At 56.9% G+C, this 230,686-nt stretch carries 199 protein-coding genes, 1 tRNA gene and 9 pseudogenes (2 of these 209 only partly in view); 42 read left to right on the plus strand and 167 right to left on the minus strand.

What is annotated here, in order from left to right; all coding sequences use genetic code 11:
* The 11 genes from GFER_RS06505 to GFER_RS06555 form a co-directional block, all read right to left on the minus strand.
* Positions 1-1,190 carry the 5' portion of a nucleotide sugar dehydrogenase gene (locus GFER_RS06505; protein WP_052446079.1) on the minus strand. It extends 127 nt beyond the left edge of the window, so only the first 1,190 of its 1,317 coding nucleotides appear in the window; it begins with the start codon at positions 1,188-1,190; its stop codon lies beyond the left edge, outside the window.
* A complete protein-coding gene (locus tag GFER_RS06510; RefSeq protein WP_040097711.1) occupies positions 1,168-1,353 on the minus strand; it encodes a hypothetical protein in 186 nt (61 codons plus the stop codon). Before GFER_RS06510 ends, GFER_RS06505 begins: the two co-directional genes overlap by 23 nt.
* Before the next feature lie 120 nt (positions 1,354-1,473).
* Positions 1,474-2,541 carry a polysaccharide deacetylase family protein gene (locus tag GFER_RS06515; RefSeq protein WP_052446080.1) on the minus strand — a complete coding sequence of 356 codons (1,068 nt, stop codon included), beginning with the start codon at positions 2,539-2,541 and terminating at the stop codon, positions 1,474-1,476.
* Positions 2,519-3,976, minus strand: coding sequence for an HD domain-containing protein (locus tag GFER_RS06520; RefSeq protein ID WP_052446082.1), 1,458 nt, complete (start codon positions 3,974-3,976; stop codon positions 2,519-2,521). The genes GFER_RS06515 and GFER_RS06520 overlap by 23 nt, the downstream gene beginning before the upstream one ends.
* Positions 3,977-4,059: 83 nt before the next feature.
* The gene (locus GFER_RS06525) at positions 4,060-4,407 is read right to left on the minus strand and encodes a histidine triad nucleotide-binding protein (protein WP_040097713.1); all 348 of its coding nucleotides are present in this window, start codon (positions 4,405-4,407) and stop codon (positions 4,060-4,062) included.
* Positions 4,382-6,601 (minus strand): ATP-binding protein, encoded by a 2,220-nt coding sequence (locus GFER_RS06530; RefSeq protein ID WP_040097715.1) that lies wholly within the window; start codon positions 6,599-6,601, stop codon positions 4,382-4,384. The genes GFER_RS06525 and GFER_RS06530 overlap by 26 nt, the downstream gene beginning before the upstream one ends.
* Positions 6,598-7,728: a metallophosphoesterase family protein gene (locus GFER_RS06535; RefSeq protein ID WP_040097717.1), complete on the minus strand. Its 1,131-nt coding sequence runs from the start codon at positions 7,726-7,728 to the stop codon at positions 6,598-6,600. The genes GFER_RS06530 and GFER_RS06535 overlap by 4 nt, the downstream gene beginning before the upstream one ends.
* A 93-nt stretch (positions 7,729-7,821) precedes the next feature.
* On the minus strand, positions 7,822-8,781 hold the full coding sequence (locus GFER_RS06540) for a peptidase U32 family protein (protein ID WP_161807391.1): 960 nt from the start codon (positions 8,779-8,781) through the stop codon (positions 7,822-7,824).
* A 31-nt stretch (positions 8,782-8,812) separates the two neighbouring features.
* On the minus strand, positions 8,813-9,586 hold the full coding sequence (locus GFER_RS06545) for an SAM-dependent methyltransferase (protein WP_040097721.1): 774 nt from the start codon (positions 9,584-9,586) through the stop codon (positions 8,813-8,815).
* A gap of 37 nt (positions 9,587-9,623) precedes the next feature.
* Entirely contained in the window at positions 9,624-10,406 is a 783-nt protein-coding gene (locus tag GFER_RS06550) for a TlyA family RNA methyltransferase (RefSeq protein ID WP_040097723.1), read from the minus strand.
* Between the two features lie 267 nt (positions 10,407-10,673).
* Positions 10,674-11,381, minus strand: coding sequence for an OsmC family protein (locus GFER_RS06555; protein WP_235264024.1), 708 nt, complete (start codon positions 11,379-11,381; stop codon positions 10,674-10,676).
* A 165-nt stretch (positions 11,382-11,546) separates the two neighbouring features.
* On the opposite strand from GFER_RS06555, the gene GFER_RS06560 reads away from it, so the two are divergent.
* The 8 genes from GFER_RS06560 to GFER_RS06590 all read left to right on the plus strand — a co-directional run bounded on the left by GFER_RS06560 (position 11,547) and on the right by GFER_RS06590 (position 18,270).
* On the plus strand, positions 11,547-13,181 hold the full coding sequence (locus GFER_RS06560) for an ABC-F family ATP-binding cassette domain-containing protein (protein WP_040097727.1): 1,635 nt from the start codon (positions 11,547-11,549) through the stop codon (positions 13,179-13,181).
* 25 nt (positions 13,182-13,206) lie between these two features.
* The gene (locus GFER_RS19105; protein WP_167334947.1) at positions 13,207-13,368 is read left to right on the plus strand and encodes a hypothetical protein; all 162 of its coding nucleotides are present in this window, start codon (positions 13,207-13,209) and stop codon (positions 13,366-13,368) included.
* A 57-nt stretch (positions 13,369-13,425) separates the two neighbouring features.
* Entirely contained in the window at positions 13,426-14,304 is an 879-nt protein-coding gene (gene ylqF, locus GFER_RS06565) for a ribosome biogenesis GTPase YlqF (protein WP_052446084.1), read from the plus strand.
* The gene (locus GFER_RS06570) at positions 14,288-14,668 is read left to right on the plus strand and encodes a hypothetical protein (protein WP_040097729.1); all 381 of its coding nucleotides are present in this window, start codon (positions 14,288-14,290) and stop codon (positions 14,666-14,668) included. Before ylqF ends, GFER_RS06570 begins: the two co-directional genes overlap by 17 nt.
* The gene (locus GFER_RS06575) at positions 14,665-15,003 is read left to right on the plus strand and encodes an RNA recognition motif domain-containing protein (protein WP_052446085.1); all 339 of its coding nucleotides are present in this window, start codon (positions 14,665-14,667) and stop codon (positions 15,001-15,003) included. Before GFER_RS06570 ends, GFER_RS06575 begins: the two co-directional genes overlap by 4 nt.
* 327 nt (positions 15,004-15,330) lie before the next feature.
* A complete protein-coding gene (gene hgcA / locus GFER_RS06580) occupies positions 15,331-16,458 on the plus strand; it encodes a mercury methylation corrinoid protein HgcA (RefSeq protein WP_252989035.1) in 1,128 nt (375 codons plus the stop codon).
* Between the two features lie 94 nt (positions 16,459-16,552).
* A complete protein-coding gene (hgcB, locus tag GFER_RS06585; protein WP_200889300.1) occupies positions 16,553-16,855 on the plus strand; it encodes a mercury methylation ferredoxin HgcB in 303 nt (100 codons plus the stop codon).
* A gap of 443 nt (positions 16,856-17,298) precedes the next feature.
* Positions 17,299-18,270, plus strand: coding sequence for an HD-GYP domain-containing protein (locus tag GFER_RS06590; RefSeq protein WP_040097731.1), 972 nt, complete (start codon positions 17,299-17,301; stop codon positions 18,268-18,270).
* A 12-nt stretch (positions 18,271-18,282) separates the two neighbouring features.
* Here GFER_RS06590 and GFER_RS06595 read toward each other — a convergent pair whose 3' ends face one another.
* The 7 genes and pseudogenes from GFER_RS06595 to GFER_RS19110 form a co-directional block, all read right to left on the minus strand.
* Complete coding sequence (locus GFER_RS06595; protein WP_040097733.1) at positions 18,283-19,134, minus strand: HDOD domain-containing protein; 852 nt, start codon at positions 19,132-19,134, stop codon at positions 18,283-18,285.
* 143 nt (positions 19,135-19,277) lie between these two features.
* Positions 19,278-21,101, minus strand: a complete 1,824-nt coding sequence (gene recD / locus GFER_RS06600; RefSeq protein WP_052446087.1) for an exodeoxyribonuclease V subunit alpha — start codon at positions 21,099-21,101, stop codon at positions 19,278-19,280.
* Positions 21,098-24,697 (minus strand): exodeoxyribonuclease V subunit beta, encoded by a 3,600-nt coding sequence (gene recB, locus GFER_RS06605; RefSeq protein ID WP_052446089.1) that lies wholly within the window; start codon positions 24,695-24,697, stop codon positions 21,098-21,100. Before recB ends, recD begins: the two co-directional genes overlap by 4 nt.
* Complete coding sequence (locus tag GFER_RS19315) at positions 24,694-25,101, minus strand: hypothetical protein (protein ID WP_235264027.1); 408 nt, start codon at positions 25,099-25,101, stop codon at positions 24,694-24,696. The genes recB and GFER_RS19315 overlap by 4 nt, the downstream gene beginning before the upstream one ends.
* A 43-nt stretch (positions 25,102-25,144) precedes the next feature.
* Positions 25,145-28,042 (minus strand): annotated as a pseudogene (recC, locus tag GFER_RS06610) (exodeoxyribonuclease V subunit gamma); the annotation flags it as partial.
* A gap of 379 nt (positions 28,043-28,421) precedes the next feature.
* On the minus strand, positions 28,422-28,901 hold the full coding sequence (locus GFER_RS06615; protein ID WP_040097736.1) for a ferritin family protein: 480 nt from the start codon (positions 28,899-28,901) through the stop codon (positions 28,422-28,424).
* Positions 28,902-28,915: 14 nt separating this feature from the next.
* Positions 28,916-29,080 carry a hypothetical protein gene (locus GFER_RS19110; protein WP_167334948.1) on the minus strand — a complete coding sequence of 55 codons (165 nt, stop codon included), beginning with the start codon at positions 29,078-29,080 and terminating at the stop codon, positions 28,916-28,918.
* A 563-nt stretch (positions 29,081-29,643) separates the two neighbouring features.
* On the opposite strand from GFER_RS19110, the gene GFER_RS06620 reads away from it, so the two are divergent.
* Entirely contained in the window at positions 29,644-30,396 is a 753-nt protein-coding gene (locus tag GFER_RS06620) for an IclR family transcriptional regulator (RefSeq protein WP_040097738.1), read from the plus strand.
* A gap of 58 nt (positions 30,397-30,454) precedes the next feature.
* Here the strand turns inward: GFER_RS06620 and GFER_RS06625 are convergent, their stop codons facing one another.
* Positions 30,455-31,912 (minus strand): putative nucleotidyltransferase substrate binding domain-containing protein, encoded by a 1,458-nt coding sequence (locus tag GFER_RS06625; protein ID WP_040097741.1) that lies wholly within the window; start codon positions 31,910-31,912, stop codon positions 30,455-30,457.
* A 629-nt stretch (positions 31,913-32,541) separates the two neighbouring features.
* Between GFER_RS06625 and GFER_RS06630 the strand changes: the two genes are divergently transcribed.
* From GFER_RS06630 to GFER_RS06640, 3 genes are all read left to right on the plus strand, one after another.
* Positions 32,542-32,796: a DUF4212 domain-containing protein gene (locus GFER_RS06630; protein WP_040097743.1), complete on the plus strand. Its 255-nt coding sequence runs from the start codon at positions 32,542-32,544 to the stop codon at positions 32,794-32,796.
* Positions 32,797-32,811: 15 nt separating this feature from the next.
* The gene (locus GFER_RS06635) at positions 32,812-34,617 is read left to right on the plus strand and encodes a sodium:solute symporter family protein (protein WP_040097746.1); all 1,806 of its coding nucleotides are present in this window, start codon (positions 32,812-32,814) and stop codon (positions 34,615-34,617) included.
* Positions 34,618-34,906: 289 nt separating this feature from the next.
* Complete coding sequence (locus GFER_RS06640; RefSeq protein ID WP_040097748.1) at positions 34,907-35,293, plus strand: hypothetical protein; 387 nt, start codon at positions 34,907-34,909, stop codon at positions 35,291-35,293.
* A gap of 9 nt (positions 35,294-35,302) precedes the next feature.
* Here GFER_RS06640 and GFER_RS06645 read toward each other — a convergent pair whose 3' ends face one another.
* From GFER_RS06645 to mutS, 29 genes are all read right to left on the minus strand, one after another.
* Entirely contained in the window at positions 35,303-35,695 is a 393-nt protein-coding gene (locus GFER_RS06645; protein WP_040097750.1) for a hypothetical protein, read from the minus strand.
* Between the two features lie 19 nt (positions 35,696-35,714).
* Positions 35,715-36,170, minus strand: a complete 456-nt coding sequence (locus GFER_RS06650; protein WP_082047929.1) for a PDZ domain-containing protein — start codon at positions 36,168-36,170, stop codon at positions 35,715-35,717.
* 10 nt (positions 36,171-36,180) lie between these two features.
* Complete coding sequence (locus GFER_RS06655) at positions 36,181-36,795, minus strand: L-threonylcarbamoyladenylate synthase (protein ID WP_040097755.1); 615 nt, start codon at positions 36,793-36,795, stop codon at positions 36,181-36,183.
* 88 nt (positions 36,796-36,883) lie between these two features.
* A complete protein-coding gene (locus GFER_RS06660) occupies positions 36,884-37,156 on the minus strand; it encodes a YbeD family protein (RefSeq protein WP_052446095.1) in 273 nt (90 codons plus the stop codon).
* Positions 37,149-37,613: a dUTP diphosphatase gene (gene dut, locus GFER_RS06665; protein WP_040097757.1), complete on the minus strand. Its 465-nt coding sequence runs from the start codon at positions 37,611-37,613 to the stop codon at positions 37,149-37,151. The genes GFER_RS06660 and dut overlap by 8 nt, the downstream gene beginning before the upstream one ends.
* A 197-nt stretch (positions 37,614-37,810) precedes the next feature.
* Positions 37,811-39,904: a polyribonucleotide nucleotidyltransferase gene (gene pnp / locus GFER_RS06670; RefSeq protein WP_040097759.1), complete on the minus strand. Its 2,094-nt coding sequence runs from the start codon at positions 39,902-39,904 to the stop codon at positions 37,811-37,813.
* A gap of 201 nt (positions 39,905-40,105) precedes the next feature.
* Positions 40,106-40,372, minus strand: coding sequence for a 30S ribosomal protein S15 (rpsO, locus tag GFER_RS06675; protein ID WP_040097761.1), 267 nt, complete (start codon positions 40,370-40,372; stop codon positions 40,106-40,108).
* Positions 40,373-40,477: 105 nt separating this feature from the next.
* Positions 40,478-41,395: a tRNA pseudouridine(55) synthase TruB gene (gene truB / locus GFER_RS06680; protein ID WP_074669486.1), complete on the minus strand. Its 918-nt coding sequence runs from the start codon at positions 41,393-41,395 to the stop codon at positions 40,478-40,480.
* Between the two features lie 4 nt (positions 41,396-41,399).
* Complete coding sequence (locus GFER_RS06685) at positions 41,400-42,371, minus strand: DHH family phosphoesterase (protein WP_040097764.1); 972 nt, start codon at positions 42,369-42,371, stop codon at positions 41,400-41,402.
* Complete coding sequence (locus tag GFER_RS06690) at positions 42,331-42,708, minus strand: ribosome-binding factor A (protein WP_040097766.1); 378 nt, start codon at positions 42,706-42,708, stop codon at positions 42,331-42,333. Before GFER_RS06690 ends, GFER_RS06685 begins: the two co-directional genes overlap by 41 nt.
* 12 nt (positions 42,709-42,720) lie before the next feature.
* Positions 42,721-43,008: a DUF503 domain-containing protein gene (locus GFER_RS06695; RefSeq protein WP_040097768.1), complete on the minus strand. Its 288-nt coding sequence runs from the start codon at positions 43,006-43,008 to the stop codon at positions 42,721-42,723.
* Positions 43,009-43,031: 23 nt separating this feature from the next.
* Complete coding sequence (gene infB / locus GFER_RS06700) at positions 43,032-45,842, minus strand: translation initiation factor IF-2 (RefSeq protein ID WP_040097770.1); 2,811 nt, start codon at positions 45,840-45,842, stop codon at positions 43,032-43,034.
* Positions 45,842-46,435: a DUF448 domain-containing protein gene (locus GFER_RS06705; RefSeq protein ID WP_052446098.1), complete on the minus strand. Its 594-nt coding sequence runs from the start codon at positions 46,433-46,435 to the stop codon at positions 45,842-45,844. The genes infB and GFER_RS06705 overlap by 1 nt, the downstream gene beginning before the upstream one ends.
* On the minus strand, positions 46,435-47,649 hold the full coding sequence (gene nusA, locus GFER_RS06710) for a transcription termination factor NusA (RefSeq protein ID WP_040097772.1): 1,215 nt from the start codon (positions 47,647-47,649) through the stop codon (positions 46,435-46,437). Before nusA ends, GFER_RS06705 begins: the two co-directional genes overlap by 1 nt.
* Positions 47,650-47,755: 106 nt before the next feature.
* Complete coding sequence (locus tag GFER_RS06715; protein WP_040098565.1) at positions 47,756-48,250, minus strand: ribosome maturation factor RimP; 495 nt, start codon at positions 48,248-48,250, stop codon at positions 47,756-47,758.
* 164 nt (positions 48,251-48,414) lie between these two features.
* Positions 48,415-49,707 (minus strand): class I SAM-dependent RNA methyltransferase, encoded by a 1,293-nt coding sequence (locus tag GFER_RS06720; protein ID WP_052446100.1) that lies wholly within the window; start codon positions 49,705-49,707, stop codon positions 48,415-48,417.
* Positions 49,701-50,102: a hypothetical protein gene (locus GFER_RS06725; RefSeq protein WP_040097774.1), complete on the minus strand. Its 402-nt coding sequence runs from the start codon at positions 50,100-50,102 to the stop codon at positions 49,701-49,703. The genes GFER_RS06720 and GFER_RS06725 overlap by 7 nt, the downstream gene beginning before the upstream one ends.
* Entirely contained in the window at positions 50,099-50,878 is a 780-nt protein-coding gene (locus GFER_RS06730; protein ID WP_040097776.1) for an RNA methyltransferase, read from the minus strand. Before GFER_RS06730 ends, GFER_RS06725 begins: the two co-directional genes overlap by 4 nt.
* A gap of 155 nt (positions 50,879-51,033) precedes the next feature.
* On the minus strand, positions 51,034-51,801 hold the full coding sequence (locus GFER_RS06735; RefSeq protein ID WP_052446102.1) for an RsmE family RNA methyltransferase: 768 nt from the start codon (positions 51,799-51,801) through the stop codon (positions 51,034-51,036).
* Positions 51,782-52,237, minus strand: a complete 456-nt coding sequence (locus GFER_RS06740; protein ID WP_235264028.1) for a DNA polymerase III subunit chi — start codon at positions 52,235-52,237, stop codon at positions 51,782-51,784. Before GFER_RS06740 ends, GFER_RS06735 begins: the two co-directional genes overlap by 20 nt.
* Positions 52,221-52,766 carry a 2-oxoacid:acceptor oxidoreductase family protein gene (locus tag GFER_RS06745; RefSeq protein WP_040097778.1) on the minus strand — a complete coding sequence of 182 codons (546 nt, stop codon included), beginning with the start codon at positions 52,764-52,766 and terminating at the stop codon, positions 52,221-52,223. The genes GFER_RS06740 and GFER_RS06745 overlap by 17 nt, the downstream gene beginning before the upstream one ends.
* Entirely contained in the window at positions 52,763-53,539 is a 777-nt protein-coding gene (locus tag GFER_RS06750) for a thiamine pyrophosphate-dependent enzyme (RefSeq protein WP_040097781.1), read from the minus strand. The genes GFER_RS06745 and GFER_RS06750 overlap by 4 nt, the downstream gene beginning before the upstream one ends.
* The gene (locus GFER_RS06755) at positions 53,536-54,606 is read right to left on the minus strand and encodes a 3-methyl-2-oxobutanoate dehydrogenase subunit VorB (RefSeq protein WP_040097783.1); all 1,071 of its coding nucleotides are present in this window, start codon (positions 54,604-54,606) and stop codon (positions 53,536-53,538) included. The genes GFER_RS06750 and GFER_RS06755 overlap by 4 nt, the downstream gene beginning before the upstream one ends.
* Before the next feature lie 22 nt (positions 54,607-54,628).
* Positions 54,629-54,853 carry a 4Fe-4S binding protein gene (locus tag GFER_RS06760; protein ID WP_040097785.1) on the minus strand — a complete coding sequence of 75 codons (225 nt, stop codon included), beginning with the start codon at positions 54,851-54,853 and terminating at the stop codon, positions 54,629-54,631.
* Between the two features lie 79 nt (positions 54,854-54,932).
* Entirely contained in the window at positions 54,933-56,144 is a 1,212-nt protein-coding gene (locus GFER_RS06765) for a cofactor-independent phosphoglycerate mutase (RefSeq protein ID WP_040098574.1), read from the minus strand.
* A gap of 235 nt (positions 56,145-56,379) precedes the next feature.
* Positions 56,380-57,267, minus strand: a complete 888-nt coding sequence (gene xerD, locus GFER_RS06770) for a site-specific tyrosine recombinase XerD (protein WP_040097787.1) — start codon at positions 57,265-57,267, stop codon at positions 56,380-56,382.
* Positions 57,268-57,294: 27 nt separating this feature from the next.
* Entirely contained in the window at positions 57,295-59,997 is a 2,703-nt protein-coding gene (glnD, locus tag GFER_RS06775; protein ID WP_052446224.1) for a [protein-PII] uridylyltransferase, read from the minus strand.
* Positions 59,998-60,047: 50 nt separating this feature from the next.
* Positions 60,048-61,292: an N-acetylmuramoyl-L-alanine amidase gene (locus tag GFER_RS06780; protein WP_161807392.1), complete on the minus strand. Its 1,245-nt coding sequence runs from the start codon at positions 61,290-61,292 to the stop codon at positions 60,048-60,050.
* A gap of 91 nt (positions 61,293-61,383) precedes the next feature.
* Entirely contained in the window at positions 61,384-63,996 is a 2,613-nt protein-coding gene (mutS, locus tag GFER_RS06785; protein WP_040097791.1) for a DNA mismatch repair protein MutS, read from the minus strand.
* A 316-nt stretch (positions 63,997-64,312) separates the two neighbouring features.
* Here mutS and GFER_RS06790 point away from each other — a divergent pair, with 316 nt between their 5' ends.
* Together GFER_RS06790 and GFER_RS06795 are read left to right on the plus strand one after the other, a co-directional pair.
* Positions 64,313-64,813, plus strand: a complete 501-nt coding sequence (locus tag GFER_RS06790) for a hypothetical protein (protein ID WP_040097794.1) — start codon at positions 64,313-64,315, stop codon at positions 64,811-64,813.
* A gap of 6 nt (positions 64,814-64,819) precedes the next feature.
* Positions 64,820-65,764 carry a cation diffusion facilitator family transporter gene (locus GFER_RS06795; protein ID WP_040097796.1) on the plus strand — a complete coding sequence of 315 codons (945 nt, stop codon included), beginning with the start codon at positions 64,820-64,822 and terminating at the stop codon, positions 65,762-65,764.
* A gap of 158 nt (positions 65,765-65,922) precedes the next feature.
* Here the strand turns inward: GFER_RS06795 and GFER_RS06800 are convergent, their stop codons facing one another.
* The 5 genes from GFER_RS06800 to GFER_RS06825 all read right to left on the minus strand — a co-directional run bounded on the left by GFER_RS06800 (position 65,923) and on the right by GFER_RS06825 (position 71,929).
* Positions 65,923-68,580 carry a valine--tRNA ligase gene (locus GFER_RS06800; RefSeq protein WP_040097798.1) on the minus strand — a complete coding sequence of 886 codons (2,658 nt, stop codon included), beginning with the start codon at positions 68,578-68,580 and terminating at the stop codon, positions 65,923-65,925.
* A 128-nt stretch (positions 68,581-68,708) separates the two neighbouring features.
* Complete coding sequence (locus tag GFER_RS06805) at positions 68,709-69,857, minus strand: response regulator (RefSeq protein WP_052446104.1); 1,149 nt, start codon at positions 69,855-69,857, stop codon at positions 68,709-68,711.
* Positions 69,858-70,376, minus strand: coding sequence for a chemotaxis protein CheW (locus tag GFER_RS06815; protein ID WP_327050335.1), 519 nt, complete (start codon positions 70,374-70,376; stop codon positions 69,858-69,860). It lies immediately after the preceding gene.
* The gene (locus GFER_RS06820) at positions 70,310-70,762 is read right to left on the minus strand and encodes a chemotaxis protein CheW (protein ID WP_040097806.1); all 453 of its coding nucleotides are present in this window, start codon (positions 70,760-70,762) and stop codon (positions 70,310-70,312) included. The genes GFER_RS06815 and GFER_RS06820 overlap by 67 nt, the downstream gene beginning before the upstream one ends.
* A gap of 126 nt (positions 70,763-70,888) precedes the next feature.
* Positions 70,889-71,929 carry a deoxyguanosinetriphosphate triphosphohydrolase gene (locus tag GFER_RS06825; RefSeq protein WP_040097808.1) on the minus strand — a complete coding sequence of 347 codons (1,041 nt, stop codon included), beginning with the start codon at positions 71,927-71,929 and terminating at the stop codon, positions 70,889-70,891.
* Between the two features lie 146 nt (positions 71,930-72,075).
* Between GFER_RS06825 and GFER_RS06830 the strand changes: the two genes are divergently transcribed.
* Positions 72,076-72,507, plus strand: a complete 432-nt coding sequence (locus GFER_RS06830) for a Ros/MucR family transcriptional regulator (protein WP_040097810.1) — start codon at positions 72,076-72,078, stop codon at positions 72,505-72,507.
* 74 nt (positions 72,508-72,581) lie between these two features.
* Here the strand turns inward: GFER_RS06830 and GFER_RS06835 are convergent, their stop codons facing one another.
* A complete protein-coding gene (locus GFER_RS06835) occupies positions 72,582-72,968 on the minus strand; it encodes a DUF2914 domain-containing protein (RefSeq protein WP_052446105.1) in 387 nt (128 codons plus the stop codon).
* A gap of 212 nt (positions 72,969-73,180) precedes the next feature.
* On the opposite strand from GFER_RS06835, the gene GFER_RS06840 reads away from it, so the two are divergent.
* Positions 73,181-73,954: a PilZ domain-containing protein gene (locus GFER_RS06840; protein ID WP_040097812.1), complete on the plus strand. Its 774-nt coding sequence runs from the start codon at positions 73,181-73,183 to the stop codon at positions 73,952-73,954.
* Here GFER_RS06840 and GFER_RS06845 read toward each other — a convergent pair.
* From GFER_RS06845 to GFER_RS06885, 9 genes are all read right to left on the minus strand, one after another.
* A complete protein-coding gene (locus tag GFER_RS06845) occupies positions 73,951-75,171 on the minus strand; it encodes a phosphopentomutase (protein ID WP_235264029.1) in 1,221 nt (406 codons plus the stop codon). The two genes, GFER_RS06840 and GFER_RS06845, sit on opposite strands and share 4 nt — an antisense overlap.
* Positions 75,168-75,830 carry a deoxyribose-phosphate aldolase gene (gene deoC / locus GFER_RS06850; protein ID WP_040098583.1) on the minus strand — a complete coding sequence of 221 codons (663 nt, stop codon included), beginning with the start codon at positions 75,828-75,830 and terminating at the stop codon, positions 75,168-75,170. The genes GFER_RS06845 and deoC overlap by 4 nt, the downstream gene beginning before the upstream one ends.
* Positions 75,831-75,855: 25 nt before the next feature.
* Positions 75,856-77,055, minus strand: coding sequence for a bifunctional glutamate N-acetyltransferase/amino-acid acetyltransferase ArgJ (argJ, locus tag GFER_RS06855; protein WP_040097813.1), 1,200 nt, complete (start codon positions 77,053-77,055; stop codon positions 75,856-75,858).
* A 46-nt stretch (positions 77,056-77,101) separates the two neighbouring features.
* A complete protein-coding gene (locus tag GFER_RS06860; RefSeq protein WP_074669469.1) occupies positions 77,102-78,781 on the minus strand; it encodes a response regulator in 1,680 nt (559 codons plus the stop codon).
* 37 nt (positions 78,782-78,818) lie between these two features.
* A complete protein-coding gene (gene secA, locus GFER_RS06865; RefSeq protein ID WP_040097818.1) occupies positions 78,819-81,512 on the minus strand; it encodes a preprotein translocase subunit SecA in 2,694 nt (897 codons plus the stop codon).
* A 302-nt stretch (positions 81,513-81,814) separates the two neighbouring features.
* On the minus strand, positions 81,815-82,684 hold the full coding sequence (locus GFER_RS06870) for a M23 family metallopeptidase (protein ID WP_052446107.1): 870 nt from the start codon (positions 82,682-82,684) through the stop codon (positions 81,815-81,817).
* A 113-nt stretch (positions 82,685-82,797) separates the two neighbouring features.
* Positions 82,798-83,247: an N-acetyltransferase gene (locus GFER_RS06875; protein ID WP_040097820.1), complete on the minus strand. Its 450-nt coding sequence runs from the start codon at positions 83,245-83,247 to the stop codon at positions 82,798-82,800.
* Between the two features lie 118 nt (positions 83,248-83,365).
* Positions 83,366-85,048 (minus strand): DNA repair protein RecN, encoded by a 1,683-nt coding sequence (recN, locus tag GFER_RS06880; protein ID WP_040097822.1) that lies wholly within the window; start codon positions 85,046-85,048, stop codon positions 83,366-83,368.
* Between the two features lie 58 nt (positions 85,049-85,106).
* Positions 85,107-85,961, minus strand: coding sequence for an NAD(+)/NADH kinase (locus tag GFER_RS06885; RefSeq protein WP_040097824.1), 855 nt, complete (start codon positions 85,959-85,961; stop codon positions 85,107-85,109).
* 129 nt (positions 85,962-86,090) lie between these two features.
* Between GFER_RS06885 and GFER_RS06890 the strand changes: the two genes are divergently transcribed.
* Positions 86,091-87,407, plus strand: a complete 1,317-nt coding sequence (locus GFER_RS06890; protein ID WP_040097826.1) for a replication-associated recombination protein A — start codon at positions 86,091-86,093, stop codon at positions 87,405-87,407.
* Positions 87,408-87,425: 18 nt separating this feature from the next.
* On the opposite strand, the gene amrS is transcribed toward GFER_RS06890, so the two are convergent.
* The 6 genes from amrS to GFER_RS06920 form a co-directional block, all read right to left on the minus strand.
* Positions 87,426-88,442: an AmmeMemoRadiSam system radical SAM enzyme gene (amrS, locus tag GFER_RS06895; protein ID WP_040097828.1), complete on the minus strand. Its 1,017-nt coding sequence runs from the start codon at positions 88,440-88,442 to the stop codon at positions 87,426-87,428.
* Between the two features lie 103 nt (positions 88,443-88,545).
* Positions 88,546-89,643 carry a rod shape-determining protein RodA gene (gene rodA, locus GFER_RS06900; RefSeq protein WP_040097830.1) on the minus strand — a complete coding sequence of 366 codons (1,098 nt, stop codon included), beginning with the start codon at positions 89,641-89,643 and terminating at the stop codon, positions 88,546-88,548.
* A gap of 5 nt (positions 89,644-89,648) precedes the next feature.
* The gene (gene mrdA / locus GFER_RS06905; RefSeq protein WP_040097831.1) at positions 89,649-91,508 is read right to left on the minus strand and encodes a penicillin-binding protein 2; all 1,860 of its coding nucleotides are present in this window, start codon (positions 91,506-91,508) and stop codon (positions 89,649-89,651) included.
* A 5-nt stretch (positions 91,509-91,513) separates the two neighbouring features.
* Complete coding sequence (gene mreD / locus GFER_RS06910) at positions 91,514-92,026, minus strand: rod shape-determining protein MreD (protein ID WP_040097833.1); 513 nt, start codon at positions 92,024-92,026, stop codon at positions 91,514-91,516.
* Positions 92,023-92,841, minus strand: coding sequence for a rod shape-determining protein MreC (gene mreC / locus GFER_RS06915; protein WP_040097835.1), 819 nt, complete (start codon positions 92,839-92,841; stop codon positions 92,023-92,025). Before mreC ends, mreD begins: the two co-directional genes overlap by 4 nt.
* A 99-nt stretch (positions 92,842-92,940) precedes the next feature.
* Complete coding sequence (locus GFER_RS06920; RefSeq protein WP_040097836.1) at positions 92,941-93,990, minus strand: rod shape-determining protein; 1,050 nt, start codon at positions 93,988-93,990, stop codon at positions 92,941-92,943.
* 191 nt (positions 93,991-94,181) lie between these two features.
* Here GFER_RS06920 and GFER_RS06925 point away from each other — a divergent pair, with 191 nt between their 5' ends.
* The 7 genes from GFER_RS06925 (at position 94,182) to GFER_RS06955 (ending at position 101,583) form a co-directional block, all read left to right on the plus strand.
* Positions 94,182-96,122 (plus strand): SurA N-terminal domain-containing protein, encoded by a 1,941-nt coding sequence (locus tag GFER_RS06925; RefSeq protein WP_040097838.1) that lies wholly within the window; start codon positions 94,182-94,184, stop codon positions 96,120-96,122.
* Between the two features lie 6 nt (positions 96,123-96,128).
* On the plus strand, positions 96,129-97,025 hold the full coding sequence (locus GFER_RS06930; protein WP_040097840.1) for a phosphoribosylaminoimidazolesuccinocarboxamide synthase: 897 nt from the start codon (positions 96,129-96,131) through the stop codon (positions 97,023-97,025).
* An 81-nt stretch (positions 97,026-97,106) separates the two neighbouring features.
* On the plus strand, positions 97,107-97,787 hold the full coding sequence (locus tag GFER_RS06935) for a hypothetical protein (RefSeq protein WP_040097842.1): 681 nt from the start codon (positions 97,107-97,109) through the stop codon (positions 97,785-97,787).
* Positions 97,788-97,865: 78 nt separating this feature from the next.
* Positions 97,866-98,225 carry a cupin domain-containing protein gene (locus GFER_RS06940; RefSeq protein ID WP_040097844.1) on the plus strand — a complete coding sequence of 120 codons (360 nt, stop codon included), beginning with the start codon at positions 97,866-97,868 and terminating at the stop codon, positions 98,223-98,225.
* 260 nt (positions 98,226-98,485) lie between these two features.
* Complete coding sequence (locus tag GFER_RS06945) at positions 98,486-99,760, plus strand: hypothetical protein (protein ID WP_052446109.1); 1,275 nt, start codon at positions 98,486-98,488, stop codon at positions 99,758-99,760.
* A gap of 51 nt (positions 99,761-99,811) precedes the next feature.
* Positions 99,812-100,282, plus strand: a complete 471-nt coding sequence (locus GFER_RS06950; RefSeq protein ID WP_040097845.1) for a hypothetical protein — start codon at positions 99,812-99,814, stop codon at positions 100,280-100,282.
* A 17-nt stretch (positions 100,283-100,299) separates the two neighbouring features.
* The gene (locus tag GFER_RS06955; RefSeq protein WP_161807393.1) at positions 100,300-101,583 is read left to right on the plus strand and encodes a hypothetical protein; all 1,284 of its coding nucleotides are present in this window, start codon (positions 100,300-100,302) and stop codon (positions 101,581-101,583) included.
* Positions 101,584-101,599: 16 nt separating this feature from the next.
* Here GFER_RS06955 and GFER_RS06960 read toward each other — a convergent pair whose 3' ends face one another.
* From GFER_RS06960 to GFER_RS06975, 4 genes are all read right to left on the minus strand, one after another.
* A complete protein-coding gene (locus GFER_RS06960; protein WP_040097849.1) occupies positions 101,600-103,492 on the minus strand; it encodes a PhnE/PtxC family ABC transporter permease in 1,893 nt (630 codons plus the stop codon).
* Positions 103,489-104,301, minus strand: a complete 813-nt coding sequence (locus tag GFER_RS06965) for a phosphonate ABC transporter ATP-binding protein (protein ID WP_052446110.1) — start codon at positions 104,299-104,301, stop codon at positions 103,489-103,491. Before GFER_RS06965 ends, GFER_RS06960 begins: the two co-directional genes overlap by 4 nt.
* A complete protein-coding gene (gene phnD, locus GFER_RS06970; protein ID WP_040097851.1) occupies positions 104,298-105,212 on the minus strand; it encodes a phosphate/phosphite/phosphonate ABC transporter substrate-binding protein in 915 nt (304 codons plus the stop codon). Before phnD ends, GFER_RS06965 begins: the two co-directional genes overlap by 4 nt.
* Before the next feature lie 163 nt (positions 105,213-105,375).
* Positions 105,376-106,533, minus strand: a complete 1,158-nt coding sequence (locus GFER_RS06975) for a PQQ-dependent sugar dehydrogenase (protein ID WP_082047941.1) — start codon at positions 106,531-106,533, stop codon at positions 105,376-105,378.
* Between the two features lie 167 nt (positions 106,534-106,700).
* Between GFER_RS06975 and mgtE the strand changes: the two genes are divergently transcribed.
* A complete protein-coding gene (gene mgtE / locus GFER_RS06980; protein ID WP_040097853.1) occupies positions 106,701-108,020 on the plus strand; it encodes a magnesium transporter in 1,320 nt (439 codons plus the stop codon).
* Between the two features lie 13 nt (positions 108,021-108,033).
* Here mgtE and ppsA read toward each other — a convergent pair whose 3' ends face one another.
* Positions 108,034-110,427, minus strand: a complete 2,394-nt coding sequence (gene ppsA / locus GFER_RS06985) for a phosphoenolpyruvate synthase (RefSeq protein WP_040097855.1) — start codon at positions 110,425-110,427, stop codon at positions 108,034-108,036.
* Between the two features lie 206 nt (positions 110,428-110,633).
* Between ppsA and GFER_RS06990 the strand changes: the two genes are divergently transcribed.
* The gene (locus GFER_RS06990; protein WP_040097856.1) at positions 110,634-113,057 is read left to right on the plus strand and encodes a glycoside hydrolase family 65 protein; all 2,424 of its coding nucleotides are present in this window, start codon (positions 110,634-110,636) and stop codon (positions 113,055-113,057) included.
* Positions 113,058-113,090: 33 nt separating this feature from the next.
* Here the strand turns inward: GFER_RS06990 and GFER_RS06995 are convergent, their stop codons facing one another.
* From GFER_RS06995 to GFER_RS07005, 3 genes are all read right to left on the minus strand, one after another.
* A complete protein-coding gene (locus GFER_RS06995; RefSeq protein ID WP_040097858.1) occupies positions 113,091-114,179 on the minus strand; it encodes a type III polyketide synthase in 1,089 nt (362 codons plus the stop codon).
* Positions 114,180-114,367: 188 nt separating this feature from the next.
* Positions 114,368-115,795 carry a B12-binding domain-containing radical SAM protein gene (locus GFER_RS07000; protein ID WP_040097859.1) on the minus strand — a complete coding sequence of 476 codons (1,428 nt, stop codon included), beginning with the start codon at positions 115,793-115,795 and terminating at the stop codon, positions 114,368-114,370.
* Positions 115,792-116,547 carry a methyltransferase domain-containing protein gene (locus GFER_RS07005; RefSeq protein WP_052446112.1) on the minus strand — a complete coding sequence of 252 codons (756 nt, stop codon included), beginning with the start codon at positions 116,545-116,547 and terminating at the stop codon, positions 115,792-115,794. The genes GFER_RS07000 and GFER_RS07005 overlap by 4 nt, the downstream gene beginning before the upstream one ends.
* Before the next feature lie 239 nt (positions 116,548-116,786).
* On the opposite strand from GFER_RS07005, the gene GFER_RS07010 reads away from it, so the two are divergent.
* Positions 116,787-116,993 carry a hypothetical protein gene (locus GFER_RS07010; RefSeq protein ID WP_040097861.1) on the plus strand — a complete coding sequence of 69 codons (207 nt, stop codon included), beginning with the start codon at positions 116,787-116,789 and terminating at the stop codon, positions 116,991-116,993.
* Between the two features lie 128 nt (positions 116,994-117,121).
* Here GFER_RS07010 and acnA read toward each other — a convergent pair whose 3' ends face one another.
* The 7 genes and pseudogenes from acnA to GFER_RS07045 all read right to left on the minus strand — a co-directional run bounded on the left by acnA (position 117,122) and on the right by GFER_RS07045 (position 126,500).
* Positions 117,122-119,986, minus strand: coding sequence for an aconitate hydratase AcnA (gene acnA / locus GFER_RS07015; RefSeq protein WP_040097863.1), 2,865 nt, complete (start codon positions 119,984-119,986; stop codon positions 117,122-117,124).
* A 309-nt stretch (positions 119,987-120,295) separates the two neighbouring features.
* Positions 120,296-120,540, minus strand: a pseudogene (locus tag GFER_RS19735) (HigA family addiction module antitoxin); the annotation flags it as partial.
* 5 nt (positions 120,541-120,545) lie between these two features.
* Entirely contained in the window at positions 120,546-121,892 is a 1,347-nt protein-coding gene (locus tag GFER_RS07025; protein ID WP_040097866.1) for a DUF2254 domain-containing protein, read from the minus strand.
* Between the two features lie 244 nt (positions 121,893-122,136).
* Entirely contained in the window at positions 122,137-122,694 is a 558-nt protein-coding gene (locus GFER_RS07030; RefSeq protein ID WP_040097869.1) for a YeeE/YedE thiosulfate transporter family protein, read from the minus strand.
* A gap of 8 nt (positions 122,695-122,702) precedes the next feature.
* Positions 122,703-123,239: a YeeE/YedE thiosulfate transporter family protein gene (locus GFER_RS07035; protein ID WP_412171500.1), complete on the minus strand. Its 537-nt coding sequence runs from the start codon at positions 123,237-123,239 to the stop codon at positions 122,703-122,705.
* Between the two features lie 21 nt (positions 123,240-123,260).
* Positions 123,261-124,679: an MBL fold metallo-hydrolase gene (locus GFER_RS07040; RefSeq protein WP_040097873.1), complete on the minus strand. Its 1,419-nt coding sequence runs from the start codon at positions 124,677-124,679 to the stop codon at positions 123,261-123,263.
* Between the two features lie 30 nt (positions 124,680-124,709).
* The gene (locus tag GFER_RS07045) at positions 124,710-126,500 is read right to left on the minus strand and encodes an SLC13 family permease (protein ID WP_200889302.1); all 1,791 of its coding nucleotides are present in this window, start codon (positions 126,498-126,500) and stop codon (positions 124,710-124,712) included.
* A 105-nt stretch (positions 126,501-126,605) separates the two neighbouring features.
* On the opposite strand from GFER_RS07045, the pseudogene GFER_RS19740 reads away from it, so the two are divergent.
* Positions 126,606-126,713: pseudogene (locus tag GFER_RS19740) on the plus strand (transposase); the annotation flags it as partial.
* Between the two features lie 79 nt (positions 126,714-126,792).
* On the opposite strand, the pseudogene GFER_RS07050 reads toward GFER_RS19740, so the two are convergent.
* The 6 genes and pseudogenes from GFER_RS07050 to hoxE all read right to left on the minus strand — a co-directional run.
* Positions 126,793-127,206, minus strand: a pseudogene (locus tag GFER_RS07050) (hydrogenase maturation protease); the annotation flags it as partial.
* Positions 127,206-128,636 carry a Ni/Fe hydrogenase subunit alpha gene (locus GFER_RS07055; protein ID WP_040097877.1) on the minus strand — a complete coding sequence of 477 codons (1,431 nt, stop codon included), beginning with the start codon at positions 128,634-128,636 and terminating at the stop codon, positions 127,206-127,208. The pseudogene GFER_RS07050 and the gene GFER_RS07055, both read right to left, overlap by 1 nt.
* Positions 128,637-128,657: 21 nt before the next feature.
* Positions 128,658-129,203 carry an NADH-quinone oxidoreductase subunit B family protein gene (locus tag GFER_RS07060; protein WP_235264031.1) on the minus strand — a complete coding sequence of 182 codons (546 nt, stop codon included), beginning with the start codon at positions 129,201-129,203 and terminating at the stop codon, positions 128,658-128,660.
* Positions 129,204-129,223: 20 nt separating this feature from the next.
* Positions 129,224-129,940, minus strand: a complete 717-nt coding sequence (hoxU, locus tag GFER_RS07065; RefSeq protein ID WP_040097882.1) for a bidirectional hydrogenase complex protein HoxU — start codon at positions 129,938-129,940, stop codon at positions 129,224-129,226.
* The gene (locus GFER_RS07070; protein WP_040097885.1) at positions 129,940-131,649 is read right to left on the minus strand and encodes a NuoF family protein; all 1,710 of its coding nucleotides are present in this window, start codon (positions 131,647-131,649) and stop codon (positions 129,940-129,942) included. The genes hoxU and GFER_RS07070 overlap by 1 nt, the downstream gene beginning before the upstream one ends.
* Entirely contained in the window at positions 131,649-132,194 is a 546-nt protein-coding gene (gene hoxE / locus GFER_RS07075; protein ID WP_139171976.1) for a bidirectional hydrogenase complex protein HoxE, read from the minus strand. The genes GFER_RS07070 and hoxE overlap by 1 nt, the downstream gene beginning before the upstream one ends.
* Before the next feature lie 315 nt (positions 132,195-132,509).
* Here hoxE and GFER_RS19745 point away from each other — a divergent pair.
* Positions 132,510-132,713: pseudogene (locus GFER_RS19745) on the plus strand (class I SAM-dependent methyltransferase); the annotation flags it as partial.
* On the opposite strand, the pseudogene GFER_RS19750 reads toward GFER_RS19745, so the two are convergent.
* Together GFER_RS19750 and GFER_RS18195 are read right to left on the minus strand one after the other, a co-directional pair.
* A pseudogene (locus tag GFER_RS19750) lies at positions 132,714-132,815 on the minus strand (sterol desaturase family protein); the annotation flags it as partial.
* A gap of 32 nt (positions 132,816-132,847) precedes the next feature.
* A pseudogene (locus GFER_RS18195) lies at positions 132,848-133,036 on the minus strand (Rdx family protein); the annotation flags it as partial.
* Positions 133,037-133,440: 404 nt separating this feature from the next.
* Between GFER_RS18195 and GFER_RS07085 the strand changes: the two are divergent.
* Both GFER_RS07085 and GFER_RS07090 read left to right on the plus strand, forming a co-directional pair.
* Complete coding sequence (locus GFER_RS07085) at positions 133,441-133,713, plus strand: YlcI/YnfO family protein (protein ID WP_040097889.1); 273 nt, start codon at positions 133,441-133,443, stop codon at positions 133,711-133,713.
* Positions 133,710-134,009, plus strand: a complete 300-nt coding sequence (locus GFER_RS07090) for a type II toxin-antitoxin system RelE/ParE family toxin (RefSeq protein ID WP_040097891.1) — start codon at positions 133,710-133,712, stop codon at positions 134,007-134,009. The genes GFER_RS07085 and GFER_RS07090 overlap by 4 nt, the downstream gene beginning before the upstream one ends.
* Before the next feature lie 395 nt (positions 134,010-134,404).
* Here the strand turns inward: GFER_RS07090 and GFER_RS07095 are convergent, their stop codons facing one another.
* Entirely contained in the window at positions 134,405-134,749 is a 345-nt protein-coding gene (locus GFER_RS07095) for an ArsR/SmtB family transcription factor (RefSeq protein ID WP_040097893.1), read from the minus strand.
* 154 nt (positions 134,750-134,903) lie between these two features.
* On the opposite strand from GFER_RS07095, the gene GFER_RS07100 reads away from it, so the two are divergent.
* Positions 134,904-135,572 (plus strand): flavodoxin family protein, encoded by a 669-nt coding sequence (locus tag GFER_RS07100; RefSeq protein ID WP_040097895.1) that lies wholly within the window; start codon positions 134,904-134,906, stop codon positions 135,570-135,572.
* A 223-nt stretch (positions 135,573-135,795) separates the two neighbouring features.
* On the opposite strand, the gene GFER_RS07105 is transcribed toward GFER_RS07100, so the two are convergent.
* The gene (locus GFER_RS07105; RefSeq protein WP_040097898.1) at positions 135,796-136,242 is read right to left on the minus strand and encodes a hypothetical protein; all 447 of its coding nucleotides are present in this window, start codon (positions 136,240-136,242) and stop codon (positions 135,796-135,798) included.
* A 401-nt stretch (positions 136,243-136,643) separates the two neighbouring features.
* On the opposite strand from GFER_RS07105, the gene GFER_RS07110 reads away from it, so the two are divergent.
* Together GFER_RS07110 and GFER_RS07115 are read left to right on the plus strand one after the other, a co-directional pair.
* A complete protein-coding gene (locus tag GFER_RS07110; RefSeq protein ID WP_040097900.1) occupies positions 136,644-137,423 on the plus strand; it encodes an acetoin reductase in 780 nt (259 codons plus the stop codon).
* A 253-nt stretch (positions 137,424-137,676) separates the two neighbouring features.
* On the plus strand, positions 137,677-138,135 hold the full coding sequence (locus tag GFER_RS07115; RefSeq protein ID WP_040097902.1) for a thioredoxin family protein: 459 nt from the start codon (positions 137,677-137,679) through the stop codon (positions 138,133-138,135).
* Positions 138,136-138,359: 224 nt separating this feature from the next.
* Here the strand turns inward: GFER_RS07115 and GFER_RS07120 are convergent.
* A pseudogene (locus GFER_RS07120) lies at positions 138,360-138,554 on the minus strand (IS110 family transposase); the annotation flags it as partial.
* A gap of 79 nt (positions 138,555-138,633) precedes the next feature.
* Here GFER_RS07120 and GFER_RS18630 point away from each other — a divergent pair.
* From GFER_RS18630 to GFER_RS07135, 4 genes and pseudogenes are all read left to right on the plus strand, one after another.
* A pseudogene (locus GFER_RS18630) lies at positions 138,634-138,747 on the plus strand (transposase); the annotation flags it as partial.
* 60 nt (positions 138,748-138,807) lie between these two features.
* Positions 138,808-139,317 (plus strand): type II toxin-antitoxin system prevent-host-death family antitoxin, encoded by a 510-nt coding sequence (locus GFER_RS17580; protein ID WP_052446117.1) that lies wholly within the window; start codon positions 138,808-138,810, stop codon positions 139,315-139,317.
* Positions 139,298-139,816, plus strand: a complete 519-nt coding sequence (locus GFER_RS17585) for a ribonuclease toxin HepT-like protein (RefSeq protein WP_052446119.1) — start codon at positions 139,298-139,300, stop codon at positions 139,814-139,816. Before GFER_RS17580 ends, GFER_RS17585 begins: the two co-directional genes overlap by 20 nt.
* Before the next feature lie 580 nt (positions 139,817-140,396).
* Positions 140,397-143,042, plus strand: a complete 2,646-nt coding sequence (locus tag GFER_RS07135; RefSeq protein ID WP_040097907.1) for a chemotaxis protein CheW — start codon at positions 140,397-140,399, stop codon at positions 143,040-143,042.
* Between the two features lie 162 nt (positions 143,043-143,204).
* On the opposite strand, the gene GFER_RS07140 is transcribed toward GFER_RS07135, so the two are convergent.
* On the minus strand, positions 143,205-144,185 hold the full coding sequence (locus tag GFER_RS07140) for an HNH endonuclease (protein WP_040097910.1): 981 nt from the start codon (positions 144,183-144,185) through the stop codon (positions 143,205-143,207).
* On the minus strand, positions 144,182-144,562 hold the full coding sequence (locus GFER_RS07145; RefSeq protein WP_040097912.1) for an HIT family protein: 381 nt from the start codon (positions 144,560-144,562) through the stop codon (positions 144,182-144,184). The genes GFER_RS07140 and GFER_RS07145 overlap by 4 nt, the downstream gene beginning before the upstream one ends.
* Positions 144,563-144,745: 183 nt before the next feature.
* On the opposite strand from GFER_RS07145, the gene GFER_RS07150 reads away from it, so the two are divergent.
* Positions 144,746-145,012 (plus strand): hypothetical protein, encoded by a 267-nt coding sequence (locus GFER_RS07150; protein ID WP_040097915.1) that lies wholly within the window; start codon positions 144,746-144,748, stop codon positions 145,010-145,012.
* Here the strand turns inward: GFER_RS07150 and GFER_RS07155 are convergent.
* The 24 genes from GFER_RS07155 to GFER_RS07270 form a co-directional block, all read right to left on the minus strand.
* Positions 144,998-146,386, minus strand: coding sequence for a sodium:solute symporter family protein (locus GFER_RS07155; protein WP_040097918.1), 1,389 nt, complete (start codon positions 146,384-146,386; stop codon positions 144,998-145,000). The two genes, GFER_RS07150 and GFER_RS07155, sit on opposite strands and share 15 nt — an antisense overlap.
* Positions 146,387-146,404: 18 nt before the next feature.
* A complete protein-coding gene (locus GFER_RS07160) occupies positions 146,405-147,709 on the minus strand; it encodes an NRAMP family divalent metal transporter (RefSeq protein ID WP_200889304.1) in 1,305 nt (434 codons plus the stop codon).
* A gap of 102 nt (positions 147,710-147,811) precedes the next feature.
* Positions 147,812-149,008, minus strand: coding sequence for an NAD-dependent dihydropyrimidine dehydrogenase subunit PreA (preA, locus tag GFER_RS07165; RefSeq protein ID WP_040097920.1), 1,197 nt, complete (start codon positions 149,006-149,008; stop codon positions 147,812-147,814).
* 33 nt (positions 149,009-149,041) lie between these two features.
* Positions 149,042-150,277, minus strand: coding sequence for a NupC/NupG family nucleoside CNT transporter (locus tag GFER_RS07170; protein WP_040097923.1), 1,236 nt, complete (start codon positions 150,275-150,277; stop codon positions 149,042-149,044).
* A gap of 83 nt (positions 150,278-150,360) precedes the next feature.
* On the minus strand, positions 150,361-150,699 hold the full coding sequence (locus tag GFER_RS07175) for a hypothetical protein (RefSeq protein ID WP_040097924.1): 339 nt from the start codon (positions 150,697-150,699) through the stop codon (positions 150,361-150,363).
* A 461-nt stretch (positions 150,700-151,160) separates the two neighbouring features.
* Positions 151,161-151,571, minus strand: a complete 411-nt coding sequence (locus GFER_RS07180; protein WP_040097926.1) for an ATP-binding protein — start codon at positions 151,569-151,571, stop codon at positions 151,161-151,163.
* Between the two features lie 5 nt (positions 151,572-151,576).
* Positions 151,577-151,912 (minus strand): STAS domain-containing protein, encoded by a 336-nt coding sequence (locus GFER_RS07185; protein ID WP_040097928.1) that lies wholly within the window; start codon positions 151,910-151,912, stop codon positions 151,577-151,579.
* A 35-nt stretch (positions 151,913-151,947) separates the two neighbouring features.
* Entirely contained in the window at positions 151,948-153,864 is a 1,917-nt protein-coding gene (locus tag GFER_RS07190) for a SpoIIE family protein phosphatase (protein WP_040097930.1), read from the minus strand.
* Complete coding sequence (locus GFER_RS07195; RefSeq protein WP_052446124.1) at positions 153,851-154,870, minus strand: ABC transporter substrate-binding protein; 1,020 nt, start codon at positions 154,868-154,870, stop codon at positions 153,851-153,853. Before GFER_RS07195 ends, GFER_RS07190 begins: the two co-directional genes overlap by 14 nt.
* A 53-nt stretch (positions 154,871-154,923) precedes the next feature.
* The gene (locus GFER_RS07200; RefSeq protein ID WP_040097932.1) at positions 154,924-156,630 is read right to left on the minus strand and encodes a solute carrier family 23 protein; all 1,707 of its coding nucleotides are present in this window, start codon (positions 156,628-156,630) and stop codon (positions 154,924-154,926) included.
* Between the two features lie 17 nt (positions 156,631-156,647).
* A complete protein-coding gene (locus GFER_RS07205; RefSeq protein WP_052446125.1) occupies positions 156,648-157,685 on the minus strand; it encodes a BMP family lipoprotein in 1,038 nt (345 codons plus the stop codon).
* Positions 157,686-157,761: 76 nt separating this feature from the next.
* Positions 157,762-158,019 carry a SpoIIE family protein phosphatase gene (locus GFER_RS07210; RefSeq protein WP_040097933.1) on the minus strand — a complete coding sequence of 86 codons (258 nt, stop codon included), beginning with the start codon at positions 158,017-158,019 and terminating at the stop codon, positions 157,762-157,764.
* 20 nt (positions 158,020-158,039) lie between these two features.
* Positions 158,040-159,488, minus strand: a complete 1,449-nt coding sequence (locus GFER_RS07215; protein ID WP_052446127.1) for an alpha/beta hydrolase — start codon at positions 159,486-159,488, stop codon at positions 158,040-158,042.
* 64 nt (positions 159,489-159,552) lie between these two features.
* Positions 159,553-161,643 carry an NHL repeat-containing protein gene (locus GFER_RS17590; protein WP_074669466.1) on the minus strand — a complete coding sequence of 697 codons (2,091 nt, stop codon included), beginning with the start codon at positions 161,641-161,643 and terminating at the stop codon, positions 159,553-159,555.
* 227 nt (positions 161,644-161,870) lie between these two features.
* Positions 161,871-163,718: a substrate-binding periplasmic protein gene (locus GFER_RS07225; RefSeq protein WP_040097934.1), complete on the minus strand. Its 1,848-nt coding sequence runs from the start codon at positions 163,716-163,718 to the stop codon at positions 161,871-161,873.
* Positions 163,719-163,812: 94 nt separating this feature from the next.
* Positions 163,813-165,396, minus strand: coding sequence for a hypothetical protein (locus tag GFER_RS07230; RefSeq protein ID WP_139171974.1), 1,584 nt, complete (start codon positions 165,394-165,396; stop codon positions 163,813-163,815).
* 76 nt (positions 165,397-165,472) lie between these two features.
* The gene (locus GFER_RS07235) at positions 165,473-167,869 is read right to left on the minus strand and encodes an ABC transporter substrate-binding protein (RefSeq protein WP_040097937.1); all 2,397 of its coding nucleotides are present in this window, start codon (positions 167,867-167,869) and stop codon (positions 165,473-165,475) included.
* A gap of 35 nt (positions 167,870-167,904) precedes the next feature.
* Positions 167,905-168,429 (minus strand): cupin domain-containing protein, encoded by a 525-nt coding sequence (locus tag GFER_RS07240; protein ID WP_040097939.1) that lies wholly within the window; start codon positions 168,427-168,429, stop codon positions 167,905-167,907.
* 72 nt (positions 168,430-168,501) lie between these two features.
* Entirely contained in the window at positions 168,502-169,293 is a 792-nt protein-coding gene (locus GFER_RS07245) for a PDC sensor domain-containing protein (protein ID WP_040097941.1), read from the minus strand.
* A 26-nt stretch (positions 169,294-169,319) separates the two neighbouring features.
* On the minus strand, positions 169,320-170,534 hold the full coding sequence (locus GFER_RS07250; protein ID WP_040097943.1) for a cache domain-containing protein: 1,215 nt from the start codon (positions 170,532-170,534) through the stop codon (positions 169,320-169,322).
* A 79-nt stretch (positions 170,535-170,613) separates the two neighbouring features.
* Entirely contained in the window at positions 170,614-172,227 is a 1,614-nt protein-coding gene (locus GFER_RS07255; RefSeq protein WP_052446131.1) for a ShlB/FhaC/HecB family hemolysin secretion/activation protein, read from the minus strand.
* A 117-nt stretch (positions 172,228-172,344) separates the two neighbouring features.
* Complete coding sequence (locus GFER_RS07260) at positions 172,345-176,823, minus strand: two-partner secretion domain-containing protein (protein ID WP_139171970.1); 4,479 nt, start codon at positions 176,821-176,823, stop codon at positions 172,345-172,347.
* Between the two features lie 236 nt (positions 176,824-177,059).
* Entirely contained in the window at positions 177,060-177,365 is a 306-nt protein-coding gene (locus GFER_RS07265) for an Os1348 family NHLP clan protein (RefSeq protein ID WP_052446133.1), read from the minus strand.
* 203 nt (positions 177,366-177,568) lie between these two features.
* Positions 177,569-178,000 carry an AAA-type ATPase lid domain-containing protein gene (locus GFER_RS07270; RefSeq protein ID WP_152611421.1) on the minus strand — a complete coding sequence of 144 codons (432 nt, stop codon included), beginning with the start codon at positions 177,998-178,000 and terminating at the stop codon, positions 177,569-177,571.
* A 13-nt stretch (positions 178,001-178,013) separates the two neighbouring features.
* On the opposite strand from GFER_RS07270, the gene GFER_RS07275 reads away from it, so the two are divergent.
* A complete protein-coding gene (locus GFER_RS07275) occupies positions 178,014-178,208 on the plus strand; it encodes a helix-turn-helix transcriptional regulator (protein WP_040097949.1) in 195 nt (64 codons plus the stop codon).
* A gap of 175 nt (positions 178,209-178,383) precedes the next feature.
* Here the strand turns inward: GFER_RS07275 and GFER_RS07280 are convergent.
* Positions 178,384-178,472, minus strand: a tRNA-Leu gene (locus GFER_RS07280).
* Positions 178,473-178,555: 83 nt separating this feature from the next.
* Here GFER_RS07280 and GFER_RS07285 point away from each other — a divergent pair.
* Complete coding sequence (locus tag GFER_RS07285) at positions 178,556-178,993, plus strand: NUDIX domain-containing protein (protein WP_040097951.1); 438 nt, start codon at positions 178,556-178,558, stop codon at positions 178,991-178,993.
* Positions 178,994-179,049: 56 nt separating this feature from the next.
* On the opposite strand, the gene GFER_RS07290 is transcribed toward GFER_RS07285, so the two are convergent.
* From GFER_RS07290 to GFER_RS07460, 35 genes are all read right to left on the minus strand, one after another.
* Positions 179,050-181,104, minus strand: a complete 2,055-nt coding sequence (locus tag GFER_RS07290) for an Ig-like domain-containing protein (protein ID WP_040097953.1) — start codon at positions 181,102-181,104, stop codon at positions 179,050-179,052.
* Between the two features lie 165 nt (positions 181,105-181,269).
* Entirely contained in the window at positions 181,270-182,130 is an 861-nt protein-coding gene (locus tag GFER_RS07295) for a menaquinone biosynthetic enzyme MqnA/MqnD family protein (protein WP_040097956.1), read from the minus strand.
* Entirely contained in the window at positions 182,127-183,644 is a 1,518-nt protein-coding gene (locus tag GFER_RS07300) for a TolC family protein (RefSeq protein WP_040097959.1), read from the minus strand. Before GFER_RS07300 ends, GFER_RS07295 begins: the two co-directional genes overlap by 4 nt.
* A 90-nt stretch (positions 183,645-183,734) precedes the next feature.
* On the minus strand, positions 183,735-184,568 hold the full coding sequence (locus tag GFER_RS07305; protein WP_040097961.1) for a lipoate--protein ligase family protein: 834 nt from the start codon (positions 184,566-184,568) through the stop codon (positions 183,735-183,737).
* Between the two features lie 53 nt (positions 184,569-184,621).
* Entirely contained in the window at positions 184,622-185,959 is a 1,338-nt protein-coding gene (gene accC, locus GFER_RS07310; protein ID WP_040097963.1) for an acetyl-CoA carboxylase biotin carboxylase subunit, read from the minus strand.
* A 68-nt stretch (positions 185,960-186,027) separates the two neighbouring features.
* Positions 186,028-186,510: an acetyl-CoA carboxylase biotin carboxyl carrier protein gene (accB, locus tag GFER_RS07315; RefSeq protein ID WP_040097966.1), complete on the minus strand. Its 483-nt coding sequence runs from the start codon at positions 186,508-186,510 to the stop codon at positions 186,028-186,030.
* A gap of 69 nt (positions 186,511-186,579) precedes the next feature.
* Complete coding sequence (locus tag GFER_RS07320; protein ID WP_040097968.1) at positions 186,580-187,653, minus strand: M24 family metallopeptidase; 1,074 nt, start codon at positions 187,651-187,653, stop codon at positions 186,580-186,582.
* A gap of 24 nt (positions 187,654-187,677) precedes the next feature.
* The gene (gene aroQ / locus GFER_RS07325; protein ID WP_040097970.1) at positions 187,678-188,112 is read right to left on the minus strand and encodes a type II 3-dehydroquinate dehydratase; all 435 of its coding nucleotides are present in this window, start codon (positions 188,110-188,112) and stop codon (positions 187,678-187,680) included.
* Positions 188,113-188,118: 6 nt separating this feature from the next.
* The gene (locus GFER_RS07330) at positions 188,119-188,478 is read right to left on the minus strand and encodes a roadblock/LC7 domain-containing protein (protein WP_040097972.1); all 360 of its coding nucleotides are present in this window, start codon (positions 188,476-188,478) and stop codon (positions 188,119-188,121) included.
* Positions 188,468-189,307, minus strand: a complete 840-nt coding sequence (locus GFER_RS07335; protein WP_040097974.1) for a tetratricopeptide repeat protein — start codon at positions 189,305-189,307, stop codon at positions 188,468-188,470. The genes GFER_RS07330 and GFER_RS07335 overlap by 11 nt, the downstream gene beginning before the upstream one ends.
* Positions 189,304-190,404: a 3-dehydroquinate synthase gene (aroB, locus tag GFER_RS07340; protein WP_040097975.1), complete on the minus strand. Its 1,101-nt coding sequence runs from the start codon at positions 190,402-190,404 to the stop codon at positions 189,304-189,306. The genes GFER_RS07335 and aroB overlap by 4 nt, the downstream gene beginning before the upstream one ends.
* The gene (locus GFER_RS07345) at positions 190,401-190,946 is read right to left on the minus strand and encodes a shikimate kinase (RefSeq protein ID WP_040097978.1); all 546 of its coding nucleotides are present in this window, start codon (positions 190,944-190,946) and stop codon (positions 190,401-190,403) included. Before GFER_RS07345 ends, aroB begins: the two co-directional genes overlap by 4 nt.
* A 104-nt stretch (positions 190,947-191,050) precedes the next feature.
* On the minus strand, positions 191,051-193,852 hold the full coding sequence (pilQ, locus tag GFER_RS07350; protein ID WP_052446136.1) for a type IV pilus secretin family protein: 2,802 nt from the start codon (positions 193,850-193,852) through the stop codon (positions 191,051-191,053).
* Positions 193,853-193,856: 4 nt separating this feature from the next.
* Entirely contained in the window at positions 193,857-194,354 is a 498-nt protein-coding gene (locus GFER_RS17595; protein WP_161807395.1) for a pilus assembly protein PilP, read from the minus strand.
* 2 nt (positions 194,355-194,356) lie between these two features.
* Positions 194,357-194,947, minus strand: a complete 591-nt coding sequence (locus tag GFER_RS07360; protein ID WP_040097980.1) for a type IV pilus inner membrane component PilO — start codon at positions 194,945-194,947, stop codon at positions 194,357-194,359.
* Between the two features lie 51 nt (positions 194,948-194,998).
* The gene (locus GFER_RS07365; protein ID WP_040097982.1) at positions 194,999-195,562 is read right to left on the minus strand and encodes a PilN domain-containing protein; all 564 of its coding nucleotides are present in this window, start codon (positions 195,560-195,562) and stop codon (positions 194,999-195,001) included.
* The gene (pilM, locus tag GFER_RS07370; RefSeq protein WP_040097984.1) at positions 195,559-196,617 is read right to left on the minus strand and encodes a type IV pilus biogenesis protein PilM; all 1,059 of its coding nucleotides are present in this window, start codon (positions 196,615-196,617) and stop codon (positions 195,559-195,561) included. The genes GFER_RS07365 and pilM overlap by 4 nt, the downstream gene beginning before the upstream one ends.
* A 267-nt stretch (positions 196,618-196,884) precedes the next feature.
* Positions 196,885-197,658, minus strand: coding sequence for a prepilin peptidase (locus GFER_RS07375; protein ID WP_139171968.1), 774 nt, complete (start codon positions 197,656-197,658; stop codon positions 196,885-196,887).
* Between the two features lie 19 nt (positions 197,659-197,677).
* The gene (locus GFER_RS17600) at positions 197,678-198,667 is read right to left on the minus strand and encodes a transposase (protein WP_082047957.1); all 990 of its coding nucleotides are present in this window, start codon (positions 198,665-198,667) and stop codon (positions 197,678-197,680) included.
* Between the two features lie 77 nt (positions 198,668-198,744).
* Positions 198,745-199,635: a hypothetical protein gene (locus GFER_RS07385; RefSeq protein ID WP_040097986.1), complete on the minus strand. Its 891-nt coding sequence runs from the start codon at positions 199,633-199,635 to the stop codon at positions 198,745-198,747.
* Positions 199,635-200,444: an ABC transporter permease gene (locus tag GFER_RS07390; RefSeq protein ID WP_040097989.1), complete on the minus strand. Its 810-nt coding sequence runs from the start codon at positions 200,442-200,444 to the stop codon at positions 199,635-199,637. The genes GFER_RS07385 and GFER_RS07390 overlap by 1 nt, the downstream gene beginning before the upstream one ends.
* Positions 200,441-201,367 carry an ABC transporter ATP-binding protein gene (locus GFER_RS07395; RefSeq protein WP_040097991.1) on the minus strand — a complete coding sequence of 309 codons (927 nt, stop codon included), beginning with the start codon at positions 201,365-201,367 and terminating at the stop codon, positions 200,441-200,443. Before GFER_RS07395 ends, GFER_RS07390 begins: the two co-directional genes overlap by 4 nt.
* The gene (locus GFER_RS07400) at positions 201,336-202,763 is read right to left on the minus strand and encodes an O-antigen ligase family protein (protein ID WP_161807396.1); all 1,428 of its coding nucleotides are present in this window, start codon (positions 202,761-202,763) and stop codon (positions 201,336-201,338) included. The genes GFER_RS07395 and GFER_RS07400 overlap by 32 nt, the downstream gene beginning before the upstream one ends.
* A 536-nt stretch (positions 202,764-203,299) precedes the next feature.
* Positions 203,300-203,620 carry a hypothetical protein gene (locus GFER_RS07405; RefSeq protein WP_040097996.1) on the minus strand — a complete coding sequence of 107 codons (321 nt, stop codon included), beginning with the start codon at positions 203,618-203,620 and terminating at the stop codon, positions 203,300-203,302.
* Positions 203,621-203,644: 24 nt separating this feature from the next.
* Complete coding sequence (locus GFER_RS19505; protein WP_040097998.1) at positions 203,645-203,863, minus strand: type IV pilin protein; 219 nt, start codon at positions 203,861-203,863, stop codon at positions 203,645-203,647.
* Positions 203,864-204,180: 317 nt separating this feature from the next.
* Positions 204,181-205,569 (minus strand): sigma-54-dependent transcriptional regulator, encoded by a 1,389-nt coding sequence (locus tag GFER_RS07415; protein ID WP_040098001.1) that lies wholly within the window; start codon positions 205,567-205,569, stop codon positions 204,181-204,183.
* Positions 205,570-205,704: 135 nt separating this feature from the next.
* On the minus strand, positions 205,705-207,330 hold the full coding sequence (locus GFER_RS07420) for a two-component system sensor histidine kinase NtrB (protein WP_052446142.1): 1,626 nt from the start codon (positions 207,328-207,330) through the stop codon (positions 205,705-205,707).
* Between the two features lie 12 nt (positions 207,331-207,342).
* The gene (locus GFER_RS07425) at positions 207,343-208,560 is read right to left on the minus strand and encodes a type II secretion system F family protein (protein ID WP_040098004.1); all 1,218 of its coding nucleotides are present in this window, start codon (positions 208,558-208,560) and stop codon (positions 207,343-207,345) included.
* A 17-nt stretch (positions 208,561-208,577) separates the two neighbouring features.
* On the minus strand, positions 208,578-209,693 hold the full coding sequence (locus tag GFER_RS07430) for a type IV pilus twitching motility protein PilT (protein ID WP_040098006.1): 1,116 nt from the start codon (positions 209,691-209,693) through the stop codon (positions 208,578-208,580).
* 26 nt (positions 209,694-209,719) lie between these two features.
* Positions 209,720-211,420, minus strand: a complete 1,701-nt coding sequence (gene pilB, locus GFER_RS07435; RefSeq protein WP_040098008.1) for a type IV-A pilus assembly ATPase PilB — start codon at positions 211,418-211,420, stop codon at positions 209,720-209,722.
* An 80-nt stretch (positions 211,421-211,500) separates the two neighbouring features.
* Positions 211,501-212,367, minus strand: coding sequence for a shikimate dehydrogenase (aroE, locus tag GFER_RS07440; protein ID WP_040098010.1), 867 nt, complete (start codon positions 212,365-212,367; stop codon positions 211,501-211,503).
* 108 nt (positions 212,368-212,475) lie between these two features.
* The gene (locus tag GFER_RS07445) at positions 212,476-213,474 is read right to left on the minus strand and encodes a bifunctional riboflavin kinase/FAD synthetase (protein ID WP_040098012.1); all 999 of its coding nucleotides are present in this window, start codon (positions 213,472-213,474) and stop codon (positions 212,476-212,478) included.
* On the minus strand, positions 213,471-215,648 hold the full coding sequence (rnr, locus tag GFER_RS07450) for a ribonuclease R (protein WP_052446144.1): 2,178 nt from the start codon (positions 215,646-215,648) through the stop codon (positions 213,471-213,473). Before rnr ends, GFER_RS07445 begins: the two co-directional genes overlap by 4 nt.
* Before the next feature lie 16 nt (positions 215,649-215,664).
* Positions 215,665-216,696, minus strand: a complete 1,032-nt coding sequence (locus tag GFER_RS07455; RefSeq protein ID WP_040098014.1) for a ParM/StbA family protein — start codon at positions 216,694-216,696, stop codon at positions 215,665-215,667.
* A gap of 60 nt (positions 216,697-216,756) precedes the next feature.
* Positions 216,757-218,115, minus strand: a complete 1,359-nt coding sequence (locus tag GFER_RS07460) for a DUF1015 domain-containing protein (RefSeq protein ID WP_040098017.1) — start codon at positions 218,113-218,115, stop codon at positions 216,757-216,759.
* Positions 218,116-218,419: 304 nt separating this feature from the next.
* On the opposite strand from GFER_RS07460, the gene GFER_RS07465 reads away from it, so the two are divergent.
* Entirely contained in the window at positions 218,420-218,827 is a 408-nt protein-coding gene (locus GFER_RS07465) for a hypothetical protein (protein WP_052446145.1), read from the plus strand.
* Between the two features lie 38 nt (positions 218,828-218,865).
* Here the strand turns inward: GFER_RS07465 and GFER_RS07470 are convergent, their stop codons facing one another.
* The 10 genes from GFER_RS07470 to GFER_RS07515 form a co-directional block, all read right to left on the minus strand.
* Positions 218,866-222,435: a pilus assembly protein gene (locus GFER_RS07470; RefSeq protein ID WP_040098019.1), complete on the minus strand. Its 3,570-nt coding sequence runs from the start codon at positions 222,433-222,435 to the stop codon at positions 218,866-218,868.
* Positions 222,435-222,986: a pilus assembly PilX N-terminal domain-containing protein gene (locus GFER_RS07475; protein ID WP_040098021.1), complete on the minus strand. Its 552-nt coding sequence runs from the start codon at positions 222,984-222,986 to the stop codon at positions 222,435-222,437. Before GFER_RS07475 ends, GFER_RS07470 begins: the two co-directional genes overlap by 1 nt.
* 16 nt (positions 222,987-223,002) lie before the next feature.
* On the minus strand, positions 223,003-223,833 hold the full coding sequence (locus GFER_RS07480) for a PilW family protein (RefSeq protein ID WP_040098024.1): 831 nt from the start codon (positions 223,831-223,833) through the stop codon (positions 223,003-223,005).
* A gap of 11 nt (positions 223,834-223,844) precedes the next feature.
* Entirely contained in the window at positions 223,845-224,267 is a 423-nt protein-coding gene (locus tag GFER_RS17605) for a type IV pilus modification PilV family protein (RefSeq protein ID WP_052446147.1), read from the minus strand.
* A gap of 209 nt (positions 224,268-224,476) precedes the next feature.
* Complete coding sequence (locus tag GFER_RS07490) at positions 224,477-224,941, minus strand: GspH/FimT family pseudopilin (RefSeq protein WP_040098027.1); 465 nt, start codon at positions 224,939-224,941, stop codon at positions 224,477-224,479.
* The gene (locus GFER_RS07495) at positions 224,941-225,729 is read right to left on the minus strand and encodes a putative Ig domain-containing protein (protein WP_040098029.1); all 789 of its coding nucleotides are present in this window, start codon (positions 225,727-225,729) and stop codon (positions 224,941-224,943) included. Before GFER_RS07495 ends, GFER_RS07490 begins: the two co-directional genes overlap by 1 nt.
* A 168-nt stretch (positions 225,730-225,897) precedes the next feature.
* Positions 225,898-229,347 carry a pilus assembly protein gene (locus tag GFER_RS07500; protein WP_040098032.1) on the minus strand — a complete coding sequence of 1,150 codons (3,450 nt, stop codon included), beginning with the start codon at positions 229,345-229,347 and terminating at the stop codon, positions 225,898-225,900.
* 44 nt (positions 229,348-229,391) lie between these two features.
* Positions 229,392-229,772: a hypothetical protein gene (locus GFER_RS07505; RefSeq protein WP_040098035.1), complete on the minus strand. Its 381-nt coding sequence runs from the start codon at positions 229,770-229,772 to the stop codon at positions 229,392-229,394.
* A gap of 24 nt (positions 229,773-229,796) precedes the next feature.
* Positions 229,797-230,285, minus strand: coding sequence for a pilus assembly PilX family protein (locus GFER_RS07510; protein ID WP_040098037.1), 489 nt, complete (start codon positions 230,283-230,285; stop codon positions 229,797-229,799).
* Between the two features lie 115 nt (positions 230,286-230,400).
* On the minus strand, positions 230,401-230,686 hold the 3' portion of the coding sequence (locus tag GFER_RS07515) for a PilW family protein (RefSeq protein ID WP_040098039.1). 683 nt of this gene lie beyond the right edge of the window; the window shows 286 of its 969 coding nt (coding positions 684-969); the start codon falls outside the window, past its right edge — the gene reads right to left on this strand; its stop codon occupies positions 230,401-230,403.

The raw sequence follows: 230,686 nt of genomic DNA on the forward strand, positions 1-230,686 counted from the left end.
TCACGGAAACACTCATGGGATACGGCCCAGATTACCGCGTCCAGGGCGCCCGCCTCACTCAGCGGGATCAGATCCAGGCCATATTCGTGACGCGCCTCTTCCGGGGCGGCCATAGGATCGTGAATCATGACATTGATCCCATACTCCTGCAATTCACGCACGATGTCGACCACTTTGGTGTTGCGGATATCGGGAACATCTTCCTTAAAAGTCAGGCCCAGCACCAAAACCCGTGCATTTTTCACCGCCTTGTCGGCCTGGATGATCTTTTTTACCGTCATTTCCGCAACATATTTGCCCATGCCGTCATTGATACGGCGACCGGCCAGAATCACCTGGGGATGATACCCAACGGCTTCGGCCTTGTGGGTGAGATAGTAGGGGTCAACACCAATGCAGTGGCCGCCCACCAGACCGGGGGTAAATTTCAGAAAATTCCATTTGGTGCCGGCGGCTTCGAGAACATCGCGAGTGGGTATGCCGAGACGGTTGAAAATAATGGCTAGTTCGTTCATCAAGGCAATATTGAGGTCGCGTTGGGTATTCTCGATGACCTTGGCGGCTTCGGCCACCTTGATGCTGGAGGCCCGGTGCACTCCGGCGGAAATAACCATTTCATAGACCTGGGCGACGGTATCGAGGGTTTCGGCATCCTGGCCGGCAACGACCTTGACGATTTTTTCGACGGTGTGAACTTTGTCGCCCGGGTTGATCCGCTCGGGCGAATAGCCGAGTTTAAAGTCGATTCCGCATTTAAGTCCCGACTCCTTCTCAAGAATCGGCAGACAGACTTCTTCGGTGAGACCTGGATAAACCGTTGATTCATAGACCACGATAGTACCCGGAGCCAAATGCCGGCCAATGGCCGTCGATGACGAAATCAGGGGGGTCAGGTCGGGCTTGCGATGTTCGTCGATGGGGGTGGGAACGGTGACGATGATAAAGCGCGCCTCGCTCAGCCGCGTTGGGTCATCGGTGTAATCGATGCGCGTGGCGGCGAGTTGCTCCGCCGAAAGTTCGCCGGTGGAATCGATACCGCAGCGCAGTTCCTCTATTTTCTTGCGGCTGATGTCCAAACCGATGACCTCGGCCTGACGGCCGAAGGCCGCGGCCAGCGGCAAGCCCACGTAGCCCAGGCCGACTAAGGCAATAGCGGCCTTGCGCTCCTTAATATCCTGCAATGTCACCATGAAAAAATTCCCTCCTGAAATTCAGTTTTCTATCTATCAGTGCCACAATCAGGTCACCGCCTTCGGCGCGCTCGCGGTTCTCAACCGCCGCCATCACGACGCTTGAGTTCTTTTCGCAGATGCAGGTGCAACCTGTCAACATCTTCCTGAGCAAAATAGCCATGTGCGATTCCCGACGTGGTGGTCACTGCCGGAAAGGGAAAGTCAGCGGCGCGGCGCCTGGAATTTAAAGACCAATGAAAAGCTCTTACCTGAATCCGTTCGGATCTCACTGATCCAGGCCTTACTCCGGCACATCCGGTCTGATCCAGAGAAAGCTGTACCAGTGCCAGCCGCCGGTTTTTCCAGGCGCGGTCAGGGTGTAGCTAGTGCGGCGCGCATTGAGGGGTTCATCGGCGCGCACTCGCACGACACCGGGATTTTCCTGATCGAAAACGACATCGGATTGGGCACGGCCGCGCACGAAAAAGTTGAGCTGGGAAAGATCGGCAGCGCCCTGCGGATCGATTTGCAGCGTCAGCCGGGGCGGATTTTCCCCTTCGAGAATCGGATCGTCCGGTTCGGTCAGGATGACCGGCAGGGCCTTCATGCGCATTTTATCGCCGAAACCCTCTACCGTGGCAAAGGGACCGCCCATGGGAAAACGCGGCAAAGCGAAGAGGTCGCTGTGCGAACTTACGACCCCTGAATGCTGGGCGGCGGCGGCATGAAATCCAAGCTCACGCACGAGCTCGATCAGATCACGGCTGAATTCGCCGTAGGGATAGGCAAACAGCCGCGGCTCATCTCCAAGCTGTGCAGTCAATGCCTGCTGAGCCCGCACCAGATCGTCGCGCATGCGTTCCCGCCAGGCGCTGCGATCTTCCTTCGCCGCAGGGGCGGCCATGTGCGCGTGCGCGGCTGAATGATTGCCGATTTCAATCCCTGCATCCCGCATCCGGCGCAAATCATCCCAATCAAGATAGCCCGGACGCCCAACGCTGTCGGTATTCACGAACAGGGTGGCCGGATAACCGAATTCGCGCAACAGGGGCAAGCCGCCCGTACCGAAACTGTCATAAGCATCGTCAATGGTTATAACCACGGTGCGGGTGGGCAGTGAGCGGCCGGCGCGCAGGCGCCGCACCACCTCTCCCAGGGCAAGAACCGAATAATCGCCGTCGCGCAAGAGTTCGAGCTGACCGCGAAAGACCTCCAGAGAGACATTGGTCGAGGGATGGCGGTCATCGCCAAAGCGATGGTAAACAAACACATTAGCTTCATCGGCCCAAGCATCAAAGCCTCCGGCCAAGAGCGTTCCGACCATGAAAAAAGCGGCAAACAGCCGCCTAGGAAACCACTGTCTGTTCATTTTTTTCTTCTCCCTTCACGCGACTGCGCAAATAACGCCGTACCGCATTGCGCGCCCGCGGGGTCACCGCCCATTCAAGCCACTTGGGCAGAACCTGCGGAGACGAACTCTGCTCGATCTCCACCTGATCACCATCCATCAATCGATAGCGCAACAGGCGGGTCTGCCCGTTCACCCGAGCACGACGCGCATGCAGGCCGAGGTCTTCGTGAATATCGAAGGCAAAATCAAGGGCACTGCTGCCTTCAGGCAGAGTGCGCGTATCGCCTGCCGGCGTGTAAACCTGAATCGACGCCGACGCCAGACGCAGGCTTTCAGTGTCAAACAGGGATTCACCCTCGGTCAGTGACTGCATCAGCCCTTTGAAATTGCTGACGCTGAACTCAAAACCCGGCGCCAGCACGCCGGCCTCATTGAAACGGGCCAGCTTGCGTGTGGTAATTTCGACCCGAATCCGGTGTTCACCGGCCTGGATGGTGGTTTTAATCGCCTGGTAGCCGAACTGGGAAACCAGATGCAGATGGTCACGCAATTTGCCGGGGATGGGATGAAACAAGCCATGCAGCAACCCCAGGGCAAGGTAGGCATCCATGGTACGATCGACTTGGATTTCCAGGGTATAAAGGGTTGAGAGCCCCCGGTTTTGTACCTTGGCCGCGGAAATGGAAAAAGGTCGCCAACGATCACGGAGCAAAACCGAGAATTTTTGATGCTCACAGGCGTTGTGCATCTTTGAGCGCATCTGGCGCAGATAAGGTTCCATTTGCGCGCGCAGAGCATCCATGACGTTCTGATAACGTTGGTAACGACGTGGATAGAGAATCCTCAGCGCAAGAGCCTCAAGCTCGTTCGCGACACGCCCCATACCGAGATGCTGGGCCAGGGGGACATAGATGGAGCGGGTTTCTTCGGCGATCAGACTCTGCTTGTCGGGATGCAGAGCGCCGATCGTCTGCAAATTATCCAGGCGATCCCAGAATTTCAGGCACAAAACCCGCACATCCTCGATGGCCAGCAGAACCGTTTTACGGTAGGTGGTGGCTTTGAGGGTCTCGCGGCTGAGGCTCTCGTCGGAAGCTTTGGTCAGCCCGTTGACCAGCAGGGCCACTTCCGCACCAAAGGCTTTCTCAACTTCCGTCAGGGTGACCGGGGTATCCTCGACCACGTCATGCATCAGCGAGGCGATCACCGAGCTGAAATCCATCCAGTGCCGCGCGGCCAGATGAGCGACACGCAATGGATGGAAAAAGTAGGGCTCTCCCGATTTGCGTAATTGCCCTTCGTGGGAAACACGCGCCATTTCCAGAGCCTGTTGCAGAAAATCGATGGACTGATCGAGTTCCTGCTCGCTCATGCCGCCACCATAATGTGTGACCAGCAACTCCATAATTTCAGAGATAAGACGTTTTTGCGTTCGTTCGTCGGCTTCGTTCATCGGTTCCTTAAAATAAAGTTTTCCCCGCGGCCTCTGGACTTTACATAGTGAATCCCGCTACTTCCACTCAAACCAAAGCGGGCTCACCCCGGCGGCCAGGTCAGGTCGCGGCCGCCAAGCAGGTGAAAGTGGATATGCCAGACCGACTGCCCGGCCCCTTCGTTGCAGTTGTTGACGACGCGAAAGCCATCTTCAGCGAAGCCAAGGTCATGAGCAATTTTTCCGGCGACCTGGTAAATATGGCCGATCAACTCATTGTCGGCGGTGGTCAGGTCAAGGGTGGTGCGGATATGTTTCCGCGGCACCAGCAGCAGATGATGAGGCGCCTGCGGATTGAGATCTTCAAAAGCCACCACCAGATCATCCTGATAGACCACGCGTGCGGGGATTTCCCCGGCCACGATTTTACAGAAGATACAGTTGTCGGACATCTTCATTCCTTTCTTGAAGGTCTTGAGGAGAAGGCGTCTTGAATTTTTCCAAGGGTATCACATTCCAACGTTCGCGGGCAGCCTGGCGCAACAGCCGTTCATCGTGGGCAAGCAGCACCACCTGATGTTCGGCACTGATCTTTTCCAGGATGCTCAGGGTGTCTGCGAGTCGTGTAGCGTCAAGATTCACCAGCGGATCATCGAGCAGCAGCGGCAGGCGCCGCCCCCCTGCCAAATGGCGGGTCAGCGCCAGACGCACGGCGAAATAAACCGCGTCCACGGTACCGCGGCTGAAATGTTCCACCGGTTGCCATTGGCTGCCGCGGGTACGCAGCAGGAGACGAAAATCATCCTCGAGGCGCACCTCGGAATAGCGGCCGCCGGTCACCGTTGCCAGGGATTCGCCGATGTCGCTGGAAAAACGTTCCAAATAAGTTTTGCGAAACTCATCAACCGCACCAGCAAGCATATCAAAGGCAGACCTGAAAGCCTGACTGCGGCGCCCCAGGCAGGCTTCGCGCTCACGCAGCAAAGCCCCTTCCTCTTCGATACGCTCAAGGTCGGCGAGTTCACCCTGCAGGGCTGCTTCGCGCCGGGTCAGCTCCAACAGACGATTTTCCTTTTCCCGCAGTTCTTCCCCCAGGCTCCGCAACTTTTCCTCGGCTTCAGACAACTCCTCGCGGGTAAGCATAGCTTCGCGGTGCTTGGGTCGCTCCTTTTCCAGCCGCTCTTCAAGCAGCGCCAGTTCGCGCACGCTCTCTTCCTTCTCGGCCGTGAGATGACTTTCGGCGTCCAGTACGCCAAGAGCACTTTCCACCTCGCGCAATTGATTGGCCAATTCCCGGTGTTTTTCAAGGTTGCGCAACATTTTTATCCGCTCAATAGACGAGGGACGCATGCCGACTTGGTCGAACTGCTCATCCAACCCCGCGAGCCGTGCCTGCACCTCAAGGCGACGCTCTTCGAGAACCTGTGCCTGCCCCTGCAGTCCGCTCATTTCACTACGAAAACGAAAAAGTTGGAAGACATGAGGCGCCCACAATCCAGCCAGCAGCGCCAGCGTGCCGCCGGCACACCAAATCAGCCATTCGGAATTCCAGGCCAGGGCACCCGCCGCAGCTGAAACGCCCGCCAGAGTTGCCCCCAGACGCCACTGCCAAGCCGGTTTGGGCAAGGCCAACAGCTGCTCGCGCAGGGACGCCGCTTCGGTTTGTACAGCCACCAGTTCCTGGCGCACCGTTTCGCTTTCCGTCAACAACTGGGGCAGTTTTTCAGGAAGTTTGCGCGGCAGGCCGGCAGCCTGGAGTTCCTTTTCAATCCCCGCCCGGCGTTGCTGCAGAGCTGCAATCTTGTCTCCCTGCTGATCAAGGCGCTGGAGATCGCGGCGCAACTGTGCGGCCTTTTCCTCCACTTCCAATTGCTTACGCACCCAGACCAGGTAACGTTCGCCTTTGTCGTAATCACTGCGACCCGCCTCTATAAAGCGGGACAGCTCGGCCAGTTCGGTACGCAGGGTTTCCAGATCCTTGAGGCTACCCTGTTCCGCAAACCAGCGGCTCTCGAGTTGCTCAAGGCGCTTGCGTACTTCGTCGAGTTCGCGGTCGCGGGTCTTATCTTTGCCCCAGGGATTCTGGCGGGTGATGGCAAAATAATCATCCTGGAGCGTTTGCAGAACGCGATCATAATCCACCTCGACAAAGCCCGAGAGTAGCGTCTTGATTTTCGCGGCCATACCGCCCTGCCCGGAGACTTCCAGGCTGCCCTGGCCGAAAAACAGCGAGGCGCGAAAGATGTCTTCATCGGCAACGCCGAAGAGCCGCGCCAGTTGTTCAAGGTACTCGCTGCGCTCCGATGAGCGCCCCTGAGGCGAGACTTTCCCCTCGAACTGGTAGAGAGTGTGATAAAGGTCGTCACGCTCGACCAGGGCAACCCGATCACTGAGAATGTCGCGCTCGATGCGCACCGTGCGCTCGCGTGCCTCGAGAACCAGCGCAGCTTCGCAACTGCCCTGCCGCCCCCAGGGGCGATAGCGCTCCTTGTTGCGGACTCCGAACAAAACGGCGGGAATCGCCTCGACCAAAGTCGACTTGCCGGCCTCATTGGGGCCGACGATCAGATTCATCCCCCGTCGAAACTCAAAATTTCGCTCACCAAACTTCCCGAAATGGCGTAGTTCCAGGCTACGTAAAATCATGGGGTTCCTCCCCCAAAGGCATGAAAGCGCACCAGCACCTCGCGAAAAGCCTCTTCCAAGACAAGACGCTCTTCGGGATCGGCAGCACCGATACGTTCGCGGGCACGCCGCACGAACAGGCCACGCACGGTCTGCTCGTTCTCGATGCGCCGGGCAAAGCGACTGTCAAAGAGGCCGGTGCGGTCCACCAGATCCAGATGAAAAAACTCATCTGCCAGCAGAGCGCGCAGTCGCGCCAGATCAAGAGGCGCTTCCACCACACCGGTCAGCGTCAAACGCAGCAACAGATCGCCGGAGCCCAGAGCGGCAATGGCCGCCGCCGCTTCGGCATCTCCGGGACAGCCACCCAGATCCAGGGTTCGCTCCTCCAGGGTGCGCGTATTGCTGACGAGTTTCTCGACCCTGGCGTTGCGCGCCTCCACCGTGACCAAGACACAGTAGCGCGGGCCGTTCTCGCCGAATCGCTTGCCTTCGGGAGAACCCGGATAGCAGGCCCAGATGCGACCCTCGTCAGCGAGGATCTCGAATTCATGGTAATGGCCCAGAGCCACATAGTCGAGGTCCAATCCTTTAAGCAGGGGCAGGTTGAAAGGCACATCCTTTTTGCGGTAATCCCATTCAGGGCTACCTTCGCGCGCACCGTGCAAGAGCCCGATGTGCAGGCCTTCCTCGCAGCGTCTTTGCATAGAAGCCAGGGCACCCTCTGAAACGCTCGAGCGGTACGCAAAGCCATAGAGAAAGATCTGCGTTCCCTGCACGCTGAGACTTGCCGGCTCTTCCACCGAAGGGGCTTGCAGGACCAGGGTTCCGGGAAATTCGTGACGGCGGTAAACCGAGTCTGCCGCGATGACATTGTCATGGGTACCAGGAATCAGGACCGGCACGATGCCGCGATCGGCAAGGCGCTTGAGTCCTGCCTGCACCCGGCCGACCAAAGCCGAATCGGGCCGCGAATGATCGAAAAGATCCCCGGCCACGACAAACAGATGCACCTCGTTTTTGATGGCCAGCGTCAAAAGCCGCTCGAAGGTTTTGAGAAAGTCGTCCTGCCGCTGTGCCACTTTGTCACCCAACTGAGTGAAGGGGGCGTCGAGATGCAGATCGGCGGTATGCAGAATGCGAATCATATGGAAAACCGGTTGTCAGTTGTCAGTTATCGGTTGCCACGGGCATGATTGGAAGTTATCCAGACCTTGATGACCCATGCATGGCTCCGGCAGTTATTCAGCTTCATAAAATTCGGGATAATAACAAACATTGGGCGAGCAGAGCGAACCGAATCGCTGGTGATGGGCCTGCCGCGCCCGACGCCGATAGGAATCGAAATCCGTCTCCTCGACAGCCAATTCCTGAAAGCTGCGAACAAGTTGAATGTTTTTGATTTTCTGCGCGGCCGGCGCCCCGCGCCCCACCAGTTTGAGTCCGAAAATTCCAGCCGCCGCCAGATGGGGAATGGCACACAAACCGCATCCATGGCGCCGATTGGTCGTGGACCAACTGCGCTGTCGCTCCATGGCCGCCTTCAGTTGCGGCGTAACCGGTTCGCTCAGAGCAGTCAGTGTATAGGGAATTTCACAGGGCCAGATCCGATCGGGGCTGGTGTGGTGAAATGTGCAGAGGCCCTCGGTATTGGGACACTTGCCCACCAGCATGAAGGCGTCGAACAACACACCCGGCACCCGTTTGACGATTGCGGCCATCTCGGCCAGGTTCAAATGGCGTGGCAGTACCACACGACGCACACCTTGCGCCTGGTAGAATTTGACTGCTTCGGAATTTCCCAGATGCGCCAGGGTGCTGGCGTGCAACTCCAGGTGCGGATGGCGACGCGCCAGCAAGCGCAACAGGACCAGATCCGCCAGAATAATACCGTCGACCCCGGCCGCTACCGCCTCATCAACGTAATCCAGCAGATGGGGCAACATAGCCTCGGCATAGAAAGGTGCGTTCAGCGTCAGGGAAAAACCTCGCCCCCGGCCGTGAGCCAAAGAGATGATCGCGGACAGCTCCTCAAAGCTGCCGATTTGGGCGGCGGCAAAGGTGCGCTGATTGATGGACGCTGGCTGACCGAATTTCTGCTCCCAGGCAGGCGGGACATAGCCGCCGTACAGTTCATCGGCTCCTTCATTCAGCAACTCTTGGGCTTCGGCCAGATTGTCCACCGGGGAAATGATCTTCATGCGCGCCGCCCTGCCCATACTCTAGACGTCCCTATTCCCCATCACGGTAGCGCCAGATGTTTTCGCGGCGATAATCCCACCAACTGCCATCCTCTTGAGCCGTCAGTGACTCACCAACCAGCACCAGAGTCAAGGCGGGACGCTTGGTTTTCGCCCGCAGGTTGAAAAAATCCCGGGCGCCGACCTTGGCGACAATATCGTCGAGGGTTCCTTGCACGATCTCCTCACCGGGCAGACACAAACGATGGACGATGACGATGGGCACATTGCATCCGTAACCGCGACGCAACTCATTCGCCAGGTCCGGCAGGGGAATATTGTTCATGTAGATCAGCAGCGAGGTCCCCGGACGGGCATAGTCAATAAGCTTGGGATCTTCGGGACGGTCGCCGAGAGTGCGCGGCGAAACGATCACCGTGCTTTTGCAGACACCGGGAAGATCCAGCGTTTTCTTCAGACGCGCAGACGCCGCGTTGACGGTACCGACGCCGGGAATCACTTCGGCCGCCTCGCCCAGAGCGTCGATCAGCCCCTGGAAAGGTGAATAGAAGGTCAGATCGCCGGGCACCAGAAAAGACACAGCGCCGGTTTCAAGACTCGCGCGGATGCGCTCGAGAAGCTCCTGAAAGTAATACTCGAAGGGCACCAGGATCGTCTTACCCGCAAGCAGCTCGGCAAACGTCTGTTCATAAGGCGTCGGAGCGAAGACCAACTGAGATTGCGCCAGAGCCCGCGCCCCCTTGAGAGTAAGAAATTCGGGATCTCCCGGCCCGGCACCAATAAAATAAACTTTGTTCTCGGTCATAAGGTTGCCTGCTCAGTTCAGAATGGACTTCAGAGGTTCAGGATGCAAGCGATGCGGGATTTTGCGCCTCGCCCGGTACGACCCGCCGCTCCAGGCGTAAATGGATGAGAAACTCGCGGTTGCCCTTGGGGCCGAGCAGCGGACTGTCCGTCACCCCCAGGACCTGACAACCCAGGCTTTGCGCATGCTGAGAAATTTTTTCCACGACCGCTGCATGCTGGCCGGCATCGCGCACCACCCCCCCCTTGCCTACTTGCCCACGCCCGACTTCGAACTGCGGCTTGATCAGTGCAACGATGTCGGAGCCCTCAGCCAGCAGTGCCAGGGTTGGAGGCAGAACTTTTTCAAGAGAAATGAATGAGGCGTCGATCACGGCCAGACGCAGCTCCTCCGGCACCTTTTCAGGAGCCAGGTCGCGGATGTTGGTCCGCTCCATATTAATGACGCGCTCATCCTGGCGCAGTTTCCAGGCAAGCTGGCCATAGCCGACGTCCACGGCATAAACCCGCGCCGCGCCGCGCTGCAAGAGGCAATCGGTGAAACCACCCGTCGAGGCTCCCACATCGATGGCGACCAGATCCCGAACATCCAGGGCAAAAGCATCCAGACCTGCGGCCAACTTAAGCCCGCCGCGCGAGACATAGGGCATGTCCTCACCCCGCAGGCGCACCTCGGCCGCGACTTTCACCAGGGTTCCGGCCTTGTCCATCGGCATGCCGTCGACCAGTACCTGGCCGGCAAGAATCAAGGCCTGTGCACGCTGACGCGAGGCAGCCAGCCCGCGCTCCATCAGCAGTTTATCAAGACGCTGTTTTTCCATCACGATTCGGCGCCAGGGAGATTTTTGCGTTTAAGGGTGTCAAAGATTAGCACAGAGGATTTGCGGCGGGCAAAGTATTTCTGGCAAATGAAGGGAGGACGAAAACAGGGAAGAACCCAAAGCAGAACAACAGCCAAATACACCCCAGGCATGAAACTCGCTTGGCAAAAATAAACGCGGCGAGAAACAACCGCCCTTAGGGAGTGTGAACTCTGGCTGCCCCGTTCACACTCCCGGGAGCTTGTCTCCCCTGCCGACGCCGTCTCATCACTCCTTGGCCAAACTGACTTTGACCGGCACGGGTTTAGCCACCGTGTTAAAAACCGGTGAATATTTCTTTGCCATTTCGATCAGCTCCTGCTTTTCTTCAGGGGACAGATCCGCATCGATTTTGAAGGAAACCCGGATTTCCTTGTACCCGACGGGCGCAGACTCCGACAATCCAAGAAAACCATGAAGATCAAGGTCACCCTCGAGGCGCGATTCAACCGCTCGGATCTGAATGCCGCGCGCAGCAGCGTGGGCGATCATACTGGTCGTCAGGCAGCCTGACAAGCCGACCAGCAGGTACTCAACCGGGTTGGCTCCGTGATTTTCGCCGAGCAAAACCGGCGGTTCGTCAATTTCAAAAGTCATGGTCGCACGCGAATCATCCTGCGCACCGGCACCATAAAAATCCTTCACATTGGCACGGTTGTGGGTACCCCCTACCCACTTGTTGGTCGCGCGAAATTTAAAATCGGCAATTTCGGGTTTTTCTTTAATCAACTCAATGGTGCTGACGAGTTGGGTGACATTGACGCCGTTAATGATTTGATTATTCGACATAGCGACGCACCTCCTTTCATTTTTCCATCTATTTGTCAATAGGTTACCACCGATTTTGCGGCTGTAAAGAGCCGCTTTTACAGCCCTCAATCGAAAAAACATCCAATTAATTTTCCCCAATCTCCGCGATACTGCACGCTGCGCCAAGATAATCCTCCAACCCTAGGCGCCCAGCCCTTAGCGGGGGACCAAACAGGAACAAATAAGGGGATTGCCGCCAACGGGCCGAAAGTGGTACAAGTAAAGGGCATGTGAACCGCAGGGATCACCCCTGCGGTTTTTATTTTTTTCCGAGTAAAGGTTTTTTTGAACATGATCAGTGCATCAAACGTGGCCCTTTCCTACGGCAAAAGGGTCATTTTCAAGGACGTCAACATCAAGTTCACCCCCGGCAACTGCTACGGCCTCATCGGTGCCAACGGCGCCGGCAAGTCGACTTTTCTCAAAATCCTCGCCGGCGAAAGCGAGGCCGACAAGGGTGAGATCAGCGTTACTCCCGGCGAGCGAATCGCCATGCTGCGCCAGGATCAGTTCGCCTTCGATGAGGAAACTGTATCCAACACCGTGATCATGGGGCACAAACGCCTCTTTGAAGTCCTGACCGAACGTGAGGCGATCTACGCCAAACCCGATTTCAGTGAAGCCGACGGCATTCGCTCGGGCGAGCTGGAGGCAGAATTCGCCGAGATGAACGGCTATGAGGCAGAAACCGAAGCGGCGGTGCTGCTGAGCGGTCTCGGCATTCCCGAGGAACTGCGCAACCGAAAGATGAAGGAGCTTGAGCCCGGCGACAAGGTACGGGTACTCCTCGCCCAGGCTCTCTTCGGCAATCCGGACATTCTGCTCCTCGACGAGCCGACCAACCACCTTGATCTTAAATCCATCGCCTGGTTGGAGGATTTCCTCTTTCGCTTTCCCAACACCGTCATCGTCGTTTCTCACGACCGTCACTTTTTAAACCAGGTTTGCACCCACGTGGCCGACATCGACTTCGGCAAGATAACCGTCTACGTCGGCAATTACGACTTCTGGTACCAGGCAAGCCAGTTGACCCTGAAGCAAAAACAGGATGAGAACCGCAAGGTGACCGACAAAGCCAATGAGCTTAAGGAATTCATCCAGCGCTTTTCCTCCAACGCTTCAAAAGCGAAACAGGCGACCTCGCGCAAAAAACTTCTGGATAAGCTCAACGTCGAGGATCTTCCGGTCTCCTCGCGCAAGTATCCCTTCGTCGTGTTCAAACCTGAACGGCCCTGCGGCGACATCATCCTTGAAATCAAAGGGCTCTGCAAAAAGATTGACGGGGTCGAGGTGCTCGGCGGTCTTGATCTGTGCGTCAACAAGGGCGACAAAATCGCCTTCGTCGGTGGCGACGGCCTGGGCAAGACCACCCTTTTTCAGATTCTTGCAGGCGAACTTGAACCGGACGCCGGCAGCTTCCGCTGGGGGGTGACCATCACCAGCGCCTATTTCCCCAAGGAGAACAGTGCCTACTTCGACAACGATCTGAACCTGATCGAGTGGCTCTGCCAATTTCCTCCCTGCGATGGAGAAAGCTTCGCGCGCGGCTTTCTCGGCCGGATGCTTTTCTCCGGCGACGAAGCGACCAAAAAGGCCAAGGTTCTTTCCGGCGGCGAGCGCGTACGCTGCATGTTGGCGCGCATGATGCTCGTCGGCGCCAACGCCCTGATGCTCGACGAGCCGACCAACCATCTCGACCTCGAGTCCATCACCGCGCTCAACAACGGCCTGATCGCTTTCAATGAGGTCGTTCTCTTCGCCTCGCATGACCATCAGTTCGTTACCACCATCGCCAACCGCATCGTCGAGCTGACCCCCGGCGGCGTCATCGACCGGGTGATGAACTTCGATGACTACTTGGAAAACGCCGATGTGGCACAACTGCGCGACCAACTCTACCAGGGGCACGGCGAATTGAAGCTGTAAGCCCTTTTGCGAAAGGATTGACACCATGGCGAAAAAACCGAACTACAACTTCGAGAAACGACAGAAGGAGTTGGCCAAGAAAGCCAAAAAGGAAGAAAAGCGGCAACGCAAGCTCCAAGGACTCGACACGCCTGAAGATGCGGAGGAGACCGACGAGGCGGCCGACAACGATGAGAGCGAAACCTGAATCGGGTCGCCGGCATCTGCCTCCTCTTGCCGTGATTTTTCTTTTTGGAGCAGAGAAATGATTATCGACTGGTATCCCGGTCACATGAAGAAAGCGCGGGCGCAGATCGTTGAGGTCCTGCCGACCATCGACCTGATCATCGAAGTTCTCGATGCCCGCCTGCCGGTCAGCAGCGCCAATCCTCTGCTGGAGAAATTGCGGGGCGCCAAGCCCTGCATCAAGGTGCTGAACAAGAAAGATCTGGCCGATCCGACGGTCACTAAGGCCTGGGTCGGTTTTTTTGAACAACAGCAGAGAGTGAAGGCAATCCCTCTCGAAGCCAAAGACCGGCGCGATGTCGGACTGTTGCCAAAACTCTGTCGCACAATGGCGCCCAACCGCGGCAACAAAGGGCAGAAGCCACTGCGAGTCATGGTCGTCGGCATACCCAATGTCGGCAAGTCGACCCTGATCAATACGCTGGCGGGCAAAAGGATGGCAAGAGTCGGCGACAAGCCGGCCATCACCACCTGTCCGCAAAAGATCGACCTGCGCAATGGCATCCTGCTCTCCGATACACCCGGGTTGCTGTGGCCGGCGATGGATGATCAGGCAGGCGCTTGTCGCCTGGCCGCCAGCGGCGCAATTGGCGACAACGCCTTCGATCCTCCTGATATCGCCCTGATGACCATCGAATACCTGGTCGGCAAATATCCGGCGCTGCTGCTGCAGGGCTATCAACTGACGGACCTTCCCGAAAACTCAACCGAAATCCTGATGGAAATCGGTCGCCGCCGCGGCTGCCTGGTCAAGGGCGGCGATGTCGACCTGAACCGCGCGGCCATACAATTCCTGCGCGACCTGCGCGCCGGAAAGCTGGGACGGATCAGCCTGGAGCGACCCGGAGAAGCACCGGTTCCGCCTGGAGACTCGGACAGCGATGAATCCAGCCTTTAACTGTTGTTGCTGCGGTCACTGCTGCCTCAATTTGGTTGATGCATACAACGGCTGCGTCAGCGATGACGACGTGGAGCGCTGGCAAAAACTGGGTCGTCATGATCTGATGGCGTGGATCAACACCCTTGATCTGGGACCCGGCAACAAACTGCATCTGGCCTGGATTGATCCGGAATCCGGGGATGACGTCGAACGCTGTCCCTGGTTGCTTGATCGTCTCGACCGCGCCGAGAGTAAAGGCTATCTGTGCGGAATCGACGAGATCAAACCGGACCATTGCCGGTCCTATCCTACAGATCAAAGTCATGCCACCGCCACCGGCTGCAACGGCTATCGTGCCCTTCGAGAAAGGTCATCCTCATGAAAGACAAATCAACGAACAAAGACCTCTACGTATCCGACATTTCCTCCAATGTCCAGGAGGAGGATCTGCGTAAACTTTTCGCCGTCTGCGGCAAGGTTCGCGCCGTTCACCTGATCACCGACCAGAAGACGGGTCAGTTCAAAGGCTGTGCCTTCATCAACATGGGCACAGCAGCCGAAGCCAAAGATGCGCTGAACACCCTCGACGGCACCCGCCTGATCGATCGCTGCATCAAAGTCAGGGCAGCGCGACCAAAAAACACCATGGCACCAGCGACACCATCCGCTCCAGAAAAACCCCGGAAAGCACGAGGTGCGCGAGGTCGCCGCCAATAACAATTCAGGCCCGGCTTGATCTCGGCAGTGCCATTCACCGCAAAGGTCAGGAGTGTTTATGCTTTACCGCTATAACCGCTCTACGCCGTTCCTTACCCCTGCGTGCCGGCCCGGAAAACGGTCCGGCATTTTTTTCGCGCAGATTCCATGCTAAACTACCACTGCGGCAACTGTTAAGCTCAAAGGGTTCGCGGTGCCCAGGGCAAAGGTGCCCTGAGCCCCCGCCGACAGGTGATGAACAGTTACCCATCCTGAACAATTCCCGGATCCGTGAGAGGAAAAATCATTGCCGTGTCCGAAGACAGTCCCTGCTGCCCACCCCCTAATTTGAAATCGCCGCAAGCTGGACCCTGCTCTCCGCCCGAGTCTGAGCCAACTAGCGTGCAGTCCTGTTGCCCGCCAGAGAAAGTGCGCGAACTACCCGGCTATCGCCTGTGGCCTTTTGTCGGCGGCTGGTTTGCCACATCCGTCGGCCAAGTGCCCCAGGTATGCACCCGCCTGACCTGGGGCGACCATCTGGGCCACTGGCAGATGCGCTGGGGCATCGGCCGTCTGCGCTACCGCATCGCACCCGGACTCTACGCCGTGGGCTGTCCCGATGCTGATGCCCCGGTGGTGGTGACGGCCAACTACAAGATGAGCTTTGATGCACTACGCCGGGAACTGGGCGGGCGGGATCTGTGGATTCTGGTGCTGGAAACCCACGGCATCAACGTCTGGTGCGCCGCCGGAAAGGGTACCTTCGGTACTGAAGAACTGGCAAGGAGGGTCAAGGCGACGGGCCTGGAAAAGCTGGTGCGACACCGCCGTCTCATCGTGCCGCAACTCGGGGCTGTCGGCGTGGCGGCCCATGAGGTGAAAAAAGCCTGCGGTTTTCAGGTCGTCTACGGGCCGGTGCGCGCCGCTGATTTGCCAGTGCTTCTCGATTGCGGCGAAAGGGCCATTACCCCTGCCATGCGCCGTGTCACTTTCACCACCCGTGAGCGCCTGGTGCTCACACCGGTGGAATTGAGCGGAATGCTCAAAATCATGCTGTGGGCGGCCCTCGCGCTGTTGGTGCTGGGCGGCATCGGTCCAGGCATCTTTTCGATCTCTGCGGCATTCACCCGTGGGGGCACAGCGGTTCTTGCCGCCCTGGCCGGTGTTTTCGCCGGCGCGGTCCTTACGCCGGTGCTGCTGCCCTGGTTGCCGTGGCGCGCCTTTGCCGCCAAAGGCGCATTGGTCGGCGGCGCCCTCGCCCTGGTGCTGGGACTGCTTGGCGCAGCCTCCGGAACGGATCTGGCGGCGCTGGTTCTGGGTATGGCCGCAGCCAGTTCCTACTGCGCGATGAATTTTACCGGCTCGACCACCTTCACCTCGCCTTCCGGGGTGGAGAAGGAAATGCGGCGCGCCATCCCTCTGCAAGGAGCGGCCTTGCTGCTGGCCGGAAGCTTCTGGCTGTGGGGCGCCTTCTAGGGCATGCACAGGACTTAATAGAAACCCAACAAGTACCTACTCAGCGGCAATACCCAATCGCGCTGCATGCTGAACAGTTACAAAGGAAAAAAACGTGAAAGAACTGCACTATCTGGAGAACGTCGCCACCCTGCATCTCGATGTCGAAACCTGCATCGGCTGCGGCCTCTGCGCGTCAGTTTGTCCCCACGGGGTGTTTGAAATAATTGCTCAAAAAGCCCAGATTCTCGAACGCAACCGCTGTATGGAATGCGGCGCCTGCGCCCGCAACTGCCCGGTCAACGCGCTTGCCGTGAAGGCCGGCGTCGGCTGCGCCAGTGCTATCATCCACAGCTGGATTACCGGTGAAGAACCGAGCTGTGACTGTGGTACAGGACAAAGCGGCAGCGGCTGCTGATATTGCGACCGATCCCAAATCTTCGATTACCAGTTCCCGTTGCAGTGTGGGAATAAGATCAGCCAAGCAACTGCTGCGTCAGCCGGGTTGCAGGGCACAAGTTGCCCTTCGACGCCTGGTTCTGAAAAAGACGAAGATCGCGGGACAAGATTGATGAGGCGGTGGCGCCAAATTTCGTCAAACCTTCCCCACCCTGCTCTGTCCGCGTTTTGGCCGGAAGCGGCAAGTCGTCCCACGCGAACAAATCGTCCAGACATTGTGAACATCCTGGAATCTAAGGATTATTCCATGAGATCCGGACAGAAAATCAGATCCATCCCGCTGGCATAAATTTCGCAGAGAAAAACAGCAAATTCATCCGTAACTATATTTAGTGAAAGTCGGTATTGAAGATGCCACCCAGAGCGTCACCCTTGGCGATACGAAAAAGTATCCCCTCTAAAATGCTGACACACCTTACCTCGGCAACGGAAGACAAGGACTATCGTCCCATCGACCTGGGCTGCCTGCATCCTGAGATCAGCGCCCCCTGCGACCTTTTTCTGCGGGTCGGGCCGCGACGCTACACTCTTTTTGCGCGTAAAGGCCTGGGTTTTTCCCAACACCACCGGCAAAATCTCTTGGAGACCGGTGTCCAGGAACTCTATATCGAGGAGAACGACGCCCCGGTTTTTTATCGCTATCTAAAAGATGCCCTGACCCAGGTGGTGCGCAATCCAAACTGTCCCTCGGAGACCAAGGCCCAGTTCGTTCATGCCGCCTGCCGCGACATCATCACCAGGGTCTACAGCGACCCGCGCGCGGCATTCATCGAGCAGGCACTGGAGGTGATTCGCCCTTGCGTCGATCTGGTGGTGCGCGATGATCGCGCCACCCGCTGCCTGGTGCAATTGACCGCCCATGACGTCAACACCTATACCCATTGCACCAACGTCGGCATTTTCAGCATCGCCCTGGCGCGCATCTTTTTCGGCAGCTCATCCGAGCACGACCTGCAGAACCTCGCTTCTGGCTTTTTCCTCCACGATCTGGGGAAATGCAAAATCCCCCTGGAAATCCTCAATAAACCGGGCCGCCTCGACGCCGACGAATGGCTGGTTGTGCAGCAACATCCCCGCAACGGCTACGATCTCCTTACCGAAACCGGGCACATGACGGATGAGGCGCGCATCATCATCCTTGAGCACCACGAAAAGGATGACGGCTCAGGTTATCCCCATCAGATGAGCGGCAGGGACATTCACCCCTATGCTCGCATCTGTCGCATCGCCGATGTCTACGAAGCGCTTACTTCGGACCGTCCCTACCATAATCGTCACAGCACCTATCAGGCGCTCAAGATGATGAAAGAAAAAATCCTGGTCGACATGGACCAGGATCTCTTCGAGCATTTCCTCAAGCTGTTTCGTTTCTGAGCCGCGTATTTTTCAGCCTAGAAAATAAGACCGATTTTCGTTAAAAACGACTCGGATGGAATCCAGTGTATCGGGCAATTCACTCAGGTTAAGGCCCAGGGCCTTGACGCTGTGCAGAGCCGCGAGATCAGTGCGCGTATCCGGGATTCTCTGCCCGATGCCGAGCTTGCCGCAAATGGCCCCGGCTAAGTGAACCGTCGCCGTGAGGCGAAACAGCTTCGGTTCCTCCCTCTGGTCAATGTTCAGGTCGGCATGGTGCAGAGTGCTTTCGATCAGGCTCTCCGAAAAGTTCCATTTCTTCAGCACCGCAGCTCCCACCACGGCATGACTGAAAGGAAAGTATTTTCTTTCGAGTTCCTGAACATCGCCCTCGCCATTGTAGACCGCCTGCATCAATTCCTGAAAAGCGTCCGGCCGGCTGTAATTGAGAACCACCTTGCCGATGTGCCGGAACAGGCCGCTAAGAAAGGCCTCCTCGGAATCGGCCGTCTCAAACCGCCGCGCCACGACCTTGGCGCCGATGGCGCAGCCAATGGCATCCTCCCACAGCATTTTTTCAAGCAGACCGAAGGATTTGTTCATGCCTTTGAGGCTGGCGGCCAACACCAGACTGCGCAGGGTTCTCTCGCCGAGCAACACGATGGCGCTCTCCAGAGTTTTAACCTGGCGCTTCATGGAATAAAAGGAGGAATTGGCGATCTTCAGAACGCGGGCGGAGAGAGCTGGATCATGCGCCACGGTTTCCGCCAACCCGGCAGCCGAAGTGCTGGTATCCTGCAACTGCTCGATGACCTTGACCGCAACGGCCGGCATGGTCGGCAGATCGCCCACGGAATTGACAACCGTTTGAAAGTCCACATTCATGAGATGCCTCAGTAGTCACCCTGGATGGTAAGATTTGCCTGATTATAGCAAATCAATTTCCAAAGCAACAGTTGTTTGTCCCTTTTTGTTCCCTACCGCAATTATCTCTCCTTCCCGTACATATTCAACCACCAGGGAAAAACTCACCCCCACAAGGCGTCACGCAGCCCCGATGAGCGCACAACGCGACGCTGGACAGCCTGCGCAATGCGTTCTTCACCACCCCATAGGGTGACGGCCTGCCGGGCGCGAGTCACGGCGGTATAAAGCAGCTCACGGGTCAGCAAAGCGGAGTCGCTATCGGGAAGCAGCAGCAGAACCTGGTCGAATTCGCTGCCCTGGCTTTTGTGCACGGTCATGGCGAACGCCGTTTCATGGGCGGGCAGACGGCTCGGAACGAATTTTCGCAGGTTGCCACCTTGAAGGAAAAAAGCACGCAATGCCCCGGCGGACTCAGGATCAGGCCAGAGCAGGCCGATATCGCCGTTGAACAGCCCGAGGCGGTAATCGTTGCCGGTGATCAGAATCGGTCGCCCGCGATAAAAAGAAGTCTTGGGGGTAAGCAGTCCGCGGCGCGCCAACACCCGTTCGACGAGGCGGTTGAGGGATTCCACCCCCCAAGGACCACGGCGCAGGGCACAGAGCAGGCGAAAGCTGTCAAAACGAACCAGGGCCTCGGCGACCTCGGTGGCCTGCAGGTAGGGGGTAAAGGCCGCAAGCAGCACCGGCTCAAGGGCGGCGTCCAGGGTTTCAGCGAGCGGTGGAAGGCGCCAGGCAACATCGGCAAGGCCCGGATCGCTCAGCAGAGCCAGACTCTGCACGCAATCTCCTTGATTGATGGCGCGCGCCAGACGGCCGATGCCGCTGTCCGCTGCAAAGCGGTAGCTTTGACGCAGCACCATAATGCTGTCGGCCAGCAGCGCCTCCTGCCCGGATACCGCCTGCGGCACAAGATCGCCGCTTAGCTCGGCAACGGCGGCGGTGAAGGGCGCGGAGAACCCCTCGCCGTTGGCCGGCCCGCAGATATCGCCGAGCACCGCCCCGGCCTCGACAGAGGCGAGCTGGTCGCGGTCGCCGAGGAGAATGAGGCGCGCTTCGGGCGCCAGGGCGTCCAAAAGAGCCGCCATAAGGGGAAGATCGACCATCGAGGCCTCATCGACGATCACCACCTCGGCAGCCAGAGGATTGCCGCGATGATGGCGAAAACCCGGCTGACGCATGCGCCCGAGGAGCCGATGAAGAGTGAGGGCCTCGTCGGGAATGCGCCGGCGCACCTCATCGCTTAAGCTCAGTCCGTCGCGGGTCTGACGAATCGCTTCCGCCAGGCGCGCCGCCGCCTTGCCGGTGGGCGCGGCCAGGGCGATGCGCAGAGGCCGGTCCGCGGCCTGCTCGATAAGCAGAGCAAGAATCTTTACCACCGTCGAGGTCTTGCCGGTTCCCGGGCCGCCGGAAATCACGCACAGGGGATGCAGCAGAGCCGCCACCGCCGCCACCCGCTGCCAGTCGGGGCGGATACCGTCGCCGCGGCCGAACAGGCGCGTCAGCCCGTCGCGCAGCAGCGCTCGGTCAGGGATAATGGCAGGCAGGCAGGCGCGCCGCCGGATCTCCGCAGCCAGGGTTTGTTCGTGCTGCCACAGGCGGTAGAGATAAAGCCGTCCCTGCTCATCGAGAATCAGCGGGACATGGACGCCGGGACACCCGACCAGAGAGCAGCCGCGTAGCGCCGCCGACCACGCCTCCGGCTCCGGCAGGGCAGCAAGTTCGGCGGCGTGTTCAGGGGAGAGCACCGTCTGCGGCGCCCTCAGATCAAGACACACATGTCCCTGCTCCGCCGCCTGGCTGACCAGCGCCGCAGCCAGTTCCAGCTCAGGACCGGCCTGCTCGGCGAGTCCCGCCATGAACCGTGCGAAGTGCCGGCTCATAGAGGACAGCGGCAAGCGCTCAAGAATTTCGGCATAGCGCGTCATGAGCGCCCCTCCAGAAAATCATCCAGCGCGCGGATCAGCCCCTGCGCCGGCCGGTCGTGATAGATTCCGCACCCCTCCCCGCCCGGAGTTCCGATGCCGCGCACAAACAGGTAAAACACCCCGCCGAAATGACTGGCGTAATCATAGCCGGGCAGCCGCGCCCGCAGCCAGCGGTGCAGGGCGAGGCAGTAGAGATGATATTGCAGCACATAATCGTCACGGACCATGGCTCTGGTCAGCAGCGCGGGCTGGTAGTCGCCGCGCTGCGCGCCGAGATGATTGGATTTCCAGTCGAGGATGTAGTAGCGGCCGCCCTGACAGAACACCAGGTCGATGTAACCCTTAACGAAGCCGCGCAGGGGTGCAAAATCAAGCCGGCCCAGGGGTTCACCCCCGGCGGCGGCCAGAGCGGGCGAAACATGACGGGAAAAAACCTCTCGCAGGCCTGGCGCCGCAAGGCGCTTGGCGGAAAAATGAAACTCCATTTCCGCCAGACGCTCCTCGGCGGCGACAGTCTCCAGATGCAGGGCGCCGAAGGTGCCGGGCAGCGGCGCCTGCATGACGCGCACCACCATGGCATGCACGGCCTCGCTCCAATCCTCGTCAAACCCGTAAAGACGCAGTTTGCGCCGCACCAGATCGTGCGCCTGGGGCGTGGCGGCGGCGGTGAAATCAAGCTCTTCGAAAATTTCGTGAAGACAAGAACCGGGTCGCGCGCCGCGCGGAAAATCGAGGATATCCGCCTTCTCGGGGCGCACTACGACAGTCGGCGGCGACGTGGGCCGCGCCAGGGAATCGCGGTCGGGCAGATCGATGCTCGCGCCACGCTCGGCGGTCAGTGACGAAAAACTGGTGATGCGCCAATCGGCGGCAATGCGCCCGTGAAATTCCCGGCAGCGCGGTTCATCCTGAAATTCAGCCGGCGGCTGCCAGAGAGTGGCGCGCGCCGGGGGAACCGGCGTCACCGACAGGCACCCGGCGCTGCTGCGCGCCAGGGTGTCGAGATCCGCGCGCAGGGCGAGGTCATCGAGTTCCTTAACATGGGCGCTGAGACGCTCCACCAGGCCGGCATCGGCAGCAGCTTTGGGCGGCTGATGAAACAGATAGGCGGGCGCGGAAGTTTCGCCTTGATTGAAGCCGCCCCACACCAGGGTGCAGAGGTTGCGGGCCCGGGTCAGGGCGACATAGAGCAGGCGCAGGTTCTCGGCCAGTAGTTCCTGCTCGGCGATAAGCTTATGTGTTTCCTTGTCGGTGGAGCCCAAATCGAGGGTCAGGGCCAGATCGGCGCGGGGATCGTGAAAGCTCACTTCCGCCTCCTTCCAGCGCGACCCGTTCCAGCTGAAGGGGCAGAACACGATGGGATATTCCAGGCCCTTGCTGCGGTGAATGGTCACCAGCTTGACGGCGTCCTCATCGGTTTCAAGACGCATCTGGTAGGCCTCGCGCGTAGGTTTCTCGCTGAGACGCGCTGCCAACCAGGTGAGCAGGCCGTCCAAGCCCAAGCGGTTTTCCACTGCCGCCTGATGCAGCACCTCGACACCGTGCAGCAGATTGGTCAGACGCCGCTCGCCGTCATCATAAGCCAGCAGCCGGGGCCGCACCTGCTCGCGGCGCAGCAGGGCGCCGGCCATGACGATGAAGCCGCGCCGCGCCCAGAGTTCGGAATACCCGGCGAAACGTTCACATAAGTTGTCCCATTGCGCCTCATCGAGCGCCGCACGTTCCAAGGCGGCGCCGTCAAAGCCGAGCATTTCCGTAGCCAAAGCACCGCGCAGGGCTGCATCGCTTGACGGATCGGCCACCGCCGTGAGTACCAGATGCAGTTCTTCCAGCTCGCGAGCATCAAAAAGGCTCTCGCTGCTGTAGAGCACGCTGGGCACGCGACGCGCCCGCAGCGCCTTCTGCATGAGCCGCGCCTGGAAATTGGCGCGCACCAGCACCGCCATATCCCCCGGCGCCACCGCGCGGCCGTGAAGCGTCAGCCGCCCCTGCCCGGCCAGTTCAAGAAGGGCGACGATTTCATCAGCCACCGCCTCGGCCAGCTGAGGCACGGCGCGCTGCGCGGCCAGGCTTTTTTCGGCGCCGCGCTCCATGAACCAGAGGCGCAGGGGTGCGCCCGCGGGCTGTCCGTCGAGGAGCAATTCGGGGATTTCCCGCGTGGCGGCGGGACGCACTTCGACAAAGGGAATGGCGTCAAACACAAAGGGCCTGGCACTGCCGCTGAAGATCCGGTTGACCGCCCGCACCAGAGGGGCGTCGGAGCGCCAGTTGGTGTTGAGGGTGAAGCGCCGCTCCACCTCGCCCGCCGCTGCCAGATAAGCGAAGATGTCGGCGCCGCGAAAGCTGTAGATGGCTTGTTTGGGATCGCCGATGAGAAACAACAGATGGTCGGCGCTTGGGTAGATGGCGCGGAATATGGCGTATTGAACGGGGTCCGTATCCTGAAATTCATCGATCAGCGCCGCGGGAAAACGTCGCCGCAGCTCTGCCGCCAGTTCCGCGCCGCCATCCCGCAGCAGAGCGCTGCGCAAATCGAGGAGCAGATCGTCAAAGGCGCGCACATTTTGCCGTCGCTTGCGGCGCGGTAGTTCGCTGCGCAACCAGGCGAGCAGATCGCCCTTGAGGGCGAGAAGACGCTGCTGCCAGGCTTCTTCAACGGCATGGATGGCGGCGGCCAGGGCATCGCAGAGGGCAAAAAAAGGATGCTCGGGCGCACTGTGGTTTTTCTTCAGCGAAGCGGCGAGCCTGGCCGCGGTGAAGCGCTCGAATTTGTCGGGGGGCGACAGGGCCTGGCCGGCGACAAACCAGCGCGATAAATCCTGTCCCCACAGGGGAAGACTGCTCACCCGATAAGATGTGCGGTTAAGGGCCGGGCTGTGCTGCAACAGGGCCAGGATTTCCGCGCTGCTGCTTGCCCAAAGGGCTGCGGCGGCGGCAAAGGCATCGTCAAGCCGACGCAGCAGGAGCTCGTCCGCAACCGGCGCCGCCTGGGGGATCAGGCGCAGCTCGGCGGCCTTGCCGTGGCGGCGCACGAAGTTCCACAGTCCGGCAGGATTGGCCCCCCTGCCCTGCGACCAGCGCAGCCAGCGGGGCTCGGCCTGGATAAAGCGCTTGCGCCAAAAATCATCGATGATCTCACGCAACAGATCGTCCTGCTCGGTCACCAGTTCGGTGTCGAACAGGCCGCCGCTTTCAAAAGCCTTCTCTTGCAGGGTGCGCTGACAGAAGCCGTGAATGGTGAAGATGGCGGCCTCGTCGAAACAGGTCAGGGCGACGCGCAAGCGCTCGCGATCGCGCTCAAGATTGTCGCTGGCGGCATACAACCCGCAAAGCAGCGGATCTTCGGACACCGCCCCGCAGAACACGTCAAAGGCGCCGCGCAGCCGTTCGCGCAGTCGCTCACGCAGTTCCTCGGTGGCCGCTTCGGTAAAAGTAACGACCAGGATCTGATCGACGCTCATTCCCTGTTCGACCACCAGCCGCAGATAAATAGCGGCAATGGTGAAAGTTTTTCCGGTGCCGGCGCTGGCCTCGATGAGGTTGCGTCCGCGCAGGGGGCTGGCGAGCAGGTCAAATTCCACCGCATCCCGGGTCACAGGGTCTCCTCCTCCTGGGCGTCAAGCAGCGGGCCGTATATCCGCAGGGCCAGGTCGCGGAATTCGGGAGTAAAAGGTTCGGCGCCGCGCAGGCTGTAACGCAACCAGGCGTCCGCGCCTTCGCCGCGGCTGTGGTCACTGCCCTCCCAGATTTTGCGTGCTTTCTCCAGGGCCACCTCCAAGGGCTTTGGCGCCAGCACTCCCGCGGCAAAGGCCGCGCTGGATTCAGGGAAGAAAGGCAGCACCCGGCACAGGCCCTCACGATAAAGCTCCAGCAGCTCAGACAGCCAGATGCGCGCCTGCTCCGGCGGCACAACCCCGAAGCGGCAAAGCTGCTCGCTGCCCACCAGCAGGGTTTCGCAGCCCGCCTCCTCGCGGTGGGCACAGGCAACGAGATGGGCCACCCAGGCCTCGAGACGATCGCGGGCCTTGAGGCGCGCATAGCGATAACGTAAGGGACCGTTGACCCNCCTCGCGGTGGGCACAGGCAACGAGATGGGCCACCCAGGCCTCGAGACGATCGCGGGCCTTGAGGCGCGCATAGCGATAACGTAAGGGACCGTTGACCCCGCCCAGGGCAATGCGTCCGTGCAGACGCCCCACCGTCAGGGCCAGATCCACATCGAGAGGGTGCGAAGTTTCATCCCGCAGGGGCGCGAGCTTGGCGACAAAATCCTGCGCCGCGCTGTCGAGATCGGCAAACACCGTCTGTCCCGGCACACCAGGGGGCAGCAAAGCGCGTGCCCGGTAGCGGCGATAGGCCGTTTCGTCAGGGCGTTGCTCAAGGTGATCGCTAATCAACTCCGTCATCACCTGATAGCGCTCCAGCCCCCCTAGCTCCAGAGTCTCGCGCTCTTCCAAAGCCTCTTCCCCGGCGAAGAGACGGATGCCGAGACGCTCTTCGAGAAAAAAGCGCTGCGGATGACGCAAAAAGCGTATCAAACCCTGCACCTCGATCTCTGCCACCGCCTCTGCCGGCAAGGGCAGCGCCGTCGGGGTCAGGACGGTGGAGACCCGGGCGCCGGCGGCACGTGCCGCCAGGGCCTCGCAATTGGCGCGCGCGTAGCTGAACAGCCTGGAATCGGCCGTGAAATACGCTGGATGAAAGGCTTGCAGGGGGTGCATGCAGAGCAGCTGGTCGCGCGCCGGACCCGCGCCCAGGCGAAACCCGCGATCGATACAATCGAGCAGTTCGCTGACCAGGACCGAGGGCGGCGCGATACTGTTGTCACGGGCGTTCTGTCCCACATAGGTGAGGATAAAATAATCGCGCGCCGAAACCAGGGCTTCCAGAAACAAATAGCGGTCTTCGCGGCGCAGGGAGCGATCACCGGGCTGGGGATGGCGGGCCATGAGGTCAAACCCGGCCGGGCGCTCGGCGCGGGGAAAGGCGCCGTCGTTCATGCCCGAAAGCACGATCACCCGAAAGGGGATGCTGCGCATGGGCAGCAACGCGCAAAAGGTCACACCGCCGGCGAGAAATCCCTGGGCGCTCCCGGAGCGCTCCAGCAGTCCGGCGAGATGCTCACGGATCACCTCCAGCGGAAGCGGCTCATGGAAGGCGGCAAGGCGCGAGGTTTCGCGCAGTTCCCGCAGGGCGCGGCGAATTTCCTCGAGTTCCAGTTCGGCCTCGCCGGGGTCGAAAAATTGCGTCAGCAGCTCTTCGAAGCACTCCGCCCATTCCCGAGGCGAGCGGGCCCGCTCAAGGTTTGCCGCAAGATCGAACAGGGCCTCGATGAAATCCAGAAAATATCCCAGGACGCGGGCATCGCCGCCGCTCACCGCGTCCCGCGGCAGAATTCCGGCAAACAGTCCGCCCTCCTCGGGCAACGCGTAGCCCAGAAGCAACCGCTCAAGCCCTGCGCGCCAACTGTTTTCGCCGTAGGCCGGCAGATCCTGGCGCTGCCGATCGGCGGCATCGATGCCCCAGCGAATGCGGGTATCGCGCACCCAGGCACGAACTTGATCCAGATCGGCGGGCGCCAACCCGAAACGCGCGCTTACCGCCGGAGTCTCCAGAATATCGAGCACCTGGGCCGCACCGAAGCGGCTTCCGACCAGGGCCGGCAACTTGAGAAAGGTCTCGACCACCGCACTCTGGGCACGCAGTCCGCGATCGGCAATGCGAAAGGGGATGCGCGGCACCTCCTGATCCTCGCCCTCGAACACCGCGCTGATGTAGGGCGCATAGGCCTCGACATCGGGGATCATCACCAGCACGTCATTGGGCCTCAGATCGCCGTGGCGCGCAAACAGATCGAGCAGCTGATCATGCAGAACCTCCATTTCGCGCAGCGGCCCATGGCAACAATGCACCTGCACGGAGCGATCGCCTGCATCGAGAGTCAAGAGCGGGGCGTTGCCGTCAGGCCGGTCGCGCAGCAGCAGAATGTCGCTTTGCAGGGCGTGCAGCAGGCTGTCCTCACAGGGTTCGCTGAAGCACTGATGCTCCTCGAAATCCAGGCGATCCAGCAACAAACGGAAAAAATCACGCCCCAACCCGCCCAGGGATGCCAGCAGCGGATGGCCGCTGCCCAGATGAAGATCGGCGGCCAGATAATCGTCGAAACTGAGTTGTTGCTTGCGTTTGGCCGCTTCGCGGGCGGAGACGATATCGCCCCAGTATTCGCGTGAAGGATTGAGCAGGAACAGATTGACATCGAGATGCGCGGACAGCGCCTCGAACACCGCCAGGTGCATGGGCGGCATGGCGGGAATGCCGAATACCGCCACGCGGTGCGGCAGATGCGCGGTGGGAAAGTCGCCGCCCCGCGCCGCAGCGAGAAAATCATGCAGGATGGCCGCCTTATGCGGGCCGGCCGACGGAGCGGCGAGTTCGCGCCAAAGTTGCGCCTGCCAGGCCTGTTCGGGCTCCTCCGACCTCCTTTCCCAGGTGCGCAGCAGATCCGGCCGATACACCGCATACTGGTCGAAAAGGTCGGCAAGCCGTCGGGCGAATTGATAGGATTTGAGCGGATCGGCGGACGCGCCGAAATAGGCACGCACCGGAGCGAACTCCGGACCTTCGAGCAAGTCGGGCAGGCGCGCGAGGATCCGCCAGGTCAGGGGCCCGGGATCGAAGAGGGATTTCTCCGCCAAATTGGGCAACGCCGCGCGAAAAGATTCCCAGATAAAGGCGTTGGGAAAGGGAAAGCTGCGATGATCATTGGCCCACACCCCGAAGCGCTCGGCCAGGCGCAGGGACAGCCAGCGCTGCATACCGCGGCTCTGCACGACGATGATTTCCGGCGTCAAAGGAGAAGCCGCCGAGGCCTGCACCACCTGAGCCAGCTCATCAAACAACAGCTCCAAGCGGTTGCTGAGAAACAGACGAAAAGCACTCATAAACGACACCGCGGATGTGGAGATCAAACCGGTTGGGCGAAAAGGCTTCTAAAAATGCAACTGTTCAGCATGCACCGCAGGGTACGGCGGCATCGCGTGCGGCAAAAACTCACCTGCGGCTCAAACATTTGCCGCAGCACTCAACCGCCNACCGCAGGGTACGGCGGCATCGCGTGCGGCAAAAACTCACCTGCGGCTCAAACATTTGCCGCAGCACTCAACCGCCGCACCCTGCGGTCCTGTCAGACGTTGCCACTGAATAGTTACCTGAAAATGAGCTTAGTGGAGTTCGCGACAGAAAAGGTCAGAAAGTTCAGAAAAAAGGCTGGGCAAAAAGCGTAGGGGGCGCAACCTGCTGCGCCCCCATCACGACATCATCTCAATTTTCGGCCATGAAATGGCGCTCGTACATATCTTCAAGCTCTTGCAGATGGCGGGTTTCGTCATTGAGCAGTTTTTCAAAGAGTTTGGCCATGGGTGCGCCTTCGCAGCCTTGCATCATCTTCTGGTAGAAATCGATGGCGTGTTTTTCCAGATGGATGGCAAAGGCCAGTGCCTGACGCGCATCGGCATCGGGACTGAGTTCTTTTTGGTGCAGAACATAATCCAGATTCATGGTTGGAACCGGCCGCTCCATGGCATGCTCACCTTCAATGGTCCCCTCGACCAGAGCGCGCTCCAAGGCATGCTTGTGTTCAAGCTCATCGAGAGCGGCATCTTTGAGGACCAGGCGCGCCTGCTTGTTTTTGAGCTTGCGCATAGCTTCCAGATAACTGCGGAAGCCGTCGTTTTCCATTTTAACCGCCGCTTCGAGGGCGGCCTCATAGGTATAACAAGCTTTGGCTTTGTTGGAACTCATGGCGTATCCTCCACTCAATAGATGACAATATAGCCGTGTTTTTCAGCGATGCGGGAGATTTCCAAAACGTCCTGAATGCGGTACTCGCTGCCGTCGAGGCAAAACAGATAACTGCCGTCGTCCTGCTTTTCAGCTTTGTCGACCAGGTACTCAAACATGGCTGTCTTTATCGTTTCCATGTCGATATCTCCGCCAAGGTTTTGTTTTTTCTAGCACAGTTAAGTCGGAGGAACAAGTATATTGTATACTGTTCACCGGCACAGCGGCGCAATCCTGTGGGTGGTCAATGGGGAGCCCGTCCGCAACGACAGGGGGCATAAACCGCCAGGCAATCCGCGACCGACAGCCACCCTAAAACATCTTCTCAAAAAAAAGAATTGCTCCTTACTGAAAAGGCTTCAAAAGCAATTCGCCAAACACGAAAACTCCAAATAAAAAATTTAAACGTTGTTACCAAAACATTTTTTTTAAAAATTTAATGGCAAAAAGATCAATCCCATTTCAGCGGTTCAATACCACAAATTCCACCCTAGACCCGCTCAGCCCTTAAAAAAAAGCGCAGAATCCTACCATCAAAGCCCGACATCTCTACCCAAAAGAGTAAAAAATAACCCCTTGACCTTTGTAAAACACTGTATTATTTTTCCTTCCAAAATCAATCAAAACACCTCATCAGCAAGCTGCGCAAAACCTCGGATAAAAAAATGGGGAGCTGACGGAGTTTCTTGCAAAGGAGTTCAAGGTGCCGGCCCGAGAAAAAGAGAGCTACAGCATCCGATCCGTTGATAACGCCCTGGCCCTGCTTGAAGCCCTCAGCGAAGAAGATGAGGAACTCAGCCTGTCCCGCCTGAGTGAGCGCATGGGACTGAACAAGGCGAGCGTTTTCCGCCTCCTTGCAACCTTCGAACGCCGGGGCTATGTCGAACGCCGCCAAGGATCGCGCGATTACCAACTTGGACCCTCGGCCTATGAAATCGGACAAAAACTTCTGTCGCGCATGGGGCTGCTTCGCAAGGCCCGACCCATTATGGAAAAACTGGTGCGCGAATGCGACGAAGCAGCCTACCTGGTGGTTCGCCGCAACGGCGATGCCCTTTTTCTTGACATGGTCGACAACATTCAGCAGGTCAAGGTTGTCTCGCTGGTCGGGCGGCGTTTGCCGCTGGACAGTTGCGCTGCGGGAAAAATCTTTCTCGCCTATGACGACAGTGACGAAGGAATGCAAGAGCAGGTGCTGAAAGAGGAACTGGAGGGGATTCGTCGGCAGGGCCATGCCGGCGACTGCCACGGCATCGGCGAGGGCGGTGCCTGCCTGGCCGTGCCCCTGCTGGATGCCGCCGCGGATGTTGTGGGAGTTCTTGCGCTGGTGGGTCCGGAATTTCGCATGCCGCAGGAGCGCATTGAAAGCCAATTGCTGCCGGCTCTGAAAACCGCCGGCGAAGTCATTTCTTCGAAACTGGGCTACCTGGGCTATTCCCTGCAAAAAACTCACTGAGAAAAACAAGGCGAACCGCTTAAAAACCCGGACGACAAGGTGCGGACAACGAGAAATGCTAGCGCGCGATGGAATCGAGCTTGTAGCGAACCCTGAGGGTTTTCATCAACATATTGACCCCCCTGAGAGCATCGCGCAAGCGCTCGCGATCGCGAGGGCTCATCAACTCAGGGTCAACATGGTTATCGGGTTCGCTCCCGCTGGCGAGGGCGCGCAGTTGCCCCTCAAGGCGCAGACGCATGAGATAGGTAAAAGACTCCTGAAGGATCTGGGCGTCGCGAGCCGAAATGATGCCGCGCCTGCCGAGCTGTTCGATCTTATCCCAGGTCGTTCCGCTGGAGATTCCCAACTCCAGCGCCAGCAAACTGACTCCTTCGGTCAGGGCAAAGCTCCCGGATTTTTTAATATCGACGGTCCCCCGGTGCTCACCCCGCCGCTCCACGCGGATGCGTCCGAACATTCCGAGGGGCGCACCGAAGCCCTCGATGTGCCGGGCCATATAGGGAAGATACAAAGTATTGCGCTGAATACAGGCAAACACATGGTCATGCAACGCCTGCTCCAGAGAAGTGTCGCCATAGAGCGCCCGGAAATCCTGAAACATACTGAAATTAACCATACTTTCAGGACGGGGCACGGCGATCCACCGCTCAAGGCGTTTACGCCAACCCGAGAGACTGTGACACCACTCAGGATTACTGGCAAGAGTGTTACCGGGGCAACGCGGAATCCCGACTTCCTCAAGAGCATCGACCAAACGCCTGGCAAAGGCTTCAAGCTGAGGCAGCCTCTCACGCGGAAAATCATCCGCATAAACCATGGCACTGTCCTGGTCGGTGCGCAGTGTCTGCTCACCGCGCCCTTCACTACCGAGAATAAGGTAGGCTGCACCCGGCGGCAGACCGATGCCCTCTTCGTTCTCCATCAAGGCGATGATGCGCAACGTGAATGCATCGTTGAAATGGCAGATGAGCTGCACCAGACTTTTTGTGTCGGCGCCCCAGCGGGCCGCGCTGCCGATGGTTTCGAGTATTCGCTTATTGATGCCGCTCAACTGGCTGACAGAGGTCGAAGATTCGATTTCACGTGTCAGGTAAAGAGGACTGCGGGTCTGAAGGCCGAGCAGGTCGGTATCCGTAATGACCCCAAAGATTTTTTCGTTTTCATCAATAACGATTACGCGATGGATGTTGTGCTTGGCCATTTTAAAAAGGACATCGTAAACATAATCCTTTCGCCTTGTGGTGACCAGATCAGTTTTCATGATGTCCCTGGCGAGAAACCCGCCGACATTACCGCCGGACCGCGCGATCAGGTCACGCAAATCCCGGATGGATACGATGCCGACGGGAACAGCCTCCTCGACCACGACCAGACCCGAGATATTGTGTTCGCTCATCTTTCCGGCAACGTCGACGACCGTCTCTTCAGGCCCACAGGCTACAACCGGCCCTTTACACAGAGTGTCGGCGTGGAGATAAAAAAATCCGTCTGCTCCAACCTCAGAATTCGGCATGGCAACCCCGTTAAAGAAAAGGACACCGAGAGACACAAGAGGGCATTTTTCCCTGTTTTGCGTCAGGATGCAATCGAATCTCAAGGAAACAGCACCCCTCAATCATCACCAAAAGTTGGAACAAACACTGGTTTCCTGACAGGCATCCACCTAAACGAAAAAACCAAAAATAAAAAATAAATAAACATTTCGGCAACCTGGAATTTTTTTTCATAAAATAAAAACACGGTTTTATTTTTTTGTTGACCTACTGTGGGTTTTTGGAATATGTTTTCGCCTAGGTTTTCAAAATATCGTTTTATCAAATTCGCTGAACTGAAATGCTGGTAAGAATTTTTCATCCATCAGGTTTGATGCACATGAGAATTTATGTGGTATTTTTGAAATGGCATTTTACTGCGTCCCGCATGGGGAAGCGAAATTCGCACAGAATTGCCACCATGGAGGCGATTTCGGTGCTCGGATGATGAGGTGAATCGGTAAACGTGGAAACAAATTTTGGAGAAAGGGGAAGACATGACATTGGCTAAATCTTATGTCACTTAGAACAATCGGCATCAATGTTTTGATTCACGTCAAGGCTTCGCTGGCAATCATTATTTTTTTTGCTACACAGAGAGGAGGCTTTCATGGACAGAAGTGGTAAAGCATATTGGCACGCAGTCTTGAAGCTGGTTGGGGTCATACTGGCCATATGGGCTTTGGTCTCCTACGGCTTCGGTATTATTTTTGCCTCGGCCCTCAACAACATCCACATCGGTGGCTATCCATTTGGATTCTGGTGGGCGCAGCAGGGCTCAATGTACGTATTTATCGTTCTGATCTTCGTTTACGCCAAGTTGATGGGCAATCTTGACAAAAAATTCGACGTTCACGAGCAATAAGGGAGGCGACACTCAATGGATCTGCAAGTACTTACATATCTCGTCGTGGGTGCCACCTTTGCGCTCTACATCGGCATCGCCATCTGGGCCCGCGCGGGCAGCACCAGCGACTTCTACGTTGCAGGCGGCGGCGTCAACCCCATAACCAACGGCATGGCCACTGCGGCGGACTGGATGTCCGCGGCATCCTTTATCTCCATGGCCGGCCTCATCTCCAACATGGGCTACGGCGGCGGGCTGTTCCTCATGGGTTGGACCGGCGGCTACGTTCTTATGGCCTGCCTGCTGGCCCCTTACCTGCGCAAGTTCGGCAAGTTCACCGTGCCGGCCTTCATCGCCGATCGCTATTATTCCAAAGCCGCGGCAGCCACGGCGGTTATTTGTCTGCTGGTCGCGTCGATCACCTATATCATCGGCCAGATGACGGGTGTCGGCGTCACCTTTTCGCGTTTTCTCGGTGTCACCAACGAGATGGGGATCTACCTCGGCATGGGTATCGTTTTCTGCTACGCGGTCTTCGGCGGCATGAAGGGCATCACCTACACCCAGGTTGCGCAGTACTGCGTGCTGATTTCTGCCTACACCATCCCGGCCATTTTCATCTCCTTCCAGCTCACCGGCAATCCCATCCCACAGTTAGGCCTGGGCGGGTCTCTGGTGGGTGAGGACGTCAGCCTGCTGGCCAAGCTCGATCAGGTCGTCACCGACCTCGGCTTCAGCGAGTACACCACGGCTATCCCCGGCAGCAAGCTCAACATGTTTGTTTACACCATCTCGCTGATGATCGGTACCGCGGGTCTGCCCCACGTTATCATCCGTTTCTTCACCGTGCCCACGGTCGCAGCGGCGCGCTCTTCCGCCGGCTGGGCGCTGGTCTTCATCGCCATTCTCTACACCACCGCACCCGCGGTGGCCGCCATGGCCCGCATGAACCTGCACGCAACCGTCAACCATGCGGTTATGGACGGCGGCGACATGTTCGCGCCCGAAAACAGTCTGATTTACGAAGAGCGCCCGGCCTGGATGGAGCGCTGGGAAGTCACCGGCCTGCTGCGCTGGGAAGACAAGAACAACGACGGCCGTATCCAGTACTACAACGACAGAACCACCAATCCCGAAGTGCTGGCCAATGTTGAGCGCGCCGGCTGGGCCGGCAACGAGTTGACGGTCAACGCCGACATCATCGTTCTCGCCAACCCGGAAATCGCCCTGCTGCCCAACTGGGTCATCGCCCTGGTTGCCGCCGGCGGTGTCGCCGCGGCGCTCTCCACCGCAGCGGGCCTGCTTCTGGCGATCTCTTCGGCAATCTCCCATGACCTAATGAAGAAAATCTGGTTCCCGGACATGAGCGAAAAGGCTGAACTGCTGTCCGGTAAAATCGCCATGGCCGGCTCCATCGTCGTCGCCGGTTACCTGGGTCTTAATCCGCCAGGGTTTGCCGCGGGAACCGTGGCCCTGGCCTTCGGTATCGCCGCGTGCTCGATCTTCCCGGCGCTCATGATGGGTATCTTCAACAAGAACATGTGCAAGTACGGCGCTATTGCCGGTATGAGTGCCGGTCTGCTTGTCACCCTGTTCTACGTGTTTGCTCACAAGGGTATCTTCTTCGTCCGGGGCACGGAGTTCGTCGGGCTGATCGGCGGGCCCAACTCCTTCTTCGGCATTACCCCCGAGGCCTTCGGCGCCATCGGCGCGCTGATCAACTTCGGCACCGCCTATGTAGTGAGCAAGTTCACCCCGCCGCCGCCGGATCACATCCAGCACATGGTCGAAGACGTGCGTACACCGCGCGGCTCTAAGTCCATCACCGGCGCCCATTGATCGTGGAGCCACAGTGCTGATCAGGATATGATGTCTGATCACCCGACCCCGCCGGCCACCCCGGCGGGGTTTTTTTCCACAATTTTATTGATTGATTCGACAGGGTCGGGTAAAAGAACGGCAGGTGGTAACTATTCAACTGCAATGCCTATTCGCAGCTCAGGCCGCGGCGGTTGAATGCCGCAGTCTATGTCTAGGCCGCAGGCGAGCTTTTGCCGGAAGAGATGCCACCACGGCCTGAGGGTCATGCCAAGCAGTTGCCATCAATGATAAGGGAGAGTGTTTCAGAATGGCTTTTGATGCCGGTATCGTCTTAATTTGGATTTTGTTTCTTGCGTTGTTCCCCTTGGCGTTTTTCTGGTTACGCCGGGCCTGGAGAATTTTTGTCAAGCGCGACTACTCGGAGGTCGCCCTCAAGCGCGGAGAATCTCCGCCAAACCCGAAGAAATGGGCCCCGGCGACGGGGATCCTCAACTTGTTCGCGGGCGCGATCGCACTGTGGATCATTCTCGGCGTCCCCTTGTGGGTCGCGACCGGAATCAGCATCGGGCCTTTTCACGAATTTGATGTATGGAGCGCCGTGGCAGGCTCGACGATCTGGATCAAAATCTTTGCCGATTTCATTATCAGCCGTCAAGCGCACCCCTTTACCCTGGGCAAAAAAAAGAAGAAGTGAACCTCTTCGTCAGCAACCGCAGCCACAATTGTGGCAGACGACCTTGTCGCTGCCTTCAGGCTCAATGGTTTCCGGAGCGAAGGCAACGCGGTTGATGCCGCGCTCTATATCCTCCACCAGGTTGAGATTGGCGCTCCGACCGATAATGTGGCCCAGGCACATGTTGCCGATGCCCTGTTGTGGACAACGGATCCGCACACTGTTGAGCAGATCGCCATAGCCCTTGATGTCCATGGTGACACTGCCATCTTCAACCTGACGCAGAGCAAAGCCCAGGGATGCCAGTTCCTGAGTACAGTGCGCAAAAAACGCCGCAAGCTGCTGTTCATCCCAAGCCTTGCGCCATTCATCGTGCTTAAAACTGCGGCGATAAAACGCGACAGTAAGAGTCTTTTCAGCCATTCCGACCTCACTTATCCATTCAGCGTTGATTATTCTGCGGCTCACCCAGGGCGCCACCGCTGGAGGGCTCAAGCATTTCGATTCCAGGCAGAGCCTCAAGTGCTGCACCTTTGAGGCTTATGCGCTCGATCTGCATTTGCTCGATGCCTTCACGGCCGGGCCGCAAGAGAGTGATTGCCGCGGAACTACCCACCGGCCCCCATAAATGCCGGCTCACCACTTCGGCGAAATCACTGCCGCGCAGAGGAAACCCGTCAACGGCGATGATAAGATCACCGGGCAGCACTCCAGCAGCGGCAGCAGGAGAGTTCTCGACCAGCGCCAGGACCACTAATTCCCCCGTTGAGGTGGGCACCACCTGCAAACCTATCCCACCCCATGACTGTTCCTGCGCGGCCCACCCAGGCAGGGATGCTCCTGCTGCAAGGAGCACGACGATGAGCACCCTCGGCCACAGCCTTGTGAATCGCGTCACAGCGGTTCCCTCAAAGTTGGTGAATCCAGGTCAGATCGCCCGCCCCTTCGCGCAACACTTCAATGCGGTCTCCGATCAGGCTGATGACGCTGGAGGGGTCGCCACGCAGTATGCCGCCGTCAATGACGATATCGAGCATGCGTCCGAGCTTCTCTTCGATATCCAGGGGATCATGGTAGACATCCTCGCCGGAAATATTGGCGCTGGTGGTCACCAGGGGGTGCCCAAGCTCGCGCACGATGGAGAGCGCAATAGGGTTTTCGGGAATCCGAATCCCAACGGTTTTCTGCTTGGTCACCAGACTGTCAGGCACTATGCGCGTTGCCTCCAGAACAAAGGTGTAGGGCCCGGGCAGATGACGCTTCATGATTTTAAAGGCAAAGTTGCTGACCTGGGCATAGTTGGCGACATCAGACATATCCGCGCAGATAAAAGAAAAGGGCTTGCGCAGATCGCGTTTTTTGATCTGAAAAATATTCTTCACGCCCTTTTTATTGAAAATGTCGCAGCCGATGCCATAGGTGGTATCGGTGGGATAGGCGACTACGCCACCTTGTTTGAGGGTCTCAACCACCTGGTGAATCAGTCGTGCCTGAGGATTTTGCGAATTAATTGAAAGAACCATGAGGACACTCCATCAAAAAGGCCGTGGTGTGTTGTGCGAACGAAACTTCCATATTTTAACACATGAGACTAATTTACCGATGGACTTTTCAGAGGAGAAATTTAAGTTCATCGATCTTGCGTAAAGACGCATAAATCCGGGTGAGTTGATCGAAATTCTCCAGGTGCACCCGCACTGTGACCGAAAGATAGTTGCCCTTGGTGCTGGCCCGTGTCTTAACGGCGTCCTCGGCAATGGGAACGGTTTCGGCGACTGCACGGCGCACCTTTTCAATGAAAATCACACTATTGGGCCCCATGGCTTTGAACAGGTGATCGCAGGGAAAATTCAACAGATCTTCGGCACGGGGCTGCTCAGGCATTATCAATCTCTATTCGAAAACCGGTATGGCCAAAGCCCCCGGAGTTACGTGGCGTTTCGTCCAGCAAAGGCACCTCTCGCAGACTGGCCTGCAACACCCGCGCGATGACCATTTGCGCAATACGGTCACCGGGCTTGAGATGAAAGGCCTCCTGCCCGTGGTTGATGAGAATAAGGCTGATTTCTCCACGATAATCGGCATCAATGGTTCCTGGAGAGTTCACCAGAGTGACCCCGTGTTTGAGGGCAAGGCCGGAGCGTGGCCGTACCTGCCCCTCGTACCCGGGAGGAATCGCCAAAGCCAGCCCGGTCGGCACCAGGATCCGCGCACCGGGATCAAGCATCAGGGGGGCCGGGATCGCGGCATGAAGATCCATGCCGGCAGCCAGATTCGTCATATACCGAGGGAGTACCGCCTCGGAGCGCAAGACCTGAACAGGAATATCAATTTTGCTCATTTAGTTTTTCCGAATGATTGACAAAAGCGGTTTCTTAACCTTTGGCCGCGCCCCCTCAAAAAAAAAAGGCCCTTTCCTGGAATCTATCCCAGGAAAGGGCCTGCACGGATTTGAAACAGGAAGCTCAGCCGACCCCAGGCGAAACGAAGAGGCGACACCAGGCCGCTTTCATCCCACCCGTCGCGGAGCTTGAATCCTTATTCCGCCAAGCTCTGGCCCAGGGCCTCTTTGCGTGAAAGCTTGATTTTTCCCGACTTGTCGATACCGATGCACTTAACCAGTACCTGATCACCTTCTTTGAGAATATCGGTTACATTCTGGACCCGCTCTTTGGCCAATTCTGAGACATGAACAAGACCATCGGTGCCAGGGAAGATTTCAACAAACGCACCGAACTCCATGACTTTACGCACGGTGCCCATATACAGTTTGCCGACTTCAGCCTCCTGCGTCAGATCGCGAATCATCTGAATAGCCTGCTTAGCGGCCTCGCCGTCGGAAGAGGCAATATGGATACGCCCGTCGTCCTGGATGTCGATGGCGCAACCTGTCGCCTCAATAATCGCGCGCACGTTTTTGCCGCCGGTACCGATGACGGTGCGTACCTGATCGCTTTTAACTTGAATCGTGGTGATACGCGGCGCGTAAGGCGAGAGATCACCGCGAGGCGCCTCAATGGCCTTGGCCATTTCTCCGAGGATGTGCGTGATGCCTCCCCGCGCCTGGGCCAGGGCTTGCTTCATGATGTCCTTGTTGACTCCGGTGATCTTGATGTCCATCTGCAGAGCCGTCACGCCGTCAGCCGTGCCGGTCACCTTAAAGTCCATATCACCGAGGTGATCTTCATCACCAAGGATATCGCTGAGCACAGCGACATCGTCACCTTCCTTGATCAATCCCATGGCGATGCCGGCGACCGGTTGCTTCACAGGCACACCGGCGTCCATAAGTGCCAGGGAGGAGCCGCACACCGAAGCCATCGACGAGGACCCGTTGGATTCAAGGATGTCGGAAACAATGCGAATGGTGTACGGGAAGTCCTCATGCTTGGGCAGAATTTTCGCCACGGAGCGCTCGGCCAGGTAACCATGGCCGATTTCGCGCCGCCCGGGGAACAGGCGCATACTCGTTTCACCGACGCAGAACGGCGGAAAATTGTAATGCAGGAGGAACTTCTTGAATTCCATGCCCTGCACGTTGTCCATGCGCTGCTCATCGACAGCGGTACCCAGGGCCGCCGCCACCAGAGCCTGGGTTTCCCCACGCGTGAACAGGGCGCTGCCGTGGGCGCGAGGCAGCAGGCCGATATCGCAGGAAATGGGCCGTACGGTGGTCGTATCACGGCCGTCGATGCGCACCTTGTCGTCGAGGATCATGCGGCGGACCACACGCTTCTCCACCTTCCCGATCAGCCCGGAGATTTCATCCGCACGCTCAGGAAACTCTTCGGCAAGAGATTCCTTTACGGAGGTTTTAATTTCAGCCAGCGTCGCATAACGCTCTTGCTTGGTCTGGATTTTCATGGCAGCAAGAATCTTGTCGGCCGCCAGTTGATTGACTCGTTCCTCAAGCACCGAATCAACAACGGGCGAGGCAAATTCACGCTTGGCATTCCCAACCATCTCACGCAGTTTGATCTGCGCGTCGATCAGTGGCTGGAGAGACTGATGACCAAAGAAAATGGCCTCCAGCATTTCTTCCTCGGAAAGGAAGTCGGCCTCCCCTTCGACCATAATTACCGCCTCACGGGAGCCGGCGACAGTGATATCCAAGTCACTCTCTCCCATTTGCTGCAGGGTCGGGTTGGCAACGAAATTGCCGTTGACGCGACCGACGCGCACAGCGGCAATGGGACCATTGAAAGGAATATCGGAAACCTCGACGGACGCCGAGGCGGCAACAATGGCCAAGGTGTCGGGATCATTGATCAGATCAGCGGAAATAACCGTTGGCATAATCTGGGTTTCATACAAGTAACCCTTGGGGAACAACGGTCGCATGGGACGATCGATAAGTCTGCAGATGAGAGTCTCACGCTCGGACGCGCCGCGCTCACGACGGAAAAAGGACCCGGGGATCTTGCCGGCGGCGTAGAATTTTTCCTGATAGTTGACAGTCAGGGGGAAGAAATCCTGGCCTTCGCGCATTTTTCTGGCCGACACCACAGTGCACAGCACTTTGGTGTCACCGTAAGTGATGACCACGGCGCCATCGGCCTGCCGCGCCATTTTTCCGGTTTCGATCGTCAGGGGTTGTCCGTTGAATTCAATTTCTACCTTGTGATGAGCCATTCATGTTCTCCTTGCAAATACGGACGAGCGTGGTGCGTCCATTGGTTGTTCCGCGATCGCGCGGAAATGACCAAAGGAGGATGGCCCGAGACAGAACCCTCCCCAGGCGGGTGCTCTCTCCGGTCAGCCTCCTCAGTCATACAAATAACCGAAAAACAAAGGCAGCATCCTCCTTAGGGCAAGAAGGCATGCTGCCTATGATTAACGGCGAATACCGAGTTCCGAGATGATCTTGCGGTACCGTTCGACATCCTTGCTCTTGAGATAATCGAGCAGGCGTCGTCTCTGTCCGACGATTTTCAACAGACCCCGACGGGAATGATGATCCTTCTTGTGGGTCTTGAAGTGATCGGTCAGATAAGTAATGCGCTGCGAAAGCAGGGCAATCTGGACTTCGGGTGAGCCGGTGTCCTTCTCATGGGTCTTGAACTGTTCGATGATTTCCTGTTTACGTTCCGTGGCCAACACTGTGCCACCTCCTTTCCGTATTACGATATTATCCTGAATGTTCAGGGATTGTCCGCAAGCGTGAAGGTTTTCTACCACAATTGCCCAAGACCTGTAAAGCGCTAATCACGCTGCCGCGGCCTCGGGAAAAACTCTTAACAATTCAAAATCGCCGCGCTTTTCCTGTAATCTCGCCGGCGCATAGCGAGCCACCGCAAGGAGCCGCTCATCCAACACCAGGGCAATCAGTTCACCCTCGCGACACGCAGACACACCGACCTGCTCAATCAATGGCGGGATACCAACAGAGAGGCGCGCAGCACCCTCATTATCGACCCTCAATCGGGGACAATCACGTAAGATATCGACAAGTTTCAGAAACCCTGGGGCTTGTCCGGGCCGCGCATCCTCGGAAAGATCCTCCAGGGATATGCATTCATCCAGCAAGAAACTCCCCGAGCGGGTACGGCACAAACCTGTCAGATGGGCCCCCGAGCCGAGGACTTCCCCAAGGTCATGAGCAAGGGTGCGGATATAAGTACCCTTTGAACAATCAATTTCCAAATCGACAAAGGGGAGATTCAACGAGTGCAGGACAATGCGCTCAATGTACACACTACGGGCGGCACGTTCCACCTCTATCCCCTGACGCGCCAAACGGTAGAGGGGAACTCCATCTTTTTTGACAGCGGAGTACATAGGGGGAATCTGGGTGATCTCGCCGAGAAAACCCCGACAGGCGGAGACCACCTCATCCTGGGTGAGAGCGGGAACCTCACGGCGCTCGACAACCTGTCCGTCAGCATCCTGGGTGTCGGTGATCTCACCCAATTTGAGCGATGCCTGATACGTCTTGCTGCCCGCCATGAGAAATTCAACAAGTCGGGTTGCGCGCCCCACCGCGACCGGTAAAACACCTGTGGCCATGGGATCAAGGGTGCCGGTGTGGCCGACCCGGCGGGTGCGCAGAATCCGTCGAACCCGCGCAACCACGTCGTGGGATGTCATCCCGCGCGGCTTATTGACCAGCAGCAGTCCGTCCATGCCTTTAATCGGCCGCGGACCCGATATGAAGTCGGGAAAAAACAAGACCCCGGACATCTTCAAGGGAACCCTGAACTTCTGCTCCGGCCGCATTGTGGTGCCCGCCGCCACCAAGTTGTCGCGCCAGAGCACCGACATCGACGCGGCCCTTGCTGCGAAATCCGACCTTGTAAACCTCCGGGCCAATCTGACGAAACAAAATAGCCACTTCTACCCCACGAATGGAGCGGGGGTAGTTGACGAACCCATCGGTATGTTCGTGCCCGGCACCTGTGCGATGCATCATTTCATCAGTCAGCGTCAGACTGGCGAAGGAGCCACAGGGTGAAACATACAGAGTGGCCAGGGACAAGGCGAGCAGCCGTAACCTTTTCTCATCCTGACTCTCGTAGAGGCCCCCGGCGACATCCCAGGGATTGATGGCCCCCTGCTCCACCATTTCGGCGGCGATACGAAAGGCTTCGGGATCAGCATTGGAATAGCGGAAGGAACCCGTATCGGAGAGGATTGCTGTATAGATGCACAGTGCAACTTCGGGCGAAATGGTATAACCGCCGGCCTTGAGCAGGCGATAAATCAAAGCGCCGGTAGCGCTGGCCTTCTCATCAACGTAGTTGATTTCGCCAAAAGACTCTGAATAGGGATGATGGTCAATATTGATCAGTGTACGGCAAATCTCGTCGAGGGGCGCTTCGGCGCGGCGCAATTCGCCGGCGTCGAGCAGAAAGCCCAGGTCAAAAGACGCGATCCCGGCGAGATCATGAACCATCGTTTCTGCACCAGGTAGAAATTGCAGCGGCTGCGGAACCGGGTCGGCATTGAAAGCGACCACGTCCCGCCCCATTTCACGCAGGGCGTTGGCCAAGGCGAGGGTTGAGGCGATGGCATCGCCATCGGGACTGGAATGAGAGACTACCAGAATCCGGCCTGCCTGCTCAATCTTTTCCAGAATCGCCCTGATCGTCCTGTTGTTCATCTTGAATGTCCTGCAGCAGTTTGTCGATACGATTGCCATAATCGACGGAGGTGTCATAACAGAAAAGCAGGTCAGGGGTATAGCGCATGCGAAGGCGCTTCCCGAGTTCGCGGCGGATGAAGGGAGTTGAGCTCTTCAGCCCGGCCTCCGATTCGCGCCGCGCTTTTTCATCACCCATTACGGTGAAAAAAACCCGCGCCAGATGGAGATCGGGAGTGACTTCAACACTGGTGATGGTAACAAATCCGATGCGGGGATCCTTCAAGCCCTTAACCAAAAGGACGGAAATTTCTTTATGGATCTGATCCCCGACCCGATGTGAGCGCTGAAATTCCACAGCAAAGAACTCCTAAAAATGAACTATTTCGCTTTCCCGATCGCAAATCTCAGCTAAGCCGATACGCTCGATTTCTTCTTCGATACGGCTGAACACGGACTCGACGGCCGAGGCATCCTGCGCGACCACAGCCACTCCGATCTGAGACCGTTGCCAGAGATCCTGGTGACCAACTTCCGCAGCGGATATGGGAAAGCGTTCGCGGCAGCGGCCCAAGATCTTACGCACAATGCCGCGTTTTTCCTTGAGGTTCTGCGGCGCATGCAGAACCAATTCAAATCTGGCAATCCCGACAACCATGCGGCACCTGGCGCGAATCAGAGTTACAGCAGGGTTTTGGTGGCTTCCATTTCGTAGGCCTCAATAATGTCGCCGATTTTAAGATCGCTGAAGTTTTCTAGGCTGATACCGCATTCATAACCCGTTGCGACCTCACGAACATCATCCTTGAAGCGACGCAGCGAGGAGAGCTTGCCCTCCCAGACGACGACGCTGTCGCGAACCAGACGAGCTTTCGCGTTACGCACGATTTTGCCATCAAGGACATAACAACCTGCGATGAGCCCGATTTTGGGAACAGAGAAGGTTTCGCGAACTTCGGCGCGCCCCAGGCCTTTTTCTTTCATGGTCGGAGCGAGCAGTCCCTCCATGGCATTTTTAATATCGGCGACTGCGTCATAGATAATGTTGTACAGGCGAATATCGACCCCTTCGCTTTCGGCCAGTTGAGCGGCCTTGGGCTCGGGGCGCACATTGAAGCCGAGGACCACGGCATCGGACGCTGCTGCGAGATTGATATCGCTCTCGATGATACCGCCGACTCCGGTGTGAATGACCACGAGGCGACAGGCGTCGGTGGAAAGCTTGACCAAGGCGTCCTTGACGGCTTCAACCGAGCCCTGAACATCGCCCTTGATGACCACCTTGAGTTCCTTGACATCGCCTTCTTGAATTTTGGCGAACAACTGTTCGAGGGAAATCTTGCTGGTTTTGGCCAGTTCGACTTCACGCAGCTTCTGCTGGCGGTGTTGAGCCACGTCCTTGGCTTTCTTTTCGTCCTCGACGGCGTGAAGCAGATCGCCGGCATCAGGCACCCCGCTGAGACCCGTCACCTCGACCGGCATCGACGGTCCCGCCTCTTCGACACGATTGCCGCGGTCATCGACCATGCTGCGAACACGACCGTAAAAGACCCCGCTGACAATGGGATCGCCGATGCGCAAAGTACCATCCTGAACAAGAACGGAGGCCACAGGACCACGGCCTTTATCCAACCGTGCTTCGACGATGATGCCACGGCTGCGCTTGTTGGGGTTGGCCTTGAGTTCAAGAACCTCGGCCTGCAGAAGTACCATTTCGAGCAACTGGTCGATGTTGAGATGTTCCTTGGCCGACACTTCGGCAAAGATCGTCTCGCCGCCCCAATCTTCAGGCACCAAACCAAACTCTGTCAGCTCCTGCTTGACACGCTCGGGGTTGGCATCCGGTTTGTCCATCTTGTTGATGGCCACCACGATGGGTACCTCGGCGGCCTTGGCATGATTGATCGCCTCCTTGGTTTGAGGCATAACACCGTCGTCAGCCGCCACCACGAGAACCACAATATCAGTGGCCTTGGCGCCACGGGCACGCATGGCGGTAAACGCCTCATGGCCGGGCGTATCGAGGAAGGTGATCTTGCGTCCGTCGAGCTCGACATAATAGGCCCCGATATGCTGGGTAATCCCGCCGGCCTCACCGGCCGTGACGTTGGCGGCGCGGATGGCGTCAAGCAGACTGGTTTTGCCATGATCGACGTGACCCATGACGGTAACCACCGGGGGCCGGGGCTCAAGATCTTCAGGAGCCTCATCACCCTCCTTGAGGGCGGGAATTTCCTCCAAAATCGTCGTCTCGTCAAATGCGACGTTTTCGACCTCATAATTATATTCGGAGGCCAAGAGGGCGGCGGTATCAAAATCCAGCGGGTGATTGATGGTCACCATGCTGCCTTGCTGCATCAGCTCGCGGATCAGTTCGTTGGCCTTGATGCCCATTCGTTTGGCGAGTTCACCGACAGTGATGGAATCGGTAATGCGAATGACACGCTTGATCGCCTTGGAGATGGTCACTTCAGTCTTCTTGATTTGCTTGGCACCTTTTTTCGGCCGACGCATCCGCCCGCTACGATCAGGCTCGAAAACCTCAAGATTGCGCCCTTTACGCGCGGGACGCCCACCGGTTGGCTCACTACCCGGAGAATCATAGCCACCGCGGCTCTTTTTGTTTTTCTTGCCGCCGCGCACTTCCTTGGGGGTAAATACCTCGTCAGGCGCCGCAGCAGGGGTGAAGGAGGGACGCCCCTTACCCGCGGGAGCAGGACGACCGGCAGGCGCAGGACGACCAGCCGGGGCGGGACGACCTGTAGGCGCAGGACGACCTTCGGTAGGCGCGCGGCCTCCAGGAGCGGGACGCGCACCGGCAGGCCGGGAAGCAGGACCTTCACGACGCGCAGGCGCACGTTCGCGGCGCTGGGACTCTTCAGTACGACCGGGAGGACTTGAAAGGCGCGAGAGATCCACGCGCCCAAGGACCTTGGCTCGACCGGGAGTCGCCTTTTCTTCACGCCGTTCGGGACGAGGCGTCGGTTTTGCGGCAGCGGGTTTTTCCGTTGGAGTTTCTTCGGCGGAGACTTCTTGCTTCTCGACCTTGTCCGTTGTCGTAGGCGGCTCTTCAGCGGCAGGAGGTTCGGCCACAGGCGCCTCTGTCCTGGCAGGAGATGGGATGTCGACGGGCTCTTCGACGGGGGGTGGCGACTTGGGGCGCGCCGCTTCCTCTTGAGGCGCGCGTGCGGCAACGGGCGCTTCGGTCTTAACCGGCTCCTCTTTCACGCTTTCTGCAGCAGCAACCGGCTCCTCAGCGGCCTCGGCGGGGACTTCACGGCGGCGACGGCGAATGATGCCGGGCTTGACACGCTCTTCCTCGATCTGAGCCACAACAGGAGCGCTAGCCGCTTCCAGCTTTTTCAGATCGCCTTCTTCAAGAACACTCATGTGGTTGGCCACGGAGACTCCCGCCGCATCGAGTTTCTCAAGAAGTTCCTTGCTTTCCAGCCCCATCTGTTTGGCCAGTTCAAAAACCCGTGTTTTTCCCATTAAATCTCCCCTACGAATCGCTCGTATCGCGCAAGCCCCTCCTGAAGGGCCATTGCCAGTTTTCCTTGCTTGACTCCGATGACGCTACGCTCTTCGCGTCCCATACAACGGCCGAGGGATTGTTTCTCACCCCAGGTGTAAAGAGGAACGCCAAAAGCCTGAGTCCTGCGTCGAATTTTTTCCAGAACACCTTCGGAAATATCTCGGGCGACAATGACCAAGGCCAGCCCCCCCTCTTTTTCCAAAGCTGAAAGCACTAGATTGCCACCGCCGAGGGCAAATCCGGCTTTGCGTACCATGCCGAGCAGATTATCAACCTTTTCCGCCAATTGCCGCTCAAGCTCTGCGGCCAAAACCGGTTCGACAGTCGCCTGATTGCGTCCACGAAAAGCGCGGCGGAACTGCTCACGACGCACCGCCTCGCGCAGACACTTGCGGCTCACACAGGTATAGGCGCCACGCCCCGGCAGTTTCTGCCGAAAATCGACCGTCACTTGACCATCGGCTGCAAGAACATAGCGAACAAGAGAACTTTTGTCCAGAGCCTTGCGACAGCCAAGGCAGCTCCGTTGTGCTCCGTTGCGCTCAGGCATCACTCCTTGTCTCTGTCCTCCGGTACAACCTCCACGTCGGCGTCGGACGCATCCCCCGCTTCCGCCAAGAGTTCGGAATCCGGTGTTTCAAGAAGCTCTTCAGCTTCTCCGAGAGCCGGCGCTTCGTCCAAACCTTCGACATCGAGGTCGCCTTCAGCTTCAGCAGCCTCCTGAGCTTCCGCCTCCTCGGCGCGAGATTCGCTCTTAATGTCAATCTTCCACCCCGTCAGGCGCGCGGCCAGGCGTACGTTCTGCCCTTTTTTGCCGATCGCCAGGGACAACTGGTCGTCGGGCACAATGATTTCGAGCGCTTTCTCCTCACTGTCGACATAAACCCGAGTCACTTCGGCCGGAGCAATGGCCGCGCAAGCGAAGCGCCCGATGTCCATGGTCCAGGGAATGATATCGATTTTCTCTCCGCGCAACTCCGAAACGACATTCTGTACGCGCGAACCGCGCATGCCAACACACGCCCCGACGGGATCGATATCAGGGTCGTGAGAAACCACGGCGATTTTAGCGCGACTCCCAGGCTCACGCGAACAAGCTTTAATCTCAACCAATCCTTCGCTGATCTCGGGAACCTCAACCTTGAACAACTCAACCACAAGCCCCGGATGGGTGCGCGAAAGAATGACTTGCGGCCCCTTGGGAGAGAGCTTGACATCGGCAATATAGGCCCGCACCCGGTCACCCTGGCGGTAAGTTTCGCGCGGCACCTGCTCCCGGTGGGGCAGCAATGCTTCGGCACGACCGAGATCGACGATGAGGTCGCCGCGCTCGTAGCGTCGCACGATACCATTGACTAACTCACCAAGCCGATCCTTGAATTCATTATAGACCCATTCACGTTCGGCCTCGCGAACCTTCTGAATGATAACCTGCTTTGCGGTCTGAGCGGCAATGCGGCTGAAACTTCCCGAGTCGAGCTGCATGCCGAGCGAGTCGCCGATCTCCACGTCTGGATCGGCTTCGCGCGCCTCGTCAAGACCGATCTCCTTATAGCTATCCTGGACTTCCTCGACAACGGTCACGAATTCGAACAATTCGACTTCGCCGATTTCATCGTTGTAGTGGGCCTCAAGGTCGCGCGTATTGCGATACTTCTTGTTGGCCGCGGACAAAACCGCTGACTCCAGAGCTTCAACCAGTATAGCCCGGTCGATTCCCTTATCCTTGACGACCTGATCGATGATGTGGTTGAGATTGGTCAACTCATCCCCCTGTCTTACCTGCTGAGATGGGCGTCAACACCGCCCATGTGCTGTTATTGCGTATGCCTGACGCGGTCGACGGGCGCCTGAGCCCGAACCGCTTCAACTAGAAGTCGAATTCCGGATCGAGATGCGCCTTGGCAACGGCGTCAAGTGGAATCTCGACGACCCCGCCCTTTTTGTCGAGTTGGCGCAACCTGACACAGCCCTGCTCCAACCCGAGAAGCTCGCCCGAAAAAGTTTTGCGCAAATGGTTGCGCCCATCCGGATCCATTTTCTCAAAGGTTTTGACCTTGACCCGTTCGCCCCGAAAGCGTTCGAAGTCTTCGGCACCCTTTAACGGTCGATCAAGCCCCGGAGAACTGACTTCGAGATGATAGGCGCGATGGATGAAATCATCAACATCCAGCGCCAGACTGATTTCGCGGCTGAAAGAAGCACAATCGTCAAGCAACAGACCACCGGGCTTATCGATGAAGAAGCGCAACACCCAGCCCTGTCCTTCGCGCTTGAATTCAAGGTCAACCAATTCGAAGCCGAGGTCTTGCAAAATGGGGCGAGAAAGCTCCCTGACCTGGTCGACAACGGAGGCGTCGTTCACGAAAATAAACTCCGGAAAAATAAAAAAAGTGAGCTGAAAGCCCACTTTGTAGTGAACGAATAAAACTGAACTACTTAACTAACACGGGAACCACGGAAATGCAAGTCCAAAATCAACAGACCTTTCCTCTCCCACGCCTCTGGGCAGGCCTTACACAGGCGATTCTAACCGGTTTGCAGACAGGTAAGGCTCTCAAGGTGATAGGTCTGAGGAAAGAGATCAATACCGCGCGCACCAGTCACTCGATAGCCATTATGTACCAGCGGTTTGAGATCGCGAACGAGTGTTGCCGGGTCGCAAGACACATAGAGAATGCGCGCCGGCCGCAAACGCAGCAACTCGGGCACGATATCCCGGGCACCGGCACGAGGCGGATCAAGCACGACCAGATCGAAGCGTTCCGTGCGTAAGTCATGGGTCAATGCCCGCAGAGCAGGACGGCTCAAAAAACGTGCTGACAAACCGTTTGCGACAGCATTGCGCTCGGCCTGCACGATGGCTGGGGAAAAATCTTCCACACCGACCACTTCGGCACCGGCCAGGGCAAGCGGCAGAGAGAAGTTTCCCATACCGCAATAAAGATCGAGAATCCGTTTACCGGACAACTCCCCCGCGGCATGCAGCAGCGCATCAACCAGGCGGCGGTTCTGTGCCAGATTGACCTGGGCGAAACCTCCTATGGCATAAGCCAGTCGCAAAGAGGACTGAGGCAGCGGATGGATATACAACTCTTCGGGCCCCTGAACCTCGGCCAGGGTATCCTTGCGGCCCCGTTGCAGGTACAAAGCCATGCCCTGTTCACGCACCCGGGGAGCGAGATAGTCCGCCAGGGGTTGCGGATCCGCGGCCAGACAGTGCACAACTGCGGCAAGATGTCCTTCGTCGTCCACGGCCAGATCGACCTGGGGAATGGCGTCCGGACAGGGCGAAGCGGGCAGCCAGGTTCGAAACAGGGTCAGGGCCCGGTTGATTTCGGGGGCGGCGATGGGACAAGCGGCGACATCGATGACAAAATGACTGCCACGGCGATAAAAACCCATGACGAAACCAGTCGGAGTTTGGCGGCACTTGAACTGCACCCGGCTGCGGTATCCCCATTCATCTTCGGCCGCCAACAGCGGTTTTACGAGATCAGCGGAAACGCCTGCCTGACGACTGAGAAAATCAGCGATTATCCGGTCCTTCCAATAAACCTGGCGTGTATAGAGCAAATGTTGCCACTGGCAACCGCCGCAGCGGCCGAAAACCGGACAGGGGGCCACCCGGCGCTCGGAGGACGGTTGCAGCAGCGTGATGAGTTCACCTTCAATGAATTGTTTTTTCTCGCGAATAGTGCGAAAGCGCAGCACATCACCGGGGGCGGCGCCCGCCACGAACACGACCTTGCCCTCCAGTCGCCCGACCCCGCTGCCGCCATAGGCAAGCGCCTCTATGCGCACCTCTGCTTCTCTCAGCATAGGGCGCGCAGATGCCGACCCGCCTGGTGCCGCTGCGCCTGAAGGCGACGCAGCATACGCACCGGATAGTCGGGGCGCTGCATATAAGCCAGGGTAGTTGTGGTAAAGGAGTCCCAGAGAGCGCCCCTAACCGCCTCCAGAGTGTCGCCGGCCACACCCATGCGCTCCAGGCGAACAATGCTGCGGGCTTCCTCGCCAAAAACCGCCTGGGCCGCAGCCAATGCTTGGGTCGGATCAACTTCGCCGGCAAACAATGCCGCCTCCAGCGGCAAACGGCAGCTCACCTCGAGGACGACCTTATGGTAGTCACCGAAGTAGCGGCGACTCAGGTCGCGAACTTCGATAATCAGACGATTAGCTAAAGTCTGGTGAAAAAACAGTGTATCCCGACTCATGACACCTTCTCGCTTTCCTGCTCCCGATCCGCAAGGCAGCGGCGCTGCCCCTCAATAAAGTCGATTCGCCTCCACAATCCACGCAGAATCCGGACCTCGCGTTCATTGAGTCCGGCCCGTCCGAATATGCGGCGAAAACTACGCAAAATATGATCAGGATTGTCCGGGTTGAGAAACTCGATGTCGAGCAGAGTTTGCCGCATGTGACCGAACATGCCTTCCACATCCTCGCTGGGGGCAAGCTTTTTTCTCCCCGCAACCCGCCCCGCCGCGACCTCGCGACGCAGAACCCGCACGGTATCGTACAGGCACAGAGCTACCGCCTGGGCAAGATTCATGGACGGCAGCTCATCACTGGTGGGGATGGTGATGAAGCGCTGACAGAGATCCAACTCGGCAGTGAGCAGGCCGCGATCCTCGCGACCGAAGACCAGTGCGACCCGGCCCTCTTGCGTCAAGGGCAGGAAAAATTCGGCAGCCTCGTCGGGATGCAGAAAGTCTTCCCGGTATTTGCCGAAGCGCCGGGTGGTGCCCAGCACCAAGCGGCAATCGCTCAGAGCCGCTTCCAGGCTCTCGTAAATCCCGGCCTGCTCAAGCACCGCGGTGGCCTTCACCGCCATTTGCCGTGCTTCGTGGGTAAGGTGATCGGTCTGCGGGCATACCAGGCGCAGATCATTAAAGCCGAAATTCATCATGGCTCGGCATACCGAACCGATGTTGCGATCGCCCTGGGGCTCGACCAATACAACAGAGATATTTTGCGGATCAGGATTCATAGGGAGAAAAAGCACTTCCGAAAAAAATAATGGGACGCAGATTGACAGGACCGAATCGGGATGGGCAGGATCAACCCTGATCTAGCGTCAGGAAAGATCTGCCAGGATCCGGAATTTTCCGCCTGTATCTGCGTCCGAATTTATTCACTGCCAGGCTAATACAAATCACCCAACACATGCTGCACGATGGCGGCACCCACGATGGCTGCGGTTTCAGTGCGCAAAATACGCGGCCCGAGCGAAACGGGCAACATGTCCAAGGCGCGCATTTCAGTGAATTCGTCGGCGCTGAAACCACCTTCGGGACCAACCATCAAAGCCAGGCGCCGCGGTCGCTCACCATTGAGGGCTTCACGCAGGGACCAGGTGGCGCTGCCTTCGTAAAAGAAAAAGCGCAGATCGGCATGGTGTGCCTCATACAGGGCGGCATCCCAGGAATGAAAAGCCAGCAGCTCTGGAATCATGCCTCGCCGGCACTGCTTGGCCGCCTTGAGCACAACTTCGGGCCAACGATGGGATTTTTTCTGTCCAACATCGCGCTCCTGCTGGGTAATGGAGCGGCTGGATTCAAAAGGAACGATGCGCGCCACACCGATTTCGGTGAGTTTCTGTAAAATAAGCTCGAAACGCTCGCGCTGCGGGAGTGCCTGATAGACTTCGATACGCACGGGACTTTCCGGCGCCCGCTCGAGTTCTTCAAAGGGCAGCAGCACAGCATGTGCGTCATCGTATTCCAGAATCCGGGCGCGAAACCCCCGGCCTGCGGCATCTTCAACGGTGAGGGCTTCACCGCGACGCGGACGCCAGCAGTCAAGGGCGTGGCGCGCAACGCCTTCGATCGAAACCGGCTGGCCTAATTGCGCGGAAACGCCAAGTTGAACGCGCGTGGCCGCGCCGCCGCCATTAACGCATGCGGGGGGCAAGGCCGGCCTCCCGGTAAGCGGCAAAGCGTCGTCGTGAAGCCTGCAGCAGATTCTCGTCGTAGCTTTCGGCAAAGTCGATGACCTGGTCGAAGCTGCGGACAAAATTCAACGAAGTCGGCTTGCCCTGGATCAGAATGCGCGCGCCGTTGCCGTTGCGCTCCTCGGTGGCGATGACCACCGGTTCGTCCAGGCAATCGACGGCACCATTGTCGAAACAGTGTGGAACAAACGTGCCCTTGCGCCAGGTCCACATGAAACGATCCAGGGTGACGCCCTGGTTATCGTCATGAACGGTGATCAGAACGCGCTGTCCCTGAGCGAAAAACTCTTCCGCGAGTTCGCACAGATAGCGGGCTTTTTCAGGCTTCTTAAGTTTGATGAATTCAATAACCGGGGCCGCCATGAAATTCAAAAGCCCTTCATCGTTCAGCGACAAAGGCGGCGCCACGCCTCATCGCTTCGACATTCAGAGGGATGAAACGATGATTGCGCTCGGGCAGCACCTCGCGCAAAGCCTGCTCCATGGAGGCAACCGTCAGCGCGCCTGTTTTAAGCGCCCAGGCACCGGCGGCGACCATATTCACCAGTCGCGCGTCGCCGACCTCCAGAGCCACCTCGTTCATGGGAATTGCGAGCACCTCGACGTCGCCGGACCGCGGCAGAGCGCCATCAACCAGAGAAGTGTTGACCAGGGCAAAACCACCGGAGCGAATGCGGGCAAAGTATTTGTCCAGGGATAACTGATTGAGCAGAATCGCAGCTTGCGGCCGCCCAACCACCGGTGAGCCGACTTCCTCAGCGCTGATCACCACCGTGCAGGTGGCCGCGCCGCCACGCTTCTCCACGCCGTAGGCCGGAAAATAAGAAACGTTTTTCCCCTCGCGAATCGCGGCACAGGCGAGCAGATTGCCCAGCAGAAGCACCCCCTGCCCACCGAATCCGGCAATAAAGACATCAAGATTCATTTCGCCCCCGTCCCAGGCGCATCGAGTGCCCAGTCCTTGAACGTGCCCAGGGGAAAGCACGGAATCATCTCCGTGGCGATCCGCTCATTGGCCTCCAGGGGACTCACCCCCCAGTTGGTGGGACAGGTCGAAAGAATTTCCACAAAAGAGAAGCCACGGCCCTCGATCTGAGTCTGGAAAGCCTTGCGCACCGCCTTGCCGGCAGCAAGAACATTGCGCGGCGTGTTGACCGCAACCCGGGCACTATAGGAGGTTCCATCGAGTTGGGTAAGCAACTCAGCCATGCGAATAGGACGACCATCATTGGCGATATCCCGACCATAGGGTGAGGTCGAGGTCTTCTGCCCCGGCAGAGTGGTCGGGGCCATCTGGCCGCCGGTCATGCCGTAAGTGCTGTTGTTGACGAATATCACCGTCATGCCTTCGCCGCGATTGGCGGCATGAATAATTTCGCTGGTTCCGATAGCCGCCAGGTCGCCGTCGCCCTGATAAGTGAAAACGATGCGATCAGGCAGCGCGCGCTTGACCCCGGTGGCCACCGCCGGTGCCCGGCCGTGAGGCGCTTCGACCACGTCGATATCGAAATACTCGTAGAGAAAGACACTGCAACCCACGGAGGCCACGCCGATGGTGCGTGCCTGAACTGCAAAATGATCCAGAGCTTCGGCAACCAGGCGATGAACGGTGCCATGCTGGCAGCCCGGGCAGAAGTGGGTGACGACCTTCTTGAGAGAGCGAGGCGCGGTAAACACCGGCGTATCAACCTTGGTCATGCGCTTCTCCCATGGTGCCTTTCGATCTGTTCGCACAATTCTTCCGGAGTCGGCAACGAACCGGCCCCAGGCGGGCGACCATAAAAAAACACCTCTGCATCGCGCGCCGCGCTCAGGCGCACATCCTCAACCATCTGCCCGGTATTGAGTTCAAAACACAGCACCTTCTTGACCACCCCAGTTGCCTTGAAGAACGCCTTTTGCGGAAAAGGGAACAACGTAATCGGCCGGATCATGCCAACCTTCAAGCCTCCTTCGCGTGCCATGCGCACGGCGCTTCTGGCGATGCGGGCAGTGACCCCGAAAGCGGTGACGATCAGCTCGGCATCATCCAGGTACAAGGCTTCCCAGCGCGATTCGCGCTCCTGCAACAATTGATAGCGGTGGTACAGCTTCCAGTTGTGCGCTTCAAGTTCCCCGTCGCCGAGAAAAAGGGATTTGACGATGCGTTGTTCGGAACGAGAGCCTTTGCCTGACACCACCCAATCCTTGGCGGGCAGTTCGATCTGCGGACGAGGATGGGGGACCAGCGCCTCTTTCATCTGGCCGATGACCGAATCACCGAGAAGCATGGCAGGCATTCGATAAAGATCAGAGAGATCAAAGGCGAGCATGGCCAGATCGTACATTTCCTGCACCGAATGAGGTGCGAGTACGATCAGGCGATAGCCGCCATGACCGCCGCCCTTGACCGCCTGAAAGTAATCGGCCTGCGAGGCATCGATACCGCCGAGACCCGGGCCGGAGCGACAGATATTGACCACCAGGCCGGGCAGTTCGCTGCCGGCCATGTAGGAGAGGCCCTCCTGCTTGAGAGAAATGCCGGGACTCGATGAGGAGGTCATGGCGCGCATGCCGCAGGCGCTGGCACCGAGCAGCATGTTGATGGAGGCAATTTCGCTTTCGGCCTGAATAAAGGTGCCGCCCAGGCGAGGCAACTCACGGGCCATGTACTCAGGGATGTCGCTCTGGGGAGTAATGGGATAGCCGAAATAAAAACGGCAACCGGCGGCCAGAGCGCCCATGGCGACGGCCTCATTGCCTTTGACGAACAGACGCTGATCCAACGGCGTGACTCCTGACGGGGCGTTATTCGGATTTTTTTTTGCGAAACACGCTGATGGCCAGATCCGGACACATCTGCGCGCACAGCGCACAGGACGTGCACCGATCCTGCTTGTCAGAGCTCAATTCAACGGGAAAAAACCCCTGACGGCTGATTGTGCGCCGCAACTGCAGAAGACCATGTGGGCAGGCTGCGGTGCACAGGGCGCATCCCTTACATCTCAATTCATCAATGACGACTTTGGCCATACCTGTATTCCGCTAAAAAAGGCGATTGCGCCCCTTGTTCGGGCAGAAATTCTAATCTTACAGAACTCCTCCCACAGCGTCAACTTGCCCCACGAATCATTCGCTCAAACAACCGCCAACCCTCGGCCACATGGACTCCGGAAGCCTTGGCCGCCGCCTCGCTGTAGACGTGGGTATCACTGGCCTGCCGCCTCACAGCGGTGGAGTCGAACAAGGCAAAAGGCACCGGCTGGTCCGTATGGGTTTTCTTGCGCACCGGAGTGGCGTGATCGGGCAGCACCAGAATCCGATGAGGTCCGAGCGCTTCAAGTCCGGCACGCACGGGCCCGACAACCTCGTGGTCAAAGGATTCGATTGCTCGTATCTTTTCGTCGAGCAACCCACTGTGGGCGGCCTCATCGGGCGCCTCCACATGCAAATAGACAAAATCGCGCGTCTTGAGCGCCTCCAAGGCGTATTCGGCCTTGCCACGATAATTGGTGTCGAGATAGCCGGTGGCGCCGGGCACCTTTATGACTTCGAGGCCTGCATAAATTCCGATGCCCTTAATCAGATCAACCGCGGCCACAACCGCCCCGCTCAGATTGAAACGCTCCTGCAGGGTTGCCATGCGCGGCGCCTTGCCGTGGCCCCAGAGCCAGATGGAGTTGGCCGGAACCTTGCGTTCTTTTTCGCGACGAACGTTGACCGGATGATTGTTCAACAGCATCTGCGCGGAATTCATCAGATGGATGAGCTCAGCGGCGCCTTCGCCTCGGGGCAGGTGGTTTTCCACGCTCTGTCCACTAAGGTCGTGGGGCGGCGTGAAGCTCATCTGGTCGCGCCCGCCGCGCCACACCATGAGATGCCGATAGGAAACTCCGGCATGGAACTCGAAAGGCCCGCCGCCCAATTCTTCTTCCAATAACTGGATCAGTTCACGCGCCTCGGCGGTGGAAATGTGACCTGCGGAAAAATCCTCCATATAGAGCTTGCCGTAATGGGGTGTCAGGCACACCAGGTTGAGACGAAAAGCGACATCGTCCACATCCAGATGAATCCCCATACTGGCCGCCTCCAGAGGCGAACGGCCGCTGTAGCAAGTCGCCGGGTCATAACCGAAAACGCTCAGGTTGGCGACGTCGCTGCCCGGGTGAAAGCCAGGCGGCACGGTCTGCACCAATCCGAGCTCACCCGCCCCGGCCAGGGCGTCCATGTTAGGGGTTTGGGCGACTTCCAGCGGTGTGCGTCCACCCAATTCGGAAATCGGCTCATCGGACATGCCGTCACCGAGCAGAATGATGTATTTCATGAAAACCTCAAAAAATGATGGACAGAAACCCTCATGGGACACGGATCAAACCTGATCAAAGCCGATCAGGCTATGTCAAACTCAAAAACATAGGCCAAACATTGAAAAATAACCACAATTGCGTCTCCACCAAAATTTGGATCAATATTTCAGTAGTCGGCATTGCCGTCTCTGATCCGCCTTTATCAGATTCGATCCGTGGCCTATGTTTTTAGTTTGGTTTTTGACTTTGCGCCTATCCCCGCGGATGATACTGCTCGTGAAGCCGGCGCAGGCGCTCGCGGGTCACGTGCGTGTAAATCTGCGTGGTGGAGATATCCGCATGGCCGAGCATGGCCTGAACCGCCCTGAGATCGGCGCCATTTTCCAGCAGATGGGTCGCAAACGAATGACGAAGGGTATGCGGCGTAATGTTTTTTCGGATTCCCGCCTGTAGCGCACGGCGCTTAATAATCTTCCAGAACCCCTGGCGTGTCAACCCATTGCCTGACCGATTGAGAAACAGATGGAGGCTCGCAGCCTTTTTTCCCAGCAGCGGTCTGCCTTCGCGCAGATAGACATCAAGCTCCGACAGGGCGGTTTCTCCGACCGGCACGAGCCGCTCCTTGCGCCCCTTGCCCAGAGTGCGCACGCATCCCATCAAGACCTGGACGTCGCCCAGCCTCAGTCCTACCAGTTCGGACACCCTCAGGCCGGTGGCGTAGAGTAATTCCAGCATGGCCCTGTCACGCAGTCCCATAGGCGTCGGTTCCACCGGTGCCGCGAGCAGTCGCTCCACCTCGCGGGGTGAAAGGGTATCGGGCAGCGACTGCATCAGGCGCATGGACTCAATGCGGTCGGCGGGATTGGCGACGGCGATTTTTTCAGCCACCATGAATTTATGAAAGGTACGTACCGCCACCAGGGAGCGCGCGCGGCTGCGCGGTGCCAGTCCGGCGTTTTTCAAGGCGCCGAGAAACCCCAAAACATGCGTTGCGCTTATATCCGCAACCGCTGCCACCTCATGCTTCTCGAGAAAATCGAGATAGCGTGTCAGATCGCGACCGTAGGCTTCCAGGGTATTGACGGCCAGGCCGCGCTCCACCGTCAGGTAGTTCATGAAGTGATCGAGGTATTGCTCCATAAATTCGTGCCTTTTTGAAACTTTATGTCAGCCATCATCCAGGCAGGTCAGCAGCCGCTGTTTGATCTCGGCAATTTTCTCCTCCTGCACGATTTTCTGGCAGAAGATATCCTGAACATAGAAAACGTCGGCCGCCTGATCAACCTTGGTGGAAATTTTCGCGACGCCGATGTAAAGACCCAAATCCTTGAGGGTCTTGGTAATGGTGTAAAGCAAACCAACCTTGTCGTGCGCAAACACATCAATAACCGTGTACTGCGCCGAGATCTCATTGCTCACATCCACCCGATTGGGAAATCGCGGCCGCGGTCGCTCGGTCATGAACGCCGGGGGGCGACGCTTGGCCACCAATTCACCGACCTGCGCCCGACCTTCGAAAACTGCCGTTAACTCCTCCTCGACCCGCTGCCACTTTTGTGGATTTTCAATCGAGCCGCCGCTGCTTGCCACCTGCAGGATATCAAGCGCCTCGCCGTTGCTGCGGGTGTGAATCTGGGCACCGAGGATATTGATTCCATTGGCGGCCATGACTCCAGTGATCTTGGAAAAAAGTCCGGGGATATCGAGGGTCGAGATAGTCACCTCGGAAAATCCACGCCTGGTTTCGTGTTCGACGTGCAGAGCCAGAGTTCTTTTACCGCGCCCGAGGGAGAGCCGCAGATGTTCAACGATCTCAGCGGAGCGATAACTCATGAGGTAGCGGGGACTCAGGGCGCGCAATTGCTCGCGCACCATGCGCGGGTCGAATTCTTCGGTCAGCGCTTCAAGAACATTGCGTTTGCGCTTGCGCAATTTTTCCGAACGCTTTTCCAATTCGAAGTCGCCCTTTTCGAGCACCTGGTAGGTCTTTTCGTAGAGTTCCTGGAGCAGCATCCCCTTCCAGTCGTTCCACACGTCGGGCCCTACCGCCTTGAGGTCGGCAAAGGTCAGCAGATAAAGCATTTTGAGATTTTCGCTCATGCCCATGCTGCGAGCGAACTGCAGGATAAGATCCTCATCGTGCAGATCGCGACGCTGGGAGATATGTGTCATGTCCAGGTGATGACGCACCAGAAATTCAAGGCGCCGACTGTCTTCGCGGTTGAGACCGAAGCGCCGGGCGATGGTCGGCATCATATCGGCACCCTTGTTGGAATGGTCTTTCCCCTCCCCCTTGCCGATATCATGGAACAGCACGGCAAGCAGAAGCAGTTCGGGTTTTTCGATATCGCCGGCCAGACCGGTGAGCACCGGATGCTTGTCGCGATAAAGCCCGGCGCGCAGTTTGAGAACCTCCTCTACGGCAAAGATGGAATGGGTATCCACCGTATAGGTGTGGTAAAGGTCATGCTGAACCTTGCAGAAAATACGGCCGAATTCGGGAATGTAGCGATTGAGGAACTGCAGATGGTGCATCACGCGCAAGGTTTTGCCGACATCGCGGGGAGAACGCAGAATTTCGAAGAACATCTCGTTCATCGTCCGATCGCGACGCACCTTGTCGTTAATCAGCCCCAGATTGTCGCGAATCAGGCCTTTGAGTTCCAGACTCAAGGGCGCCTGATGGCGCTGCGCCAGGAAAAAAGCACGCATGATCATTGGTGGATCCCGCCGAAAAATCTCAGGACCGGAAACGCGCAGTTCCCCGCGCAGAATATAGAACCCCGCCTCGATCTGGCGGCGCGTCAGATAACCCAGAGCATGCGTCGAAGGTTTCTCCTGCTGCGTGATGCGGGCGATGAGGGAGGAAGAAAGATGCTCCACCCGGGTGGCATGATAGTAATAATCCTGCATGAACTGTTCAACAGCCAAACCCTTGCGGCTGTTCTGGTAGCCCAGAAATTCAGCGATTTTTTCCTGATGATTGAATTGCATCTGGTCGCTTTTGCGGGTCGTCAGGTAATGGAGTTCGTTGCGGATGCGCCAGAGATAGTCTAAGGCGTCTTCAAATTCCTGCCGCTCACGCTCGGAAATCACCCCCCTGATCACCAGATCCTTGAGGTTGTGGGCCTTGTACTTGACTTGGGCGACCCAAAGGGCTGAATGCAGATCCCGCAATCCGCCCTCACCCTCCTTGATATTGGGCTCAAGAAGGTACACCGAGCTGCCGTATTTTTGCAGCCGCTTATCGTTTTCTTCAATTTTCGCGCGGATAAATGCCTGACTATTGCGCCCGAAAACGACGGTGAGTACCTCTTTGCGATATCCCTCGTAAAGTGTCGCGTCGCCGGCAAGGTAGCGTGAATCAAGCAGGGCGGTACGCGCTGTAACATCCTTCTCGACAATGTCGAGGCAGTCTTGTTGAGTGCGTACGCTATAGCCGACATCGAGACCCAGATCCCAGAGCAGATACAGCATGCGCTCGGAAACTTTCTCGGCATAGGCCCGGTCACGGCCGCTGTAGTAAAACATGATGTCGATATCAGAGCGCGGGTTGAGTTCAAGACGCCCATATCCACCCAGGGCGATCAGGGTGCACTTGCCAAAGCGCCCCTGGTTGAGATCAGCGGCTACCGCCTCAAACAGCGTCGTGATGAGCACATCGAACATGTGCGTGGTATCGGCAACCACCCGACGCCCGCCGGCACCGGCCTGATGCAATTCGCGGATGATTTTCTGGTAATGATCCAGATAGTCGCGGGCTGCCTGTAGAAGATGCGGGCGCTGGTGGTCAAAATCCGCGGGCCCCTCAAGGGGCAATGAGATGGGGAAAAAGGGTTCCGTATGAATCGCAGTCGCCTGACAAATCATGAACAAATATCCAAAGCAGCAAAGGTTTTCGAATCAGACTCCTGGAAAAATCACCGCTGTGCAAGCAAATTGAGGGCGACTCCGTAATTGCGCACCGCCCGCGCAATGGCCTGCGCACTGCGTTCCTGGAAGCGACGATCAATCAGAAGAGCCTCCTCGCGCGGATTGCTGATAAAAGCGACCTCCACCAGCACCGAGGGCATGGTGGCACCCAGAAGCACGAAGAAGGGTCCCTGGCGCACCCCCAGATCCCGGACGTTGGAATAGTTGCGACTCAGATCCGCAACCAGGGCCTTTTGAATTTCCGTCGCCAATCGGCTCGATTCGTTTATCTTCGAGTTGGCCATGAGGTCAAAAAGAATCGCCTCCAGGTCGCCCAACTCCTTGAGAGTCATGCCGTTTTCTCGAGCTGCGACCGCCGCGGCCTGCTCGCTGCGCGCCAGGTTCAGGAAATAGGTTTCGGTGCCGTAGGCGCGCCGGTCATTGCTGGCGTTGGCATGCAGAGAGATAAACAGATCGGCCTCGGCCCGATTGGCAATGGCGGTGCGTTCTTGCAGGGGCAGGTAAATATCGCGATCTCGGGTGAGGATGACTTCGACGCCAAGCTCCTTTTCGAGATACTGCTTCAACAGCTTGGCCATGGCCAGATTGACATCCTTTTCCAGAACCCCATTGGGGCCGACGGCACCGGGATCCTTGCCGCCATGCCCCGGATCCACGACAATCCGACGCAGACCCGGGCGGCCATCGCCGCTCGGCAAGCGCACACGCAAAGGTGCACTCTCGGGAGCGCTACCGAGAACGGCGGCGATCCCATCGTCTTTGCCGGCTGGGGAAGAGGCCGAAGCGGTAGGATTGTCGCGCGGCACGGCCTGACCGCTGCCGCCGACATCGACCACGATACGAAAGGGATCACTGAGATGAAAAACCTTGTGTTCGCCCAGGGCTGCCAGGTCAAAAACCACGCGGGTCGTGCCCGGCTGAGGGGTACCGGTACGCACCTTTTTGACCACGCCATCCCTGACGTTCACCACGGAATTCAGGTCGGCGGCGCGCTCGGATGAGGAAATATCGACATAAAGACGGGGCCCGACGCCACTTTTGGTGTCGGCGGGGAGCGTCGCAAAGCGGTAATCCGTTTCCCGAGACACATCGAGCACCACCCGTGTGTAGCCCGGATTGGTCCAGAAGCGTAGCCCTTCAACCTGAGCCAGGGAGCGCGCCTCTGCTAAGCCGAGGAAGGGCATGAGAACAAGAAGGGAAAGGAGGACAGAAAATAGTTTAAGTTTCTGCATGACAACCTCGTTTTTTCGGTTTGCGGACATTGCTTGCGCTCTTTTCGGTCCTGTCCCTGCCTCCGGCACGCCAAACCGCCAGAGCTTGTCCTTATACCATTTTCTTAAGTCTATCCAGAACATTCAATGCCTCCAGCGGCGTCAGAACCGACACATCGACTTCGGCAAGCTTGCGGCGTAACTCATCCGCCGCCGAATCAAACAGCGAAAGTTGCGGACTGGGCACCTGTTCGCGGGCGCGCCCGCGGGCCAGGGCCGGCTGCCCTTCGCCACTGAATTCACCCGCCTCAAGATTGCGCAGGACCTCTTTGGCCCGCTCCACTACGGCAGGGGGTATTCCCGCCAGGCGCGCCACCTGGATCCCGTAACTGTGACTGGCGCCGCCCTTGACGATCTTACGCAGAAAAATGACCTGATCGTTCCACTCACGCACGGCGACATTCCAATTCTTGACCCGTTTGCACGTCAGAGCCAGATCAGCCAATTCGTGATAATGTGTCGCAAATAACGTCTTGGCGGCCACGGAGGCATGCTCATGCAAATACTCGGCCACCGCCCAGGCGATGCTGACCCCGTCGAAAGTCGAGGTACCGCGTCCGATTTCATCCAGAATGATGAGGCTGCGCGGCGTGGCGTTGTGCAGAATGTTGGCCGTCTCCGTCATCTCGACCATGAAGGTCGACTGCCCGGAGGCAAGATTATCGCTGGCGCCGACCCGGGTAAAAATCCGATCCACAAGGCCGATGCGCGCGGCCCGGGCGGGAACAAAGCTGCCCAGGTGTGCCATCAGGGTGATCAAGGCCACCTGACGCATAAAGGTCGACTTGCCGGCCATGTTGGGGCCGGTGATGATGAGCAACTGATTGTCCGTAGTATCCAGCAGCACATCGTTAGGTACGAACCGCTCACCCAGATTCATGCGCTCAACCACCGGATGACGCCCCTCCTCAATGTGCAGCATCGTGCTCTCGTCGATCTGCGGGCAGACATAGTCGGCTTCATGGGCGAGATCGGCAAGCCCAAGCAGCACATCGAGTTCGGCCAGGGCATCGGCCGTCGCCAGCAAGCGCCGGCCCTGCAAGGCAACCTGCTGCCGCACCTCCTGAAAGAGGTCGTATTCCAGAGCCTGGATGCGCTCCTCGGCCCCCAGCACTTTGTCCTCATATTCCTTGAGGGCGGGCGTGATAAAACGCTCGGCATTAACCAGGGTCTGCTTGCGCTGGTAGTCCTCGGGCACCCGCGCCAGATGTGTCCTGGTAATTTCGATATAGTAACCGAATACCTTGTTGTAGCGCACCTTGAGCGATCCGATCCCGGTGCGCTCGCGCTCCTGCTGTTCGAGGCGCACAATCCAACCCTTGCCTTCACGGCTGATAAGGCGCAGATCGTCAAGTTCGGCGCTGAACCCGTCGCGAATCAAGCCGCCTTCACGCAACACAAAGGGCGGATCGTCCACCAATGCCTCGGCAATCAGGTCACGCACATCCTCCAAAGGGTCGATGACCTGGCCCAGTTGGCAAAGTAGCGGTGCCTCCAGATCGGAAAAAAGGGCGAGGATGCCCGGCACCTTCCCCAGAGACACGCGCAGCGCCGCCAAGTCCTTGGCGCCGGCGCCGGCCATGGCAATCCGTGCGCCGAGACGCTCCAGGTCATAAACCCCATCAAGACATTCGCGCAGGTCTTCCCGCAGAAGACTTTTCTCGCGCAACTCGCCCACCGCCTGTAAACGGGCTCGAATCTGCACGGCAACATTGAGCGGATAGTTGATCCAATGGCGCAGTTTGCGCCCGCCCATGGCGGTGAGGGTGCGATCCATCACCCCCAGCAACGAACCTTTTTTGCGCCCCTCTCCCTGGGTTGCGGTCAATTCAAGATTGCGGCGCGTCGCGGCATCGAGAATCAGATAGTCGGCACAGGCATAGGGAGCCAGGCTGCGAATATGCTCCAACCCGCCCTGACGGGTCTGCTGAAGGTAATGCAGAACCGCGCCGGCGGCGCGCACCCCGACGACCAGATGTTCGCATCCAAATCCCTGCAGGTTTGAAACCGCGAAAAAATCATGGAGCAAACGCCGCGCCCGGTCCTCCTCGAACACCCATTCGGGCAGGCGATTAACCAGGCGCTCGGCCAACACCGACTGCAGTTGGGTGGATAAGGACTCAGAGATACCGTCGGCGGAGACCAGAATTTCTCGGGGGTTGAGTGAAATGATTTCGCTGCGCAACTCATCAAGACCACGGCACTCGGTGACGCGAAACGCGCCCGTGGTGATGTCGACGCACGACAACCCGTACAACTCCTGTTCACCAGCCGCCAGTGCCAGGAGAAAATTATTTTCCTTGGGTTGTAGATTTTCGCTATCGACCACCAGACCCGGGGTAACCACCTGCACCACTTCGCGCTTGACGATTCCCTTGGCTTCCCGGGGATCTTCAACCTGCTCGCAAATCGCAACCTTGAAGCCATTGTCCACCAGGCGCGCGATGTAGCCCTGGCTGCTGTGATAAGGAATACCGCACAGAGGAACCTGCTCGACGGCACCCTTGTTGCGCGAGGTCAGAGTGAGTCCGAGAACCCGCGAAGCGGTCACGGCGTCTTCCATGAACATCTCATAAAAGTCGCCGAGCCGAAAAAAGAGGATGGCGTCAGGATGCTGGGACTTGATTTCCAGATACTGACGCATCATGGGGGTGCTGCTTGACATGTGAAAAAATCCTGTAAAAAAAGATCCGTAACCGGATTATGTTAACAAACCACCAGAAATATGTAAACCAATGAAATCGCCTTAAATCTTCACAAATAAGGCAAAAGACTTGACCCTTTTCCATGGCCTAAGCAAAATAGCCGCACCGACAAAAAAATTCAGGAGTTGTCACTATTCAGCGGCAACATCCGACAGCACCGCAGGGTGCGGCGGTTGAGTGCTGCGGCAAATGTTTGAGCCGTAGGTGAGTTTTTGCCGCACGCGATGCCGCCGTACTTTGCGGTGCATGCTAAACAGTCACCAGGAGTTTAACTTTATGAGCGACGCCCGAGACCCGGAGTTCGCGGCAGACAACTTCAACCTGCACGATTTGGACGACGAAATTCGCGTCGACGCTCTCTGCCGGCGTTTTTTGCGCCTGTTCTACGAGGACTTGACGCAAAACCAGGGGCTGGTCGCCGAACAGGCCGCCGCCCTCACCTACGGCGCCGACTATTTTCTGCGTGATTTTGTGATTTCCGAACGCCAGGAGAACATCTTTCACATCCCTGCGCAGCGCGTGCGTCAGTTTGCGGGCAACTGGTATATCATCAAGAATCTTGAGCCCAACATGAGTGAGCTGAGTGTGCAATTGCAGGGTGTGGCCGCCTTCTATCATTTCTGTGCCCGAGCGGGCCGTGTTTCTGCCGAGCTGGCGCGGGAAATCGCCCGCCAGTGCGAGGATCTGCCCTTTTACCAGGAGCGCATCGAATCTTTCTGGGACATCAGCGGCGACGGCTATCAACGCTGGGACCAGGCCTGCAGCTTCAAGGACTGATTTCTCATGCCCCGTGCTAACCGCAAAATCAAGGCTGCGCGCATTTCGGTGGCCACCGCGACGGGACTCTCCGTCATCAAGCTGATTGCCGGTCTGGCCACTGGGTCCATGGCGATTCTCTCCTCGGCCATCGACTCGCTGCTCGACATTTTCATGTCGGGCGTCAACCTGGTCGCCATCACCAAGGCTGAGAAACCCGCCGACAAAGCACACCCCTTCGGCCATGGCAAATATGAAACCCTGGCCACCCTCATTCAGAGTTCCATCATCGCGCTCTCGGGTCTGGCAATCATCGCCGAATCGGTGCGACGACTTTATCTGGGCAGCGAACTGCGCGGGCTTGAAGGCGGCATTTTCATCCTGGGTTTTTCTATTATCGCCTCTTGGCTCATCAGCCGCTACCTGCTGCGCGTCGCCCGGGAAACCGACTCCTCGGCTCTCAAGGCCGACTCCCTGCACTTTTCCATGGATGTCTACACCAACGCCGGGCTTCTGCTCGGGCTGGTTGTGATCCGCCTTTTCGATATTCCCTGGCTCGACCCGATCCTGTCTATCGCCATAGCCTGCTACATTCTGTTCGAGGCCGCGCGCCTGGTACGTCACGGTCTACGCGACGTGCTCGACGAGGAGCTGCCTGAGTCTATTCGTGGGGAGGTCGAAAACCTGGTCCGCGCCCATAGCGATCTGCATCTCGATTTTCACAATCTGCGCACCCGCCGCGCAGGCTCACAGAAAATCATGGACTTTCACCTGACCCTCTGCCGGCATCTTACCGTGGAGGAAGCCCACAGAGTCGCCGATCATCTCGAAAAACGCATCGAGGAGGAGATCCCCGGTTCCGATGTGACCATTCACATCGAGCCCTGCGAAAGTGAGAACTGCGACCACGAGCGCGAACACTGTCCCCATCGGGAAAAAATCTTGCCCCTGATCGACGGCTTTTCGCACTAACCCACTCACCCGGACAAAACAAACCCCACCTCATGCGAAGCGGGGTTTGTTTTTATTCTGCATTCTTCATTCTACTTAACTGTCCAGCAGAGAGGCCCCTGGTCCGCGCGTCTCGGGACAGTCGAAGGGGATGCTGAATAGCCGGCCTGCGCCAAACGTTACTTCCAGCTTAGAATGCGCTCGAGGCTGCGCTGCAGAATGCCCAGCTTCTCTTCGGCCTCGGCCATTTTGCCACGGTCTTTTTCGAGGATCTCTGGGGGCGCATTGGCGACAAACTTCTCGTTCGCCAGTTTTTTGCGGAAAAAATCGACATCTTTCTGCGCCTTGGCGATTTCTTTGTTCAGGCGTTTTTCTTCCTCGTCCACATCGATGAGCCCTGCCATGGGCAGCAACACCTCGACATCGCCCGCCACCTGGGTGGCCGCCTTGTCGGGACGCGCTACGCCAACACCAAACTGCAACTCGCCCAGACCGGCCAGGGCGCGAATGGCGGATTCGCCTTGGGCGATAATCCGCGCCGCCGCATCGTTCCTGCAATCAAGCACGGCACTGATCTTACGCCCCGGCGCCACATCCATTTCACCGCGAATATTGCGGATCGCGCGGATGGCATCCATGATGGCGTCCATCTGTGCCGCGGCGGCCTGATTTTCCGGCAGATCGGCTCCCAGGGGATAGGCGGCGGACATGAGAAATGCGGCCGGCCGCTTGCCCGGCAGAGACTGCCAGATTTCTTCGGTAATGAAGGGCATGACCGGATGCAGCAGACGCAGCAGTTGTTCGAGGACCGTAAAGAGCACGGCCTGCACGCGTGCTTTGCGCGGCGCGTCGTCTCCATAGAGGTCCTCCTTGATGAGTTCGATGTACCAGTCGCAGAAGCTGTGCCAGGTGAAGGCATACAGGGTATTGGCTGCCTCGTTGAACTTGTAATCGGCAAGCGCCTTGTTGACGGCACGGGCCGTTTCGGACAGGCGCACCAGAATCCACTGATCGGCCAGGGACAAATCAAGTCGCCCGAGGTCGATGTCGGCGGGATCGAAATCCTCAAGATTCATGAGGGCGAAACGCGCCGCGTTCCACAGTTTGTTGGCAAAGGATTTGTAGCCGGCGATGCGCTCGGGCGCCAGCTTGATGTCGCGTCCCATGGCGGCGAAAGCGGCCAGGGTGAAGCGAAAGGCGTCGGCGCCGTATTCATCGATAACCCCCAGAGGGTCGATGACGTTGCCTTTGCTCTTGCTCATCTTCTGTCCCTGGGCGTCGCGCACCAGGGCATGGATGTAGACCTCGCGGAAGGGTACCTCGCCCCCGAACTTGAGGCCCATCATCATCATGCGCGCGACCCAGAAAAACAGAATATCGAAGCCGGTCACCAGACAGGACGTCGGATAGAACTTGCGCAGCGTTTCCGTATCCTGGGGCCAACCCATGGTAGAAAAAGGCCACAGCGCCGAGGAAAACCAGGTGTCGAGAACATCGCTTTCCTGGCGCAGGCTGCGACTGCCGCAGTGGGCGCAGGCGCTGAGATCCTCGCGCGCAACGCTGATCTGATCACAGTCGTCGCAGAACCAGGCGGGAATACGATGTCCCCACCAGATCTGGCGGCTGATGCACCAATCCTGAATGTTGAACATCCACTCGAAGTAGGTCTTTTCCCACTGCGCGGGGACGATGCGCGTGTCGCCCTGCTGCACCGCCTTGATGGCTTGTTCGGCCAGGGGCGCCACTTTGACGTACCACTGCTTGCTCAGGTAGGGCTCGATCACCGTCTTGCAGCGATAGCACTCGCCCACCGCCAGTTTGTAGTCCTCGATGCGCTCGAGCAAGCCCAGGGCCTCAAGGTCATCGACCACCGCTTTGCGCGCGCGGCTTCGTTCCTGACCCCGGTAGCGGCCGCCGTTTTCGTTAATCTGGCCTGACTCATCGAAAATATTGATGAATTCGAGCTGATGGCGCTTACCGATTTCAAAGTCGTTGAAATCATGGGCAGGGGTGATTTTCACCGCGCCGCTGCCAAACTGAGGATCGACGTATTCATCGGCGATAATCGGAATTTCGCGGCCGATGAGCGGCAGCAGGACACTCTTACCGATGAGATCGCGATAGCGCTCATCTTCAGGATGCACCGCCACTGCGGTATCGCCGAGCATGGTTTCCGGGCGGGTGGTGGCCACCACGACAAAGCGATCCGTGCCCTTTACCGGATAACGCATGTGCCAGAGATGGCCTTTTTTTTCATCGTGCTCCACTTCCAGGTCGGACAGGGCGGTATGGCAGCGCGGACACCAGTTGATGAGGCGGTTGTCGCGATAGATCAGACCCTCTTCGTAGAGGCGCACAAACACTTCGCGCACCGCTTTCGACAGGCCCTCGTCCATGGTGAAGCGCTCCCGCTCCCAGTCGCAGGAGGCGCCGAGCCGCTTGAGCTGATTGATGATCTGCCCGCCGGATTCCTCGCGCCATTGCCAGACGCGGGCGACAAATTCCTCGCGCCCCAGTTCATGGCGATCCTTGCCCTGGGCGGCAAGCTGTTTTTCCACCACATTCTGGGTGGCGATGCCGGCATGATCGGTGCCGGGCATCCACAGCACCTCGTGTCCAGTCATGCGTTTCCAGCGCACAAGGATGTCCTGCAGGGTGTTGTTGAGCGCGTGCCCCATGTGCAAAACGCCGGTCACGTTGGGCGGCGGGATGACAATGGAATAATGCGGCTTGGGCGAATTTTCATCGGCATGAAAACAGCCGTTTTCCTCCCACTGGCGGTACCATTTATCTTCCACCTGGGCCGGCTCATATCCTTTAGACAGTTTGGGTTCCATCGACACTCTGTTCCTTAGGCTGGAAGTGACATTTCATCCCCGCATGCGGGGGCATTGAGAACTCGTGGAAAAAGAAACGGGGATTGTAACAATCCCCGTTTCATCCGTCAATAAAGTGATTTTACTGGTTATTTGAGTGCTTCCTTGATCTTGCGGATTTCGTCCTTGATCAGGCTCTCGGCAAGATCCGGAACCACGTCCCACGCGATTTTCTCCAGGATAGTGCCCGCCAGGCGATTAACCACTTCGCCGGCGACGCGCTCGACCACCGCTTCAATGGCTTCTTCGCTGAGCCCGGTGGATGCCGCAACGGAAGCTTCCGTGATCCGTTCCGACTCGGGGGAAAGCTCAAAGACCGCCGGCGAAGAAGAAACCGGTTCAGCCACGGAGCTTGCAAGCCCACGCCATTCGGTTGGAATCTCTTCCTGAATGGCGTCATCGGCAACAAATCCTGGTTCCGGAACCGTTTCGGTCTCTTCCTGCGACACCTCGCTGGAGAACCAATCATCAACGACGGCCGGACGCTCCTCAACTTCCTCGTCGGGCTGAGTGGAGACATCCGCGAAATCACCCTCGGTCGCGCTCGAAAGCGTTTCATCTTCTTCCAGGATGTCGCCTTCATCAAGGTCGAGAATATCTTCTTCGTCAAGATCAAGGATGCCCTCATCCTCGTCGGATTGAGCCTCGGAAAAAGGAGCACCCTCATCCGGCACCGGAGCCCCATCACCGCTCATATCTTCTTCATCAAGGGTAAAATCAGCCCAGAGACTCTCGTCGGCATCCACCGCTTCAGCCTCACCCGCAAGGACTGACTCCTCAGAGGGTGGAGGCTGCTCCGCGGGATTTTCCCGCCACATATCGGCCTGCGGGACCTTCGTTGCCGACGCGGGCCGCGCCAGTTTGTCCGGAGTCAAACCCAGCAGGCTCTGCACCCGGTCAATGAGGGCCTGAGATTCAAACGGCTTGGCAATCCAGTCATCGGCGCCGGCCGCCCTTGCCTTGTCCTCCTCGAAGGGCTCGAAGGTCCCAGTGAGCAACAGCACCGGGATATCGGCCAAACCGGGTTCGGACTTGATCGCTTCACAGAGTTCGTATCCGTTGAGACCGGGCATAAGCACATCGGCCAGAAGCAGATCGGGGGGCTCGGCGCGCGCCATATCCAGGGCGGTATCGCCATTGTCGGCGATGGCCAAGGTGACATCTTCGTTCGCAAAAGTGATACCGATCACCTTTTGAATGGTGATGCTGTCATCGGCGAGCAGTAATTTTTTGCTCATTCATGCCTCCTTGGGGCCACACACGGATACCGCGCCGGGCATCTGCGGAAAAACGTTCAAAAGCCGCTCAATATCCAGGAAAGAATAACGTTGTTCAGCAAAAAGGAAGTCTTCATCACAGCCGATCAGATCCTTGCGCTCCGCCGCAACCAGAATCCCGGCAGCAGGATCAACGACTTTTAACACCCGGTCGACGGGGAGTCCCACCAGGCCCCGATGACTGCGCGCGACCAGAACAAAGCAAACATCCTGCCTAAAATCCGATTCTCCTGCAAGTAAACTCTCAAACGGCAGCAGAGGCACCAGCTCATCCTGATAGAAAAAAACTCTTGTCACCCCGAAATTCGTGGGCGGAAGAGGGAAAATCCGCGGTGCCTGGAGAACTTTGCGGACCTGAGCGGTACTCAGAGCCATGAGCCGGCCACCCCAGGAAATCAAACAGATTTTCTGCGTCACAAGCCACCCCGCACGGGCATCATTCGCGCAACATCGCAGACCACCAGGGGCTCGCCGCGCCACACATCGAGAGTCTGGTATAGGGGGAAAGGCTCTTGAGCTGCCAGCAAAGGCGGCAATGGACGCAGAGCGAATTCACTGCCCGGGAAAATCCCTTGAACGCGATCCACGGCCAAACCGAACGGACTCTCACCGACGGTAATGACGAGGACCGTCAGCCGCGATCGGCCTTCTCGCGGAGCAAGGTCGAACAATCGCCGCCCATCGAAAACCTCAAAATCCCACCCACGATGGGCAATACGTCCCAGACTCAGGCGGGGCAGCGGTGCGTCGCCGAGTACCAAATCGCTGAACCCGCAATCCAGGATCTCCAAAACGTGCGAAACCCCGACGGAAAAACCCATACCGCCAAGGCGGAAAACCAATTTCATGTCTTGCGCGACGATCACCCGTTCCCCTTGCGGTGACAAAATCTTTATGAGGACGTCTCAACGTCTCAAGCTAACACAGCCATTCCCCGGATGTCAACGTCAATAGCTGGGAAATTCAAGGGGTTAGCACTGCTGTAAGGACTTCTATAAAATCTTCCAGGACTGCGGCAAAAATAGTTTCCCGTAAAGGTTCAGGGCAAAACGATCCGTCATGCCGGCAATGAAATCGCCGACGGAAATTTCCAGGGAATCCCCCGGTGTACGTCGCCCCCCAAAGCAGATCAAGGCATTTTCATCGGCGAGAAAATACTGATAAAGTTCACGCAGAATCCTGGAGGCCTTGTCGAACTCTTCGCGCACCCTTCTGGCCTGATACACATGGGTATAAAGCCAGTCGCGCAGTGCCAGAATGGCCGCTTCCACCTCTGCGGACTGACAGATGTGCGCCCCTCCGGCCGCCAAGGATTCGTCGATCATGTCGCGAACCATCCGGTCGATACGCCGTCCGTGCGTTTTGCCGAGCAGGTCCAGGATCTCGCGTGGCACCTGGTCCAGCGCAATCACTCCCGCACGCTGGGCATCGTCAAGATCGTGATTGACATAGGCGATCATATCGCAGCGCCGCACCAGATGGCCCTCAAGGGTCGCCGGCATGGCCTGGGGATCGTCCGCCTGCAGAGGGCCGCCGCCCTTGGAATGCTTGATGATGCCGTCGCGCACCTCCCAGGTCAGATTGAGTCCGGCCCCCGATTTTTCGACCATGTCAACAACCCGCAAACTTTGCCGTACATGGTGAAACCCCTGTGACATCAACTCGTTGAGAACCCGCTCGCCGGCATGGCCGAATGGCGTGTGCCCCAGATCATGCCCGAGGGCAATGGCTTCAGTGAGGTCCTCATTGAGCGCCAGGGCACGGGCCACGGTGCGGGCAATCTGCGCGACTTCGAGCGTATGGGTCAGACGGGTACGGTAATGATCGCCCTCGGGGGAGAGAAAAACCTGAGTTTTATGTTTGAGTCGGCGAAAAGATTTGGAATGAAGAATTTTGTCGCGATCATGCTGATACACTGTGCGCACCCGACATAGCTCCTCGGGACGATTGCGTCCCTTTGAGCAAGAACTGAAGGCTGCATGCCGAGAAAGCGCCTTCAGCTCACGATCCTCAATTATTGTTCTCACGTTCATCAGAAAACTTTCCGTTCTTTTTTACAGCTGTCCAGGGTTGGATCGGGTTTTTCCCTTGATTTTAATTTTTTTTCTTGTATTACTGCTGTTCAACATAAACGGAAAACGTCATCGAAAAGCGTATTTAATTACACGGAGGTAAAAAAATGCCGACTCTTCTCGAAATGGCCGCGGAAATTGTTGCCGCCCATGCTTCAACCACTCCCATGTCAAAAGAAGAACTTCTTTCGGAGTTGGCCGAAATCTATAAAACACTCGACGCCATGGAAAAAGGCGAGGCCGTGATCGCCGAAAGCTCCGAAGCCGGGCAGGCGGAACCCGCGGTATCACGTAAAAAAGCCTTCGGCCGCGACAAAATAACCTGCATGCTTTGCGGCAAAGAGATGAAAACCCTTTCCCGCCATCTCAAAACGGCTCATGATCTCAAGCCGGCCGAATATCGCAAGAAGTTCGACATTCCCCGCACCCAGCCCCTGGCGGCCCGTGCTTACTCCGAGAAGCGGCGTCAGATGGCCAAGGACCGCGGCCTCGGCGAGAACCTGGCCAAGGCCCGCGCGGCGCGCAAATCGAAAAAATAACCCCGGCATGAGCGCCTACAAAAAAAGCGTCCCCCTTCGGGCCGCTTTTTTTGTGGGACAGCGCAGGCTGCCGGTTAAAACAGTGTAAAGGTCACTTCGTGCAGAACATAGCCCTTAGCATCAATGACCTCCACCCGCCAGTTGCCGGTCCAATCGGGCAATACGTTCTTGGACGACCAGGTACGCCAGTTCGAAGAGCGCACCGGCAAAGTCACCCGGGCGACCTCTTCATCCTCATAAAACCAGACATGCGACACGGCGGTTTCCTCAACAGCACCGACGATCCGGGTAAAAAAGTAAAGCCGGCCAACCGTTGTCGAATAACTTTCCACGGCATCCACCGGGACCCGCTCAACGATTCCCGTAGTAACCACCCCTTCGGCAATCTCAAGACGTTGCGCAAAAGCAACACTGCTCCCGAGAAGTAAAACCACCGCAGCAAACAAAATCGTCCTGAACATAAGCAGCCCCCTTGCTACAAGAAAATTCAGAAGAAATCCTCCCCTATCACACCTTTTTAAAACCTGAACCCGTTCGGATCTCACGGATCCAGGTATAACACAGGAAAGACCAATCCGCCAGAAGTTAGCGGAAACCAATGAATTATTTTTCTCCTTGACGACCGGATCAAAAGTAACTAAAATTTAATAAATTTTCTCATAAGGGAACATCTATGAAGCGCGTCCTGATCGCCTCGGGCCAGAGAGGCCTCATGAGCAACCTCGACATGGTGCTGAAGCACTGGGGGTATCGCCCCTTAAGCTCTTCTCACCGCGACGATATCTGCGGGCTTCTCCAGGCGACCGACCCTGAGTTGGTGATCTTTGACGCGCCCTGGTTGCGCAAACATGCCTCTGATCTTTTGCATCTGGTGCCGCAGATGGAGCAGCAGGCGACGCGCCTCGCGGTACTGGACGATTGCAAAGAGGTGCTGCCGCATCTCTCCGCCTGTCTGCCCTACCAGAAAATCCCTTCAGATATTTTTTCCCTTTACGGCCTCACGCAGGCCGTGTTGCAGAACCACCCCCGCCGCCGCCTGCGCACCGGCGTTCATCTGCCCGGCATGTTACGCCGCGACGGGCGGCCCTGGGACTTGACCCAAATTCAGACCCTGGGGACCGGCGGCATGTTTATCCGCTCGGGATACCGTCTCCACCACAGCGAAACCCTTCGCCTGTGCGTGCCCTTGTTCGGCATGAAGGAAGAGCTTGAGGCCTTGGGTCGCGTTGTCTACGAAATTCATCCGACCATGGAAAACAACTATATGCAGGGTTATGGGATTGAATTTACCAGCCTGTCTGCGCAAAGCCGGCAATCCCTAAGCCGTTTTGTCGCCGGTTGCTTCGTGCGCGAACTTGAACACCCCCACCCCCAAAGCCAGCCAAGATTTCAAGCCTTTTCCAACGCACGCCGGATTGACTATTCCCTCGACGCCTTTGCGCTCTAAGTTTTCTCCCCTGCCTTGGCACAGATGCGGGTTTTCAAAGGCAGCAGCTTTAGAAAGCTGCTGCCGGCTTGCGGCGGACAGCAGCCGAAAAAATCAGCCAGGGTTGCCGCCACGTCCGCGAAACTCTCACGTCGACCGAGGTCGCAGCCGGTCTCCAGGCCGGGACTCCATACCAGTAAGGGCACGTATTCGCGCGTATGGTCAGTGCCCGCAGCGGTAGGATCGCAGCCATGGTCGGCCGTGATCAACAACAGGTCGCGCTCACCCATGATCTCTTTCATGCGCGGCAACCATCCATCAAAATCCTTCAGCGCCCGCGCAAAGCCCTCGGCATCACGGCGATGACCGTAAAGCATGTCGAAATCGACGAGGTTGGCAAACACCAAGCCTTTGTGCATGCCCCTGAACGCATCCAGAATTTTCTCCATGCCGTCGCGATTATTGTGGCTCGGCAGTGATTTGCTCAAACCCTGACCAGCGAAAATATCTCCGATTTTGCCCACTCCGACAACACTCAGGCCTCGTTCCTGCAAGTGATCAAGAAGCGTGGGAGCAAAGGGCGGCAGGGAAAAATCATGGCGACGAGCCGTGCGACGAAAATCTCCCGCGCCCTCTCCGACAAAAGGCCGAGCGATAACGCGCCCCACACGGTAAGGATCGAGAATGCGGCGCGCGATACGGCAAATCTCGTAAAGACGCTCAACCGGAATGACATCTTCGTGGGCGGCAATCTGAAAAACCGAATCGACACTTGTATAAACGATGGGGCGGCCGGACCGGACATGTTCTTCGCCCAGGCGCGTCAGGATTTCGGTACCGCTGGCGGCAAGGTTGCCAAGGGGCTCGAGACCGGTTTCCCGTTGGAAAGCCTTGATGATATCCGGTGGAAACCCCTGCGGAAAGGTGGCCAGGGGCTGGTGCTGAATGAGACCGGCCAGTTCCCAGTGACCAACGGTGGAGTCTTTTCCCGCCGCGCGCTCAGCCATGCGCCCGAAGCAAGCCTGGGGCCGCGAGCTGGCCACTATGCCACTGTCGGGATGCAGATTGCCCAGCCCCATTTCTTGCATTTGTGGCAACCGCAATTCGGGGCACGCAGCTTTGATATGCCCGAGGGTATCGACGCCCGCATCGCCATAAGCCGCGGCATCGGACAAGGCGCCGACGCCCAGACCATCGAGGGTAATCAAGACTGCCCGCAGCGGCCCCGGCCCTTTCAAGAATCCCGCGCCAGACGCCACTGGTTCATGATCGCGACCCCATTGCTTGTGCCGATGCGGCCTACCCCCATTTGCAGATATTCGCGGCAAGTCGGCCAATCGCGAATGCCACCGGCAGCCTTAACACCTGCATTGGTTCCCGCCACATCAAGCAACAGCCGCACATCCTCAACCCTGGCTCCGCCGGGGGCGAACCCGGTCGAGGTTTTGAGCCAGCGCGCGCCGGCTTTCAGCGCTGATTCGGCTACTCGGCGTAACTGCTCGGGAGCAAAGTAGCAGCACTCGAGGATCACCTTGACATCCGCTCCTTCGGCAGCCCGCACCACCTGTTCGATATCCGCCTCGACCTGCTGCAAGTCACCGTCGCGAGCAGCGCCCAGCGGAATGACCATGTCGATTTCGCGGGCACCCTGCTGCACCGCCTGCCCCGCTTCATAGGCTTTAACTTCAGAAGTCTGATAACCCAATGGAAAACCAATCACGGTAGCCACGCCAACACCTGAGCCGTAAACCAGCTCAGAAGCCAGGCGAACGTACACCGGCGCAACACACACCGCGGCGAACTGATATTCCACCGCTTCCTCGCACAGGGAATGCACTTCCCCCATGCCCGCGTCGGGCTTGAGCAGAGTATGATCGATGAAGGAAGCGGGATTCAAAAATGAGTTCTTGGGCATACCGGCATCAGGTCCGATAATCGGCATTGATTTTTATGTAATCGTAATTCAGGTCCGATGTGTAATACACGCCCTCGCCACTGCCGAGATGCAAATCAATAAGAACCTGAAACTCCGGTTTTTTCAGCACCTCGCTCGCTTGTTCCTCGAGATCTTTGCCGGTGCCGACGCCCTGGCGAACAACGGCAACCTCATCGAAAAAGATATCTATGCGATCCGGATCGACCTCGACCCCGGCATAACCAACCGCGGCAATAATCCGGCCCCAATTGGCATCTTCTCCGAAAAAAGCGGTTTTGACCAGATTCGAGGTGGCTACACTGCGCGCAACTTGCACGGCTCCGTCAGAATCGGCGGCGCCCCGCACCCGGATTTCGACAACCTTGGTGGCCCCCTCGCCGTCCCGCACGATCATCTTGGCCAGATCGACCAACAGGTCATTAAGCAAACCGGCAAACTCATCACCCTCAGGTGTATTCCCACAAATCTCAGGCGTATTGGCCTGGCCGTTGCTTAGAATCAACACCATGTCGTTGGTGGAGGTATCTCCGTCTACGCTAATGGCGTTAAAGGAACCCGCCACCGCCCGCCGCAGGCAGACATCAAGAAAAGTCTGTTCGACCTGGGCGTCGGTGACCACATAGGCAAGCATGGTTGCCATATTGGGATGAATCATACCGGCACCCTTGGCTATGCCCAAAAGATGGTACGGCTGACCGGCCACACAAGCCTCGCGCCATCCGGTCTTGACAAAGGCATCGGTCGTGCGGATCGCTTCGGCGACCTGGGCCGCGCCGCCGGACTCAAGCTGAGCCGGCAGCAAGGGAATATGCTGTTCGAATTTGTTCATGGGCAAGGGCGCACCGATCACCCCGGTGGAGGCTACCGCCACCAGATCCTCGGAAATGCCCAGCGCCTGGGCCGCCAGGGCATTGCAGGCCAGGGCGTCACGCAACCCCTGCTCGCCGGTACAGGCATTGGCGTTGCCGCTGTTGACCAGGACGGCTTGGCACAGCCCCTGACGAATGCGGGGGATGGTGACCACCAAGGGCGCGGCCATGACCTTGTTCGTAGTAAAAACTCCGGCGCAACGGGCCGGCACCTCAGAATAAATAAGCGCCAAATCGAGCCGCCCCGATTTTTTTATACCGGCACTTCGAGCGGCGAATTTGAAACCCCGGACACGGGGAAGATCTTGAGAACTCATGAAGGGCAGACTCCGCGAAAGGGCATGGCGATCATGCCGAAATTCTTTATCCGGTGGGCAAATAAACGCCGAAGGTGGTACCTTCACCGATGGTTTTTTCCAGAGCGATGCGCCCACCCATGCGACCTAAAATGGCCTTGCAGATGGCCAGGCCGATTCCGACCCCGGTGGGCTTTTCGGTATTGATGTCGCCAAGCTGCGTGTATTCGTTGAAAATGTCCTCCCCCGCCTCGACGGGGACAGCCAGCCCATCGTTGTGAATCCTCATGTAGATGTAGGGCTTGCCATCGATTTCTTGATTTTCCAGTTGAACTTGAATGCGCCCACCGTCGCGATTGAACTTTACGGCATTATCGACCAGCGCATTGATGAGAATGCCGGTTTTTTCAGGATCGCCCAGAACATCATGAAGATCTTCGGCAGCCTGGATAACCGGCTGCAGATCTTTTTCGGCGATATCGGAGCCCCTGCGGGTCAAGGCCTCGCTGAGCAGACCCTCGACGGAGAAGGTGCGCCAGTCCCAGCGCTCACCGCCCGAGTCGATGGAGAACAGGCGCAGCATGCCCGTGATCAGCTTCTCCATATGCAGACTCTCAGAGTGAACCTTGCCGAGATAATCGCGCAATTCTTCCCTTTCGATGTGATCGAAGAAGTTGATGATCAGATCGACGAAACCAAGGATTGAAGTCAGTGGTGTTTTGAGTTCGTGGGAGAGGTTGCACACCAGTTGCGAGCGAGCTTTGTTGAACTTGACCAGATGCCGGTTGGCCTCTTCGAGCTCGCGCGCCTGCTGACGCAGGCTGGAAACCAGCTTGAAGTTTTCGATGGCCAGAGCCACCTGGTGGGCGATGGTGGTAAGCAGGTTCTGGTCTTCGGCCTTGAAGGTATTACCGGTGCGCTTATTGTTGACGTTGATGACACCGAGAACCCGATCCTTGATGCGAATCGGCACGGAGAGCAACGACTGGTTTTTGTAGCGGTCACCGTCGCCTGCGGAATGAAAGCGCTGGTCGCGGGAAAGGTCGGTAATCAGTATCGGACGACCGGTCGCCAGGACATGGCCGGAGATGCCTTCCCCGGGAGCAACCTTGGCGCGATTCATAATGTCCGAGGACAGGCCACGGGCGGCGGCAATGGAGAGGTTGCCGGCATCATCGCGCAGCATCAGCGATACCATCTCCACATCGGCGGAAAGAGTGATGGAGTCGACGATTTTGTCAAAGAGGATCTGAAGATCGGCGCCGTTGCTGGCCGTTTCGCCGATCTGCTTGAGCAAAATCAGATCGGAAAGACGTCGCTGGGCTTCACGCTGGGCAGACGCTTCGCGAAGTGAAGCGCGGTAAGTGTTTAAAGCGCGCTGCACCGATTCAGCCAACTCCTCGTCATCAACCGGTTTTACCAGATAGTCGAGGGCGCCGTGGCGCAAGACCTGGCGCGCGGCGGAAAAATCTTCATGGGACGAAATGATGATGACAGGAAGCTCGGGGCGCAACTCCTTGACGGTTTGCAGCAACTCGATGCCGCTCATATCGGGCATGTGCAGGTCGGTGAGCACCACGCATATTTCGTCGGTACTCAGAACCGCGGGAACCTCGCTGCCGTTGCCGGTAGCAACCACGCGATAACCGCGCCCTTCAAGCATCTCCCGGGCATGCTGGCGGAAAAAAGGTGTATCATCCACCAGGAGGATGCCCGGAGCGGCGTCATTCCTGTCAGGCAGGTCCATGCCGGCTCCCTTTTCATTCAAAATCACTGCAAGAGGATCAGCGTCCACAGCACTTCTTGTATTTCTTGCCGCTACCGCAAGGGCAGGGATCATTGCGCCCGACTTTATCTTCGTCCCGAGTTGCGGGCTTTTTGGCCTGATCGGCATCACCTGTGGTGCGATTGAGAACGATACGGCGGCGACGCTGCTCCTCCTCCAATCGTTCGACATCCTCTTCTCTGGCCAACTGCACGCGGAAGAGTTTGCTCAACACTTCCTGGCGAATGCGTCCCATCATCTCCAAAAACAGCCCATAGGCTTCTTTTTTATATTCCTGCTTGGGATTGCGCTGAGCATAACCACGCAGCCCGATGCCCTCTTTGAGATGGTCGATTGAGAGCAGATGATCTTTCCATTGGGTATCGATGGTCTGCAGCAGCACCACCTTCATGAGATGCTCCATGACGGGGGAGGTAAACTCCTCCTCCTTCTCCTGAAGCCGTGCCTTGGCCTCTTTTTTGAGGCCCTCCTCAAGATCATCACGATCGGGCAGCGACCCCTCAGGGTCGGGGAGCCGCGGGTGGAAGAAAAACAGATTGAAGAAATCTTCACCCAGGCGCGAGATATCCCAGTCCTGAGGCGAAGACTTGTCGGGGCAGAAGGTGTGCACCATATCTTCCACCGACTCATCGATCACCGCCTCGATGGTTTCACGCAGGTTTTGCCCGCCGAGGACTTCGCGCCGCTGAGTATAGATCACCTCGCGCTGTTTGTTCATGACATCGTCATATTCGAGCAGATGCTTGCGGATCTCGAAGTTGTGGCCTTCGACCTTTTTCTGGGCGTTTTCAATAGCCTTGGAGATCATGCCGTGCTCAATGGGCTCATTTTCGGGAATCTTGAGCTTATCCATGACGTAGGACACCCGTTGCGACCCGAAAATTCGCAGCAGATCATCTTCAAGGGACAGGTAGAAACGACTCTCGCCAGGGTCACCCTGACGACCTGAGCGGCCGCGCAACTGGTTATCGATGCGACGCGACTCATGGCGTTCAGTACCGAGGATATACAGCCCGCCGGCCGCCAGAACCTCCTCTTTTTCACGCGCGCACTGGCTTGTGAATTTCTCCAGCAGAGCCGGCAAGGCCGCCTCTGGATCCTCGGCCAATGCCGCTTCGCGACTCGCCATCATTTCGGGATTGCCGCCGAGCACGATGTCGGTACCACGACCGGCCATGTTGGTCGCAATAGTGACTGCGCCCTTGCGTCCCGCCTGGGCGACAATTTCGGCTTCGCGCTCGTGGTGCTTGGCGTTGAGCACGTTATGGGGAACGCCGCGGCGCTTGAGCATCTCCGCGAGTGCTTCCGAGTTTTCGATGGAAATGGTACCCACCAAAACCGGCTGGCCTTTTTCATGGGATTCAAAGATATCTTCAATGACGGCGTTGAACTTTTCCTTTTGCGTCTTGTAGATCAAATCAGACTGATCCTTACGGATCATGGGGCGATTGGTAGGAATCACCATGACATCAAGTTTGTAAATCTGGTGAAACTCAGCCGACTCGGTGTCGGCGGTGCCGGTCATACCGGCCAGCTTTTCATACATACGAAAATAATTCTGGAATGTGATGGTCGCCAGGGTCTGATTTTCACTCTCGATCTTGACCCCTTCCTTGGCCTCGATGGCTTGGTGCAACCCATCGCTCCAGCGTCGCCCGGGCATGATACGCCCGGTGAACTCATCGACGATCATGACCTCGCCGTCGCGCACCACGTAATCGACATCCTTCTTGAACAGCGCATGAGCCTTGAGAGCCTGATTGACGTGATGGACCAGTTCGATGTTGCGGGGGTCGTAGAGATTGTCGACATTGAGCAGGCGCTCGACCTTGCTCACACCTTCTTCGGTGAGGGACGCCGCCTTGCTCTTTTCATCAACGGTAAAGTCACCGGTGTAGGTTTTGAGCGTCTGGCCGATTTTTCCGTCGCGGCTTTCAGATACCTCGCCCTTTTGCAACATGGGGATAATGCGGTTGACGGCGTAATAAAGCTCGCTGGAAGCGGCGCTGGGGCCGGAGATGATGAGAGGCGTACGCGCCTCGTCGATGAGGATCGAGTCGACCTCGTCGACGATGGCGAAGAAATGAGGACGCTGCACGTAATCGTCCAGCGAAAACTTCATATTGTCGCGCAAGTAATCAAAACCGAATTCATTGTTGGTGCCGTAGGTAATGTCGCAGGCGTAGACTTCCTTGCGCTGAGCATCGTTGAGTCCGTGCACGATAACACCGACGGAGAGACCGAGAAAATTGTAGATCTGCCCCATCCACTCGCTGTCACGCCGCGCCAGATAATCATTGACCGTGATTACGTGAACACCCTTTCCGGCCAGTGCGTTGAGATAGGTCGGCAGGGTAGCGACCAGCGTCTTGCCCTCGCCGGTCTTCATCTCGGCGATCTTCCCGGCGTGCAGCACCATGCCTCCAACAAGCTGCATATCAAAGTGACGCATATGCAAAACTCGGCGGCCCGCCTCGCGTACTACCGCAAAGGCTTCGGGCAACAAATCGTCGAGCGTTTCACCACGCTCCAGGCGTTGTTTAAATTCCGGGGTTTTGCCCTTCAACTCCGCATCACTGAGGGCCTGCATCTGCGGTTCAAGACTGTTGATCGAATCAACTATGGGCTGCATGCGCTTGAGTTCGCGCTCGTTTTTACTGCCCACAAACTTACGCACCAACTGACCTAGCATCAAAAGCACTCCCAGTCCGCCGTGAAAAAATCACGCGCGGACAAATGATTAAGATTGGAAAAAAACTTGGAAACAACAGAGCTTTTCCGACACCCTTCAGCAGCTGAGAAACAAACTCAAGCAGGCTGGCGAAACGAACGACCTCTGAGGTTGTCCGGGCGAAGGATTTTACCATAACCCTTATTCGCCCACAAGAACATATACTGCGAAAACAGCCTGTATTTCTAATAAAAAAAGCTCCACTAAGGAGCAAGGCGGATTTCAAAAAAATTCGCGGAAAAGCAACTCCGCAAGAAGGGGAATCAGAGAAAATTGCGGGGGTTCAGTGGAACATTGTTAAGGCGCACTTCGTAATGGACATGCGGCCCCGTGGAGCTTCCCGTGCTGCCGACCTCGGCGATTTTCTGTCCGCGTCGCACCCGCTCGCCGACTTTGACCAGATTACGGGAGTTGTGAGCGTAGTAGGTTTGATAGCCGTACCCATGATCGATGACGACCAACTTACCATAGCCGGGAGCGGTCCCGGAACGGCTTACAATACCATCTGCGGTGACATTAATGGGCGTACCGGTGCGCGCCGCGATATCAAGTCCTTCATGCATCCTGGGCCGGCCGCTGAAGGGCGACTTGCGCATGCCGAAACTCGACGACACCCATCCACGCGTCGGCCATCCGGAAGGTTTGGCGGCGGACAAGGAGCGCTGATCGTTGAGAAAACCCTGAATTTCTTCCTGACTGACGCGCCGCACCTCGATGGCCGCGCGAACCTGATCGATCTGACGCTGAAGATCGGAAACTTCATCCCAGGCAGTGTCTTCCGGGGGGCCGCCAACTCCGGCAAATGCGTCACTTTTGGGTTTTGTGAGCTGGGCCATGACCCGTACCTTGGCGTCATTTTGCGCCAGAACCACCAATTCCTGGCGCAAATCGTCCAGGCGTTGAGAGAGGACCTGCAACTCCTTGTCCTGTGCAAAGTTCGCCAGACGCAAATGTGCAAGTTCCTCATAATCTACCCGTGTGCGGGCAATCTCCCAGCTCAGAAACCCCAGTGCGCCGAAAATCACGACCATCAGACCAGCGACAAGTCGCAGCGTCCACAAGCGCAGCACGAGACGGCGCACATGATGGGAGCCTTCGGGAATAATCAGTAGCGTAAATTTTCCTGCAGCCAAGCACTTCTCCTTAGGAAATTCCGAGCATCAAGGCAACCCCTGTTCCTTACTAAGAGAAAAACCCCCTGACTGTCAAGGTCTTTTCCCGCCAAATGGCCTACCTGGACGAGACATCAGAGGTCAATACAGACGGCAATCTCATCACAATCGGGAAATTTGGCGCACTTGAGGCAATCGCTCCAGATCTTGTGGGGCAGTTCACTTTTTTCAATTTCGTAAAACCCGAGGCGGGTGAAAAAGTCGCGCTGATAGGTCAATGCAAAAACCCGTCGCAAGCTGAACCGGCGAGCTTCTTCCAGGCAGGCTTCGACCAATTGGCGGCCGATGCCCTGGCCGAAATGCCCCGCGGCCACGGCCAGTGAGCGCACCTCGGCAAGGTCTTCCCAACAGATGGTGAGACACACTGTGCCCACGACCGCACCCTGATCTTCATAGACATAGATATCTCTGATATTTTCATAGATTTCCGAAAGGGAGCGCGGCAACATCTGCCCATCCTTGGCATATCCCATCAAAAGCTTGTGAATGGCCTTGGCGTCAGAGATCAAGGCTTTGCGAATCATCGAATGAGTTCCTTTCCCGAAGGGGCGCAGGTGCGCAGCGCTATCCCGATGTAGCTATCCATGCAATATATAAACCATGAGAAACTGCAAAAATCGCGGCGAACGCCAATCCCTGGATTCACAGCGGCGCGCAAGACGACTGATCAATGAGTTCGCGCGCATGTTCCAGGGTTCGCTCGGTAATCCGCGCGCCGCCGAGCATCCGCGCCATTTCATGGATGCGCGCCTCTCCCTCCAGCAAAGCGATACTGGTGCGGGTACGACCATCATGTTCGCGCTTTTCGATGTGATACTGACGGTCACCAAAGGCGGCAACCTGAGGCAGATGAGTAACGCACAACACCTGGCGCTCATGCGCTAGACCGCGCAGCTTTTCGCCCACACGGGTCGCGGTGGCGCCTCCGATTCCGGCATCGACCTCATCAAAAATCAGAGTGGCGACCCCTTCCTGCTGGGGCGCGGCGCGGCGCAGGGCCAACATAATGCGCGAAAGTTCACCGCCCGAAGCAATCCGCGCCAAGGGCCGCGGTTCTTCACCAGGGTTGGGGGCGAGAAAAAATTCGGCCTTCTCCAGACCAACCGCGGAAGGTTCGGCGAGGGGCTGAAACACCACCCGAAAACGGGCCTCCGTCATGGCCAGATCGGCAAGCTCCGTCTCGACTCGCTGTTCCAATCGCCGTGCCGCCTCAAGGCGACGCGCCGAAAGAGTATCGCCGCTCTGTCGTAGAAGCTTCTCGAGCCGAGAGATTTCAGCATTAAGATCTTGCCGCGCGCTATCGACATTTTCCATCTGCTCCAGTTCGGCCAGCAGCTTATCGCGAAAGGTAAGGATATCCTCAATACTCGTGCCGTATTTGCGCTTGAGTGCCGCCAACGAGGACAGGCGGGTTTCCACCTCGTCCTGGCGCCCGGGATCAAAGGAGAGTCCCGAGGCGTAATTACGCAACTGCGCGGCGACATCTTCCAGTGTGTAAAGGGCCTCTCGCAACATCCCGGCAAGATCGCCCAGACTCCGATCAACGACGGTAAGCGCCTCAAGCTCGGCGGCGGTTTGTTCGATCAGCTCGCAGGCAGCACCTTCCTGGCCGTAGAGACGGTCAAAGCCGCCGGTCGTGGCGGCGGTCAGCCGCTCAGCGTGCTGCAGCAGACGGCGCTCGGCCTCCAACGCATCATCCTCGCCCGCCGCAAGATTGGCGGCAGCGATTTCCTGAGCCTGATAATTGAGGAGATCCAGGCGACTTTGCCGTTCACGCGCGTCGATCTGCAAGGACCGAAGCTCTTCTCGGCGCTGCTGAAGTTGTCGATAACTCCCAAGATATTCAGTCAGCACCGCGCCATTGTCGGCAAAGGTGTCCAATGCCGTGAGATGCGTTTCGGCGCGCAGGAGGCTTTGGTGCTCATGCTGGCCGTAAATAGTCACCAGCATTTCGGCAATCGGCTGCAATTGTGCCAGAGTCACCAGGGCACCGTTGACAAAAATACGGTTCTTGCCCGATCGGCTGAGCAGGCGGCGGACGAGAATCTCATCGCCCTCGCAGCTAATTCCGGCATCGGCCAAAAGAACCTTCACCGCTTCATGATCCGTCCCGCTAAGGTCAAAAACCGCCTCCACACTGGCCTCGTCCTCCCCGCTGCGAACCACGTCACTGCGGGCGCGCTCCCCCAGAAGCAGTCCCACCGCACCAAGCAGGATCGATTTACCAGCACCGGTCTCGCCGGTCAACACATTAAAGCCCGGTCCGAAACTCACATGGAGTTGATCGATGATGGCAAAATTGCGAATGTTGAGATCGGTCAGCATCGGTGACACATCGGGAATATTTTCGGGTTTGTGTGCTCGCCCGGCGGCGCAATGGCCATCAACGCTCGCCCCAGCGCAGCTTGGCGCGCAGCACGGCGAAATAATCCTTGGTAGGGCTTTCCACCAGCAAGGTGCGCACCTCGGAGCGGCGCAACTCGACGACATCGCCGCCCTTGAGCGGCATACCCACCTGACCATCGGCGGTCAGAACCACATGCTGGTCCTCAAACTTGACCTCAATGCGGATCACCGCCCGATCGGAAACGATCAACGGGCGGTTGGTGAGCATGTGCGGGCAGATGGGCGAAATGACCAGACAACTGAGCCCGGGGTAGATAATCGGCCCGCCAGCGGCCAGGTTGTAGGCGGTTGATCCGGTGGGAGTCGCAACGATCAGACCGTCAGCCTTGAAATTGGTCAGGAAAACACCATCGACGGAGGTTTCCATGTCGATGATGCGGGCCAGAGCCCCCTTGTTGATGACCGCGTCGTTGAGCACCACGTAACGGGCAACTTCACGGCCACCGCGCAGCACCACGGCATCAAGCATCATACGGCTTGACACCTCAAAGTCGCCGGACAGGACACGTTCGAGGGTGACGAAGGTCTCATCCTGGGTGATCTCTGTGAGAAACCCGAGGCTGCCGAGATTCACGCCGAGAATCGGTTTCATGCGGCTGCCGACATGCCGGGCCACGGAAATCAGGGTGCCGTCGCCGCCAAGTACGACGATCAGGTCGGCCAACTCCGGGATTTCACTGTCGACATAATCCCGCGACTGCCCCAGCCATTTGGCCAAATCTTCTTCGAGGTAGACCTCAAGTCCACGCTCCAGCAGCCAGTTCATGACCTCACGCCCGAAGCTCACCGCATCGGGGTGATGCTTCTTGGCATATACGCCCACGCTTTTCATGTCCGACTCCTTAGAAAAAATTGCCTTGGGAAATTACCACACCTCAAGACCAGAGTCCATCCCCGCCGACGGTTGTTCCCGGCGGGGCGCCTGTGCTAAAGTTCGCTCACCGATTATGGGAGGACTCCGATGGATCTTTTTGAACAAAGTGCGCAACATGCCCTCGATGCCCCCTTGGCGGAGCGCATGCGTCCGCGTACCCTGGCGGAGGTGGTCGGCCAACCCCAGCTTCTGGCTGAGGGCAAACTCCTGCGGCGCCTGATCGAAAACGACCAGATCACCTCCGCGATCCTCTGGGGCCCACCCGGCACCGGTAAAACTACTCTCGCCCAAGTCATCGCGAACTCGACTCGCAGTCTTTTTGTTTCATTTTCGGCCGTTCTGCAAGGAGTCAAGGACGTGCGCGAAATTGTCGCCCGCGCACGTGAAGAAAAGGGCTATCACGGCCGCAAGACGCTGCTTTTCGTCGATGAAATCCACCGCTTCAACAAGGCCCAACAGGATGCATTCCTACCACATGTGGAACGCGGCGACATCATTCTCATCGGCGCCACCACCGAGAACCCATCCTTTGAAATCAATGCGGCGTTGCTGTCGCGTTCACGGGTCTTTGTTCTCGAGCCTCTGCAACCCGCCGACATCCGTCAATTACTCGAACGCGCCCTGAGTGACCCACGAGCGCTGGGCGAACGCAAACTCAGTGCCACGGACGAGGCCCTTGATTTTCTCGCGGAGACCGCCGACGGCGATGCGCGAGTGGCGCTCAACACCCTGGAGGTTGCCGCCCTTTCCCTACAGAAGGGATGCATCACCAAGGAGGGCCTGGCCGAAAGCCTGCAAAAAAAACCGCTGCTTTACGACAAGGGCGGCGATGAGCACTACAACGTCATCTCGGCGTTCATCAAAAGCCTGCGCGGCTCTGATCCCGACGCTGCCCTTTATTGGCTGGCACGCATGCTCGAAGCAGGCGAAGATCCGCTCTTCATCGCGCGGCGCCTGGTGATTTTTGCGTCCGAGGATGTCGGCAACGCCGACCCGCGCGGCCTGCAGATCGCCGTGGCCGCCATGCAGGCGGTGCATTTCGTCGGTTTACCCGAAGGCCGCATCAACCTGGCGCAGGCCGTCACCTATCTGGCCGGTGCCCCCAAAAGCAACGCCTCTTATGCGGGGATCGACGCGGCCCTGGCCGAGGTACGCAAGAGCGGTGCGCTCGCTGTGCCCCTGCACATCCGCAACGCCCCGACCCGTCTCATGAAAGATCTGGGCTACGGCCGAGGCTATCGCTATGCCCACGATGCGCCCCAGGGCGTCGTGGCGCAAACCCATCTGCCCGAGGAACTCAGGGGGCGAAATTTTTATCGCCCGACGGATCAGGGCTACGAAAAAACCATCGGCGAGCGGCTGCGCTATTGGGAGAACCTGCGCTCGCCGTCCGACGAAAAATAGCGCTGGACTCCTCCCGCCCTAAAGCCCGACACCGGCAATCAAAGTCGCGCAGGCTTTGCACCGCCCCTGCTCGAGGCTCATCCGTCCCAACCGAAATCCCCGCCGTTCGATGACCCTATCACCGCACCCTGGACAAAAGGTGCTCTCGCCCTGCTCGCCGGGAATATTGCCCGTATAGACGTAGCGCAAACCAGCTTCGTGCCCTATTTTTCGCGCCTTGTGCAGTGTTTCAGGCGGTGTCGGGGGCACATCCATGAGTTTATAGGTCGGATAAAAGGCGGTGACGTGCCAGGGTGTGTCAGCACCGAGTTCGTCGGCGATGAAGGCGGCAAGCTTGCGCAACTCACCCGCACGGTCATTGCGACCGGGGATAAGCAAGGTCGTCACCTCGAGCCAGATTCCCAGGCGGTGATATTCGCGCAGCGTTTCGAGCACTCCATCCAATGTCGCACCCACAACCTCGCGATAGAATTGCTCCGAAAAACCCTTGAGATCGACATTGGCGGCGTCCAGGAAGGGGGCAATCGCGCCCAGGGCCTCCGGTGTGGTATATCCGTTGGTGACAAAGACATTCTTGAGGCCTTCGCGGTGCGCGAGAACCGCCGTATCGTAGGCATATTCGAAAAAAATGGTGGGTTCGGTATAGGTGTAGGCGATGCTGCGACAGCCACTCTCCCGAGCGCGCCGCACAATATCCTGCGGCGACAGAGGATGTCCGGCCAGAGCCTGTCGATAATCACGCGGCACTTGGGAAATCTGGTAATTCTGGCAGTGCAGACAGCGAAAATTGCACCCGACCGTGGCCACCGAAAAGCTCAATGAGCCGGGGTGAAAGTGGAACAGGGGTTTTTTCTCGATGGGATCACTATTTTCGGCGACGCTCTGGCCGTAAACCAGGGTGTAGAGCACCCCTCCACGGTTTTCGCGTACGCCGCAAATTCCGCGCTGCCCTTCGACGATCAGGCAGCGAAAGCGACACAAACCGCAGCGCACCCGCTGCTCCTCGGCCTTTTCCCAGAACATGGCTTCCTTCATGGCACAACCCTCCCCTTCTCAGTGAACCATGCAGGAGAGTATAACAGGTGGAGCTTGTTCTGAAGTGAACGCGAAGGTCGCCAAAAAGAAAAGAGCGGTGGATTCAGAACATAAATCGCCGCATGCTGACATTGAGCAGCAATCCCGTACCGATCATGGTCGTCACCATGCTTGTCCCCCCGTAGGAAAACAGCGGCAGAGGCACGCCCACCACCGGCAGCAAACCGATCACCATACCGAGGTTGATCACGATATGCCAAAAAAACATGGCGGTGACACCGACAGCGAGAAGCATGCCGAAGCGGTCAGCCGCGCGCCGCGCGATGGAGATACCCCACATGACAAGGAAGAGGTAGAGCAGCAGAAGCACAAGGCAGCCGGCGAAACCCCATTCTTCGGCAAAAACCGAGAAAGCAAAATCCGTATGCCGCTCGGGGAGAAACGAGAGTTGCGACTGGGTTCCCTGCATAAAGCCCTTACCCAAGGTGCCGCCCGAACCGATGGCAATCTTGGATTGGATAATGTGGTAACCCGACCCCAACGGATCGCGTTCGGGATTGAGGAAAGTATAAATTCGCTCTTTCTGGTAATCATGGAGCATGAACCAGCCGCCGCCGGCGCCCAGGATTGCGAGCAGCAACAAAAACACCAGGACGCCGCGACTGATTCCGGCGAACAGAACCATGACCACGGCAATGAAGAGAATAAGCAATGAGGTTCCAAGGTCCGGCTGCTTCAGGACCAGCACCACCGGAAGCACCAGAAGCGCGAAGGGGATGGCAAGCTCGCGCAGGCGGTGGCCGCGAAAATGTCCATGCCGGCTGAAATAGCGGGCAAAGGCGATAATGATCACCACCTTCATGACTTCGCTCGGTTGCAGGTTGAATAAGCCGAGATCCAACCAGCGCGTTGCGCCCATGGTCTTCTTGCCGAAAAACAAAACGGCAACCAGCAGGGCTAGATTAATGACAAAAAAATGAGAGCCCAGGTGTTCAAGATGGCGGTAGTCAAAACAGCAGATCAGCAGAGCGAGAAACAGCCCGATCCCAAACCAGGATAGCTGTTTCAGATAGAGCGGTGTTCCACCGCCCATCCATCCGGAGGTGGCGCTGTGCAGGCTGGCGGTGCCGATGAGGGCCAGGGCGCTCACCGTAATCAGCAAAGTCCAGTCGAAATTGAGCAACAAGCGTCGATCAAACATTCTGTTCAATCCCCGTAATGCCCTGCCGGAGCCACAGGCTCGGAAACCGGCAGGCCCAAATAGGCCTCGATCATGGCTCGCGCGATAGGCGCCGCCGTTGCGCCGCCCGATTGCCCGTGCTCGACCACGACGGCCACGGCAATCTCAGGATCATCAGCCGGAGCATACGCAACAAAAAGCGCATGATCACGAAAACGATAAGGGGTCTCTCTGACAATCTTGTCTTTGTCGTCTCTGAGCCTCACCACCTGGGCGGTGCCGGTCTTGCCCGCAACCCTAACCCCCTCAATGCGGCTGGCGCGCCCAGTGGCCTGGGGTTCGTTGACCGCGGCATCAAGACTGCGGCGCACCGCAGCCAGGTTGCCGTCGCCGAAATCAATTTGACGAATGACCTCGGGCTGGGCCTCACGAAAAACCTGCCCGTCCCATCCCTCGACACGCTTGACGATCTGCGGTTGTAACAACGCGCCGCCATTGGCTACGGCGGCGGTCATAACCGCAAGCTGCAAAGGAGTGGTCAGCACGAAGCCCTGCCCGATGGCGGCAATAACCGTCTCGCCGTCATACCAGGGCTGGCCCATGCGCTGCCGCTTCCAAGCCCGCGTCGGCATAAGTCCTTGTTTCTCGCCGGCCAGTTCAAATCCAAGGGATTGGCCCAGACCGAACTCTTGACCCATCTCAGCGAGCCGCTCGATACCGAGATCTAGCCCGACCTTATAAAACCATATATCGCAACTCTCGCGCATGGCCTTGCGCATATCAGTCACTCCGTGGCCGGTTCTTTTCCAGCAACGAAATACATGGTTGCCGAGGGTAAAGCTGCCGGAACAAGTGACTTGAGTATTGGGGGTCGCAACCCCGGCGCGCAACGCGGCCAGAGCTGTGACAATCTTGAAAGTCGATGCGGGGGGATACTGCCCTTTGATGGCTTTATTTTGCAGAGGGTGGCGGGGATTCTGCAACAATTCGATCCACTCGGTGCCGGTAATCCCGCGTGCAAACAGGGCCGGGTTGAACGAAGGTACGCTGGCCAAAGCAAGGACCTCACCGGTGCGAACGTCAAGGGCTACAGCCGACCCGGCATGGCCGCGCAGCGCGCGCTCGGCGGCAAGCTGGACATCGCGCTTCAGCGTCAGATAAACCTTGTTGCCGGGGACTGGATCCTGAACCTGAAGAACCCGCAACTCCTTGCCGAGAACGTCGACCTCCACCAGGCGCTGCCCCGCGGCACCGCGCAGATAGTCCTCCAAGGTCTGTTCCATGCCGGTCTTGCCGACGAAATCTCCGGGACGATAGCCGAGGCCCTGCAACCGCGCCAGGTCGCGCTCAGTAACCTCGCCGAGATAGCCGAAAATGTGAGCGGCCGCGTCCTCATAGGGATAGGAGCGCAAGGGCTGCACATCAATCAGAACCCCGTGCAAATCGAGGGAATTTTCCTGAACCCGCTCCAGCATTTCGCGGCTGACGTCATCGGCAAGAGGAACGGGACGGTAGAAGGGAAAGCGCCGCCCTGCCTCTAAACGTGCTTCCAATTGCGCGCGATCGGTTTCCAGATGAAACGACAAGCGCTCCAATAGACGATCTCGATCGTCAACATCCTGACGCATGACCGAAACACCGAAGGACGGCCGATTATCGACCAGAAGATGGCCGTCTCGATCGAAAATAGGCCCGCGCGGGGCGGCGATAGGCATGTAGCGGATCCGGTTTCTCTCCGACAGTGCCTGGTAGCGCTCGGCATTGATCACCTGCAGATACCATAGACGCAGCAGCAGCAGCAGAAAAACGACCACCGCCACCAACGACAAAGCAACAAATCTTTTTGTCAGATCGGGCTTGCCCGACCAGTCTGAATCAGAATTCATAACGCTTATCTCAGACCGGGAATGATCTGTTTCAAGCCGGTACGGCGCTGCAACCAGAACATCAGCGCCAACAACGCACAGGCCACGGCAGAACTAACCAAGGCCTGCATGGGTATATGGCGTAGAATGATTTGCCAGCTGCGCCCGACATCATCAAGAATCAGCAGAGTTACCGCGGTCAATCCCCCCTCAATGAGAACTCCGGCAAAAACCAGCAGAACCAGAAGCAGTGAACTTTCCGTATTGAGACGTCGCTCAGTACCTTTGATCAAGAAGAATGTAATCAGAAACACAAAACCATGCAGACCCAGGGTCTGTCCCGCAAAAACATCCTTGAGTCCCCCCAGACCCCAGGCAATAAGAGCTCCGCGCAGGGTATTCTGGCTGAGGCTGAGGCAGACAATGAGAAGGATAAACAAATCAGGCCGGGTGGAGAGTGGAAGAAACCTGGGGAAAAGCGCCGTCTGAACAAAGGCGCAAACAAATCCGGCAAGAATAAAGCCCAAAGCCGATTTCACGGCAGCTCCTCAATGAGAATCAGGACCTCTTCCAGACGGGAAAAATCCGTCGCCGGCGCCACCTCGACCGTTTGGAAAAGTCCATAATCACCACGCACGACCCGGACCACTTCGCCCACCAGCAGCCCCTTGGGAAACACGCCGCCGGTGCCGGAAGTCACCAGGCGGTCGCCGACCTGGATATCTTCCTGGCGCAGGGCAAAATCGAGAATCAGAGAGTCGCCACGGCCTCTACTGACTCCCCGCGTGCGCGTACGTTGCACCAGGGAAGCGACGGCCGAGGCGGCATCGGTAATCAGCAGCGCCCGCGATTCTCCGGGCGCGACCTTGATCACACGACCGACCACCCCGCTGGCGGTAACCACCGCCATGCCCTCGCGAACCCCTGAGCGCGATCCCTTGTCCAAAAGAACCGTTCGCGACCAGCTCGAAGCGTCGGCACCAATGACCCGCGCCGGGACCGCAGAAAGAGTCAGTTCATCCTTAAATTCAAGCAGCATACGCAGGCGCTCGTTGGCCAGACGGATTTCGCGCAGGTTTTCGACCTCGGCCTTGAGCAGGAGATTTTCCTCGCGCAGTCGGTCATTTTCCCCGGCCGTATCGACCAGCCAGACATAATTGTCCCACAAGGAGACCGTCCGTGCATAGAGGTGATCAAACCCTTTCAGAAAAGGTGCCGTCACCATTAGCGCCGCCTGCTCGAAAACACTTGTATGATCCTTGCGACGCAAGTTGTTGCTGTAGAGAAGCAACGCGGCAAGAAGCAGGCAGGCACCCAGCAGCAAGGGGCGATATTTTCTCAGCAACTCACGCAACCCTCACCTCGGGAAAAACACGAAGAGGGCCCACGGGGCCCTCCTTGTTGAGAAAAAAGTCAATGTCCAGCATTGGAAAGAAAAGACAAAAATCAACGATTAGGACGAAATCGTAACCCGCTTCAACAGGTCGAGTTCATCAAGCACCTTTCCCGAGCCGAGCACGACACAGGACAGAGGATCTTCGGCAATCACCACCGGTAGACCGGTTTCTTCGCGCAACAGGATATCGAGGTTGCGCAGGTTGGCACCGCCGCCGGCAAGAATGATCCCCTTGTCGACAATGTCCGCGGCAAGCTCCGGCGGTGTCCGCTCAAGGGCGATGCGCACCGCCTCGACAATCGCGTTGACCGTTTCCGAAAGAGCCTCGCGCACCTCGCTGGAATCAACTTCAAGAGTCTTGGGTATGCCGCTGACCAGATCCCGTCCCTTGACCTCCATGGTATGCACCTGGCCGTCGGGGTCGGGATAGGCACTGCCAATTTCGATTTTGATCTGCTCCGCGGTCCGCTCTCCAATCAGCAGATTGTACTTGCGTTTGAGATACTGGACAAGGGCTTCATCGATTTTGTCGCCCCCGACGCGAACACTTTTGGCATAAACGATACCGGCCAGCGAGATAACCGCCACCTCGGTGGTGCCGCCACCAATATCGACAATCATGTTCCCCGAAGCCTCGGTAATCGGCAGACCCGCGCCGATCGCAGCCGCCATGGGCTCTTCGATCAGATAAACTTCGCGCGCTCCCGCCGACTCGGCCGACTCCTTGACCGCGCGTTTTTCCACCTGAGTAATTCCGGAAGGCACGCAGATGACGATGCGCGGGCGCACCAACGTCTTGCGATTGTGCACCTTCTGGATAAAATAGCGTAACATCTCCTGAGTAATGTCAAAGTCGGCAATAACCCCGTCCTTCATGGGGCGAATGGCCACGATGCTGCCCGGGGTACGGCCCAGCATTTTCTTGGCCTCCATCCCCACGGCCAAAACGCGGCGCTGGCCCACGCTGTCTTTCTGCACCGCCACCACCGAGGGTTCACAGACGACGATTCCCTTGCCGCGCAGATAAACCAGGGTGTTGGCCGTGCCAAGGTCAATGGCAAGGTCGTTGGAAAAAAGCCCAAAAATCGCGTTGAATAGGTTAAACATTGGGCCGCCAATCCTTTCTGCTGTCTTTACTCTGGGCATGACTCTCGCCCTGCAAGCCGGCGCTTACCCTATCAAAATCACCCTTCTTTAGCAAGGCAATTTAATTGAAAAATTTATTGCCAGACAGGCTTTTGATGTCTTATTATGTACGCTTTGTTTTGCCTTAAATCCGGCCAAGGAGACCGTGCCTCATGCTTGATATCATCCGCAGAAAACAAAAGACCCTTCTTGTCAAAATCGTCTTCTGGGTCATTATCGCAGCGTTTATCGGGACCATTTTTCTGGTTTGGGGACGTGGCAGCGACAACCCGCAAGATCCCGCCGCAACAGCCCTGATCATCAATGGAGAAAAGCTTCCTCTCGAGGCCGTGCAACGTTCCTACAACAACCTCTACAATCTATACCAAAGCCTCTACCGCGATCAGTTCACTCCGGAAATGGAACGCAGCCTTGGTCTGCGGCGCATGGCCGCTGATCGTCTTGTCGAGCAGACCCTGCTTGCGCAGGAAGCCGAAAGGCGCGGCCTCAAAGTTTCTCGTGACGAGTTGATCGCCTCCATCGCTGAAATCACCGCGTTCCATGAAAACGGCGTCTTCAGTCGGCAGCGCTACCTGGAAGTTCTAAGCTTTCAACGCATCACCCCGGATGAGTTTGAGCGCAGCCAACATCGCCAACTGCTCATCAGCAAGATCATCGACGAAATCCAGAAGGATGTCGTCGTCCACGAAGAGGACATCGTCGCCGAATTTCGCAATCGCAACGAAGAAGTCAATCTGTCCTTCGTGACCTTCGCTCCTTCGCTTTTTGAAGAGCGCGTCGAGGTCAGCGAATCCGAACTTCTCGCCTGGTTTTCGGAACGCCGCGAAAATTTCCGCCTCCCTGAGGCGGTCTCCTTGCGCTATATCGATTTCGATCCGCAACGCTACTTTGATCAAGTCACTTTCGACGAAGCGGCCGTGGAACGGCACTACCGGCGCAACCTTGACCAATTTGAAGTACGTGAGCAGGTCGAGGCTTCCCACATATTGATTCGTCTCACCGATGATGCCGACGAGACGCGCATCGCCCGGCAGCGTGAGCGTGCCGAGGAGGCACTACGGCAAGTCAGAGACGGCAAGGACTTCGGCGAGGTTGCTCAAACCTATTCCGACGATGAGGCCAGCGCGGCTCAGGGAGGCGATCTGGGGTATTTTCCACGCGGCGTCATGGTCCAGGCTTTTGAACAGGTAGCCTTTGCCCTGAGTCCTGGCGAAATCAGCGATTTGGTACGCACACCGTTCGGTTTACACATCATCAAGGTCACCGACCACATCGAGGCCGGGATACATCCTCTCGAAAAAGTCATCGAGGACGTCAAGGCTGACTTGCGTCGAGAGGAAGCGCGCCAGCTTGCCATCCAGAAGGCCATGGACGCCTATAACCAGTATCGCCACAGCGGCGACCTGGAAACGGCGGCCCGCGTCAATGAGCTGGAGATCAGGGAGACTGGCCTGTTTACCCGTGACGGAATCATTGACGGCATCGGTCGCGCCCCTCAGGTCGCGGTATCGGCCTTCGGCCTAACGACCGGGCAACTGGCACGGCCGGTGATACTGCCACAAAACGTCTACCTCTTCAAAATCAAGGAACGCCGCGCCAGCCGCTTGCCTGAGCTCGACGAGGTCCGTGCCAAAGTCGAAGAAGCCTACCGGCAGGAAAAAGCCGCCGAGCTTGCCCGCCAAGCCGCCGCAGAGTTTCTGGCCGAGCTGAAGCAGGATAACGGCGACATCGAGCAACTCGCCCGACAGAAGGGCCTACGCCTCCAGGAATCGGGACGCTTCTCCGGCGCCTATGAAAATTTCATCCCGCGACTCGGCGAGAATGCCCCTTTGACCGCCGCCGCCTTTGAACTGAATGAGCCAGGCGACATCGCTCCCGAGGTCTACGAGATCGACGACAACTATGTCGTTGCCGCACTCAAGGAATTTCTACCGGCTGACATGAACCTGCTCGACGATAACCTCAGGGCCGAGTTGCGCAACGCACTGCAAGTGCGCAAGCAAGAAGCTGCACTGGATACCAAAGTCGACGCACTACGAAGCGAGGCCAACATTCAAATTACGCCGATTCTCGCCAATTTCCTGGAAAGGTGACCACCCATGAGCAAACCGCTGCTCAAGACCGATTTTCCTGAACTCAATCTGATTAACCGCGGCAAGGTGCGAGACATTTACGACCTTGGCGAGCACCTGCTGATCGTCACCTCCGATCGCATTTCGGCTTTCGATGTCATCATGGATGAGGCCATTCCGCAAAAAGGTTTCGTCCTCACTCAGATTTCACGCTACTGGTTCGAACAGATGGCCGACATCGTTCCCAACCATATTGTGGCAATGGACGTTGCCGACTTTCCGCGGCAAACCCACCCTTATCGTGAGGTTCTCGACGGTCGCAGCATGCTGGTGAAAAAAGCCCAACCGCTTCCGGTCGAATGTATAGTGCGCGGCTATGTTTCAGGATCGGGCTGGAAAGATTACAAAAAAACCGGTGCCATCTGCGGGATTACCCTGCCGACGGGTCTGACGGAAAGCCAGCAATTGCCCGAGCCCATCTTCACCCCATCGACCAAGGCCGAGTTGGGTGATCACGATGAAAACATCTCTTTTGCTCAGACCGTGGAACTGGTCGGCGCGGACCTTGCCGCACAGATTCGCGAGACCACTATCGCCATTTACAATCGGGCCCGCGGGATCGCGGATACCAAGGACATCATTATTGCCGATACGAAGTTTGAATTCGGCATGCTTGACGGCAAACTCATCTGGATCGACGAAGCCCTCACCCCCGACTCCTCGCGCTTCTGGCCCAAGGACAAGTACCGTCCCGGCGGACCTCAGCCGAGCTTCGACAAGCAGTTTCTGCGCGATTATCTGGAGACTCTCGACTGGAACAAGCAGGCTCCGCCGCCACCTCTGTCGGCAGAGATCGTCGCAAAGACCAGCGAAAAGTACCTGGAAGCGCTTAAGCGCCTCACCGGAATTGACGCACCTCGTTGACAAGCAATTCTCGGCCGCGGAACAAACCTCCGCGGCTTTTTTTTGCGGCTGCTGCGGCCCGCCGCCCGTCAGGTTTGCGCCATGAACGCTTGCATACTTCCCGCCGGCCTTGCCGGACTGCTGCTGGGCTGCCTTCTGGCGCTATCCTCCTGTGCGCCCGCACCTCAGCTCACCGCCACCCTGCCCGCAGCCGAACATGCTCAGCAGGCTGAAAATCTGATCTTTCAGAACAATCTTGCTCAAGCCGAGAAAGAGTACCAACTTGCCATTCTCGCCGCGCCGAGCGAAACCACCTATTATCTACGTCGCGCCGAGATTCTGGAAATTCTCGGGCTCGACCAGAAAGCACGCGAGGCCTATACCAGTGCGTTACTCGACAGCGACCCCGCGACGGAGGAATACGACCGAATTCACCATCGACTGATCCTCTTACTTGCGCTTAAGTTGGCGAGTCCCCAAGAGGCATCGGCGCTGCTGCCCCACCTGACCGAAGGCTCCTTTCTCTACACCGATGCCGCGGGCGCCCAGGCCCTGGCGCAGGGCCATATCGCACAAGCCCTCGAGCTGTTTACCCAGGCTCAGCATATCGCATACGACAATGACGACCAGGCCCTGGCTCTTTACCATGTGGCCCTCGCCTATCACCTTCTCGACGACCCAAAAAGCACCTCTGCCGCCCTTTATTACGCCATCAACTTTGCCGAAAATCCGGCTTTGATCAAAGACATCGAGCGCCTCTGGGATGAACTGAACGTCCCTTGACTCCGGTCAAGGCGCACAAATGTTTTGAGCTGCTATGCTTTGAGTATAAACTCGGATCCCTCGCAAAGGAGACAACCCATGACCAGCGACAACCATTCCGTAAAACTTGAAGGCGGGGTTCCCGCGGATCTGGCCGACATGGTCGCCTATCAACAAGGCGCGGTGGTAAGCCGCACCCTCTTGCAGGATGAGACGGGCACCTTGACGGTGTTCAGTTTCGACGAGGGGCAAGCACTTTCCGAACACACGGTGCCCTACCATGCTTTTGTTCAGGTGCTGGATGGGGAAGCTGAAATTACCGTGGGCAAGAACCCGTCCCTCGTCAAGGCGGGCGAAATCATCCTAATGCCTGGCCATGTTTCCCATCGGGTACGGGCGACCAAACGCTTTAAAATGTTGCTTACCCTGTTCAAGGCCGCTGCGAACACTGTCGATTAATGACGCCGACTTCATCAACCATCGATCGAAACGAAGCCCTCGCGCGCCTGCCGAGGGCTTTTTTTCAAGCTGGCCCCAGGTTCACAAAAAAACATGAATCATTTTAAACCATTATCCCCATTTAAAGGTCTGAGATTTTATGGCATAATCAGCGCGTTGGTTTGACTGCGAAAATTTTGTCTCTCCCTTGGGCGAGTGCAAAAGACCAGAAATTCGCGGCTACCGTCATGACGGTTTTCCATTCCGTAAAGGGGGGTACAATGATAGCGGCTCAGGGTCGCAAACGCCGGGCAGCTTGCCTGGCTGTGTGTTTTTTTCTGGTACTGGCGCTTCCGGGCCTGGTCAGCGGAACGCAGTTGCGTTTGACCTCCGACACTCTTCTGCAGTCCTTCAAACGAGACCTGCCCGACGCTCCAGGGCAAAAAGCCCTGCCCGTCTACCAGTACCTGCAAATCGATTACGGAGATCGTGAAGATGCGAACCTGACCTTCCACGGTTACGGCTGGATGCGTGTCAATCTCGGCGACGACTATTTTGAGGAAACAACAACCGGGGAAATTCTCTACGGTTATCTCGAGTATGACTCTCCAACCCTTGACTTCGTGGGACGCCTGGGGCGCTTCTATGTCTTCGAAGGAGTCGCCAATGAGGTGGTCGACGGCCTTTATGGACGCTCGCAACTGCCCCACGGCCTGACCCTCAGCGCCTATGCCGGTCAGCCCGCAGCCCTGTCTTCCACCAACGGTCGCCGCGGCGATTACGTGTTCGGCGGACGCATCTCCCAACATCGCACCAGCCTCTACGAGGTCGGTCTCTCGTATAAAACACTCGCCAATGACGGCGGCAATGACGAGCATTTCGCCGGTTTCGACAGCTTTGTCTTCCTGCCGGGCCGCGTTTCCCTGCAAGGCAGTTCGGTCTACAACCTCAAAACCGACGGCTGGGCCGAGCATTTTTATGAGTTGCGGCTCCCTTTGGGCCCCCTTGAGGTTCGTCCCTTCTACCAGAAATATCGGTTTGACGATTTTTTCATCGAGACTGACAGCTCCGCCTTTCCCTTTCGCTTTCTGGCTGGCACCGGCAACACCCTGGAAGTCATGGGAGCTGAAGCCTTTCTCTATGTCGATGAACGTCTGGAACTGGCCGGCGTTTACAAACACTACGAATACGGCAAGCGCTTCGGCGACGCCGACTACTATTCCCTGATAGCTACCTGGAAAATGAAAATTCTCTCCCAGGTGGGCATTGAACTTGGTCGCATGGACGGCGACCAGGCGCGCGATCGCTTCAGCCTGGCGCGCGGCTATTTCTATTGGGATATGCGCCCTTGGTTCGTTACGGGCGATGCTATACTGGTCGACTATGATCGAGCTATTTTCGGCAAGGATCAGGCATGGTTTGCGTCCCTGGGCTTCGGTCAGGGGTTTATGGGGGATCGGTTGAAACTCAAATTTTCCCTGGATTACAGCGACGATCCCTATCTTGACAACAATTTCCGGACGACCCTTGCGGCGCATTATCTTTTCGGAAATTGAAGAAAACCGGGATTTGGCTGCGGCACCGCCGCACTTTTCGGAGCAGGTTTTATGAGCAGTAAAAAGATTCTGGCAATTCTCCTCGCCGCGGGCCTGGCCGGCCTGTTGATTTCCTGCGTGGCCGGCAACGGTTATCGTCCGCCCAAAACCCACCCCCCGATCTATGAGTTGGGCGAGAGGCGGGTTTACTGCGTGCGCTGCCATGGCTACGACAACGAAGAAATGGTCTACGAGCGCTACAACCATACGCCCTATTTCACCGACAACCACCGCCTGGTCACCTATCAGGACGAAGCGGTCTGCGCCATGTGCCACGAGCAGAGTTTCTGCAACAGTTGCCACGCCACGCGCGTCGAACTCAAACCCTCTCTGCGCAACCAGACGGAAAATTTCCGGCGCACCCAGCACCGCGGCGATTACCTGTCGCGTCACCGTATCGACGGCCGTATCGACCCGACCTCCTGCTTTCGCTGCCACGGCAACCCGAAAGCTTCGCAGACCTGCCGTCCTTGTCACGGCTAAAGGGGATGAGGCCCAACATGCACAGGGGAGTAATGAAATCGCTGGCGGCACTTCTTCTTGCGTTTACGATGCTGCTGGCAGCCTGCGGCGGCAGCAGCAACGAGGAAGCGGCTACGACACGTAACGCCCATGAGCCGGGCTGGAAGTTCACCCACGACATCCCGACTTTGGCGGCGCAGTCACGAGGCGACCTCAGCGAATGCCAGGTTTGCCATCGCGCTGATTTACGCGGCGGAGGGGGGGTGCCGAGTTGTTTTGTCTGTCATCTTGATGGTCCGCCCTTCGACCTGCATCCTCTGTCTGCATTTTCTCTCCCCGGGTTGCCCTGGGCGCATCCTCTCAACCACGGGCGTGCCGCCAAGGCCGACATCGCCTCCTGTCAGGGTTGCCACGGCGAAAGCGGTGGCGCGGGTAGCAATCCGCGCTTTAATATCTCCATGCGTGATCTTCCCGGTGGCTGTGAAAGCCTCCAGTGCCACGACAACGGGCGCGTCAACGAAGAAACGCGCGTCAACACTTTCGTCGACACCATTTCCGGGCAATTGCGCACGGAAGAGGTGGCCCATCCGGTCAACGCCGCCCATCCAGGCTCAAGTGCGCCGGATGAATTCTGGTGGTTCGGTCAACGACTCGAATTCGAGCTCCCCGAAGGCTTGGAAATTCCTGACGGCTTCGAATTTCCCGAAGGATTTGGAGTTTTCAAGCTCGGCCATTGGGATGTCCAGAACATGGACGGCTGCAAGCTCTGTCACGGCATCGACGGGCTGGGCGGCAGCGGCCCCTCATGCCTGGATTGCCATGTGTCAAGTCCCTTTGATCATCCTGACAGATGTGTCTCCTGCCATGGACCGCTGCCCATAGTCCCCCGTGGGAATACGGTTTTGCAGTATCTGGAACAATTAAACCGGGCGCCGGGCTCCTTCAGGGGAGACTTTTTTGAACTAGTCGATGAAGGCTATCATCTTGGGTTCAATCATACCCGCGAGAGTGAATACGCAGCTTGCGGAAACTGCCATTTTGATGACCCTGATTTTGTCCCGCCCGATCCTTTTGAAGATCCGGAAGGCTTTCAGGAATTTGTCAATGACCCAACCCGCATCGTTAACTATCATCATTTATTGGTAGGGCAGCCGATTCCGCAAGGGACAGTTGCGCCCTATCCACCCTTTAATCAGCCTGGCCAACCCTACTTCTGCTTTTCCTGCCACGTCATCACTTCGGTTGACGGGGGCTTTGAAGCCACCCCTCCGCCCAAAGATGCGCAGGGGCGAACGGACTGTGCTTTCTGCCACAGGCGATAGATAATAACGGACGGATTCAGCGCGAAATACGCGAGAGCTTAAGCAGGCGGGAAGTGCGATCGATGAGGATGGTCAGAGCGATGATCATCAGCAGGTAGGTGGCGGCTTTCTCAAAACGAAACCATTCGAAGTTGAAGGTAAAGAAAAAACCCAGACCGCCGACTCCGACAATACCCAGAACCACTCCGGTGCGCACGTTACTTTCAAACTGGAAAAAACTGTAAGTCAGCCAGTCGCGCCAGGCCGTGGGTGCGGCGACACAGCCGAAGCAGGACAGACGCGAGCCCATGAAAGATTGCTCAAAGCGCCGGTAGGGAATATTGTCCACCGTTTCGCTGAACACGCGCACCAACACCCCGGTGCTGTGAATGGCGATGGCGATCGTGCCTGCGAGCAGACCCGGGCCGAAGAAGGCGATAAACAGAAAGGCCCACATCACCTCCGGAACACCGCGCGCAATAAGGCCGGCGAAACGCGCCCCGACAAGTTGTAGCAGGCGCACAATGCGCACCAGCGGATGGGCGGTCTCGCCGGTGAAGCGCGCGGGCTCCATCTGAAACGCCAGGGAATGCGGATAGGTCAGGGCGATGGCGCCCGCCACCCCCATCAGAGTGCCGATAATGGCCATCGCCAAAGGCACGGAGGCCGATTTGACTACCCGCCACACAAACCATTTTTCCAACTCCTGATCCCAAGCCGCCCAGGCTGAAGGCTTCCAGAAATCCAGCAGGGTATATTCAGCAAACAGATCAACGCTCTTTTCCGCCCCGCCCAACCCCAGGGCGGCCCCGTCAAGATCTGGCCGCAGCAGCCGCTCGAAAAAAGCCAGGTTGCGCCAGGACTCGCCCGTCACCAATTTTACCGCCGGCTCCAGATAATTGCGGCTCTGCTGTCCGGGTGGCGCGTTATCGCCCCAGCCCATGAACCACAGGGACCAGAGCAGAACGACACAGACAAAGCCACTGCCGACATAGGCGGGCAGCAGCTGCTGGGCGAGGTTGCGCGGTTTGGTTCCGCGCGGATGATTGGGGTCCTCGCGCAACTGACGGCGGATAAAGTTGCTGGCCAGATCCGCACTAAGCGTGAGGGCCAGGGTAAATAGCATCAGCGTCGTCACCTTGCTCCAGGCGCCGAACTGGATCTGGTACCAGATTTCGGCGCCCAGGCCGCCGCCGCCGACGGCGCCGATCACTGCCGCGTTACGAATGGCACATTCGGCCCGCATCAGGGTGAAGCTCAGCATGCTGCGCGAAGCCAAAGGGCGAATGCCGTAGAAAAAGGTCTTGAGCCGACCACCGCCGACCGCGCGAATCTGTTCGTAATCGCGCTCCTCGATGCTGTCCCACAACTCGCTGTAGACCTTGGCAAGGATCCCGCTGATGTTCAGAGCCAGGGCCAGGGCGCCGGTGAGAGGCCCAAGTCCGATCATGGCCACCAGGATGATCGCCCAGACAAAATCGGGAACCGCGCGCAGGATATCCTGCAGCAGGCGGCACAAAGCACAAAGGACTGCTGCCAAGCCGCGCAGCGCAAAGTTGCGCCGCCACCCCTGGGCATCTTCTTCGCCGACGCAAACAGCGCGGGATGAACCCATGGCCAAAAGGAAGCCGGCCGCAACCGCCAGGGAGGTACCCAGGGTGGCCGCCGCAAGGGTCTGCAGGGTCAGGGCCCAGCATTGCCGAAGAAATTCATAACTCAAATCAGGGGAGGCAAAGGTTTGCGCCCAGGCCAACATGCGCGCCAGCGCTGCGCTGCGCTGATCCGCCTGGGTCAGAGCGCTGAAATCCCATTCTGCGGCGGTAAAAGCGGCGACCACCAGGGCAGCGAGGGTGACCAGGGCCGCCCACTGACGCCAGGGGCGTGTCACGGCATAGGGCTTAAGACGGGGACTTGGGGAAGCGGAATTCATGCGCGTTGTTCGAGGGGAACGTCATCGAGATGCATGGCGCGATATTCGGCACCGTAGAGCTCTTGCAGCAATTCGCGGGTGATGGCAGAGGGAGGCCCCTGCCAAAAAATCTGTCCGCTGCGCAAGGCGATGACACGCTCGAAATTGCCGTGCAACAATTCGAGAGTATGTAGATTGACCAGCAACGTATTGCCCAAAGAAGTCGCGATGGAACAGAGCAGTTCGATGATCTCGCGCCCCAAACGGATATCGAGCTGGCTGACGGGTTCGTCGGCAAGCATGACACGCGGCTGCTGCACGATAAGCCGCGCGATGGCGACCCGCTGCTGCTGCCCGCCGGAGAGTTCTCCAGGCATGCACCAGAGTTTTTCCGCCAGTTCAACTTGCTGCAAAGCGGCCTTGGCCCTGTGCAACTCCTGCGGCCAGAACAGAGAAACCAGCGCCCGTGCCAGGCTCCAATCACCAAGCCGGCCCATCAGCACGTTATGCACGACACGCAGATGGGGGATCAGATTGTCGTTCTGATACAGAACGCCGATGTCGCGCCGCAGCCTGTGCAGGGCACGTCCGCGCAGGCGCCGGGTGTCGCGCCCCAGGGTCGTCACCTGTCCGGAGGTGGGCTTGAGCACCGCGCTGAGCAAGCGAAAGAGCGTGGTCTTACCCGCCCCCGAAGGGCCGATCACGGCCACCCGCTCTCCCGCCTCGATACAGAAGCTCAGGTCTTTGAGCACTTCGGATTCACCGAAGGACTTGTATGCGTTCTGCAGCGTAAAAATTCCGCCAGATGCACGCGGGCCCAATTCTCTCAACCGCCGATATCCACGCCGGTCTCGATGAGTTCGACGTATCCCATCCATTCGCTGATGTCGGCATCGACAAACCGGCCCGCCTTGAGATAGCCGAGAATCTTCTGCCCCTCAGCAGTGTCGTGCAGATTGATGAGCACCGAACGAATCTGCTCCAACAACTCATCGCCAAGGTCCGCGCGAGCAGCGAAACAGTAGTTGGTGAACTTAGGGGTGGTGTAAATGATGGGAGCCTTGGCTTTGACTTCGCCCGCGGCGCGATCATAGGGGGGCTGACCGAGGGCGCCGATGTGAAACTCGCCGTTTGCGACCTTCTGCAGCACCACGTCGTGACTGCCGCTGTAGGCCACAGTGCGAAAGACTTGCTCCGGCCTCTGGCCGCTCTGCTCGGTAAAGAAGCTGCGCGGCATAAGGTGGCTGGACGTGCTGCTCTTGCTGCCGAAGGTAAAGCTCCATCCGCGGTCTTCGGCCAGTTGCGCCAGCTCCTGAAGATTATCCACCGGGTCAAGACCCAGGTCGGCGTTGGCGATGAAATAGGAAACAAATTCCTTGTCGATGTCACGGGCCGCAACGATCCGGAGGTTGTCCCTCATCTGCATGTAGGCCTGCGCCGCCGTTACGGCGCCGAACCAGGACAAATGAGCCTGGCCGGTGGCCAGGGCCGTGACACTGGCCGCATAGTTGTCGACATGCACGTACTCGCAGGGAATACCGGTGGCTTTTTCGATCTGCGCGGCGATGAGCCCGAAAAATTCCCGCATGTTTTCGGCATTGTCATCGGGGATGGCGGTCATGACCAATTTGGCGGGCAGCTGGGCCAAAGTCTCCGGCGCCGCGGACTCCTCTCCTTTCTGGCAACCCATCAGACTGAGAGCGGCAACAAACAGCACCGCAAGAACTCCAAGCTTTTTCATTTTTTGTCCCTTCCTTCCCATTAATCAGCTGAATTCATCGGCGACAAATTCTAGGCAGGAGGGCCAAAAAAAGCAAATTGGAAATATTAATAACCTCGATCCATGAAATTTGTTTTTCCGATTCTTCTTGTCCAGAGCGCCAAAGCCTCAAACCGCGCGCTGCTCAGGGCTCCGCCGGTTCCAATCGCACCAGAGCCCCGTTTCGTTCATCCGTAAGCAGATAGAGATAGCCGTCGGGCCCCTGGCGCACATCACGAATGCGCCCCAAGGTCTTCTCCAGAAGGTGTTCTTCCTGAACCACCTTTTCGCCGTCCAATCGCAAGCGCACCAGCATCTGATCGCGTAGGGCGCCGATGAACAGATCGCCGCGCCAGTTGGGGAATTGATCGCCGGTGTAAAAAGCCATGCCGGAGGGTGCGATGGACACCGGCACCCAATAGTGCAAGGGAGGCTCTATCCCCTCGGGTGGAGTTTCTGCACCGATGGGTCGACCGGTCACATATTCCTCGCCATGGGTAAATACCGGCCAGCCGTAGTTGCGTCCGGCGCGAATGATGTTGACCTCATCTCCACCCCGGGGACCGTGCTCGTGCGTCCACAAGGCACCGGATTCGGGATGCAGGGCCGCGCCCTGGATATTGCGATGGCCGTAGCTGTAGATTTCCGGTTTCCAATCCTCTCTATCGACGAAGGGATTGTCATCGGGCACCCGTCCGTCATCATGCAAACGAATAACTGAACCTGCATGGTCGCCGGAGCGCTGAGAGCGCTCTCTTTCGCCCCGGTCACCCAGAGTGATGTAGAGATACCCTTGGCGGTCAAACACCAGCCGCGAACCGAAGTGCTGGCGGGCGTTGGTTTTGGGTTCCATGCGGAAAATGACTTCCAGCTCTTCCAGGCGGTCGTCGACCAGTCGCCCACGCGCCACATCTGTGCCGATGCCTCCTTCACCGCGCCCGGCATAGGAGATGTAAACCAGCTTGTTGACGGCAAAGTCGGGATGCAGAACAACGTCAAGCAATCCGCCCTGCCCCACCGCGACAATCTCCGGCAGGCCGGAAACAGGATCGGGTGCGAGCTGTCCTTGCGCGATGATGCGCAAGCGTCCCGGGCGCTCGGTGACCAGCATACGACCATCGGGAAGAAAAGCCAGGCCCCAGGGATGTTCGAGCCCTTCAACCAGGGTCAGCACGCGCAACCTGTGCTTTTCGGTGTCGATGACCTCATTGGCGCCTACTCCCGGGGGGCGAAAGAGAGAAAAACCCACAAGGAAAAGGGTCAAAATCAAAAGCGCCGAAGTTGCAAAAGACTTTATGCTCATATTCAGGAAACCTCCATTTTGGGAGCGAGAAATCTGGACAGGGTAAGATACCGATGGCATATTTCGCTTCCGGACCAACGCGGGTAGCGCCATGGGCTCATGGCATTTATACTTGTCCGTGGTTCTTGTCATGCTGATGCCTGGGCTTGTCAATAGGAGTGTAATTTATGTCGCAAAACCCATTGCCCACAAGTGACCTCAAAACCCTGCGCCAAGAGTTGCAGGAACGTACCCCCCTCGAAGTTGCCGATGAACTCGCGCGCCTTGCGCCGGCCGAACGCGCCAAGGCGTTTCGCCTGCTGGCCAAGGACAGCGCCCTGGAAGTCTTTCAGCTTCTTGATGCCGCTCACCAGGAGGAACTTCTCGGCGGCTTGCGCGACGAGCAGGTGCTGCGCCTGGTGGAAGAGATGGACGCCGACGACCGGGCACGACTTTTCGATGAAATGCCGGCCACCGTGGTCAGAAAACTCCAGGCCGGCCTGAGCCCACGGGAGCGGCGCCTCACGGCCATGCTCCTGGGCTATCCTGATGAATCGGCGGGCCGTATCATGAGTCCCAAATTCATCCGTCTCATTCCCGAGATGCGTGTCGAGGACGCCCTGGCGCGGGTCCGGCGACGCGCCCAGGATGCCGAGCCCATATACACGCTGCCCGTAACCGACGATGAACTGCGTCTGCTCGGCACCATCACACTGCGCGACCTGCTTCTCGCCGAGCCGGAAAACACCGTCGGCGAGATCATGAGCGGCAAAACCCACGCCGTAAGCGTTGACGAGGATCAGGAACAGGTCGCCCGAATAATCCAGGGCGCCGACCTGCTGGCCGTCCCGGTGGTCGATTCGGAAAACCGTCTGGTCGGCATGGTCACCGTCGATGATGCCATGGACGTGCTCGGTGCCGAAACCGGCGAAGACCTGGCCCGCACCGGTGCGAGTGAACCTCTGGGACGCCCCTATTTTTCCGCTTCCGTCTTTCATCTGGCACGCAGTCGCGCCGTATGGCTACTGATGCTCGCCGTGGCCGCTACGCTCACCGTCAACGTTCTAAGCGCCTTTGAACAGACCCTCGAAGAGGTGGTGGTCCTGGCATTGTTCATTCCCCTGCTTATCGGCACGGGGGGCAACGCAGGTGCACAATCGGCAACGACGGTAGTGCGCAGCATGGCTCTTGACGATATCCGTCCAGAGGATATTTTACGCGTCGTATTGCGCGAGGCCCGCGTCGGGTTCTTACTGGGCGGCGTTCTGGCAGCCTTGAGCCTTATTCCGGTCTGGCTGTTCGCCGGGGAAAGCCTGGCCGTAATTATCGCCCTGAGCCTGATCACCGTCTGCACCCTGGCGTCCTTCGTCGGTTCAATGATGCCCCTGCTCGCCCGCAAGGTCGGCGTCGACCCGGCAGTGGTCAGCGCACCCTTTGTCACCACTATCGTCGATGCCAGCGGTTTGCTGGTCTATTTCCTGATCGCGCGGGCCGTCCTCGGCTTATAAGGCCGCCCGAGGATTAATCCTTCACGCGTTTTTCCACCTGGGCGAGGCGGCGAATGACGCCGATCACGCTGTCGGGGTTCAGCGAGACCGAATCGATGCCCTCCTCCACCAGAAAGGCGGCAAACTCCGGATAGTCGCTGGGGGCCTGTCCGCAGATGCCGATTTTGGTGCCGGTCTTGTTGGCGGCGCGAATCACCTGGGCGATGGTCGCCATAACAGCCGGATCGCGCTCGTCGAAAAGTTCCTTGAGGATCGCCGAATCACGATCGACGCCGAGGGTCAGCTGAGTCAGGTCGTTGGAGCCGATGGAGAAACCGTCGAAGCGCTCGGCAAATTGCTCGGCGAGTATCACGTTGGAAGGAATCTCAACCATCACGTACACCTCGAGTCCCAATTGACCACGCACCAGGCCGTTTTCCGCCAAAACCTCCAGCACCCGGTCAGCCTCTTTGAGAGTGCGGCAAAAGGGGATCATGATGACGACGTTGGCCAACCCCATCTTTTCGCGCACTCGCCTTATGGCCGCGCACTCCAGAGCAAATCCGGCGCGATAGTGGTCGCTGTAGTAGCGCGAAGCGCCGCGGAAACCGAGCATGGGATTTTCTTCGGAAAATTCGAACTGTCGGCCGCCGATGAGGTCGGCGTATTCGTTGGTCTTGAAATCGCTCATGCGCACGATGACCGGCTCGGGGTACTGGCTGGCGGCGATGGTGGCAATGCCCTGGGCGAGCTGGTCGACGAAATATTCACTTTTGTCGTCGTAATTTTTTGTCAGCTCGCGGATGCGCTGCTTCGCCTCCTTATCCTCCAGCTCGTCGTACTTGAGCAGGGCCATGGGATGGGCCTGGATGATGCTGTTGATGATAAACTCCATGCGCGCCAAACCGATGCCGCGACAGGGCAGGCGCCACCAGCGAAAGGCCGCCGCCGGGCTGGCGATGTTGAGCATGATCTGGGTTGTGATCTCCGGCAGATCATCGAGGTTGACCTCGGTTTCCTCGAATTCGAGGATGCCGTCATAAATTTTACCCTGATCCCCCTCGGCGCAGGACAGAGTAACCTTCCGGCCATCCTTGAGTTCGGAGGTGGCGCTGCCCGTTCCGATGACGGCGGCAATGCCCAGCTCGCGACTGACGATGGCGGCGTGCGACGTGCGGCCGCCGTGATCAGTAATGATGCCGGCCGCCTTTTTCATGATGGGTACCCAGTCGGGATCGGTCATGCCGGTGACCAGGATGCTGCCCTCTTCGAAACGCTCGATTTCTGAAGCGCTTTTGATCACCTGCACCTGCCCCGCGGCAATGGCCTCGCCAATGGCCAGTCCCGTGAGCAGCACCTCGCCCGACTCCTTGAGGGCATAGCTCCTCAGTACTCCCGCCTCCTTGCGTGACTGCACCGTTTCGGGGCGCGCCTGCACGATAAAGAGTTCCCCGCTGTCGCCGTCCTTGGCCCACTCCATATCCATGGGTCGCCCATAGTGTTTTTCGATCACCACCGCCCAGCGCGCCAGTTGCAGAATCTCCTCATCCTCGAGCACAAAGCCGCGCCGCTCCTTGGCCGTGGTGTCCACATTGCGCGTGGTCTGCCCCGCGCTGCGGGCATAGACCATCTTCTTCTCTTTGCTGCCGAGCTTCTTATGCAGAATGGGGTTAAAGGCGCGGTTGTCAAGCAAGGGCTTGAACACGAGGTAATCGTCGGGGTTGACGGTGCCCTGCACCACGTTCTCACCCAGGCCCCAGGCCGCGTCGATCACCACCACATCGGGAAAACCCGTATCGGTGTCGATGGAAAACATCACGCCGGCCCCGGCTTTGTCCGAGCGCACCATCTTCTGCACGCCTACGGAGAGCGCGACCTGCATGTGGTCGAAGCCCCTGTTTTCCCGATAGCTGATAGCGCGATCGGTGAACAGCGAAGCGTAGCACTTGCGGCAGGCATCGAGCAGTTCCGCCTTCCCGCTGATGTTGAGAAAAGTTTCCTGCTGGCCGGCAAAACTGGCGTCGGGCAAATCCTCGGCGGTGGCACTGCTGCGCACCGCGACATCCACTTCCTCGCGGCCGCCGCGCCGGCAGAGTTCTCCATAAGCCTCGCGGATGGCGACGGCCAGATCTTCGGGCCAATCGCCACGACGAATCATGCGACGGATACTATCTCCCGTCTGGTGCAGGGATTTTTCTCCTTTGCGGTATTCGTCCAAGCGCGATTGAATTTTTTCATCCAGATCGTTCTCCCGTAAAAAACGCCTATACGCTTCGGCCGTTGTAGCAAATCCATCCGGCACCTGGACACCTTCGGCTTTGAGGGTTCGTATCATCTCCCCCAAGGAAGCATTTTTGCCGCCGACGAGAGAGACATCCTCGTTGGTGAGATCCTCAAACCAGCAAATCGTCCCGGTCAGCGCGCTCATACACTCTCCTTTCTGAAAAACAAACAGGCTCGTACTTCGACGCGTAAAAGACTTACCGCATTTCTATCAACACCCGACTGGATGTCAACCCGGCCCGAACTTCATCGCTTGCGATTTATCCGTCGCGAATTGCAATTTATCTAATTTTGTTAAAATTGATAGCAACTTGCCTCTTACTACCTGCGGCCCAGGAGGAAATTTCGCCCATGAACAGTTGGACTCTTGTCTACGAATCTTTCGACCCTCCCCAGGAAAAATTGCGCGAGGCCCTGTGTACCGTCGGCAACGGCTACTTTTGCACGCGCGGGGCCGCGCCTGAATCCCGCGCCGATGATGTGCACTATCCCGGCACCTATCTCGCCGGCGGATACAATCGTCTGGAGACGCAAATTGCGGGTCGCACCATAGAAAACGAAGATCTGGTCAACTTGCCTAACTGGCTGCCCCTCTCCTTTCGGATCCAGGGTGGTGACTGGTTTAACCTGCAAGGAGTTAAAATTCACTCCTATCGCCAGACTCTTGACCTCAAACAAGGGCTATTGCAACGCAGCATTCGCTTTGAAGACGCTGAACAGCGCATCACCCTGCTTGAGCAAAAATGCCTGGTGCACATGGGCAATCGTCACCTGGCGGCCCTTGAAACCTGTCTGCAGGCTGAGAACTGGTCGGGCAAAGTCGATTTTTGCAGCGCTCTGGACGGACGCGTGGTCAACGACAACGTCGAACGCTACAGCGACCTGGCCAATCGGCATCTCGAGCCCCTCGCCGCGCAACAGCTCGATGAAGAAACACTTTTGCTGAAAATGCGCACCAACCAGTCGCGGGTCGAAATCGCCCAGGCGTCCCGCACCCGAATTTTTATCGCAGGCGCGGCACAGACTCCCGAGCGCAGTCTGGATCAGCAAGACGATTACATCGCCCAACAGTTCACCATCAACCTTGAGCAGGGCCAGGAAGCCAGAATCGAAAAAATCATCGCTCTGTTCACTTCCCGTGACGAAGCTCTTTCTGAATGCGGCCTGGAAGCTCGCACCGCCGCGGCACGTGCCGGGTGCTTCGATGATTTGCTCAAGGGGCATGCCTTGCGCTGGAAACATCTGTGGCGACGCTTCGATATCAACCTCGAAGAAGCCAACGGCGACAAGGGCGAACGCAACAAGATGATTTTGCGTCTGCATATCTTTCACCTGCTGCAAACCGTCAGCATGCATGCCATCAAACTCGATATCGGGGTGCCTTCACGTGGTTGGCACGGCGAGGCCTATCGAGGGCATATTTTCTGGGATGAGCTGTTCATCTTTCCACTGCTCAACCTGCGCACCCCGGAAATCACGCGCACCCTGCTCAAATACCGCTACCGACGCCTTGACGAAGCGCGCGCCGCAGCCCGCGAGTCCGGTTTTCGTGGCGCCATGTACCCCTGGCAGAGCGGCAGTAACGGCCGCGAGGAAAGCCAGGAGGTTCATCTCAATCCCAAGTCAGGCAACTGGATTCCCGATAATTCGCGTCTGCAGCGCCACGTCAACGCGGCCATCGCCTGGAATGTCTGGCAGTATTTCCAGGTGACCGACGACTTGGAATATCTCTGCTTCTACGGGGCCGAGATGATCCTCGAAATCGCGCGCTTCTGGTCCAGCCTCGTACAGTGGAACGAAGAGATCGAAAGATACGAAATTCTCGGCGTCATGGGCCCCGATGAATATCATGACGCCTATCCCGATTCCGACCAGCCGGGGCTCAACAACAATACCTACACCAACGTCATGGCGGTCTGGGTACTGAGCTGTGCCCTTGAGACGCTGGAGGTTCTGCCCGAAAATCGACGGCAGGAATTATGCGAAATTCTTGGTTTGAAAGAGGATGAGATCGAGCGGTGGGATCACATCAGCCGCCGCATGCGTTTGGTGTTTCACGGTGAGGGTCTCCTCAGCCAATTCGAAGGCTATGACGAACTTGAGGAACTCGACTGGGAGAGTTACCGCCAAAAACACGGCAAGGTCATGCGTCTCGATCGCATTCTTGAAGCTGAAGACGACACGCCCAACCGCTACAAATGCTCCAAGCAGGCCGATGTGCTGATGCTTTTCTATCTGTTTTCCGCCGAGGAACTGCAAACCCTCTTCGAGCGCCTCGGCTATGACTTCGATTGCCAGACGATCCCCAAAAACATCGACTACTATCTGGCTCGAACCTCCCACGGCTCAACCCTTAGCCAGGTGGTCCATTCCTGGGTTCTTTCGCGCTCGGATCGCGAAGGTTCCTGGGATCTCTATGCCCAGGCCCTGCGTTCGGATATCGATGACATTCAGGGCGGCACCACCCCCGAGGGCATTCACCTCGGTGCCATGGCGGGCACCGTTGATCTGATTCAGCGCTGCTATACCGGCATCGAAACCCGCAACGGCGTGTTGCACCTCAACCCCTGCCTGCCGCGGGAACTGATGAGCTTGTGTCTGCAACTTCACTATCGTGGCCAATTATTGACCTTGCGAATCACCCAGGAGAAAATGAAGCTGACCTGCCAGCAGTGCGAAATAGAGGCGATTCGCGTTGCCTATGGCGAGCAGGAATACCGCCTGCGCGGGGGAGAAACACTGGAAATGAACTTGTGCAGCAAAGAGTGCCCCTGACTGCAGATTGTCAAAATAACTCAAGCAGATGACTTACTCTGCTTTTCTAAGCAAAAAGGCATGCGCCGAAAGCCCGGCGCCGTAGGCGAGCATGATGCACCATTCGCCCGGGGCGATGCCGTTCTGCTCGAGTTCCTTGAGGACAAACCAGACTGTGGGTGACGACATGTTCCCGTATTCTGCAAGAATCTTGCGCGTCGCACAGAGGCGCTCCTCGGCAATGCCGAGTTCGTCACGCACGGCGTTAATAATCTTCTCGCCACCGGTGTGGAGCGCCCAGTGCTGAATATCATCCGGCTTCAGGCCCTGCGACGACAAAACCTCGGATACGACCTCCGCCGCGGCGTGCTTGACAAGCTCCGGTAACTTGAGGGAAAGCTGGTTGTGCAGTGCACCCCCTTTATGAACGAAACGAATGGCCTCTCGCTGCTCCGGTATATAACGACCGGCTGAGGCAACCAGTTTCAGCCCCTGCGGCCGCTGCCAGAGCACCGCGGCAGAGGCGCCGTCACCAAAGAGCGCATTAGAGAGAATCAGGCTCACATCATTATCCATCTGCAAGGTCGCGCTGCAAATCTCAACGCTGACGCTCACCACCACGCCCTGGTTAGTGGCCCCGAGCAGAGATTCTGCCACCTGGAGGTTGGGGATGGCGCCTCCGCACCCGCTTCCGACCAGATCGTAAACCCTGGTGCCGCGGGCAAGCCCCAATCGCTCCAAGAGATAGGTGGATATGCCGGGGCAGATATAACCGGTGCAGGTATTTACCACGAGCCCTGCCACCTCCTGGGTGGCGACGCCGGCCTGCGCCAGGGCGCTGGTCACGGCCTGGGCGGAAAGTTCAACCGATTTTTCGGTAAACCGTGCGATGCGCTGGTCGGGTGATTCATCCGCCAGGCACTCCGGATCATCAACGGCAAAATGCCGCTTGTGGATGCTCGGATGCGAGAAGGTGGCGCGCAACAGGCCCAAGCTTCGCTGACTCAGCTTCTGTCCATAATGCCTTCGCATAAAATCGGCGGAAAATGCCTGGTCGGCATTGTAGGGTGGCACCACTGCGGCAATGGAAGCGATGTGGACGCCGCCTGTGGCATCCTTGCGTACCGCTTGACTGCTGTTCATGCCCTCTGCCTTTCTGCCCGCTTTCGCGAGGCAAAGAAAATATCAATGTAACTGTTCAGCTTGCGCCGCAGACCGCGGCGGCATCGCTTGCGGTGAAAACTCGCCTGCGGCTCAAACATTCACCGCGGCACTCAACCGCCACAGCCTGCGGCGCGATTGGGGATTGCAGCTGAATGTTTACATATTAATTACACATCCATGCCCGCCATCCTCAACCCACGCCGAATGAACCGAGTATACCTCCACAAGGGCGGACGCAGTCCGAGACGAGCGCCGATCCGATGCAGGCGGGGCAAAAAGGGCAAGCCCAGCGAATTCATATCAATGAAATTCATGTGAATCGCCATGGCTTGCTTCAACTCCCGAGCAATCCACCCTGGTTCAACTTCAGGGGAAAGGTAAAACGTCGGCGCAAGCATCTCAGCCGGGGAGCGGCTGAGGATTCTCTGCTGCCGGGCGATCGTTTCCAATTCCGTGCCTGGGTAGATGCGAATTCCGGTATTGAAAAAGGCGATATCTCCAGAGCGCAGCTGAGTCTTGGCAAAACGCAGCGTTTCCCTCACGGTTTCCCGGGTTTCGCCTGGCCCACCAAACATAAAGATCCAGGCACACGGAATCCGGTGGCGGCGTACCACGGCGGCCGCCCGATAGACCTCACGGCTGGTGAAGCCTTTTTTCAATCCCGCCAAAACCGGATCGGCAGCACTCTCCAGGGTAATCCCCATGCCTGTAAAGCCGGCCTGTTCCATGGCGCTCAGCAGCGTTTCGTCAACATAACGGGGACTCAACTCCAGGCACTGCAAGCGCGCCTTGCCGGGAGCGCGGGCCAAGGCAGCGCAAACATTCATGGCATGATCCGGAGGCGCATTGAATATGCTGTCCACGATCTCGATATCCCGCAGTCCCGCGGCCAGGAACCGCGTCACCGCAGCGGCGATGCTTTCAGGATCTTTCAGCCGGCAGGTACTGCCTTCAATGCCTGGATAGGTGCAGTAAACGCACTGGAATTGACAGCCGGTCTTGGTCTGAAGCGGCACCGTTGCCTGTTGCGCGCGGTAGGCCGGCAAGTTCAACCATCGCCGATAGTCCGGCGCCGGACAGATTGTCGAAAACTCCGACATATCTAACGGGTTGCGGGAAAAAGCGCCATTTTCGATAAAGGCGACACCGGGGACATCCGTAAAGTTGCGCCCAGCGGCAAGCCGCTCAAGCACCTGCGGGAAGACCGACTCTCCATCTCCGACGATGGCGCAGGAGGCATCCACCATACGCAACAGCGCCTCGGGCATCACCCCGAGGGCGGCTCCTCCCAATAGGGTCGGAGCGCCGCTGCGGGTGCGGATCGTCGCGACGATCCCTTGAAGCTCATTGAGGTAGGACACCGGGTTCTGCATGTCGTTATTGTCGATGTTGCGCACCGACAACCCGACTGCATCCGGCTGAAAATCTTCCACCGCCGCGGCGACGGCGGCCCGCGCGTCGGCGGTGAACATCAGGTCGAGAAGTCGCACGCGGTGGCCGGCCTTCTCGGCAGCTTCGGCAACCAGGCAGGCACCGATAGGCATCACCGGCATGGGCAGGGCATTGCGGTTGGTGCTGAGAATAAGCACCTTCATAAGGAATGTCCCGTGGGTTCCTGCGCCCCCTTACGTAACAGCAGAACAACCCGCGACGGTGGCGTCTCGATCACCCGGATCGGGACATCAGGGAAATTTTTCTGTATGAAATCGCGCAACTCTTCAGGTTGGAATCCTCGGCGAATGGACAGGCGTCCGTCATAATAAGCAAAACTGCGGCGGGCCAAGAGCCCCAGGCAAAGCGTCGCACCCAGATAGGCTCCCCGTGAGCGTTTGAGGTCGTTCATGACAAAAGCGATCCGGGTGCGGGCGATGAGACTCTGCACAAAAATTTGAATCTGATCCCAGGACAAGTGATGCAAAAAATGGTTGGAAAAAATGAAATCAAAGGATTCCAGCGAGCTTAAATCCAGGGCATTTCCTTCTAGGATGCGAACCTCGGGGAAATCCCTGACCTTCTGGTGCGCGGCGGGAAGAATCCGTGGATCATTGTCCAAAGCCGTAATCTTGAGCTTCAGGCCCCGGCGGCGCGCTGCCCGGGCCGCCCACAGCGCGATATCGCACCCCCCCGCGCCCACGTCCAGGAGGCTGTAGGTCCGTGCCGGATTCTGTTCCATGAGGGAGAAAACCTGCCGGCGCAGGAGCCTGCGACTGGCACTGAAAAGGGCATTGATCAGGTGGAACTGGCGGATGGTGCGAAGCAACAGCTCCGGATCGGCATCGGCCTGGTCCATTTTCTCCTGGTCCGTGGTGTTCCTGAGCCGCAGGTCCGGGAAGATAAGGTTAAGCATCCACAAGTCTCCGCGAAAAATTACATTCACAGAGTATAGAAGGGTAACGACCGATCACAAGAGCCAGCGCGCCAAGCTGGTTACGATTGTGTTTCCTTGCGGGACAAGGGCCGCAGGCTCCGAATTTCCAACACCTTCGCCAAACACCACAATTGATGATAGACTGTGCTGTAGTAAGGTGGAATTCTCGCCGGGGGCGGCAACAGAATTCGCAAAAAAAAACTGAAAGGAGAAAGGTCATGACAGATCGATTTACGAAAGCTGTGGAAGAACTCCAGGAAAAATCGCCGTTTATCTGTGTGAGCTGCGGTCGGCACGAAATCGTCCAAGGGCGCGAAAAAGGAAGTCCCACACCGGACGAAGGTGTAAAGGATCGCTTTTCTGAAGCGGTTGAAGAATCAGGTCAAAAATCAGCATTTCTTTGTGAAAGTTGCAGAAAGCATTAACCGCCGGACAGCCAAAATTACAGCCGACACATTATTGGTCCGACAGCCTCCTGAAATCGTAGGAGGCATTTTTTTTGCCGCAGGGGAGGGCTGCGCGAATCGGACCCGCCACGCTCTCTCGGATCAGCTCAATAAGCCGGTGGATCACTCGCCGGAAACGATTCCTTTGAGCCTTCATCCACATCGTTGCCATCGGCAACATGTTCCGGGCTGGATTGCGCGGCCGATGCCAGGCCGCCATGCTCTTCTGCATGCCCGGTTTCACCGTCCAGAAGCTGGCGCAGCACATATTGCAGAATGCCGCCGTGGCGGTAATAGAGAGCCTCCTGCGGTGTGTCGATACGCACCAGAGCCGAAAATTCCACCCGCTCACCACTTTCGCGCGAAGCGACAACCTTGACGCGGCGCTCCTGCATGCCGTCGGCAAAGCATTCCGCCAGGCCTTGCACATCGAAGAACTCTTCACCAGTCAATTTCAGCGAATCAATGCTGTCGCCGGCGTCAAACTGCAGCGGCAAAATGCCCATGCCGATCAGGTTCGAGCGATGAATACGCTCGTAGCTTTCGGCAATCACCGCCTTGACGCCCTGCAGGAAAGGCCCTTTGGCGGCCCAGTCGCGGCTGGATCCTGAACCGTATTCCTTGCCGGCAAGCACGATTAGCGGCACGCCCTCGCGCTGGTAGCGCACCCCTGCGTCATAGATCGAGAGCGTCTCGTTGTCGGGCAGATAGCGCGTATACCCGCCTTCGACATCGGGAACCAGGCGATTGCGAATCCGGACATTGGCGAAGGTGCCGCGCACCATCACTTCGTGGTTGCCGCGCCGCGAGCCGTAAGAGTTGAAATCCTGCGCGGCTATGCCCTGATTGATCAAATATTTCCCGGCCGGCGCGTCTTTGCTGATATTTCCGGCCGGTGAAATATGATCCGTCGTGACGCTGTCGCCAAGCAACGCCAATGCCCGCGCGCCGCGGATTTCGGGCACCCGCGCGGGAGCTTCGCGGCTCATCCCCTGGAAAAAGCTCGGTTGGCGGATGTAGGTCGAATCGGATTGCCAGTCAAAGCGCTCGCCCTGCCGAACATCCAGCGCATCCCACCAGGCATCGCCCTGATAGATCTCAGCGTAATTGCGTTGATACATCTGGGTGCGGATCGCTTCGGCGATCGTGGCGTCGATTTCCTCACGGCTCGGCCAGATGTCGCGCAGATAGACAGGCTCGCCCTGCGGATCGCTGCCAAGCGGCTCGGTCTCCAGATTGATGTCGATACGTCCGGCAAGGGCAAACGCCACCACCAACGGTGGAGACATCAGGTAGTTGGCCCGCACTTCCGAATTGATACGGCCCTCGAAATTACGGTTACCCGAGAGAACCGAGGCAGCGACCAACTGTTCGCTGCTGATCGCCGCGGAGACTTCTTCCGGCAAGGGTCCGGAATTGCCGATACAGGTGGTGCAACCGTAGCCGACAATGTGAAAGCCCAGCTTTTTCAGGGGGTCGAGCAGCCCGCTTTGCGCATAATAATCCTGAACCACCCTCGAGCCAGGCGCCAGCGAGGTCTTCACCCACGGCTTGCGGGCCAGCCCGCGCGCCACGGCCTTTTTGGCCAGCAACCCGGCGGCAACCATGACCGCAGGATTTGAGGTATTGGTGCAACTGGTGATGGCGGCAATGACCACCGCGCCATGACCCAGGCGATGCACCTCCTCCCCGATTCTGCACTCGGCCGTCACCTCCAGCCGATCCTGCTCCCGGTGCGCTACCGGTGCCGGCGGCAAAAGCCCGGGCAGATCCTTGCGGAAGGCTTCCCGGGCATCGCCGAGAGCAATGCGTTCCTGCGGCCGGCGCGGGCCGGCGATGCTGGGCTCCACGCTGGCCAGGTCCAGCTCAAGAATCTCGGTGAACACCGGCTCGGGCGTGGCCGGAGTGTGGAAAAGACCCTGCTCCTGCATATAACGCGCAACCAGTTCCACCCGTTCTTCCGAACGAGCGGAAAAACGCAAATAATCAAGCGTCTTTTCATCAACCGGGAAAATAGCGCAAGTGGCACCGTACTCAGGAGACATGTTGCCGATCGTCGCCCGGTCGGCGACCGTCAGCTGTGAAACGCCAGGGCCGAAGAATTCCACGAACTTGCCCACCACGCCATGTCGGCGCAGCAGTTGCGTCACCGTCAGAACCAGATCCGTCGAAGTCACCCCGGCGCGCAACTCACCGCTCAGGCGAAAGCCGACCACCTGTGGAATGAGCATGGAAATGGGCTGACCGAGCATCGCCGCCTCCGCTTCGATACCGCCCACCCCCCAGCCCAGCACGCCGAGACCGTTGACCATCGGCGTGTGTGAATCGGTTCCCACCAGCGTATCGGGATAGATCTGCGGCCGTTGCCCCTGCTGGTGGGGTCCGTCCTCTGCGAGTCCGAAAACCACGCGGGCCAGATATTCAAGATTAATCTGGTGCACGATACCCGCATTGGGCGGCGTGACCTTGAAATTGTCAAAAGCCTTCTGCCCCCATTTCAGAAAAGAGTAGCGCTCGCGGTTACGCTCATAGTCGCGATCCTGATTGATGGCAAAAGCCTCATCGCTGCCGAAGGCATCCACCTGGATCGAATGATCGATCACCAGTTCCACCGGCTGCACGGGGTTGATCATTTTCGGGTCGCCGCCAAGATCCGCCATGGCGTCGCGCATGGCGGCAAGGTCAACCACCGCCGGCACGCCGGTAAAATCCTGCAACAGGATGCGCGCCGGCAGAAAAGTGATCTCTTGCGCGGATTGTGACTGCGGTGTCCAGCCGGCCAGCGCTCTGATATCCTCTGCGGTAACGTTCTTGCCATCCTCATGGCGCAGCAGGTTTTCCAGAAGAATCCGCAATGCGTAAGGCAAGCGCGCGACTTCGTAGCCGGCCTTCTCAAGCGCGTCGAGGCGAAAGATGTCGTATGTGCGATCACCGATCTCCAACGTGGAGCGGGCCCCAAAGCTGTCTTTCATAACTAGATGTCCTCTCTGTAACTGCCGGGTGACAAGATATTGGCCTGTATGCATTGTGACAAAAATATCGCCGCGCGCAACGTCAGTAAAGTTGACTGCCGCGGCCGCAGTCGGCGCGATAAGACCATCTTGATATTAAATAGAATTTAACAGTTTGCCGGTTAGAATCCGCGCCGGCAGGGATAAATACAAGTCTTCGGATTTTTCTTGACGAGTCGGTTTTCTCTTTGCTAAAAAGACGTCATTCACGATCGCAATAGCGATCATTCCCCCGCCCACACCCCCTCCGTGAGCGGGGATTTTTTTTACCACAACTCTCTGGGCGTTTAACCAAAGCTCCGGTGAGTTGCCAAACAAAGGCCCCAACCCAGCGCCATCTCTGGGCTGACACTCCGACGCTCGCGCAGCAATTCATTGATCGACTGCCGCAAGCCTCCCGCAGCCTCGGCCAAGCCGGAAAGGGTAATCCCGCAATCAGGCAAAAAATATTCGCGCTGCATCTCGCCCGGCTGGGTGGAGCGACGTTTGATCCTGATTGTGTTCGAAATACTCATCGTTTTCAGCGACGAGCGTCTGTGGGTTCTTCGTACAACGCGATTACCGCCTGCCAATGCTCTTCCACGACCCGACGGTCCTCGCCTTCGGGCAGCTGCTCTCTGGCCCCTCGGGCGATCATTTCAGCGTGCCGTAAGAGAGTGGCGCGGTCCTCGGAACGATGCGCGAATCCCACGATCACGGCGATCGTGTCCAGCAGGCGGATGGTCACCGCGGCATTGGATCGGCCATTTTGCCGGATCTGGTTGAACGCCGCGTCCAGAACCTCCCGGAAGGTATCAGTCCGCAAAATCAACCGAAGCTGATCGTGGCGGTCATAGCGATAAGGCGACGGCATGTTTCGTCCCGCAAGACGACAAAGAGCGGAGCCGAGGTGATCCACACATGCGATCGCTGTGAACGGGTCGTTGATCCCAGGGGAGAGGGCTCGCACCGCCATCTCGACAAGCTGGTTCACCGAGAACTCGATGTCCTGGTCAGAAGTCCGCTGGTGGCCCGTGATGAAGAGGGTCTGAACCTGTTTCGCGAGTTGGTCCGTCACCCGGCTCCCCGGCGAGATCAACACCAGACGACAACCGGCGACAACATAGTTTCCAGGCTTTCGCTCCAGTCGAACGACCAGGTTCTCCTCCATCGCCAGTGCCAGTAGGGCGTCCTTGTCGATGAGCTGAAGATAGCCGTCCCGGGCTGCGGAGACCGGCTGAGCATCCCGGTCGAACGCCCCGATGACGCCCGTATCGGGTGGCTCCGCCGTAACCCGAGGGCCCTCCTGCCCGACCTGCTCCGGAAAGAGTTGATCGATGTTCTGAATCAATTGCTTGCCGATTCCTGCGGCGATCTCGTTGGCCTGAATGGAAACGGAAACGTGATGGATGAAGTAGATCAACACCCCTACGCTCGCCACTGCGAGTAAAACGCCTAGGCTGACCGACAGGTGCGGGACGAACTGGATCTCCTCCGCACGGCGGATCGTGCGGAGCACAAGCAGGCAGTACACGAAGGTGGCGATGAAGGTGCCGAGGACGACCTGTGTGCTGGTGTCGCGCATGAAATTGGTCAGTAAACGGGGTCCCAACTGGGAAGAGGCGAGCGAGAGGGCTACCAATGTCATCGAGAAGACGACACCGGCGATGGTAATCATCGACCCGGCGATGATCCCCAGCACGGCGCTCGCTCCTTCGGCTCCAATCTTGAACGTCCAGTCCAAGTTTCGCGCCAACCACTCCGTCACCGACTCGTCCACGGTGACGCCCACAAGCGCCATCGCCACTGCCATAGCGGCCATTGTCGTCGGCGTAAACCAGAAACTGGAGCGAACGCGATACCAGTATTTGGTGATCTGTAGTTTCATGACGAAGACACCTCATTCATACGCATTGCCTCCACGGCCGAACATCAGCCTTTTGCGGTTGCCTGAACGTGTAGCGTGGAGGCAACCCGAACCCTGGTTTTGTTGGTCCCGATTGCCCCATTGTTGGCGCCTCAGCCCAAGATTCGTTCCTTCAGCTTTTTGAAGGTCACCTCTGGTAATTTTACTGGCACAGATCACGTATTTCATTTTTTTCAAATGCGTAGGGCGGACCCTCTATCCTTTCTTACAACCCGGCCATTTCGAGAACGATCAACAACAGCACCAACCCAACGGCCACCGGGACGATCACCACCCATTCGTTGACCTTGAAGAGCCGCGGCAGGGTGAGATCACCAAAATCACCTTTAGCCAGAATACCGGTCTTGAGCCTCGGGTAGAGTGCCGCAAACAGGCCGCTGCCGATAACGATGCCGGCTAAGCCCCCCACCAGGGCGTCGAGGTAGCCGTTGCCGACCGCACCGGCAATGGTGCCCGGACAGTAGCCGAGCACAGCAAACCCCACCCCGAAAATCAGGCCGCCGACGATATTCATACCGAACGACCCCGACTTGATGGACAGCTTGATCCAACCGAGGTTTTTCATGGCATAAATGCCGATCATGCCGGTCACCACCGCCGACAGCATGATTTTCACCACGGTAAAATCCGTGAGCAGCAACTGGCCCAGAATCACATCATATTTGGTGGCTCCGCCTTTGTGCAGCAGAAAGCCGAACGCAATGCCAAACAGCAATCCCCACAGCAGCGGCGCCTTGTCCGATTTTTTTTGTGTCTGCATCATCTCCACCCTCAGCCGATGACGTGATAAATGAATTGGGCGGTCAGAATCCCACCGACAAAAAAGCAGACGGCGGAAATCCAGCTCGACACCGCCAACTGCAAGGTGCCGCTGATACCGTGGCCGCTGGTGCACCCGTTGGACCAGCGCGCACCAAAACCCAGCACAATGCCGCCCATCAACGCTACCATGACGCGCAGCAGGGCGTTGTCGCCAAAGGTCGCCGCCCAGCGATCCGGCACCCATTGTAATTGAAAGTCGCCGGACACCAGCGCCGACAAAAGCGATCCGAGCACAATGCCGACGACCAGCATGCCCTGCCAGCCCCAGGAAAGCTTGATTTCCCGATAGTAGAGTTTGTCCTGCGCCTGCGCTCCCCCCACCATTCGCTCAAGCAGACCGCTGCTGCGGGCAAAGGTGGTGGAGCAGGCAATGGGTTGCTTTGAAATGAGAAAACTCAACCAGCTCAACAGACCGATACCTATCCCCACGACGTAGGGCGACCAGCGCACCTCGGTTAAAAACTCCATGGTTTCCCCCTTTTTAATGCCAGTGGCTTTCCTGGTGCATTACCCGGCATGGTAACGCGATCCGTGAGGATTCTCGCAGGCACGGCATTGTTTGGCGTAGCCGGCGGCACTGTAGCCCGTCATGCCGCCTGCGACGTTGGCGACATCCGCAAAACCGTGCTGCAGCAGGATGCTCGCCCCAAGGCTGGAGCGATTGCCGGAACTGCAGATCACCCATGTCGGCAGGCTATTATCCAACTCATTCGAGCGGGTGCGCAGATCGGCCACCGGGATATTGACCGCCCCGTCAATATGGCTGTCGTCAAATTCGCGCGGGGCGCGCACATCCACCAACTGAAACGCCTGCGCATCGCTCATCCGTGCATGAAGATCCTCCACGGAAATCTGCGACACGGCGCGCGAGGGAAACCCTTCCACCGCCCAGCCGGGAATGCCTGCGTCGAGATAGCCGACGATGCGATCGACCCCCACGCGCCGCACCCAGCGATTGGCCTCCAGAGCTTTCTGGTAATCTTCGGCCACAAGCAGAATGTCCTTGTCGGTGGGCAGAACCCAACCGGCGAAGGTGGGGAAATTGCCGTTGAGATCGAGATGCCATGAATCCGGAATATGCTGGCTGCCGAAGGCAAGATAGCTGCGCGCATCAAGCACAAGCGCATCGGATTCGGCCAAGCGCTTTTTGAATGGCTTGGCATCGAGTTCCTCAAGAGCGGGCAGATCGTCGATCAGACGGGGCCCTTTGCGGTTAATGTCGCTGCAGCGGCTGAAATGATCCGGTGCCGGCGGCATGTTTTCCGTCAGCGACGTGATAAATTCGGCTTTGTCCTGAATCTGCAAAGCCTCGTTGAACTTGCGCTCATAACCGATGGTGCTCATCTGCTTGGCGCCCATGGCGCGCCCACACAGAGAACCGGCGCCGTGGGCCGGATAGACTTCGCAGAAATCAGGTAATTTGAGCAGCTTGTCATGCAAGCTGTGATAGAGCTTTGCAGCCAACTCTTGCGCCATATCCGGGAACAGATCGGGCCGCCCGACATCGCCAACGAACAGCGTATCGCCGACAAACACGCCGACGGGGCTTTCGGAGCGCGAGGTATCCACCACCACATAGCTCAGATGCTCGGGCGTATGGCCCGGTGATTCCAGCACCTGCAGGCGCATGTCCTCCAGTTCGATCACGTCGCCTTCTACCAAAGATACATGCTCGAAAGCGCATTTCGCCGATTTGGCCACATAGATTTCAGCTCCGGTTCTGGCCGCCAGATCCATATGTCCGGAGATAAAGTCGGCATGCAGATGGGTTTGCAGAATGTGCGTGATTTTAACTCCTTGCGCACGCGCCGCCTGAATATAGACCTCCACATCGCGTTGCGGATCGATAACCGCACAGCTCTTGCTGCCGGCCAGGATATAGGAGCTGTGGGCAATCTTTTCGACGAAAAAATGTTTCAACAGCATAACGTCCTCCCTTGATGTTGTGGTGATGATCTACAGATAAAAGACATAAAAAACGGTAACAACCACCAGCAGAAAGATCAGCGTCATGCCGCTGCCGGCTTTGAGATAATCGCTGTTGCGATAGCCTCCCGCCGAAATCAGCATGGCATTGACCTGATGGGTCGGCAGGATGAACGAATTGGCGGTGCATACCGCAGCCATCAACGCCAGGGCGCGCGGATCGAGCCCGCCCAGGCTCGCCATGCTCATGACCAGCGGCGCCAGCACAACGATTGCACCCACATTGGAGATGAACAGGGAAAAAGCAGTGGAGAGCACCGCCACGCTCAGCACAAGAAAGATCGGATGGGCACCCTGGACCAACGCCATGAGCTTGCCTGCCAGCAGATCGGCCGTGCCCGTTTTCTGCATGGCCAGTCCCAGCGGGATGAGCCCGGCGAGCAGGAAAACCACTTTCCAGTCGATGGCCTGATAGGCCTCCTGCATGCTGAGCACGCGCAGCAGCACCATGGCAAGAGCCCCGGTCAGAAATGCCACGGAGATGGGGGCGCCCGAAAACGCCAGAGCAATCGCCGCCACAAAGCAGGCCGCCGCCGGCAGCGCTTTGGCGGGGGCCTTTTTCTCCGTGGTCAGGGGGGTGACGACCACAAAATCCGGTGTCTCCTTGAGTTCGGCAATTTTTTCCCATAGGCCGTACACGATGAAGGTATCGCCGATGAGTACCTGATGATCGGAAAAATCTCCGCGCAGGCCCTCGCCCTTGCTGAACACCATGACGGGCTCCACGGCATAACGCTTGCGCAGGGAAAAGGTGCGGATGGACTGGCCGACCATGGCGGAGCGCGGGGGGATGACAACCTCGGCAAAGCCCGCCTGGCCAGGGTCGCCGAGCCTGGCAAAAAGCGCCAAATGCTCCTGGCGCAGCAACCCGTAATCGGTGGCGAAGCGCTCGACATCGGCGTCATCGCCCAGCAATGCAAGCAGTTGCCCGCCGGCAAAACGGGTTTCACGCCAGGGGGCATACTCTATATGCTTGTCATCGGAGAGCCCGAGAACGTTGAGCCGATAGTCTCCCCACACCCCGGATTGCTCGGGGGTTTTGCCCTGCAAGGGACTGTTGGCCGGAATGCGATAGTGCCGGATGTGATGCGGCAGGCGCAGGGCTTCGATGAGTTTTTCCTGTTCGGAGAGGCCCTGACCCTCAGGGTGCGCCGCGGGCAGCACGAAGCGCCCGAACAGCATAAAATAGCCGATGCCCACCGTCAGCAGGACCAGGCCCACGGGGGTCACGCTCAACAAACCGAAGGGTTCCAACTCGGCGCCGCGCAGCAGATCGTTCATGAGAATCAGCGGTCCCGACCCCACCATGCTCAGGGTCCCTCCGAGAATGGCGGCAAAGCCGATCGGCATGATCAAGCCGGAAGCCGCCAGTTTGCGGCGGCGTGCGATATCGAGAACCCCGGGAAGAAAAAGCACCACCGCACCGATATTCTGGATAAATCCCGACATGAGACCGACCGGCACCGACACCAAGGCGACAATTTTTGAGCGCTTTTCACCCGCCACCCTGAGGACGGCACGCGAAAAACCATCCATCAGCCCGGTGCGCGCTACCCCCCTGCCCATGATCATAACCCCCATCATGGCCACCACCGCGTTGCTCGAAAAGCCGGAAAGCGCTTCCTGTGGCGCCAGAATACCCGTCCAGGCCAGCGCCAGCAGGCACAGGATGGCCACCACGTCGATGCGCAGAAGATCCAGCACCAACAACACCACTGTTGCGGCCAGGATCATCAGCACAATGATATTTGCGGAATCCATAAAAACGCCTTTCGGCATGAACGGGAGCAATGGCTTGGAAGATTATACCTAAAATTTGCGGGAATAATTCGATGGGCCTGAGCAACAGACGTTGGCAGGGGGGAGATGCCGCGAGCGCATCGATATTTTCTGCCAGGGGATATACGGCATATCACCCATCGGTGTCACAAGCAGGGATTTCTTCTGAGGTTTGTGCATGTTGGCAGGGCCTGGACAATAATTTTCGATGTGATCGATTATTACGCGTTGCCGTTGATGAGGCGTCGCCGGCGGGATGCAGAAGCGCAAGCGCATGCTCCAGGGCTTGAGACAGAGCCCTTTGCGTCTTGGGGCTGAGACCTTCGGCGAAAGGGGTCGCGTGGGACGGCAGAGTGAGTAGCCAGGCCCGCGGGGTGCGACCATAGAGACGCGCGCACAACATCAACAGAACCTCGGGAGAAAGCTGATGACCGCAACGCCCCTCCCCCCCCTCAGACCGGAGGCGATGCAGAAGGAAAGGGCGCTGCTGGCCGGCCGCGGCATCGATGAACAGGACACGGTCGACAGAGGCGCAGGCGATCTCCAGGCAGAGCTCCGGCGTTAATTGATGAACCGAGAGCACGCGCACTGCGGCGGCGGGCAGGCGTTGGGCGAGTAACTCAGCCAGACGCCTACCCGCGCCATCGTCTGCACGCAGCAGATTGCCGTAACCGATGACCAGCCACATCAGGCGCGCCGCACCTCGTCGAGCAGGCGCCCGTCGACGTCGCGCAGTTCCACTTGCAGAGGCATACGCCCCGCTTCATGGGTCGAGCAACTCAGGCAGGGGTCGTAGGCGCGGATGCCGTGTTCAACGCGGTTGAGCAACCCCTCATCGAGTCGGTCCGCTGAGAGAAAGCGCTGGGCGATTTGCTTGATGGTGCGATTCATGGCCAGGTTGTTCTGTCCGGTAGCGATGATCAGGTTAACTTTTTCAAGCAGGCCGTTGTCGTCAACCTGGTAATGGTGGAACAGGGTGCCGCGCGGCGCTTCACAGACCCCAACGCCGACATTCTGGTTGACTCCGGCGCGACTGCGGATATGGCGTTCGGCAAGAATGTCATTGTCCAGGATTTCCTCGATGCGCTCAAGAGAATGGAGGATTTCGATGAGCCGCGCGTAGTGATAGAAAAAACTGCTGCTGACGGGCCTGCCCGGCCCGCAATAATGGCGAAATTGGCGCAATTCGCGGTCGGCCTTGCGGGTTCCGGCGAAGTCGCAGACATTGAGTCGCGCCAAAGGGCCAACCCGGTACATACCTTTCTCCGGACCCAAGGGAGCGTAATAAGGAAATTTCAAATAGCTCCAGGTTTCTTCACCTTCGGTGATCAATTGCGCAAAGTTTTCCGGTGCGACCTGATCCTCAATGATTTTTCCGTCGGCATCGACGATGCGCAGGCGCCCATCGTAATGCTCCAAGCTTCCGTCCTCGCCGACCAGGCCCATGAACAGACTGGGGAAGTCTCCGTAGGCATCGATTTCGCCCTTGACGCGATCAAGGGCGTCCTTGAACAGATCGAGCGCAATATCGACCACGGCAAACATTTCGGGCAGTTGCGCCCGAATCTCATGTTTGGCTTGCGGCTCAAGGCCGGCCCGCACTCCGCCCGGAACAGACCAGGAGGGATGCACACTGCGCTCGCCGAGGGTGCGGATCAGATGCTGACCGAAGGCGCGCAATCGGATACCGGCACGGGCGACTTCAGGATGAGCGGCTATCAGTCCGGTCAGATTGCGCTGCTCCGGGTTGCTGTCCATGCCGAGGAGCAGGTCGGGACCGGAAAGCAGAAAGAAACTCAGGGCATGGCTTTGTACCAATTGGGCGTAGTTCATCAGGCGGCGCAGGGCTATCGCCGGAGCTGGGGTGCGAACACCGAGAATGGCGTCGCCGGCCTTGCTTGAAGCCAGCAGGTGACTGACAGGGCAGATGCCGCACACCCTTGCGGTGATGCCGGGCATCTCCCAGAAGCTGCGGCCGATACAGAATTTTTCGAACCCGCGAAATTCGGTGACGTGGAAGCGCGCGTCGGCCACCCGGCCCTGATCATCGAGTTGGATGCTGATTTTAGCGTGCCCCTCGATGCGGGTGATCGGTTCGATGTGAATCGTGCGTGACATAAAATAAACTCCTATACCTCGTTAACCGAAGGTGCGCAGCGATGGGGGGAGTTCGACGGCGCGGCCTTCAATAAGGGCGGTGAGTGTGGCGCTGATGCGCTCCGGAACGGGCGGACAACCGGGAAGAAAGACATCGACCTGGATCGCCCGATGCAGGGGAAGAACTTTTGTCAACAAGGCCGGCAACACCTCGAGAGCTTCCGGCCCGATGGGGGCGCGGGCCTCGTGGTAAACGGCGGTCAACAGATCCTTGACGGAAATGCGGTTGCGCATACTGGTGACATTACCGGTGACCGCGCAATCGCCGAAGCTCACCACGGTCTTGGTATGGGTGCGAATGCGGCGGGCCAGTTCGAGATTTTCAACATTGGTTATGGCTCCCTCGACCAAACACAGATCAACATTCTCGGGATAAATTTTGGCATCGACCAGGGGGCCGTAGACCAGATCGACGCGCTCACTCAGCGCCATAAGCTCTTCGTCGAGGTCGAGAAAACTCATATGACAACCGGAGCAGCCTCCCAACCAGACCGTGGCGAGGCGCAACTTTTGTGGTTTTGCGTTCATGCTCTCCATCCTTTGCTGGTTTAGCGATGCCATTGGCGCTTCTCGCGGCCGTCGAGAATGCGGCGCAGAAAACGTGAATCTTTCTTCATTTCGCCCACCGAGGACCCTTGGTCGAAAAGAGCGCCGGTCGGACAGACCTCAACGCATTTTCCGCACTCGGTGCATGTCTCGCTTTCACCCCAAGGCCGATTAAGGTCCGTGATGACCTGACTGGCGATCCCGCGGCCGCGCACGTCCCAGGTATGAGCGCCTTCGACTTCGTCACACACCCTGACGCAGCGCAGGCACAAAATGCAGCGGTTGTGATCGGCACCGTACTTTTCGTGGCTGGTGTCCATGGCCAGGTCGGGATCCAGATAGTCATAGCGCACATGGTCCATACCCAGTTCCGCGGCCAGCGCCTGCAATTCGCAGTGTTCGTTGCTGACGCACACGGCGCAGGCATGATTGCGCTCGGCGAAGGTCAGTTCCAGAATCATCTTGCGGTAGCGGTTGATCTTGTCGTTGTGAGTGACCACCACCATGCCTTCCACCGCTTCGGTAGTGCAGGCCGGCAGCAAACGGGGCGCTCCGGCAACCTCGACCAGGCAAAGGCGGCAGCCGCCCCGGGTGCTCAAGCCGTCGAGGTAACACAGCGTCGGCAATTCGACGCCCTGATCCCGGATTGCTTCGAGCAGGCTTTGGCCGGCGCGGGCGCTCACCAGCCGACCATTGAGGGTCAATGTGATGACAGACATCAGATCTGCTCCTTAAGGATAGTCAACTGATCGATGTGTTCCGGCAACTTGTACAGGGGGATCTGATCGAGCTTGCAAATTCCAGCCGGGCAGCGTTTTTCTTCCACGTGGGCAAGATACTCGTCGCGGAAGTAAAGCAGCGTGTTGAGGACCGGATTCGGCGCAGTCATGCCCAGGCCGCAAAGACTGGTTTCTTGAACCAGTCCGCAGAGTTCCTCGAGCGTCTGCAGATCCTCTGCGACGGCACTGCCGTCGGTGATGCGGGTAAGCAGCCGATGCATTTCGACGGTGCCGACGCGGCACGGCACGCACTTGCCGCAACTCTCATCCAGGCAGAATTCCATGAAAAATTTGGCGACGTCGGGCATGCAGCTGGTTTCGTTCATGACGATCAGTCCGCCCGATCCCATAATGGATCCTAGCTCCTTGAGACTCTCGTAATCGACGGGGGTGTCAAGATGCGTGGAGGGGATGCAGCCGCCGCTCGGTCCGCCAGTCTGCGCGGCCTTAAAGTTGCCGCCGTCGGGCAGACCGCCGCCGATGTCGAAGACGATGTTGCGCAGGCTGATGCCCATCTCGACCTCAATGAGCCCTGAGTTGACGACCTCGCCGCACAGGGCGAAGACTTTGGTGCCTTTGCTTCTTTCCGTGCCGAAGCCGGCGAACCAGTCGGCTCCGTTTCTGATGATAGGTGCGATGTTGGCGAAGGTTTCGACATTATTGATAAGGGTCGGCTGGCCCCAGAGGCCACTGTGGGCCGGATAGGGCGGCCGGGGAACCGGTTGCCCGCGGCGTCCCATGATGGAGGTCATCAAGGCGGTTTCCTCGCCGCACACAAAGGCGCCGGCACCGACGCGCAGGTCGATGCGGAAGTTGAAGCCGCTGTCGAGAATACGGCTTCCGAGCAACCCACTTTTCTCGGCCGCCTTGATGGCCTTGGCCAGACGCGCCGCAGCCAGGGGATATTCGCCGCGGACATAGATGTAGCCCTGTTCGGCACCGACGGCATAGCCGGCGATGGCCAGACCTTCGAGAACCCGGTGCGGATCCGATTCCATGATGGTACGATCCATATAGGCGCCGGGATCGCCTTCATCGCCGTTGGCGACCACGTATTTGCGCTCTCCCGGAGCCTTGCGCACCAGATCCCATTTGACTCCGGTCGGATAACCGCCACCGCCGCGCCCGCGCAAGCCGCTGTGGGTGATTTCGCCGCAGACCTGTTCCGGAGTCATTTCCTGCAGCGCATGAGCCAGGGCACTATAGGCGCTGCGGGCCAGGCTGTGCTCGATTTTCTCCGGATCAATCCGGCCATTGTTGTCCAAAACGATGCGGGTTTGCTGGGTAAAGAAGGGCAGATGCGACGAGAGTTCCTCGGTCACCGGGGCGTTCTTTGAAAATTGCGCTGAGAGGATCGCGTGTGCCGACTCCGGCGTCACTTTTTCAAAAATCTGTTCGCTGCCGTCTGCCTGGGTGATTCGCAGCAGAGGACCACGACTGCAAGGGCCCATGCAGCCGGTCGCAACCACCTCAAGTGACACATCTGAATGACTTTTTCGTGCGGCGATTTCCTCATCGAGAACGGCTTTGACCCGGTCGGCGCCGGCCGACAGACAAGGGGTACTGTAGCATAGAAACAAGCGCAGGCTCATTTGCCCCTGGCGCTGCCGTTCCTGTTCAGCGCGTTCCTGTAATTCTGTCGGGTTCATTATTCCTTCTCCTGGCAGGTATCAACCGCAGCGATTTTTTCCTGAATGGCCGCCGCGGTAGACTCAGGGGTTTGCTTGCCGAGAACCTCACCGTCGAGTGTCAGCATCGGCGCCAGGCTGCAATTGCCCAGGCAGCGCGCCGTCATCAGCGTCAACTTTTTGTCCGCGGTCGTTTCTCCGGCTTTGACCTCGAAGATCTCCTCGAGCTTGGTCACAATTTCTGCGGCCCCTTTGACGTAGCAGGCGGTACCCATACAGATCACGCACACATGATCGCCCTGGGGCTCCAGGGTGAAGAAGTTGTAGAAGGTGGCAACTCCGTAAACCCAACTGGGCGGCAGTTTAAGATGGATAGAGACATAATCGAGTATGGCCTCGTCGAGGTGCCCAAAGGTTTCCTGCGCAGTATGCAGGATTTCAATGAGGGCATCCTGCTGGTATTGATACCTTTTGAGGGATTTGTCGAGGAGTTGTAATTTCAGTTTTTGAGAATTGTCGGGATTTTGTTCCGAAGGGGGCCGTGTAGCCATTGTGGGTTGTGCCATGAAACCTCCTGATCCATTCAATATTTTGGTCTGAGGGGAAGTTACGGCAGGCCGGGTCGACCTTGCTATTCACCCCAAACTATAGCAGATTAATTGACGAAGGCATTTTTGGGGCCAGACAGGGATGAAATCGGCAAAAATTCGCCTTACCCTGAAATGTTGCGGCTTTTGCCACACACGTGGAGCACATCCTTGGTTTTGAGAACAAACGCTTTGCTTCCGACAGCAAGGCTTTTGCTCCGACCCCCAGCTCTTTTATAGAAGGATAAAAAGGTCAACCTGGGAAATGAATTTTATTCAGTGCGGAGATTTTGTATGAAAGTTCGCGATAGCGGCATGCCGGATGAGGAAATGTGGAACTCCTTTTTCTCACCGGCAAAGATTCTCGCTCTTCTCGGCCTGGACGCCGACACCCGCGGGGTAGCCAAGTTTGGCTGCGGGTATGGCACCTTTAGCCTGGCGGCGGCCCGGCTGACGCAGGGGATGGTGCATGCCTTCGATATTGAGCCTGCAATGGTTGCGGTGCAGGCGGTCCCACACAGAAAAGACGGTGGAGTAGTTGGAATTGGTCTCATTCGGCACCTGCGAGTGGTGAACGCCGTGCATCCGGGGGGTGACGATTCTCTGCCCCCGTGGCCGGTTTCATCAGGGCGCTACGAGGCTGCGCTTTGGCGGCAGATTTCCAGAAGGTCGTCGAGTTCGGGGAAACGGCGTTGCTCCAGGCGCGAAAAAACCCGTTCTTTGTCGAGAAACACGGCGAATTCGCTTTTCTGCTCTCCGGCCACGGTTTCGATCTCGACGTCCTGCACCTTTTGCTTCAATTCAGCAGCGAGACTCGTTGCGCGGGGCTGATGCCCTCAGGAAGCACAGTATACAATCGTCATCAGCATCTCAACTCTCCTTTGCTTTGGGGTTTTTGTTTAGTAATTTTGGGAGAATAATTTTGGGGCTTGACAGGCGGAATGCAGAATGTTCCTTCTGGTTCTGCAATAATTTTGAATAAGCCGGTGGTGTGCGAGTATCTCGTCGCCGCCGGTTATCTCAACCGGTTCGGCAGGAGGAAATCAATGAAGGACACGTGCCACCTATATACGGATCTGGCGTGGCTGTGGCCGATATGGGGAGATCCCGCCACTGAATACGCGTACTACTGCGAACATGTCACGACACTCTGGGTAGCCCGGGCTTGCTTTCACCTGCAAAACATTTTAAAATGTATTGCAAATGCAACGCAAGGAGTTAGCGCATGAAAACAGCCACATTGCCATCCCTTCGGGTTGATCCAGAGTTGCGCCATGAGGTCGAAAGTGTTTTGCACAATGGTGAAACCTTATCGAGTTTCATGGAAAAATCTCTACGTGCCAGCATCGAGCACCGAAAAATGCAGCAAGAGTTTATCGCCAGAGGCTTGACCTTACGCGATGAAGCACGAAAAACCGGAGAGTATTTCGCGGCCGAGAATGTCTTGGATGAAATGAGCGACATGCTTGCCCAGGCCGAAGCTAAAGCCCGCAAGTGAATTATAAAGTACGCTATACCAAGGCTGCCAAGAAAGATTTTTTGCGTCTCTATGATTTTCTCTTGGGAAAGGACCTTCAGGCCGCACGCAGAGCCCTTGAGGCCATCCGGAAGGGAATGGATTTTCTGCAGGATTTTCCTTTCACCTGTCGCAAAGCGACCCCTGAGAACCCCTTTTTGCGGGAAATGATAATCTCTTTTGGTGCCGGTGGGTATGTCGTTCTCTTTGAAATAGAGGATGAAAAAACCGTGACCATCCTTGCCGTCCGCCATCAACGCGAAGAAGATTACCACTAATTCTAATATATCCATCCGTGGCTTACCCACATTTCGTTGCCTGCCCTCCCCGCTTGACGCTCAGTCGCTGTTCCCTCCGACCGAAGCTCCCGCTTCGATCATCCAGAAAAAGCCCTCGATCTCCGGGGCTGTGTTTTTTCTGATAATGCGCGATTTTTTTAACGACGCTGGAGGATATCGTTTGCTCCTGCCTGATAAGGGAGGATTTGTGGGAACCTTCGGAGGCGATGCTCGTTGGGCGCCTTCAGGAACACAGGATGACTTGTGAGGCTCTGTCTCCGGTTCAAAGGCCCGCGAACCTTACGAGTAACAGCAAAATGTTCTTCATGGAATCGGACCGCCTACATGGTCGTGCAGACAACGAGACAGAGCCAAAGCCACTGCGGCAGACCCATTTACTTGCGTCCGACCTCCGACGCTCGCCCCGCACGCTCCGCGGCGATGATGGAGTCGAGAACTCCCGGGAACAGTGCATCAAGATCTTCTCTTCGCAGGCTGTTGACCCACTCCTTGCCTTCACGCCTTGTGGCCAGTACCCCGGAACGCCTCAGGACCTTGAAATGGTGGGATAAAGAAGATTTCGGCATAGCCAATCCGAAGCACCCGCATGCGATTTCGCCGGCGCCGGCGAGTTTAAGCACTATCTCCAGTCGCACCGGGTCACTTAGCGCGTGCAGCACTTTATGCAGAGTAATCCCGTCGCGCGACGGTTGCTCCTGTTCGATATTTCTCGCTGCCATGCTGTTCCTCCATTCCACAGGCCATCTTACAAAAATATGATTGACTAAACAATACGGGTCGAATAATCTCGAACCGAACAGTTCGAGAATATTCGAACCATCCGATGGGGGGAGCCCTTCGGATGTCGATCATCCTTACGCACGAGGAGAACACATGAGAGCAATTGCAATTAATGGTAGCCCCAGAAAGAATTGGAATACCGCAAGCTTGCTTGAGCATGCACTGGCGGGCGCCGCCAAGGATGGGGCGGAAACCGAGTTGGTGCATCTCTATGATCATGTTTTCAAAGGATGCGTCAGTTGCTTTGCCTGCAAGAAAATAGGCGGCCAGAGTTATGGCCGGTGTGCAGTCAACGACGGCCTGACATCCATTCTGAAGAAAGCCTCGGAGGCGGACATCCTCATCTTGGGAACCCCCGTGTACTTCGGTGCTGAAACGGGTGAAATGAGGTCGTTTCTGGAGCGCCTTCTCTTTCCGTTTCTCACCTACACACCCGGCTATGCGTCTATTTTTCCTGGGAAGCTCCGGATTGGACTGGTCTATACGATGAATATCGCCGAAAAAGACTTGCCTAACTACAATTACGACAAGATCTTCGCCGCCTCGCAGGGGTATCTGAGTCGAATTTTTGGGAACTGCAATCTCCTCCTGTGTACGGACACTTACCAGTTCAGCGACTATTCGAAATACCTTTCAACCTGCTTTGACGCAGAGGTCAAGAAGAAGCGGCGCGAGGAGGTCTTCCCGCAGGACTGTAGGAGTGCATTTGAGTTAGGAGCCAGACTTACGGCCACCGCGAAGGTGGATGTGTCAGTCCCATGAGAAAAAGAGCTTATCCAGGCGGGAGCCCGCCGACGCCTCTGGAGATCGGTCACCGATCTATAGAGGCGTCGGCCATCAGCTTTTTGCCTACGGAAGTGTGAAAAATGTTTGAACAATGTCCAAGGGGGAGACAATCCCCTGCTCCAACTGGCAAAAGTTCGGATCGGAATGGCCCTTTTTTTTCTGAATTTGACATAAGAGACACATTATTGGCGCCGGTCGTTTATCCATTTTTCCGTGGGATGAACCTGCCCTTGGAAGGTGGACTAAGAAACACGCGCTTGAGAAACGCCAGGGAAAGGGCCTCGGTGCGGTTCCAGGGCATCAAGTGCATCAGTCGCGCAAGCGGACAATAATTGAAAAACAGGTTGGCCGCCAAGCCGACCGTGGTGATGTACATCAGAATAATCATGCCGGAGACATATGTGCCGATCGCAACCCAGAGCAGATAGGCGAGGCGAACTTGTACCGGAAAGGGATCAACTCGGAAGCGGAACAACCAGAGAAACAGAAGAGCGTGGAGAGCCGAGAGGAGTACCACTCCTTGGTAGAAATAGGGATAGAGGAGGCCGCCGAGCAAAAGCAACCAGGTGAGTAGCCAGAGCCACCAGATCAGGCGCTTGCGAGATGGTTCGGAGAGATGTTGCCAAGGTATAGCCGACTGAGTCATAGGGTCACGTATATCAGAGAAAGGTCTTTACTCAGATGTATTATGACCAGAATCCATTTTTCTGCCAACCAGAGATTTTGAGCCGAGCATAACTCCAAATCTATCCGACAGAAGTGATTCGGAGTTTTCAGTCGGAAACCCAATAGAAACTTCTCCAAAGATGACGGGGGGCGGAACCAGATCTGAGCAGTCCAAGAAATCACGACCATAAGAACACGAAAATCCCGCCTGGCGATCAGAGCGGGATTTCCTGCTTATGCAGGAGTAGCAGGATTTGCGGAAGAGTAGGTTTTCAAAAATAGCAGCCTTGAATATCTCATGGTCAATTATATAGTTACACACACAGTTAAGAAGGGATCTTGTTACTTGTACCCTACATTAAGCTGAAAAGGAGAGCGGCCATGAGCATTGATGGGAAAGTCGCCCTGGTAACGGGCGCGGGACAAGGTATTGGCCGCGCAATTGCGTTGCGGCTGGCAAGGGATGGCGCCGACATCGCCATTGTCGACATCAACGATGAGAAAATGCAGGCGGTCGTGGCTGAAGTGCGGGCGATGGGTCGCAAGGCGACGACGTTCAAGGCCGATGTGTCGAAGCGCGACGATGTATATGCCGCCATCGATCACACCGAAAAAGAGCTTGGAGGTTTCGACATCATCGTCAACAATGCCGGTATCGCCAACATCCAATCCATCGCCGAGGTTACGCCTGCCGAAGTCGAGAAAACCTTCAAGGTGAACGTCGAGGGCGTTTTGTGGGGTATCCAGGCGGCAGCGGCGAAATTCAAGGAGCGCGGACAGAAAGGCAAAATCATCAGCGCATCGTCCATCGCGGGCCACGAAGGATTTCCTTTGCTGGGCGTTTATTCGGCTACCAAATTCGCTGTGCGTGCCCTGACGCAGGCGGCGGCCAAAGAATTTGCGAGCGACGGCATCACGGTCAATGCTTACTGCCCCGGTGTGGTCGGCACCGATATGTGGGTGGAAATCGATCGGCGCATGGCCGAAATCACTGGCGCTAAAATCGGCGAGAGCTACGATAAGTTCGTCGGCGGCATCGCACTGGGTCGCGCGCAAACGCCCGAAGACGTGGCGGCTTTCGTTTCCTACCTGGCCGGCCCCGATTCAGACTACATGACGGGACAAGCTCCCCTGATTGACGGCGGTCTTGTTTATCGTTGAGTTTGATTACTGCGTTCTGTAAAACGACTTCCGTTGACACCGCATTTGTGACGAGAAACTATCCAAGGCGAAAACGATGCTCAAAATTGCAGTTATCATAGGTTACAAACAACACTAACCATCAGAAAGGAGAACGATCATGTCAGAGATTTCCTGGGTTACTTCATTCGCAGACGGGTTGGCACAAGCCAAAGCTGACAATAAACTGGTGCTCGTTGATTTTTTCAACCCCAGCTGAATTGGCTGCAAACAGATGAACGCGGTCGCGTTCCCTGACCCTGCGGTTGTTGATTTCGTCACCAACAACATGATCCCCTTGCGCATCCCCGCAGATGACCCCGAGCTGGGACCGCGCTTCAAAGTTAAATGGACTCCGACCCTGCTGATCCTGGATGCCGACGGGATTGAACATTACCGGACGCTGGGATTCTATCCTCCGGATGAGCTGATCCCGGCGCTGCTAATGGGGATGGGCAAGGCGAGTTTCAATCGGCCGGATCGCTCCGCGGCGTGTGCCTACTTTGAACAGATCCGGGCCAGCTACCCGGCCAGCAGCCTGGCTCCGGAGGCGGTCTATCTCGACGGTGTCTCCCGCTACATCGAAACGCACGACGCGGCCAACCTGATAGGTATTTTCGACCGGTTGGCAGCCGACTATCCCGATAGCCCATGGCTTACCAGAGCCGATCCGTACCGATTGCTGAAAAAGTAGACTACTGCTACAAATAGTTCAAGATGCACTTTGCCTTGCACCATCTGCAAGGGTGTACATGACGTAAAACGAAGAAATTCACAGTCAAAATCCGCCGTCTTATTGAACACCATCTGTAACAGGCAACAATGGCCCTTCCTCTCTGGATGGGCCATTGTTGTTATGACCAATGCCAGGACGAAATCAATCCCTTCGTCGGCGCACAGATCGGCCAGCCAGTATCAGGTGAACATGCACTCGCATCCGACCACGAGATTGGCGCGATAGGGTTTGATCAGACGCAGAAACGCCTTGGGGCGAGTGGGGATGTTCTGATGGACCACCACCTCGCCTGTTGCATTGAGGATGCAGACATACATGGCGTCGGCATGCAGATCGACGCCGCAATAATGCGGATGCTGCTTGGTGTAGAGTTTCATGGTGCAGGCTCCTTTCTTTGAGGTTTTGGGTTTCTCAAAGGATACCGGGTTGTCCGGTGTCTAGGAGGGGGCCTGCACTAGTATCAATGGCCTGGAGCGCATCATGAGGGAGATCCGGCGGAGAACCAGGGTGGTTGGCGCCTTCCCCGATGGACATTCTGCTCTGGTGCTCTGCGCGGGCATAGGCTTACAAAAAGGAAATTGACAAAACGTAAATTATGTACAAAATAGAAAGGGTGGACAGGAGAAAAAAATGCGTGAAATCCCTTTGACCGAGGCACGAGCAAAAATTTCCGATCTGGCCGGCGCGGTGCGTTACAATCGCGAACGGATCGCTCTGACCAGGCATGGCAAACCGGTGGCCTACCTCATTGGCGCCGAGGACATGCAGCGCCTTGAAGAAGCGCAAAGCACCACGCTGAATGCCTATCCCACCCTGAAACAACTGCGCGCGGAGGATCTGAACCAACGCAAGGCCAAGGCGCTTGCCGGTGCAAGGCGCGTGCTGGCTTACCTTGAATCCCTGGGCGCAAAGGCCGCAGTGGTCGGCTCCCTGGTGCGCAATCGCTTTCGCCTGCATTCCGATGTCGATTTCCTGATTCTGTCGATCCCCGAAAACCGGCGCTATTGCGTTGAAGGGGAGATCGAAAAATTGATCGACAGGGACATTTCCTTCCATGTGCTGTACCTGGATGAGATTGAAGATCCGCAATGGCGCGCCAAACTTCTGGACGAGGCAAGAGATGGATCCGATCTGGTTTGATGTCGCCAACAAGTTTCGCAACATTTGGCGCGAAATCGCTTATGTGGAACAGGCCATCAGCGACCCGGCTCTGAGCCGCGCCGAAGACCACTTCGAACACCGCAAGGCCCTCACCGCCCTTTCTTCAAGCATCGAGCATGTTTATTCCGGCCTGGAGGATATTTTTGTCAAAATCGTCGCGGAAATCGACGGACCCTTCACGGAAAGCGGCAACTGGCATCGCGACCTGCTCGAACGCCTCGAAAACCCCTGCCCCGGCCGCCGCCCGGCCGTCCTTTCCGCGCACACCGCGGGCCAGCTCGCCGAACTCCTCGGCTTTCGCCATGTGGTGCGCAAAAACTACCCCCATGTCCTATACGTCGACAAGGTCATTGAAAACGCCAACCTTACACGAGACTGCACCGCCCGCGTCGCCGCAGAGTTGATCACATTCGCCCGAATCATGGAGGATGATCCGGCGCTGGAAATCATCGGCATCAGGCCACCCGACGCGCGTTAGAAACGCCCGCTTGCCAGAGGCCACGGAGGACAGCATCGGAGGTTGAACAGTTTCTGTCTCGAAAATCGGGCTATAAGTCGTGCTGAGGCCTTTCTTTTGTGAGGATAATTGAAGGAAGGTCAACTACTTTCTTTGGTCCGACCCCAGGCGGGGCACCTCACCGGGGGTTCAAACCCCCGGCTGCAGCCACGCGGCCGCCATGCGGCGCCTAGGATCATCGGCCAATTACGCCCGAAGGCCTCTCTCTGTCAAAGCGCTGGCAGCCTGCTGAATTTGGCTGTTTTTTGACCTACTTCAATCATTCACAAGGCTATTTTTTCACTAATCCGGTTGTTCATAAAACCGAAATCTTGGCAGATTCCCGCCTAATTCGACGGATATCCTCCTCTTCGCAACGCCCCAGGCATACAGGCATGTTTCTTGCTTTATTAGTTACTGTTTTTTAAAACTCACAAATTAGCTATCGGCACAATGATGTGCTTGAGGCTTGGCAACGGCGCCCCTGGGGACATTGGTCTTCAGGGGTTTTTTTGTTTGGTCCCTGGGGATGGCGGGGATATTTCAAGGAAGGGATTAATTGATGTCGAAGGAAGCGCACTACAAGGATGTGAAAGTGCCTAAGCAACTGCTCGGTTTGATCAACCACATGTCGGATGTGGAAGGCTACCGCGAAGAGCTCAGGAACCTCGGCAACCAGTGGGACCTGTTGACTATCTTGGGACAGATCAGCGGCACCGGCATGGACATGAGCGGCACCCGCCTGGGATTCCAGCGGCTCACTGCGGAACTGCTCGGGCAGCTAGGGATGGAAACCCTGAAAAAGACCGTCCAGGAAATCGGCAGCAAAGCCCAGGTGGCCGTCGACATCGTCATCCGCAACCTTTTCGAACGCACAGCCGATATCGGCTTTCTGGCCACCGACGACGACATTCGGGAATTCCTCAAGGCCTTCATCGCGCTCAACAACCAGATGGACGTGTTCCAGGAAAGCGACAGCGATGAACTCCATATCAGCGGTCTCGACGCCAGTCTGAGCGACCATGCCGACAAGGTAGCCAAAATGGTCGCCCGTTTTCAGGAATACGTGGCCAAGTACTCGGTCTATTTCAATATCATCCTGCTTGACACCTGCGGAAACGTTCTGGTTCAGTTGGACTCCGACAACAACATCCGCCAATCAGCGGATCCCTTGATCAAGGAAGCCCTGTCCACCAACGCGGACTACGTGGAAATCTTCCGCCACAGCGATCTGCTCGAATCGGAAAGTGAATCGCTGATTTACGCCTACCGGGTCACCGAAAGCAATGATCCCGACTCCGCACCCCTGGGAGTCCTCTGCCTGTGCTTCCGCTTCGAAAACGAAATGCAAGGCGTGTTCAAGAACCTGGGCGGCGAAGGGGACTGGTCGGTCATGAGCCTGCTCGACAAAAAGGGGCGGGTTATCGCCAGCAGTGACACATTCCATATTCCCCTCGGCGCGGTCATGGAGTTCGACCTGGAGGCGGAATTCAAGGTCACCCAGTTCGCCGGACGACAATACCTGGCCAAAACCTGCGCCACCAAAGGATACCAGGGATTTTACGGCCTCGGCTGGTACGGACATGTGATGATTCCCCTGGAGCACGCCTTCGACAAATCCCATTCCTCCGACCTGCGGCAGCGGGTCGATCAGGGCATTCTCGATGCGGTCATGAGCGACCCCCGGCTGTTCTCCGAAGACCTGCGCTCCATCCCCATCCAGGCCGACCAAATCCAGCACGAGCTTGAGCGAACGGTTTGGAACGGTAACGTGCGCGAGAGTGACGCGCAGAGCAAGGTGCTGCTGTGGAACATCTCCGACGCCGGCGCCCGCACCAAGATGGTCTTCGAGCAATCCATCGGCAATCTGCATGAAACGGTGGTCAGCGGCATCCTCAACGATGTCGAGTTCCAGGCGGCGCTGGCCGTGGACATCATGGATCGCAACCTCTACGAGCGGGCCAACGACTGCCGCTGGTGGGCTCTAACCTCGGCATTCCGCAAGATTCTCGCTCAGAGCCAAATTTCAACGCAGGAAACGGAGGAGATTGCCTCAATTCTGGCGTACATCAACGGCCTCTATACGGTTTACACCAACCTGTTCGTCTACGATGCGGGAGGAAAAATTCTCGCTGTATCCAGCCCATCCGATGCCCGGATCGTCGACGCCACCCTGAGCGACGACTGGGTCCGCGAAACCCTGGCCTTGAAGGACTCGCAGGCCTACAGCGTTTCCCCATTCCGGGCCACCCCCTTATATGACGACCGGCACACCTACATCTATGGCGCCGCCATCACCGACCTGCAGGATGAAAAGCACTGTGTTGGCGGCATCGGGATCGTCTTCGACAGCGAGCCGCAATTCAGGGAAATGTTGCTAGACTCCCTGCCCCGCAGTGAAAAGGGCGGTGTCTTGAATGGCTGTTTCGGCATTTTTGCCGACCGCAAAAAGAGAATCATCAGCTCAACGGATGAGCGGTTCAAAGTCGGCACCGTGCTTGACATCGATGCGAACTTTTTCAACCTGCCGAAGGGGGAAGGGACGTCCAAGATCATCGAATTGCATGGCTACTATTACGCCGTGGGTTCTCGCACCAGCGCCGGTTATCGCGAATACAAGGTCAATGACGGCTATGAGAACGATGTCATCGGCATGGTTTTCGTCCCCCTGGCCGAGATCGCCGACCAGAAAAAACGCACGCAGCGCCGCCGGGAAATGGGGGTGGGTGTCGCCAACAGCCGCGACAGCGGACCGGACTGCATCGAACTGGCCACCTTCTATATCGGCAACAAGTGGCTCGGCATCAATGCCGGCAAGGTGAGAGAGGCGATCAATTCCGACGGCATCACGAGCATTCCGGGAACCCAGGAATACGTGATCGGAAAACTGCTGCACAACAACAAGGTCCTCACCATCATCGACATCCGCACCCAACTGCGCCTGCCCAAGGAAATCTTTGACCCCAATGGGCCGATCGTGGTCGTGGAAACCGAGGATGGAGACTGGATCGGCCTGGTCGTCGATGCCCTGGGTGAAATCCCCCGGGTCGCCCTCGACCGGGTCGACAGCAGCAGAAATGTTTTCGACACCCAGGAAAGTTATGTGGAATGCACCATCAAGCCAACCGTCCAATCCGGGCAGAAGGATCTGCTGGTGGTCTTGGATCCGACCAAGTTGGTAAAGACCTTAATCGGTAAACGCCGCTGATCCAGGCATGCAGTCGCCAGGCGGCGCTTAAGATCAACAGAGAATTGTGCCCCCAACTCCTTGCCCGCCGCCTCTTCGCAGCGTCGGCTGCCCTCCGGCTGCGTCACAGGGGGAAGAGCGAGATACTTGCCTCCCCCCTGTTGCATAGGGGGGATTGAGAGGTCAGAGCCGCCACGCCCGTCGATGTTCGCCGAGAAATTCCTGCGCCGGCCAGTGATCGCGCTCCGCAGGCGGGATGATACCGCGACCCGAGAGCATCGACAGCAGGCCGGGGACGTTGGGATCAGTGGCCAGGGTGCGGGCGGTGATGACCGTGTAACTGCCCGACACGCCGAGCATACCTTCGTCAAAACCCCAATGGCAGGTGCGGCACAGAGCCAGGCCGTTGCGGATGTCGTCGTTGCGGGTTTTGCTCCAGGGCATGATATGGGCGGCTTCCACCACGGTGTGGCCGTCTGGTGTGACGATGCGGATGCCGCACAGGGCGCAGCGATGATCATAGGTTTTCACCACCAGCCACCGGAATCCCTGGTCCCGAGCCGCCGGGCGAAAGCTGGCGGCTTCGACGATGTCCTGCACCAGCGGCAGATGAGCTTTTTCTTCCAACAGTCGGCTGTAATCAAAAGCTTCTCGATTGATAAGCGACTGCTCGCGCAGCAGCGCCGCTGCTTCAGGCGAAAAACAGGAGAGAAGCAGCGCTTCACGCAACGCCTCTCTCCCCTCCCCACTCAGCATGATCTGGAACAGATCTTCGTCAAGCTTGGCGCCCAGCGCGTATTTGCGCAGATAGCTCACGGAGGAGGTATTGTTGATGCCCGCCGGTGTGATTTTCTTGCCTGCCTGGGGCACCAATTGCCAGAAGGGTTCGCGGGAAAGGCGCGAAAAGGGGAAGGCGATGCTGCTGGTCTGGCCCAAGGGTATGATGCGCCGCCAGTAGAGATTGAAGAGCTCGTTGAGTTCCACCAGATCATCGGTGACGGCGATAAAGGGCGTGATGATGACGCCGCGATGAACCAGGTCGAGCACCGCCAGCAGGAGGATGGGTTTGTGCGGTGCCTTGCGTTTGGTCGCGTCGGTCCAGATCGCACCGGGGGCGCGGTTGAGGGTGGTGAAATGTTTGATGTGGGTTTCAAGGGTAGTCATGTGTTCCAGTATGCCGCCTTGTCGGGAAAAATCCACCGCACCCCGCCGCGCGGATCCGGCATATCGCCTTGATAGCGGGGCATCAGGTGGATGTGCAGGTGCATCACCGTCTGGCCGGCGGCGGTGCCGTCGTTGATGCCGATGCTAAAGCCGTCCGGGTTGCGCTCACTGAGCAGCAGCCGACGCGTCTTATCAAGCAGGTCGAGCATGGCGCGCTGCTCTTCCCTGGTAGCTTCGAAGAACGAGGCGATGTGGCGCTTTGGGATGATGAGGGTGTGGCCGGGGGTGACGGGGTAGGCGTCGGAGATTGCCCATGCATGGGCGCTGGTGAGGATTGTTCTGGAGGCATCTGGCTTACAGAAGGGGCAGGTGGTCATGACTTGCACTCATTGCATTCAGCGATTTAGAGTCGCCATTTTGCCCTTAAAAATCGGTCTATAAGCCTCTTTTCAAGGGGGATTTTTGGGTTTTTTCTTGCGAATTCAAGCAGTTGCTTTGGTCCGACCCCAGACGCAGACGCCGTCGACTTTATCGTCAAATGGAATCCTCGCAAAACCGATGTGCCGATCAAAGCGACCGAGGTGTTTTATCACGGCAAGACGGTTCATCAGGATGAGACCTGCCGGGTCGCCATCATGACGGAGACCGTCGAACGGATCTGCCAGGACGAGGACGGCAACGACAAAACCATCAGGGTTCGCCGCGTCGTCAGAGCGACGGGGCGTTATGTCGATCGCCACGGAAAGCAGCGTATCAAAGGCGATGCCAGCATAAAGTTCGCCCGTTGTTTCTTCCCCGTCAACCGCAGCGCTTCAATTGTCCTTTGACTCGAATTGACTGACAGCGCCTTGACGATCAGTGGCGAAGAACGCGATCAGGTTAGCCAAAGTCCCCACCACCAGCCCGTCAATGCCAAAGGGAGAGCCGAGCAAATAGTTCCACGCCAGCACCCCGATCACACCAGCGGCCGCCCCGGCAAAAAAACGGCGCCGGCTTACTGCCAGGCCAAGCAGTGCCGCTGCCAGCGGGACCAGCACCGTCGGAGCCCAGAAGTTGTAAGAGTAGATGAGGATATCCAAAACACTCTTGATGGAGATGGCAAACCCTACTGCCATGACCCCCACCAACAGGGTGATGCCGCGCGCCAGGCGCAGCTCACCCGCGACCGTGAGCGGCGTCCGCCGCAACGGCTTGACGATGTCGTTACTGAAGGCAATGGCGGCGGCGTTGAGGAACGAGTCGGCCGAAGACATGATGATAGAGATAACGGCGGCCACCACCACCCCTTGCAGCAAGAGCGGCAGCGACTCACGGATAACGAAGGGCATGGCCAGGTTGGCATCGATGGTCGGGTCGATGGCCAGGGCCACCAAGCCGATCAGACCGGTAACAGCGAAGAAAGGGATGGAGAACAAGCCGCTCATCATTGTCCCGCGCGCGACCTCACGCGACCCCTTGCCGATAAGCAGCCGTTGTACGTAAGGTGGCACCAGACTCTCGCCCAGCAGGAAGGTCAAAAAAAGCGAGCCAAGGGCGATCAGCGCCAGCGGCTCACTGGGCAAACTAAGATGGGTTGCCGGCACTGCCATGGTCACCGCCTCCCAGCCGCCGACATGGCGAATCCCCATATAGAGTACCAGCGGGATACCCACTGCCAGCACAATAAACTGGACGACATCGGTCCACACCACCGCGCGCATGCCGCCAATGGTGGCGTAGAGAATAAGGATACTGCAGCCGAGCAGGATGCCCCACTCCCGCTCAATCCCCAGGAAGAGGTTGAAAACGTAGCCGATGGCACCCACCTGAGCACCGAGGATGCCGGCACAGAGGATGACCCCGAACAGGCCGCTGAACAGTCGCGCCTCGCGGCCGTAGGCAGGCTCCATGATATCACCAACCGAGATCGCCTCCGCATAGTTGTGAATACGGGGAGCGATGAATCTCGCCACCAGTATTTCTTTAAGGCTGAAGCCCCACAGGGCGACGATGTTGGCGATGCCCACCAGAAATACCTTTTCGGCATTGCCCATGGAGAAGCCGCCGCCGATGAACGAAGCCGAAAGAGTGGCGAAAATGATCAACGTGCCGAAGGAGCGTCCGGCTACGGCGTACTCCTTCATGTTTTTGATGTTGCGGCCGGCCCACAACCCAACCAGCAGCACCGCGAGCAGATAAGAAAAGATAATGATGTTTTGCATAGCAGTTCCTTGATGTGATTAGTTGCGGATAAAAGTCACGTAGAGATAGCCCAGGCTCATAAGGGTGAAGAACAGCATTCCTGACCAGCTCAGCAGCCTCAACCACGCTCCCGGGCGGTACTCAGCGGGCACGTTGTCCCCGTTCATCACCCGATAGTTGATATAGGCGAGGACCGGCGACGTGAGGAACGAGATAATGGCGGCAAAGGAGAGCAACTGGAGCAGATTGTCGACGAAGCACAGCATCACCAGTGCGCCGGCCAGCGCCGAAAAAAGAAGCCACAGATGTTGGATCTGCTGGAAGCGACGCGTGTCCAGCTCGCCGATGAGCACACAACAGGCCGCAAGTGAACGCGGATAACCGTCCATGGACGTCAGCGTGGTGCTGAACATGGTTACGAAGGCAGCGGTGAGGATGAGCGGGCGTGACCACTCGCCGATGTTGGCAGTGTAGAGGTTGACCAGTTGGTTAGAAAAGGCGATACCGCCCTTGTCGAAAGATACGCCCGAGCCAAACATGACCAGCGCCCCAAGCGCCATAAACAGCACTGCCAGTACAACAGCCGAGCCGTAACCGAGATAAAAATCGATGTTCGACTCCCGAACGGTTGCGAAGTGCCCTGTCTGCTCCCGACGACTGAACATCCACAATGAAGACCACGCCGAGAGATCCACCGGGGCCGGCATCCAACCCATCAACATGACCAGAAAGGCGATACTGCCCCAACTCCACGGGCTGGGGGCGACGAACGCGGCCGGAGAGGGTAGCCGGTTGCCATAGGCAAGCGCTACCGCCGCCACCGTGCTGATGGCGAGGAGAACGACAATCACCTTCGCCGCCGTATCAAGAAAGCGGTAGCGCCCTATCAGCAGCAGTAAGGCGCAGAGAACGAGAACGATGGTGCCGAGTTGCGGCACTGTCAGTGATCCGACCCCGTAGCCCGCGAACAAAGCGCCGCTGAGCATCGCCACCCCGGCGATATTGATGGTCCCGGTCAGGATATTAATCAGCAGGAAGGCATAGACAAAAGCTAGCCCCTGGCGGCGATAGCCCGCCAGCAGGCTTTCGCCAGTGGCGGCAGTATAGCGCTGACCATAGAGAAAAAAGGGAAACTTAAGCAGGTTGGCGATCAGAATAAGGCCGACCAGACTCCAACCGTAATCCGCCCCGGCGCGCGTTGACCATACCAGATGGGAACCGCCTACCGCTGCGCAGGCGATCAGGATACCGGGTCCGAGCGCCTTCCATAGGGTGCTGCGCGCAGCGTCTTGTTCCCCCATTGAGAGCGTCTTCTCCCCCATTACCGTAACCTGCTTATCCATGTCGCATTTACTTTCTGCCGCACCACCGAATTTCCACTAAGCATTTTCATATCCCGATATCCTCATTCCATAGATCCGGCCGTTCGGCAATAAAATCGGTCATCATCCGGATACACCTTTCATCCTGATCGCTCCGGTCGGGCAGACATGACTGCAGAGCGAACATCCGGTGCAAATTGTCTGATCAATCTCCGGCAGGCCGCCATGCCGACGAATGGCCTGATAGCCGCCGTCACGACAGGCGGTGTGACAGCCGCCGCAACTGGTGCAACGCTCTGCCAGCAGCTGTGGGCGGCAGCCGTTGTTACCGGACAATTTTTCAAAGCTAACCGCCGTATCACGGCAGCATCGGATAAAATCGGCCGGTGCTGCGAAACCGTGCCACCCCATGAACTCCCGTAATTCCTGCTGCATCTGGTCTACCAGCCCAAATCCTTGCAACATGGCTTCAGTACCCACCTGTACCACCGGTGCACCCAGCAGCATGAATTCTGCCGCATCAAAACCGTTGGCAATGCCACCGCTGGCCATAACCGGCAGGCCGGGCGACTGGCAGATTTCACTGACTGCCCGTAACGCAATCGGTTTGATGCCCGGTCCAGAATAGCCACCATAACTGGTCATGCCGCCAATATCAGGTTTTGGTCGCAGCGTTGTCAGATCAAAACCAAAGAACGAAGGGATGGTATTAATGGCGCAGAAACCGTGCGCACCGGACTGTGCCAGTTCTTCGGCGATATGCCGGATATCGGCCACCGCAGAAGTCAGCTTTGGGATGATCGGCAGGGTTATTTGTTTATCATTCGTCAGCCAACCGGTTATCCGAGCAGCAATGTCCGGGTTCTGGCCGATGGCCGCTCCGCGCCCCCGTTCCGGGTAGCCGTGGGGGCAGGAGAAGTTCAGCTCCAGCAGATCAGCCCCGGCATCCTGACAGCCGCGCGCCAGCGACAACCACTGCTCGGGCGAATCGGCAGCACCCATGATGCTGCCGATAATCGGGCAATCGGGAAAATCCGCCTTGATGGCGGCAATGTCGCTAAACCACTGATCAGGCGACTGCTCACTTAAGAGCTCCAAGTTTTCAAAGCCGGTTATCCGATTGCCGTTTTTGATGACGGCAAAACGGTTAGGCAGGTTGCGCACCGGCTCAAAGATGAGGGTTTTAACCACCGCCCCACCCCAGCCCGCATCAAAGGCTCGCCGCACCATGTCACCGGTTGCGGTGGGTGGAGCCGAGGCCAGGACAAAGGGGTTTCGGAATGTAACACCCAGGTAGCTTGTACAGAGATCAGAAGACAAATCGTTCCTCCCATAACAGATGAAAACATCCGCTCAGAATGGCAGCATCAGGGCCGCGATGGCTGCAGTCATGCTGGTGGCCAGGGTTCCGGCGAGGAGCGATTTCAACCCGAGGCTGACAATCTCGTGGCGACGCTCCGGGGCCATTGCGCCCATACCACCGATCATGATGCCGAGGCTGCCGGGATTGGCGAAGCCGCACAAGGCATAGCTCATGATGTACAAACTGCGCTGGCTTAAGGTTCCCTCGGACAATTGGGTCATGTTCAGATACGCCACAAACTCATTAATCACTGTCTTGGTGCCGAACAGCTCCCCCGCAGCAGGGGCTTCGTGCCACGGAATCCCCAGCAGCCAGACCACTGGAGCCAGTGCCAAACCGAGCAGGCCCTGCAAGGTCACCCCTGTAAAGAAAAACCCGAGCAAGCTGTTGATTAAAGCAATCAACGCCACCATCACGATAATCATCGCTACAATATTGATCAGCAACTGCACTCCCTGCACCGTGCCCTGGGTGATGGCATCCATACTGCTGCGCGTGTTGGTATCAGGCAGCAGTGCGCCGAGGGTGCTCTGCTCAGTTTCCGGAACCATAATCTTGGCGATCACCACCGAAGCCGGGGCGCTTATCAGCGATGCGATGAGGATATGTCCCATGATATCCGGCAAAACCGGGCTGAGGATGCTGGCGTAGAGGACCATCACCGTCCCGGCAATGGTCGCCATGCCGCAGGTCATCAACGTAAACAACTCACTGCGCGTCATCCGCTGAATATAGGGCCGGATAATCAGCGGCGACTCGACCATTCCGACAAAGATATTTGCCGCCACGCCCAGACCTTCGGCCCCGCCAATTCCCATGCTTTTCTGCAGCAACCACGAGCAGCCCTGCACGATGCGCGGCAGCACGCGCCAGTAAAACAGCAGCGACGACAAGGCACTGATCAGCAGCACCAGTGGCAGACCGCGAAAAGCGAGGACATAGGCACTGCCGGGAAAAGATTCTGCAAACGGCAAGCTGCCACCACCCAGATAGCCGAAGACCATGCTGGTTCCGGCAGTCGTAGCGCTCTCAAGAGCCAGCACTACTTTGTTCAGCACCAGAAACAGGCTTTGAAACAATGGAACATTGAATAATAGAATGGCCAACAGCAGTTGCAATGCCAGACCAATAATCACCAGCCTCACCGGAAAACGGCGACGCTGTTCACTGATCAACCAGGCAAAGAGAATGAAGATGCCGAGGCCTAGAAAGGGTTGAAAAGGCATTAATTGGTCTCCGGTTTAAAGACAATTATCGAGTAATTCCAGTAATTCTATCTCTTTCACCGTATTAGAGATGGACTGGACTGTCATGCTCGTTCCCGGTACTGTTGTACAATAAAATCCAGCAAATCCCTGGCGGTTTCTGACACCACAGCAATCTTTGCCGGATCAATCTGCACGTTGTTCAAGTACTGCAGTTTGAGGACATCGCCGTTGTCCAATTCTGGAATGACGCTGGAAAACAGAAAACCGTGCTCCGCAAGCTGGCCAGCAAGCTCGGCTGCCTCACGGCGTGCCATAGGAAGATTAAGATAAATCGCCTCCATCTTTTTCTCACACAGCTGCACCGGGCGTAGAGACGGCGATATAGACGGTACCGTGGTTCTGGCAACAACCCCATAGGCAAACGGAATTTTAGACGACATAACGCTCCTCAATCTCAGACGTGAACGCACCGTTACAATGGTTGCGCACCGGTTTGTGACTGAAAGTCTTAACTACCGCCATGGCCGACGGACTCAACTGCTCCTGATCACCTGAATGAGATCCACAACCTAACAATCCCAATTCGCGTACTGCCCCTTCCTGAGACATGACACCTTCAGCAAACCATCTGTCCAAACTCGGACAATTCTGTCGATAAAAGTCGATATAAGCATTGTAAAGCGAAACCTATGCCAAACATTAGGCCTAAGTAATTTCAGTAGTTTAGTCAATGGCGTGGACAAAAGATTGTCCTATTAGGGACAGTCTGTCCCGGTTGGGACAGCTTGCAGGGGGAGGAATAGCAAAAATAGTTGCAGAAGGTTTTGATTGAGCGGCATGTTCCAAGAACGAAGGATGGGCAAAATACCCATTAGCTGCGGATGAACAGAGCTAAATACCTCTACTCACTTTTGAATTCCATCCGTAGCACATTCCGCCCGTTTTCCCGCCGGTAACTGACCTTATCCGACAGTGTCCGAATAAAATGAACTCCGAGGCCACCGATTTTCCGCTCCATGATGCCCAGGCTGGTATCGGGATCGGGGAGGGACAACACATCAAACGGGCTTCCGCTGTCGGCAATTTCCAGCACAAAGACAACGCCGTCTTTCCCGCACGTAATTTCGGCGTCCCCTTCCCCGTCAGGGTAGGCATAACTGCAGATATTGACGAAGGCTTCTTCCAGAGTCAGCGTTAGGGCGTATATTTTTTTCTGGGGAAGACCACTATCATCGGCGCACTCCTCGACAAACTCGGTTGCTGAAGCGAGGTTGTCAAGGACAGCCGCATATTTCCTTGTGCTTGATTTCATGATGTTCAGGAAAACGCCGCCAAAGAGGCCGCCACCGAGTCATCCATCTGGAAGATCGTGCCGAAACCCGAGATATCAAAAACCTCCCTGACGGTTCCCTTGACATTGGCAAAACGCACCTGCCCCCCTTTCGCCTTGAGTTGCTTGGCGGTGGTCAGCAACCCCCGTAGTCCGGCGCTACTGATGTAGTCGAGGCCATCGAAATCGATGATCAGCGCGATTTCGCCGTTGGCAATCAGCTCTTTTATTTTCGCTTCATACACAGAGGCGGTAACGGCGTCAAGGCGGCCGGTTACTGTTGCTACGGTGACGTTTGCTTCCTTCTTTGTTTCAATATTCATGATTCGCTCCTTTTTTTATGTTTCATCGATTATGTTTATGATCCCCGATATTTCAACGCGACCATGGTCACATCGTCTGATTGCGGAGCACCATTGGCGTGGCGTGTGACTTCGGCGCGGATATTGTGGATCATCTCCACCAGATCTTCTTGAGGTCCGGATTGCAAGGCTGCCAGCAGTTGTGGTTCACCGTATAAATCGTTGGCCGAATTTGTCGCTTCAGTCACCCCATCCGTGAACAGGAAAAGGACATCCCCCGACTGCAGGGTGAGTCGTTCGGTTGTGTAAACGATATCCTCCATGGGGCCAAGCACAAAGCCCGGCTGCAGGGTCAGATAGCGGATGCCCGCTGCGTCAAGGACAAGCGGTGGATTGTGCCCGGCATTGGCATAGCGCACCTCGCCGGTTTTGATATTGAGGATGGCACAAAATACCGTGGCAAACATGCAACTGTCATTGTTTTCAGCAAGGATATTGTTGACGTTGGCAAGTATCTGATCCGGCTCTCCAAGTCGCTGACCTTCTGACTTTAACAGAGTCTTTGCCACCATCATGTACAGAGCGGCCGGCACCCCCTTATCAGAGACATCGGCAATCAGAAAGCAGAGATTATCCTCGTCGATAAAAAAGAAATCGAAGAAGTCTCCGCCGACCTCTTTGGCCGGATCCATGGAGGCGAAGATATCGAACTCGGGACGATCCGGGAAGGCGGGGAAAATCTGCGGCAGCAGGCTCGCCTGAATATCGGTGGCGACCTTGAGCTCGCTTTGGATGCGCTCCTTGGCGGCGGTGGTTTCGGTCAGGTTGCGGATATACTCTTTCAGCGCACTGTTCATCGCGCTAAAGGCTTGAGTGAGTTTGCCCACCTCATCCTGTGACCGGACCGGCGGCAGCGGGGCGTCAAAATCCCCGGCAGCAACCGCCTGCGTTGCGCTAGCCAGGGCATGAAGCGGCGCGGTGATGGAACGGGCAATAAAAGCCACCGCCATGGCCAGTAACAGAATCCCGGCCACCCCCATCAATGCAATTTTTATCGTCAAGGAACGCACCTCGGCAAAGAGTTCTGCTTCGGGGAATACCACTGCCAGAGTCCAGTTGGTCGATGCAACCGGCGCATAATACATCCAGCTTTTGACACCGTTGGTACCAATGTGAGGGGTAAAGCCTGATTCGCCCCGCACCATCTTCCGGCCGATATCGCGCAGGCTCGGATTGTTCTGTGCCTCGGCAACGGTGAAGATGGTCTCGTTCATGATCATCTCTTTGTCGGGATGGGTCAGAATAGCACCATTGCGGGAGATCAAGACGCTGTAGCCGGTTTCGAGCACCCTGATGGAGGCTACAATTTCCGTAAGCCAACTCAGGGAAACATCGGCCACGACAATCCCGCGGAAATGACGCTGGTCACCACCTTCTTCGTAAAAGGGGAGCGAGCAACTGGTCATCAGCACCGTCCCGCCGCCGCCGTCATAATAGGGTTCGCTCCATTCTTTGTTCCCCAACTCCTTCGGAATCTGGTACCAGTCCAACGGCAGGAACCGGAAATCCTCTTCCGGAGCAAACAACAGCTCGCCATCTTCTCGATAAAAATAGGGTGCCCGTGGCTGCGCGCCGGAAGTCACAGAATCCGGCTCAAACATCGCACCGATGCCATAAATATGCGGGTTTCCCTCCATGGTTTCCGACAGCAGGGTGTTGAGTGCCTGGTCACTATAGTTGCCGGTCTCAAGCGACCGGGCTACCCCTTCAGCGACCTTGCCGATGGCCGTAAGCTCCTTATCTACCCGGTTAACCGAGGCCAGCACCAGATTGCGGGCATTGCTCTCCAGCTCCCTCTCCAGCGCGGCGCGGGAGTTATGATAGAAATAACCGGTGGTTATCGCGAAGATGCCAACGCTGCAAAGGGTAATCACCAGGATCAGCCTGGAGGTGATGCTGTTAGTTCTCAACATCGAAATTCCCAATAAAATCATCATAGGCGGTGGTAGTCATGATGTGCCCCATAGTGCGCAACGTGTCTGTTACCGCGGCATAGTCGACGGAGCTGAGTTGACCTGTTTCCTGGTCGTTGTTTTGCGGCACGATCAAGTCACGCATTCTCTCCAGCATCCATGTCTGGTGGGTACGGTTGGCGGGAACCTTTGCCTCTCTCATATAGCGCAGAACAATGTCTACCGCTTCTTCCGGATGGTCAAAGGCGTATTGCCAGCCTTCAAGGGATGCCTGGGCAAAGGCAGCGGCAAGAGCAGGATCCTGACGATACGTCTCTTTTAGAGTGTAAAGCCCGTCTTCGGGGAAGGCGATGCCATAGTCCTTGAGAAAGAAGAGATCCAGTTCCTCTGGATTGACTCCGGACATCAGGATGGTGTGGTACTCGTTGTACCACATGACCGACGCCACATCGACGCCACCTCGCAGGAAAAGGTTCACGGTGTAGGATTGGGGGATCCGGTTCACCTGAAGCTGATTTTTGGTAAAGAAGGCTTCAGCCGGCAACGCCAGGTCGCCACCCCAGAGACCGACTTTTTTGCCCTGCATCGCTGCCGGCGTCGTGATCCCACTGGATTTTCGGGCGACCAGGATCATCGACGATTCCTGAACGATTTGCGCCAGATTGACAAGAGTTTTTCCGGAGTCATTTTGTTGCAGAGCGGTGCTAAGCCAGAGGACAGCAAAGTCGGCGGTGCCATCTTGCAAGGCTTCAGCAGACGAATGTCCCGGCCCCCCTTCCAGAATTTTCAGGTCGATTCCATGCTTAGCATAGATCCCCTTTTCTAAAGCGACATAATAGCCTGCAAACTGCGCCTGAGGACTCCAGAGCGGCATGAGAGAAGCTTTTTTCAGACCGGTGGCGGCAACCGCAGCGGGATGAGTACCGGCACCAAGCAGCAAAAGCAGGAGGATGACAGCAACCTGAACACCCCAAAATCGGCGCGCAGTATGATTTTGTTTCGTCATTTCTGATAACCTTTGTCAGCAAGCGGGGATTAAAGAGAGACATCCCGATTCATTTAATGTTCAAAGTGCAGTGACACACGTTGCCGCTGATTCACCCTATCAACCGACACTCGGTCGGCGTACTGACGAATGAGCAAAGCAGGCAGCCGCATGAGCATGGCATCTTCGTCAAGAGGTTGTTCAGTTGACGGCTGCTGATCCAGCGCAGAAAGCGCCATTCCTGCATAAGAAACCGTAACATCCAGATTATATTCGTCAAAACGGGCCTGGACATCAATCGTCTCGCAGGCTAATTCCATCAGAATCAAGGTCTCCAGCAGTTCGTTGACTGCGGCCTCCGCCCGCTGGATCACCTGCCGACGGGCGCCCCATGAGCCGCCGTTCTGCTCGAAAAAGATTCTGACCTCCTGAAGATTAACCAATTCCGACTTAATCCGGATGGTTGCCGTCTGGGACGTGCCGATAAGAAACAGCAGGTTCAGGATGATGGCGCAAAGCGAAGAAACGGCAAAAGCGGAACCGGCAACGCTGCTCAACCAGCTAGGGAGCTGCGCGACAAGCTCAGGAAACTGCATCACGAAAAGCCCGGCGACAATGGAACTGCCCACCATGAACACGCGGCGGTTGTCCATCATGCGGGTGGTAATCAGTCCGATGCCGGAGGTGATCAGAAACACGGAGGCATAAAACAGAACCACCCCCATAACCGGTGCCGGGATCTGCGACAGCAGTTTTGCAATTGGAGGGACAAACGCCAAAACCAGCAACATCAGCGCTGCCAGCAACCCGATACGGCGAGCCGTGGCTCCGGTTGCTGAAGAAAGAGCGATATGGCTGGTGGATATTCCGGTTCCGAGGGTTCCCAGCATGCCTGACAAGGTCACACCAACGCCATCAGCTAGAATACCGCGCCCGGCGTTATTCATGTCAGGACGAACCCACTCTGATTGATTGATCTTCTGACAGGTCACAATGCCGGCGACAGAATCGAGGGACGATACCAGTGCGACCAACAGGAACGGAATGAGCAATACCCACTCGAATTTCCATTCCGGCACGGTCAGGGTTGGTAACGCAAGGAACCCTCCATCGAACATGTTTCTGATGCTCGCCACATCGACAACACCAAGATAAAGCGCCGTAACGTAACCGCAGACGATGCCGATCATGACAGAATATAATCGGATGTGCCCCTTCGGCCAGACACTTAAGGCCACGATGATGGTCAGGGTCACAGCAGCAACGACAACAGTATTCGGATCCACCTGACCGTCGCTGCCAAGCCCCAGCATCCTCGTCATGGCCGCTCCGACCATGGAGATACCAAGGGCCAGGATGGCAACGCCGCAAACCTCCGCCGGAAAAACCTTGCGCAGATGGCGAAGAAAGCGTGAAAAAATAATCATGAAGATTCCGGCAACCACCGTCATGCCAAAAAGCAGTCCCATTCCGCCCATGGTGACCGCCTGGAAGGCCACCGGCAACCACGCCGGAGTGCTGATGTGCACCGCCAAATAACCGCTGCCCATGCCTTTACGACCCAGACATTGCAGAAAAGTGCCGGCAGCGATGGCCAGGATGGAAGCTGTCACAATCGCTTCGGCTTCTGCCTGGGTCCCGGATACCTCGGACAGCACCATCAGCGGATACACAATAAAGACCAGCGCTAGAGCGGCGTGTTGAAATGCCAGCAACAGCGTCGTTCGCAACGGCGGTATATCATTGACGCCGTAAATAATTCCGGCAGGTTTCTGTTCCAAAACAAAAGTTCCTTGAATCAATCGCCAGACAACTGTTTCAGCACGCTGATCTCACCGGTTATGATTTTAGCGGCAGCCGCATCTGCGGCTTCCTGGTACGGTACAACCGCCGGGTTTGAGGTGGCATAGCCAACGCCCCCGCGTTTCAGGTCAAAGTTCTGAACGCCCACCAAGGGTAATCCGGACGCAACCCCTTCGATGACTTCAAATACCGCCACATCACCCCGTTTCAGCATCGAGGTCAGAATTACATCTTTGACCTCAGCCAGCGAAGGCACATTATATTGGTCGGCATCCGCACCGATTCCCCATACCTCTTTACCTGCTTCTTTGGCTGCCTTGAACGCCTGAAACATACCGGCATTTGAAGCACCAGCAGCGGCATACCCGACATCAACCCCAGCTGCAATCATTGCTTCGGTTGCCATCTTTGCCTTTTCCGGGTTATTCCACGCCGTTGCATCGCCGTCAGTCCCCATGTAGGCGGCTTCAACCGTTATATCTGGATTGATTGATTCAGCTCCCTGCCGATAACCTGCTTCAAATGCATGGATCAACGGAATATCCATGCCGCCGATAAAGCCGATTTTCCCGGTGTTGCTGGCCGCTGCCGCAATCACGCCGACCAGGTACGACCCCTGCTCTTCTGCAAACAGCAGACTGACAACGTTCGCCCCCGCAACTTCTGCATCGATGATGGCAAAGGTAGTGTCGGGAAATTCCTGTGCAACGGTAGTGATAGCGACACCATAACCAAAACCGACAGCAATGACCGGGTTGTAGCCATGAGCAGCCAACTGCCGCAGATGCTCACGACGTTCGTTATCTGTATCACTTACTGCGGCTGTGATCTCCATGACCTCGGCGCCAAACTCTTGCTGCGCCTTAGCCAGTCCGGCATAGGCCATATCGTTGAATGATTCGTCGCCCTTGCCGCCGGAGTCGTAAGCCATGCCCACTTTAAGGGTTGCCCCGGACGATTTTCCATCTCCGCCGCAGGCCGCAAGCATCAGCAAGGCGGTCAGTAGAAGTAAAATTGAAACAAGGTTTTTCAAAATGTAGAGCGTCTCCTCTGTTCAATGTTTTTTTATTAAAAGGTGCGCTGGCAGCTAATCTTCCGACTTGCCCCGATCAGTATCTTCCATAGTGGCCGAGGACAAACCCCGGTTTCACCGCAAGGTAGCGCATACCCTGTGCGTCCATCACCAGCGGCAGATTGTGCCCGGCGGCGCCAAAGCGCACCTCGCCGGTTTCCGTGTTGAGGATGGCGCAGAAAACCGTAGCAAAAATGCAACTGTCATTGCCCTCTGTCAAGATATTGTTGACGGCAGCCTCACCCTTGATGGTCTTCTCATCGATCGTCGTAAGGGCCAGGTTCGGGTGCGCCACCAGCGGGCCGGTGCTTGTACTTACATCTCGCTACAAGTAAGATCGGAAAACCAGGTCTGGGGATGGAGCAGATATTGCTCGTAGCGATCATCAACACAGATGTTTGTGCCGCCGGCGACATGCCTTTCAGCCTCCAAGGTCACCAGGAAGGATGAATCCAGTTCGCCCACCAATCGCTGCGACCAGGCATAAGGCGTAGCCGGATCTCCGGTTGTCCCAACCACCATGATTTGTGGCGCACCAACAGCCCTGACTGTTTGAGGTTGCAGTCCCGGAGCTGCAGGCCAATAAGTACAGTAGAGGAGGTCATTCATCAACATCGCGCCGAAGAAGGGATAAGCCGACATGACTGGTCCAATCTGAACTTCTACTTCTGCCGCACTCGGCGGAGAAGAGTCGGTACAGGTAACGGCATAAAATGCATCGACGACATGGGGATAGCTGCCATCGCTGGCGCGCATGAAATAGTCATCCGCCAACATCAGCATCTGGCTGCCGTCGCCCGCCTCCGCTGCCGCCAGGGCATGTTCCAGTAGCGGCCAATAGTACTGATCATAGAGCCCCAACATGACAGAGAATTTAGCTTTGCCGTAGGTCAGCAGCCGGTCACCTACGGAGATCGGCTGTTGCTTGAGATTCGCCATCAGAGACTTTAATGCCAGTTCGGGGTCTCCTGCTCCGAAGGGACAGGAGCCGTTTTGCGCGCATGCCATCAAAAATGACTGTAGGGATTTCTCAAAACCTGAGGTTTGTTCCAACCTAAAATCCAGCAGTGTGAGCGACGGAGGAAGAACACCGTCGAGCACCATGGCACGGACATTCAAGGGATAGGTGTCCGCATACAGAGCGCCGATTTTCGTGCCGTAGGAGAAACCAATATAGTTCAATCTCCCCTCGCCCAGCGCCTGACGGATCAGCTCCATATCCCGCACCACATCCATCGTACTGACGTGCTCAAGCAGATCACCGCTGTTTTTCGCACATCGGGCAGTGTAATCCTGCACGGTCGCGATCATGAGTTGGTACTCAATCTCACTTGTCGGGTTTCGATCTATGGCCACAAAGGGGAGAGGATTGTCCACGCAACGCACTGCGGTTGAATGACCAGCCCCTCGTGGATCAAAAGCCACGAGATCGAAATTTTCTCTGAGCCTGAGCCCCAGATTGCTGACGGCGAAATAGTCCAGATAGTCCACAGCAGAAGCGCCCGGGCCTCCGGGGTTCAAAACAATGCTCCCTTTTTTCTCGCCAGTAGCCGGATAGCGCTTCAACGCCAGACTAATCCGTAAGCCATCATCGCTTACAGTATTCATTGGCACAATGAAGGTGGCAGATTGCCCGCCGTGTTCTGTGCTGGCCGACCAGACAATTTCCGGCGTAATATCAGAACCGCCACCACCAGAGCCGCAGCCATGGAGGAAGAAACTTGTCATTAAGACAAAGACGAGTGCGATTCCTTTAATCTTCACGTGAACTCCTTCATATATCTGCAGCAAGGCTACCAGCTATTGACCGTTGCTCTTAAGGAAACATTTATCGTATCGCACGAATCCTGGTGAAATCATCCAAGATGTAAAGCCGTTTACCATCCGTTGTTATACCAGTCGGCCCATCGAACAGGGCTTCGGTGGCGGAGCCATCGGTTGAGCCACTCTTCTCGGCGTTACCCGCTACTGTTGTTACCTCACCGGTAGCAATGACAACCTGACGAATATTCTTGTTCTCGAAGTCACTGACATAGAGGTTCGTGCCATCCGTAGTGATATTGCTTAGAGAAGAGAATCGAGCATCTATACCGATGCCGTCGACAGAACCGCTGCTACCGGCACTTCCTGCCAGGGTCGTCACCGCCCCCGTCGCTATTTCGACCTGGCGAATGATTTTGTTATAATAATCGGCGACATAAAGGTTCGTCCCATCGGTTGTTATCCCTAGCGGATAAAAGAATCGGGCGTCAGGACCGATCCCGTCGTTAGAACCGCTGTTGCCAACACTGCCCGCCAATGTCGTCACCTCACCGGTAGCAATTAAAATCTGGCGTATTGTTTGATTGAGCATGTCGGACACATACAGGTTGGTCCCATCCGTAGTAATGCCGTAAGGAAAACTAAACTCGGCGGCATTGCCAATACCGTCAGATGAACCCATAGTGCCAGAGGTGCCTGCCAGGGTACTGACTTCACCGCTGGCAATGCTTACCATACGGATCGTGTTGTCAAAATAGTCAGTTACATAGAGGTTGGTGCCATCGGTTGTGATTCCCTGTGGATAATTAAACAGGGCAACAGAACTGTCGCCATCCGTTGAACCGATAGTCCCAAAGCGGCCTGCCAATGTCGTTATCACACCAGTAGCAATGTTGATTTTTTGAATCGTTCGGGTGCCGAAATCACTTACGTAGAGGTTGGTGCCATCGGTCGTTACGTCTGCAAATTCATGGCTAATAAACCCCGCAAAGGTGACAACGGTGTTCTCCGGGGTCGATATATCGACGGCACGGATCAGACTATTTTCAGTATCGCTCACATACAGGCTGTCACCCAACGCCATAATCCCTCTTGGTGCATTGAATCGCGCCTGTGTACCAATATCGTCGGTCGCGCCACTCTGCATGGCGATTCCTGCCACTGTCGTTACCTCACCGGTAGTAATGACCACCTTGCGAACCGTATTGTTCACTCCATCGGTTACATAAAGAACATCCCCATCCAGAGAAATACCCCTGGGTTCATTAAAACGAGCCGCTAAACCGAGGCCGTCAGTTGTACCACTTTCCCCCGCACTACCTGCCAGGGTTGTTACCTCACCAGTTTCAATCACAATCCGGCGGATAGTATGATTATAGGTATCCACCACATAGAGATTGCCCCCGTCAACGGCAATGCCGTTTGGAAAATAGAACCGAGCAGCGGAACCGCTGCCATCATTTGAACCCTCATGTCTCGCACTACCTGCCAAGGTTGTTACCTCACCAGTGGCGATTACAATTCGACGGATCGCGTGATTATTCAAATCGGTCACATAAAGATGTGTTCCATCCGTGGCAATACTGTTGGGATTGTCGAACCGGGCATCGAAGCCCTGTCCGTCGGCAAAATCAGCGTCACCGGCGCCACCGGCTAATGTCGAGACTAATCCGCTGGCAATCTCCACCTGGCGAATCGTGTGATTGGCTCCATCGCAGACATACAGGTAGGTGCCATCGGTAGTAATGCCGAGGGGCATCGCAAATTGGGCGATTCCGCTACTTGAGTCATCTGAACCGGATGAGCCAGCAACTCCAGCCAGCGTCGTGACTTCGCCCGAGGTCATCTCTATCTTGCGGATGGTGTGATTAAACATTTCGCTGACATAAAAGCTGTCGTTGTCCGCAGTGATCCCGTAGGGAGTGGTGATCACGACTGAGGTGCGATACCCATCCGGTGTCACGTCGCCCGCTCCGAAAATCGTTGCCGTTTCTCCAGTTAGAGCAAGTTCTTTACCCTGAATCGATCCTCCCATTTGGTGTGTACTATCCGCATCCGAGCGGTGAGAACTGCTACTGCCACAACCTACGAGCAACAGGGTTAAACAAAGAAAAATCGTCATGAAAACCCGAAAACTAATCAACCTTGAAACATTCATATCAAATAACCTCCTAGCGTAATAAATAGCCCTAACAGGGACATATGCGTAACATGGTTACTTTTCCCGGTCGGTTCAATTGGTGCACCTCACTTGTTAATCAAAGATGGGCTGGTCCTTAGCCAACCAGTGCGTTGACTGGGGCGCAGAAGTAGATGCGGCTGTTGCTAATAGATGCTGCCTGCGTGGCTGCTATCATCGAAACTCCTTATATGTTTTACAGGAACCTAGTTTTTCAGTTTGATCGTGTATACCACTCCCAGATATTGACCATACCTGTAGACCGGATAGAAAAGAAACGCACCTTCACCACCCTCAATCAGAGGGATTTCAAAAGCAGAAGGTTGCTGCCGATTGGCAAGTGCAGCAAGAAACTTACTGTCACGGATGTCAGCGGGATTGTAGACATAACCGGAGGGGAGGCTGTTGGCTTCAGGGTAGCCGAAACGGTTGATCCCGGTCGTGTCGATCCATTGCACAGAGTAGAGCCCGGGGAAAGCATCGTAAAACCGCTTGAACTCCTTCAGCACATTTTCCTGCATTCCTCCGTCCAGCGCAGCCGCCAACGCCGGATCATGCGAAAACCGTTCAAGACTGCCATCCCATCCCAGCTGGATCACATCAAAGACGCCCTCGGCCTTCATCGCATCCAGAGCCTGTTGCCACTTATCTACAGTGCTTTTGGGCGTATTCAGGCTGAAGGCGATATACCCCTGACGTTGCGGTGTCTCGATAGGCAACCGGTAAAGATCGTCGCAGGATGTGCCCCTCTCTCTGCATAACCAGTCAATAGCATCAGGATCAATGTAGATGGCATCAGCCTCCCGCTCAAGCAGTTGAGCGAACGAATCTGCCGGGTAATAGGTGGTGAGAATGTCGCTGAAATCGTTGGCTTTCAGGAAATCGTGGGTATACCATTGGGTCGGCGTTGTAACTGTCAACCAACGAGCTTGTTCAAGTGTATCCGCAGTGATGTTTGCGCTTTTGAGGGTATAGAAATTCGGGTTCATGGGCGCTATCGGCCCGACCCACTGAAACAGATCCTCCCGCTCAGGGGTTCGGGCTGTCGTGAACAGGGCACTATTGGGAAGCTCCTGCACGGTTGCGTAGCCGTCAAACCAGCTGGTCATATAAATACTTGACGTGTAGCCGCCGAGCCTTTTCTGGATTTCTTTGACGATTTCAACAGACGAACCGGCAACCTGATAGTTACCGATAAACCCGGTGTAATAATTGAAAGGCGGTGCATATTCAGAGAACACCTGAAGGATATCCGGGCTCATGAATTTCGGTGCGGTGGAAAAGTATTTTTTTAGCGTTGCGTACACCGTGCCACTTATTATGAGTTCATCAAGAGCACTCTGCATTGAACTGATCAACCTGTCATCAACATCCTTTGAAAACGCCATATAATAAAAGGCTGATTTGTAGCTGTATACTGTGTCGAAGTCAGCGGTGATGGAATATTTACCCCTGACCCTGTAGGCTAACTGCATCAGATCGGTGGCTATCGCCTCGACATGATCATTTTCGAAGGCAGTGAAGGCTTCTTCGTAGGAATTGAAGTATTCCAGATTTGTAAACCCCTGATCTTCAAGGGTTGTCGTTTCCAGCCATCCCGGCACCGCCGCTATCCTGGGGATTTCTTTTGCTACCGCCTGGCCTGCCCCTGAAACTGCGCCCTTTTTCGTGTAAACATGAAATCCTGATCTGTTGATCGGCCCAACCCATTTGAAATCATCTTTTCTCGACTCCGCATAGTTGATACCGATGATCGCCCGATTCGGGCCAGCTTTGGTTTTGTTATAGAGCTCGGTGAAGCTGACATCATCGATCTCCAACCAATGATCGACGCCAGCATTTGCCGCCACCATGGTTGCCACCTCCGCATCAATGCCGACAATGATGCCGTTTTCCTCATAGACATGGGGGTTCATATCGATCCCCGCAATCACAATGGGATCGCTCCCGCTGCCCGAACTGCCACCGCAACCGGACAATACAACAGTGAATAGCAACACCAGCAGGGAGATGAGGGGTTTTAGAGTGTTGGTTGCAGGCAATTGACAATTCATTTCATTAGTCTCCTTGGTAGATTAAGGTCGAATGTGCCGGCAGTATTCGACTTTGTTGATTCCGTCGGGTGCCGTACCACTCAAGAGTCATAGTTCATTGCCTGACTGTACAGCCCAGCTTCCCTGTATCGGGAACGACGTTGGCATATCCCTTCCCTGTGAAGAAGGGATCCGTCGTTTGCAATGGGGCATTATAGGCATCGTTGATTAATGCTTCGAACGATGTAGGTCCGACCTCGTTCCAGTTGGTGCAGAGTATGGCGTCTGCTTCGCGCAACGACTGCGAAGCAGAACTCTCCGGGTCGGTCAGATCGTAGAGGTCTGCCCGTTCAGCTTGGGTCATCCCGAGCATCTCGGCAACACCGGTCGCGAAGACCGATTCATCGCCGGCTCGCGTTACGAAGACGACTTTATCGCAGCCGATATCCTTGAGCACCAGGACCGGACTAAGATCGGACCAGCCCCCTGCCGAGACATTGAAATCATCGATCGGAAGAGCGCGGTCCAGCCCCGGTTCGACAGGGGAATATTGCAGAACCATCCTCCAGCTCGCCTCTCCCAGCCCGAGGGCCTTCTTCGACTTCAAATCAGACCGATAGTTTGTCGTGGTTTCGAGAACTGACATCGCTTCGCGAGAACCCCAGTAGCCAAAACGCACGTCGTTAAAATTTACATTCAAAAAGACTTCGGATTCCCCGGCCACATAAGCCGTTTGGGACTGATTGATCTCATTCACTGCAGCGCCGGTCAGAACCGAAGTCGAAATCAAAGCCGGCATGCCGGCGCCCACCGTATCATCCAGACGCGACGGATAATTACCCGCAGCTGAGCGCTGATCGAACTCTCCCATGAGGCTGTAGAAAAGCTTCCCACAGGTGGCCTCCCCTACTGATATTTCTCGAATTTCAGACCAGGGCTTACCGACCGAACGCTCGGCACAAGCATCCAGAAATGCCGAATAACCGACCAGATTGGCGGGCTCGTAGCCTGCATAGAAGCTTGCTGTGATTCCCAGTTGGCGAGACAATTCTGCGAAACTGATCAGGCCGGGGCGAAAAAGAATCTTCGATTCATCTGCACTCAACCGCCCGAAATTTTTATTCGAATCGATGATGTCCTGAATATGAAACTCTGGAAATTGAGAGGATTGAACCAGTTCGATCAGCTCCGGATTCACAAAACGAGCAAGGTCTTCCTGTCTCAAAACATCCTTCAGCGCTTCCTGAGCGGCTACAGGATCACTCGCAAGCATCTCTTCGATGCCTGCGGCTTGAATACGCCCAATGATGGGGCGCCCGGCATAAATCGCCAGTATCTCTCCCGAAATGGCCAGGTACTCGGTGTACCCCTGGAAGGACTTGAGGGCGAGAGCGATCCGGGCGGATTCGGCTGCAAAGTCACAGCGCCCTTCTCCACATCGTGCCATCGCCGGATTCATTTGGATGGAATCCAAAATAAATGAGGTTAAGCTGGCCGAGCTTCCTCCGGAAACCGCATAGACAGGGCCGTAGTGTTCAACCATGCGCGCCAGCCCTCCAAAATGGGCCGGCATGAGATGACCATTACCACGGACGGCGGCACAGACCTTGACATCGTCAGTCTGATCACGCGAATCAGATTCTCCACAACCCAATAATCCCAGAGTCATCGCAACACAAATAAGTAAAAGTCGTTTCACTCGGTTTCCCCTTTAATAAAAATTTCATTCATCTTCAGGTGAAATCCTGAGCACATCTTAATATCTGCACTCCCCGCTATTCACCTATGATCTCAAGGCTGTCACGAGCAAAAAAATAATCACGATAGAAAGCGGTCGCTATCCAGACCGGCCCACTGCCGGTTTCCCTGGGCGTATAAAACGTATAGTGGCTGACTGTCTGGTCATTACGTTCGTTAAATAAGTACATTTCGTTAATGCCGGAGGAAGCGAAGATATTCGTGAGATACGCCCAGAGCTCATCGGAATCGGCACTGGGACCAGTCATGGCAAAAGCACTGGCGCTGAGCCACAGGGCATCGTAGGCGCTGACTTCGTTCCAGGTTGAAGATCCGCCTAGAAGCGGAGTCAACTTTGATTCGAGGACCGGATGCGCGAAATGTAAATAAGTCCTTGCTGCAGCGTCGAATATCGAGCAGGTCAGCTGGATTCTTTCCGCAATGGCCATTGCAACAGGCGATGCAAGCAGTGTTCGACTTTTGCTGATACCGTCGGTACCGTACCACTTCACCTCGGTCAGTGATCCTGTTTTCAGCTCTTCCAGCAGAGAAGTGACTTCATCAAGACCAACAACCAGAACGGCTGTGTCGGTTGGCTCTGAAATGGCGGCGACCCTGGATGAAGCCTGATCGAGAACAGTGGAAAAACTGGTCGTATCAGGTGCATAAGCGTAGCTATTGATACTCCCCTCAAATATTGCGGAGAACGCTGTGACAAAATCCTGGCCATACACATCGTCACGATAAATCATCACAACATGCTCTTTGTGCTGTGCCGTTATCAGGTGTGACAAAGCTTTAGCCTGATGGGTGTCATCCGGGGTAAGACGCATGATCCGGTCATCGGATCTGGCCAGGGAGGGCGCAGTGCTGGTGGTACTGATAATGACGATGTCGTTTGCCATTGCATAGTCGCGCACGGCGGCCAGTTCTCCACTGTAGATAGGGCCGATAAACAGCTCAATACCTTCAGCATGTAACGCTTGCAACTGCGCAAGAGCAGTTGCGGGATTGCCGGCCGTGTCACGCACTTCCACTTTGAAATTGACATTGACGCCTAAAGACTTCTGATAATAGTCATTGGCATGTTGAAGCGCGAGGTTGATCGCTTGCTGCGCGCCAAAGCCCTGCTCGGCATTGGCACCCGACAGAGGCAAAAGAACACCGATGACAGCCTCCCCTGTTTCATGCGTGGGACTTGCGGTCACCGGAAGGGACAAAACTCCTACATTAATACTTTTGATGAACAGCCCCTTGAGGGTCCAACGTATACCACTGCTCCCCTCTTCAACCACAAAGCGTGCGTACCGTACCGGTATCATATCGCCATTGTCATCCAGTTGTGTCATTTGGGCTGAAAAGTTGCCCGCATTATTGACCACGGATATGAAGTTTTCTATCAATTCGGCCGTGTCGGCCTCGGGATTCAGGCGATAGGCTTCCGCGACAAACCAGAGGGCATCCCAAACCCCCAGGCTGGAAGGTGATGGCGTCCTGCCAAGTTCTGCTGCCATCATTCCGGTCACCATCATAGTGGAAACAACAGGGGCCGTTGCTTCCGATGAAAAGGTAAATCCTTCGAGCTCTACGCTTGCAGCAAAATCCCTGGCTACTGGAGAATGTAAAATCGCTGCTTCACGAATAATCGAATCGGTAGCAAACCACTTGAAGTCGGCAAGCGGGCTGGAAACACCAGCGCTGGAGAATATCTGCACGGCGTCGGAATCACGACCAATGAACAGTACAGCAGTATTGTCAGGATCTAATGTGTCAGCTACCACCTCGATACTACTCACCACCGGCGCAAAATGAGTTGTATGGACTTCGTACTTGATGGCGTCAAGGACTTCTATGTCACTGGTATCAGCGCGCATGAGCTGCTCAAAATCTCTGCCATAGGGGTCATTCAGAAAAACCGGAAGCAGGTGAGTGAAATTCTGATTTTTTATCAGATCAATAAGAGCCTCAACCTGGTTTGAGTCATTTGGCACCATTCGGAACAGATTGTCCGGCAGAGCGAGGGAAACTGCGGTGCTCGACGGGCTCACGAGCAACATGTCATTGGCATTGGCGTAACCCACCATTACCGCAGCTTCGTCGCTGGTCATGGGGCCAACAACCGCACGCACTCCCTGTGCATGAAGCGACTGAAGAGCCACCAAAGCCCCGCCGGCATCACTGTGGCTGTTCTCCACCACCAGTTCCAGCTGAAGGTTGTCCTCCTGCAGATAATAATTTACCGATTCCACAGCAAGATCCAGCGCTACTGCGGCGCTTTCTCCCAACGAAGACCATGGACCATCCAGCGGCAGAACAGCACCGACCTTGACCACTGTCACCGGCTCCGAATAAGAAGAGGAGGAGGAAGAAGAATGGCACCCGGCCAGGAGCAGCACCAGAAGCAGACCAATCAACGCACATACTGATTTCATCATTCGTTTCACTGACTATTCTCCTTGTTTCTTGGTTTCTACACTCTCGTCATCTTCATAATCAGCTCCGCATGCTGCGGATAGCGCTCACACAGATCCCCTGCTTGCGCCATCTCAAAATCGGCAAAGTCAAATCCTGGGGCTACGGTGCATCCGACCAGTGCGAACCCCCCTCCTTCTCCTTCTGCTATTCCGACCAGTTCAGCTCCGAACCAGCACCCCGCCGGTACGACCACCTGGAACTGTTCCCCCGCCGCCGCATCTGCCCCAAGACGAAATTCCTGATAACTGCCCTCCGGCAACAGGCAATGGATCTGCAGCACTGAGCCGGCGTAAAAATGCCACACTTCATCAGATTTAATGCGGTGCAGAGCCGACATGTCACCGGACTCAAGCAGATAATAGATGGCGGTGGAAAAAACCCGACCGCCGCCAAAACGCTCAGGCAAAGCGCCGGCAGGTACCGTTTCACTGGATCGATAAGTCTCACGAAACCAGCCTCCTTCCGGATGCCGGATAAGTTCCAGCCGCTTGATTAACTCATGAGCAGTGGTAGTGTGCATGATCTCGTTACCTTCGATTGATGAATATCCATACCGCATCAAGAATCCGACACTACCGGTTCTTGTTTCTAATTATTCCTGCTGAATGCTCACCAGTCGCCAGTCGACTCCATAGAGGGACACGCTCGTCCAGAACGCAGTTTTGTCGACATCAGCGCCGCTTAGATCTTCCTGTTTGAAGCGGTAAGTGCCTTGCCCCTGAGGAGTTGCAGCAATTTTTCGCGCCAGCTGAACAAGATCGGTGTAGGGCTGAAATACTTCTGAAGTAAAGATGTTGAGGCCAATTTGTGCCGGGTCGCTGTCGTAGAGGGTTCGTCCTTCCAGATCCATAACCGAGATAGCCATCTGTGTCCCCTTGACCAGAGGTTGAATGATCTCTCCCAGAAATTTTTCCGGTTTAAACATGACGCTAAGCGAGCCGATAAAACGACCTTCAGCATTGAATATCGGATAATGTGCACCAACCGCGTGATACCCCTCCACGGAACGAAAAACTCCACTCAGTACCGGCTTGTGAAGTTCCAGCATCTGCTTGACCTGATCCTGGTCTGATATATCTGTACCTTCAAAATGGCGATATTCAGCAGGCTCAATGGTCGTTAGCACCCCTTTAGTGTCGACAGTGGCGCAATCAACGGCATAGCTGACCTCCTGGCAGAGCGCCGTTAAAACAACCCTGGCTGCTGCACCGGTCAGCCCGGTTTCTCCGAGTTTTTCTGCAGCTGAATTGAGACCGGCGTCAAGTCGCTCAAAGGCGGCCTTTGCCTGCTGCTCTGCAATTGTCAACGTAACCGGCAGCGTTGTCGCCTGGGCGGTAGAGATAATGAACAAAAAACTAAAAAAAACCAGACACATTTTTTTCATAATAAGCACTCCTTTACTTAGTGTTTTTAATCGCTTTTCAGCTTTATGCTGTACACCATGCCCAGATACCGATCATCACTAAAGATCGGTTTAAAGGTGAAATAACCGACTCTCCCCTCAAACAATGGCGCTTCTAAAACATCCGCTTGTTGCTTATTCAATATCCGGAAGATCTGCCTGTCGCTTTCGGCCGTTCCGGGGTTGTAGTCATACTCGATAAGGCTGTTTTCCACCGGAAAGCCAAAACGGTTTATCCCTTTAGCGTTAACCCATTGCACCGAGTAGAGACCCGGCATTGATGCGTAAAACTGCTCAAGCAGCGTTATCGCTTTATCTTTATCGTCGTCAATCAGTGCCGTTTTGAAGGTGGTATCCGCAGCCAACAATTCAAGCGCTTGTTCGGCAGCAACAGCCCCAGTGGTAACTGCTGCCATCGGTTCTTGAGTATGTTCTTCCAACCGAATGCCGATCAGCCTCCAGTCGACTCCGTACAGTGATGCGCTCGTCCAGAATGCTGTTCTGTCAACATCCTCAGCGGTCAGGTATTCCCTTTTGAAGCGATAGATGCCATGACCCTCGGGAGTGGCGACAATTTTACGGACCAGCTGAACAAGATCGGTGTAGGGCTGAAATACTTCTGAAGTAAAGATATTGAGGCCAATCTGTGCCGGGTCGATAGCGTACAGGATTCGCCCTTCCACATCGATGACCGTGACAGCCAGCGGTGTCCCCTTGACCAGAGGTTGAATGATCTCCCCCAGAAATCTTTCCGGTTTGAACAAAACGCTCACCGAACCGATAAAACGACCTTCAGCATTGAAAATCGGATATTCCGCATCAACCGCATCATATCCTTCAACCGAACGGAAAACCCCGCTCAGTACCGGTTTGTGAAGTTCCAGCATCTGCTTGACTTGTTGCTGATCTGAGATATCAGTGCCTTCAAAATGACGGTATGCGGCAGGCTCAATCGTTGTCAGCAATCCTTGTGTATCGACGGTGGCGCAATCAACGGCATAGCTGACCTCCTGGCAGAGCGCCGCTAAAACAACCCTGGCTGCTGCACCGGTCAGCCCGGTTTCTCCGAGTTTTTCTGCAGCGGTTTTGAGCCCGGCGTCAAGACGCTCAAAGGCAGCCGTTGCTTGCTGCTCGGCAATGGTCAACATAACCGGCTGAGTTGCCGCCTGTGCGGCTGAGATAATGAGTAGAAAACTAATAAAAATCAGACACATTTTTTTCATGACAAACACTCCTTTTTATATGTGATTTCAGCTAGTTGAGAACACTGAATCTAAATGTAGTTCACGACTCGGAAACCAATTAGAAGCTGTACCCCAAGGTCGCCCAAATCCGGGGATCACGATCCTTGCTGTCGGACAGCGGCTCACCACCTCGGGTACGCCAGGCGACGGCGATGTCGGTGGTGAACCTTTTGTAGTTGGCGCGCACACCCATCCCTCCGCCGTCAATACGGCGATGGTTGTCGGAACCATCCTCATGTTTGTTGATGCGCACATGACCTACGTCATAAAACAGATAGGGGCTTAGCTGCTTGATGCGGTAGCGCAGTTCGATCTGGGCGAGAATCCCTTGATCGCCGTAGCCTTCGCCGCTGGGATAGGCGCGTACCCCATAAACCCCGCCGACACCAAAGTCTTCGGAGGAATCAAGGTTACTGTCACTTTTCTGGCCGCTGACGCGGGTAAAGAGGGTCAGGTTGTTGGTAATCTGCTGTAAGCGAGCAACATCGAGGGTCACCTTGTGGAAGCTGCCTTCGGGGCGGTCGTTGACGTTGGTTTTGACCCGCCCCGGGGTCCAGGTCAGGCTGCCGTAGGTGATCCCGGCACCCAGGATGCCGTCACGGTGATCGAACAACAGGCTGACCGGCATACTGTCGCTGGTGCGGCGGGTACGGTCGGCGAGGTTTTCATCGATCAGGCGCTTGTGCTGATAGATGGCGCTTAAGGTCAGATTGCCACGCTGGGTACGGATGATCGGGTAGCTGAGACCGACGCTGGTGATGTGGGCTTTGCCGGTGCTGTCGAGGGAAGAGTATTCCTTGCCGAGTTCATAGTCGGTATAGGCGTAACCCACCTGGCCGCGCAGTCCCGATGAGCCGAGGGGAACACTATAGGTAGCGGAACCGAGCAGCAGGGTTTCGCTGGTGATCATAGCGCGCAGTTGCAGTTGATCACCGACCAGCACCAGGGGATTGAGGTTGAGTCCTGCGCGGGTGCGATATTCGCCGGTGTAGCGGTTGCCATGGTTGTCAACAGCGATATCACCGCTATAACGCTTATCGGCTTCGACTGTCACCAACAGATCGCCGGTGCCAAGTTCCTGTCCGGGGCGGATCAGGGGAGATGTTCGCAAGCCAGGCAGATCATCGAGAATCAGGGTGGCGCGCTCTAAAGGGGCAGAGGCAATGACACCACCAGACTTAAGGCTGCCAAGGCGACGCTGGGCAGCAGCAGCGAGCTTGTCATCCCCCTGGGCGGTGATTTGCCCGTAGCGGCCTTCGACAATCTGAATCTGAACGGTCCCGTCGCTTAAGGTCTGGGCAGGGAGAAAAGCACGGGCGAACGGGTAACCGTTGTGGTGGTAATAGCTGGTCACCTGCCAGGCGATATCGCGCAGTCCGGCCAGGTCGTAGGATTGATCCAGTAACTCATCCACAACCTGCTCAAGTTGCTCCGTACTGAAGACGCTGTGACCGGAAAATTCAATGCGGGCAACTTCCACCGTCGGGCCACCAGGGGCGGTGGGGTCTTGCGTCTGGGGTTCGATGACTAAACCGTCGCTGGGGAACGGCAATTGGGGTGGCATCTGCAACTGTTGCAGGGTTTGGCCGGTATCGGGAGGTATCTGGGCGAAAGCGGGCAGGGCGATGAGGACTGCTGCAAAGGCAGCAATGAAGCGTATTGTTAAGTTCACGTTGTTGGTTCCTTTTTGCTCTATGTGAAAAAGATACTAATTGTTGAGTGCCGTGCAGAGCGAGGACAGGCGCGATTCTGTCAGAGACAGGGACGGAATCGGGCCTGTGTGATCTGCTTAGTTGCTGTCGTCGTTTGTTGATCCTTCATCTGTAGCGTAGTTGATACCACCGGACATGACGGAGACATTCATGAAACCGGAGGCGTCGCGGCCGGATTGATAGCTACTTCCGGTAATACTGGTGCCATCTCCGCTGTCAGTACCGACATCAGAATCAGCGTCGACGAATTTCAGGCCACCGCTGAAGCTGGCGTCGGGGGTTCCTACTGCGGGTGTTTGCACGGAGGGAGTCAAAATAATGGGCGCACCTGTGGGGGTGACTGTGCCGCCAGTCATCTGCCCTACCACCTGGGTAGCGGTATTCTGGGCGGCAGTTTGTGCTGTTTGCAGTTGCTCATTAATTAATATGGTCAATGTGCCGTTATTGGCGGTGATCAGATAGTTGCTATTGGCAAGGACCGAGGCGTCGATGGTGTAATTACCGACTCTCTCACCGGCAGTACGAGTAAGGGCGCCAGTCAGTTGGTCTTCACCGACGAGATTTCCAGCGGTAATTTGATACGTCAGGTCGGGATCGGCATTGCCATAGACTTTGCTTTTGTCATCAGCAACAACCGTGATGGGACGCGGGGTGATGGTCAGGGTGCCTGGTGTATTGCCACTTTCAGCTTCAGTGTAACCAGTTCGCAAAATGTCAACATGGAGATTGTTGTAGGTTCCTGCATTGGTATAGCTTGTCACAACTGTGGCATTCGTATCTAAAAACCTATAATCTGTGCCAAACTCCCATCCACTGAAACTTGCACCAAAGAGGGTTTCCGCACTCCAGAAATCACTGAGCGTATAAGCCGTTCCTTCGTAGGGACGTCTCACATTTGAAAGACTATAGCTCAATGCTTCTGGCGCTATTATCCAAATATGTGTCCCCCCCATGCTCAGTTCAGGAAACAAACTATCTCCTACACCTACATCCCAACCCGCATTAACAAACGTACTGAATTTATTTAATTCAGCAGTGGTTTTACCAACAACCCCGGCAGGATCGACCTCCCCGCTACCAACGCCACGGGTAATACCGGCACCGGCTGTTTCGATGTTCCACAAGTTATTACTCAAAACGGCATCGTCTTCCGCTCCAATCAACCCACCGACATCAGCTGTGCCGCTAACGCTGCCAACGGCGTAGCTGTTGCGAACGCTGCCGCTAACGTCGCCGCCGTCTTTGGAAATGGAGCCGACTAATCCGCCAACCTTTTCAGCTCCAACGACATCACCTGTGGCGTAACTGTTGTCAATGTCACTTTCCATCAGCTCACCGACGAGCCCACCAACACCATTCCCTGTAGCCGTAACGGTGGAAGTGCTGTAGCTGTTGCTGATAGTAGAATTCCATGCAGCTCCAATCAGGCCGCCGGCATATGCATCATCCCAATCGCTTTCGCCAGCAGTCACAGTGCCGGCACTGCTCGACTTGTCTACCCTGGCACCCATGAAGAGCATACCCGCTACGCCACCGACACCGTTTTGACCAACGACCGTTACATCAGTGTGCACATTGAGGATGGATATCTCCTGAAATCCAAGGGCAAAACCGAGCAGACCACCCGCACTCCCTCCTTCAACACTGCCGCCGTCAATGGTGATACTTTCAAATCGGACGGAATCGTCCCAAGCGACTACCATGCCTGCAAGCACACCAGCGAGCTCAGTACCATTGACAGAAACATTCGTAAGCCTCAGATTTTCTACTGACCCTCCTTTGAATGTACCAAAGAGGCCAGCCAACACATCCTGGTCGGTCGCAAGCCCGTCGATGGTATGTTCACCTCCATCAAAATGTCCCATAAACCCATCGGAGTTTTCCATAGTACTACCTTCGATATATGGGGCGATCGGACTCCAGCCATGGCCGTCATTCGCCAAGGTCAGTACCCCATCGACAAAGGTGCCAACTTCGGTGTTGTAGCCGGCAGTCTCAGTACCGAGATCGTTTGACAGCAGGAAATGAAATCCCTTATTGGCGACAACATTAATGTTCTGCAACTGAGTCCAGTCAGTGATGGTGTAAGCAGCGTCAGCATTACCCCAGCCACTGGCAAAGAGGGTTGACAGCATATCGTCACGGTGGGCACTGGTAGTAACATGGGTTAAGTAAGGTGTTGAGAGGCCATAACCCTCCACCGTAGTGCCATCGACAAATGACCAGATCGATGAATCCCAATTACCATACGTCGATGAATCCCTCATCTCGGCAGTGGTTTTGCCAATTCCACCCGCTGAAGTTGTGTGTCCGGATGCTTGCATATCCCAGAAACTGTTGGTGATATTATCGTTATCTGATCGAGGGACAGGGGTCTCAGCATCGACATACATCATATTGGTCCCGATCAATCCACCGACATTTTCAGCATCACTGGCATGTAAAATTTGCCCAACTGCATAGGAATCAGCTACTGATGAGTCAACCAAGTGACCGACAAGCCCACCAAATTCAGCATGATTCTCCCCCGAGCCCCCCTTGTCAGCTCCTGTAATCGTTACTTGCGCGTAAGAGTTTTCGATTGCTGAATACTCTGCACCCCCGACTAACCCACCGACCATAAGGTTACCGGTGACATTTCCCATAGCGTAGTTTTTACTTATTGCAGAAACGACAAGCACACCAGCAAGCCCACCAATTCCTTCATTGCCAGTGACATTTGCCCTAGCGTAGCTTTCACTTATCGTAGATAAGGCAAGCGCGCCAACAAGTCCACCAACACCATCATTACCAGTGACATTGCCCGTAGCGTAGCTTCCTCCTATCCTGGAAAAGAAAAGCCCACCAGCAAGGCCACCGACAAAGTCTCCCCCTGTGACATTAACATTGGTCAGACCGATGTTAGCGATGGATGAATCCATTGCAACGCCAAATAACCCCACACCATTAGTATCTGGACGGTTGATAAACAAACCATCGACAGTACGCCCAAGGCCGTCAAAGTTTCCTTTAAATGGAATTATCCAATCTCCAATCGGTACAAAACCGGCAGACGTAGAATCAACAAGATTCCATGTGGAAGTGACCATTGCGTCAATATTTGAACCCAGCTCATAGGTTCCATTGAGAGCCGTGTTCATCCATTGCAGTTGTTCGACGTTGTGGATAACGACTTTTCCGTTGTCATAAAAAACCACTGCATCCGTTACATTGCTCGCATCAAAATACACCCCGCCACCCGTGGTGTTGGTGTTTTCAATTGTGGCGTTGACGTAGATGTTGTTAGTAGCATCCAGTGTAAGTTTGGTATTTGCAACCCAAACCACATCGGCATTGATATGAATATCGCCAGGTTCACTGCCTGTGTCAGTTACTGTCTCTATTGTCACGTTTGTGGTATTGAGGCTTGAGGTGAGTGTGTCAGCGCCAATGCCACTATCCGTTTGTGGGGTCGATCCTGCTGCAATGGTAAAATCTGTCGGGTCGATCAACCATTCCCCGGTTTTGCCGTTTGCGGCTTTGGTCGTCACCACCAGGTCGGGTTGGATTTGCACCTTGGCGGCTGAAGTTTCAACAAAGCCACCATCGCCACCGTTCAGGGCACTGGCATCGAGCGTTCCCTCCACCTCGATGCGACCATTGACCATATCCCCCATCAGGAAGATTTCGCCTTTTGCCCCTGTCGCCAGGGTCTGGGCTTCGGTGATCCCGGTGTGGTTGATGACGGTGCTGGTGAGTTCACCTGCGGCGCGGGCGGTGAGGTAAACCAGTCCACCATCAGCTTTAATCGCCCCGCCCTGTTCGATCAGGGCATCAATCGCAGCTTCTTCGACTTGAATCTTCACGGAACCGCCGAGGTCGAGGGTCACTTTGCTGCCTGCGCCCATCAACACATGGCCACCGTTGGCGGTGAGGGTGCCGCTGTTGTCGATGCGGGCAGCGATCAGGGCGATGGTGCCGCCGATTGTTCCATCACCGTGGGCGGTGATATTCCCCTGATTGACGATGGCGTTGCTGGAATTGTCTTCAAAGCGGTAATTCCCCGCCATGAAATCGTCATTGGTGATGTTGAGGGTCGAAGCGACGATGCCTCCCACATTAACCTGGGCGGTGGAGGAGAAGAGCACCCCGTTGGCATTGACCAGAAACACCTGACCGTTGGCATTGAGCGCTCCCTGAATGACTGAGGCATCGGCACCGGTTACCCGGTTGAGCGCTACAGCGCTGCTGGAGGGCTGGTTGAAGTTGACGGTATTATTCTGACCAATGGAAAAGGAGGTCCAGTCCGCCGCCATGCGTTGGGTATCTTGCGTCACGGTCATGGTGTTGCCGCTGGTGGCGATAGCACCGGAACCGGCAACGATATTGCCGCCCGTGGGCAGGGTACCGGCCACCGCCGTACCGCTGCAGATCCAGAGAGTCAACAGCAGTGAAGCTGCCAGCAATCGTAAGCGGCCCCGCTTGCCTGATCCACGGCCGTGGCTCGAAACGATCTCAGAAACGGCGACAAAGGTACCCAGAGCATCACTCCAGATGGAACGGAAAATATTATTCATGGCGTACTCCTCAATGTGGGACAGGTTGATGGCGTCGCAAAAATTCGCCAACTGCGGTGCAAGCTTCAACTCCGTCTTAATTGTCTCGCTACCTCAACGTACCTAAGTACGCCTCCTCGCTCGACAATTACGCGCCTTGCATTTGGCGTTTTTAGCTTAGTTCTCTTCATTTGACATTTTTTGCGAAAGTCTGAAATTCGTCATTCTGGCGTGATTTTGGCCGGAATCCAGATCTTTTAAAGTTTAAATTCTGGATCCCCGACAAAAGCATACGGGGATGACGATTCTTGGACTGAAGGTGAATAGTTACGATTTTGATTTATTTCCTTGGTCGTCACTGCCCGGCAGAGACCGGGATTCAGCTGCGCCGCAACCTCGTTGATAACCTGCAGCTTCAGGCCGGACAGGAGGCTCAGTTCGGTTGTGGTCAGCACATAACCTTGCTGCATACAAGCGACCTCCAGTGACTCTTTAGCCGAACGACGAAATCCCTCATCGGTCAAAAGCCTTCCTAATACGCGTTCGACCGCCTCTTGAGACATAGCATCCTCCTGCAAGACAGGAATGTCCACATTCGGACAATATTGATTGGTAATTAGCTAACGAACAGAGTAGGAGCGAAATCTATGCCAGATATGTAGAAGATGTAATTTCGATAAGTTAACTGAATTCAACAAAAAAGAGTTGTCCCGCAGAGGACATATTGTCCCGGCCGGGACAGTCGGTAGGAGTTTAGAGTGCAGAATCAGTAAAACAGCTTGCGGGAGGCCTTCAGCAAGCGAGCAGCAGAGGATTTATTGTTGTTCCACTGAGCCAGTGCCCAATCCATGACTTGCCGATTGACGGCAGCGAGGGAAAACTCTTCAGGGGAAAAGTTAAAATTGAGGGAGATGCGTCCACGGTCCAACTCTTCATGGCACACTTCATCCTGTTGTTGCAGACACAGGTGTTTTGGTTGAATCAGTTCGCCACTGGAGGTTATGGCGGCATATTCCAGCAGGTTGCGCAGCTCACGGATATTACCGGGCCAGTCGTAGGCGAGGAGCTGATCAAGGGCTGCCTGTGAAAGCCCAGGCTGCGGTTTGCCTTGATGCTTTCTAAAAACATCCAGAAAGGTTTCAGGCAGTCGGGGGAGTGTCGTCCTGTCTCGACTGCACTTTTTTATCCAAAAACCCAAAAACGGAGGATCCATGAAAGAAAGTAAAAGCGATAAATACCTCTCTATCTGGCAGGTTACAACAATGGTCAACTTAAGCAAGGCAACAATTTATAGAATGATCCAGTCAGGAGATTTTCCTGGGGCATATCGGCTCAGCCCAAAGCGTGTAGGGTGGCTCCAGTCAGAGATTCAGGGGTGGATGACAGGTCGAAAAAAAATGGCCTAGCATCAATCGACGTGTGCAGCACAACACCGAAAGCCTCGGCAGAGACCTCTGCTGAGGCTTTCGGCATTAAAAAGGCAGAAAACAAACGGGGACCAGAACGGGGACTAGCGCAAAAAAAAGGCTCCACAGAGAATAAAGAAACGCAGAGATTAACGGTCTAACCACCTGTAATAATTGGTGCCCGGGACGAGACTCGAACTCGTACAGGGGTTACCCCCCGAGGGATTTTAAGTCCCTTGTGTCTACCAATTCCACCACCCGGGCGAACGAGGGTGCTATTATGAAACAGATTGGCTTTGGTGTGTCAATCAAAAACCCATAATTCTAACCTGTCGAGGAAAAAAATCATGGCCGGCGAAAACCTGCAATGCCCCAAGTGCGGAGCCATCGTGAAAACCTTTCGCAATCCTTTCCCCACGGTCGACATCATCATTTGCGTCGATAATAAGATCGTGCTTATCGAGCGCAAAAATCAGCCTCTGGGCTGGGCCTTACCGGGCGGCTTTGTCGATTACGGGGAAAGCCTGGAAGACGCGGCGAGGCGCGAGGCCAAGGAGGAAACGGGGCTGGACCTGAACAATATGCGCCAATTCCGCGCCTATTCCGACCCGAACCGCGATCCGCGGCAGCATAATATATCGATGGTGTTTATTGCCGAAGGCAAAGGGACGCTGCAAGGTGGAGACGACGCGGCGCGGGCCGGGCTCTTCGATCTTGATGCCCTGCCCGCGCCGTTGTGTTTTGATCATGCGGAGATCCTGGGAGACTTTCGAGGCAGCCTCTAATTTCTACCAGTAATATGCACTGAAAGCCTTCATGGACGTTCCCCGTAAAAACCTCATCAGGGCTCAGTCAACCACCCCGTGCCGAACGGTGAAGGGATACGGGGGGTATCGTTGAGTAAGTAGCCCAGGCCCGTATTGAAAATTGCCTGAGCCTCGCTACCCGAAACAGTCGTGCCGGCTTGCAATTCAACATTCACCCATCCACCGTAGGATTTAGGGTAGACCACCTGAAAGGCGGCAAGCCCGTTTTCATCCGTCGTCACGGATAGCGGAATACTGGCGACATTGCCCGGGTCAAGGCGCCCGTTCAGGTCTGGGTCGGCATTACCAAGCGGGGGCAGAGGCTCATCGGCTGGGTCCATAAGCTGATACTGGCCTGCATCAAGGTAGTATGCAGGAACACGATCCGTTACACCGATGACACTTCCTGAGTCATCAAAGATGAAGGTGGTATACAAGTAGCCGATGGCACCATCCTCGTCTTCATCGAGAATGCCGTTACGGTTTCTGTCTTCGTTGGCGAAAAATCCCGTCGACAAGTTAGTGTTGTTATCCAGCCAGATACCTGTATGAAAAAAGCGCGGGTAAATTCCGAGATTCACGTTCTGATCAGCCATGGCATTGCCGTTATTGTCCGTAACTAGAACCGTCACGGGAAGTGCATAAGCGACAGGGAAGCCATTGCTCTGTTCAACCGATATGACATTGGTCATACCGAATACAATTTGGGCTGTCTGCTGACCAATCGTCAATCGGGTTTCGCCAAGAACACCATCCAATCCTTCCACCGTTGCTCGAATTACGACGCCGTTTTGCGCAGAAGTCGCCCCACCGCTAATAAAAGTAGTGGCTGCCATGCCGGACTCATCGGTGAGAACAGTGATTGGTGTGAGAGTTTCCCCTCCACCGGGTCCGTCTACGAGTTGAAAAGTCACCAGTTTGCCCTGAACAGCTTGATTGAATTGATCGCGAACCGTGGCACGAATGGTTGACGTTGAGGAAACATCCCCGACACTTGGAGCAATCGCCGTGGGAAAGGCTTGGAGGTCGATTCGATTGGGATTCTGGGCTCGAACGTCTAAAACAATCGAATCACTAAAGCCGCCCGAAGCACTGACTTGGATCGTAACGGGTGCAGCGTTGTTCGGGGCATTGAATAAAACCGTCGTCTCACCCTGAGCGTTTGTCGTAGCAGTAACCGCAGAGGTGCCGCTGGCGGAAAAAGTGCCGGCCATGGCGACAAAATTGAGGTTCCCACCATTGACCGGCGCACCTTGATCATCGAGCCAACGAACGGCAAGCTCAATCCCGGTCGTTCCCGTGGCATAGATCGCATCGGAGGTCGGCGAAATAAACCCAAAGGTCTCATTGGAAACGTTAATGGAAACGGATCTCTCAACTCCGAGGCCGGCGATGGTGACAACGTCCTCACCCGTAACCGTGCCGGAAAGGGTTGCCGTGAAATTTCCCGTTGTGCTGCTGGTGTTAAAAGTGATGCTGTTCCCTGAAGGAGAACCGCCGGGAGCGGTCAGAACATTTCCAAGTTTTGACGTAAGCGTCACCTGAGCACCGCGAACAGGCTGCCCACCGGCGTCCGCAGCGGAACCAGACAGTGTGGCCGCGTCGATCCCATCGGCTGAAATGGATGACTTATTGGTTTGAAGATTGAGAGTGGTCCCAACGATAGAAATTGGGATTTCACGACTTGTACCGCCCGAAGACGCGGTAATAGAAGCCACCTGCACTCGCTTTTCATCTCCGGCTCGGAAGGTGACCTGCGCTTCTCCGGCCTCATTGGTTGTTACCAAGCTCGCACTGAGCAGACCGGCCGACGCGGACAAACTGATCGGCGCATTTGAAACCGCGGCATTGCCGGAATTTTTCGCAATAACAGTTAGGGTCACAATATCTGAGGTGTTGGTATTGACGGTAAACTTACTTGCGCTAATGCCCAAGGTCGCTACCGCAGGATTCGTGACAACAGGTTCGTCATCACCTCCCAGTCCCGGATTTGAACCATCTGAACTTGAGTCGATTTCTCCGCATCCCGCCACTATCAGCGAAAGGGTGACAAAAAAAGGCACTAACCAACCCCAAAATTGCTTCCTCACTTGAAACCCTCCTTGAAATGCGGATTGTTTAATTGGTACAAACACCTATACCCTTTTAGCCTTTTAAGCAAAGTTATGAAACCTTGGAATTATTATGAGTTCTCCAGGAAAAGAAAAATCGATTCCAGTTGAGCGCACGGGATCTTCCGTTTGCCACGCAACCGTTCATGCAAAAATGACGCCTTTGACATCAAAATCAATTCCGTTTGAAAAAAATTCCATCTCAGGCCGAGTTTCGATCAGGCCATGTTGGTGGCAGAGGCGGAAGTAAAGATCAAGCCCCTTCAGGTGTTTTGCATCCAGTCCATAAGACATGCAGCGCCAATAAGCGCAGATATCCGCCGGTTCAAACCAGGTGTTTTCCGGCACAGTCAGTGCCATTTCCTCGAGGCAAGAGAAGGCCTGTTCCAGAGAATGTTCGAGTTGCTCGGTTAAAGCGATGAGTTGGTCGCGTTTGCGCATTGCCGCTTCGCGGCGCAAAATCCACAAAGCGAAGACAAAAGGCAGACCGGTTTTTTTGAACCAGAGCTCACCCAAGTCATAAATCCGACAAGCGCCAAGAAAGCGTCGCGCGCCGCGCAAAGCGCGGTCCCCGATGAGCAAAGCGGGTCGGCCCCGGGCTATCTGCTCTTCAACCGAGGTTTCGCCGACCTGAAAACGTGCCCCGGTCACGCCGTAGAATTCCCACAGCAGAACACGCAACAAATTAACCGAAGTCGCCGATTCGCCGGTCAGGGCAATATCGCGATCATCAAGCTCTTCAAGGGGACAGGGAGAAAACAGCAGTACACTTTGCACCGGGCCCAGAGAACTGATGGAAAGGCCCGGCAACAGAAGATAATCCTGCCAGTGAGCGCCGTATTCAAAGGAAGACGATGGGCAGACGTCGATCCGTCCCTCGTGCAGCAGACGATTGAGCGTGGAGGGTACGCCCTTGACCAATTCCCCACCAAATCCGGTATTAGCCAGGTGATGAAAAAAAGGCGCGCAGTTGAGGTAGCTGATCTGACCGACAATGAGGCTCACGGCGCGGCGACTCCCAGCAAGGGGCGATCCTGGCGCGCGGACACGGGCGCGACAAAGCGGATCCGCTCTTCCTCCAGCAGCAGACCGCTGACGCGCAGATAATCGGTGATGGCGCGGTTGTAATCGGCCAGGGCAGCACTCTCATCGAAGCGCGCGGCGGCCAGATCGTCCTCCCCTTCGAGCACGTCGCGGGTGGTGGCCAAACCGACTTCCTTGCGCTTGAGAAGCGTGCGCAGCTTTTCCTCGGCCAGGCGGCGGCCGCTGCGCGCCGCTTCAATTTTTTTATCGCTGACGTCGATAAGACGCAGAGCCGCGCGGATTTCACGGCGCGCCTCTTCCTTGAGTTGCGCCAGGCGCGCCTGCTCGCCCTTGAGCTGCAGATCGGCGCGCTGCAACGCGTTGCGCGCCTCGCGGTTGCCAAGGGGATAGCTTAAACGCACGCCGATTTCCCAGTTCTCCAGATCGTCGCTGGTCAAACCGTCGACGGATTGGCCGAATTCCTCTTCCAGGGAGAGGCGGGCATAGCTGGCCTGCACGTCGACCCGTGGCAGAGTCTGGTTGCGTGCCACCTGCCGGGAAATGTCGAGCCGTTCCAGTTGGCGCAGCCGGCGCATAAGGTCGGGACGCTTCTCCACCGCCGCGGCATAGCCTGTTTCTTCGTCAAAATGCACCTGCGGCCGCTCTAGCGCGACATCTTGTGGTGCGACGGGATCGGGGGCGTTGATGAGTTGGGCGAGCACATCGAGAGCATCGAAGTAGGCGCGTTGGACATCGAGGAAATCACGCTCGCGCTGGCGCAAACCAACCTCCGCCTCAAGATTTTCAATGGGAGGCAAAACGCCGGCATCGACGCGGGCGCGGTTTTCTCCCAGAATTGTTTTGGCCAACTCCACCGAAGTGCGCCGGTATTCCATATCTTGGCGTAGTTGCAACGCCTCGATCCAGGCGTTGCGCACCTGGGCGATGACGTCAAACGCCCTTTCGCGCAAATCCTGCACGGAAACTTCCAGATCCTTGGCGGCGAACAGGATGTCCTGCTCGGTGACGGTGCGGCCGAAATCGCGCAGGAGCGGTTGCACCAGACTGAAACGCAGTTCACCCTGGTAGGCGGGATTAACCAGCAGAAGATCATTGCTGCTGTATTCTCTGCGCGTCCTCCAGGAAGCGATTAAATCCGTGCCGAGGGGTATTTTTTGACCAATTGCCAGATCGGTGTCACGAAACCTTGTACGCGTAATTGGCTCGGTACTGAGAAATTCTAAGTTTGTAAAGGAGCGATTACGGCCTTCACTCACACCACCCTCGACCCTTGGATCGTAAATCCCGTAGGCGCCGCGCAGAGCCGCCTCACCGGCACGAGTGTCATAGGTCTGCGCCTGGATGTCGAGGTTTTCCTCCAGCGCCATGCGCACCAGGGTTTTCAGATCAATTTGTCGCGGCTCCTCGGCGCCCAAAACGGGAGCGAAGGATATCACCAGAAATATCGCCGCAACGAGCAGACCGGCCCGGACCATAGTCATCGCCTTTGCTTTCTCAAGTTATTTTTCAACGGCAGATCATACCGCGCAACGCCGAATTTTTCAAAATCCAAAAAAAAAAGAGGATCAGGTCAGGCCGCGCAAATTCCACGACTCACAGCCATAGCGCGTCGCAACCAACTCCTGGGCGCGGGCCAGTTCCACGGGACTGAGATCAGAGTCTTCCAGAGTCAGCCCGAGGACGGCGGCAAAGCTTTCTACAAAGAGCGTTTCAAGCGAGTCTATGTTGAGGGGCGGATGGTGCCAGCGATTGATCCAACCGACGCTCTGTTCCAGGTGGCGCAGGGCGACGGAGCGAGGTTTGGCATCTTCGGGGTTGAGAAGGTCCCAGAGCCGTTCGAGGTCGAGATCCAGCGGAATGGAGCCATGCTGCAAAAAAGCACCGCCCTGGCGTTTCTGGGCGCCGCCGGTGAGTTTGCGGCCCGCGCAGAGGATCTCATAGCTCGATGGAACGCTAAAACAGACGCTGGAGGCACCATCGGCCTGCGCCCCATGAAAGCGGCTTCGGCCCGACACCAGACGCCCGTCGATGCCCAACCGGGCAAACAGGGCCAGCAGAGGAGCAGCGATGACGCGGTAATTTTCCAGGACACCGCCGGAAAAAACGCCCCCTTGTTCCGGCGCCACCACGGCATAGGTCAGTTCATGCTGATGCAGCACCGCACGTCCACCGGTGATGCGCCGCACCACCTCGACACCCTGACGACGGCAGGCCGTCAGATTGACCTGATCCGTGCCCCGTTGGGCGTAGCCGAGACTCACAGCGGCTGGTTGCCAGCGGTAAAGGCGCAGCAACGGCGGACAACGGCCGGCCGCAACCGATTCGAGCAGGGCCTCGTCCACCGCCATGTTCCAGGCTCCGTTTGCCGGTGAGGTACGGAGCAAACGCCAGCGATCCATGGATTCCCCATGAAAAAAGGCCGGGGTAAGCCGGCCTTGATAGAAAACAATGATTAGAGAATGACGCGTTCCAGGAATCCCGTATCCACATCACCTTCAATGAATTCCTTGCTGCGCATGACTTTCTGATGGAAAGAGATGGTGGTTTTGATGCCCTCGATGATGTATTCGTCAAGCGCCGTAGACATCTTCTTGATGGCCTCTTCCCGTGTTTCGGCGTGCACGATGAGTTTGGCGATCATGGAATCATAATGGGGCAGCACCTTGTACTGGTCGTAAACGCCGCTGTCGACACGCACTCCCAACCCGCCGGGCGGATGGTAGCCGACGATCTTGCCCGGAAAGGGCGTGAACTTTTCCGGATCTTCGGCATTGATGCGACATTCGATGGCATGGCCGCGAATCTGAATGTCCTCCTGCCGAAAACGCAAGGGGTGGCCGGCGGCAATACGAATCTGCTCTTTGATGATGTCGATGCCGGTGACCATTTCGGTCACGGGGTGCTCGACCTGCACCCGCGTGTTCATTTCCATGAAATAAAAGCTCTTGTCCTGATCAAGAAGAAATTCAACGGTGCCGACGCTGGAATAATCGACGGCCTTGGCCGCGTCCACCGCGCATTTCCCCATTCTCTGACGCAGATCTTCGCTGAGTACGGGACAGGGGGCCTCTTCGATCAGCTTCTGGTGCCGACGTTGAATGGAGCAGTCGCGCTCGCCGAGATGAATGACGTTGCCGTGCTTGTCGGCCATGATCTGAATTTCGACATGCCGCGGACGCTCACAGTACTTTTCGATGTAGACTTCGGGATTGCCGAAGCCGCTCTGAGCTTCGGCGCGCGCGGTGGCAAACGCATTGGGCAAGGATGCCGGTGAATGGACCACCTTCATGCCGCGTCCGCCGCCGCCGGCGGTGGCCTTGATGATGACCGGATAGCCGATCTGGGCGGCGATTTTCTTCGCCTCCTCGGCGTTCATGACACCTTCGGTGGTTCCCGGCAAGATCGGCACCCCGGCCTTGGTCACCGTCTGGCGGGCGCTGATTTTATCCCCCATCAGACGCATGCTCTCAGGGCTGGGGCCGATGAAGGTCAGGCCGCACTGGGCGCAGATCTCGGCAAATTCAGCATTTTCGGAGAGAAAGCCGTATCCGGGGTGAATGGCGCTGGCGTCGGTGACTTCAGCGGCACTGATGATGGCCTTGATGTTGAGATAGCTCTTGGTGCTGGGCGCAGGCCCGATGCAGATGCTTTCGTCGGCCAGTTTGACGTGCAGCGACTCGCTGTCCACATCCGAGTGAACCGCGACGGTTTTGATGCCCAGTTCCTTACAGGCACGAATAACGCGGATGGCGATCTCTCCGCGATTGGCAATCAGAATCTTATTGAACATGGTGGACTCCCGTGACGAGTGATCCGTGATCAGTGATCGGCGACATGCACCTCACCCTTCACCGGGTATCAAAGACGCTCAACCAGAAACAAAGGATCACCGAATTCAACCGGTTGAGCATTCTCCTTGAGAATCTCCACCACCTTGCATTTGAATTCGGCTTCAATTTCGTTCATCAGCTTCATGGCTTCGACGATGCAGAACACCTGGCCTTTGTCCACCACCGAACCGACTTCGATATAAGGATCGGCATCGGGGGCGGGGGCGCGATAGAGGGTGCCGACGATGGGCGAGGTAATGGTTTCGTACTTGTCGCTGAGAGGCTTGGCGGTTTCAGCAGGAGCCGCGGCAGGGGCGGCAGGTGCTGCAGCAGGCGCGGCAGCCGGCGGCGCGTGCATGTACTGGGGCGCGGCCGGGGAAGAGACGTGGATGATTTCCTGATTTTTCCCGCGCTTGATGAGAATTTTTTCGTCGGCGTTTTCCATCTCAAATTCGGTGATATCGGTTTCAGTGACCATTTTTATAAGAGTTTTGAGATCTTTGATTTCCATTCAGCTTTCCTCCTGGAGAGATTAAGCCCCTGGCAGGGGCGATGCAACTTCGGTCCCGAAAACAGCCGGTCAGACCTGCAGGACTTTGAAATCCTTGGGAATTTGCGTAATCCTTCGGCAGCCTTCACTGGTAACGACGATGGTATCTTCAATCCGTACCCCGCCCAGCCCCGGGATATAGATGCCGGGCTCAACGGTAAAAACCATCCCCTCTTCCACCCAATCCTCAGAGCGGGGAGAAGCGGTGGGAAACTCGTGTACCTCAAGACCGACACCATGGCCGAGACCGTGGCCGAAATAATCGCCGAAACCACGATCTGCAATATAATCGCGCGCCACGGCATCGATATCGCGCAGCGACCGACCGGGTCGAATGGCTTCAACGGCGCGATCATGAGCTTCCAGCACGCACGCGTAAATTTCGCGCAGGCGCGGGGAAACCTCGCCCAGGGCGAAGGTCAGTGTTTCATCGGAGTGATAGCCGCCGACGCGGGTACCGAAGTCGACGGTCACCAATTCGCCGGCCTGCAACAGCTTCTCCGAAGCAACGCCATGCGGCATGGCGCCACGCTCTCCTGAAGCGACGATAAAATCGAAGGCTTTTTCTTCGCCGCCGCGTCGCCGTAAGGCGAGTTCGAGCTCAAAAGCGATGTCGCATTCGCGCGCCCCGGGGCGGATGAGGGGCAACACCTCGTCGAGAGCCTCGGCGTTGAGCCGGGCAGCTCGGTCCAGAAACTCCAGTTCATCTGCGCCTTTGCGCCCGCGCAGTGCCGCCAATTGCCGCGTCAGGGGCACCCAGTGGATATCGCCGCCCGTTTCCTTGAATTTCTCCCAGACGGAATAAGGCAGGATATCGGCCTCAAAGCCCACCCGGCGACAGCCGAGTTCCTGCAACAGCCCAAGAACGCCGTCGAGCTTGATCTTGTATTCGCGTATCTCATCCGCCGCGACCTGAGTGCGCGACTGCGTGATATAACGGGAATCACACAGAAAAAAAACCGCGGACGCGGTCACCACCACAACCCCATCGGTTCCGGTGAAGCCGCTGAAATAGCGAAGATTAGGCAGGCTGCAAAACAGGATGGCGTCGAGATGATCCGCCTGGATCAACTGCTGCGCATTCCGGGCTCTGGTTTCTAGCATGAAAGGGCCTTTGTCGGCAAAAATTTATTTGCGGCGCCCGGCCAGCGCCCGCAACGCCAGTTCATATCCCTGAGCGCCGAATCCGCTAATCTGGCCGAGAGCGACAGGCGCGATCAGGGAATGCCGACGGAATTCCTCACGCGCATGCACATTGGACAGATGGACCTCAACCGTATCGATGCCTACAGCGGAAATCGCATCGCGCAAGGCAACGCTCGTATGAGTCAACCCACCGGGATTGAGGATGATGCCCTGCACCGACTCACTGCGTGCCTGATGAATACGGTCGATGAGCACCCCTTCGTGATTGGATTGCAGGCTGGAGAGTGCAACGCCGAGGTCCTCGGCGATACGGCCCAGTGCCGCAAGAATATCATCCAGGGATTGACTGCCGTAAATGCCGGGCTCGCGCACGCCGAGAAGATTGAGATTGGGACCATTGAGAACCAGAATTTTCATATCGTCTCACACCAACTGAGCGCGCAGGCCCGGCGCTTCGCGCATGAGGAGAAAGCGGCCTTTGCCGGCATTGCCTTCGCGCCTGAGCATCAAACCGACGAAGTATTCGTCGGACAGAATCCGGATCAGGACCTGATATCCCCCAGAGAGAATGGACACCTCCTCAAGCTCTCCGGTTTGGAGAATTTCAGCGGCATTTTTGATCTCTTTAAGGATGTTGGCATACTCCACCGCCACCAGACCGAGGTCGATGTCGTCGATGGGACGCAAATACTGGTCGACAGCGATGCCGTCATAACCCATGACCACCGCTCCGACCCCCCCGGAGGTTTGTTCGACCAGGGAACGAAGAACCTCAGCGAACATGGGCTCTCCTTTTGCTGATGGCAGTCAGCCAATTGTCAAAGACGCCAAGCAGGCGCTGCTCCATCGACGGCGTCTCGACGGCAGGCGCCTTGGCGGCGAGAGAGGCAGGCTCAGTGCTCACTGAAATGCCGGCATCCTTAAGGTTTTCAGCCGGAATGGCGGGGGAAATATCGGCAACAACTTGCTGGCTTTTCGCTTGAAGAGATGTGTCGACCACCGGTGGGACCGTCGCGGCCTGCAATTCGCCAAGTCGCTCTTTTGCCAACACATTTTCCGGGTCATCCAGAAGAATTTCCTGATAAACCTGGATCGCCTTGCTTAGATAACCCTGCTTGACGTAAATTTCGGCCAGGGTCGGCGTCGTGATCGAGCGCTTGGCCGTTTGACCGGAACCAGGAGTCGGCGTCTTGACCTTCAGCGTCGCGAGAAGATCGCGCGCGGCCTCATGCTCGGGCTGCACATCCAGCAGCCGCTCCAGGCAGGTGCGCGCCTGCGCCGGATGTCCCAGGCGGTGATGCAGATCCGCAGACAACCAAAGCGCCTCGGGGTCCGGGGGATCCTGCTTCAGGCACAGTTCCAGGGCATCGACGGCACCAGCCGGATCCTTGGCTTCGACAAGCAGACGCGCAGCCGTCAAGGCCAGAGGCGCCTCCTGCGGAAACCGCATCAAACCGACACGCGCCAAGTCAAGAGCTTCGGCATGACATCCCGCCTCTTGCAGGAGATCGGTCAGCTTGCGCCATTTGTCGGCATCCGGATCACGAACCAGCGTGACTGCGGCCTGAGCCAATTCTTTCAAAGATGTGTCTTGCGCGGTTTTGGCAGTCATGCCGTGGCCTTTTCACAGTATTTTTCCAGGATGGGCGGAATGATCCGGTCGGGATGCGCGACGCTATGCAGCACACAGTCGCCGATGCCGCGATTGAGAACCATTTGCAAAACGCCCTCTTTGACTTTTTTGTCGCGGGTCAGGGCATCAAGGTAGACAGCGGGAGCAAAAGCCGGAAGACGCACCGGCAAATCCAAGGCCCGAAGCAGATCTTCGATGCGCAGCCGATCCGGTTCGGAGGCCAGGCCGAGATCCGCGGCAATCGCCGCGGCCGCCACCATACCCATGGCCACCGCCTCACCGTGACGCAGGGTTCCGTAGCCCGCCAACAATTCCGCCGCATGCCCAAGGGTGTGGCCGTAATTGAGAATGGCCCGCAAGCCCCCTTCTTTCTCGTCAATTTCTACAATATCCGCCTTGATTTGGCAAGAAATCCTCACCGCTTCGACCAAAGCCGGGGCCTCAAGGGCGAGCAGGGCGGCATGCTCCCTTTCCAGCCAGGCAAAAAAATCCGCATCGCGCACCACCCCGTATTTCACCACCTCGGCCAGTCCGGAGCGAAATTCGCGCGGAGGCAGAGTGCTCAGGGTATTTACGTCGATATGGACATGGCGGGGCTGATAGAAGGCGCCGATGAGATTTTTGCCCAGACGATGATTGACTCCGGTTTTTCCGCCGACGGAACTGTCGACCTGAGAAAGGAGCGTCGTCGGCACCTGCGCAAAGGGGATGCCGCGCAAATAGACGGCCGCGGCAAACCCGGCCAGATCGCCGATCACACCACCACCGAGGGCCAGAATACCGCTGCCGCGATCGTATCCGCGCGCGATCAGTTCGTCGAATAGCGTATTGAGGGTATCGAGATTCTTGAACGCCTCGCCATCGGGAACACTTATTTGCGCCGCGTGGAATCCCGCCTCGCGCAGCGTATCAAGAACAGCAGCTCCATAGAGAGCACTGACGGTCGGATTGGTCACGACCGCAACCTTTCGCGGAAAAGCCACCGCGCGCAGAGATTCCCCCAGGGCGGGCAATATACCGCTGCCGATGGTAATGGGGTAGCTACGTTCGCCAAGGCCGACGGTAAGGGTCTTCATGCTGGATCCTCAGGGCAAAGATTTAACATCTCCACGATCCGCGTCACAATTTGCCATGGCGACAAACCGCTGCATTCAATGCGTAAATCTGCCTGGCGGTAATATGGCTGGCGCATTTCATACAGCCGCCGCACCGGCTCCCAACCCTGGGCGCCCGTGGCCAGCGGTCGCCCGCCTTGTGCTTGCAGCCGGGGTTGCAGGACGTGCCAGGGCAGATCGAGAAAAACTACCTTGCCCAGGCGACTCAGGAGCCGGCGGTTTTCTTCGCGCCCGACAATTCCACCACCGGTCGCGACAACTTTGCCGGGGCCGTCATCGAGCAATTGCAGGCTCCGGGTTTCTTCATGGCGGAAGATATCCTCACCCTGCTGCGCGAAGATCTCCGGAATGCTCAGCCCCACCCGCTTTTCAATGGCACGATCGAGATCAACGAATTCCCACCCCAACCTTTCGGCCAGAGCCTGCCCCACGGTCGTTTTTCCGGCGCCCATGAAGCCGGTGAGAAAAATATGACGTTTGCTTTCGGCGTCTTCAGCAACCATGAGCATCCCTGACAGTTTACGCGCGCATCATAGCAGAAAAGGACAGGTTGAAAAACCTGTCCTTTTCATTCTCACTAAAATATCTGATCTGGTGCGTTGAAATGCTACTCCAGAATCCGCGGCGTGATAAAAATCAACAATTCGGAACGACGCTTGGTCACGTTGGTCGACTTGAAAGCATGACCGAGAACGGGAATCCGCATGAGGAAAGGAACGCCGGATTCGGAGTGACGATCATCCTCGACGAAGATACCGCCAATAACCGTGGTGTCGCCGTCGAAGACAAGCACCTTGGTTTTGGCTTCCTTCTTGTTGATACCCGGCAGGTCGGCCGTGGTGAAGCTTTCGCCGGGGGCGCTGTTGCTGGCGGTTATTTCCATGATGATGCTGTTGTCGGGATTAATCACCGGCACCACCTTGAGTTCAAGAACGGCGTCGACGAACTCGGTGCGTGGCCCGTCGGCACCTGAAGTCTGGTAAGGAATGGTGGTGCCCTGGGTGATGACCGCCTCCTGGCCGTTAAGCGTGGTGACGCGTGGCCGGGAGATGATTCTTCCCTTGCCGGAGGATTCAAGGGCACTGAGGCGCAGGTCGACCACGGTGCGGTCGACGCCGAGCTCGCCGAACTGAATACCGGCTCCCAGGCCGGCTGAGGTTGCCGCGGAACCAGGCGACGGCAAGCCGACCAGAAAGTTGCCGCCCATCCCCACATTGAACGAATCAAGGGTGCTGCCTGGGTTTTGATAGGAGATGCCCCAGTTGACGCCGAGGTCGCGGGTGAAGTCGGAGCTGGCCTCGACGATGCGCGCCTCGATCATGACCTGACGCTCAGGCGTATCAAGGATACCGATCAGTTTGCGGATATCTTCCATCACACCGGGGATATCGCGGATGATGATCTTTTTGTTCCGCTCGTCCTGAGTAAGGCGACCCCGGTCGGACATAAGTTCACGTACAGGTACCGCGATATTCGCCAGGTTCGTGTAGCTGACGCTGAAAACCTCGGTGGTCAGGGCTTGAAGCTCCTGCCTGCTGCGCGCTGCAGTCAACTCGGCATCTTCCATTTCACGAATGCGTGATTTAGGCAGAATGCGCACCACATTGCCCTCGCGCAGCATTCCCAACTGACGGATATCGAGAATAACTTCAAGTGCCTGATCCCAAGGAACGTCGATCAGGCGAATGCTGATATTGCCCCTGACCTCTTCGCCGGCGATGATATTGAGGTTGCTCACCTCCGCAATCAATTGCAGAAGATTGCGCACATCGGCATTATCGAAAACCAGGGAAATCCGCTGGCCGGTGTACCGCGGCCCGGGTTCGGTGGGAGCAGTTACAGCGGGAGGGGCGGCAGTGGGCGCCGGAGCAACCCGCGGAGCCACCGTCTGCATCGCTGCCGGCGCAGTCACGCTGGGTGGCAACGCGACTTTCACCGGTGCCGGGGCGACCTCGCCGAAAGAATTGTTTTGCACTTCAAAAATCAGCTGATTGCCCACCTCACGCAGGTGGTAAGAGACATCGCCCTTGAGGCGCGCGGCAAAGCGTACATCTTGAACCGAACCGCGATTGACCGTGTACGGCGTCACCATCTCCAATGCACTGGGGAAAGCCGAGGTGTCGATAACCCGCCGGTGAGCACGGCTGATGGAGCCGTTATCGAAACCAAACAGCACCACATTGCCCCGCTCCATGGGCGGGCTGATCTGAGCCGGTCCGGAGAGAGTCACTATAAACAGCGACTTGTCCCCCTCAATTTTAAACTCAATGTCCTCAACAGCCACTGGCGCTTGCATCAGCCGCGTCACAGGAGCAGGAGCAGGAGCAGGAGCAGGAGCAGGAGCAGGAGCAGGAGCAGGAGCAGGAGCAGGAGCAGGAACGGCGCGAGGTTCCGCAACCGGGCGCGGCGCGGGGGCCGGAGCGGGGCGCGGCGGGGTGTCGACAACGCGCGCTTCAGGTGCGGGCGCCGCCGCTCTGGGTGCGGGCATGCCGGCGTGCCAGCTCACAACCAGACCCTGGTCGACCTCATGAACCTCATAAGCGGGCAGATCGGCACCGCCTGCGTCGAACACAAAGCGTGTCTTGTCTTCATAGGTACCGATACGTACGCGGTCAAAACCGGCCGCCCCGTCCATAGCACGCTCACGGAAAGCAGGTCTGACGCCGAACACATCCAGGACCATGCGCGGTGGCGAGCCAAGATTGAAATAGCGGTAGCGATCAATCGCGCCGTCGGTGGCAATAGCGATCTTGCCCTCCTCGACCTCGACCCGGTTGACCAAGGTCGCGCTTACGCCTTCAGCACGGCGCGGCGTCAATGGTGACACTTCAGCGGGAACCGGCGCAGGTGGCGGGGTTGTCGCAACAGGTGCAGGTGCAGGTGCAGGTGCTGGTGCTGGTGCAGGTGCAGGTGCAGGTGCAGGTGCGACAAGAGTCGGCGCAGGCACATCGGCCGTGGTGTCAGGTGAGAAGCTCAGGGAAAAGCTGTTGCCCTCAATGTCGACGGAATAATCGACCTTGTCATCGACGAGAATTTCAATGCGCCCCAGCTTGCCCATGGTGAGATCAAACGAGACCACGCGAATTTCACGAATGGGTCCGACATTGACCGGTAGTGGCGAAGAAATATCCGAAACATCCATGCGCGGAAAATCGATGACAATCCGCAAAGGTTCGCTCGAATCGTAAACCGTGTAGCGAAATCCCACCGGACGCTCGGTCTGGATGTTGACGCGAGGCGCCTGCGGGTCGGCATCGATGGTGACGGCGACCACGCGGTTAAGATCTCCATTAGGCGTTGCGCCTTCCTGGGCATTGACACCGGGGGGAAGAAACCAGCCGCCGCAAAGGACGGCAAGCGCAACGATCAGAGTGCCGATGCCTGGGAAAATTTTGGCCACGGAATGCATTGTATTAGACTCCCTCCCGTTTCGGAAGCTCGATGGCTTGCCTGCTGGTGCGAACCTCGTCGGTGAAATCATAGAAGCGCTCTTCCACCACGATACGGTTTTGTTCAATGCTGACCACGGCACCATTGTTCTTGCCGATCCTGGTCCCGACTCTGACAATGTAAGTCTTGCCGTCCGGGGCCAAAACCATGGCGCGCGGATTATCCATCCCCACAATCGCTCCAATCAATCTGAGCTGCCCCAGATCAAACTGCTGCAAGGGAGTTTCAGGTTCGGTCCTGGCAACCGGTTTGCGAATCTCAAGCAGCGACTGAAAGGGATCGCGCCGCCCGCTGGGATCGTAAACATATTTCGGTTTCTTGTCCGCCGCGGCCGGCACCTCCACCGCCTTGGTGTCTTCAGCCGCAACCGGCGAAGGGTTGGCCGGCGCGGTGGTCTGCGCCTGGGCGGTAAAGACCAGGGACACCGCAAGGAAAAGTGCCAGAATCACTCTGGTCGGCATGATCATCCTCCCTGTCCTTCCGTTGAGGTTTCAACAAACCGGAAGGTCGTCGCTCGACAATCAACCCGCAACCGAGCGACTCCGTCGGCGCTACGCGCACTTTCCATGGAAAGATTGGAAATATTGACGATACGGGGTAACTGCCCGACATTGTAGAAAAACATGGCGACATCATGATAAGAGCCAACCAGGCGGATGTCGACGGGCACTTCGGCATAAAAGCCGCGATTCACCTCGCCCATAGGACGAAACATGAGGATTTCAAGGCCCTGCTCACGTGCCAGGCTTGAGATATTGGTCAGCAGCGAGGGAATTTCTTTTTGATGAGGCAGCTCGACAAGCGCCCTCTCAAGTTGGACTTGCAGCGCTTCATATTCGGCCCTGATCTGGTCGAGATTTCGGGCAATACGCCGGTTATCCTCCAAACGCCGCTCCAGGTTCTGCTGCTCACGCTCCAGACGGGCGGACTCTTCGAGCTGAGGCGCATAAAACATGAAGTAGAAGGCGACACCCACCAGGGCAAGCACCAGGCCCAGCAGCAGCAATCGCTGGTAAAGGGGCAGCTTGAAAATTTTTTCAATACGAGCATTCATAAGTTCAGGCCTTGGCTGAAGCAGTGTGCGGCGAAATGTTCCGACGGCACATCAGTTGGCGGATGCGGTCTTGGGCGGCGTATCGGCGCGAGCCGCAAGACTGAACCTTTGAAGCTTGAGACCATCCTGGGTGATCTGTTCGGTCACCTGCAGTTCGACCGCGCGATAGTAGGGCGAGGCTTCCAGTCGTTGCATGAACGAAGCGACCTCATTTTCGTTAAGCCCGATGCCGTTGATGGAAATAGCGCCCCCGGATTCTCTGAAAGAGGTGACCCAAACTCTTTGCGGAAGAACCAGGCTAAGTTGATCCAGCAGATGAACCGGGCCGCTTTGCCCGGCTTTAAGCGTTTCAAGAACATTGAGCTTGGCCTGCAACTCTTCACCGAGTTGTTTGTAGCGTCCGACCTCGCCGATGACTCGCTGCAACTGCCGGATTTCGTCATTGCTGCGCGCAATGTGTTCCTTCTGTCTGTCGATTTTCATCGACACCGAGGCATAAAGGCCCGCGCAGACAACCAGGGCCGCAACGACGGAAAGAATCAAAACGGAAATTTGCGCCCGGATTCTTTCCTTTTTCTGCGCCGCCCGCACGGGCAATAGGTTGATGCGAATCATTTATCCCCCACCCTCCTCATGGCCAGGCCGGTCGCCACCGACATCAACGGACCCACGGCCCGCACATATTCGGGGTCGAATTCCTTTTCGTCCACAAAAATTCCCGCAAAAGGATTGATCACCTCAACCGGTATCGCCAGACGTTCCTCAAGAGCGCTGACGACCTCCGTGGAACGGGAAACCCCACCGGCGAGATAGACCTTCTGGACTTTTTCATCCGCCGAGGTTGCCGAGAAGAAGTCCAGAGAACGCTGCACCTCCTGAGCCAGGCTCTCGGCCGCATCAGCAATAACCGCCGTGACCTCATCGGGATCCACATCTTCCACCTGGCCGCCAAGCTTCAAACGCTCGGCATCTTCGCCGCTGATGCCAAGACGCTTTTGCAACTCCTCATTGAGCATGTTGCCGCCGACCTGGATGTCACGGGTAAAGGCGGACTCGCCACTTTTGAGGATATTCACGTTCATGCCGCCGGCACCGATATTGATCAGCGCCACAATTTCATCGGTACTGGTGCCGTAGCTCGCCTCAAACATGTTTTCCACGGCAAAGCAGGCAATATCCATAACCACCGGGTTCAGACCGATATCAACAAAAACCGCCACATGATCATTCACGAAATCCTTTTTCGCTGCAACCAGCATCACGTTCATCTGTGACGGATCCTTGACATCGGGGCCGAGAATCTGAAAATCGATATTGACATCGTTGATATCAAAGGGGATGTACTGCTCTGCCTCCCATTGAATGGAGGCCTCCAACTCATCTTCGGCCATGATCGGCAGCGTGATTTTGCGAATGATGACAGAATGACCCGAGATGGAAGTAGCGACATTTTTGGTCTTGACCTTCAGGCTTTCGACCAGATTGCGGATGGTATCCTGGACCACGCTGGGATCCATAATGGAATGATCGACGATGGCTTCGGGAGGCAGGGGCATCAGTCCCATATTCTGCAACTGAAACCCGCCCTTGACTTCCCTGAGCTGCACCAGTTTCACAGCGCTTGAGCCGATGTCAATTCCGATGATGTCCTTTTTGCTTTTAAACAGCATGGGGAAGAATCCTGATCGCCCGAAGTAATGAATTGTTCACTGAAGGCTGCCGTTGATGCCTGCCACGAGAATTAGAGCAATAGCCGTACCAACTTGTGGAAAACGCAAAAGAAGTCACAAAAAATAAGTCAGTGCAATACGTTCCAGTAAATATGCCCTCGGCGCGTTTTTTTTTCAATGAAAATGCCCCTAAGGAAGAAAAATTAACCGAATTATAGATTAAGCCAGATGAATGTCAATGATTTAAAAGGGTTCCCCTCCCCCGCCCTAGGACATGAACAAACCCAGATACCAGTGAAGGATCTCAGGTCCCCAGAACAGGTAAAACAGCGCACCAAAGGCCAGAAACGGGCCGAAGGGCAAGGCCAGGCGGGTGTCGGCCTTCTGCCGGATCATTACCGGAATGCCTACGGCGGTGCCCGCCAGCGAACTGATGAAAATAATTGGAAACACCGCCTGCCAGCCAAGAAAGGCGCCGATCATGGCCAGCAGCTTGATGTCACCGCCGCCCATGCCCTCTTTCTTGGTCAGAAATTCATACACCATCGCCACCAGCAGCAGACTGCCGCCGCCCACCAGAATGCCCAGCAGCGAATCCAGCCACGACACCCAGGGAACGGCAAAAGAGCAGCCAAAGCCGATGACGATTCCCGGCAGGCTGATGGCATCGGGAATGATCTGATGGTCCAGATCGATGAAAGTGATGACAATAAGCGCCGCCCCGAGCAGCCAATAGACCGGGGTGACCGCATGCAGACCGAACTTCCACAGCACCCCGAGAAACAACACGCCACAAAGGGTTTCCACCAGGGGATAACGCATGGAAATCCCCGCGCCGCAATGGGCGCAGCGGCCACGCAATACCAGCCAGCTCAGCAGGGGAATATTCTGGTACCACCGGATGGGCCGCTCGCAGTGCGGACAGCGCGAACCGGGACTGACAACAGAAAGCCCCTCAGGGATGCGGTAGATGCAAACATTAAGAAAGGAGCCAACCACGGCACCGAGCACAAAAGAAAAAATCAAAAAAAGGAACGGCATAAAAATCCCACTCAAGGGGTCAAATCTTTAATGTTGACAACCGCTCTTCCAAATTGTCAACCAGGCGACAAATTTCGGAATCAGCACCAAGCTTAACGCGTAATCGCTTACGCTCCTGACTCACGGCACTATAATCCAGGCCGAACAATTCACCAATAGCAGGGCCCTTAAGGCCGCCGTGGCGATAGAGTAAATCCATGGCCACCCGCCGCAAATCGCCCTTCTCCCTTTTCAGGTCGTCAAGATTTCTGCCGGTTTCTTTCTCGATTTCAGCAAGAATCACGCCTTGATTTCGATACTGATTGATGTGCCGCACCGCAGGCTGTTCACGCTCCTGACCCGTGCCGGGGTGCTCCTTGGTTATTTTGTCTATAAAATTTTCGCTGCCGAGAATGCTTTGGCCAAAAACCAGAGACTGAACATCGAGATCCTCAGCGATATCCGAATGAATCTGTTTGCGGTAAGAATCCCTTCCCTGGTGCGTCTCTCCGCCGAATTCGGCCAGGACAAGGGCATAGGTGATCATCGATTGGCGTTTGTCCGTTTCCAGATATCCAGGGAGACTGCTCCAGGGATAGGCGCGGAGCTGTTCAATTTTTTTTGGAACGGAGACATCTTCCAGAGATTTGATCCGCACCGGATTCAGATGGATATACCTTGAAACCATGGAAAGGTATGCGTTTTTCTCGACAAGCAGGCTTTTGTAGCGCCCTTGGTAGAGATGCCCAACCCGCTTATGCCGACGGTTGAAGTAGCCGGTATAAGTAATGTTGAACCGCCGCATGAATTCGGAAAGATTGCCGAGTGGGGTTTCCACCAGCAAGTGGAAATGGTCCGCCATCAGCACATAGGCATGAATGTTGACGGTGTAGATCTCGCGGGATTGGGCAAGGAAACGCAGAAACGCCATCCGGTCATGATCGTTCCGGAAAATTTCCCTACGCTCGTTTCCCCGGCACATGACGTGGTAAACAGCACCGGGATATTGTATACGCGTCGGTCTGGCCATAGGTTCTTTTATCTGCGCGTACCCGCCATGTCAACAATAAAGATTTGACCCCATGATTTTTGTTGGGATCGCGGGGATTATTCCTGCCTGCTGTTTTCTGATTCCGGCGCGTCGGCAGGCGGTGTTAAGACGAAGCGGCTGGTGCTGAACACGCGGCCGCCGGGCAGCAGCACCCACTGGCCGCCGTAGGGATCGTCGGGCATTTCATCGAGATAGCCGCCTTGGATCAGTTCCTGAGCTTTTTCCGGCACGCGTCCATGGTCGGCCTGAAAGCGTGTCACCGCCTCTTCGATGAGGGTGGCCCGTTCCAGGGCCAGCAGGCGCCGCTCCAGTGAGGCGCGCAGGCCCTCATCGGCTGTTTGCAAAAGCAGGGTGCGCAGAAAGAGGATGGCGGTGTCCGTGCGCTGGCCGTAATAGCCGAGCCGCGCCGCCAGATTGGGGAGGAAATTCGGGCTGTCGGGCAGGCGCGCGGCCTGCATCAGATATTCGGCACCGGTGGCGTAATCTTGAAGAAAATAAAAGTGATTGAAGCCGAGAAAGAAAGGCATCTGCCAGTCGTCGCTGCGGTGTTCCATGCCTTTTTCGAGCAGGCGGTTGGCGTCCTCGACCAGTCCCGCCTCCCAGGCCAGCAGCGATACGCCGAAAATGTAAGGATCGAGAAACCGCGGGTCAAGATCCGTCACCGCATCCAGCGAGGCCACCAGATATTGCCAGTCCTGGGCGCTGAGTTGCTCTTGGTGCATGACCCGGTCGCCGTAAAAATTCATAGTCTTGAGCAGCAGATAATTTGCCAGCAGCCCTTTGTGCTCCAGGGCGAAGACGCGGATGAAGCGGCTCGGCAGGACATAGCCGGCATCCAGAGAACGGCGGTATTCGCGGCGCTGCTCCCAGGCCTGCTGGTGCATGAAAAAATGCAGACCGGCCAGCAGGGGCAGCAGAAAAATCAGCGGCCAGATCAGACGTCGCATCAGTTGAATTCCCGCCGGCTGAATGCGATGGCCGCCAGAAGCAACAGGACCCCGGCGTAACTGACGGCGTAGCCCAGGGAAGAAAAAACCGTGGTGGGGGCGATGGCGATGCCGTGGGCGGCTTCTCTGCCGAAATCAAAGACGGCGAGATTGGGCAGCAGATAAGAGACCGTCGTAATAAAGGTCTGCAGGGCCGGAGCGACCTCCGCGGTGCGAAAGCTCGACTCCAGGTAGAGGACCACCTCCTCGATGGCCTGCCCCGCCAGATAGGTGCTGACCGTGAAAATCAGGGCAATGAACGAACTGGTGCTCAAGGCGCTGAACAGCACCAGGGCGGCCGCCAGAACCGCCAGCTTGATGAAGATAAAGGCCGCGGCGACCAGATAGATCGACCAGGAGAAATTGCCGAAGTAATCCGGATAGAGGCCGGAGAGCAGCACGATGGTCACACAGGACAAACCCAAGAGAACCGATAACGAGACCAGGATAAACATCAGCAGCCCGAGATATTTGCCCAGGATGTAGCAGGGGCGTGAAATGGGCTTGGACAGCACCAGTTGCACGGTCTTGCGGTCGATGTCCTTGGTCATGAGGTTCAGGCCGACGAACAGCACCAGCAGCAACCCGGAAAAAGACAGAGCGCTGAGGTTGACATCCACCGTCACCTTGCCGATCTCGCGCAGGAATAGTCCGGACACCGCGATGTTGAGACCGAAAATGAACAGGGAAAAGAGCAGAATGCCGAACACCGAGCGGTTGCGGATGCCCTCTTTGTAGGTAATCAAAGCCAGGGGCAATATCGAACTCATCGGGCATGCTCCTCAATAGTCTGGATAAACAACTCTTCAAGGGACATCTTCTCGCCGCGCGTCGCCAGCACCCCGATGCCCAACTCATCCAAACGCCGGATGGTTTCACCGAGTCCCCCGGCGGGCAGGGAATACACCACCTCGCCGCCGCGCCGACTCAGGCTGCCCTCCCCTTGCGCCAAAGCGGCCTGCTGCGCCTCATTCAGGGGCGCCAGCACCAGATTGACCGCGCTGCGGGTGTGCTCCAACAACTCGCTTTGCGAAAGTTGCCGCACCAGCCGCCCTTGCACCAGAATGCCGATGCGATCGCACAGCCGCTCGACATCGCTGAGGATATGCGAACAGAAAAATATCGTCTTGCCCTGCTCTTTCAACTCCATGACCAGATCAAAAACAATCTTGCGGCCCAAGGGATCCAACCCCGACATGGGCTCATCGAGAATCACCACCGAGGGGTCATGCAGCAAGGCAAAGCAAATGCCGGCGCGCTGCAGCATGCCCTTAGAAAAGGTGCGCAGCGGCCGATTTTGCGCCTCGGTCATGGCCACCTTGTCCAAAAGTTCGTCGCGTCGCCGCGCGCTGACGTCCGGCGCCAAGCCCGAAACGCGGCCGCAGAAGGCAAGCAGTTCGCGCAAGGTCAGATGATCATAAAGATAGGGATTTTCCGGCAGATAGCCCGTTTCGCGCTGAATCGTTTCGCCTTTGGGCGCCTGCCCGCGAAAGCGGATGGTGCCGCTGTCCGGCCGGCTGAGCCCGAGGATCAGGCGGATGGTGGTGCTTTTGCCGGCCCCGTTGGGGCCGATGAGGCCAAACACTTCACCCGGCGCCACCTCAAGACTCAAATCCGTCAAAGCCTTGACCTTTTTTTTGAACAGGCCCGGATCGTAGGTTTTATTCAGGTTGTGCAGTGCGATTTCCGCCATGGTCATTCTCGAGAAAAAGGTGATCGGCCGGCACGGCGCCGGGAAAAAACGACTCGATGGGTCGGCCCGTAGCCCGCGCGGCGCGCGTCATGTCGATGTAGTGCAAAAACTGCCAGGCCGGCTCATGCACCGGCTGCTGATGGATGGACATTTCGGCCGCCGCACGCGCCTCGTCCAGCAATCCGACCAGGAAATACAACCGCGAAAGCAGCAACCACTGCCAGTAAGCCCGCTCCATTTCAGCCAGATCCTCGGCAAAGGGAATCAGCCGCAGCGCTTGGGTCTTATCCTGCGATTCAAGCACCTGCTGGGTCAACTGCGGCAAAATGCGCGTCAAGGTTACATAGCGCGTCTGCGGATTATAGGCCAACTGCTGAAAGTCCGTAAAGGATTCCTCGACGGTTTGACCTTCGCGCAGAGCGTCGCGCAGGGCCGCGGCTTTGGCTTCAAGAGTCGCCAGAAATATCGTCAGTGCCAAGGCGCAAAGGGCCACCCCCTGAAAAGTCACCCGCGTCGCCCTGCTGGGGCTCCAGGTTACAGTCGGCCCGTGGGCCAGAGCGCACCCCAGAAAAACGGCGAACAAGGCCAGAAGAGGCGCAAAACGAAACGGCCAGGAAAAAAAAGCCATGAAAAAGAACGGCAAAAGCATCAGATGGGAATAAACATAAGCCGGATCATCCCCCCGGCCTTCCTTCACCACACCGTAGATCAACCGTTTCAGTATCCACAAGGCCAGTCCGGTGAATAGCAGAAAGGCGGGAATGCCGCCTTCGGCCAGCATTTGCAGGTATTCGTTGTGCGACCAATTGGTGTAACTGCGCGCTTCATATAATAGACGTATTTTCTCCTGGGCCACCACCTGTGTGTCGGCAAGAAAATAATTGAAATTGCCGAATCCCACCCCCGCCCAGGGATGCTCTAACCCCATCAGCAAAGACGAGTACCACAGCACAAAGCGAGTATCGATACTGACATCACCACCTGCGGAGACCATACTGCGCGTGGCACCGCCGTCCAGAGCCATCAATCGATATAGACCATAACCCACCAGCAACCCGCCGAGCAAAGGAAGCAGTCGTCCGACCATCTGCCGGAAATTGGAAAGATATCGACCTTTAAGGACGAAATAAGCGACCAGGCACCCAATCAGGGAAAGAGACAACATGCCGTTGCGCGAACCAGTTTGAAAAAAAACAAAAGCGATCAGAGCAACAGGGATCAGGCGCAGCCATCCATGCCGCGACACCAATCGACTCGCTTGGACATCCGCATGAATGTAACGGTAGCTGCAAGCGAGCAGAACCAATATTAAAAACAAGGCAAAGAGGTTGGGCTGGCCATACATGCCGGTAATGCGCGCATTCGTGGTGGACAAGAGGACGTACGGGATGAGCATTTGGGTTTCAGGCCCGAATTGCCAAAACCAAAAATATTGGAAAAGTCCGAAAATAGCAGAAAATACGCCTAAAATGCACACCATGTCGACCATGAATTCGAAAGGACGACAGCGGGCTGTTTCTAGATGCACAGTGCAAAGAACAAGGCTTAGGAAACAAGTAACTATCCCTGAAAAAAGCAAAGAACCGTAGGGGGAATGAGCTTGGGCAGATACTGCAATGAACAAGAATAAAGAGAGAAGAAAAATAAGCGATGAGCGAGGAAAATGAATTTCCCTGGACTTTGCAGAAAAAAAATAAAAAATTGAAAAAGAGGCGAGAATGCAGAATAGGAAAAACCGGCTTGAATTAGCAGAGAGGCTAAAGCCCAAGGGTGTATAAAACTGAAAAACCCCTAAGAATGCAAAAAAAATCAACCATCCCTTTGTTTTTTCTGCTGACATCAAAAAGATCCAACAGCCTCCATAAAAAAAAACAGGGACTTCAAAAAGCAAGGACCCCTCAACTGAAATTGAGGGGCCCTTGCTTTTTTACCTTAGAGTTGGTTCCATGTAGCGTCAGAAGAAAACTCGGTGTTTAGAGTAGGCTTCACGTCGTCGCTGATACCTTCGGCCCAGAAAATGCCGGTCTCATTGTGGGCAGTACCGAAGGTGCGGGTTCCTTGAACGTTGCGAGTGGCAACTGCATAAGTTGTCGCTGTCCCGAGATAGAGGGCCTCGACCCTCGGCGACAAAGGTACCGTAGGGCCGCCGGTGCCACAGGTTATTTGTTTGTCATCGTCGGCTTTTGTGAAACCAAACGCATGACCTGAAAAAAGAAGCACAAAAGCTGCGAGAAGAACCACCATTTTTTTCATATTATTGACTCCTCAACAATTCTGTTAGTTAGTCGCGGGGTATTGGTAATTTTCAGCGTAATGGGCTTCCACCGAGGTGCGGATCGTCCGCAAATCACTCTGCGCCGCCGAATTGAACGCTCTCTCGCGATAGCTCGCAAACTGCGGAATGGCAATCGCTGCCAGGATGCCGATGATCGCGACGACGATCAGCAGCTCGATGAGGGTAAAACCCTTCTGGTTTTTCTTGAACTTTGACAACATGTCTTCTTGCTCCTTTCTGGGTTAAGAACATGGGCCTGAACGACCACAGCGACAAAAACTTTTTGAGGCCTCCGGATGCCTCGCCGGTTGGTTGCAATCTGGTATCCCTATCAGCAACTGCCGTGCCAAGCTCTTAACCTCGCTTCATAAACAACTATTTTTGTGAATTTTCAGCCACATAGAAAGAACACGGCAAACAGTTACAAAAAAGACCGGCGCAGAGGCCGGTCGGCTGAACATTTTGCGTCATGGGGACGTGACAAAAGTTGTCACACCGGCCCCTGATTCGCTACGCTCGTGTTTCCCCGACCCACCCTCTACTCTTCATCATCCGGCGAAATACCGAACTTGGCCAGCCGGTAGCGAATGGAGCGAAAGGAGATACCCAGCAGTTCGGCGGCCTTCTTGCGCACTCCGCCGGTTTTTTCCAGGGCTTTTTGCAGAATTTCCTGCTCGATGCTGCCGAGATAGGCATCGAGATCAAAGCCGCTGTCGGGGATTTCGGTGCTCACGGCTTCACCGGCCGGGGTGACCCCGCCCTGCAAGGGCAGCGGCAGGCAGTCGGCAGTGACTCTGTCGGAAGCACCGAGGACGACGCAGCGTTCGATGACATTTTCGAGTTCGCGGATGTTGCCCGGCCAGCGGTATTCGAGGAGCCGACGCATGGCCGCCTCTTCCACCTGGAAGCCTTGGCGGCCGGTCAGCTTGTGGTAAAGATATTCGACGAGCAGGGGGATGTCTTCGCGCCGCTCACGCAGAGACGGCAATTCAATACGGATGACGTTGAGGCGGTAGAACAGATCCTCGCGAAAGGCGCCGATTTTCACCTCCCCTTCCAGATCCTTGTTGGTGGCGGCAATGACCCGCACGTCGCAGCGAATGTTCTTAGTGCCGCCGACGCGGCGAAATTCGCGTTCCTGAATGACGCGCAGCAGCTTGACCTGCATCATCGGCGGCAACTCACCGATCTCGTCGAGAAACAAAGTGCCCAGATTGGCGACTTCAAAAAGACCGGGTTTTTGACTGACCGCGCCGGTAAAGGAGCCCTTTTCGTGACCGAAGAGCTCACTTTCAAGCAGGTTTTCCGGGATGGCTCCGCAGTTGATGGGAATAAACGGCATATCGCGGCGGTCGCTGTTGTAGTGAATGGCCTTGGCAACCACCTCCTTGCCGGTGCCGCTTTCACCGGTAATGAGTACATTGACGCGGGTATCGGCGACCTTCTCAATGAGGTCGTAGAGTTCCTGCATGGGCCGGCTCTGGCCGATGAGGTTGGCAAAAGCCTTGCGTTGCGGGCCCTCGTTTTTCGTCTGTCGGCTTTCCTGGCGCAGAGCGCGGCGCTCTAGAGCGTTACGCACAATGAGGCGGATTTCTTCGTTTTTGAAGGGCTTGGTGATGTAGTCGTAGGCGCCCTGCTTCATGGCCTCGACAGCCTCTTCCGTCGAAGAAAAGGCGGTGATCATGATCATGACCGTCTCGGGGGCGGTTTCGCGAACGTGCTTGAGCAGTTCAAAACCGGTGACGCGGGGCATTTTGATGTCGCTGATGATCAGGTCGTAGGTTTTATCGTTGAGGCAGGCCAGAGCCTGGGCGCCGTCGGCAGCGGCATCGACCCGGTAACCTTCGCGATGCAGCATGATGGTGAGAACTTCGCGCAGGCTCTCTTCATCGTCGACGACGAGGATACGAAAATCTTTGTTAGCCAAAAGTAGAACTCCCGTTGGGAAAAAATTAAAATAGGCAACTGCCCGCCATGCGCCCCAACCCGCCCCAACATCCCCTTATCACAAGGGGCAGACGCAGAGACTCCCCCTCATAAGCTAAGAAGGAGTCGGGGGGTGTTACAAGGCCAGGCGAATCACGAATTTCGCACCGCCCTGGCGACCCTGATGTAATTCGATGTCGCCGCCGTGAGCTGTGACGATGGCGTGCACCATGGCGAGTCCGAGTCCGGTGCCGGAATCCTTGGTGGTAAAAAAGGGCTCGAATATTTTCTGCCGCAAGTCGTCGCCGATACCCGGGCCGGAATCCTCGACCCAGATCCTGCCTTCGGCACGGGCGCCCAAATAAAGCACACCCCGGCCGCCCATGGCTTCGGCCCCATTGATCACCAGATTCCACAAGGCTTGGCGAAACTGCTGACGATCAACCTCGACCCAGACCGCACCCTGATAATCCTTGTGTATCTCTATAGCAGAAAAACGCCCATCCGCCATCAGCAATTGCGCAAGCTCGTCGAGCAGCGCCGCGACATCGACTTTTTCAAGGCGGGGTAGATTAGGACGGGCATAGTGCAGAAAATCGGTCAGCAGGACGCTGAGGCGATCGGCTTCGCGAACCACGATGCGCATGAGGCGTTTATCGTCATCGCTGACACTGGGGGCTTCCATGAGCATTTGCACCGATCCGCTGATCGAAGCCAGAGGATTGCGGATTTCGTGGGCCATGCCCGAGGCCAGGCGACCGACGGCGGCCAGGCGGTCGGTGCGCTTGAGACGTTCTTCCATCTCCTTGACATGACTCAGGTCTTGAAAAGTGACCAGCAAACCCAGCACCTGCTCGTCCCGATCACGCAAATAGGTGGCATCGTAGCCGACAATGTGGAGATTGCCGAAGCGGTCCATAAGCTGCCCCTCGCCGCGGCTCACCAACCGGAATTCGCCGTCGTAAACCTCCATGGAGGGGAAAACTTCGCGGACATCGCGGTCATAGACATCCTCAAGAGCATAGCCGGTAATCTTGCAGCCTGCCGCATTGAGAGAGCGAATTCGCCCCTGTGGGTTGATGATGAGCAACCCGCTGTTGATGTTGGCGAGCAGGGTGCGATTGAGATTTTCCAGCTCTTCGTAGTCGATCTGGCGTCGCTCCAGGGCCTGCTCGCTGCGACGCAGCCGTTCGGAGAGCGCACCGCTGAGCAGCGCGGTGAGAAAAAAGGCGATGACGTTGACGAAGATGGCGAAAAATACCGTGCCGGCATCGATCTGCGCGGGAAAGGGCACCCCCTCGAGCAGGGGCAGAAGCTCGAAGTATTGCAGATCAAGAATGGCGCCGTAGAGAATAGAGGCCGCCGAGGCGACCAGCAGGGCGTCGCGCCGTGACAAAAGCAGGGCACTGCTGATGATGACCAGGATGTAGAGAAAGGAAAAAAGGCTCTCGATGCCGCCACTCAGATAAATGAGGCAGGTGACGAAGAACAGATCCCAGACGATCTGCATCTGGGTAAAGACTTTGAAGCGCTGGATTTTGCGCAGCACCGCGGCGGAAACCAGCGCCTGCCCGTAGGAAAAGGCCACCAGCAGAAACAGATAATCGACGGCCGGCTGGGCTTGCACACTGCGCCAACCGAGTTGGTAAAAGATGGCGCCGCCGAGAAACAGGGTGATGACGACCACCCGAAACAGCAGAAACCAGCTTAACTGCAAACGGGTCGGCTCAGGCCGACCCGTTGTGCGGGATGCTTCGTTCATGAAAAACTCGACTCAGCCGCCGACCGTTCCGGCGAGCTGGAAAATGGGCAGATACATGGCGATGACCAGACCGCCGACGGTGGTGCCGAGAAACAGCATCAGCAGAGGCTCAAGCATCGCCGTCAGGGCGGACACCGCATCATCGACCTCATCGTCGTAGAAGTCGGCGATCTTGTTGAGCATGGTGTCGATGGCGCCCGACTGCTCGCCGACGGAAATCATCTGGCACACCATCGGCGGAAAGACGCCCGATTTCTCCAGGGGCTCGGCAATGGTCTTGCCCTCGCTGATGCTCTGGCGCACCCTGTAGATGGCCTTTTCGACGGTCTTGTTGCCGGCCGTCTTGGCGACGATCTCAAGGCCGTCGAGGATCGGCACGCCGGAGGAGATCATGGTGCCCAGGGTGCGGGTGAACTTGGCCACCGCCGCCTTGCGGATCAGGGGGCCGAACACCGGCAGCTTCAGCGCCCAGTCATCAATACGCGCACGCCCCCTCTGAGTGCGGTAGATGCGCTTGAAGGCGAAAATAGACAAAATGATGCCACCGATGATCGCGACGATGTAATCCTGCACGAAGTTACTGATGTTGATGACAATTTGGGTCGGCGCGGGCAGCGCGCCGCCGAAGTCGGCAAACATGGTCTCGAAAGCGGGGATGACGAACACCAGAATCACGGCGATAACGACAAAGGCGATTCCCACCACCGTGGCCGGATAGGTCATGGCACCCTTGATCTGCTTTTTGAGCTTGAGGGCTTTTTCGATGTAAGCCGCCAGACGATTGAGGATGGTATCGAGAATACCGCCCACCTCGCCTGCCGCGACCAGGTTGACGTAAAGCTCATCGAAGGCCTTGGGGTGTTTTTTCAGCGCATCGGCGAAGGTCGATCCGGATTCGACATCCTCCTTGACCTGCACGAGAATTTTCTTGAAGGTTTTGTTGTCCTGCTGGCGCCCGAGAATGTCGAGGCACTGCACCAGGGGCAGACCGGCATCAATCATGGTGGCGAACTGGCGGGTAAAAACCACCAGATCCTTGGTCGTGATCCGCGGCTCCATGCCGGGAATTTTAAAATCGCGATCAAGTCCCTTGCCGCGCTCGGTGACCTTGGACGGCATGATGCCCTGGCGACGCAGGGTCGCGGTGACGGCGGCCTGGCTGGGCGCTTCCATCTCGCCTTTTTGAGCCGCGCCGGCGCGGGTTTTTCCTTCCCAGGCAAATTTGGCCATGGTTTATCCTCGCAGAATCAGGCTCGCGCCGCAGCCGCCGAGGGCGTCATGCGCTTGAGTACGGAGCTGGGGTTGGCGATCATCTGGCGCAGTTCTTCGGGGTCGGAAGAGCGGCCGATGGCATCTTCCATGGCAATCAGTTTTTTATGATAGAGCATGAAAAGCGACTGATTCATGGTCTGCATGCTGAACTTCTCCTGCCCCATCTGCATCTGCGAGTAGATCTGATGGACTTTGTCCTCGCGAATGAGGTTGCGAATGGCCGCGTTGGGCACCATGATTTCCAGAGCCAGCACGCGCCCGCGCCCCGAGGCCTTGGGAATGAGGGTCTGGCTGAGTACCCCTTCGAGCACGAAGGAGAGCTGCGCGCGCACCTGCGTCTGCTGGCTGGTGGGAAAAACATCGATAACGCGATTGATGGTCTGTACGCAGCCGTTGGTGTGCAGGGTGGCAAAACACAGATGCCCGGTTTCGGCAATGGTCAGGGCCGCCTCGATGGTTTCGAGGTCACGTAGCTCGCCAAGCAGCACCACGTCGGGATCCTGACGCAGAATATGTTTGAGGGCTTTCTTGAAACTCGCCGTGTCGGCACCGACCTCGCGCTGGTTGACCAGGCACTTTTTATGAGGATGCAGGTATTCGATGGGATCTTCGATGGTCATGATATGTTCCTGACGCTCGCAGTTGATCTGATCGATCATCGAGGCCAGGGTTGTCGACTTGCCGCTGCCGGTGGGGCCGGTGACCAGTACCAGGCCGCGGGGTTTGCGTGAGATGTCCTTGACCACCTGCGGCAGGCCCAATTCATCAAAGGTCAGAACCTTGTAGGGAATCAGGCGAAAAGCCCCGGCGACAGCACCGCGCTGCATGAACAAGTTGCCGCGAAACCGGGACAAACCTTTGACCCCGAAGGAAAAATCGAGCTCATTTTCTTCTTCGAATTTGCGCTTCTGGGCATCGGTGAGAATGCTGTAGCACAACTGCTTGGTTTCCGCCGGGGTCATGGGCGGCAGCTTGGTCGGCAGAACCTTGCCGTCGATGCGCAACTGCGGCGGCGTGCCGGTGGAAATATGCAGGTCGGAAGCGCCCTGCTCGACCATGGCCTTCAGAAGCTGGTGGATATTGGCAGACATGTGAGACCCTCTGGTTTCAGAAATTATCAATCATCGGCAATGGTGCAACGCAGCACTTCCTCGAAGGAAATCAGCCCTTCTTTGAGCTTGGTCAGCGCCGACTGGCGCATGGTCTTGACCCCCAGGCGCATGGACTCGCGCTTGATTTCGGAGGTATTGGCGCCGGCCAGGACCAATTCGCGGATCTCCTCGAACATGGGCATGACCTGATAAAGACCGACCCGCCCACGGTAACCCGTGTTGTTGCAATTGCCGCACCCACGGCCCCTGCGGCAGGTAACGCCGTCGACCTCTTCCGCCGGCATTCCGGCCTCGATGAGAGCCTGCTTGGGAATCTCTTCGACTTCGTGACACTCGGAGCAGACGCGCCGCGCCAGGCGCTGGGCGGTGATCAGGTTGACCGCCGAGGCGACAAGAAAGGGCTCGATGCCCATGTTGAGCAAGCGGTTGATGGTGGACGGAGCGTCGTTGGTATGCAGAGTCGAGAGCACCATATGGCCGGTGAGTGCCGCCTTGACTCCGATTTCCGCCGTCTCGAAGTCGCGAATCTCACCGATCATGATGATGTCGGGATCCTGACGCAGGAAGGCGCGCAGCGCGGCGGCGAAATTAAGGCCGATTTCTTCATGCATCTGCACCTGGTTGATGCCGGCAAAGTTGAATTCGACCGGGTCTTCGGCGGTGGAGATGTTTTCCGTGGTCTTGTTGAGTTCGCCCAGTGCCGAATAGAGCGACACCGTTTTACCTGATCCCGTCGGCCCGGTGACCAGCACCATGCCAAAGGGTTTGTGAATCTCGCGCTGGAACCATTCCAGAGCCTTAGGTTCATAGCCGAGCTTGGTCATGTCAAGCTGCAGGTTGCCCTTGTCGAGAAGACGCAGAACCACCTTTTCACCAAACAGGGTGGGCAGACAGTTGACACGATAATCCATGTCCTTGCCGCCGGGCAGCTTGATCTTGATGCGTCCGTCCTGCGGCAGACGCCGCTCGGCGATGTCCATCTCGGACATGATCTTGATACGCGAGATGATGGCGTTCTTAAGCTTCATGGGCGGCTTCATCACCTCATAGAGCACGCCGTCGATGCGGTAACGAACGCGAAACGTTTTTTCGTAAGGCTCGATGTGAATATCCGAGGCTTTTTTCTTGATGGCGTCGGTAAGGATAAGGTTGACCAGTTTGACGACGGGAGCATCTTCGGTCGCTTTTTCCAATGCGGCAACGTCGACGGAATCTTCTTCATCGACCAATTCGAGATCGATGTCCTCCAGATCCTCCATAACATCGGCCAGAGACTGGCTCTGGTCGTAATAGCGGTCGATGGCCGCCTTGATCGACGCTTCCGATGCCACGACCACCTCGATGTTGTAGCCGCTCATGAACTTGATGTCGTCGATGGCGAAGATATTGGAGGGGTCGCTCATGGCGATGATCAGGGTGGAGCCGGCGCGATTAACCGGCAAGACCTGGTATTTCTGGGCAATGTCAGCGGGAATCAAGCGGATGACGGCGGGCTCGATCTCGAATTCATCGAGGTTGATGGAGGGTACGCCGTATTGTTTTGAGAGAAAAGCAGACAACTCTTCATCATGAAGAAAGCCGAGCTTGATGAGGCTGGCGCCGAGGCGCCCGCCATGGCTTTTCTGTTCGGCAACCGCCTTTTCCAGTTGGTCACTGGTAATCAGTTTGTTGCGAACCAGAAGTTCTCCGAGTCGATTGCTGGTCATAAGTCGCGTTGTACTCCGCAAACCAATTCTTGAAAGTGGTTTTATAATATTTTCTAAACTTCAGCCTGTCAAGGCATGCGTTAATTGTCAGCCAACTCTGCCAAAAGCCGGGATTTCATGACGCCAAAGGGCGGTTTGCGTCCCGTCCACAATGTGAAGGCCCGCTCCCCTTGAGCCGCCAGCATGCCTAAACCATCGGCGACCGGGTGCCCCTGAGCCCGTGCGGCATGCCACAAAGGGGTTCCGCCACGCCGATAGACCATGTCGTAGATACAACACTTTTTCGGCACACAAGCCCAGGGCAGCGGCACCTCTTCACCATGCAGCCCAAGGCTTGTGGTATTGACCACCAAATCACTGGCTCCCAGGGCCTGCTCCCAAAGAGATGATGCCAAAGGCAGATGTGCAAAGGCTGTGCCGGGGAACCGGGACGAAAATGAATCGACAAGCAAGCGTGCCCGCGCCGGGTCGCGGTTGGCCACTCCGATCCAGGCTGCGCCGGACTGCGCCAACGCCACCAGTGCCGCGCGGCAGGCCCCGCCTGCGCCCAAGAGCAGAACCCGGCGCCCGGCCGGATCAAAATCAAGATCGCCGGCCAGGCTTTGCACAAAACCCGCGCCGTCGGTATTGAAGCCGTGCAGGCAGCCGGCGCGATTGACGATGGTATTGACCGCGCCGATGAGACGGGCATTTTCATCCACCTCGTCCAGCAGGGTCAGCACCGCCTCTTTGTGCGGAACGGTCACGTTGACCCCGAGAATATTCAGTGGGCGCAACGCCGCGACGGCTTGCGGCAGATTGTCAGGGAGGACATGAAAAGGCAAATAGACCGCATCGATACCCGCCTCGCGCAAAGCGGCGTTCTGCATCAGCGGCGAGAGGGAATGGGCGACGGGATCGCCGAAAATGCCGAGAATGCGTGTCGTTCCAAAGATGTTGTTTGTCATTTGTCCTTGGTCATTTGTTGTTTTCAGTTGCGGTCGGTTTGTAACTGTTCCACATGCACCGCAGGCCGCGGCGCGAGTGGGTATTGCAGCCGAATGGTTAGGTTGGTTTTACGCGTCCCGTTCCTCGCGTCCCGCGTCCCTGTCCTCGCATTCGCCCAGATAATCCCGGTAGGCGATGATGTTTTGATTGGCGAGGAGTTCTCTGGCCCGGGCGATATCTGCTCGGATTGCGGTGCACAATTCATCTGTGCCGGCAAAGCGCTTTTCTTCCCGCAGGCGATCGAAAAAATACAGGCGCAGTGAGCGGCCGTAAAGATTGCCGGAAAAATCGAGGAGGTGAACTTCAATGGAGAGGGCATCGCCGCCAAAGGTGGGTTTGCGGCCAATATTGGCGACGGCAGCGTAAACCTTGCCTTCATGGAGGGCCTTGACCGCATACACCCCGGGAGCCGGTAGAAGTTCTTTTTCGGTGGCGAGATTGGCGGTGGGAAACCCCAGGCTCTGCCCGCGATGGTCGCCGTGTACCACCCGCCCCTCGAGCGTGAAGTGACGGCCAAGCAGCGCAACCACACCCCGCACGTCGCCGGCGCCGACCATGCGCCGGACACGGGTTGAACTGTAGACGGTCTGGCCCTGGGCAATGGGTGCCAGAATCTCGACACCGAAGCCGAACCGTTGACCCATTTTTTTGAGCAAATCGGCATCGCCGCTGCGCCCCTGACCAAAACGATAATCATAGCCAACCACAATATGTCGCGCGCCGATGCAATTCAAAAGGACCCGCGAGACGAAGTCCTCAGGCCTCAGATCGGCCAGCTCGCGGGTAAAGGGCGGACAGAGAAAAACATCGATGCACGAGGCGGCAATCAATTTGATTTTTTCGTCGTAGGTGTTGATCAGACGCAACTCGCGGTGAGGCGCCAGAACCCGCAGGGGGTGCGGCCAAAAGCTAAAAACAGCGGCGGTGCCGTCGATTTCGCGGGCACGGCATACGACCCGCCGAAAAATCTCACGGTGGCCGAGATGAACCCCATCAAAATTGCCAAGGGTCACCACGGCGCCGGGAAAGGGCCTGGTGATACGGGAAAGATCGTTGAAAACTTTCATGAATCGCCGTCGTCGGCAACATCTCCTTGCGCCGCTGCGGGGGGAGCGCCTTCAAGGACGAAATCGATCTGGCGCCTCTCCACATCGACGTGTTCGACGCGCACCTGTATTTCGTCGCCGATCTGGAAAACGCGGCGCCCGTGCTCCCCGACCAGGCGATGCCGCTCTTCCTCGAAATGATAAAAATCGTCCCCCAGGGAGGAAACCCGGAGCAGACCTTCGAGAAAGAACTCCTTCAGCTCGACAAAAAGACCAAAGGCCTGAACACCGGAGATGATCCCGGCAAAACTTTCACCCTGGTGCTGCACCATGAACTGGCACTTCTTCAAAGCGACGATATCGCGCTCGGCCTCCATGGCACGCCGCTCGCGCGCGGAGGTCTGTTCACCTATTTCGGGAAGCGTCTGCGCCAGGCGTTGTTTTTCATGCTCTGACAAGCCTTTCTTGCCTAAGGCGCCGCGCAGGATGCGATGGACCACGAGATCGGGATAACGGCGGATGGGTGAAGTGAAATGGCAATAGTCGTGCGCGGCCAGACCGAAGTGTCCGACGTTTTCGGGTGAATAGCACGCCTGTTTCATGCCGCGCAGCATGACCTGATTGATCATGCGCTCCTCGGGGCGACCGGCAACCTGATCAAGCAACTGCTGCAGATCGCGCGGTGCCACCTGCCCCTGGCGCAACGACAGCTTAAGATTGAAGTGACTCAAAAACTCTTGGAACTGCTGCAATTTTTCGGCGGAGGGCGGTTCGTGCACGCGGTACAGAAGAGGGATTTCGCGCGCACTGAGAAACCCGGCCACCGCTTCGTTGGCCGCCAGCATGAATTCCTCGACGAGGCGATGGGCAAAATAGCGCTCACCGCGCACGATATCCTCGATATTGCCCTGAAGATCCAGCACGATCTCGGCCTCGGGCAAATCAAAATCCAGGCTGCCACGCAGGCGGCGGCGTTCCTGGAGCCGTTCAGCCAGGGTCTTCATCACCTGAAGCGCGGGATAAACCTCACCCTGCCGACTGATCTCCTCGGTATCGCCCAGTTCGATCATGGCGCGCACCTGGGTGTAAGTAAGACGGGCGCGACTGCGGATCACCGCCGGATAAAATCGGCTCTCCAGGCGCACGCCCTCGGCGTCGAAGAGCATTTCCGCGGTCATGACCAGACGCTCGACGTCAGGATTGAGGGAACAGATGCCGTTGCTCAGATGCTCAGGCAACATGGGGATGCAGCGCCCGGGAAAATACACGCTGGTGCCGCGCACATAGGCTTCGCGGTCAATGATGCCGCCCTCGGTCACATAATGCCCGACATCGGCGATGGACACCCACAGGCGAATGCGTCCCTGGCCCTCGTCGCGTACCGCAACGGCGTCGTCAAAATCCTTGGCGGTTTCCCCGTCGATGGTGACAGTCAGCAAATCGCGCAGATCTTCGCGACCGCTGAATTCCTCCGGCAGAACTTCGCCGGGAATTTCTTCGGCCGCGGCAAGCACTTCGCCGGGAAAGCGATGCGGCAATCCATGCTGATGGATAATGGTCAGCACCTCTACTTCGGGGTCACCGGGATCACCGAGCACCTCGATGATGGTTCCCTCGGGATTGCGGTTCTTGCTGGGAAAGGAATCGATGCGTGCGACCACGATTTGCCCGGATCGCGCCTTGCCGCGCGCATTGCGGGGAATGACGATATCCTGGCCCAGACGCGGATCGGAAGGTACCAGGTAGGCGAACTTGCGGGTCTGCTCGAAACGGCCGACCAGAGTCTGGTGGGCGCGCTGAACCACCCGCACAATGCGTCCTTCGGGCTTGTCGCTGCGAATGCCGCGCTCGGCCCGCACCAGGACCTGATCGCCATGCATGGCCTCGCGCGCGAATCGGGCCGGGATGAAAATATCCTTGCCTTCGGGCTCGCCGGTACTGACGAAGCCATAACCGTCGCGGTGCATGCTGATGGTGCCGGTGACCAGATTGACCTTGCGCGGCAGGGCATAGCGCCGTCCCTTGAGTTGCACCAGGATGCCGCGCTCCACCAGTTCGTCAAGATGGGCGAGGAGACGTTTTTTGTCGCGGCGACCCACGCCGAGATGGCGGGCGATTTCTTCAGGGGTCAGGGGGTGCCGCGCGTTTTTCTCAAAAAACTCAATAATACCCTCGACATTCAAAGCATCACTCATTGCGCAAAGACCCTCCTCAAGCGTTGATCTCGCCTTTGGCCCACAGGTGCCGACCGAATTTCCAGTAGCCCATGACATTGTTGAGCCGGGCGTCGCGATCCGACGCTAAGGGCAATACGTTACCCTGAATCAGAGGCAGCAGATAGGGTGCCAGCACAGCACCCCCGCCGCCGGTAACGACAATGGTATCGACGTCCCAATCGTCGGCCCACAGACGCTCGACTTCGGCGGCCACGGCGGTGGCCAGCTGGTTGAACGCCTGCTCGACCGTATCGCGCAGATCGATTTCCTTGCCGCGAATCTTGATGGTTCCATTCTCAACGGCATCATAGAGGCGATAAAGTTCGACATTGATGCCGCTCTGCTCGCGCAATGCGTTGGCGATGGCGGTAAAGGCCTTGGCGATGCCCGAATCAGTGGTCCGGCTGCCGCGCTCGGAATAACGCATGCGATCGGAAATCGTGTAATCCGAGGTGCGGAATCCCACGTCGACGATGCCGATCTTTTCGCGCACCAGACGCTTATCGCTCAACTCGCCGCTGTCATTGAGCATGGTGTTGAACAGCGACCCGAAAGGCTGAGGGATGATGCGCACCTTATTGACGTTGAGAGTTTTTTCAACTTTTTTCCCACCCACTTCCTGCACGACGATCTTGTGTTCGCCGGCCAGGGCGCGGGTCAACGCGTCTTTGTGCTGCCGGTAGTAGCCGATGGGCAGTCCGGTAACCAGGTTGATGGGCAGATAACTGCCGATAAGGCGCCCGGCGGCGGTCAGAGCCAGGGTGCGGGCAAAGCGCCCGACCAACTGCGCGGGATCGAGGGTGAAAAAGCGATTGCTGCTCTGGCGTTCGGCCAGTTCGCCGACGAAATAGCTTTTGCCGTCGACTTCGATGCGCAGATGCTCCTCGCCACCTTGGGTATTTTGCAGAATCTGCTCCTGAAACTGCAGTTCCGTGGCTTCGCCGAGCACCGATTTGAAGATCAGGGTATCGCGCCCGTTAGTTGCTTTGGTGAAGCCGAAACCGATGTCAACGCCAAGTATTTCCACTCCAGCCTCCTCCAAAAGAAAAAAGAATCTAACCGCAAAAAAAGCTTTAACTGCACTTCATCAGATCGGAAAATCGTCGACGGACTCGCCTTCGACGATGGGATTGATCACCAACCCGGTGAGCAGTTTTGGATAAAAATAGGTCGAATTCTGCGGCATCTTCTCGCCGGCATTGGCCACGTCGCGCACCTCGGACATGCGCGGCGGATTCATAATGAAGGCCGCCTGAAACCGCCCCGACAGAACCGCGTCGAACGGATCGTCGAAATTTTTCACATAATCGAGGTGGGTCTGCTGCTCCTGGGCCTCGGCACCGAGGTGCAGAAGATCCTCAAAAATCAGTCGGTGGAGGATGGAAACATCGAGGGTGCGAAGCGCCTTGGGGCTTTTGTCGTCGAAAAAGCGATCCATGAGAGCATCGTCCTTCAACCGCAGGTAATGCAGGGTTCCACCGCCGCTGAAAAAAGCCAGCACGTGCCCCTGTCGCCCTTTTTCCCTGAGTTTTTTCCGCACCGTCTGGCGACCGGCCGAACTTTTCGGATCAACGTCGCTGCTTTCAATCTCGAAATACTCTTTCAGGCGATTGAGAAATTCGGCAGGATTGAAGCGCTCCAACCCCCTGAGAAGGCGATGAGTGGGAAAGATGAGCATTCCCTTGTCATCCATGTTGGAGAAGTACATGAGAACATAGTTGAACAACTCCTTGCCGGTGTAGTCGGGGTGTTTTTCGCGCATTTCGTTGCGATAGTTGATGGCGGTTTCGTAGCGGTGGTGCCCGTCGGCGATAAACAAGGGTTTGTTCTCGATGAGACTTTGGGCCTTGGCGATGAGACTGGGATCCGTAACCTGCCACAGGCGATGCCTGACCCCATCGGCGTCGGTCACGGCCACATCGGGTACACGCTCGCGTTCCTTGCGATTGAGAGCCTCGAGAACGCAGCAACTGTCACCGTACAGGGTGAAAACCGGACTGAAGTTGGCACCGCAGGCGCGGATGAGTTTGAGACGGTCGGTCTTGAGGCCTGCCAGAGTTTTTTCGTGGGGTTTGACCACCCCGGAGGAAAAGTCTTCGATGCGGGTCAGCGCCATGAAGCCCTGACGAACGACGACATCACCTTCTTCGAGGGGGTATTCCTGATCGTAGAGGTAAATGGAAGGCTCGGTATCGCGCACCAGGGTTTCATCATCGAGCCACTGACGAAAATCGCGCGCCGCGCGGGTATAACGGTTGTCGGTTTCGGTATCGTCGGCATTGTTGCGTCCGAGAATCAGGCGCACCACGTTGTGGGGATCACGGCGGTAGAGTTCTTCCTGGTCTACGGGCGAGATGACATCGTAGGGCGGAGCCACGACCAGATTGGGGTCGGTGATTTTCTTCAGGTTGTAGCGCAGCCCGCGAAAGGCAACGATCTTGGCCATCAGGGTCTCCTTGTGGGGGGATACCGTCTACGCACACAGCGCTCTATCCTAAACCCACACCCTGATGGGATCAAGTGTTAGTTGGTCCCTTGTCTCTGGTCCTTTGTCCCTGGTTTTTTTGTTTGCGGTTCGCTCTTGAAGTGGTGAGTTTTATTTCGCCCCAGCGTTCCGGCCTCATATCCCGCGCCGCGCTGATCCGTTCCATTCTTGACAGGCGCCAAATGGCGATTATGGTTAGTTGCGAGCATTCAAAGACATAACGCGTCACCCCTGCCGGTTCTGCTTGGGGTCAAGGAGTCCTGCCATGGATGAGTTCGTCAGCGATCCGTCGATCTGTGGTCAGTGCCGTGGGCTGTGCTGTCAGGGGCATCCCGGCGCCTATGGCGATCCGGGGCGCTTTCTGGCGCGTTTTTTTGCCCGCGATCAGATCGACATCACCTACCTGCGCTCCACCCTTCCCTTTCTCGGCATGGAATTGCGCGACCTGGCGGGTGTACCGGTTCCGGCGCCGCGTACCGGCCCCTGGGGCTGTGTTTACCTGGGGCCCGACGGCTGCCGGCTGGATCCAGCCGACCGGCCCGACCAGTGCCGGGCGTTGGTGCCCGATATCGACACCCTGATGGAGGGCGAAATCCGCTGTCGGCTGCCCGGCACCTTCGGCACCGGAACCCTCCGCGAAACCTGGCGACTGTTCTGGGGATTGGAGAGTTAAACATGAAGGGGCGCGGCATGCTGCGCCCCTTCATGTTTCTACCATTGCATCCAGTACACCGGGCTGATCATCCGTGCATCGAGAGCGTCCACCGTGTTCACGCGGTTACTCGAACTGATCATCATGGTCACGCGGCCGCTGGCATCGATGAGAGTCACGATGCCCGAAGGGATACCCTCGCCGATGACCTGCACCCGGTCGGAGCGTTTCAGGACATAGCCGTCTTCATGGGCGGCGCGCTCGTTGGCGCTGTCCCCGTCATTGCTCTTGTCGTTGTTGATGATCGCCTCGCCGGTTCTGGCGTCCACCTGATAGACCCGGGAAGTACCGAGATTTCCGGGCTTGCAGGGATCCGGCGCGACATTCGTGTTGGGCGAATAAGTACTGAAGTAGGCGACGTTGTTGAAGACCGTGGAGGCCGCCAGAACTTTTTCGCCGGAATTTTCGTTGAGTTTGATGTACCAACCGTAGTTGGTCGAGGACTTGAGCGCATCGAGGGTGCTGTCGATCAGGCTGGTATCACTGCTTTCCTGCAGTACGTTGGTGGTGACATCGACCAGGTGATTCTCGCTGATGTAGTCGGCGTAGGTCTGTCCGCGGTCATAAAGGGCATACAGACGATCCACCACATGGCGGTTGAGGGGATGCTCCCGATCGCCGGTGCCGAAATATAAAATCGGCATGCCCTTATCGAAAACCACCGAGGGACGGTAGAAGATCTTACGGCCGTTGGTGCCGTCCTGACCCGCGTTGGAGCGAAAGATCATGCGCCCCGACCAGTGATTGGGATTGTTGCTGCCGACATCGAAGCGCCACATACGCCCGCCCGTGTCGCCGACATAGAGCCGATCGGCGAACCCATTGCCGTTAACATCGAGCACGGCCACATCCGAAGGGAAGGAATAGGTCATATTGGGATTGGTCGAGGCATGGTAGGAAAGATGCCAGAGCAGATTGCCGCTGCCTTCGATGTTGGCGTCATACTTGCCGTCCTGGCCCTTGACCAGACGCGCGACTTCGATGGCGAAGACGCCCCGCCCGCTCGGATTGACCCGCGGCCCCGACTCTTGGAAGGTGGCTGGCCTGGTTTTAAGGCCGCTGCCGAGATCGGCCAGAGTGATGTTGGTCGTGGCCGTGGTGTCGCCGGGGAAATTCTGTGTGTTGCCGTAACGCAGGTCCTCGTTCTGATCGTAGCCCCCGCCCAGAAAAGCCACGACCTTGATGTCCTCGCCGTGCTTGATGCGGGTCAGACGCGGCTGGCTCCAGGCCTGGCCCATCTCGGTATATTGACTGCGATCGAACTTGCTGACGAATTTCGGCGTTTCCGGATCGCTCACATCGAGAATGTAATAAGCACCCTTGGCGGCATCAGCCGCCAGGGTGTTGCTGCCTCCGCCGCGCCGCTGGCCGAAGACCAGCAGGACCCGGTCGCCGGCCAGGGGATCGATGACGCCGTCGTTGTTGCGATCATGCACATAAGCGGAAATGGGCGCATCGACAAAGGGCGTATGCAGGTTGTTGCGCAGATACTGCAAATCACCCAGCACATTGTCGGGAAGAAATGCCCAGGCCTCGCTGCCGTCGCAATCCCTGAAGGCGTGCAGGGCACCGCCGTTGGAGCCGACAAAAATATAGGACTTGTTAACGCCGCAGTTGCTTTCGTTGGTCTCGGTCATTGCAAAGGGCTCATAGCTGAACACCAGGGGCCGCGAGTGCAGAATATCGCCCATGACGTGTTCGCGCATCTCGTTGGTGATGCCGTTGCCGCTGTCATCGAAGGCGTCGCGGCCATGGACATAGTCGATGAGCAGATTGCGCTCGTCGGGATCCGTCAATTCGAGGACATCGGCGCTGACCAGGGTGTTGGTGGTCGCAAAGGCGTTGTGCGAATGGGTCAGATCCTTGGGCTGATTGGTCACCTGGGGCAGATAGGTGTAAATGTTGCGCGAGGTATTGAGTGAAAGCAAAGAGCCGGCACCGCCCTTGAGCACATCGCCGCCGTCGGCGTCATTGCTCCAGTAGGAGATGGAGGATGGCAGAAAATCGCCGGCGCTGACATCGCCTTGAATTTCCGCTTCTTCAATCGAGTAGGTGGCATCGTTACCGTACTTGTCCTTAAGTCGGTTGTCGGCGCCCACCTGATATTTCTTCAGATTGCCCAGCCAGTGATTCTCGTTCTGCGGTTTGAACAGGCCGAGATACACGCGATTGCCGCTGATGGTGCGGTTGGTGGTACTGGCCGGCACCACTGGGGCGACAAAAGAGGTGTCGACCTCGGCGACAATACCGCTGAGGATATCACGCAGGGCGGCCTCCAGGTCTTCCGTTGAGTTGGCCAGTACATAGGTGCCGTTGCCGTGGTCCTTGTCGGTTGCGCGCTCAAGGTCGAGGGATTTGGTCAGAAACTGGATGACATTGGTGTTCACCCGCTGGATTTCCTGGGTATTGGGGCGGTGGTCGGTGTTGTACAAAAGATAGGCGCCATCCTCGGGGCCGACGATCCCGTCACCATTGAGATCGCCCAGCGCATTGGCCGTGGGCGAGGTCGGTGCGCTCGCTCCCGTGGTCAACACCACCACGTGGCTGACTTCGCACCAATGTTCGATGGGCGAGGGATAGGCCGGGCTGCGCGGTTGGCCGACGCGGGCGTTGCTGTCATATTGGCCACGGAAATATAGGCTGGCATCATAGAGGGCACCGGCAATAGGCTCATGGGTATTGCTCGAAACGTGTGCCAGGTTGATGATTTGCTGGCGCAGATTCTGGTAGTTTTCCTCCCCGGCGCTGCCATCAATTTCCTCTGTGCCGATGCGCGCCACCGGCGCCTTCACCCAGCCGCCGTCGTTGTTGTTGCCAAAGACCATGACGCCGACGTTGACCTGATTGCGCAGGGACTCGACAACCTGCAGCACCACCTCTCTGGTCACGTCGAAAATACTTGAAAGCATTTCCCAGGTCATCGTTCCATCTTCCACCGTCGCCCCGGCAGGCTCGGTCGGCCACTCAGGTGAACTGCCGCCGGAGGCACCGGCATTGAGACTGCGAAAGAGCAATTGCGTATTGCCCGGCGGATGAATGATTTGCCCGGCCGGGTAGGTGGTGTTGCTCTGCCATTCATTGATCACCGGTGTGGATTCAAGCTTGTTGACCAGATTACCCAGATAAAAATCTTTCTGATCGTTGTTTTTGTTGCTGCAATTGCCATCGCTGTTCAGACCACCCTTGAAAAAACCGTTGTGCAGGAGAAGCTGACGGGCGCCATGGGGATCGTCGCCACCACAGGACACCTTGAGGGAGCCATCACTGGCGGCCTGGATCCTGAGGTTCCAGGGCGAGCTGGGATTGTTGCGGAAATATACGCCGTTGGGCACATAAGGACCGGAATAAATCGTCTCCGAATCATAGGCCCCGGTGCCCGCTTTCTGATCGACCATGTTGCGGCTGTTGTTGATGAAAAACATGACGTTGGGCCGCACTTCGCCGCCTTCGTCGGCGCCGGCGTAGATGGCTGAATCGCCGAGATATTCATCGGGGGCGGCAAAACCTGCAGGAGGCACCGCAAGCAAAAGCACAAAACCAAAAATCAGTTGCGCGCATCTATCCTTCATCACCCACCTCCCGTGGTTCGGAACAACGAATCGTCATCGTGCTTGAACAGGCGCACGACCTGGGTTTCCACATCTTCGCGGCTGGCGCGCGGACCGTCCGCCGAAATGGAAATGAAATAGTAGTTGGCGCCGAAATCCGAGCCGTAGCGCGCCCGCAGCCGCAGGGGCATCTCACCGGGACCGTCGTCGATGATTTCCCCGGCAAAAATTTCTCCGCCCCCGGAGGTCTTGCTGCTGCCGGCATTGATGTTGGCTTTATGTACGCCGCTGGTCAGATCAATGGATTGCCCCGCGGTCAGATTCAGCAGGATGTCGCGGGTCACGGCGTATTCCAGGCCGCGCTGGGTGGCGAAGAAGGCCTGCTGATTGGCCTGCTGGAAGCTTGCGGAATCGATCTGTCGATTGCTGGCGGTCCAGACCACCGCCCCAAGCACCGTCAGGATCAACAGCATGGAGACGGCCAATACCAGGGCCATGCCGCCCTGGTCTGTCAGCCGCTCATACACCCCCGGGCCCCGGTTGCATTTTTCTTTATTCAAATCACTCATCATGCCTCATGCCCCGTAATCAGATGTTGCGCACCGTGATACTGGTACGAACGGTGCGGGTTCTATGCGTTATTTTGTTCTGCGGATCGTTTTCCATGCCTGCCGACCCGGTAAGCGCCAGGCGTATCGCCTGAACATCGTCTTCATCGTTGAGATTGTAATCAAATTGAACGCCGGTGATATTGCGCGCCAGAATCTGCGGAGTGCCGCCGTTGACGATACGCTCCAGGGTATTGTGCGGCGCGGGCCGGAATTGATAACGAATTTCGCTGACCAGGGGCGAACCCTCGGCCACACGAACGATCATGTCCCCACGCGAGAAGGCATAATCGATGCCGTCGGAAAAGCCCGACAGTGACAAAGTGCGGGCGCCGGGATTGGTCGCGCTGACTTCGAATGTCAGCGCGACGCCAGCGGTATCCGCACCCGGTTGTTCCTGGTTGGGAGGACGGATGATGCGCGCCTTTTCGCCGACACGAAAACGCTCGACCATGGAGGCGGAATAGACTTCAAAGGTTTTGTTACCGCCGGTGCTGAGGTCGGGCGTGGTGATGCGGGCGTAGCGGCGTGCCGGCGAGGTGGTGCGGATGGTAAAAGCCGTCGCCGAGCGGTCGTCAATGGGCGGACCGGTGACCAGAAATCCGGCCATGCGCACATCCTTGGTCAGTTGATCAAAAGCCAGGCGCAGGTTGTCCTGCACATGGGCAAAATCAGTTTCGACCTTGGCCGTACGCTGGCTGCCGAGATACAGGGACATGATCGCCCCCATCACCACCAGCATCACCGCTGAGGCAATGAGAACTTCGATCAAGCCGAAACCGCGATTGTCGCGCAGACGTTCAGTCATCATCACATCTACCCTCAAAAGTAGCGCTTGAGCAGAGTCAGGCTCACCGTCTGCTTGCCAGAGCCCTGAGCGCGTTGCAAGGCCATCAGCGATTCCACCGTCACATCGATGCGCGTGAGATTCTCGACGCCGTTGAAATCGACTTCCGTGTTGACAAGCAGCTCATAAGGGGTGCCCGAGACGATGTCGGCCAGATCCGATGGTGTGGAATCGACCTGCGTCGTCCGCAGCCAGGGGCGATCACCCTCCAGCGACTGTATGCGCTCAATGGCCGCCTGGGCCAACGCCGCCGCCTCGGTCAGTGAGGCGGCATGGGTATTGGTGCGCATGGCCGTTATTTGCAAACCCGCCAGAGCCAGCAGGCCAATGGCCAGGACGGTGACCGCGGCCAGCATCTCAATCAGCGAAAAACCCTTTTCATTGCGGATGGAAATCATGGCTTCCTCGTCTATGTGGAAAACTCAATAAGCTCTGACTTATAACCGTTTGCAAATCCAGTGCCGCGCCACAGCCCCTCAAGGTAAGGCTCCAAGTCATTGTTATTTTTTGGATTTAAAAAGGGAGACTGGCAAAAAAAAACGGGCCATGCAAATTTTGCATGGCCCGAGGGGGGATGAGGCAGGAATTGTCACCGACCGATTGAAGCCTAGCGCCGCACCTCCACATGCCCGGTGGTGCGCGAGGTCAGGGTTACAAGAAAGCGGCGTTCTCCGGCGGGATTAAGGACACAAATGCCGGCGGTGCGACTGGCGGTGCCGTTGGGAAAGAAATCCAGGTCAAGTGTAGCGGTTTGGACACGGCATTGATTTCCGTCCCATTCCCCTAATCTGACGAGGGGCGACAAACTCCGCCAACCCGTCCCCCCGGGGCTGAGCTGATAACCGTAATGTTTCTCCTTCAGGCCGATCTCAACGCGATATTCGCGATTCTTCGTCGCCGCCTCGGCCCGCGCCTGGCGCATGACCGAGGCGATCTCCCGCGCCGCCGAGCGGTAGGCGGCATTCTGCATGAACACCTGGTAGTAGGGTGTGGCGATGGTCAATAAAATGCCCATCAGGCCGAGCACCACCAATGCTTCGATCAGTGCGAATCCGCCTCGCGAAGTGAGCATCAGCCGGGTTGCTCCGCAGGAGCCAGGGTCAGGGTAAATTCCTGAAAGGCCTCCAGGCCCTCCGTGTCGACGGCGCGGATGCGGATGCGATGCTCGCCCGCAGGGGCGTCTTCGAGATTCCAACGCACCAGGCCGCTGTCGGCGTCCATGGTCATGCCCTCAGGTGCCTCGGCCAGAGAATAATGCACCGGTTCGCCGTCGGGATCCTCGGCGCGAGCCTCATAGCGGTAGCTTCGGCTCTGAAAGCTTTGCGGCGGTTGGGTGACGAATTGCGGAGGACCGGGAGGAATGGTGAACTCGCGGCCGGTGAAGGGTACCCCGTCTCCCAAAGCGTCCAGGGGGATAACCTGGACCGCGATACGGTCGCCTTTTTGGAAGAGATCGCCCGGCAAGCGCTCGTTGTTGCGCCCCGGGACTTCTTCGCCGTTGAGCCACCAGCGGTAACGAAAGCTCACGGGATCGCCGTCGGCATCAAAGGCCACCGGTTCGAGCACGATGTCGACACCGCGATGAATGCGCGGCTCGACAAAGTTGATGGCCAGGATTTCGGGAGGACTGTTGGCCACGCGCGCGCCGGCCTGGACTTCGCCATCCTCGAAACGAACCCGAACGGTCAACAGATCACCGCGCGCCACCTGACCCTTGGGCAGAACCTCGGCGTGCATCCCATCGATGACGCGGCCGTTGCGCTCCCAGGTCAGTTCATAATCACCGGGCAGATTGCGCAAGCGCGCCCGAACCTCCGCAGCCGCCGTGGGTGGATCGGGATGCAGGCTCACGCTCGGCATTGTGCCCTGTCCAATTACATCATCCCCCGACGCAGGCGCATCAGCCACAGGTGCCGCCCCGTTGACCTGGGGACTGACCGCGGAATCCTGGGGTTCACTACCACGGCAGGCACTCAAGCCAATCAATAGAAAGAGACAAAAAACAACACCTAAAGTCTGCTTCATCGCCTACCTCTGCAACCAGTAAAGCGGAGATACCCGCGCGCCCGGCTGAGTTTCCTCCACGCAGATGCCCCCGTCACAGCCGATGAAGATGCGCGGATCGCCCGATTCAGGAACCATAACGACTATGCCCGAAGGGATGCCTGAGCCCAGAGTGCGTTCGCGGTCCGTGCGACGCAGCACTTTGCCGTCACGCCCCTGGGCACGCAGGTTGCCGTCAGTGTCTTCACCATCGTTGCTCAGATCATAATTGCGCAACGCCTCGCCGGTGAGATAATCGACGGCATACATGCGTCCAGTGCCGAGATTACCAGTCTGGCAGGGATCGTCGCTGATCAGCTTTCCGGGAGTAAAGGTCGTGAAGTAGGCCACCTTGTTGAAGACCAGGGGCGGGGCCAGAATTTTTTCACCACCGCGCAGATCCAGCTTGAGGAACCAGCCGTCTTTTTCGCGAAGAAGAGAAAGGGTTTTTTCGATGGCCTCATCTAGCGTCGACACACCGAGTTGCGTGCGTACCCCATCATCCAGCGAAGCCGCCTGAAGCACATTTTCGGTCTGATCGACGAGTGCTGATTCGGTCAGGGGCACACCGTCCCAGGCGGGTTTGGACGCGGGCCGGTCGAGGGGATCCTTGACCGCGTAGAAGCGATCAACCACCGCTTCGTTAAGAGGATGGGGGCGATCGCCACTGCCGATGAAAATCAGCGGTTGGCGATTGCGCTCAACGGTCACCGAAGGACGCTCGAAGAACTTGCGTCCCTTTTCCGCAATTTCGCCGCCGTTGGCCTGGAAAATACGCGCGACTGTCCAGTCGGCAGGCAAAGAACTGCGTGCATCGATACGCCACAGTTGTCCCCCCGTGTCACCCACATAGAAGCGATCGACATAGCCGCTGTGGGACAGATCAAGGGCCGCGACCGGGGATGGAATGGCAAAGGACATCGCCGCATTGTCGGCAACGGTATGGCTCCACAACTTGTTGGCGCCGCTCGCCGGATTGAAGCCGCCGGTCGTGAATTCGCCAACTTTCACGGCGTAGATGCCGCGCCCGCGCGGATTGTGCTGGGCGCCGCCGGCGGGGCTGGTCACCTGCCCCGCATCGAGAGTAGGCAGGGTGGTGTCGGTTGCGTCGCTGGTCGCCGGGAAACTCTGGGTATTGCCGAAGCGCCGATCTTCGTTGTTGTCGTAGCCGGCGCCGAAAACCGCGACCAGCAGATCCTTGGTCGAACCGCTCTCCTGGGCTTTCATACGTACCAGGGTCGGCTGGCTCCAGGTTTCGCCGAGTTCGGCAAAACCGCTGGTGTTGCGCGTGATTTTCCAGAGAAATTCGGGCTGATTGGGGTTGGTCACATCCAGAGCGTAATAGCCGCCGCGCACCTGGTCGGCCAGCAGACGATCCTTGCCGCCGCCGCGACGCAGACCGAACAGCAGAATGACCCGATCTCCCTGGCCCGTCTCGATTTTCCCGTTTTGATCGGCATCGAAAACAAACACCGAAGGGGTCATATCGACGAAATAGGTATGATGTCCGTCACGCAGAAACTTTAAATCCGGCAACAGGAGGTCGGGAATGAATGACCAGAGTTCCTGGCCGTCGGCGTCATTGAAAGCGTGCAATTGCCCGTCATTGGCACCGACAAAAATGAGGCTTTGATCCTTGTCGTAGTGGACCACGGCAGGACTCGAATGGAGAATATCACCGAGAATCCAGTCGCGTTTTTCCGTGGTGTTGTCATTGCCGTTGTCGTCATAGGCATCCAGCCCGTGTACGAAGCGGATCAACCGGTCGCGCTCGGCGGCCTGCACCCCCAGCAGATTGGCTGTCAAAGCCGCATTGTCGACGGCAAAGCGGTTGCCGCTGTGGCTCAGTTGCGTGGACCCGAGGTTGGTGTAGATTTTCCGTGGGTTGTTGTTGAAATCGCGGCTCAGCAGCAGCGCTCCGGCGCCACCCTTGTTGACCTCGCTGCCATCGGGGAACACACTCCAATAAGAGGTGGCCGACTCCTTGAAGCGACCGTCGGCCTGCGTTGCCTCGTTGCCGAGGCTATCCAGAATCCGCCCGTCTTGTGCAATGCCGAACTTTTTCAGATTGCCCCGCCAACGGCCGCTGCCCATCGGCTGAAAGAGACTCAGATAGATATGCTCGCCGCTGGCATAGCGGTTCTGGGGACCGGCAGGTGCCATCGGCACGGCGAAGGAGGTGTGCACCTCGCGAATTTCGTCGATGATGGTGGTCAGCGCCGCAGTAAAGCCGGCGGGATCGTTGGCCAGAAAAGCCTCGCTGTGTTGACCGCCGGTACCCGCATGCATGGCATCATTGAGAAGCACTACCGCCTGTTCCACCGCGCCTTCAAGGCCGAAACCCACCGTGTAGGTGGTCACGTTCTGCCTGCCCGGCCAGGCGGGAAACATGTCGGTGTTGTAAAGCTCCCAGGCGACATCGATGAGGTGATCGGTGCCGCGCCAAGCATAGGATTTGGGCTCACCGCTGCCGGTGCAGTCGCCGACAATGCCGTCCGTGCAGAGGGTACGCAGCACCGGGTCGTCATCGTGCGTCGACATGCCGTCGGAAACAAAGATGATGTAACTGTTCTGGCAATACGCCTGCACGGGGGACGTGTAGGTGCCGCTGTTGAACACGCTGGGCAGACCGCGAAAATAGGCGCGCGCCTCAAACAGGGTCTCGGCCAAAGGTGTCCAGCCCTGCGCCGAGAGATTGTCGACGGCCTGATTGAATTTGCTGCGCTTGGTGGTGGTGCCCTGCCAGATTTCGTTCAGATCCTCGACATAAGCCACGTACCCATCGTTTGTCTCAACGAAACGGCCGCCATCTTGAAAATTAAACCGCATCAGGCCGAAACGCAGGCCGGGGTTGGCCGCAACGACATCTTTCACCACCGTCTTGGCGATATCTATCTTGGTCATCTCAACCACTTGTGCCCGGTAATTGGTATAGTTGCCCGTGACGTAATAGTGCCAGGTTGCTCCCCCCCCCTTTTTGCCTCGGCCATCATCTTCGACTTTTTTACAACTGTTCTGGTTGTTTAGGATTTCATATTCGTTGGTCGGCCAGATACCGTAATTCGCCAATTCGCTGCTGCCGGAACCGCAGGTGCCGTCCAGCGGAGAGAAGGCATGGGCTTTTTTGAGCTTGCAATTCAAGTCCGGCGAATCGCACTCATAGATTTCATTGGGATTACAGGGCTGCTTGCCGCTGGCGCCGCAGGTATTGGACTGCGGGTAGGTTATGTTGGGATTATAGGGTTGGACGGGCATCTTATCATTCATACTGCCCGAGGTATCGATGATGATCAGGACATTGGGCGCAAGCCCCGGGCCGCCGGCGCCGAAGATGGCCGTGTCGCAGATGTAGTCGTCCGGGCCGGCCCAGGCCGCGGGACTGACCAGCAAGGCGGCGAGCACCCACATCCAGACCGTATGATGAAAGAATTTCATAGCACCTTTCCTTCCCCTGATTGGCCCTGTCGGTTCATGCTGATTCATGGTTTGCCACCGGAACCGCTGAGAAAATTAAGGAAATTTCCGACCGTCACGAAATGGGGATCTCCGCCAGGCCCGCAGGACCCATCCGCATTGAGCCGACCGGTCCAATAGCCGCGCAATTGCAGAGAATCGCGCGCCGCCGGACAGACAACGCCTGAGAGCTGCTGCGGGGCGTACGATGAGCGAAAAGGCCCTTGGGGGGAATAGCTCCAATAGAGCGTCTGCGCCACAAAGGGTCCGTCATACGCCTCAGAGGACTGGTAGTCAGCGCCTTCGTGCAGGTAAAAATCATCTGCCGCGCTTTGCGCAAAAAAACCAAGGACAATTCCCCACGTCAAAAGAAAACCAACAATTCCAGACAGTATTCGGTTCTTCATTGCATCCGCCTCCGGGTAAAAAAGCTATTTCGCCACAATTCGCGAGACTTGCATTTCCAGTTCGCTGCGCGAGGCGTTGGGTGCGTCTACAGGAAAAACGCCGTGGACTTCCACGACGTAATACTGCGACTGGAAACCGCTGGCAGTCGTCGCATCCATACCCGACCCCACAGGGGGAGGGCCATTGGCTATGACGTTTGCGCCGTTGTTGACCTGAGGTTCGTTATTCTTTGGGATGTAAAGGCCGCTGCGGTCGATACGGATAAGCTCGGAAAAATTGTTGAGATCAAGCCCGTCGCTTAATTCCCCCAAGCCGACCTGCAATCCTCGCTCGGCGGCGGACAGAGATTCATTGGCAGCGCGGTAGTTGCCGGCGATTTTGACATCGACCGTGGTGCTGGTCAGGGCGAGGGAACCGAGGATCAGCAACACGGCCAGCATGGTCAACACCAGCACCAGGGCGGTGCCGCGTTGGTTGCTGAGGTGCGATGGGAATACGATAAAGTGTTTCATGCCATTACCCTTAAAATCTCGGGACGCGGAAGAATCTGGTTCAAGGCGGATAAGGCCTGTGACAGACCGGTGTTAATCCTGCAAATCCGCGGCCAATTGCCTTTGATGTCGTACTTTAACGGTTGCGCAGTTGCACCACGGTGGTCAGGCTGCGGGTTCGAATGTTGTTGTCCTGCCCCGAAGCGACATAGCCGGCCGTGCCGGTCCGTGTGGCATCCGTGGCGCCCGTCAAGGTGATGCGGATGGCGCGGATGTCGCCGTCGCTATCGTTGAGATAGTCAAAAGTCACCTCGGTGATTTTGGACGCGAGGATTTCAAAAGCGTCTGCATCGTTCGGGTTGACCCCGGTCGGTACGCGGACCAGGAGAAATTGCGCCTCATCGGCGCTCGCGGCTTTGACC

Origin of the sequence: Geoalkalibacter ferrihydriticus DSM 17813 (assembly GCF_000820505.1) — a bacterium.
Classification (GTDB): Bacteria; Desulfobacterota; Desulfuromonadia; order Desulfuromonadales; family Geoalkalibacteraceae; genus Geoalkalibacter; species Geoalkalibacter ferrihydriticus.

What these genes read in the sequence shown, in the direction of transcription:
- GFER_RS06515 (WP_052446080.1), bottom strand. Translation starts at nt 2,541, where the DNA reads ATGAACAGACAGTGGTTTCCTAGGCGGCTGTTTGCCGCTTTTTTCATG.
- GFER_RS17580 (WP_052446117.1), top strand. Translation starts at nt 138,808, where the DNA reads ATGCGTGAAATCCCTTTGACCGAGGCACGAGCAAAAATTTCCGATCTG.
- GFER_RS06550 (WP_040097723.1), bottom strand. Translation starts at nt 10,406, where the DNA reads ATGGAAAAACAGCGTCTTGATAAACTGCTGATGGAGCGCGGGCTGGCT.
- GFER_RS06510 (WP_040097711.1), bottom strand. Translation starts at nt 1,353, where the DNA reads ATGGCTATTTTGCTCAGGAAGATGTTGACAGGTTGCACCTGCATCTGC.
- GFER_RS07115 (WP_040097902.1), top strand. Translation starts at nt 137,677, where the DNA reads ATGAACGCGGTCGCGTTCCCTGACCCTGCGGTTGTTGATTTCGTCACC.
- GFER_RS07285 (WP_040097951.1), top strand. Translation starts at nt 178,556, where the DNA reads ATGGCCGGCGAAAACCTGCAATGCCCCAAGTGCGGAGCCATCGTGAAA.
- GFER_RS06885 (WP_040097824.1), bottom strand. Translation starts at nt 85,961, where the DNA reads ATGAAAAGCGTGGGCGTATATGCCAAGAAGCATCACCCCGATGCGGTG.
- GFER_RS06920 (WP_040097836.1), bottom strand. Translation starts at nt 93,990, where the DNA reads ATGTTTAACCTATTCAACGCGATTTTTGGGCTTTTTTCCAACGACCTT.
- ppsA (WP_040097855.1), bottom strand. Translation starts at nt 110,427, where the DNA reads ATGAGCGCGCTGACCGGGACGATTTGCTGGTTTGAGGATCTCACCAAC.
- GFER_RS07430 (WP_040098006.1), bottom strand. Translation starts at nt 209,693, where the DNA reads ATGTCTGCCAATATCCACCAGCTTCTGAAGGCCATGGTCGAGCAGGGC.
- GFER_RS07135 (WP_040097907.1), top strand. Translation starts at nt 140,397, where the DNA reads ATGTCGAAGGAAGCGCACTACAAGGATGTGAAAGTGCCTAAGCAACTG.
- GFER_RS06520 (WP_052446082.1), bottom strand. Translation starts at nt 3,976, where the DNA reads ATGAACGAAGCCGACGAACGAACGCAAAAACGTCTTATCTCTGAAATT.
- GFER_RS07085 (WP_040097889.1), top strand. Translation starts at nt 133,441, where the DNA reads ATGAAAACAGCCACATTGCCATCCCTTCGGGTTGATCCAGAGTTGCGC.
- GFER_RS07195 (WP_052446124.1), bottom strand. Translation starts at nt 154,870, where the DNA reads ATGACGAAACAAAATCATACTGCGCGCCGATTTTGGGGTGTTCAGGTT.
- GFER_RS07140 (WP_040097910.1), bottom strand. Translation starts at nt 144,185, where the DNA reads ATGACTACCCTTGAAACCCACATCAAACATTTCACCACCCTCAACCGC.
- GFER_RS07330 (WP_040097972.1), bottom strand. Translation starts at nt 188,478, where the DNA reads ATGTTCGCTGAGGTTCTTCGTTCCCTGGTCGAACAAACCTCCGGGGGG.
- infB (WP_040097770.1), bottom strand. Translation starts at nt 45,842, where the DNA reads ATGGGAAAAACACGGGTTTTTGAACTGGCCAAACAGATGGGGCTGGAA.
- GFER_RS06780 (WP_161807392.1), bottom strand. Translation starts at nt 61,292, where the DNA reads ATGCAGAAACTTAAACTATTTTCTGTCCTCCTTTCCCTTCTTGTTCTC.
- GFER_RS06730 (WP_040097776.1), bottom strand. Translation starts at nt 50,878, where the DNA reads ATGAATCCTGATCCGCAAAATATCTCTGTTGTATTGGTCGAGCCCCAG.
- GFER_RS07365 (WP_040097982.1), bottom strand. Translation starts at nt 195,562, where the DNA reads ATGATTCGCATCAACCTATTGCCCGTGCGGGCGGCGCAGAAAAAGGAA.
- GFER_RS07490 (WP_040098027.1), bottom strand. Translation starts at nt 224,941, where the DNA reads ATGCTCACTTCGCGAGGCGGATTCGCACTGATCGAAGCATTGGTGGTG.
- GFER_RS07100 (WP_040097895.1), top strand. Translation starts at nt 134,904, where the DNA reads ATGAGAGCAATTGCAATTAATGGTAGCCCCAGAAAGAATTGGAATACC.
- mrdA (WP_040097831.1), bottom strand. Translation starts at nt 91,508, where the DNA reads ATGAATTCTGATTCAGACTGGTCGGGCAAGCCCGATCTGACAAAAAGA.
- GFER_RS06570 (WP_040097729.1), top strand. Translation starts at nt 14,288, where the DNA reads ATGAATCCAGCCTTTAACTGTTGTTGCTGCGGTCACTGCTGCCTCAAT.
- GFER_RS06990 (WP_040097856.1), top strand. Translation starts at nt 110,634, where the DNA reads ATGAACAGTTGGACTCTTGTCTACGAATCTTTCGACCCTCCCCAGGAA.
- argJ (WP_040097813.1), bottom strand. Translation starts at nt 77,055, where the DNA reads ATGAGTTCTCAAGATCTTCCCCGTGTCCGGGGTTTCAAATTCGCCGCT.
- recD (WP_052446087.1), bottom strand. Translation starts at nt 21,101, where the DNA reads ATGACGCGCTATGCCGAAATTCTTGAGCGCTTGCCGCTGTCCTCTATG.
- dut (WP_040097757.1), bottom strand. Translation starts at nt 37,613, where the DNA reads ATGAGCAAAATTGATATTCCTGTTCAGGTCTTGCGCTCCGAGGCGGTA.
- GFER_RS07225 (WP_040097934.1), bottom strand. Translation starts at nt 163,718, where the DNA reads ATGAATTGTCAATTGCCTGCAACCAACACTCTAAAACCCCTCATCTCC.
- GFER_RS06840 (WP_040097812.1), top strand. Translation starts at nt 73,181, where the DNA reads ATGAAGCGCGTCCTGATCGCCTCGGGCCAGAGAGGCCTCATGAGCAAC.
- GFER_RS06960 (WP_040097849.1), bottom strand. Translation starts at nt 103,492, where the DNA reads ATGAATTCCGCTTCCCCAAGTCCCCGTCTTAAGCCCTATGCCGTGACA.
- mutS (WP_040097791.1), bottom strand. Translation starts at nt 63,996, where the DNA reads ATGTCAAGCAGCACCCCCATGATGCGTCAGTATCTGGAAATCAAGTCC.
- xerD (WP_040097787.1), bottom strand. Translation starts at nt 57,267, where the DNA reads ATGGAGCAATACCTCGATCACTTCATGAACTACCTGACGGTGGAGCGC.
- GFER_RS07375 (WP_139171968.1), bottom strand. Translation starts at nt 197,658, where the DNA reads ATGCCGTTCCTTTTTTTGATTTTTTCTTTTGTGCTCGGTGCCGTGGTT.
- GFER_RS07180 (WP_040097926.1), bottom strand. Translation starts at nt 151,571, where the DNA reads ATGAAATCAAGCACAAGGAAATATGCGGCTGTCCTTGACAACCTCGCT.
- GFER_RS07240 (WP_040097939.1), bottom strand. Translation starts at nt 168,429, where the DNA reads ATGCACACTACCACTGCTCATGAGTTAATCAAGCGGCTGGAACTTATC.
- GFER_RS19105 (WP_167334947.1), top strand. Translation starts at nt 13,207, where the DNA reads ATGGCGAAAAAACCGAACTACAACTTCGAGAAACGACAGAAGGAGTTG.
- GFER_RS07055 (WP_040097877.1), bottom strand. Translation starts at nt 128,636, where the DNA reads ATGTCACGCACGATTCACATCGAACCGATCACCCGCATCGAGGGGCAC.
- GFER_RS07345 (WP_040097978.1), bottom strand. Translation starts at nt 190,946, where the DNA reads ATGGTTGCTGAAGACGCCGAAAGCAAACGTCATATTTTTCTCACCGGC.
- GFER_RS07190 (WP_040097930.1), bottom strand. Translation starts at nt 153,864, where the DNA reads ATGTTGAGAACTAACAGCATCACCTCCAGGCTGATCCTGGTGATTACC.
- acnA (WP_040097863.1), bottom strand. Translation starts at nt 119,986, where the DNA reads ATGAAAGACAGCTTTGGGGCCCGCTCCACGTTGGAGATCGGTGATCGC.
- aroQ (WP_040097970.1), bottom strand. Translation starts at nt 188,112, where the DNA reads ATGAAAATTCTGGTTCTCAATGGTCCCAATCTCAATCTTCTCGGCGTG.
- GFER_RS06655 (WP_040097755.1), bottom strand. Translation starts at nt 36,795, where the DNA reads ATGGTTCTTTCAATTAATTCGCAAAATCCTCAGGCACGACTGATTCAC.
- GFER_RS17600 (WP_082047957.1), bottom strand. Translation starts at nt 198,667, where the DNA reads ATGGCCAGACCGACGCGTATACAATATCCCGGTGCTGTTTACCACGTC.
- hoxE (WP_139171976.1), bottom strand. Translation starts at nt 132,194, where the DNA reads ATGGCACAACCCACAATGGCTACACGGCCCCCTTCGGAACAAAATCCC.
- GFER_RS07010 (WP_040097861.1), top strand. Translation starts at nt 116,787, where the DNA reads ATGACAGATCGATTTACGAAAGCTGTGGAAGAACTCCAGGAAAAATCG.
- GFER_RS07390 (WP_040097989.1), bottom strand. Translation starts at nt 200,444, where the DNA reads ATGAGTTCGATATTGCCCCTGGCTTTGATTACCTACAAAGAGGGCATC.
- GFER_RS07265 (WP_052446133.1), bottom strand. Translation starts at nt 177,365, where the DNA reads ATGTCTCAAGAGGCGGTCGAACGCGTATTAGGAAGGCTTTTGACCGAT.
- GFER_RS07335 (WP_040097974.1), bottom strand. Translation starts at nt 189,307, where the DNA reads ATGACTGCCAAAACCGCGCAAGACACATCTTTGAAAGAATTGGCTCAG.
- GFER_RS06615 (WP_040097736.1), bottom strand. Translation starts at nt 28,901, where the DNA reads ATGAGTTCCAACAAAGCCAAAGCTTGTTATACCTATGAGGCCGCCCTC.
- GFER_RS07235 (WP_040097937.1), bottom strand. Translation starts at nt 167,869, where the DNA reads ATGATGAAATCAGTATGTGCGTTGATTGGTCTGCTTCTGGTGCTGCTC.
- GFER_RS06765 (WP_040098574.1), bottom strand. Translation starts at nt 56,144, where the DNA reads ATGAAATACATCATTCTGCTCGGTGACGGCATGTCCGATGAGCCGATT.
- GFER_RS07385 (WP_040097986.1), bottom strand. Translation starts at nt 199,635, where the DNA reads ATGCGACGTCTGATCTGGCCGCTGATTTTTCTGCTGCCCCTGCTGGCC.
- GFER_RS07395 (WP_040097991.1), bottom strand. Translation starts at nt 201,367, where the DNA reads ATGGCGGAAATCGCACTGCACAACCTGAATAAAACCTACGATCCGGGC.
- GFER_RS06995 (WP_040097858.1), bottom strand. Translation starts at nt 114,179, where the DNA reads ATGAACAGCAGTCAAGCGGTACGCAAGGATGCCACAGGCGGCGTCCAC.
- GFER_RS06835 (WP_052446105.1), bottom strand. Translation starts at nt 72,968, where the DNA reads ATGTTCAGGACGATTTTGTTTGCTGCGGTGGTTTTACTTCTCGGGAGC.
- GFER_RS06890 (WP_040097826.1), top strand. Translation starts at nt 86,091, where the DNA reads ATGGATCTTTTTGAACAAAGTGCGCAACATGCCCTCGATGCCCCCTTG.
- GFER_RS06635 (WP_040097746.1), top strand. Translation starts at nt 32,812, where the DNA reads ATGGATCTGCAAGTACTTACATATCTCGTCGTGGGTGCCACCTTTGCG.
- GFER_RS07480 (WP_040098024.1), bottom strand. Translation starts at nt 223,833, where the DNA reads ATGATGACTGAACGTCTGCGCGACAATCGCGGTTTCGGCTTGATCGAA.
- GFER_RS06935 (WP_040097842.1), top strand. Translation starts at nt 97,107, where the DNA reads ATGAACGCTTGCATACTTCCCGCCGGCCTTGCCGGACTGCTGCTGGGC.
- GFER_RS06660 (WP_052446095.1), bottom strand. Translation starts at nt 37,156, where the DNA reads ATGCCTGAGCAGCCCCGTGCCGAAGATCTGTTGAATTTTCCCTGCGAT.
- GFER_RS07000 (WP_040097859.1), bottom strand. Translation starts at nt 115,795, where the DNA reads ATGAAGGTGCTTATTCTCAGCACCAACCGCAATGCCCTGCCCATGCCG.
- GFER_RS07470 (WP_040098019.1), bottom strand. Translation starts at nt 222,435, where the DNA reads ATGAAGGATAGATGCGCGCAACTGATTTTTGGTTTTGTGCTTTTGCTT.
- GFER_RS06525 (WP_040097713.1), bottom strand. Translation starts at nt 4,407, where the DNA reads ATGTCCGACAACTGTATCTTCTGTAAAATCGTGGCCGGGGAAATCCCC.
- GFER_RS17605 (WP_052446147.1), bottom strand. Translation starts at nt 224,267, where the DNA reads ATGATTTCCATCCGCAATGAAAAGGGTTTTTCGCTGATTGAGATGCTG.
- GFER_RS06750 (WP_040097781.1), bottom strand. Translation starts at nt 53,539, where the DNA reads ATGACCAAGGTTGATACGCCGGTGTTTACCGCGCCTCGCTCTCTCAAG.
- GFER_RS07040 (WP_040097873.1), bottom strand. Translation starts at nt 124,679, where the DNA reads ATGCTGTTGAAACATTTTTTCGTCGAAAAGATTGCCCACAGCTCCTAT.
- GFER_RS07500 (WP_040098032.1), bottom strand. Translation starts at nt 229,347, where the DNA reads ATGAAATTCTTTCATCATACGGTCTGGATGTGGGTGCTCGCCGCCTTG.
- GFER_RS06795 (WP_040097796.1), top strand. Translation starts at nt 64,820, where the DNA reads ATGCCCCGTGCTAACCGCAAAATCAAGGCTGCGCGCATTTCGGTGGCC.
- GFER_RS06940 (WP_040097844.1), top strand. Translation starts at nt 97,866, where the DNA reads ATGACCAGCGACAACCATTCCGTAAAACTTGAAGGCGGGGTTCCCGCG.
- GFER_RS06540 (WP_161807391.1), bottom strand. Translation starts at nt 8,781, where the DNA reads ATGAAGATCATTTCCCCGGTGGACAATCTGGCCGAAGCCCAAGAGTTG.
- GFER_RS06925 (WP_040097838.1), top strand. Translation starts at nt 94,182, where the DNA reads ATGCTTGATATCATCCGCAGAAAACAAAAGACCCTTCTTGTCAAAATC.
- GFER_RS06705 (WP_052446098.1), bottom strand. Translation starts at nt 46,435, where the DNA reads ATGCCTGAGCGCAACGGAGCACAACGGAGCTGCCTTGGCTGTCGCAAG.
- mgtE (WP_040097853.1), top strand. Translation starts at nt 106,701, where the DNA reads ATGTCGCAAAACCCATTGCCCACAAGTGACCTCAAAACCCTGCGCCAA.
- GFER_RS06720 (WP_052446100.1), bottom strand. Translation starts at nt 49,707, where the DNA reads ATGCTGAGAGAAGCAGAGGTGCGCATAGAGGCGCTTGCCTATGGCGGC.
- recN (WP_040097822.1), bottom strand. Translation starts at nt 85,048, where the DNA reads ATGCTGACCGATCTCAACATTCGCAATTTTGCCATCATCGATCAACTC.
- GFER_RS06825 (WP_040097808.1), bottom strand. Translation starts at nt 71,929, where the DNA reads ATGAACGTGAGAACAATAATTGAGGATCGTGAGCTGAAGGCGCTTTCT.
- GFER_RS06800 (WP_040097798.1), bottom strand. Translation starts at nt 68,580, where the DNA reads ATGGAACCCAAACTGTCTAAAGGATATGAGCCGGCCCAGGTGGAAGAT.
- GFER_RS06875 (WP_040097820.1), bottom strand. Translation starts at nt 83,247, where the DNA reads ATGATTCGCAAAGCCTTGATCTCTGACGCCAAGGCCATTCACAAGCTT.
- GFER_RS06760 (WP_040097785.1), bottom strand. Translation starts at nt 54,853, where the DNA reads ATGGCCAAAGTCGTCATTGATGAATTGAGATGTAAGGGATGCGCCCTG.
- GFER_RS06945 (WP_052446109.1), top strand. Translation starts at nt 98,486, where the DNA reads ATGATAGCGGCTCAGGGTCGCAAACGCCGGGCAGCTTGCCTGGCTGTG.
- GFER_RS06590 (WP_040097731.1), top strand. Translation starts at nt 17,299, where the DNA reads ATGCTGACACACCTTACCTCGGCAACGGAAGACAAGGACTATCGTCCC.
- GFER_RS07185 (WP_040097928.1), bottom strand. Translation starts at nt 151,912, where the DNA reads ATGAATATTGAAACAAAGAAGGAAGCAAACGTCACCGTAGCAACAGTA.
- aroE (WP_040098010.1), bottom strand. Translation starts at nt 212,367, where the DNA reads ATGACAAACAACATCTTTGGAACGACACGCATTCTCGGCATTTTCGGC.
- GFER_RS06745 (WP_040097778.1), bottom strand. Translation starts at nt 52,766, where the DNA reads ATGAATCTTGATGTCTTTATTGCCGGATTCGGTGGGCAGGGGGTGCTT.
- ylqF (WP_052446084.1), top strand. Translation starts at nt 13,426, where the DNA reads ATGATTATCGACTGGTATCCCGGTCACATGAAGAAAGCGCGGGCGCAG.
- GFER_RS07160 (WP_200889304.1), bottom strand. Translation starts at nt 147,709, where the DNA reads ATGGATAAGCAGGTTACGGTAATGGGGGAGAAGACGCTCTCAATGGGG.
- GFER_RS06975 (WP_082047941.1), bottom strand. Translation starts at nt 106,533, where the DNA reads ATGAGCATAAAGTCTTTTGCAACTTCGGCGCTTTTGATTTTGACCCTT.
- aroB (WP_040097975.1), bottom strand. Translation starts at nt 190,404, where the DNA reads ATGAAGACCCTTACCGTCGGCCTTGGCGAACGTAGCTACCCCATTACC.
- secA (WP_040097818.1), bottom strand. Translation starts at nt 81,512, where the DNA reads ATGCTAGGTCAGTTGGTGCGTAAGTTTGTGGGCAGTAAAAACGAGCGC.
- glnD (WP_052446224.1), bottom strand. Translation starts at nt 59,997, where the DNA reads ATGATTTGTCAGGCGACTGCGATTCATACGGAACCCTTTTTCCCCATC.
- GFER_RS07360 (WP_040097980.1), bottom strand. Translation starts at nt 194,947, where the DNA reads ATGAATGCTCGTATTGAAAAAATTTTCAAGCTGCCCCTTTACCAGCGA.
- GFER_RS07400 (WP_161807396.1), bottom strand. Translation starts at nt 202,763, where the DNA reads ATGCTCATCCCGTACGTCCTCTTGTCCACCACGAATGCGCGCATTACC.
- GFER_RS07460 (WP_040098017.1), bottom strand. Translation starts at nt 218,115, where the DNA reads ATGGCCAAGATCGTTGCCTTTCGCGGGCTGCGCTACAACCTGAAGAAA.
- GFER_RS17595 (WP_161807395.1), bottom strand. Translation starts at nt 194,354, where the DNA reads ATGCCGACCAGAGTGATTCTGGCACTTTTCCTTGCGGTGTCCCTGGTC.
- GFER_RS06530 (WP_040097715.1), bottom strand. Translation starts at nt 6,601, where the DNA reads ATGATTTTACGTAGCCTGGAACTACGCCATTTCGGGAAGTTTGGTGAG.
- GFER_RS06535 (WP_040097717.1), bottom strand. Translation starts at nt 7,728, where the DNA reads ATGATTCGCATTCTGCATACCGCCGATCTGCATCTCGACGCCCCCTTC.
- GFER_RS07070 (WP_040097885.1), bottom strand. Translation starts at nt 131,649, where the DNA reads ATGAACCCGACAGAATTACAGGAACGCGCTGAACAGGAACGGCAGCGC.
- GFER_RS07425 (WP_040098004.1), bottom strand. Translation starts at nt 208,560, where the DNA reads ATGGCCAAATTTGCCTGGGAAGGAAAAACCCGCGCCGGCGCGGCTCAA.
- rodA (WP_040097830.1), bottom strand. Translation starts at nt 89,643, where the DNA reads ATGTTTGATCGACGCTTGTTGCTCAATTTCGACTGGACTTTGCTGATT.
- GFER_RS19505 (WP_040097998.1), bottom strand. Translation starts at nt 203,863, where the DNA reads ATGTTGTCAAAGTTCAAGAAAAACCAGAAGGGTTTTACCCTCATCGAG.
- GFER_RS07060 (WP_235264031.1), bottom strand. Translation starts at nt 129,203, where the DNA reads ATGAACGCAAAACCACAAAAGTTGCGCCTCGCCACGGTCTGGTTGGGA.
- GFER_RS07510 (WP_040098037.1), bottom strand. Translation starts at nt 230,285, where the DNA reads ATGAAACACTTTATCGTATTCCCATCGCACCTCAGCAACCAACGCGGC.
- GFER_RS07155 (WP_040097918.1), bottom strand. Translation starts at nt 146,386, where the DNA reads ATGCAAAACATCATTATCTTTTCTTATCTGCTCGCGGTGCTGCTGGTT.
- GFER_RS06805 (WP_052446104.1), bottom strand. Translation starts at nt 69,857, where the DNA reads ATGAGCAAAAAATTACTGCTCGCCGATGACAGCATCACCATTCAAAAG.
- GFER_RS07245 (WP_040097941.1), bottom strand. Translation starts at nt 169,293, where the DNA reads ATGAAAAAAATGTGTCTGGTTTTTTTTAGTTTTTTGTTCATTATCTCT.
- GFER_RS07320 (WP_040097968.1), bottom strand. Translation starts at nt 187,653, where the DNA reads ATGCTAGAAACCAGAGCCCGGAATGCGCAGCAGTTGATCCAGGCGGAT.
- GFER_RS06725 (WP_040097774.1), bottom strand. Translation starts at nt 50,102, where the DNA reads ATGAGTCGGGATACACTGTTTTTTCACCAGACTTTAGCTAATCGTCTG.
- GFER_RS17590 (WP_074669466.1), bottom strand. Translation starts at nt 161,643, where the DNA reads ATGAATGTTTCAAGGTTGATTAGTTTTCGGGTTTTCATGACGATTTTT.
- hoxU (WP_040097882.1), bottom strand. Translation starts at nt 129,940, where the DNA reads ATGTCTGTCATCACATTGACCCTCAATGGTCGGCTGGTGAGCGCCCGC.
- GFER_RS07300 (WP_040097959.1), bottom strand. Translation starts at nt 183,644, where the DNA reads ATGGTCCGGGCCGGTCTGCTCGTTGCGGCGATATTTCTGGTGATATCC.
- GFER_RS06790 (WP_040097794.1), top strand. Translation starts at nt 64,313, where the DNA reads ATGAGCGACGCCCGAGACCCGGAGTTCGCGGCAGACAACTTCAACCTG.
- GFER_RS06645 (WP_040097750.1), bottom strand. Translation starts at nt 35,695, where the DNA reads ATGGCTGAAAAGACTCTTACTGTCGCGTTTTATCGCCGCAGTTTTAAG.
- GFER_RS07475 (WP_040098021.1), bottom strand. Translation starts at nt 222,986, where the DNA reads ATGATGAGTGATTTGAATAAAGAAAAATGCAACCGGGGCCCGGGGGTG.
- amrS (WP_040097828.1), bottom strand. Translation starts at nt 88,442, where the DNA reads ATGAAGGAAGCCATGTTCTGGGAAAAGGCCGAGGAGCAGCGGGTGCGC.
- GFER_RS06625 (WP_040097741.1), bottom strand. Translation starts at nt 31,912, where the DNA reads ATGCCGAATTCTGAGGTTGGAGCAGACGGATTTTTTTATCTCCACGCC.
- truB (WP_074669486.1), bottom strand. Translation starts at nt 41,395, where the DNA reads ATGGACGGACTGCTGCTGGTCAATAAGCCGCGCGGGATGACATCCCAC.
- GFER_RS06860 (WP_074669469.1), bottom strand. Translation starts at nt 78,781, where the DNA reads ATGGACCTGCCTGACAGGAATGACGCCGCTCCGGGCATCCTCCTGGTG.
- GFER_RS07445 (WP_040098012.1), bottom strand. Translation starts at nt 213,474, where the DNA reads ATGAAAGTTTTCAACGATCTTTCCCGTATCACCAGGCCCTTTCCCGGC.
- GFER_RS07505 (WP_040098035.1), bottom strand. Translation starts at nt 229,772, where the DNA reads ATGAAGAACCGAATACTGTCTGGAATTGTTGGTTTTCTTTTGACGTGG.
- GFER_RS06545 (WP_040097721.1), bottom strand. Translation starts at nt 9,586, where the DNA reads ATGACCGAGAACAAAGTTTATTTTATTGGTGCCGGGCCGGGAGATCCC.
- GFER_RS06950 (WP_040097845.1), top strand. Translation starts at nt 99,812, where the DNA reads ATGAGCAGTAAAAAGATTCTGGCAATTCTCCTCGCCGCGGGCCTGGCC.
- GFER_RS07045 (WP_200889302.1), bottom strand. Translation starts at nt 126,500, where the DNA reads ATGGATTCCGCAAATATCATTGTGCTGATGATCCTGGCCGCAACAGTG.
- accC (WP_040097963.1), bottom strand. Translation starts at nt 185,959, where the DNA reads ATGTTCAATAAGATTCTGATTGCCAATCGCGGAGAGATCGCCATCCGC.
- GFER_RS07145 (WP_040097912.1), bottom strand. Translation starts at nt 144,562, where the DNA reads ATGACCACCTGCCCCTTCTGTAAGCCAGATGCCTCCAGAACAATCCTC.
- GFER_RS07170 (WP_040097923.1), bottom strand. Translation starts at nt 150,277, where the DNA reads ATGCCTTTTCAACCCTTTCTAGGCCTCGGCATCTTCATTCTCTTTGCC.
- GFER_RS07495 (WP_040098029.1), bottom strand. Translation starts at nt 225,729, where the DNA reads ATGCCGAGCGTGAGCCTGCATCCCGATCCACCCACGGCGGCTGCGGAG.
- pnp (WP_040097759.1), bottom strand. Translation starts at nt 39,904, where the DNA reads ATGGCTCATCACAAGGTAGAAATTGAATTCAACGGACAACCCCTGACG.
- GFER_RS06575 (WP_052446085.1), top strand. Translation starts at nt 14,665, where the DNA reads ATGAAAGACAAATCAACGAACAAAGACCTCTACGTATCCGACATTTCC.
- GFER_RS06630 (WP_040097743.1), top strand. Translation starts at nt 32,542, where the DNA reads ATGGACAGAAGTGGTAAAGCATATTGGCACGCAGTCTTGAAGCTGGTT.
- phnD (WP_040097851.1), bottom strand. Translation starts at nt 105,212, where the DNA reads ATGAAAAAGCTTGGAGTTCTTGCGGTGCTGTTTGTTGCCGCTCTCAGT.
- GFER_RS07095 (WP_040097893.1), bottom strand. Translation starts at nt 134,749, where the DNA reads ATGGCAGCGAGAAATATCGAACAGGAGCAACCGTCGCGCGACGGGATT.
- GFER_RS07025 (WP_040097866.1), bottom strand. Translation starts at nt 121,892, where the DNA reads ATGAAACTACAGATCACCAAATACTGGTATCGCGTTCGCTCCAGTTTC.
- pilQ (WP_052446136.1), bottom strand. Translation starts at nt 193,852, where the DNA reads ATGCATTCCGTGGCCAAAATTTTCCCAGGCATCGGCACTCTGATCGTT.
- GFER_RS07465 (WP_052446145.1), top strand. Translation starts at nt 218,420, where the DNA reads ATGGATGAGTTCGTCAGCGATCCGTCGATCTGTGGTCAGTGCCGTGGG.
- GFER_RS06930 (WP_040097840.1), top strand. Translation starts at nt 96,129, where the DNA reads ATGAGCAAACCGCTGCTCAAGACCGATTTTCCTGAACTCAATCTGATT.
- GFER_RS06560 (WP_040097727.1), top strand. Translation starts at nt 11,547, where the DNA reads ATGATCAGTGCATCAAACGTGGCCCTTTCCTACGGCAAAAGGGTCATT.
- GFER_RS07275 (WP_040097949.1), top strand. Translation starts at nt 178,014, where the DNA reads ATGAAAGAAAGTAAAAGCGATAAATACCTCTCTATCTGGCAGGTTACA.
- GFER_RS19110 (WP_167334948.1), bottom strand. Translation starts at nt 29,080, where the DNA reads ATGGAAACGATAAAGACAGCCATGTTTGAGTACCTGGTCGACAAAGCT.
- GFER_RS06640 (WP_040097748.1), top strand. Translation starts at nt 34,907, where the DNA reads ATGGCTTTTGATGCCGGTATCGTCTTAATTTGGATTTTGTTTCTTGCG.
- GFER_RS07110 (WP_040097900.1), top strand. Translation starts at nt 136,644, where the DNA reads ATGAGCATTGATGGGAAAGTCGCCCTGGTAACGGGCGCGGGACAAGGT.
- GFER_RS07005 (WP_052446112.1), bottom strand. Translation starts at nt 116,547, where the DNA reads ATGCTTAACCTTATCTTCCCGGACCTGCGGCTCAGGAACACCACGGAC.
- accB (WP_040097966.1), bottom strand. Translation starts at nt 186,510, where the DNA reads ATGGAAATCAAAGATCTCAAAACTCTTATAAAAATGGTCACTGAAACC.
- GFER_RS07260 (WP_139171970.1), bottom strand. Translation starts at nt 176,823, where the DNA reads ATGAATAATATTTTCCGTTCCATCTGGAGTGATGCTCTGGGTACCTTT.
- GFER_RS07405 (WP_040097996.1), bottom strand. Translation starts at nt 203,620, where the DNA reads ATGAAAAAAATGGTGGTTCTTCTCGCAGCTTTTGTGCTTCTTTTTTCA.
- GFER_RS07105 (WP_040097898.1), bottom strand. Translation starts at nt 136,242, where the DNA reads ATGACTCAGTCGGCTATACCTTGGCAACATCTCTCCGAACCATCTCGC.
- pilM (WP_040097984.1), bottom strand. Translation starts at nt 196,617, where the DNA reads ATGCTGTTTAAAAGCAAAAAGGACATCATCGGAATTGACATCGGCTCA.
- GFER_RS06695 (WP_040097768.1), bottom strand. Translation starts at nt 43,008, where the DNA reads ATGGTTGTCGGGATTGCCAGATTTGAATTGGTTCTGCATGCGCCGCAG.
- GFER_RS06955 (WP_161807393.1), top strand. Translation starts at nt 100,300, where the DNA reads ATGCACAGGGGAGTAATGAAATCGCTGGCGGCACTTCTTCTTGCGTTT.
- GFER_RS06595 (WP_040097733.1), bottom strand. Translation starts at nt 19,134, where the DNA reads ATGAATGTGGACTTTCAAACGGTTGTCAATTCCGTGGGCGATCTGCCG.
- GFER_RS06830 (WP_040097810.1), top strand. Translation starts at nt 72,076, where the DNA reads ATGCCGACTCTTCTCGAAATGGCCGCGGAAATTGTTGCCGCCCATGCT.
- GFER_RS07250 (WP_040097943.1), bottom strand. Translation starts at nt 170,534, where the DNA reads ATGAAAAAAATGTGTCTGATTTTTATTAGTTTTCTACTCATTATCTCA.
- GFER_RS07030 (WP_040097869.1), bottom strand. Translation starts at nt 122,694, where the DNA reads ATGATGCAGACACAAAAAAAATCGGACAAGGCGCCGCTGCTGTGGGGA.
- GFER_RS06685 (WP_040097764.1), bottom strand. Translation starts at nt 42,371, where the DNA reads ATGAACAACAGGACGATCAGGGCGATTCTGGAAAAGATTGAGCAGGCA.
- pilB (WP_040098008.1), bottom strand. Translation starts at nt 211,420, where the DNA reads ATGACCAGCAATCGACTCGGAGAACTTCTGGTTCGCAACAAACTGATT.
- GFER_RS07305 (WP_040097961.1), bottom strand. Translation starts at nt 184,568, where the DNA reads ATGGATCGCTGGCGTTTGCTCCGTACCTCACCGGCAAACGGAGCCTGG.
- rnr (WP_052446144.1), bottom strand. Translation starts at nt 215,648, where the DNA reads ATGAGTGATGCTTTGAATGTCGAGGGTATTATTGAGTTTTTTGAGAAA.
- GFER_RS07175 (WP_040097924.1), bottom strand. Translation starts at nt 150,699, where the DNA reads ATGTCGTCTAAAATTCCGTTTGCCTATGGGGTTGTTGCCAGAACCACG.
- GFER_RS17585 (WP_052446119.1), top strand. Translation starts at nt 139,298, where the DNA reads ATGGATCCGATCTGGTTTGATGTCGCCAACAAGTTTCGCAACATTTGG.
- GFER_RS07420 (WP_052446142.1), bottom strand. Translation starts at nt 207,330, where the DNA reads ATGAACGAAGCATCCCGCACAACGGGTCGGCCTGAGCCGACCCGTTTG.